The organism is Rhodobacteraceae bacterium M382, assembly GCA_025141015.1.
Taxonomy (GTDB): domain Bacteria; phylum Pseudomonadota; class Alphaproteobacteria; order Rhodobacterales; family Rhodobacteraceae; genus Aliisedimentitalea; species Aliisedimentitalea scapharcae.
Genome location: CP081098.1, coordinates 927,059 through 1,154,662 on the forward strand (window position 1 = coordinate 927,059; position 227,604 = coordinate 1,154,662).

At 58.7% G+C, this 227,604-nt stretch carries 227 protein-coding genes and 2 tRNA genes (2 of these 229 only partly in view); 144 read left to right on the forward strand and 85 right to left on the reverse strand.

What is annotated here, in order from left to right; translation table 11 throughout:
• From K3727_04130 to K3727_04145, 4 genes are all read left to right on the forward strand, one after another.
• Positions 1-182: the end of a microcin C ABC transporter permease YejB gene (locus K3727_04130; protein ID UWQ91994.1), read on the forward strand. Its footprint begins 910 nt before the window's first position; the window shows 182 of its 1,092 coding nt (coding positions 911-1,092); its start codon lies off the left edge, out of view; it ends in the stop codon at positions 180-182.
• Entirely contained in the window at positions 183-1,295 is a 1,113-nt protein-coding gene (locus K3727_04135) for an ABC transporter permease (GenBank protein UWQ91995.1), read from the forward strand.
• Entirely contained in the window at positions 1,292-2,872 is a 1,581-nt protein-coding gene (locus K3727_04140; protein ID UWQ91996.1) for an ABC transporter ATP-binding protein, read from the forward strand. The genes K3727_04135 and K3727_04140 overlap by 4 nt, the downstream gene beginning before the upstream one ends.
• Positions 2,873-3,009: 137 nt before the next feature.
• Complete coding sequence (locus tag K3727_04145; protein UWQ91997.1) at positions 3,010-3,750, forward strand: LuxR family transcriptional regulator; 741 nt, start codon at positions 3,010-3,012, stop codon at positions 3,748-3,750.
• 219 nt (positions 3,751-3,969) lie between these two features.
• Here the strand turns inward: K3727_04145 and hemN are convergent, their stop codons facing one another.
• Positions 3,970-5,325: an oxygen-independent coproporphyrinogen III oxidase gene (gene hemN, locus K3727_04150; GenBank protein ID UWQ91998.1), complete on the reverse strand. Its 1,356-nt coding sequence runs from the start codon at positions 5,323-5,325 to the stop codon at positions 3,970-3,972.
• Between the two features lie 61 nt (positions 5,326-5,386).
• On the opposite strand from hemN, the gene K3727_04155 reads away from it, so the two are divergent.
• Positions 5,387-6,130, forward strand: coding sequence for a Crp/Fnr family transcriptional regulator (locus tag K3727_04155; protein ID UWQ91999.1), 744 nt, complete (start codon positions 5,387-5,389; stop codon positions 6,128-6,130).
• Between the two features lie 151 nt (positions 6,131-6,281).
• Here K3727_04155 and K3727_04160 read toward each other — a convergent pair whose 3' ends face one another.
• Positions 6,282-6,887, reverse strand: coding sequence for a cytochrome P460 family protein (locus K3727_04160; GenBank protein ID UWQ92000.1), 606 nt, complete (start codon positions 6,885-6,887; stop codon positions 6,282-6,284).
• Positions 6,888-7,009: 122 nt separating this feature from the next.
• On the opposite strand from K3727_04160, the gene K3727_04165 reads away from it, so the two are divergent.
• A complete protein-coding gene (locus K3727_04165; protein ID UWQ92001.1) occupies positions 7,010-7,897 on the forward strand; it encodes a LysR family transcriptional regulator in 888 nt (295 codons plus the stop codon).
• 84 nt (positions 7,898-7,981) lie between these two features.
• On the opposite strand, the gene K3727_04170 is transcribed toward K3727_04165, so the two are convergent.
• Positions 7,982-8,821 carry a universal stress protein gene (locus K3727_04170; protein UWQ92002.1) on the reverse strand — a complete coding sequence of 280 codons (840 nt, stop codon included), beginning with the start codon at positions 8,819-8,821 and terminating at the stop codon, positions 7,982-7,984.
• A gap of 195 nt (positions 8,822-9,016) precedes the next feature.
• On the opposite strand from K3727_04170, the gene ccoN reads away from it, so the two are divergent.
• From ccoN to ccoS, 8 genes are all read left to right on the forward strand, one after another.
• Positions 9,017-10,624 carry a cytochrome-c oxidase, cbb3-type subunit I gene (gene ccoN, locus K3727_04175; protein UWQ92003.1) on the forward strand — a complete coding sequence of 536 codons (1,608 nt, stop codon included), beginning with the start codon at positions 9,017-9,019 and terminating at the stop codon, positions 10,622-10,624.
• A 14-nt stretch (positions 10,625-10,638) separates the two neighbouring features.
• Positions 10,639-11,367: a cytochrome-c oxidase, cbb3-type subunit II gene (ccoO, locus tag K3727_04180; GenBank protein UWQ92004.1), complete on the forward strand. Its 729-nt coding sequence runs from the start codon at positions 10,639-10,641 to the stop codon at positions 11,365-11,367.
• Positions 11,368-11,378: 11 nt separating this feature from the next.
• The gene (locus K3727_04185; protein UWQ92005.1) at positions 11,379-11,564 is read left to right on the forward strand and encodes a cbb3-type cytochrome c oxidase subunit 3; all 186 of its coding nucleotides are present in this window, start codon (positions 11,379-11,381) and stop codon (positions 11,562-11,564) included.
• Positions 11,561-12,430 carry a cytochrome-c oxidase, cbb3-type subunit III gene (gene ccoP / locus K3727_04190; protein ID UWQ92006.1) on the forward strand — a complete coding sequence of 290 codons (870 nt, stop codon included), beginning with the start codon at positions 11,561-11,563 and terminating at the stop codon, positions 12,428-12,430. Before K3727_04185 ends, ccoP begins: the two co-directional genes overlap by 4 nt.
• Before the next feature lie 1,110 nt (positions 12,431-13,540).
• Positions 13,541-14,971, forward strand: coding sequence for a cytochrome c oxidase accessory protein CcoG (ccoG, locus tag K3727_04195; GenBank protein ID UWQ92007.1), 1,431 nt, complete (start codon positions 13,541-13,543; stop codon positions 14,969-14,971).
• Positions 14,972-14,974: 3 nt separating this feature from the next.
• A complete protein-coding gene (locus K3727_04200) occupies positions 14,975-15,445 on the forward strand; it encodes a FixH family protein (protein ID UWQ92008.1) in 471 nt (156 codons plus the stop codon).
• A gap of 6 nt (positions 15,446-15,451) precedes the next feature.
• Positions 15,452-17,629 carry a cadmium-translocating P-type ATPase gene (cadA, locus tag K3727_04205; protein UWQ92009.1) on the forward strand — a complete coding sequence of 726 codons (2,178 nt, stop codon included), beginning with the start codon at positions 15,452-15,454 and terminating at the stop codon, positions 17,627-17,629.
• A gap of 6 nt (positions 17,630-17,635) precedes the next feature.
• Positions 17,636-17,794, forward strand: coding sequence for a cbb3-type cytochrome oxidase assembly protein CcoS (gene ccoS, locus K3727_04210; protein ID UWQ92010.1), 159 nt, complete (start codon positions 17,636-17,638; stop codon positions 17,792-17,794).
• A 582-nt stretch (positions 17,795-18,376) separates the two neighbouring features.
• Here ccoS and K3727_04215 read toward each other — a convergent pair.
• From K3727_04215 to K3727_04225, 3 genes are all read right to left on the reverse strand, one after another.
• Positions 18,377-19,735: a D-alanyl-D-alanine carboxypeptidase gene (locus tag K3727_04215; protein ID UWQ92011.1), complete on the reverse strand. Its 1,359-nt coding sequence runs from the start codon at positions 19,733-19,735 to the stop codon at positions 18,377-18,379.
• A gap of 306 nt (positions 19,736-20,041) precedes the next feature.
• A complete protein-coding gene (locus K3727_04220; GenBank protein UWQ92012.1) occupies positions 20,042-20,374 on the reverse strand; it encodes a hypothetical protein in 333 nt (110 codons plus the stop codon).
• 179 nt (positions 20,375-20,553) lie between these two features.
• Positions 20,554-21,267, reverse strand: a complete 714-nt coding sequence (locus K3727_04225) for an HAD family hydrolase (GenBank protein UWQ92013.1) — start codon at positions 21,265-21,267, stop codon at positions 20,554-20,556.
• A gap of 127 nt (positions 21,268-21,394) precedes the next feature.
• On the opposite strand from K3727_04225, the gene clpS reads away from it, so the two are divergent.
• From clpS to K3727_04290, 13 genes are all read left to right on the forward strand, one after another.
• Complete coding sequence (clpS, locus tag K3727_04230; GenBank protein ID UWQ93266.1) at positions 21,395-21,718, forward strand: ATP-dependent Clp protease adapter ClpS; 324 nt, start codon at positions 21,395-21,397, stop codon at positions 21,716-21,718.
• A gap of 113 nt (positions 21,719-21,831) precedes the next feature.
• Positions 21,832-22,818, forward strand: coding sequence for a class I SAM-dependent methyltransferase (locus tag K3727_04235; GenBank protein ID UWQ92014.1), 987 nt, complete (start codon positions 21,832-21,834; stop codon positions 22,816-22,818).
• A gap of 131 nt (positions 22,819-22,949) precedes the next feature.
• Entirely contained in the window at positions 22,950-23,759 is an 810-nt protein-coding gene (locus tag K3727_04240) for an SDR family oxidoreductase (protein ID UWQ92015.1), read from the forward strand.
• A gap of 23 nt (positions 23,760-23,782) precedes the next feature.
• On the forward strand, positions 23,783-24,676 hold the full coding sequence (gene hemF, locus K3727_04245; protein UWQ92016.1) for an oxygen-dependent coproporphyrinogen oxidase: 894 nt from the start codon (positions 23,783-23,785) through the stop codon (positions 24,674-24,676).
• A gap of 70 nt (positions 24,677-24,746) precedes the next feature.
• On the forward strand, positions 24,747-25,820 hold the full coding sequence (gene pheS, locus K3727_04250) for a phenylalanine--tRNA ligase subunit alpha (GenBank protein ID UWQ92017.1): 1,074 nt from the start codon (positions 24,747-24,749) through the stop codon (positions 25,818-25,820).
• Positions 25,821-25,825: 5 nt separating this feature from the next.
• The gene (locus K3727_04255; GenBank protein ID UWQ92018.1) at positions 25,826-26,176 is read left to right on the forward strand and encodes a DUF2513 domain-containing protein; all 351 of its coding nucleotides are present in this window, start codon (positions 25,826-25,828) and stop codon (positions 26,174-26,176) included.
• Positions 26,177-26,457: 281 nt separating this feature from the next.
• Positions 26,458-27,264 (forward strand): polyhydroxybutyrate depolymerase, encoded by an 807-nt coding sequence (locus K3727_04260; protein ID UWQ92019.1) that lies wholly within the window; start codon positions 26,458-26,460, stop codon positions 27,262-27,264.
• Positions 27,265-27,352: 88 nt separating this feature from the next.
• Positions 27,353-29,749: a phenylalanine--tRNA ligase subunit beta gene (gene pheT / locus K3727_04265; GenBank protein UWQ92020.1), complete on the forward strand. Its 2,397-nt coding sequence runs from the start codon at positions 27,353-27,355 to the stop codon at positions 29,747-29,749.
• Entirely contained in the window at positions 29,749-30,192 is a 444-nt protein-coding gene (locus K3727_04270; protein UWQ92021.1) for a GNAT family N-acetyltransferase, read from the forward strand. The genes pheT and K3727_04270 overlap by 1 nt, the downstream gene beginning before the upstream one ends.
• A gap of 103 nt (positions 30,193-30,295) precedes the next feature.
• Positions 30,296-30,928, forward strand: a complete 633-nt coding sequence (locus K3727_04275) for a class I SAM-dependent methyltransferase (protein UWQ92022.1) — start codon at positions 30,296-30,298, stop codon at positions 30,926-30,928.
• A gap of 91 nt (positions 30,929-31,019) precedes the next feature.
• Positions 31,020-31,469 carry a YtoQ family protein gene (locus tag K3727_04280; protein ID UWQ92023.1) on the forward strand — a complete coding sequence of 150 codons (450 nt, stop codon included), beginning with the start codon at positions 31,020-31,022 and terminating at the stop codon, positions 31,467-31,469.
• 239 nt (positions 31,470-31,708) lie between these two features.
• A complete protein-coding gene (locus tag K3727_04285) occupies positions 31,709-32,509 on the forward strand; it encodes a mechanosensitive ion channel (protein ID UWQ92024.1) in 801 nt (266 codons plus the stop codon).
• A gap of 140 nt (positions 32,510-32,649) precedes the next feature.
• Positions 32,650-32,726 (forward strand) — tRNA-Met (locus tag K3727_04290).
• Positions 32,727-32,890: 164 nt separating this feature from the next.
• Here K3727_04290 and ald read toward each other — a convergent pair.
• Positions 32,891-34,009 (reverse strand): alanine dehydrogenase, encoded by a 1,119-nt coding sequence (ald, locus tag K3727_04295; protein ID UWQ92025.1) that lies wholly within the window; start codon positions 34,007-34,009, stop codon positions 32,891-32,893.
• 138 nt (positions 34,010-34,147) lie between these two features.
• Between ald and K3727_04300 the strand changes: the two genes are divergently transcribed.
• Positions 34,148-34,606 carry an Lrp/AsnC family transcriptional regulator gene (locus K3727_04300; GenBank protein UWQ92026.1) on the forward strand — a complete coding sequence of 153 codons (459 nt, stop codon included), beginning with the start codon at positions 34,148-34,150 and terminating at the stop codon, positions 34,604-34,606.
• A gap of 4 nt (positions 34,607-34,610) precedes the next feature.
• Here K3727_04300 and K3727_04305 read toward each other — a convergent pair whose 3' ends face one another.
• Positions 34,611-35,453, reverse strand: a complete 843-nt coding sequence (locus tag K3727_04305) for a CPBP family intramembrane metalloprotease (protein UWQ92027.1) — start codon at positions 35,451-35,453, stop codon at positions 34,611-34,613.
• A gap of 328 nt (positions 35,454-35,781) precedes the next feature.
• On the opposite strand from K3727_04305, the gene ppk2 reads away from it, so the two are divergent.
• Positions 35,782-36,699 carry a polyphosphate kinase 2 gene (ppk2, locus tag K3727_04310; GenBank protein UWQ92028.1) on the forward strand — a complete coding sequence of 306 codons (918 nt, stop codon included), beginning with the start codon at positions 35,782-35,784 and terminating at the stop codon, positions 36,697-36,699.
• Between the two features lie 38 nt (positions 36,700-36,737).
• On the opposite strand, the gene K3727_04315 is transcribed toward ppk2, so the two are convergent.
• A complete protein-coding gene (locus K3727_04315; GenBank protein UWQ92029.1) occupies positions 36,738-37,259 on the reverse strand; it encodes a MarR family transcriptional regulator in 522 nt (173 codons plus the stop codon).
• A 108-nt stretch (positions 37,260-37,367) separates the two neighbouring features.
• Between K3727_04315 and K3727_04320 the strand changes: the two genes are divergently transcribed.
• Positions 37,368-38,549 (forward strand): cytochrome P450, encoded by a 1,182-nt coding sequence (locus tag K3727_04320; protein ID UWQ92030.1) that lies wholly within the window; start codon positions 37,368-37,370, stop codon positions 38,547-38,549.
• A 143-nt stretch (positions 38,550-38,692) separates the two neighbouring features.
• Here the strand turns inward: K3727_04320 and rpsU are convergent, their stop codons facing one another.
• Entirely contained in the window at positions 38,693-38,899 is a 207-nt protein-coding gene (gene rpsU / locus K3727_04325) for a 30S ribosomal protein S21 (GenBank protein UWQ92031.1), read from the reverse strand.
• A 170-nt stretch (positions 38,900-39,069) separates the two neighbouring features.
• Here rpsU and K3727_04330 point away from each other — a divergent pair, with 170 nt between their 5' ends.
• Positions 39,070-39,750: a COQ9 family protein gene (locus K3727_04330; GenBank protein UWQ92032.1), complete on the forward strand. Its 681-nt coding sequence runs from the start codon at positions 39,070-39,072 to the stop codon at positions 39,748-39,750.
• Positions 39,751-39,868: 118 nt separating this feature from the next.
• Positions 39,869-40,852, forward strand: a complete 984-nt coding sequence (locus K3727_04335; protein UWQ92033.1) for an NAD(P)H-quinone oxidoreductase — start codon at positions 39,869-39,871, stop codon at positions 40,850-40,852.
• A 62-nt stretch (positions 40,853-40,914) separates the two neighbouring features.
• Here the strand turns inward: K3727_04335 and K3727_04340 are convergent, their stop codons facing one another.
• Together K3727_04340 and K3727_04345 are read right to left on the reverse strand one after the other, a co-directional pair.
• Positions 40,915-41,772, reverse strand: a complete 858-nt coding sequence (locus tag K3727_04340; protein ID UWQ92034.1) for a DUF2189 domain-containing protein — start codon at positions 41,770-41,772, stop codon at positions 40,915-40,917.
• 258 nt (positions 41,773-42,030) lie between these two features.
• Positions 42,031-42,675 carry a ribonuclease T2 gene (locus K3727_04345; protein ID UWQ92035.1) on the reverse strand — a complete coding sequence of 215 codons (645 nt, stop codon included), beginning with the start codon at positions 42,673-42,675 and terminating at the stop codon, positions 42,031-42,033.
• Positions 42,676-42,817: 142 nt separating this feature from the next.
• On the opposite strand from K3727_04345, the gene K3727_04350 reads away from it, so the two are divergent.
• Entirely contained in the window at positions 42,818-43,597 is a 780-nt protein-coding gene (locus K3727_04350; GenBank protein UWQ92036.1) for a DUF1013 domain-containing protein, read from the forward strand.
• A gap of 209 nt (positions 43,598-43,806) precedes the next feature.
• Here the strand turns inward: K3727_04350 and K3727_04355 are convergent, their stop codons facing one another.
• Positions 43,807-46,056 (reverse strand): molybdopterin guanine dinucleotide-containing S/N-oxide reductase, encoded by a 2,250-nt coding sequence (locus K3727_04355; GenBank protein UWQ92037.1) that lies wholly within the window; start codon positions 46,054-46,056, stop codon positions 43,807-43,809.
• 495 nt (positions 46,057-46,551) lie between these two features.
• Here K3727_04355 and K3727_04360 point away from each other — a divergent pair, with 495 nt between their 5' ends.
• The 3 genes from K3727_04360 (at position 46,552) to K3727_04370 (ending at position 50,068) form a co-directional block, all read left to right on the forward strand.
• Positions 46,552-47,823 (forward strand): peptidase, encoded by a 1,272-nt coding sequence (locus K3727_04360; GenBank protein UWQ92038.1) that lies wholly within the window; start codon positions 46,552-46,554, stop codon positions 47,821-47,823.
• A gap of 126 nt (positions 47,824-47,949) precedes the next feature.
• Positions 47,950-48,972, forward strand: coding sequence for an imelysin family protein (locus K3727_04365; GenBank protein UWQ92039.1), 1,023 nt, complete (start codon positions 47,950-47,952; stop codon positions 48,970-48,972).
• 1 nt (position 48,973) lies between these two features.
• Positions 48,974-50,068: a DUF1513 domain-containing protein gene (locus tag K3727_04370; protein UWQ92040.1), complete on the forward strand. Its 1,095-nt coding sequence runs from the start codon at positions 48,974-48,976 to the stop codon at positions 50,066-50,068.
• Between the two features lie 294 nt (positions 50,069-50,362).
• Here K3727_04370 and K3727_04375 read toward each other — a convergent pair whose 3' ends face one another.
• On the reverse strand, positions 50,363-56,134 hold the full coding sequence (locus tag K3727_04375; GenBank protein UWQ92041.1) for a pre-peptidase C-terminal domain-containing protein: 5,772 nt from the start codon (positions 56,132-56,134) through the stop codon (positions 50,363-50,365).
• Positions 56,135-56,219: 85 nt separating this feature from the next.
• Positions 56,220-56,660: a peptidoglycan-binding protein gene (locus K3727_04380; protein UWQ92042.1), complete on the reverse strand. Its 441-nt coding sequence runs from the start codon at positions 56,658-56,660 to the stop codon at positions 56,220-56,222.
• Positions 56,661-56,899: 239 nt separating this feature from the next.
• Here K3727_04380 and K3727_04385 point away from each other — a divergent pair, with 239 nt between their 5' ends.
• The 4 genes from K3727_04385 (at position 56,900) to K3727_04400 (ending at position 62,760) form a co-directional block, all read left to right on the forward strand.
• Entirely contained in the window at positions 56,900-58,063 is a 1,164-nt protein-coding gene (locus K3727_04385; protein UWQ92043.1) for an acyl-CoA dehydrogenase family protein, read from the forward strand.
• A 253-nt stretch (positions 58,064-58,316) separates the two neighbouring features.
• Complete coding sequence (locus K3727_04390) at positions 58,317-60,347, forward strand: acetate--CoA ligase family protein (protein ID UWQ92044.1); 2,031 nt, start codon at positions 58,317-58,319, stop codon at positions 60,345-60,347.
• Positions 60,348-60,351: 4 nt separating this feature from the next.
• The gene (gene caiD / locus K3727_04395) at positions 60,352-61,137 is read left to right on the forward strand and encodes a crotonobetainyl-CoA hydratase (GenBank protein UWQ92045.1); all 786 of its coding nucleotides are present in this window, start codon (positions 60,352-60,354) and stop codon (positions 61,135-61,137) included.
• 75 nt (positions 61,138-61,212) lie between these two features.
• Complete coding sequence (locus tag K3727_04400; protein ID UWQ92046.1) at positions 61,213-62,760, forward strand: trimethylamine methyltransferase family protein; 1,548 nt, start codon at positions 61,213-61,215, stop codon at positions 62,758-62,760.
• A gap of 151 nt (positions 62,761-62,911) precedes the next feature.
• Here K3727_04400 and trpS read toward each other — a convergent pair whose 3' ends face one another.
• The gene (gene trpS / locus K3727_04405; protein ID UWQ92047.1) at positions 62,912-63,940 is read right to left on the reverse strand and encodes a tryptophan--tRNA ligase; all 1,029 of its coding nucleotides are present in this window, start codon (positions 63,938-63,940) and stop codon (positions 62,912-62,914) included.
• A gap of 88 nt (positions 63,941-64,028) precedes the next feature.
• Here trpS and K3727_04410 point away from each other — a divergent pair, with 88 nt between their 5' ends.
• Complete coding sequence (locus K3727_04410; protein ID UWQ92048.1) at positions 64,029-64,715, forward strand: rhomboid family intramembrane serine protease; 687 nt, start codon at positions 64,029-64,031, stop codon at positions 64,713-64,715.
• Between the two features lie 126 nt (positions 64,716-64,841).
• On the opposite strand, the gene murJ is transcribed toward K3727_04410, so the two are convergent.
• The 3 genes from murJ to K3727_04425 are packed head-to-tail and all read right to left on the reverse strand — an operon-like array spanning position 64,842 to position 70,316.
• The gene (gene murJ / locus K3727_04415) at positions 64,842-66,380 is read right to left on the reverse strand and encodes a murein biosynthesis integral membrane protein MurJ (GenBank protein UWQ92049.1); all 1,539 of its coding nucleotides are present in this window, start codon (positions 66,378-66,380) and stop codon (positions 64,842-64,844) included.
• Positions 66,377-69,241 carry a [protein-PII] uridylyltransferase gene (locus K3727_04420; GenBank protein ID UWQ92050.1) on the reverse strand — a complete coding sequence of 955 codons (2,865 nt, stop codon included), beginning with the start codon at positions 69,239-69,241 and terminating at the stop codon, positions 66,377-66,379. The genes murJ and K3727_04420 overlap by 4 nt, the downstream gene beginning before the upstream one ends.
• Entirely contained in the window at positions 69,141-70,316 is a 1,176-nt protein-coding gene (locus K3727_04425; protein ID UWQ92051.1) for a penicillin-binding protein activator, read from the reverse strand. Before K3727_04425 ends, K3727_04420 begins: the two co-directional genes overlap by 101 nt.
• 89 nt (positions 70,317-70,405) lie before the next feature.
• Here K3727_04425 and rsmI point away from each other — a divergent pair, with 89 nt between their 5' ends.
• From rsmI to gshB, 3 genes are all read left to right on the forward strand, one after another.
• On the forward strand, positions 70,406-71,266 hold the full coding sequence (rsmI, locus tag K3727_04430; GenBank protein UWQ92052.1) for a 16S rRNA (cytidine(1402)-2'-O)-methyltransferase: 861 nt from the start codon (positions 70,406-70,408) through the stop codon (positions 71,264-71,266).
• 2 nt (positions 71,267-71,268) lie between these two features.
• Positions 71,269-71,637: a YraN family protein gene (locus K3727_04435; protein UWQ92053.1), complete on the forward strand. Its 369-nt coding sequence runs from the start codon at positions 71,269-71,271 to the stop codon at positions 71,635-71,637.
• Positions 71,638-71,722: 85 nt separating this feature from the next.
• On the forward strand, positions 71,723-72,655 hold the full coding sequence (gene gshB / locus K3727_04440) for a glutathione synthase (GenBank protein ID UWQ92054.1): 933 nt from the start codon (positions 71,723-71,725) through the stop codon (positions 72,653-72,655).
• Positions 72,656-72,718: 63 nt separating this feature from the next.
• On the opposite strand, the gene K3727_04445 is transcribed toward gshB, so the two are convergent.
• The 4 genes from K3727_04445 to cobU form a co-directional block, all read right to left on the reverse strand.
• Positions 72,719-74,227, reverse strand: coding sequence for a YifB family Mg chelatase-like AAA ATPase (locus tag K3727_04445; protein ID UWQ92055.1), 1,509 nt, complete (start codon positions 74,225-74,227; stop codon positions 72,719-72,721).
• Positions 74,228-74,353: 126 nt separating this feature from the next.
• Complete coding sequence (locus K3727_04450; protein ID UWQ92056.1) at positions 74,354-75,040, reverse strand: glutathione S-transferase; 687 nt, start codon at positions 75,038-75,040, stop codon at positions 74,354-74,356.
• A gap of 59 nt (positions 75,041-75,099) precedes the next feature.
• On the reverse strand, positions 75,100-75,678 hold the full coding sequence (locus K3727_04455; GenBank protein UWQ92057.1) for a histidine phosphatase family protein: 579 nt from the start codon (positions 75,676-75,678) through the stop codon (positions 75,100-75,102).
• The gene (gene cobU / locus K3727_04460) at positions 75,675-76,196 is read right to left on the reverse strand and encodes a bifunctional adenosylcobinamide kinase/adenosylcobinamide-phosphate guanylyltransferase (protein ID UWQ92058.1); all 522 of its coding nucleotides are present in this window, start codon (positions 76,194-76,196) and stop codon (positions 75,675-75,677) included. The genes K3727_04455 and cobU overlap by 4 nt, the downstream gene beginning before the upstream one ends.
• A 193-nt stretch (positions 76,197-76,389) precedes the next feature.
• On the opposite strand from cobU, the gene K3727_04465 reads away from it, so the two are divergent.
• The 3 genes from K3727_04465 (at position 76,390) to coaBC (ending at position 79,354) form a co-directional block, all read left to right on the forward strand.
• Positions 76,390-77,268: an RNA polymerase factor sigma-32 gene (locus K3727_04465; GenBank protein ID UWQ92059.1), complete on the forward strand. Its 879-nt coding sequence runs from the start codon at positions 76,390-76,392 to the stop codon at positions 77,266-77,268.
• Positions 77,265-78,089: a ChaN family lipoprotein gene (locus K3727_04470; GenBank protein ID UWQ92060.1), complete on the forward strand. Its 825-nt coding sequence runs from the start codon at positions 77,265-77,267 to the stop codon at positions 78,087-78,089. Before K3727_04465 ends, K3727_04470 begins: the two co-directional genes overlap by 4 nt.
• Positions 78,090-78,157: 68 nt before the next feature.
• Positions 78,158-79,354 (forward strand): bifunctional phosphopantothenoylcysteine decarboxylase/phosphopantothenate--cysteine ligase CoaBC, encoded by a 1,197-nt coding sequence (gene coaBC, locus K3727_04475; GenBank protein UWQ92061.1) that lies wholly within the window; start codon positions 78,158-78,160, stop codon positions 79,352-79,354.
• Positions 79,355-80,205: 851 nt separating this feature from the next.
• Here coaBC and K3727_04480 read toward each other — a convergent pair.
• Positions 80,206-80,281: transfer RNA gene (locus K3727_04480), tRNA-Ala, on the reverse strand.
• A 151-nt stretch (positions 80,282-80,432) separates the two neighbouring features.
• The gene (locus K3727_04485; protein UWQ92062.1) at positions 80,433-80,759 is read right to left on the reverse strand and encodes a TIGR02300 family protein; all 327 of its coding nucleotides are present in this window, start codon (positions 80,757-80,759) and stop codon (positions 80,433-80,435) included.
• A gap of 98 nt (positions 80,760-80,857) precedes the next feature.
• Between K3727_04485 and K3727_04490 the strand changes: the two genes are divergently transcribed.
• The 3 genes from K3727_04490 to K3727_04500 all read left to right on the forward strand — a co-directional run bounded on the left by K3727_04490 (position 80,858) and on the right by K3727_04500 (position 83,822).
• Positions 80,858-81,538, forward strand: coding sequence for a M48 family metallopeptidase (locus K3727_04490; GenBank protein ID UWQ92063.1), 681 nt, complete (start codon positions 80,858-80,860; stop codon positions 81,536-81,538).
• Between the two features lie 252 nt (positions 81,539-81,790).
• Entirely contained in the window at positions 81,791-82,438 is a 648-nt protein-coding gene (locus K3727_04495; protein UWQ92064.1) for a GntR family transcriptional regulator, read from the forward strand.
• A gap of 136 nt (positions 82,439-82,574) precedes the next feature.
• On the forward strand, positions 82,575-83,822 hold the full coding sequence (locus tag K3727_04500) for a lytic murein transglycosylase (GenBank protein UWQ92065.1): 1,248 nt from the start codon (positions 82,575-82,577) through the stop codon (positions 83,820-83,822).
• Between the two features lie 6 nt (positions 83,823-83,828).
• Here K3727_04500 and K3727_04505 read toward each other — a convergent pair whose 3' ends face one another.
• The 3 genes from K3727_04505 to K3727_04515 all read right to left on the reverse strand — a co-directional run bounded on the left by K3727_04505 (position 83,829) and on the right by K3727_04515 (position 86,948).
• Complete coding sequence (locus tag K3727_04505) at positions 83,829-84,803, reverse strand: helix-turn-helix transcriptional regulator (GenBank protein ID UWQ92066.1); 975 nt, start codon at positions 84,801-84,803, stop codon at positions 83,829-83,831.
• Positions 84,800-85,552 (reverse strand): hypothetical protein, encoded by a 753-nt coding sequence (locus K3727_04510; GenBank protein ID UWQ92067.1) that lies wholly within the window; start codon positions 85,550-85,552, stop codon positions 84,800-84,802. The genes K3727_04505 and K3727_04510 overlap by 4 nt, the downstream gene beginning before the upstream one ends.
• 433 nt (positions 85,553-85,985) lie before the next feature.
• The gene (locus tag K3727_04515) at positions 85,986-86,948 is read right to left on the reverse strand and encodes an acetyl-CoA carboxylase carboxyltransferase subunit alpha (protein ID UWQ92068.1); all 963 of its coding nucleotides are present in this window, start codon (positions 86,946-86,948) and stop codon (positions 85,986-85,988) included.
• A gap of 124 nt (positions 86,949-87,072) precedes the next feature.
• Between K3727_04515 and K3727_04520 the strand changes: the two genes are divergently transcribed.
• A complete protein-coding gene (locus tag K3727_04520) occupies positions 87,073-87,906 on the forward strand; it encodes an AraC family transcriptional regulator (protein UWQ92069.1) in 834 nt (277 codons plus the stop codon).
• 30 nt (positions 87,907-87,936) lie between these two features.
• Here K3727_04520 and K3727_04525 read toward each other — a convergent pair whose 3' ends face one another.
• The gene (locus K3727_04525) at positions 87,937-88,530 is read right to left on the reverse strand and encodes a LysE family translocator (protein UWQ92070.1); all 594 of its coding nucleotides are present in this window, start codon (positions 88,528-88,530) and stop codon (positions 87,937-87,939) included.
• Between the two features lie 73 nt (positions 88,531-88,603).
• Here K3727_04525 and K3727_04530 point away from each other — a divergent pair, with 73 nt between their 5' ends.
• Positions 88,604-89,056: an Lrp/AsnC family transcriptional regulator gene (locus K3727_04530; GenBank protein UWQ92071.1), complete on the forward strand. Its 453-nt coding sequence runs from the start codon at positions 88,604-88,606 to the stop codon at positions 89,054-89,056.
• A gap of 31 nt (positions 89,057-89,087) precedes the next feature.
• Here the strand turns inward: K3727_04530 and K3727_04535 are convergent, their stop codons facing one another.
• Positions 89,088-89,705, reverse strand: a complete 618-nt coding sequence (locus K3727_04535) for a hypothetical protein (GenBank protein UWQ92072.1) — start codon at positions 89,703-89,705, stop codon at positions 89,088-89,090.
• 78 nt (positions 89,706-89,783) lie between these two features.
• Positions 89,784-90,743, reverse strand: a complete 960-nt coding sequence (locus K3727_04540) for an L-malyl-CoA/beta-methylmalyl-CoA lyase (GenBank protein ID UWQ92073.1) — start codon at positions 90,741-90,743, stop codon at positions 89,784-89,786.
• Positions 90,744-90,964: 221 nt separating this feature from the next.
• On the opposite strand from K3727_04540, the gene K3727_04545 reads away from it, so the two are divergent.
• The 6 genes from K3727_04545 to K3727_04570 all read left to right on the forward strand — a co-directional run bounded on the left by K3727_04545 (position 90,965) and on the right by K3727_04570 (position 98,150).
• Positions 90,965-92,248, forward strand: coding sequence for an alkene reductase (locus tag K3727_04545; protein UWQ92074.1), 1,284 nt, complete (start codon positions 90,965-90,967; stop codon positions 92,246-92,248).
• A 167-nt stretch (positions 92,249-92,415) separates the two neighbouring features.
• Complete coding sequence (locus K3727_04550; GenBank protein ID UWQ92075.1) at positions 92,416-93,666, forward strand: MFS transporter; 1,251 nt, start codon at positions 92,416-92,418, stop codon at positions 93,664-93,666.
• Positions 93,667-93,801: 135 nt separating this feature from the next.
• Positions 93,802-94,803 (forward strand): DUF1611 domain-containing protein, encoded by a 1,002-nt coding sequence (locus tag K3727_04555; GenBank protein ID UWQ92076.1) that lies wholly within the window; start codon positions 93,802-93,804, stop codon positions 94,801-94,803.
• Positions 94,804-94,945: 142 nt separating this feature from the next.
• The gene (locus K3727_04560) at positions 94,946-95,911 is read left to right on the forward strand and encodes a dipeptide epimerase (protein ID UWQ92077.1); all 966 of its coding nucleotides are present in this window, start codon (positions 94,946-94,948) and stop codon (positions 95,909-95,911) included.
• A gap of 10 nt (positions 95,912-95,921) precedes the next feature.
• Positions 95,922-96,782, forward strand: coding sequence for a D-amino-acid transaminase (locus tag K3727_04565; GenBank protein UWQ92078.1), 861 nt, complete (start codon positions 95,922-95,924; stop codon positions 96,780-96,782).
• A 180-nt stretch (positions 96,783-96,962) separates the two neighbouring features.
• The gene (locus K3727_04570) at positions 96,963-98,150 is read left to right on the forward strand and encodes a CoA transferase (protein ID UWQ92079.1); all 1,188 of its coding nucleotides are present in this window, start codon (positions 96,963-96,965) and stop codon (positions 98,148-98,150) included.
• 14 nt (positions 98,151-98,164) lie between these two features.
• Here K3727_04570 and K3727_04575 read toward each other — a convergent pair whose 3' ends face one another.
• From K3727_04575 to K3727_04585, 3 genes are all read right to left on the reverse strand, one after another.
• On the reverse strand, positions 98,165-98,479 hold the full coding sequence (locus tag K3727_04575) for a DUF1244 domain-containing protein (protein UWQ92080.1): 315 nt from the start codon (positions 98,477-98,479) through the stop codon (positions 98,165-98,167).
• A gap of 117 nt (positions 98,480-98,596) precedes the next feature.
• Positions 98,597-98,836 carry a hypothetical protein gene (locus tag K3727_04580; GenBank protein UWQ92081.1) on the reverse strand — a complete coding sequence of 80 codons (240 nt, stop codon included), beginning with the start codon at positions 98,834-98,836 and terminating at the stop codon, positions 98,597-98,599.
• Between the two features lie 113 nt (positions 98,837-98,949).
• Entirely contained in the window at positions 98,950-99,687 is a 738-nt protein-coding gene (locus K3727_04585) for an N-formylglutamate amidohydrolase (GenBank protein UWQ92082.1), read from the reverse strand.
• Between the two features lie 153 nt (positions 99,688-99,840).
• On the opposite strand from K3727_04585, the gene pyk reads away from it, so the two are divergent.
• From pyk to rplT, 4 genes are all read left to right on the forward strand, one after another.
• A complete protein-coding gene (pyk, locus tag K3727_04590; protein UWQ92083.1) occupies positions 99,841-101,289 on the forward strand; it encodes a pyruvate kinase in 1,449 nt (482 codons plus the stop codon).
• 30 nt (positions 101,290-101,319) lie between these two features.
• Entirely contained in the window at positions 101,320-101,544 is a 225-nt protein-coding gene (locus tag K3727_04595) for a hypothetical protein (protein UWQ92084.1), read from the forward strand.
• A 113-nt stretch (positions 101,545-101,657) separates the two neighbouring features.
• A complete protein-coding gene (rpmI, locus tag K3727_04600; GenBank protein ID UWQ92085.1) occupies positions 101,658-101,858 on the forward strand; it encodes a 50S ribosomal protein L35 in 201 nt (66 codons plus the stop codon).
• A gap of 14 nt (positions 101,859-101,872) precedes the next feature.
• Positions 101,873-102,238 carry a 50S ribosomal protein L20 gene (gene rplT / locus K3727_04605; GenBank protein ID UWQ92086.1) on the forward strand — a complete coding sequence of 122 codons (366 nt, stop codon included), beginning with the start codon at positions 101,873-101,875 and terminating at the stop codon, positions 102,236-102,238.
• Between the two features lie 104 nt (positions 102,239-102,342).
• Here rplT and K3727_04610 read toward each other — a convergent pair whose 3' ends face one another.
• From K3727_04610 to hemC, 3 genes are all read right to left on the reverse strand, one after another.
• On the reverse strand, positions 102,343-103,491 hold the full coding sequence (locus tag K3727_04610; GenBank protein ID UWQ92087.1) for an FAD-dependent oxidoreductase: 1,149 nt from the start codon (positions 103,489-103,491) through the stop codon (positions 102,343-102,345).
• Between the two features lie 200 nt (positions 103,492-103,691).
• On the reverse strand, positions 103,692-104,633 hold the full coding sequence (locus K3727_04615; GenBank protein UWQ92088.1) for a fatty acid desaturase family protein: 942 nt from the start codon (positions 104,631-104,633) through the stop codon (positions 103,692-103,694).
• An 80-nt stretch (positions 104,634-104,713) separates the two neighbouring features.
• Positions 104,714-105,673: a hydroxymethylbilane synthase gene (hemC, locus tag K3727_04620; GenBank protein ID UWQ92089.1), complete on the reverse strand. Its 960-nt coding sequence runs from the start codon at positions 105,671-105,673 to the stop codon at positions 104,714-104,716.
• 295 nt (positions 105,674-105,968) lie between these two features.
• Between hemC and hemE the strand changes: the two genes are divergently transcribed.
• The 3 genes from hemE (at position 105,969) to K3727_04635 (ending at position 107,766) form a co-directional block, all read left to right on the forward strand.
• Positions 105,969-107,003: a uroporphyrinogen decarboxylase gene (gene hemE / locus K3727_04625; GenBank protein ID UWQ93267.1), complete on the forward strand. Its 1,035-nt coding sequence runs from the start codon at positions 105,969-105,971 to the stop codon at positions 107,001-107,003.
• A gap of 16 nt (positions 107,004-107,019) precedes the next feature.
• Entirely contained in the window at positions 107,020-107,529 is a 510-nt protein-coding gene (locus K3727_04630) for a GNAT family N-acetyltransferase (GenBank protein ID UWQ93268.1), read from the forward strand.
• Between the two features lie 69 nt (positions 107,530-107,598).
• On the forward strand, positions 107,599-107,766 hold the full coding sequence (locus K3727_04635) for a hypothetical protein (GenBank protein UWQ92090.1): 168 nt from the start codon (positions 107,599-107,601) through the stop codon (positions 107,764-107,766).
• Positions 107,767-107,775: 9 nt separating this feature from the next.
• Here K3727_04635 and K3727_04640 read toward each other — a convergent pair whose 3' ends face one another.
• The 5 genes from K3727_04640 to K3727_04660 are packed head-to-tail and all read right to left on the reverse strand — an operon-like array spanning position 107,776 to position 111,788.
• Positions 107,776-108,870 carry a CoA transferase gene (locus K3727_04640; protein UWQ92091.1) on the reverse strand — a complete coding sequence of 365 codons (1,095 nt, stop codon included), beginning with the start codon at positions 108,868-108,870 and terminating at the stop codon, positions 107,776-107,778.
• 42 nt (positions 108,871-108,912) lie between these two features.
• The gene (locus tag K3727_04645; protein ID UWQ92092.1) at positions 108,913-109,737 is read right to left on the reverse strand and encodes an SDR family oxidoreductase; all 825 of its coding nucleotides are present in this window, start codon (positions 109,735-109,737) and stop codon (positions 108,913-108,915) included.
• An 18-nt stretch (positions 109,738-109,755) separates the two neighbouring features.
• On the reverse strand, positions 109,756-110,157 hold the full coding sequence (locus K3727_04650; protein UWQ92093.1) for a MaoC family dehydratase: 402 nt from the start codon (positions 110,155-110,157) through the stop codon (positions 109,756-109,758).
• Positions 110,154-110,600 carry a MaoC family dehydratase N-terminal domain-containing protein gene (locus K3727_04655; GenBank protein UWQ92094.1) on the reverse strand — a complete coding sequence of 149 codons (447 nt, stop codon included), beginning with the start codon at positions 110,598-110,600 and terminating at the stop codon, positions 110,154-110,156. The genes K3727_04650 and K3727_04655 overlap by 4 nt, the downstream gene beginning before the upstream one ends.
• Positions 110,601-110,603: 3 nt before the next feature.
• A complete protein-coding gene (locus tag K3727_04660) occupies positions 110,604-111,788 on the reverse strand; it encodes a lipid-transfer protein (GenBank protein ID UWQ92095.1) in 1,185 nt (394 codons plus the stop codon).
• Between the two features lie 83 nt (positions 111,789-111,871).
• Between K3727_04660 and K3727_04665 the strand changes: the two genes are divergently transcribed.
• A complete protein-coding gene (locus K3727_04665) occupies positions 111,872-112,552 on the forward strand; it encodes a TetR/AcrR family transcriptional regulator (GenBank protein UWQ92096.1) in 681 nt (226 codons plus the stop codon).
• 96 nt (positions 112,553-112,648) lie between these two features.
• Positions 112,649-113,509 carry a crotonase/enoyl-CoA hydratase family protein gene (locus tag K3727_04670; GenBank protein ID UWQ92097.1) on the forward strand — a complete coding sequence of 287 codons (861 nt, stop codon included), beginning with the start codon at positions 112,649-112,651 and terminating at the stop codon, positions 113,507-113,509.
• Between the two features lie 2 nt (positions 113,510-113,511).
• Here K3727_04670 and K3727_04675 read toward each other — a convergent pair whose 3' ends face one another.
• Positions 113,512-114,492 (reverse strand): DMT family transporter, encoded by a 981-nt coding sequence (locus K3727_04675; GenBank protein ID UWQ92098.1) that lies wholly within the window; start codon positions 114,490-114,492, stop codon positions 113,512-113,514.
• A gap of 148 nt (positions 114,493-114,640) precedes the next feature.
• On the opposite strand from K3727_04675, the gene K3727_04680 reads away from it, so the two are divergent.
• From K3727_04680 to K3727_04730, 11 genes are all read left to right on the forward strand, one after another.
• The gene (locus tag K3727_04680; protein UWQ92099.1) at positions 114,641-115,165 is read left to right on the forward strand and encodes a carbon monoxide dehydrogenase subunit G; all 525 of its coding nucleotides are present in this window, start codon (positions 114,641-114,643) and stop codon (positions 115,163-115,165) included.
• 103 nt (positions 115,166-115,268) lie between these two features.
• Positions 115,269-116,219 carry an ABC transporter ATP-binding protein gene (locus tag K3727_04685; GenBank protein UWQ92100.1) on the forward strand — a complete coding sequence of 317 codons (951 nt, stop codon included), beginning with the start codon at positions 115,269-115,271 and terminating at the stop codon, positions 116,217-116,219.
• Positions 116,216-116,977, forward strand: a complete 762-nt coding sequence (locus K3727_04690; GenBank protein UWQ92101.1) for an ABC transporter permease — start codon at positions 116,216-116,218, stop codon at positions 116,975-116,977. Before K3727_04685 ends, K3727_04690 begins: the two co-directional genes overlap by 4 nt.
• A 143-nt stretch (positions 116,978-117,120) precedes the next feature.
• Complete coding sequence (locus K3727_04695) at positions 117,121-117,918, forward strand: S49 family peptidase (protein UWQ92102.1); 798 nt, start codon at positions 117,121-117,123, stop codon at positions 117,916-117,918.
• Between the two features lie 171 nt (positions 117,919-118,089).
• The gene (locus tag K3727_04700) at positions 118,090-119,043 is read left to right on the forward strand and encodes a calcium/sodium antiporter (protein UWQ93269.1); all 954 of its coding nucleotides are present in this window, start codon (positions 118,090-118,092) and stop codon (positions 119,041-119,043) included.
• A 450-nt stretch (positions 119,044-119,493) separates the two neighbouring features.
• A complete protein-coding gene (uvrC, locus tag K3727_04705; protein UWQ92103.1) occupies positions 119,494-121,368 on the forward strand; it encodes an excinuclease ABC subunit UvrC in 1,875 nt (624 codons plus the stop codon).
• A 138-nt stretch (positions 121,369-121,506) separates the two neighbouring features.
• On the forward strand, positions 121,507-122,178 hold the full coding sequence (pgsA, locus tag K3727_04710) for a CDP-diacylglycerol--glycerol-3-phosphate 3-phosphatidyltransferase (protein ID UWQ92104.1): 672 nt from the start codon (positions 121,507-121,509) through the stop codon (positions 122,176-122,178).
• The gene (moaD, locus tag K3727_04715) at positions 122,178-122,423 is read left to right on the forward strand and encodes a molybdopterin converting factor subunit 1 (GenBank protein UWQ93270.1); all 246 of its coding nucleotides are present in this window, start codon (positions 122,178-122,180) and stop codon (positions 122,421-122,423) included. Before pgsA ends, moaD begins: the two co-directional genes overlap by 1 nt.
• A gap of 5 nt (positions 122,424-122,428) precedes the next feature.
• Positions 122,429-122,878, forward strand: a complete 450-nt coding sequence (locus tag K3727_04720; GenBank protein UWQ92105.1) for a molybdenum cofactor biosynthesis protein MoaE — start codon at positions 122,429-122,431, stop codon at positions 122,876-122,878.
• Between the two features lie 469 nt (positions 122,879-123,347).
• A complete protein-coding gene (locus tag K3727_04725) occupies positions 123,348-124,175 on the forward strand; it encodes a methyltransferase domain-containing protein (protein UWQ92106.1) in 828 nt (275 codons plus the stop codon).
• Positions 124,176-124,388: 213 nt separating this feature from the next.
• Complete coding sequence (locus K3727_04730) at positions 124,389-125,063, forward strand: class I SAM-dependent methyltransferase (GenBank protein ID UWQ92107.1); 675 nt, start codon at positions 124,389-124,391, stop codon at positions 125,061-125,063.
• Between the two features lie 329 nt (positions 125,064-125,392).
• Here K3727_04730 and K3727_04735 read toward each other — a convergent pair whose 3' ends face one another.
• The 3 genes from K3727_04735 to ubiA are packed head-to-tail and all read right to left on the reverse strand — an operon-like array spanning position 125,393 to position 128,668.
• Entirely contained in the window at positions 125,393-125,707 is a 315-nt protein-coding gene (locus tag K3727_04735) for a hypothetical protein (GenBank protein ID UWQ92108.1), read from the reverse strand.
• Complete coding sequence (locus tag K3727_04740; protein ID UWQ92109.1) at positions 125,694-127,631, reverse strand: OmpA family protein; 1,938 nt, start codon at positions 127,629-127,631, stop codon at positions 125,694-125,696. Before K3727_04740 ends, K3727_04735 begins: the two co-directional genes overlap by 14 nt.
• 59 nt (positions 127,632-127,690) lie before the next feature.
• On the reverse strand, positions 127,691-128,668 hold the full coding sequence (ubiA, locus tag K3727_04745; protein ID UWQ92110.1) for a 4-hydroxybenzoate octaprenyltransferase: 978 nt from the start codon (positions 128,666-128,668) through the stop codon (positions 127,691-127,693).
• Between the two features lie 12 nt (positions 128,669-128,680).
• Between ubiA and K3727_04750 the strand changes: the two genes are divergently transcribed.
• The 5 genes from K3727_04750 (at position 128,681) to K3727_04770 (ending at position 132,829) form a co-directional block, all read left to right on the forward strand.
• Positions 128,681-129,406 (forward strand): 16S rRNA (uracil(1498)-N(3))-methyltransferase, encoded by a 726-nt coding sequence (locus K3727_04750; GenBank protein ID UWQ92111.1) that lies wholly within the window; start codon positions 128,681-128,683, stop codon positions 129,404-129,406.
• Positions 129,403-130,278: a GNAT family N-acetyltransferase gene (locus K3727_04755; GenBank protein UWQ92112.1), complete on the forward strand. Its 876-nt coding sequence runs from the start codon at positions 129,403-129,405 to the stop codon at positions 130,276-130,278. The genes K3727_04750 and K3727_04755 overlap by 4 nt, the downstream gene beginning before the upstream one ends.
• Positions 130,275-130,802 carry a hypothetical protein gene (locus K3727_04760; protein ID UWQ92113.1) on the forward strand — a complete coding sequence of 176 codons (528 nt, stop codon included), beginning with the start codon at positions 130,275-130,277 and terminating at the stop codon, positions 130,800-130,802. Before K3727_04755 ends, K3727_04760 begins: the two co-directional genes overlap by 4 nt.
• 64 nt (positions 130,803-130,866) lie before the next feature.
• A complete protein-coding gene (locus K3727_04765) occupies positions 130,867-132,237 on the forward strand; it encodes a glutamate--cysteine ligase (protein UWQ92114.1) in 1,371 nt (456 codons plus the stop codon).
• 259 nt (positions 132,238-132,496) lie between these two features.
• Positions 132,497-132,829, forward strand: a complete 333-nt coding sequence (locus K3727_04770; protein ID UWQ93271.1) for a hypothetical protein — start codon at positions 132,497-132,499, stop codon at positions 132,827-132,829.
• 21 nt (positions 132,830-132,850) lie between these two features.
• Here the strand turns inward: K3727_04770 and plsY are convergent, their stop codons facing one another.
• From plsY to K3727_04800, 6 genes are all read right to left on the reverse strand, one after another.
• On the reverse strand, positions 132,851-133,456 hold the full coding sequence (gene plsY, locus K3727_04775) for a glycerol-3-phosphate 1-O-acyltransferase PlsY (GenBank protein UWQ92115.1): 606 nt from the start codon (positions 133,454-133,456) through the stop codon (positions 132,851-132,853).
• Positions 133,457-133,459: 3 nt separating this feature from the next.
• A complete protein-coding gene (pyrC, locus tag K3727_04780; GenBank protein ID UWQ92116.1) occupies positions 133,460-134,737 on the reverse strand; it encodes a dihydroorotase in 1,278 nt (425 codons plus the stop codon).
• The gene (locus K3727_04785; GenBank protein ID UWQ92117.1) at positions 134,734-135,117 is read right to left on the reverse strand and encodes a hypothetical protein; all 384 of its coding nucleotides are present in this window, start codon (positions 135,115-135,117) and stop codon (positions 134,734-134,736) included. Before K3727_04785 ends, pyrC begins: the two co-directional genes overlap by 4 nt.
• A gap of 4 nt (positions 135,118-135,121) precedes the next feature.
• Positions 135,122-135,655 (reverse strand): hypothetical protein, encoded by a 534-nt coding sequence (locus tag K3727_04790; GenBank protein UWQ92118.1) that lies wholly within the window; start codon positions 135,653-135,655, stop codon positions 135,122-135,124.
• A 4-nt stretch (positions 135,656-135,659) separates the two neighbouring features.
• Positions 135,660-136,610 carry an aspartate carbamoyltransferase catalytic subunit gene (locus tag K3727_04795; protein ID UWQ92119.1) on the reverse strand — a complete coding sequence of 317 codons (951 nt, stop codon included), beginning with the start codon at positions 136,608-136,610 and terminating at the stop codon, positions 135,660-135,662.
• Positions 136,611-136,683: 73 nt separating this feature from the next.
• Complete coding sequence (locus K3727_04800) at positions 136,684-137,628, reverse strand: hypothetical protein (protein ID UWQ92120.1); 945 nt, start codon at positions 137,626-137,628, stop codon at positions 136,684-136,686.
• Positions 137,629-137,740: 112 nt separating this feature from the next.
• On the opposite strand from K3727_04800, the gene K3727_04805 reads away from it, so the two are divergent.
• The 6 genes from K3727_04805 to K3727_04830 all read left to right on the forward strand — a co-directional run bounded on the left by K3727_04805 (position 137,741) and on the right by K3727_04830 (position 145,235).
• A complete protein-coding gene (locus K3727_04805) occupies positions 137,741-138,505 on the forward strand; it encodes a uracil-DNA glycosylase (GenBank protein UWQ92121.1) in 765 nt (254 codons plus the stop codon).
• Positions 138,502-139,101, forward strand: a complete 600-nt coding sequence (locus tag K3727_04810) for a metallophosphoesterase (protein ID UWQ92122.1) — start codon at positions 138,502-138,504, stop codon at positions 139,099-139,101. The genes K3727_04805 and K3727_04810 overlap by 4 nt, the downstream gene beginning before the upstream one ends.
• A complete protein-coding gene (locus K3727_04815) occupies positions 139,098-139,718 on the forward strand; it encodes a LysE family translocator (GenBank protein UWQ92123.1) in 621 nt (206 codons plus the stop codon). Before K3727_04810 ends, K3727_04815 begins: the two co-directional genes overlap by 4 nt.
• Positions 139,719-139,724: 6 nt before the next feature.
• Positions 139,725-140,267 (forward strand): molybdenum cofactor biosynthesis protein B, encoded by a 543-nt coding sequence (gene moaB, locus K3727_04820; protein ID UWQ92124.1) that lies wholly within the window; start codon positions 139,725-139,727, stop codon positions 140,265-140,267.
• A gap of 105 nt (positions 140,268-140,372) precedes the next feature.
• Positions 140,373-141,827 (forward strand): HlyD family efflux transporter periplasmic adaptor subunit, encoded by a 1,455-nt coding sequence (locus K3727_04825; GenBank protein UWQ92125.1) that lies wholly within the window; start codon positions 140,373-140,375, stop codon positions 141,825-141,827.
• 6 nt (positions 141,828-141,833) lie between these two features.
• Positions 141,834-145,235, forward strand: coding sequence for an efflux RND transporter permease subunit (locus tag K3727_04830; protein UWQ92126.1), 3,402 nt, complete (start codon positions 141,834-141,836; stop codon positions 145,233-145,235).
• A 16-nt stretch (positions 145,236-145,251) separates the two neighbouring features.
• On the opposite strand, the gene K3727_04835 is transcribed toward K3727_04830, so the two are convergent.
• Together K3727_04835 and K3727_04840 are read right to left on the reverse strand one after the other, a co-directional pair.
• Positions 145,252-145,671, reverse strand: a complete 420-nt coding sequence (locus K3727_04835) for an NUDIX hydrolase (protein ID UWQ92127.1) — start codon at positions 145,669-145,671, stop codon at positions 145,252-145,254.
• A complete protein-coding gene (locus tag K3727_04840; GenBank protein ID UWQ92128.1) occupies positions 145,668-146,477 on the reverse strand; it encodes a hypothetical protein in 810 nt (269 codons plus the stop codon). The genes K3727_04835 and K3727_04840 overlap by 4 nt, the downstream gene beginning before the upstream one ends.
• 192 nt (positions 146,478-146,669) lie before the next feature.
• Here K3727_04840 and K3727_04845 point away from each other — a divergent pair, with 192 nt between their 5' ends.
• Positions 146,670-147,227, forward strand: a complete 558-nt coding sequence (locus K3727_04845; protein UWQ92129.1) for a YqgE/AlgH family protein — start codon at positions 146,670-146,672, stop codon at positions 147,225-147,227.
• Between the two features lie 47 nt (positions 147,228-147,274).
• Here the strand turns inward: K3727_04845 and K3727_04850 are convergent, their stop codons facing one another.
• Positions 147,275-148,225: a threonylcarbamoyl-AMP synthase gene (locus K3727_04850; protein ID UWQ93272.1), complete on the reverse strand. Its 951-nt coding sequence runs from the start codon at positions 148,223-148,225 to the stop codon at positions 147,275-147,277.
• Positions 148,226-148,391: 166 nt separating this feature from the next.
• On the opposite strand from K3727_04850, the gene K3727_04855 reads away from it, so the two are divergent.
• The 7 genes from K3727_04855 (at position 148,392) to K3727_04885 (ending at position 155,021) form a co-directional block, all read left to right on the forward strand.
• Positions 148,392-150,095 (forward strand): acyl-CoA dehydrogenase, encoded by a 1,704-nt coding sequence (locus tag K3727_04855; protein UWQ92130.1) that lies wholly within the window; start codon positions 148,392-148,394, stop codon positions 150,093-150,095.
• Between the two features lie 3 nt (positions 150,096-150,098).
• A complete protein-coding gene (locus K3727_04860) occupies positions 150,099-151,142 on the forward strand; it encodes an MBL fold metallo-hydrolase (GenBank protein UWQ92131.1) in 1,044 nt (347 codons plus the stop codon).
• Positions 151,143-151,166: 24 nt separating this feature from the next.
• The gene (locus tag K3727_04865; GenBank protein ID UWQ92132.1) at positions 151,167-151,619 is read left to right on the forward strand and encodes a hypothetical protein; all 453 of its coding nucleotides are present in this window, start codon (positions 151,167-151,169) and stop codon (positions 151,617-151,619) included.
• Positions 151,620-151,691: 72 nt separating this feature from the next.
• Complete coding sequence (locus K3727_04870; protein UWQ92133.1) at positions 151,692-153,572, forward strand: glycerophosphodiester phosphodiesterase; 1,881 nt, start codon at positions 151,692-151,694, stop codon at positions 153,570-153,572.
• Positions 153,559-154,098, forward strand: coding sequence for a hypothetical protein (locus tag K3727_04875; protein ID UWQ92134.1), 540 nt, complete (start codon positions 153,559-153,561; stop codon positions 154,096-154,098). The genes K3727_04870 and K3727_04875 overlap by 14 nt, the downstream gene beginning before the upstream one ends.
• Positions 154,099-154,226: 128 nt before the next feature.
• Complete coding sequence (locus K3727_04880) at positions 154,227-154,361, forward strand: aa3-type cytochrome c oxidase subunit IV (protein ID UWQ92135.1); 135 nt, start codon at positions 154,227-154,229, stop codon at positions 154,359-154,361.
• Between the two features lie 27 nt (positions 154,362-154,388).
• Entirely contained in the window at positions 154,389-155,021 is a 633-nt protein-coding gene (locus K3727_04885; GenBank protein ID UWQ92136.1) for a hypothetical protein, read from the forward strand.
• A gap of 48 nt (positions 155,022-155,069) precedes the next feature.
• Here the strand turns inward: K3727_04885 and K3727_04890 are convergent, their stop codons facing one another.
• On the reverse strand, positions 155,070-155,411 hold the full coding sequence (locus tag K3727_04890; GenBank protein UWQ92137.1) for an AzlD domain-containing protein: 342 nt from the start codon (positions 155,409-155,411) through the stop codon (positions 155,070-155,072).
• Positions 155,408-156,139, reverse strand: a complete 732-nt coding sequence (locus K3727_04895; protein UWQ92138.1) for an AzlC family ABC transporter permease — start codon at positions 156,137-156,139, stop codon at positions 155,408-155,410. The genes K3727_04890 and K3727_04895 overlap by 4 nt, the downstream gene beginning before the upstream one ends.
• Before the next feature lie 44 nt (positions 156,140-156,183).
• Here K3727_04895 and K3727_04900 point away from each other — a divergent pair, with 44 nt between their 5' ends.
• The 5 genes from K3727_04900 to K3727_04920 are packed head-to-tail and all read left to right on the forward strand — an operon-like array spanning position 156,184 to position 160,292.
• Positions 156,184-157,080, forward strand: a complete 897-nt coding sequence (locus K3727_04900; GenBank protein UWQ92139.1) for a formate dehydrogenase accessory sulfurtransferase FdhD — start codon at positions 156,184-156,186, stop codon at positions 157,078-157,080.
• 35 nt (positions 157,081-157,115) lie between these two features.
• Positions 157,116-157,751: a molybdenum cofactor guanylyltransferase MobA gene (mobA, locus tag K3727_04905; GenBank protein ID UWQ92140.1), complete on the forward strand. Its 636-nt coding sequence runs from the start codon at positions 157,116-157,118 to the stop codon at positions 157,749-157,751.
• Complete coding sequence (gene mobB, locus K3727_04910; GenBank protein ID UWQ92141.1) at positions 157,748-158,239, forward strand: molybdopterin-guanine dinucleotide biosynthesis protein B; 492 nt, start codon at positions 157,748-157,750, stop codon at positions 158,237-158,239. Before mobA ends, mobB begins: the two co-directional genes overlap by 4 nt.
• A gap of 20 nt (positions 158,240-158,259) precedes the next feature.
• Positions 158,260-159,039 carry a molybdopterin guanine dinucleotide synthesis gene (locus K3727_04915; protein UWQ92142.1) on the forward strand — a complete coding sequence of 260 codons (780 nt, stop codon included), beginning with the start codon at positions 158,260-158,262 and terminating at the stop codon, positions 159,037-159,039.
• A complete protein-coding gene (locus K3727_04920) occupies positions 159,036-160,292 on the forward strand; it encodes a molybdopterin molybdenumtransferase MoeA (GenBank protein ID UWQ92143.1) in 1,257 nt (418 codons plus the stop codon). Before K3727_04915 ends, K3727_04920 begins: the two co-directional genes overlap by 4 nt.
• A 348-nt stretch (positions 160,293-160,640) precedes the next feature.
• Here the strand turns inward: K3727_04920 and K3727_04925 are convergent, their stop codons facing one another.
• From K3727_04925 to K3727_04935, 3 genes are all read right to left on the reverse strand, one after another.
• Positions 160,641-161,660 (reverse strand): hypothetical protein, encoded by a 1,020-nt coding sequence (locus K3727_04925; protein ID UWQ92144.1) that lies wholly within the window; start codon positions 161,658-161,660, stop codon positions 160,641-160,643.
• 16 nt (positions 161,661-161,676) lie between these two features.
• Positions 161,677-162,147, reverse strand: a complete 471-nt coding sequence (gene greA, locus K3727_04930) for a transcription elongation factor GreA (protein UWQ92145.1) — start codon at positions 162,145-162,147, stop codon at positions 161,677-161,679.
• 168 nt (positions 162,148-162,315) lie between these two features.
• A complete protein-coding gene (locus K3727_04935) occupies positions 162,316-162,696 on the reverse strand; it encodes a VOC family protein (GenBank protein ID UWQ92146.1) in 381 nt (126 codons plus the stop codon).
• Positions 162,697-162,792: 96 nt separating this feature from the next.
• Here K3727_04935 and soxR point away from each other — a divergent pair, with 96 nt between their 5' ends.
• From soxR to K3727_04955, 4 genes are all read left to right on the forward strand, one after another.
• Positions 162,793-163,260, forward strand: a complete 468-nt coding sequence (gene soxR, locus K3727_04940; GenBank protein ID UWQ92147.1) for a redox-sensitive transcriptional activator SoxR — start codon at positions 162,793-162,795, stop codon at positions 163,258-163,260.
• Between the two features lie 171 nt (positions 163,261-163,431).
• Positions 163,432-165,078 carry an electron transfer flavoprotein-ubiquinone oxidoreductase gene (locus K3727_04945; GenBank protein ID UWQ92148.1) on the forward strand — a complete coding sequence of 549 codons (1,647 nt, stop codon included), beginning with the start codon at positions 163,432-163,434 and terminating at the stop codon, positions 165,076-165,078.
• A gap of 510 nt (positions 165,079-165,588) precedes the next feature.
• On the forward strand, positions 165,589-167,322 hold the full coding sequence (locus tag K3727_04950; GenBank protein ID UWQ92149.1) for a tetratricopeptide repeat protein: 1,734 nt from the start codon (positions 165,589-165,591) through the stop codon (positions 167,320-167,322).
• Positions 167,309-168,136 (forward strand): 4-(cytidine 5'-diphospho)-2-C-methyl-D-erythritol kinase, encoded by an 828-nt coding sequence (locus K3727_04955; GenBank protein UWQ92150.1) that lies wholly within the window; start codon positions 167,309-167,311, stop codon positions 168,134-168,136. Before K3727_04950 ends, K3727_04955 begins: the two co-directional genes overlap by 14 nt.
• A gap of 112 nt (positions 168,137-168,248) precedes the next feature.
• Here the strand turns inward: K3727_04955 and K3727_04960 are convergent, their stop codons facing one another.
• Complete coding sequence (locus tag K3727_04960; protein UWQ92151.1) at positions 168,249-169,247, reverse strand: polyprenyl synthetase family protein; 999 nt, start codon at positions 169,245-169,247, stop codon at positions 168,249-168,251.
• A gap of 55 nt (positions 169,248-169,302) precedes the next feature.
• On the opposite strand from K3727_04960, the gene K3727_04965 reads away from it, so the two are divergent.
• The 3 genes from K3727_04965 (at position 169,303) to K3727_04975 (ending at position 170,635) form a co-directional block, all read left to right on the forward strand.
• Positions 169,303-169,518: a DUF2007 domain-containing protein gene (locus K3727_04965; GenBank protein ID UWQ92152.1), complete on the forward strand. Its 216-nt coding sequence runs from the start codon at positions 169,303-169,305 to the stop codon at positions 169,516-169,518.
• Positions 169,515-170,282 (forward strand): methyltransferase, encoded by a 768-nt coding sequence (locus tag K3727_04970; protein ID UWQ92153.1) that lies wholly within the window; start codon positions 169,515-169,517, stop codon positions 170,280-170,282. The genes K3727_04965 and K3727_04970 overlap by 4 nt, the downstream gene beginning before the upstream one ends.
• A 179-nt stretch (positions 170,283-170,461) precedes the next feature.
• Positions 170,462-170,635: a DUF465 domain-containing protein gene (locus tag K3727_04975; protein UWQ92154.1), complete on the forward strand. Its 174-nt coding sequence runs from the start codon at positions 170,462-170,464 to the stop codon at positions 170,633-170,635.
• Between the two features lie 169 nt (positions 170,636-170,804).
• Here K3727_04975 and K3727_04980 read toward each other — a convergent pair whose 3' ends face one another.
• From K3727_04980 to K3727_04995, 4 genes are all read right to left on the reverse strand, one after another.
• Positions 170,805-171,743 carry a transcriptional regulator GcvA gene (locus tag K3727_04980; protein UWQ92155.1) on the reverse strand — a complete coding sequence of 313 codons (939 nt, stop codon included), beginning with the start codon at positions 171,741-171,743 and terminating at the stop codon, positions 170,805-170,807.
• A gap of 335 nt (positions 171,744-172,078) precedes the next feature.
• Positions 172,079-172,801 (reverse strand): acetoacetyl-CoA reductase, encoded by a 723-nt coding sequence (gene phbB, locus K3727_04985; GenBank protein UWQ92156.1) that lies wholly within the window; start codon positions 172,799-172,801, stop codon positions 172,079-172,081.
• 190 nt (positions 172,802-172,991) lie between these two features.
• Positions 172,992-174,167: an acetyl-CoA C-acetyltransferase gene (locus K3727_04990; GenBank protein UWQ92157.1), complete on the reverse strand. Its 1,176-nt coding sequence runs from the start codon at positions 174,165-174,167 to the stop codon at positions 172,992-172,994.
• A gap of 194 nt (positions 174,168-174,361) precedes the next feature.
• Positions 174,362-175,195, reverse strand: a complete 834-nt coding sequence (locus K3727_04995; GenBank protein ID UWQ92158.1) for an EAL domain-containing protein — start codon at positions 175,193-175,195, stop codon at positions 174,362-174,364.
• Between the two features lie 116 nt (positions 175,196-175,311).
• Here K3727_04995 and K3727_05000 point away from each other — a divergent pair, with 116 nt between their 5' ends.
• The gene (locus K3727_05000; GenBank protein UWQ92159.1) at positions 175,312-175,881 is read left to right on the forward strand and encodes a DNA-3-methyladenine glycosylase I; all 570 of its coding nucleotides are present in this window, start codon (positions 175,312-175,314) and stop codon (positions 175,879-175,881) included.
• A gap of 17 nt (positions 175,882-175,898) precedes the next feature.
• Here the strand turns inward: K3727_05000 and K3727_05005 are convergent, their stop codons facing one another.
• Positions 175,899-176,291 carry a lysozyme inhibitor LprI family protein gene (locus K3727_05005; protein ID UWQ92160.1) on the reverse strand — a complete coding sequence of 131 codons (393 nt, stop codon included), beginning with the start codon at positions 176,289-176,291 and terminating at the stop codon, positions 175,899-175,901.
• Between the two features lie 489 nt (positions 176,292-176,780).
• Entirely contained in the window at positions 176,781-177,338 is a 558-nt protein-coding gene (locus K3727_05010) for a TlpA family protein disulfide reductase (GenBank protein ID UWQ92161.1), read from the reverse strand.
• Between the two features lie 20 nt (positions 177,339-177,358).
• Here K3727_05010 and argH point away from each other — a divergent pair, with 20 nt between their 5' ends.
• From argH to K3727_05035, 5 genes are all read left to right on the forward strand, one after another.
• Complete coding sequence (argH, locus tag K3727_05015) at positions 177,359-178,750, forward strand: argininosuccinate lyase (GenBank protein ID UWQ92162.1); 1,392 nt, start codon at positions 177,359-177,361, stop codon at positions 178,748-178,750.
• Positions 178,747-178,926 carry a hypothetical protein gene (locus tag K3727_05020; GenBank protein UWQ92163.1) on the forward strand — a complete coding sequence of 60 codons (180 nt, stop codon included), beginning with the start codon at positions 178,747-178,749 and terminating at the stop codon, positions 178,924-178,926. Before argH ends, K3727_05020 begins: the two co-directional genes overlap by 4 nt.
• Positions 178,927-179,082: 156 nt before the next feature.
• A complete protein-coding gene (locus K3727_05025) occupies positions 179,083-180,309 on the forward strand; it encodes a hypothetical protein (GenBank protein UWQ92164.1) in 1,227 nt (408 codons plus the stop codon).
• 64 nt (positions 180,310-180,373) lie between these two features.
• On the forward strand, positions 180,374-181,639 hold the full coding sequence (lysA, locus tag K3727_05030; protein ID UWQ92165.1) for a diaminopimelate decarboxylase: 1,266 nt from the start codon (positions 180,374-180,376) through the stop codon (positions 181,637-181,639).
• Between the two features lie 37 nt (positions 181,640-181,676).
• Entirely contained in the window at positions 181,677-184,283 is a 2,607-nt protein-coding gene (locus tag K3727_05035) for a TIGR02302 family protein (protein ID UWQ92166.1), read from the forward strand.
• A gap of 33 nt (positions 184,284-184,316) precedes the next feature.
• Here the strand turns inward: K3727_05035 and K3727_05040 are convergent, their stop codons facing one another.
• Positions 184,317-185,213 carry a zinc-ribbon domain-containing protein gene (locus K3727_05040; protein ID UWQ92167.1) on the reverse strand — a complete coding sequence of 299 codons (897 nt, stop codon included), beginning with the start codon at positions 185,211-185,213 and terminating at the stop codon, positions 184,317-184,319.
• A gap of 185 nt (positions 185,214-185,398) precedes the next feature.
• Between K3727_05040 and K3727_05045 the strand changes: the two genes are divergently transcribed.
• The 4 genes from K3727_05045 to K3727_05060 are packed head-to-tail and all read left to right on the forward strand — an operon-like array spanning position 185,399 to position 188,304.
• A complete protein-coding gene (locus tag K3727_05045; protein ID UWQ92168.1) occupies positions 185,399-186,076 on the forward strand; it encodes an ATP-binding cassette domain-containing protein in 678 nt (225 codons plus the stop codon).
• The gene (locus K3727_05050; protein ID UWQ92169.1) at positions 186,073-186,972 is read left to right on the forward strand and encodes a cell division protein FtsX; all 900 of its coding nucleotides are present in this window, start codon (positions 186,073-186,075) and stop codon (positions 186,970-186,972) included. The genes K3727_05045 and K3727_05050 overlap by 4 nt, the downstream gene beginning before the upstream one ends.
• The gene (locus tag K3727_05055; GenBank protein UWQ92170.1) at positions 186,972-187,721 is read left to right on the forward strand and encodes a 1-acyl-sn-glycerol-3-phosphate acyltransferase; all 750 of its coding nucleotides are present in this window, start codon (positions 186,972-186,974) and stop codon (positions 187,719-187,721) included. The genes K3727_05050 and K3727_05055 overlap by 1 nt, the downstream gene beginning before the upstream one ends.
• A complete protein-coding gene (locus tag K3727_05060) occupies positions 187,699-188,304 on the forward strand; it encodes a pyridoxamine 5'-phosphate oxidase family protein (protein UWQ92171.1) in 606 nt (201 codons plus the stop codon). The genes K3727_05055 and K3727_05060 overlap by 23 nt, the downstream gene beginning before the upstream one ends.
• 84 nt (positions 188,305-188,388) lie before the next feature.
• Here K3727_05060 and K3727_05065 read toward each other — a convergent pair whose 3' ends face one another.
• The 10 genes from K3727_05065 to mdh all read right to left on the reverse strand — a co-directional run bounded on the left by K3727_05065 (position 188,389) and on the right by mdh (position 201,053).
• Positions 188,389-188,697, reverse strand: coding sequence for an EthD family reductase (locus K3727_05065; GenBank protein UWQ92172.1), 309 nt, complete (start codon positions 188,695-188,697; stop codon positions 188,389-188,391).
• A gap of 111 nt (positions 188,698-188,808) precedes the next feature.
• Entirely contained in the window at positions 188,809-190,200 is a 1,392-nt protein-coding gene (lpdA, locus tag K3727_05070; GenBank protein ID UWQ92173.1) for a dihydrolipoyl dehydrogenase, read from the reverse strand.
• 306 nt (positions 190,201-190,506) lie between these two features.
• Positions 190,507-191,139 (reverse strand): hypothetical protein, encoded by a 633-nt coding sequence (locus K3727_05075; protein UWQ92174.1) that lies wholly within the window; start codon positions 191,137-191,139, stop codon positions 190,507-190,509.
• Between the two features lie 5 nt (positions 191,140-191,144).
• A complete protein-coding gene (odhB, locus tag K3727_05080; protein UWQ92175.1) occupies positions 191,145-192,644 on the reverse strand; it encodes a 2-oxoglutarate dehydrogenase complex dihydrolipoyllysine-residue succinyltransferase in 1,500 nt (499 codons plus the stop codon).
• A gap of 7 nt (positions 192,645-192,651) precedes the next feature.
• Positions 192,652-195,606, reverse strand: a complete 2,955-nt coding sequence (locus K3727_05085) for a 2-oxoglutarate dehydrogenase E1 component (protein UWQ92176.1) — start codon at positions 195,604-195,606, stop codon at positions 192,652-192,654.
• Between the two features lie 148 nt (positions 195,607-195,754).
• Entirely contained in the window at positions 195,755-196,594 is an 840-nt protein-coding gene (locus K3727_05090) for an FkbM family methyltransferase (GenBank protein ID UWQ92177.1), read from the reverse strand.
• Between the two features lie 177 nt (positions 196,595-196,771).
• On the reverse strand, positions 196,772-197,656 hold the full coding sequence (sucD, locus tag K3727_05095; GenBank protein UWQ92178.1) for a succinate--CoA ligase subunit alpha: 885 nt from the start codon (positions 197,654-197,656) through the stop codon (positions 196,772-196,774).
• Between the two features lie 47 nt (positions 197,657-197,703).
• Positions 197,704-198,276 carry a hypothetical protein gene (locus tag K3727_05100; protein ID UWQ92179.1) on the reverse strand — a complete coding sequence of 191 codons (573 nt, stop codon included), beginning with the start codon at positions 198,274-198,276 and terminating at the stop codon, positions 197,704-197,706.
• Positions 198,277-198,397: 121 nt separating this feature from the next.
• Positions 198,398-199,591 carry an ADP-forming succinate--CoA ligase subunit beta gene (sucC, locus tag K3727_05105; GenBank protein ID UWQ92180.1) on the reverse strand — a complete coding sequence of 398 codons (1,194 nt, stop codon included), beginning with the start codon at positions 199,589-199,591 and terminating at the stop codon, positions 198,398-198,400.
• Positions 199,592-200,090: 499 nt separating this feature from the next.
• On the reverse strand, positions 200,091-201,053 hold the full coding sequence (mdh, locus tag K3727_05110; protein ID UWQ92181.1) for a malate dehydrogenase: 963 nt from the start codon (positions 201,051-201,053) through the stop codon (positions 200,091-200,093).
• A 161-nt stretch (positions 201,054-201,214) separates the two neighbouring features.
• Between mdh and K3727_05115 the strand changes: the two genes are divergently transcribed.
• Positions 201,215-201,970 (forward strand): sulfite exporter TauE/SafE family protein, encoded by a 756-nt coding sequence (locus K3727_05115; GenBank protein UWQ92182.1) that lies wholly within the window; start codon positions 201,215-201,217, stop codon positions 201,968-201,970.
• A 70-nt stretch (positions 201,971-202,040) separates the two neighbouring features.
• On the opposite strand, the gene K3727_05120 is transcribed toward K3727_05115, so the two are convergent.
• Entirely contained in the window at positions 202,041-202,382 is a 342-nt protein-coding gene (locus K3727_05120; protein UWQ92183.1) for a hypothetical protein, read from the reverse strand.
• A 339-nt stretch (positions 202,383-202,721) separates the two neighbouring features.
• Between K3727_05120 and K3727_05125 the strand changes: the two genes are divergently transcribed.
• The 17 genes from K3727_05125 to K3727_05205 all read left to right on the forward strand — a co-directional run bounded on the left by K3727_05125 (position 202,722) and on the right by K3727_05205 (position 215,460).
• A complete protein-coding gene (locus K3727_05125; protein ID UWQ92184.1) occupies positions 202,722-203,579 on the forward strand; it encodes a CoA ester lyase in 858 nt (285 codons plus the stop codon).
• Between the two features lie 4 nt (positions 203,580-203,583).
• On the forward strand, positions 203,584-204,138 hold the full coding sequence (locus tag K3727_05130; GenBank protein ID UWQ92185.1) for an NnrU family protein: 555 nt from the start codon (positions 203,584-203,586) through the stop codon (positions 204,136-204,138).
• A gap of 13 nt (positions 204,139-204,151) precedes the next feature.
• Positions 204,152-204,358, forward strand: a complete 207-nt coding sequence (locus K3727_05135) for a DUF1737 domain-containing protein (protein ID UWQ92186.1) — start codon at positions 204,152-204,154, stop codon at positions 204,356-204,358.
• On the forward strand, positions 204,359-205,405 hold the full coding sequence (locus K3727_05140; GenBank protein ID UWQ92187.1) for a MaoC family dehydratase: 1,047 nt from the start codon (positions 204,359-204,361) through the stop codon (positions 205,403-205,405). It begins immediately after the preceding gene.
• A gap of 281 nt (positions 205,406-205,686) precedes the next feature.
• Complete coding sequence (locus K3727_05145; GenBank protein UWQ92188.1) at positions 205,687-206,397, forward strand: DUF1194 domain-containing protein; 711 nt, start codon at positions 205,687-205,689, stop codon at positions 206,395-206,397.
• 177 nt (positions 206,398-206,574) lie between these two features.
• The gene (gene sdhC, locus K3727_05150; GenBank protein UWQ92189.1) at positions 206,575-206,958 is read left to right on the forward strand and encodes a succinate dehydrogenase, cytochrome b556 subunit; all 384 of its coding nucleotides are present in this window, start codon (positions 206,575-206,577) and stop codon (positions 206,956-206,958) included.
• 12 nt (positions 206,959-206,970) lie between these two features.
• A complete protein-coding gene (gene sdhD, locus K3727_05155; GenBank protein UWQ92190.1) occupies positions 206,971-207,342 on the forward strand; it encodes a succinate dehydrogenase, hydrophobic membrane anchor protein in 372 nt (123 codons plus the stop codon).
• 18 nt (positions 207,343-207,360) lie between these two features.
• Positions 207,361-209,166, forward strand: coding sequence for a succinate dehydrogenase flavoprotein subunit (gene sdhA, locus K3727_05160; protein UWQ92191.1), 1,806 nt, complete (start codon positions 207,361-207,363; stop codon positions 209,164-209,166).
• A gap of 23 nt (positions 209,167-209,189) precedes the next feature.
• Positions 209,190-209,354, forward strand: coding sequence for a hypothetical protein (locus K3727_05165; GenBank protein ID UWQ92192.1), 165 nt, complete (start codon positions 209,190-209,192; stop codon positions 209,352-209,354).
• Positions 209,351-210,163 carry a hypothetical protein gene (locus K3727_05170; GenBank protein UWQ92193.1) on the forward strand — a complete coding sequence of 271 codons (813 nt, stop codon included), beginning with the start codon at positions 209,351-209,353 and terminating at the stop codon, positions 210,161-210,163. The genes K3727_05165 and K3727_05170 overlap by 4 nt, the downstream gene beginning before the upstream one ends.
• Positions 210,160-211,044, forward strand: a complete 885-nt coding sequence (locus K3727_05175; GenBank protein ID UWQ92194.1) for a hypothetical protein — start codon at positions 210,160-210,162, stop codon at positions 211,042-211,044. The genes K3727_05170 and K3727_05175 overlap by 4 nt, the downstream gene beginning before the upstream one ends.
• Positions 211,045-211,138: 94 nt before the next feature.
• The gene (locus K3727_05180; protein UWQ92195.1) at positions 211,139-211,918 is read left to right on the forward strand and encodes a succinate dehydrogenase iron-sulfur subunit; all 780 of its coding nucleotides are present in this window, start codon (positions 211,139-211,141) and stop codon (positions 211,916-211,918) included.
• A gap of 19 nt (positions 211,919-211,937) precedes the next feature.
• Positions 211,938-212,651 carry a divalent cation transporter gene (locus tag K3727_05185; GenBank protein UWQ92196.1) on the forward strand — a complete coding sequence of 238 codons (714 nt, stop codon included), beginning with the start codon at positions 211,938-211,940 and terminating at the stop codon, positions 212,649-212,651.
• A gap of 114 nt (positions 212,652-212,765) precedes the next feature.
• Positions 212,766-212,915, forward strand: a complete 150-nt coding sequence (locus K3727_05190; protein UWQ93488.1) for a hypothetical protein — start codon at positions 212,766-212,768, stop codon at positions 212,913-212,915.
• A 45-nt stretch (positions 212,916-212,960) separates the two neighbouring features.
• Positions 212,961-213,152 (forward strand): hypothetical protein, encoded by a 192-nt coding sequence (locus tag K3727_05195; GenBank protein ID UWQ92197.1) that lies wholly within the window; start codon positions 212,961-212,963, stop codon positions 213,150-213,152.
• 138 nt (positions 213,153-213,290) lie between these two features.
• The gene (locus K3727_05200) at positions 213,291-214,517 is read left to right on the forward strand and encodes a type III PLP-dependent enzyme (protein UWQ92198.1); all 1,227 of its coding nucleotides are present in this window, start codon (positions 213,291-213,293) and stop codon (positions 214,515-214,517) included.
• A 97-nt stretch (positions 214,518-214,614) separates the two neighbouring features.
• Positions 214,615-215,460, forward strand: coding sequence for a DUF1989 domain-containing protein (locus tag K3727_05205; protein UWQ92199.1), 846 nt, complete (start codon positions 214,615-214,617; stop codon positions 215,458-215,460).
• A 204-nt stretch (positions 215,461-215,664) separates the two neighbouring features.
• On the opposite strand, the gene deoD is transcribed toward K3727_05205, so the two are convergent.
• From deoD to K3727_05225, 4 genes are all read right to left on the reverse strand, one after another.
• The gene (gene deoD / locus K3727_05210; GenBank protein UWQ92200.1) at positions 215,665-216,369 is read right to left on the reverse strand and encodes a purine-nucleoside phosphorylase; all 705 of its coding nucleotides are present in this window, start codon (positions 216,367-216,369) and stop codon (positions 215,665-215,667) included.
• A gap of 22 nt (positions 216,370-216,391) precedes the next feature.
• The gene (locus K3727_05215) at positions 216,392-216,712 is read right to left on the reverse strand and encodes an H-NS histone family protein (GenBank protein UWQ92201.1); all 321 of its coding nucleotides are present in this window, start codon (positions 216,710-216,712) and stop codon (positions 216,392-216,394) included.
• Between the two features lie 111 nt (positions 216,713-216,823).
• Entirely contained in the window at positions 216,824-218,791 is a 1,968-nt protein-coding gene (locus K3727_05220) for a protein meaA (protein UWQ92202.1), read from the reverse strand.
• A gap of 62 nt (positions 218,792-218,853) precedes the next feature.
• The gene (locus tag K3727_05225; GenBank protein ID UWQ92203.1) at positions 218,854-219,249 is read right to left on the reverse strand and encodes a hypothetical protein; all 396 of its coding nucleotides are present in this window, start codon (positions 219,247-219,249) and stop codon (positions 218,854-218,856) included.
• A gap of 120 nt (positions 219,250-219,369) precedes the next feature.
• On the opposite strand from K3727_05225, the gene K3727_05230 reads away from it, so the two are divergent.
• The 7 genes from K3727_05230 to K3727_05260 all read left to right on the forward strand — a co-directional run bounded on the left by K3727_05230 (position 219,370) and on the right by K3727_05260 (position 226,327).
• On the forward strand, positions 219,370-220,758 hold the full coding sequence (locus K3727_05230) for a 1-acyl-sn-glycerol-3-phosphate acyltransferase (GenBank protein ID UWQ92204.1): 1,389 nt from the start codon (positions 219,370-219,372) through the stop codon (positions 220,756-220,758).
• Between the two features lie 134 nt (positions 220,759-220,892).
• Positions 220,893-222,173, forward strand: coding sequence for a crotonyl-CoA carboxylase/reductase (gene ccrA / locus K3727_05235; GenBank protein UWQ92205.1), 1,281 nt, complete (start codon positions 220,893-220,895; stop codon positions 222,171-222,173).
• Between the two features lie 219 nt (positions 222,174-222,392).
• Entirely contained in the window at positions 222,393-222,608 is a 216-nt protein-coding gene (locus K3727_05240) for a hypothetical protein (GenBank protein ID UWQ92206.1), read from the forward strand.
• On the forward strand, positions 222,547-223,266 hold the full coding sequence (locus tag K3727_05245) for an autoinducer binding domain-containing protein (protein ID UWQ92207.1): 720 nt from the start codon (positions 222,547-222,549) through the stop codon (positions 223,264-223,266). The genes K3727_05240 and K3727_05245 overlap by 62 nt, the downstream gene beginning before the upstream one ends.
• Before the next feature lie 82 nt (positions 223,267-223,348).
• Entirely contained in the window at positions 223,349-223,987 is a 639-nt protein-coding gene (locus K3727_05250; protein UWQ92208.1) for an autoinducer synthase, read from the forward strand.
• Positions 223,988-224,060: 73 nt separating this feature from the next.
• Positions 224,061-225,596 carry an AAA family ATPase gene (locus K3727_05255; GenBank protein UWQ92209.1) on the forward strand — a complete coding sequence of 512 codons (1,536 nt, stop codon included), beginning with the start codon at positions 224,061-224,063 and terminating at the stop codon, positions 225,594-225,596.
• Entirely contained in the window at positions 225,593-226,327 is a 735-nt protein-coding gene (locus tag K3727_05260) for an SDR family oxidoreductase (protein ID UWQ92210.1), read from the forward strand. Before K3727_05255 ends, K3727_05260 begins: the two co-directional genes overlap by 4 nt.
• 27 nt (positions 226,328-226,354) lie before the next feature.
• On the opposite strand, the gene K3727_05265 is transcribed toward K3727_05260, so the two are convergent.
• Together K3727_05265 and K3727_05270 are read right to left on the reverse strand one after the other, a co-directional pair.
• On the reverse strand, positions 226,355-227,119 hold the full coding sequence (locus tag K3727_05265) for a TIGR02186 family protein (GenBank protein ID UWQ92211.1): 765 nt from the start codon (positions 227,117-227,119) through the stop codon (positions 226,355-226,357).
• Between the two features lie 2 nt (positions 227,120-227,121).
• Positions 227,122-227,604, reverse strand: the 3' portion of a protein-coding gene (locus K3727_05270) for a sulfite exporter TauE/SafE family protein (GenBank protein UWQ92212.1). Its footprint extends 438 nt past the window's final position; the window shows 483 of its 921 coding nt (coding positions 439-921); its start codon lies beyond the right edge, outside the window — the gene reads right to left on this strand; the stop codon is at positions 227,122-227,124.

The following is a 227,604-nucleotide window of genomic DNA, read 5'->3' on the forward strand; positions in this document are numbered from 1 at the left end:
CGCTGTTCTCTCTGGATGGTCTGGGGCGGCTCGGGTTCGAAGCGGCTGTGGCACGGGATTACCCAGTGGTCTTTGGCACGCTGTTCATGTTCGGGATCATCGGGTTGGTTGCGGGGATTCTGTCGGATCTGATGTATGTGCTGGTCGACCCGCGTATCGACTTTGAAAAGAGGGAGGGGTAAATGGCGCTCTCTCCGATTGCCAAACGCCGCTGGCGCAATTTCCGACGCAATGGGCGGGCGTATTGGTCGCTGATCATATTCACCGTGTTGTTCACCATTTCGCTGTTTGCCGAATTCATCGCCAACGACAAACCGATCCTGGTCAGCTATCGCGGTGAGTTGCGAATGCCGGTGTTCAACTTTTACCCTGAAACGGCCTTTGGCGGTGATTTCCAGACCGAAGCGAAATACAGCGACCCCGAGGTGAAATGCCTGATCGCAACCGGTGGGGTTGAGGAATGTTTGTACGAACCCGAAGAGGTCATGCAGGGCGTCACCGATGGGACCTATTCCGACGGCGTCCAAGGCTATCAAAAGGGTTGGGCCATCTGGCCGGTCATTCCGTATTCCTACAAAACCTCCGTAGATCGACCCGGCGCAGCGCCTCTGCCACCCAATGGGCAGAACTGGTTGGGCACGGATGACACCAAACGCGACGTGTTGGCGCGGGTGATCTATGGGTTCAGGCTCTCGATCTTCTTCACGCTCATCGTGACCACAGTGGCCAGCGTGATCGGCATCCTTGCCGGTGCGGTTCAGGGGTATTTCGGTGGATGGCTGGACTTGATCTTTCAACGCGTGATCGAAGTCTGGTCGGGCACGCCACAGCTTTATGTGATCATCATCATGTTCGCGGTGTTCGGGCGCAGTTTCTGGCTGCTGATCATCCTGATGATCGCCTTTGGCTGGATGTCGCTGGTCAGCGTGGTGCGGGCCGAATTCCTGCGTGCGCGCAATCTGGAATATGTTCGTGCAGCCAAGGCGTTGGGCGTGGGCAACTGGACCATCATGTTCCGCCATATGTTGCCCAATGCAATGGTCGCCACGGTGACCTTTCTACCGTTCATCGTGACCGGCACCATCGGATCTCTGGCGGGATTGGATTTTCTGGGTTTTGGTCTGCCGCCGTCGTCACCGTCCCTGGGGCAATTGGCGCTCCAGGCGAAACAGAACCTTCAGGCACCCTGGCTGGGCTTCACCGCGTTTTTCACCTTTGCCATCATGCTGTCGCTGCTTGTCTTTGTCTTTGAAGGTGTGCGCGACGCCTTTGACCCAAGAAAGACTTTTTCATGAGCGCGCTGTTAGAGGTTAAGGACTTGCGGGTTTCGTTCCGCCAGGACGGCAGAATCACCCAGGCGGTGCGAGGCGTGTCGTTTACCGTGGGGCGGGGGGAAACCGTGGCACTGGTGGGGGAATCCGGATCAGGCAAATCGGTATCTGCCCTGTCCACTGTGTCCCTGCTGGGCGACAGTGCCATCGTTGAAGGATCGGTGACCTATGACGGTGACCAGATGATCGGAGCCAGCGAACATCGCCTGATGGAGGTGCGGGGCAATGACATCAGCTTTATCTTTCAGGAGCCGATGACATCGTTGAATCCGCTGCACACGATTGAAAAGCAGTTGGCAGAATCGCTGGCGCTGCATCAGAGCCTGGAAGGCCAGGCCGCCCGCGCACGCATTTTGGACTTGCTGACACAGGTTGGAATTCGCGACCCGGAAACCCGGCTGGGCGCTTATCCGCATCAGCTGTCGGGGGGGCAACGCCAACGCGTGATGATTGCCATGGCGTTGGCCAACAAACCTGACATCCTGATTGCGGATGAGCCGACAACAGCGTTGGATGTCACCATTCAGGCGCAGATTCTGGACCTGCTGGCGGATCTGAAAAAACAGGAAGACATGGGCCTGCTGTTCATCACCCATGACCTGGGCATCGTGCGGCGCATCGCCGACCGGGTCTGTGTGATGAAGGACGGTGAAATCGTCGAAACCGGCCCCACCGAAGAGATTTTCAATAACCCGCAACACGCCTATACCCGCAAGCTGTTGGAGGCTGAACCCGGCGGTCGTCCTGATCCGGTGGCCGAATCCGCGCAGGAGATCGTGGCGACCAGGGATCTCAAGGTCTGGTTCCCAATTCAAAAGGGGTTCCTGAAGAAAACCGTCGGCCATGTAAAGGCAGTCAACCCCAGCTCAATCTCTGTGCGCCAGGGTGAAACCCTTGGCATTGTTGGAGAATCCGGATCTGGAAAAACCACCATGGCCTTGGCGATCATGCGATTGATTGCATCAGAGGGGGCGGTCACCTTTCAGGGAGATGATCTGCGTAAATGGTCCACCCGCGATCTGCGCCGTTTGCGCAAGGATATGCAGATCGTGTTCCAGGATCCGTTCGGGTCATTGTCACCACGTATGACATGTGCACAGATCATTGCCGAAGGACTGCCGATCCATAATGTGGCCCGGGATCGCGCCCCGCGTGATTTGGTTGCCGAAGTGATGACCGAAGTTGGCTTGGATCCGGCGGCGATGGACCGCTATCCGCATGAATTCTCGGGAGGGCAGCGCCAGCGTATTGCCATTGCGCGGGCCATGATCTTGCGGCCCAAGCTGGTGGTGTTGGATGAACCGACCAGCGCGCTGGACATGACGGTGCAGGTGCAGATCGTCGATCTGTTGCGCGACCTGCAACGCCGCTATGGGTTGGCCTATCTGTTCATCAGCCATGATTTGAACGTGGTGCGGGCGATGTCGCACCAGGTGATTGTGATGAAACAGGGGGATGTTGTCGAACATGGCGACGCCGAGACCTTGTTCAAATCTCCCCGGACGGATTATACGAGAACGCTGTTGCAGGCTCTGGTGTAGCCGCGGATCCCAATTCTCGGTTTTCAAAAGGGCGTTGCGATTCCTTACCTCAAGCCAGTTGGTTATCGTTTCCAAGCGATGAAGAAGTAGGCTTCTCCTTACTGTCTTCGCACCGCCCCGTTGTCTAGGGTAGGGGTATGTTGAATACGTCAATTGACCTTCTGGACAGATTCTCTGCGGTGCAAACGCCAGAAGACCGCTGGAAAATCGCCAACGAAGTTTTCGCGGAATTGGGTGGATGCGGGTTGACCTATGCTATGGTTGATGTTCGCAATCTGATCCCTCATTGGGTGCAAAGTTCACTGAGCGAGGAATGGTTGTCGGAATATGTCGAACAGGACTACCATAGGGTGGATCCGTTTCTTTTGGACATGCGCCGCGAACCTATTGGCAGTCTGGCTATCGGAGGCAGCCTGAGCCGCGACACCGCACCATCGGAAAAGGCGTTGCAGCTGAATTGGGGGTTTCGCGACGCGGGGTACACGTTGATGCGATCGAATTTATTTGCTGGTGATGCCAGCCATAGCCGAAAATGTGTGACCTTTTGCACGACCGAAGATGTGTCACATTTTGGCGAAGATCAGGTCAGAAAGATTCGCCAAGCTTCTACAATGGTTGCTGCTTTTGTTACGCCACTGGCAAGTTCCAAGGATGATGTGATTTCCAAAGGAATCCGCCACAAGAAGCTGAGCGGGCGAGAGCGTCAAATTCTGGCCGAGCTGGCCAATGGAAATCAGAATACCCAGATCGCGCACGACCTGGGCATTGCCGAGGTGACAGTGCGCAAGACGCTATTGTCGGCACGGGAGAAGTTGGGAGCAAGTACCCGCGAAGAAGCTTTGGCGATCGCAGTGCGTCTGGGAATATTAAGCCTCTAGGCGGATCAAAAAAGTGACCGGAGCTCACGGACCCCGGCCACTCTGATCAAAAGTGATTGTCTGCTAAATCCAAGACGATCCGGTGTTTATTGCCCCAATTGGGATGGCGGAACGTACAACCGAGTGGTCTTTCGCGCTCAAGGATAATCCTGAACTTGAACAAGAAAAGCCACCTATCGAATTCGATAGGTGGCTTTGAGATTTCGTTGCTATGCAGCCTTAGATCGCCGAACTGTGACCGGCCTTGCTTAGGTCATAGGCATCAAAGGACCGTGCAATCATCCGCGTCAAGGGACGAGACGACATCGGTACGGACAATCCTTCAGGCGTGACCCGCAGCATGTTCGGGAATTCACGGTCTACATCGCTGAACATCGCGGCCAGCTTTTCGGCGGAGATGTCAAAGGTGCTCAGAATTTCCTGCGAATCAATCCGGAAATCACACATCAGCGCTTCGATCAGGCGGGACCGCAGTTTGTCTTCACCTTGAAAAACATGACCACGAGAGGTCGAAAAACGGCCTTCGCGGATGGCTTTGGTGTGGGCCGATGTCGCCGGGGCGTTTTGCGCGTATCCTTGGGGGAATCGTGCGATCGAGGATGCGCCAACTGCCAGCAGGACGTCGGACTGATCGTCTGTGTACCCCTGAAAATTGCGCTTTAGATTGCCCGCCTTTTGCGCAATGGTCAGGCCGTCTTCCTGGGTTGCAAAGTGGTCGATGCCAATTTCGGCATACCCATCCCAGGTGAACAACTTGCGGGCGGTTTCAAATAGATCCAGACGCGCTTCGGGCGTAGGGAGCGCCTCGGACGGGATCATGGTCTGGCGCCTGGCCATCCACGGCACATGCGCATAGCCGTACAGGGCGACACGATCCGGGTTCAGCGACAAAAGCTTTTGGACGCTTTCTGTCATCCGGGCCTGTGTCTGATGCGGCAGGCCGAACAGGATGTCGGCGTTCAGGCTGTAAATCCCGCGGGCGCGGATTTTTTCGACAGCCTCGCGGGTGATGTCGAATCCTTGAATGCGGCCAATGGTCTGCTGGATCTCGTCGTCGAAGTCCTGCACCCCGATAGAGGCACGGTTCATCCCCGCTGCGGCCAACGCATCCAGGCGGGCGTCGTCGATTTCATTGGGATCGATTTCAACGGAAAACTCGGCGTCAGGAGCAAGTGGAGCGACTTCTCTGATAGCCTGCGCCAAATCTGTCATCATGTCGGGGGCCAGCAGGGTCGGTGTACCTCCCCCCCAGTGCAGCCTGGACAGAGAGACGCCTTCGGGCAGACGTTGCCCTAACAGGGTCAGTTCGGCTTTCAGCACTTCCAGATATGCCCGCACCGGAGCGTCGCTTTGGGTGCCTTGGGTCCGGCAGGCGCAGAACCAGCACAAACGCCGACAAAACGGGACGTGAACATATAGCGAAACCTGGGAGCCAGGAGTGATCTGGCTGATCCAGTCGGCATACAGGTCGGGACCCACATCGTTGTGGAAATGCGGTGCCGTCGGGTAACTTGTGTACCGCGGCACTTTGGCATCGAATAAACCGAGCTTGGCCAATTGTGATTTCTGTGTCATGGCGCTACCCTATAAAGCGCCTTCTCGGCTTATCCTTGACCCAGATCAATTGGGACCGCTAATGAACGCCCCTAGTTTTAATGTGCACATCAAATGTGGGGATTGTCCCATTCGTCATCGCGCCGTTTGTGCCCGATGCGATACGGATGAACTCGAAGCATTGGAAGAGATCAAGTACTACCGTACGTATGAGGCGGGGCAGACTGTTATTTGGTCTGGAGACAAAATGAACTTTGTCGGTTCTGTCGTATCCGGAATCGCAACTTTGACCCAAACCATGGAAGATGGTCGGACGCAGATGGTCGGCCTGTTGCTGCCATCGGATTTTGTGGGCCGACCTGGACGTGACGGTGCAGCATATGATGTTGTTGCCAAAACAGACCTGACCATGTGTTGCTTTCGCAAGAAGCCGTTCGAAGATCTGATGGGCCGCACCCCACACATCGCGCATCGTCTTCTGGAAATGACGTTGGACGAATTGGATGCAGCGCGGGAATGGATGCTGGTTCTGGGACGCAAAACGGCCCGGGAAAAAATCGCATCCTTGCTGGCGATCATCGCACGGCGTGACGCATCGCTCAGCCCCGGTGGACCGACGGATCGGATCGTGTTTGATTTGCCACTGACACGCGAAGCCATGGCAGACTACCTGGGTCTGACCCTTGAGACGGTCAGTCGACAGATGTCGGCATTGAAAAAGGACGGCGTGATCCAGCTGGAAGGCAAACGTCACGTCACCGTGCCCGATATGAGTATTCTAATGGATGAGGCGGGCGATGACAGCGACGGCGGCTATCTCGTTTAAGTCGCCTGCATTGCCTGTTCTTTCTTCTTGTCGATAGATTGTGCCAAACAATGCCCGCGGCGCTCCCGTCCGTAGCCGCTGCTTTTAAAAAGCAACGGCTACAGTTGGGCCGGGCATTGCCCGGGCTGTGCCCGGACAATGCAGCGGTTGATCAGTTGGGGTTTGCCGCGCTCAAAACCGGGTAAAATTGGGTGAAGACAAAATCAGTGTCGGCGTTGGCTTCGTGGCAGGCATTGCAACTGTCTGTGGGAAAGGCCTGTGCTATCTTTGCATAGGGTTCGCCGTCGTGGCCAAACGAGAAATATGCCCAACCTCCGGGTTCCTCGGCATAACGAACAGTGTCTTTGACGGTCAGCTCCAGTCCGACGAAGTCCCCTTGAAAATAGCCGACCCCGGACACTTCCGAACTCGCTCCTGTCGCGGGGTCAGTCGTGTCGTTTGTGCGGATTGTCACCAGTTCCTTGGCAATTTGGGTGCCATCCGCCCATGTCCCGGTCGCGGACCAGTGTTCAAAAGCGCTGGGTTCAACGTAAACATTGTGAAATTCCGGAAACGGTGCAGAGCCTACATTCAGCGCGTTGGGCGTGAGCGGTGCGCCGACAAAAACCCACGTGCGATAATCCTGGGGGACATGGACCGCGCCATCCGCTTGGAAGGTCGCCGTGTTGATCGACGGGCTCTGTGCAACCACAGCGCCGACGGTCAATGCGGTCAGGGCCAATCCAGCCAGAACATGGGTCGAGGTTTTGATAATCATGACGTCATCCTTGCGTGTTTGGGTGTTCCAAGTAGCTAGGTAGCTGGCATCCCGCTTTGTGTTATGGTTTCCATAACGCAGGCGGGCAGGGAACCGGTATAGACACCGCCCAGGAGGCCCATATGGACATACGACGCGTTCGCCAGTTCCTGATGCTGGTCGAAACTCTGAACTTCTCCGAAGCGGCCCGCCGCTGTGGGGTGTCTCAACCTGCGCTGAGCAAATCAGTGCAAAAGCTGGAAGAGGAATTCGGAGGCACCTTGGTACGCCGAGAGGGGCGTCTGACGCATCTGACCCATCTGGGGCACACCATGGCGCAACATCTCGCCGAAGTAGAGCGCGCGTCAGCTGCCGCCGAGTCGGCGGCCAAACGGTTGAGCAGCGGACAGGTTCAACCGCTGGCGATCGCGGTGATGTGTACGGTCGGTCCGTATCAGCTTTCTCCCTTTTTTCATGAGTTCCAAGTTTCGCATCCAGATGTGGAAGTGTCGCTGCATGATGTGTCCGCAGGCCGGATTGGGGATGATCTGCTGAGCGGTCGGGTTGACCTGGCAATTCTGGGTGCGCCCGTAGCGGAATCCGATAGATTGCGCCACACGCCGCTCTATTCCGAGAACATGGTCATGGCGTGTGCGGATGATCATCCTTATGCAAACCGGACGTCGGTGACGCTTCAGGATCTGTCACGCCAGCCGTACCTGGATCGTCTGCACTGTGAATTTCGCGACACATTCATGGCCGCTGCGTTGCGCGAGAACGTACCGCTGCAGGTTTCTCTGCGCAGTGAACGGGAAGACTGGATTCAGTTTTTGGTCAAGACAGGCAGGGGCGTTACGATACTGCCTGAACATTCCGTCGTGCTAGGCGGGATTTCGACGGTGCCGTTGGACCGTGAAGACGCGCGGCGCAATGTGATGTTGGCGGTCGCGACCGGGCGGGAAGACAACCCGGCGGTACGCGATGCGGTGGCCATGGCCCGGCGTCGCGATTGGATTGTCGGGAGCAGCTGAAACGGACTTTTGACCCCATCGCCGACCAAGCCGCTTTCAAGCGGCTTGAAGCGTGCGCGGGTAGGCCGGCAGTTACGATGCCGATCAGTGAGCCATAAAGACTGGAACTTTGGCCTGTTCCAACATGTTGCGGGTTGCACCGCCCAGAATGGCTTCGCGGAATCGCGAATGCCCATAGGCCCCCATCACAATCATTTCCGAACTGGTATCGGTGGCGTGACGGTTCAGTATGTCTGACACTCGGGTCATGGTTTTACTGAGCACATCAATCTCGCAATTCACCCCGTGACGGGCCAGCAGTTGGCTTAACAGGCCGCCCGGGTCCGACCGTTCGGGCCCGTGTTGGGGTGGATCGATGATGACAACCCGCACCAATTCTGCCTGCCGCAGGAAGGGCAGCGATCTACGGATCGCGGCCATGGCTTCGACGCTCTCGTTCCATGCAACCATCACGGTTTTGGGTTTTGAGATCGGGGCCGCATCGTCGGGCAACACCAGAACTGGGGCGCGGCCTTCGAACAGGGCAGCTTCCACAATTGGTTCAGCTTCGGCCCCGCGGTCCTTGCCATAAGGTTTGGCCAGAACAACCAGGTCCGAGAACCGGGCATGCTGCGCGACATGGCGCCCGAGATCGGCAATCTGTGCCACGCCATCCTCGGCTGACCAGCGGATATTCGTTTTCCCCAATTCGTCCTGAGCGTATTTCAGAAGGTCACTGGCTTCGGCCTGGGCACGGGACAAGGTTTCTTGCAGGACCATCGCGTTGGCCCCGGCATAATAATATCCCGTCTGGGTTCTATCCACCCCAAGGCACAGGGCGTCTGCATGAGCATCCTGCGCTTCGGCCAGCGCAACCATTTGTGCCAATGTTGCCTTGGCCGTGTCTGAATTGGTTAGAACCGTCAGCAGGGATTTATAAGCCATATTGCCCTCATACATTCTGTTGCACCCATGTCACGGGCGGTACATTATCATCTGATAATTTCCTTCTCACAGAATGCCGCATCATGTCTTGATGCAGATCAAAGCAACTTTGTCACCTGTTTTGCATCAAACGCACAGTCTAAATCCGTCTGGCGCGGCGTGAGAATCGCGCGGGACAAGGCAAAGGGACGCACAATGTCAAATTACCTCAAGCTTATCGTGCTTGGTCTGGTCGTCATCTTCGCGATGATTGCGGCCGGAAACGCACGCGATATAGCTTATCAGGTGCACGCCATCCTTGTGATGCTCGTGTCTGGTGGGCTTTTCATCTACACTTTGCGCCACACTGACGAACCTGTTTCGACCCGGTCCGTGGCAAATGAATATATGGATGGCGTTGTTCGCGCCGGCGTGATCGCAACGGCCTTTTGGGGTGTTGTCGGTTTCCTGGCGGGTACATTCATCGCATTTCAGCTGGCCTTCCCAGCCCTCAACTTCGATTGGGCGCAGGGGTATGCCAACTTTGGCCGGTTGCGTCCGTTGCACACTTCGGCTGTGATTTTTGCCTTTGGTGGCAACGCGTTGATTGCGACGTCCTTCTTTGTGGTCCAGCGGACTTCGGCCGCGCGTCTGTGGGGCGGCAACCTCGCATGGTTCGTGTTCTGGGGGTATCAGCTGTTCATCGTGCTGGCGGCAACCGGCTATCTGCTGGGTGGAACCCAGTCCAAGGAATACGCAGAACCCGAATGGTATGTTGACCTGTGGTTGACTGTTGTCTGGGTGGCGTATCTGGCCGTGTTCCTGGGCACCGTGATCAAGCGTAAGGAACCCCACATCTACGTGGCCAACTGGTTCTACCTGTCGTTCATCGTAACCGTTGCCATGTTGCACCTGGTCAACAACGCGTCCATTCCGGTCAGCATCTGGGGATCCAAATCCGTGATCCTGTGGGCTGGTGTTCAGGATGCAATGATTCAGTGGTGGTACGGTCACAACGCTGTGGGCTTCTTCCTGACTGCGGGTTTCCTGGGCATGATGTACTACTTCATTCCGAAACAGGCCGAACGTCCCGTGTTCTCGTACAAGCTGTCGATCATCCACTTCTGGGCTCTGATCTTCCTGTATATCTGGGCTGGCCCGCACCACCTGCACTATACCGCGTTGCCGGATTGGGCATCGACCCTGGGTATGGTGATGTCGGTTATCCTGTGGATGCCGTCGTGGGGTGGCATGATCAACGGTCTGATGACTCTGTCGGGGGCCTGGGACAAGCTGCGCACCGACCCGGTTATCCGGATGATGGTGATTTCGGTTGGCTTCTACGGCATGTCCACCTTTGAAGGTCCGATGATGTCGATCCGTGCGGTGAACTCGCTGTCGCACTACACTGACTGGACCATTGGTCACGTGCACTCTGGGGCGCTGGGTTGGAACGGCATGATCACCTTTGGTGCGCTGTACTATCTGGTTCCGGTCCTGTGGAAGCGCGAACGCCTGTATTCGCTCAGCCTCGTGTCCTGGCACTTCTGGCTGGCCACTATCGGCATCGTTCTCTATGCCGCTTCGATGTGGGTGACCGGTATCATGGAAGGCCTGATGTGGCGCGAAGTTGACGCCAACGGCTTCCTGGTGAACTCGTTCGCTGACACCGTGGCTGCCAAGTTCCCGATGTATGTGGTCCGTGGTCTGGGTGGGGTTATGTTCCTCGCTGGTGCCGTGATCATGTGCTACAACCTGTGGATGACTGTACGTAAGGCACCGGCCAAAGAGGCCAGCCTGTCCGTCGCAGTTCCTGCTGAATAAGGAGGGCCCGAGCAATGGGAATTCTCGACAAACACAAGATCCTCGAGACCAACGCGACCCTCCTGCTGGTATTCAGCTTTCTGGTCGTGACCATCGGTGGCATCGTGCAAATCGCGCCGCTGTTCTATCTGGAAAACACCATCGAGAAGGTGGAGGGCATGCGCCCTTACACCCCTCTCGAAATGGCAGGTCGCGAAATCTATATTCGTGAAGGGTGCTATGTGTGCCACAGCCAGATGATCCGCCCCATGCGGGACGAGGTTGAGCGCTATGGTCACTATTCGCTGGCGGCGGAGTCGATGTACGATCACCCGTTCCAGTGGGGCTCAAAGCGGACCGGACCAGACCTGGCCCGTGTCGGTGGTCGCTATTCGGATGAATGGCATGTCGACCACCTGCGTGACCCGCAATCGGTGGTTCCGGAATCGGTGATGCCAAAATATGGCTTCCTCGAAGACAAGAAGATCGATGGTAAGTATATGGGTGACTTGATGGCGACCAATGCCATGCTTGGCACACCGTATTCGGACGAGATGATCGAAAATGCCATGGCAGACTTTGCTGCACAGGCCGATCCGGACAGCGATTACGATGGTCTGTTGGAGCGGTATGGCGACAACGTCAATGTGCGCAACTTTGATGGTCAACCTGAACTGACCGAAGCTGATGCGCTCGTGGCTTATCTGCAAATGATGGGGACTTTGGTTGACTTCTCGACCTTTACCCCGGTCGCAAGCCGTTAAGGGAGGGTCAAATGGAAATTTACACTCTCCTGCGGCAATTTGCAGACAGCTGGATGCTGTTGGTATTGTTCCTGTTCTTTATTGGTGTCGTGGTCTGGGCGTTTCGCCCAGGCAGCACCAAGGTCTACAAAGACACGGCCAATATCCCGTTCCGGCATGACGACAAACCCGCCACATCCGAGGAGGCGAGGACATGAGCAAAAAATCGAAAAAGTTCGATGGTGATCCGAATACCACCGGTCACAGCTGGGATGGTATCGAAGAATTCGATAACCCCATGCCGCGTTGGTGGCTTTGGACTTTCTATCTCTGCATTATCTGGGGCATTGGTTATACGATTGCCTATCCGGCCTGGCCGATGATCAATTCGGCCACTGCCGGTGTGTTGGGCTGGTCGACTCGTGCGAATGTTGCGGCTGATATCGCAGCCGTTGACGAAGCCAACGCTCCGATCAATGCCAAGCTGGAAGCGGCAGAATTGACCGCGATTTCGGGCAATACCGAGCTGAACACATACGCCGCGTCTGCCGGTTCTGCTGTGTTCAAGACTTGGTGTGCCCAGTGTCACGGATCCGGTGCTGCCGGTGCCAAGGGATATCCTAACCTGTTGGACGACAGCTGGCTGTGGGGCGGTGACATCGAAGCCATCCACGGCACGATCACCCATGGGATCCGGAATGAAGAAAGCGACGATGCGCGCTATTCCGAAATGCCTGCTTTTGGACGTGATGAGCTGTTGGAAAAGGACGAAATCGACCAGGTCGTGAACTTTGTCATGTCGCTGTCAGGTGATCCAATGGATGCATCCAAGGTCGACGCCGGCAAGGTCGTGTTCGAAGACAATTGTTCGTCGTGCCACGCCGAAGACGGCACTGGTGACCAGTCTCAGGGTGCGCCGAACCTTGCGGATGCGTTGTGGCTCTATGGTGGGGACTATGAAACCATCAGCGAGACCGTCAACAACAGCCGCTATGGTGTTATGCCAGCTTGGAATACACGTCTGACAGAAGCGGAAATCCGCGCTGTGTCGGTCTATGTTCACCAGCTGGGCGGCGGACAGTAAGCCAGGTTCAAGAATTGAAGCGAAGGGGCCGTGTTCTGCGGCCCCTTTTTTGTGTTTGGGTGCGTGTTCAAGAAACTTCGAACTTTCTGGCGGCCACAAACTGAACGCCCGGCCGCCGCGTGAGCCCAGTGAACCATTCGGCACAGTGAACTGACCATGCTGCCGACTTTGATTTGGTGCCTCAAAGCGTCTTGAAACGCCTTGGACCTTGGGTCTGTTGCACACGTGCCAAACCTGCGACGGGATTTCAGTTTTATCTTCGGCGAGGGTCAAAAAAGTCAGGAGTTTGATCTTGGTCAAACACGGCCCGCCCAAAAGGTGATTGTGTAGCGGTGTGGCAGGTTCCGGTTCGGATGGTCCCCCCCAAACGGGCCGGTATGTGTCAAAGAAATCCTGTGTTGATCCTTCGGGGTTTTCACGAGGAGCAGGCGTCGGTTTTTCGATCTGTTCGCGCGTTTCCTGGAAAACCGACGCCCATTTTCTCCTTCGGTTCCGCCCTTGGCGGTCCGATCACTTGAATCAGAATCTCTGAGTGTTCCTCGCCGTTCTGGGCATGAGCATGTTCGGTTGTCTGGCTATTGACCCCTGTACCCAATCAGATCCATGTCCCAATTCTTGGACTGGGAGATGCTGTCAGCGTCGGTCACACAATTTTCCAACTGTGTCTGAACCCACCGCTGACCAGATTAATTCCGGGGTCTTTCTTGCAAAAAGACGGTTTTGATCCGATGCCTCCAACGGTGACGTCTCGTCGAAGTCGTGCTCCAATGGTCAGGGGCCCATCTGAAAAGATTCTATGTGTCGCGCCCTGGCGCAGAACGTTTCCCACATCGTTCAAAGGGCGTTCCAGGTTGCCTTTGAAATGAGTGTCCGCCATGCCGCCAGGGTCCCCGAAATTTCTGAAATCAATGCATTAATTTTCCGCGACGCAAAAATTCTCGCGCAATTGCGGGGTCATTGGGAACCTTCTTGGACTGGATGTTTTGATCAACGCTGATATGAATTGGATAAAACGTGCTTCCTAGATACGCTTTTTGACCCATATCAAAGTTTGAAGCCCGCCCATCTGTGACAACCCGCGGGAGTGAGCCACTAACCCGGAGTGATTCCGTGAGCGATTCCAATCCAGCCCCCAGCCTTTATGCCGCCAGGGAGCCTGTCTTCCCAAAACGTGTGTCAGGGAAATTCCGCAACCTAAAATGGATCATCATGGCGGTGACGTTGGGGATTTATTACCTGACGCCATGGATCCGCTGGGACAGGGGGCCTTCCCTGCCGGATCAGGCGGTGCTGCTGGACTTGGCCAACCGCCGGTTTTACTTCTTCTGGATTGAGATCTGGCCCCATGAATTCTACTTCGTGGCTGGCCTGCTGATCATGGCCGGTCTGGGGCTGTTCCTGTTTACGTCGGCTTTGGGTCGGGTGTGGTGTGGATATGCGTGTCCCCAAACAGTGTGGACCGATCTATATATTCTTGTGGAACGATGGGTCGAAGGCGATCGAAACGCCCGTTTGCGTCTGCATCGTCAGAAGAAATGGGATTTTCGCAAATTTCGTCTGCGGGCAACCAAAACAATCCTGTGGCTGCTGATCGGTCTGGCAACCGGCGGGGCCTGGGTGTTCTATTTTGCCGACGCGCCGACGTTGTTGGTGGATCTGGTGACTCTGAACGCCCACCCCATCGCCTATACGACGATGGCGGTGCTGACTGGCACAACCTTCTTTTTCGGTGGCTATGCGCGGGAACAGATCTGTATCTATGCCTGTCCCTGGCCGCGTATTCAGGCCGCAATGATGGACGAAGACACATTGGTGGTCGGTTATCGCGACTGGCGCGGTGAACCACGCAAAGCGTCCGAAGAGGTCAAGGCTGGTGAACCGCAGGGTGACTGCATCAATTGTATGGCTTGTGTGAACGTCTGTCCTGTCGGCATTGATATTCGTGACGGGCAACAGCTGGAATGTATCACCTGTGCGCTGTGCATCGATGCCTGTGACGACATCATGGAAAAGATCGGCAAGCCGCGTGGTCTGATCGACTATATGGCAGTCAGTGACGAAACCAATGAGCGTGCAGGCAAACAACCGGTCGATGTCTGGAAGCACATCCTGCGGCCACGTACCATGCTGTATACCGGATTGTGGACATTGGTCGGTGTGGGCTTGGTCTTTGCGTTGTTCATCCGTTCTGATATCGACTTGACCGTCGCCCCGGTACGTAACCCGACCTATGTAACGCTGTCTGATGGGTCGATCCGTAACACCTATGACGTGCGACTGCGGAACAAACATGGCGAAGCTCGCCCGTTCAAACTGTCGCTCAAAGGGGACCCGACGATGCGGGTTCAGATCGAAGGGACACCTTATGACTCGGTGAGCGTGCCTGCTGACACGGCCCTGTTTCAGCGGGTATATATCGTAACACCCAAAGGTGCGGCGGCATCCAATGCCAAGGCTACGGATGTGCGGATCTGGGTCGAAGATCTGACCAATGGCGAACGCGCCCACAAGGACACGACATTCAATGGCAGGGGGAACTGAGCCATGACAAATGACAAACCCGAGCGCCAATTCACTGGTCGCCATGCTTTGATGGTGTTCGGAGGCGCATTTGCCGTGATCATCGGCGTCAACATCGCACTGGCGGTCAGTGCGGTCAAAACCTTTCCCGGCCTCGAAGTCAAAAGCTCTTATGTGGCAGGGCAGGAGTTTAATTCCCGCCGCTCGGCGCAAGAGGCCCTGGGCTGGTCGGTGCTTGCGTCATCCGGTGGCGGTTTGGTCGTTTTGGAAATAACCGATGAAAACGGCCATCCGGTTGAGGTTGCATCCCTGGATGCGACCCTGGGCCGGGCAACGCAGATCAAAGATGACATGCGTCCCGATTTCAAATTTGACGGATCAGCCTATGTGGCCCCCGCCGAGCTGGCACCCGGCAACTGGAACATCCGGATGAAAGCGACCGCTAACGATGGGACCGAATTTACCCAACGTGTTGTCCTGTATGTAAAGGGCTGATTGCGCATGACCGCCCAACTCCGTCCCTCTGTTGCAGTCTGTCCCGGATGCGTGGCTGGCCCCGACGGTCCAGTACAAGACGCGCCGAAAGAGGCGCGCATCGCACTGTCTCTGCCAAGCATCCATTGCCAGGCCTGCATTTCGGCGGTGGAGCGGGGGTTGAGCGCGACGCCGGGTGTGCATTCGGCGCGGGTGAATCTGACATTGAAACGCGCCATGATCGAGGCCGACCCGGAGGTGCGGGCGGTTGACCTGATTCCGGTGGTCGAAGGGTTGGGGTATGAAGCGCATGAACTGGACGCCACTGCGCTGAGCGCGACACAGAATGACAAGGCGGGCCGTGATCTGCTGATGCGTTTGGCGGTTGCAGGATTTGCGTCGATGAACGTTATGTTGCTGTCGGTGTCGGTCTGGTCCGGTGCGACGGATGCCACGCGGGACATGTTCCATTGGATTTCCGCCGCGATTGCCCTGCCTGCCATCGCCTTTTCTGCGCAGCCGTTTTTCGTGAATGCCTGGTCGGCCCTGCGCGTGCGACGTCTGAACATGGATGTGCCGATTGTTCTGGCCATCGTTCTGGCGCTGACCACGTCGCTGTGGGAAACGTCGCTATCTGGGGAACATGCGTATTTTGATGCTGCGCTGACTTTGACTTTCTTTTTGCTGGCCGGGCGTTATTTGGACTACCGCACCCGTGCAGTGGCGCGATCGGCAGCCGAAGAGCTGACCGCATTGGAAGTGCCCCGAGCGATCCGGGTGATAGATGGCGATGCGTACGAAGTGCCGGTCGCGGGTCTTGCCATTGGGGATCTTGTTCTGGTGCGACCGGGTGGTCGCATGCCGGTGGATGGAGAGATTGTTGAGGGTCAGTCCGAGTTGGATCGCTCGCTGTTGACCGGCGAAACATTACCGGTCTTTGCTGCGCCGGGCACGTGTGTGTCCGCGGGCGAAGTGAATCTCACAGGCCCGCTGATCATTCGCGCGACCGCTGTGGGCGAAGATACATCGCTGCATCGCATGGCGGATCTGGTTGCCATCGCAGAATCCGGGCGGTCTCGGTATACTTCTTTGGCGGATTCTGCAGCCAAGCTGTATGCGCCGGGTGTTCACATTCTGTCGGCGCTCAGCTTTTTGGGCTGGCTGGCCTATTCCGGAGACATGCGCACTGCGCTGAACATTGCGGCTGCAGTTTTGATCATCACCTGTCCTTGTGCGCTGGGGCTGGCGGTGCCTGCGGTCACCACCGCTGCGTCAGGGAGATTGTTCAAAAAAGGCATGCTGATCAAACACCCCACAGCTTTGGAACGCCTGGCCGAAGTAGACACTGTGGTGTTCGACAAGACCGGAACATTGACTGCTGGGACCCCCGAAGTGACGAATCTGGGTGATCATGACCGGGGAGATCTGCAAATTGCCCTGGCCCTGGCCGAGGCATCTTCCCATCCGTTGTCCCTGTCCTTGGTCCGGGCGGCCCGCGACGCAGGGATCAAGCCGGCGAAGCTGGCGGATGTGACCGAAGTTCCCGGATTTGGAACCGAGGCGACATACCGGGGAAATCGGGTGCGTCTGGGGCGGGCTGCCTGGGTCGGCGCACAGCAAGGCAGTCAGACGGCGGCCTGGTTGGATACGGGGGCAGGGGACCCTGTTGGGTTCCTGTTCGTCGATGCCCTGCGACCCGGAGCCGAAGACGCGGTCAAGATGCTGCGTGCGTCGGGCAAGGATGTGCTGTTGATATCCGGCGACACCACCGGAGCGGTCGAGGATCTGGCGCAGAGATTGGGACTATCCAAATGGGTGGCCGAGGCGCTGCCTCAGGACAAGGTACAGAGGGTTCAGGCGCTGACAGACGACGGGTGCAAGGTGTTGATGGTTGGGGATGGGTTGAATGACACTGCGGCGCTTGCGGCGGCCCATGTGTCGATCTCGCCGGCTTCGGCGTTGGATGCGGCCCGGGTGGCTTCGGATATTGTGCTGCTGGGACAGGATTTGGCTCCAATAGCCGATGCGGTTGATACAGCGCAAAAGGCGACGCGTCGCATTCGGGAGAACTTTCGAATTGCAACAGTCTATAATCTGATCGCCGTGCCCTTGGCTGTTGTCGGTTTGGCAACGCCGCTGATCGCGGCCTTGGCCATGTCCAGTTCCTCTATTACAGTGTCGCTGAACGCGTTGCGGCTGAGGTGAAGTGCCATGGAAGTATTGTCTTACTTGATTCCGATTTCCCTGATCCTCGGTTCGATCGGTTTGGCAGGGTTCGTCTATACCGTGCGGTCCAACCAATACGATGATCCCGAAGGCGATGCACGGCGCATTCTCAGTGATGATTGGGACGACCATCCCAAGCCTTGAGCTCGTGGGGCGAGGGAACGGTGCGTGCAAGCACACACCCTACAGCCTGGCGATGGAAGGAACTGTAGGGCCAGTCGGCGGGGTGATCGCACAGGCCGCGCCGGGTTGGGAGAGTACGACAGATTTCCATATGGGTGCGATAGTCGGATTGGGAGGCAATATGGTGTTCCCAATACCGACGCTGCCAGATTCCGCGTTCACGACGCGCTAGCTGGCTGGCCGTTCGCGGGGCACGCGGGAGCCCGCGTGAAAAGCGTGATTTGATTTGTCGCCATCGGGTTGGATAATCAAAATCCCCTTCCGGCAACGTCCATATCGCATGCATCTGGTCAGGAAGTACGACCCAGGCGTCGACATGAAACGGCCGTGTCCTGCGCGTGAGCCCCACGGCCGAGCGCAGTTGATCGATTTCATCCGTCAACAAGGTTGATTGGGGGTCCTGCAGACAGACTTCGAAATAGATGGTTGCGCCTGGGCGACGTGGTCTGAGATAATTGGGCATGACACCAATGTTGGCGACCATGGTTAAGATATAGTGAAGGGCGTGTAGGGTGCTTGCTGGCACGCACCTTTGCTTTCAGGTCAGGATTTGGGGCCGATCATCGAGCAGGTGACGTTGCGGGCCTTGAGGCGTCGGCAGGCCAGATCTGCGCGTTCCTGACTCATCCCCAGAAAATTCGCCTCATATCCCTTGTTGGACTGCACGACTTTTCGCAAGGACCCATCCAAGGTTGCCATTTCCGCGAGGGCGGTGCGCAGCAAAACCTTTTCAGCCTGGTACCGGTTGGAATAGCGCCCGACATTGATCCCCCAATACTGCCCACCCGAAGTGGATAGACGGGTCACAACTTCCTGAACCGTTTCTTCTTTGACGCTGACGTTTGACGCCAGAACGGCCGTTTCTACAGCCTCTGCGGCCACCTGTGGGCGCTGCGCGGGTCGTGTGCCAGGGGTCACAGCCGCGACATCCTTGGCTTCGGCCAATGCGGCGTCGATGCTGGCTTGAATGGCTGCACGCTGTTCGTCTGTTGTATTTGCATTGGCGAGTTGAACGGTTCCCTGATCTCCTGGACGGACCATGGGGCGTAAACTTTTGTCGACGGCGGTCGTGACACGCACGGTCTTCGCACCAGTGCCGACCTCATTGCCGACATAGGCCGGCCGCTGGGGCTTGCGCAGTGGTGCGCGCGACGGAGACCGACGGAAACCCATATCCAGAAGCTCGGCGACCTTGGCATTGCGCGCGGTCGATGATTTGCCGCCAAAGACAGTCGCAATCACGCGTTCATTGCCGCGTTGGGCCGACGCCACGAGATTGAACCCGGCCGCCCGTGTGTATCCGGTCTTGATGCCGTCAGCGCCCTTATAGGCAGCCAGAAGACGCCTGTTTGTATTGTTGACGGTCTTGATCCCGGCGTTGGTCGAAGTCCGTGAAAACAGGTTGTAATACTGCGGGAAGTCATACAGCAGATGCCGCCCCAAGGTGGTCATGTCCCGGGCTGTCGACAAATGTCCGCTTTCCGTCAGACCATGGGCGTTCTTGAATGTCGTCCGGGTCATCCCCAGAGCTTTGGCCGTTCGGGTCATGCGGCGCGCAAAGGCGGCTTCGGACCCGGCGACAGCTTCACCCAGCGCGGTTGCCGCGTCATTGGCCGATTTGACGGCCGCCGCACGGATCAAATAGCGCAGTGCAATTTTCTGCCCGGCCCGCAACCCCAGTTTGGACGGAGGCTCGGATGCCGCATGTTTGGAAATACGCACTTTGGTATCCAGGGTGAGTTCCCCGTTGCGCACGGCTTCAAAGGTGACGTAAAGCGTCATCATCTTTGTCAGCGATGCGGGGTGGAGACGGGTATCCGCGTTGCGGGAATGCAGCACCTCTCCGGTGCGTGCGTCAATCACCATTGCAGCATAGGGTGCCGCCCAAGCACCCAAGGGCATGATCAAACACACCCACACAATAGCGAATACATATAGACCCCAACGGGTCGGACTCAGATGCCGAACCTGCACGATCGCTGCCTTTTTCTGCCTCACGCCGCTGCATTTTTGCAGCTGACTTTTGATTATTACCGAAAGCGTAACACAGCATTTCTCTGAAATAAACCAAAAGCTTTTATGACGTTCCTCAGCTAATTATGAGACAGGAGGCAACATGTTGTGGCCGTGTTTCACGAAACCTCTACACCCGGCGCAAGGCACAGGATCTGTCCCTGTGCCCAGAGTGTCGGCAGGTCGTAACGTCAATTAGATGTGACCAGAATGCATATTTGTGACATAAGCTGGCCCGCTGAAAGTCAGCTCCAGGGAAAATGCACAAGGCTGAGCGATTCGCGCTTTGATCTTCTGTTCCAGGTCATCCAGCAGATCCTGAAGAAATGCTGCGTCGCGATGTGCCTTTGGCAACAACGACACGTTGATGATGATATGTGTGTGATGGAACTGCTCGACGGGCCAGGCGCGACCTTTGCAGGCACCGGCGCTATTGTCATGGTTCAGAATTGTGGCCTCGATATCGGCCAGAATGGCTGGGGCGTTGATGTTCAAATCCGACGAATATTTGATTTCGGCGTGGGGCATGGTCCGGGTTCCCTGAAATGGCGCTGCTGTCAGGCGTGTTTACCGGGAAAAATCCAAAAGAGAAGGGCCCGCCAATGGTTCGCGCCGGTGTCGGCAAACCAAAAGGCCCCAAAACCATAGGCCTTTGGATATCTGTTCAAACGACTCCCAGTGATCGCTAGGTGCGCCGGGGCATACCTCTACGTATTGCGGGGGTCGATCTGTGCAACCAGTTGCGGCAGGTCCGCGAGGGTGGAAACCTTGTGGTACCGCAGGGCGGAACGCGGTTCCTCGGCGTGTTCGATTTCCCAAACCATCCCGTGGGGCACGTAGATTCCCCATCCGCCAGCTTGCACGACGGGAACGACATCAGAGCGCATTGAATTGCCCACCATCATGGCTCGATCCGGTCCTTCGCCATGGCGCGTAAAGATGTCGATATAGATGTCCGTCGTCTTTTCTGACACGATTTCCACCCCGTCGAACAGATCGCCCAACCCGGACTGGGCCAGCTTGCGTTCCTGGTCCAGCAGATCGCCTTTTGTGATCAACAGCACCCGGTAATCCTGGGTCACCGTTTCAACGGCCCGCTGGGCGTGGGGCAGCAACTCGATCGGGTGGCGCAGCATCTCCTGACCGGCCTCGATCAGTTCGCGGATCACTCGGGCAGGGACCCGGTCTTCTGTCACTTCGATAGCTGTTTCGATCATCGACAGTGTGAACCCTTTGATCCCGTACCCATAGTGGCCGATATTGCGTTTTTCGGCCGCCAGAAGCCGATTGGCCAAATCGTCGGCGTCGGCGTAATCGCATAGCAATCCGGCGAACCTGTCCTGGGTCAGGCGAAAGAAGCGTTCGTTGTGCCAAAGCGTATCATCAGCATCAAAGGCGATGGTGGTCAGCGGACTCTTCATTTTTGACTGTTCGCTTTCTCTTTTCTAAACTGATTGCGAGGCTATATAAGCATAGAAACAAAAACCACGGGCCGCTTGGCCCAAAAACCGGATAGACCCTGACGTGACCTTGCAGCCTTTGCCCCTGATGATGTCGGACAACGCGGACGATGACACCGAAAGCGGCCTGATGACCAAAACGCGGGCCAAGACCAAACGCCCGCCGCGTTACAAGGTGCTGTTGTTGAACGATGACTATACACCGATGGAATTTGTCGTGCATGTTCTCGAACGGTTCTTTGGTTTGAACCATGCGCAGGCCTTTGAAATCATGTTGACTGTCCACAAGAAGGGATTGGCGGTGGTTGGAGTGTTCAGCCACGAGATCGCTGAAACCAAAGTCGGGCAGGTGATGGATTTTGCCCGCAGGCACCAGCATCCGCTGCAGTGTACGATGGAAAAAGAAGAATAAATCTGCCGCAGTCCTGAATGTCTTGCTCTCGCGGGTTGGCACGTGTGATCGCTTGTTCTTGGCCGTAACACCGCCTAAGAAGCGCGGATCTGTCAGCGCGAGAGGGCCTGCCTATGTCTCCCCGTCTTTCCCTAGCCATCCAGGCCGGTGTCCCGATTCCTGATGAGGGCCGCATAGCGGTCTTCCATCCCCGTGGGGATGCGGACCTGTCGGCGCTGCCTGCCGACCGCGTTTTAGCTATTCAACCTATGCGACCCGATCATGATGCGCTGGTCGCACGCGGATTTGCCTGTGCAGCGACCCTGCCCGAAGGTGAGCGGTTTGCCGCATCGGTTGTGTTCGCGACACGGGCCAAGGGGTTGGGACGGGATCTGGTGGCGCGGGCCAGTGCCTGCACAGAGGGGCCGGTTCTGGTGGATGGGGCCAAAACCGATGGAATCGATTCTCTGATCAAACCGCTGTTGAAACAGGCCCAGGCCCATGCGCCGATTTCCAAGGCCCACGGCAAGATCTGCTGGTTTGCCGGTGGCGTGGAGATGCCGGATTGGCGGGCTGCGGACTTTACCGATATCGGCGGATATGTAACCGCACCCGGCGTGTTTTCGGCAGATGGAATTGACCCGGCCTCGGCATTGCTGGCTCAGAGTTTGCCAGTCAAACTGGGCCGTAGGGTTGCCGATTTGGGGGCCGGGTGGGGCTATCTGTCTGCTCAGATCCTGACACATGACGCAGTAGAGGTTCTGCACATGGTCGAAGCGGATCATGCGGCCCTGGATTGTGCCCGTCGCAATGTAACGGATGCGCGCGCGCAGATGCATTGGGCCGATGCCTGTGGATGGGCTGCGCCCGAACCGCTGGATACCGTTGTGATGAACCCGCCATTCCACACGGGTCGCGCGGCCGAACCTGCGCTGGGACAGTCCTTTATTGATACAGCGGCCCGCGTATTGACGCCGTCGGGGCAGCTGTGGCTGGTTGCCAATCGGCACTTGCCGTATGAAACCCGTCTGAGCGAAAAATTTGCCCAAGTCGAGGAAATCGCCGGCGACAACCGGTTCAAGGTCCTGCACGCCAGCCGACCGAAACGTCAACGTCGCTGAGCCGAATAGCAACACCGGCAGAAATGCGCTGGCCTCATCGGTGTGGAAACTGCAACGACAAAAACCGGTTTCAACCTTGGACCAACCTGATTAGCCTGCCCTCTCGAGACCCACAGACGGAGCGTTGCCCCATGTCCTTTTCCATCTCAGGAAAAACCGCAATCGTCACCGGTGCCTCCAGCGGCATTGGTTTGGCCATCGGCAAGCAATTTGCCGAACAAGGTGCCAATGTGATGTTCGCCGATCACAGCGAAAAGGATCTGATCAGCGAGTTGGACAAATATGCGGACGATGACAATGTCGCATATTTTGCGGGGGACCTGCGCGAACGTCTGACCATTGCCAATCTGTTGTCGGCAACGATTGATACGTTCGATCAGATCGACATCTTGGTGAATGGCGCGCGCCAGGTTGTGCCGTCGGATCCGTTGGACCCAAACGATACGTCAACGGAAATACTGTTGGGGCAAACCCTGTTGCCGACATTGCGCCTGTCTCAACAAGTGGCGCGCCGCATGATGAAGCAGGCCGAAGATCGTGACGAAGACGACAACACGCCCGCCGGGTCAATTATCAATCTGTCCTCGATTGCGGCACGCCGCACCCATCCCGAACTGTTGGCCTATTCGGTGACCTCGGCGGCCTTGGACCAGGTGACCCGGTCACTGGCCGTGGCGCTGGCCCCGCACAAGATCCGGGTGAATTCCGTTGCCTTCGGGTCGGTCATGAGCGCGTCAATGAAGACAATTCTCAAGGAAAACCGATCCTTCCGACAGGACATCGAACAACACACCCCGTTGGGTCGGATTGCATCGCCAACGGAATTGGCGGATGCGGCGCAATTCCTGGCTTCGGATGCCGCAGGTTTCATGACCGGGCAGATCGTGACGCTGGATGGCGGGCGCACTCTGCTCGACCCGGTTGCTGCGCCGGTACACTGATATTTCGACACAAAGGACGACCCATGACCGCTTCGATGGACATTGAAAAAGCCACCGCCTCTGCCTGGTTCCGCCAGCTGCGTGACGACATCGTTGCCGCATTCGAAGAGCTGGAAGACAGCCACGCTACCGGCCCCTTGTCCGACGCAGCGCCGGGGCGGTTCGACGTCAGTGAAACCAAACGCGCCGCGGAGGATGGATCCGATGCGGGCGGCGGATTGATGAGCGTCATGCGGGGCGGGCGTGTGTTCGAAAAGGTCGGAGTCAATATCTCGACTGTCTATGGCACCTTGGGGGAGCGGGCACAAAACGCAATGGCCGCGCGCAAAGGCATCCCGGGAATGAAGGACGATCCGCGGTTCTGGGCCTCGGGCATCAGTCTGGTTGCGCATATGCAGAACCCGCATGCGCCCGCCGTTCACATGAATACCCGCATGTTCTGGACCCCGCACGCCTGGTGGTTTGGTGGCGGATCTGACCTGAATCCGTGCATCGAATATGACGAAGACACCGCGCATTTCCATGCCACGCAGAAATCGCATCTCGACCCGCATGGCCCCGGCCACTATCCCCGGCTCAAGGAATGGGCGGATGAATATTTCTATATCCCGCACCGCAATCGCGCCCGTGGCGTGGGCGGCATTTTCATGGATGACTATTGCAGCGACGACTGGCAGGGTGATTTCGCTCTGACCCAGGACATTGGCCGTGCCTTCCTGCCCGCCTTTCTTCCGCTGGTGGAAAAACGTCGGGTGCAGGATTGGTCTGACGCCGACAAGGACGCGCAACTTGTGCATCGCGGGCTCTATGCCGAATACAACCTGGTCTATGACCGGGGCACCAAATTCGGCCTGGAAACCGGCCATGATGCCAATGCGGTGCTGATGAGCCTGCCGCCGATGGCCAAATGGGTCTGATCCGCGACGCCTGACTTGCATTCATCGCAATTGGCCGATAGCAGGTTCACGATTAATTCGGGGACCGGTCATGGACGATCTTAAGGCAAAATACCTGGCACAGATTGCAGATGCCGCGGACGAAGCCGCGCTGGAGGCGATCCGTGTGGCCGCTGTCGGCAAAAAAGGCGAAGTCGCGTTGAAGATGCGCGAGCTGGGCAAGATGACCCCGGAAGAGCGTCAGGTTATGGGCCCGGCGCTGAACGCGCTCAAGGATGAGATCAATTCGGCCCTGGCCGCGAAAAAGGCCGGGTTGGCCGATGCGGCGCTGGACGAACGGCTGCGCACCGAATGGTTGGATGTGACCCTGCCATCGCGCCCGTCGCGTCAGGGATCGTTGCACCCGATCAGCCAGGTTCAGGAAGAGATCACCGCGATCTTTGCCGAGATGGGGTTTTCGGTTGCCGAAGGGCCGCGGATCGACACCGATTGGTATAACTTTGATGCGCTGAACATCCCCGGTCACCACCCCGCACGGGCCGAGATGGACACGTTCTACATGCACCGCGCGACAGGCGACGATCGTCCGCCGCATGTGCTGCGCACCCATACCTCGCCGGTCCAGATCCGGTCGATGGAGAAGATGGGCGCGCCGCTGCGCATCATCTGCCCGGGTGGCGTGTACCGCGCCGACTATGATCAGACCCACACACCGATGTTCCACCAGGTCGAAGGTCTGGCATTGGACAAGAACATCTCGATGGCCAACCTGAAATGGGTGCTCGAAGAGTTCGTGAAGAGCTTCTTTGAGGTGGATGATGTCGAACTGCGCTTCCGCGCCTCGCATTTCCCGTTCACCGAGCCCTCTGCCGAAGTCGACATTCGCTGTTCCTGGGAGGGTGGCGCGCTGAAGATCGGCGAGGGCGACGATTGGATGGAGATCCTTGGCTCGGGCATGGTCCACCCCAAGGTCATCGCCGCCGGTGGTATCGACCCCGATGTCTATCAGGGCTTTGCTTTTGGCATCGGCATCGACCGTCTGGCAATGCTGAAATACGGCATCCCCGACCTGCGCGCCTTCTTTGACAGCGACCTGCGCTGGCTGCGCCACTACGGCTTTGCCGCGCTGGACATGCCAAACCTGCATGGTGGCTTGTCTCGGTAATGCCTTTGCGTGACCTCGACCGGATCCGTGAAATCATTATAGAGGCGAGTGAAACACCATCGGAGTACGATGATGGGCTGGTAGAATTCGGCGACCGAATGCTGCCGGGCGATGAGTATCAGTTATACCTAATGGCCGACGCCGGTCTCATCGAAGGTCGAGCATGCAAGAATGGAATTTTCTTTATTACTAATCGAGGTGCCGATTTTTACGGTGCAATCCTAAATGAAGGTGTTTGGGAAAAAACAAAGGCGGGTGCTTCACAGGTTGGGGGTATGACCCTCGGCATGGTCAAAGATCTTGCGGTTGCTTACATCAAGAAAGAAGCGGCAGAGAAGCTGGGCATTTCGTTCTAGGCTTTTATATTCTGCCTTTTCTTATCTTGTAGCGCGGAATCAAGGCCGATAGGCCGCCGCGCCATCGCCATCGCCAGACCGCCCGCACGGGCTGGCGATTTTGTGGGGACAGTTACACGCTCAGGTGTCGTTCGGACTTGGTGAGATAAACTGCACAGTGCAAACCTTGGATCGCCACCCCGCGGTCTGGCTATGGCGCGGCTTGTGCTTTTGATCGTCGTTCACCTCTTGCCCACAGACATGTGAGATGACAGCGCGGTTCGGGGCGGTATCGTGCGGGTATGACGCGACTTCTCCTGATCATTGCTGCCCTTTGGGCCCTTCCTGCTGCTGCCATGGGGCCTTGGCAGAACCGCTGCCACGGTGACACCCCCTGTGAGATTGACGGGCGGTCCTATCACATCCGCGAACCGGATGGTTGGGACGGGGAAACCCCGCTGCCGGTGTTGATGCATTTCCACGGTTGGATGCGGCAGGGCAGTTTGATCATCAAACACCAACGTATTTCCGGCGCGACACGGCGGCGGGATGTGTTGCTGGTGGCACCCAATGGTCAGGATCGCAGCTGGGATTTCTGGGCCTCGGGGACGGCGGATGTCGAATTTGCCCGTGCCGTGCTGGAAGATGTCAAACAGCGGTACCCTGTCGACCCTGACCGCATTTATGTGTCGGGGTATTCCTGGGGCAGCAATATGGCCTGGCGGTTTGTTTGCGAGGATGGCACCGACATTGCCGCGCTGCTGGCGATCTCGGGCACGTTGGATCAGAACGAAGTCTGTGCCACCGCCCCGCGTGAGGTGCGCCAGGTCTATGGGTTGAACGACGATGTGCTGCGGTTCCCCTATGGCCCCGGTGGCGACACCACCTATCCGGTGCAGCTGTGGCGCGCGGCCTATGACTGTGGTCCGGGCATCGATACCGGGGCGTGGAACGCCGTCTCCTTTCTCACGCTGCACCGCACCACATGGGACGATTGCGACCAGGGGCGGGTCAGCCTGGACATTCATCCCGGTGGTCATTTCATCCCGCATGGCTGGATCGCGCGCCAGTTGGACGAACTTTTGGGTCGCACTCCCAGCTATCCGTGAGCTTGGCCGCGTGCCAAGGCTTGAACCTTGGGCCATTCTTTGTCATTGCCTCTGGCAACCGCTAGTTTCTGCCAAAGGGCGCTGACCGATGAAATTCACTCTCTCCTGGCTCAAGGATCACCTGGACACCGACGCATCGGTGGCCGAAATCGCTGACACGCTGACCGATCTGGGCCTTGAGGTCGAAGAGATCGTGAACCCGGCCGAGCGGCTCAAGGAATTCACCATCGGCAAGGTGGTGCACGCCGAGAAACACCCGGACGCGGACAAGCTGCGCGTATGCAAGGTGGAAACCGATGAGGGCGAGATGCAGATCATCTGTGGTGCCCCCAATGCACGCGAAGGTATCACGGTCGTGGTCTGCAAACCGGGCATGTATGTGCCGGGGTTGGATATCACCATCGGTGTCGGCAAAATTCGCGGCGTCGAGAGCTATGGCATGATGGCGTCCGAGCGCGAGCTGGAACTGTCGGACGAACATGACGGCATTATCGAACTGCCCTCGGGCGAGGTGGGTGACAAGTTCATCGACTGGCTGGCCGAGAATGACCCCTCCAAAGTCGACACGATGATCGACATCGCGATCACGCCGAACCGTCCCGATGCGCTGGGCGTCTTTGGCATTGCCCGCGATCTGGCAGCCCGGGGTCTGGGCACGCTGAAAACCCATGACCACACCCCGGTGCCAGGTGATTTCCCGTGCCCGATCAATGTGACCATTGACCAAGACACAGCCGATGGCTGTCCGCTGTTCACAGGGCGGATGATCCGGGGGGTGAAAAACGGTCCCAGCCCACAATGGTTGCAGGACCAGCTCAAGGCGATTGGGTTGCGCCCGATTTCGGCGCTGGTGGATGTGACGAATTACTTCACTTACGATCAGAACCGCCCGTTGCACGTGTTTGACATGGCCAAGGTGCAGGGTGACCTGCGGGTGCATCGCGCCGCTGGAGGTGAAAAACTGGTGGCGCTGGACGACAAGGAATACACACTGGGCGCGGGGCAGATGGTGATTTCGGACGACAATGGTCCCGAAAGCATCGCAGGCATCATGGGGGGCGAGGCCACCGGCTGTACCGAAGAAACCGTGGATGTCTTCCTGGAGAGCGCGTTCTGGGATCACGTTCAGATTGCCATGACTGGCCGTGCGCTGAAAATCAACTCGGACGCGCGGTACCGTTTTGAACGTGGTGTGGACCCCGAGTTCACTATCGAAGGGTTGGAGCGCGCCACGCAGATGATCCTGGATCTGTGCGGGGGGGAGCCGTCCGACGTGGTCATTGCTGGTGACGTGCCCAGCCATCACCGTGCCTACAAGCTGGACACAGATCGGGTGCAGTCGTTGGTGGGGATGGATATTCCCGAAAGCGAACAGCGCCAGACGCTGACTCGTCTGGGATTCCGGCTCGAAGGCAGCATGGCGCATGTGCCGTCTTGGCGCCCGGACGTGCAGGGCGAAGCCGATCTGGTCGAGGAAGTCGCCCGGATCGCATCGTTGACCAAACTAAAAGGCAAACCGCTGCCGCGACTGACCGATGGCATCACATCAGCTGTCATGACCCCGATGCAACGCCGTCAGCAGATGGCGCGCCGTACCGTGGCTGCGTTGGGTTACAATGAATGTGTCACCTACAGCTTCATCGACCAGCCTTCGGCGGCGTTGTTCGGTGGTGGCGATGACGCCAGCATGTTGGCCAATCCGATCAGTTCGGAAATGTCGCATATGCGTCCCGATCTTTTGCCCGGTCTGTTGCAGGCCGCCGCCCGCAATCAGGCGCGCGGTTTTATGGATCTGGCGTTGTTCGAGGTCGGTCCGGCCTTTACCGGTGGTGAGCCGGGCGAACAGGTCACTCAGATTTCCGGGATTTTGATCGGACGCACCGGCCCCAAAGACACACATGGTGCATCGCGCCCGGTGGACCTGTTTGATGCCAAAGCCGACGCCGAAGCGGTTCTGAGCGCTATCGGGGCCCCGGCCAAAGTGCAGATTCTACGCGATGGGGCGGCATGGTGGCATCCGGGGCGTCATGGTCGGATTTGTCTGGGTCCGAAAAAGATGCTGGGTGTCTTTGGCGAATTGCACCCCAAAGTGCTGGCCGAGATGGACATCAAAGGGCCTGCCGTTGCCTTTACCATTTGGCCCGAAGAAATTCCGTTGCCGCGCAAGGGCAAAACCACCCGCGCTGCTCTGAACCAGAGCGATCTTCAGGCGGTTGAACGGGACTTTGCCTTTGTCGTCGATGCATCTGTCGAGGCGTTGACACTGGTCAATGCCGCTGCCGGTGCTGACAAGGCGCTGATCGAAGACGTGCGTGTGTTTGATGAATTTATTGGTGGCAGCCTGGGTGAGGGTAAGAAATCCCTGGCCATCACTGTGCGATTGCAGCCCAAGGACAAGACGTTGAAGGAACAGGACATCGAGGCCGTGAGCGACAAAATCATTGCCAAGGTGACCAAGGCCACCGGCGGTAGCCTGAGAGGCTGATGGAACGGGGCATTCACATCCGGCCGGCAACGCCTGTGGATGCTCCATCCCTGACCCGCTGCATAGATGCGGCCTATGCCCGATATTTTGCCGAGGGGTTGGATCTGCCCCCGGTGTCGTCGGGCGTTGCACAGGACATTCAGGATCACGTCGTTTTGGTGGCCCAAGCAGATGGCGCGGTTGTGGGCGGTGCGATCCTGTCGGTGACGGGCGGAACGGCGCACCTGATGAATCTGTTTGTCGACCCCGAACACACCGGCCGCAAAATCGGCTCGCTTCTTCTGCAATCGGTCACTGACGTTGCCCGCGCTGCCGGGCACACCCGCATGCGGCTAGCCACCCATCGGGATATGCCGCGCAATGTCAGCTACTACCAACGCAGGGGGTGGCAGGTTTCGGGATCCGAAGATGTGCGAATATTCATGGAAATTGATCTGACCTGAGCCCGGTCATACCCTGACGAAGCGTCAAGTCACAGGTCTTTGCAGTCGCGGTAATTTCAATTGTGCGGTGGGGTGCTTATCTGCCTTTCAAAGGAGAGCACAAATGCAAGCAAGCGCAAAATTCTGGGACGGTATTGCCGAAAAATACGCCCGCAACCCGATCAGTGACATGGCTTCCTATCAGCACACCTTGGACCGGACGGCGTCCTATTTGGGCGCAGAAGACACGGTGCTGGAGCTGGGGTGCGGCACTGGTTCGACCGCCTTGGAGCTGGCGTCTGGTGTGCGACAGTTCGTGGCCAGCGATGTGGCAGAGGGCATGTTGACCATTGGCAAGAACCGCGCATCTGAACAGGGGATTGGCAACGTTGATTTCGTTCAGGCGGATGTCATGGTGCCCCCCAAAGGACCGTTTGATGCGGTGCTGGCGTTCAACGTACTGCATCTTCTTGACGATCTTGATACGGCGCTGATCAGCATTCGCGACAGCGTCAAGCCGAATGGCTTTTTCATCTCCAAAACATTCTGCACGCCTCAGGATGGTGGCAGTTGGAAGTACAAGCTGTTGCGTATGGGCCTGCCGATTCTGCAGCTGGTGGGTAAAGCACCCTATGTACGGTTCTTGCAGGTGGAGGAATTGGATAGTGCACTGGAACGCGCCGGATTCGAGATCGTAGAGCAGGACAGCTTCCCGGCACGAAACGCGCGCCGGTTTCTTGTCGCCCGCAGGCTTTGATTGGAAATTCCAAAGACACTTCCTTGTTCCCCGGGGCTTGGTCCCGGGGCAGTCCCGCAGTAGGTAGGGGACAGCGAACAAGGAGATGAACATGGGACTGAAGGTATACCTGTCGGGCGAGATTCACACGGATTGGCGCGAACAGATCATCACGGGTGCCGATGGGTTGGATGTCACGTTTGACAGCCCGGTTACCGATCATGGTGCTAGCGATGATTGCGGCGTGCGTATTCTGGGCGCGGAGCCGAATAAATATTGGCATGACCACAAGGGAGCGATGGTCAACGCGATCCGAACCCGCAAGGGGATCGCCGATGCAGATGTCGTGGTTGTCCGTTTTGGGGACAAATACAAACAGTGGAACGCCGCCTTTGACGCAGGATACGCTGCGGCGCTGGGAAAATCCCTGATTGTTCTGCATGGTCCGGACCATCAGCACGCGCTCAAAGAGGTCGATGCAGCCGCGCTGGCTGTGGCCGAAGAGCCCGGACAAGTCGTTGAAATCTTGCGATACGTTCTGACAGGTGCCTTGCCCGCCTGATCGCAACATTTGGTCAATCAGAACACCCATTCCCCTGGTGACCCTGGGGAATGGAACCAAACCCCACCATTTTCCCCCTGAAACTGACGCTGTTTACGCTCATTGAGCGGCGAACTATCGTGAACACGCGAACTGAAAACACAAAGAGCCTGCGTTGAGATCCGAATGCTGATTGCGGCTTTGACTGCCTGATCGGGGACGGTTTCTGTAGGGGCGAATGCAGAAAAGAGAGACGGGAAATGGAACAGATTATGGAACAGGCTGGTGCCTACTGGCCACTGATGGTCAATGGTGCCAAGGCGTTGGCGGTTCTGATCGTTGGGTGGATTGTTGCTGGGATGATTGCTGGCGCGGTCCGCCGGCGGATTGCGGCAAACCCCGAGATTGATCAGACTTTGGGTAATTTTGCAGCCAGCCTTGTGCGCTGGGTCATCCTTGCGATGGTTTTGATTGCGGTGCTGAACCTGTTTGGTATCGAAGCAACTAGCCTGGTTGCGATGATGGGCGCGGCGACGCTGGCCATCGGTCTGGCGCTTCAGGGAACGCTTAGCGACCTGGCGGCCGGATTCATGTTGGTTCTGTTTCGCCCATACAAGATTGGCCAATATGTGGATATCGGCGGCACAGCGGGAACTGTGAAAGATCTGAACCTTTTTGTGACCGAACTGGCGACGCCGGACAATGTGCAGATCATTGTTCCAAATGGTCAGGCCTGGGGCGCGATCATTACCAACTACTCGCATCATGATACCCGTCGCGTGGATTTTGTCTTTGGTATCGACTATGGCGACAACGCGGACAAAGCCATGCAGATCATTACAGAGCTGGCAGAGGCGGATGCACGGGTTCTGGACGACCCTGCGCCCTGGGTCCGCGTGACCAATCTGGGCGATAGCTCGGTCGATCTGACTGCGCGCATTTGGTGTCAGGCGGCAGACTATTGGGATATCAAGTTTGAATTGACCAAAGCTGTCAAAGAAGCCTTTGACGCCCAAGGAATTTCGATTCCCTATCCGCACCGGGTCGAAATCCGCAGATAAGCCGGTTCTGGCGACCTCTTGCTGGCGAGGGGTCGTCGACCATTGTTTGGCGCGGTATTTTCCTGCGCAGGAGAGCGAAAAAGTTGCGTTTTCCGTTTGACACCTGCGCGCGCTTTGGATACCTCACGCCTCGTGGTCACGGCGTGATAGCTCAGTTGGTTAGAGCACAGCACTCATAATGCTGGGGTCGGCGGTTCAAGTCCGCCTCACGCTACCACCCTCCCTGTATGTATCCGATTTTGTGGTCAATCCGCTGTGATGAGCTGCACCGACGCTTGGCAAACGCCTTGGCGGGTGGGGAGAACAAGCGCCGTTTGCCAGACATGAAAAAGCCCGATCAAATGATCGGGCTTTTCCTGGCAGTGGTGTTGTTGGTACGGATCAGCCTTGGACCAGCGAAGAAGCCGAGACGACATCCAATCCAAGCGCCGCGCCAACCGCATCATACGTCAGCTTGCCTGCGTGCACATTCAAGCCATTCAGCAAATGCACATCATCGGCACAGGCTTGCTTCCAGCCTTTGTTGGCCAGGTTCAGCATGAAGGGCAGGGTGGCATTGCCAAGCGCTTGGGTCGATGTCCGTGCCACGGCTCCGGGCATGTTGGCCACACAATAGTGCATGACACCATCGACTTCATAGATAGGATCGGCGTGAGTGGTCGCCTTGGAGGTCTCAAAGCAGCCGCCCTGGTCAATAGCAACATCCACCAACGCCGCGCCGGGCTTCATGTCGCTCAGTTGTGCACGAGATATCAGCTTTGGCGCTGCGGCACCGGGGATCAGAACCGCGCCGATCACCATGTCAGCGTCACGTACCAGCTCGGCGGTGGCACCTGCGGTCGAATACTGGTTCTTGAATTCACGGCCGAAGACATCATCCAGATACTTGAGGCGCGTCAGTGAGCGGTCCAGGATGGTGACATCCGCGCCCATACCGGCCGCGATTTTGGCTGCGTGGGTGCCAACAACGCCGCCGCCGATGACAACGACCTTGGCAGGTGGAACACCGGGAACGCCGCCCATAAGAACGCCACGACCGCCGTTGGCCTTTTGCAGGGTCCAGGCCCCAACCTGAGGCGCCAGACGACCGGCCACTTCGGACATAGGTGCCAACAGAGGCAAGCCGCCGCGGGCGTCTGTCACGGTTTCATAGGCAATTGCAGTACAACCGCTTTCGAGCAGGTCATGCGTCTGGTCCGGGTCGGGGGCAAGGTGCAGATACGTAAACAGCAGTTGGCCTTCGCGCAGCATCTTGCGTTCGACAGCCTGAGGTTCCTTGACCTTGACGATCATGTCGGCGGTGGCAAAGATTTCTTCGGCTGTATCGATGATTGTAGCGCCCGCAGCGACATAATCTTCGTCACTGAATCCAGCACCGGTTCCGGCACCCTTTTGGATCAGGGCCGAATGGCCGTGGTTGACGGCTTCGCGCGCGGCGTCAGGCGTCATGCCGACCCGAAATTCCTGTGGTTTGATTTCTGTAGGGCAACCGATTTTCATTTTGTGTCTCCTCCGGGGCTTGTTGGATCCAATCTGGGGGAGCTCACGGAAAATGTGCTGCTTTTTTGAGCAGAATAAAAACGTGCGTTTCGAAGAATCTTCGAATATTTTGACCGTGTTAGCAAGGAGCTTCGCAAAATGTCGTTGGACGAAACAGATCGTCGCATTCTATCGGTACTACAAAAACAAGGGCGGATTTCCAATGCCGACCTGTCCGAGCGGGTAAATCTCTCTCCGTCGGCCTGTCACAGGCGGGTGCAAAGGTTGGAGAAGGATGGGTTCATTCGAGATTATGTTGCGTTGCTGGATGCCCGAAAAATGAGCGTTCCGACCACGGTTTTTGTCGAGATCACACTATCAGGGCAGGCGGATGAGGTTCTGGATGCCTTTGAAAGGGCAGTGGCACGCATTCCCGATGTGCTGGAATGCCACTTGATGGCCGGGACCGCAGATTATGTGCTCAAGGTGGTTGCGGAGAACACCGAAGATTTTGCCCGCATCCACCGCCAGCATTTGTCCCGGCTGCCCGGTGTCGCCCAGATGCAGTCCAGTTTTGCCTTACGCACGGTGTTCAAGACCACGGCGCTGCCGGTTTGACGGATCATCCCAGCGGCGCAGGGTAAGTGAAGAAAATCAGGTGAACCGCGTTGAATGCAAAATGCATCAGCACCGCAACCCACAATCGCCCACTGAACCACAGTCCCAGGCCACAGGCCGCGCCCAGCAAGGTTGCTAAACCGGCGATCAGCGGCCCCCCGGCCAGATGCGCCGCTCCAAAAAGAAGGCTTGCTGACACAATGGCACCAAATGGCCCTATTCGATCAGTCAGGAATTTTTGCAGATACCCGCGAAAGAAGGCTTCTTCGACGAGACAGGTTTGAACAAGATTGGCAAACAGGAACAGTCCCGCCCAATGCGGCCAAGACAGATCTGGATGGATGACACCGAGACCTGTGGCCAGGGGGAAAAGCCCGGCCAGAACAAGGAAACTGACCAGCAAGGGGCCCCATCGCACTGCACAATCCCGGGCCAGCAACGCAGGCCAGGCCAGCAGCAACATCAGAAAGATCTGCGGCTTGTCCAGGTTCAAATGAAGCGAATAGGGAATGGCAAAAGGGCTGGATTGCACGGCGTCCAGACCCACGGCGTTGGTGAAGCCGGGAACCAGGTGCAGAGCAAGCGCCATGGCCCAGCCAATCAAGACCATATGACCAGCAAACGCGATGGCCCCCTTTTGGGTTCGCAAGATCCAAGCCGCCAGAAGCCCACCGCCGCTCAGAGCGACCGCAGTCGGTGTCACGGCGCCGAATGCCAAGGCCGCACCGCCGGACAGCATGGCGAGCATGATACTGCTGCGTGTCATTGCAAAAAAGCCGGTGATCAGGCTGCCCATCAAAAGAAGCCAAGGCAAGGGCAAAGCAGCAATAGCGAATGGGTCAGACATGATGGGACTCAAATCGCACAGGCAGGCACCTGTCTGTTTCTGGTGAAAGGGTTGTGGGGGTCTGCCCTGGTATCAAGACTGTGTCCTTTGTCTGTGCGCCCGAGATGGGGGGCTGATCGCGGTCGAATTATTTGCGGCAGATCAAGGTATGAGGGGTGCAATAGATCAATAATGGATGCGTGTTCTTGGATTCATGTATCGCAAGGGCGTATTTTCTGGTAGCAATCGCATCTTTGGGCCATAGCGTCAGTGTTGGCATGTTTGTGTGACATTGATCGTTTACAAGGTTGCATTATGTGGTGCGAAAAAGTTGAAAAGGAAGCAACAGGTGACAGACGAATTCGAGACCACGACCTTTGACTGGCTTGAGGCCGAGCTTCAAGACACGCTGGACGAAGATTTCGAAATCGAATTTGCCGAGCCGATGTTGTCGATGGAGCTGCGCAAGATTTATCGGGCTCAACATCCTGAAATGCTGGATCGCAAGGTCTATTTCCGCAACTTGTTGCGGTTGCAGGCCGAATTGATCAAGCTCCAGGATTGGGTTATCGAAACTGGCGCCAAGGTTCTGGTGATTATGGAAGGGCGGGATTCGGCAGGCAAAGGCGGTGTGATCAAACGGATCACCCAGCGTCTGAACCCCCGTGTAGCCCGGGTCGTTGCCCTGCCGGCACCCAACCGGCGCGAACAAAGCCAGTGGTATTTTCAGCGCTATGTGCCGCATCTGCCAGCAGGCGGAGAGATCGTTCTGTTCGACCGGTCCTGGTACAATCGCGCCGGGGTCGAACGCGTGATGGGATTTGCTGACGACACTCAGGTCGAGCAGTTTTTCGAAGATGTTCCCGAATTTGAACGCATGTTGGTGCGGTCGGGGATCATTGTTCTGAAATATTGGTTCTCGATCACCGACGAAGAACAGCAGTTGCGGTTCCTGATGCGGATCCATGATCCGATGAAGCAGTGGAAACTGAGCCCGATGGATCTGGAAAGCCGTGTGCGTTGGGAGCAATACACCAAGGCCAAGGAAGAGATGTTTTCGCGCACCAATATTCCCGAGGCACCGTGGTACATCGTTGAAGGCAACGACAAGAAGCGGGAGCGTTTGAATTGCATCGAGCATTTGCTGACGCAGATTCCCTATAAAGACGTTGCCAGCGAACGGGTGGCGCTGCCGGACCGGGAGTATAATCCCGACTACGAGCGTCGGGTGCTGCCTGACGAGTTATATGTCCCCAAGATCTATTGACCTGGAGCTGCGCGCAGCGGTGCGTGCAAGCACGCACCCTACGGTGTGGGAGCCTCGGACTCTGAATCGAGGTTTTGTAGCATACGGCTGAGGAAGCCAGTCAGGGTGACAACGTCTTGGGCGCTAAACCCCTCTAGAAGAGCGCGCTGTCTGGCCAGGGCTCCTGGCAGGACGCGAGCGTGCAGCTGAGTGCCGCTGGGGGTCAGCGACCAGACCTTGCGCCGGTCGTCGTCTCCCCGCACCTCGGCCAGAACCAGACCGGAAAGCTGGAGCCGTCGCAGCGAACGGCTGACGGCTGCCTTGTCAATGCCTATGGTACGGGCCGCGTGGCTGACCGAGCTGCCCGGTTCGCGGGTCAGCATGACCAACATGCGCCAATCCATTGCCCCCAGGCCGAATTCCTCCTGATAGAAGCGGGCAGCAGAGCGGGTGAACCGGTTTCCTGCAAAATTCAACAGAACCGTGGGGCTTCGGGAAAAGCTGAGCGTTGACGCCGCGGGGCCTGCTTCACCCTCTGTCGGGTGAACGAGAAACATGTCATCGGGCAGATCGTCAGTCATGGTGCCGCCTGTAGGTGAGTTTGAGGGATCGTAAATCAAATGTGTTGACATGACAACACGTCAGCGGCGATGCTCTCACATGTTGTCATGTCAACACGTGGAGTTCTTATGTCAGATGCCCCGATCTTTGAAATTGATGTGCCCTGTTTCTGGCAGGATCCCTATCCGGACCTGGCGCGGATGCGTGCAGAAGCTCCGATTGCTTATGTGCCTCAGCTGGGGGCAATATTGTTAACCCGCCGCGATGATATCTTTACTAACGAGAAGAAAGTCGAGGTTTTCTCCTCAGATCAGCCGAATGGTTTGATGACTGTCCTGATGGGCCAAAACATGATGCGCAAGGACGGGGCGGCACATATGGCCGAACGCAAGGCAATCTTTCCCGCGGTTTCGCCAAAGACGGTGAAGCGTGTTTGGACCGAACAATTTCGCGCTGCAGCCCAACGGGTTCTGGATGACCTGAAAGACAGCCACAGCGGAGATCTTGTGCGCGATTTTGCCCTGCCAGTCTCGGCCGAAGCGCTCAAATGCATTACTGGATTGACCAACATGACGGCGGTCCAGATGGACAGGGTCAGCCAGGGCATGATTGACGGGTGTTCCAATTATTCGGGCGACCCGGTTGTAACGGCGCATTGCAACGACTGTACGGCCGCAATTGACGCTCATATTGATGCAATGATCCCGATTCTGGAGTCCCGCCCGGATCATTCCCTGCTGTCTGTTCAGCGGCAGGCCGGCCTGTCGGATGCACAGACACGGGCCAATATCAAATTGGCCATCTCAGGTGGACAAAATGAACCACGCGATGCAATCGCTGGAACAGCCTGGGCGCTGCTGAAACACCCAGACCAATTGTCTGATGTTCTGGGAGGGCGGGCCACCTGGCTGCAGGCCTTTGAAGAATACGCCCGGTGGATATCCCCCATCGGGATGTCGCCCCGGCGCGTTGTGCAGGCATATGACCTTGGTGGCGTGACCTTTTCCCCCGAAGACAGGGTGTTCCTGATGTTTGGGTCGGGAAACCGGGACGAGGCCGTGTTCGACAGCCCCGAAAGGTTCAATATTCACCAGAATTGTAGTGCAGCGATTTCCTTTGGGGCGGGGCCGCATTTTTGTGCTGGTGCCTGGATCTCGCGGGTGCTGATCGCCGATGTGGCGTTGCCGATGCTGTTTGCACAGTTCCCGAACCTGGCGCTAGATGGGGAAACCAGCTTTGGCGGGTGGGCATTTCGCGGGCCCTTGAGCATGCCCGTTGTGTGGGGAAAACACATAAGACCGTCCATGTGAATGTGGGCTGCACAGGCCGGGGGAAAGACCGGGGATGCGAAACACCGGGTCCACAACAGCATAGGGATCAAAAAAAACAAACCCCCGGGCAAAGCCACGGGGGTCGGTAATTCTTGTGTGTCCAAAGCTGGAAAAGGGCGCTCTTAGAGCAAACCTTCGCGCTGTGCTTTCTTACGTGCCAGTTTACGGGCACGACGGATCGCTTCAGCTTTCTCGCGCGCTTTTTTCTCGGACGGCTTTTCGAAATGTTGCTTGAGCTTCATTTCGCGGAAGACGCCTTCACGCTGCAGCTTTTTCTTCAGGGCGCGGAGCGCCTGATCGACGTTGTTGTCGCGAACACTAACCTGCATGTGGTTTTCACCACCTTTCTAATTTGAAGTTGCAAGGATTTGCAGGAGCCCGCCCTATAGCAAGTCAGCCCTGACTTGTCTATACCGTTTCATGGACCCGTCTGGACAGACGCAGAGCTGTTTTGGGGGGGCGACACGCCGTTGTTCAGGCCGCTTATGAGGAGCCATTTATGTCTTATCACGAAATTCGCGACCAGTTGGTGAATGCGGCGCTGGTGCATGTGGCCTTTGACGGTTGGACGGATGCCACGTTTGACGCAGCGGTCCAGGATGCCGGGATCGACGCAAATTTGGCCCGCGCGATTTGTCCCCGAGGTGGGGTCGATCTGGCGCTGGCGTTTCATGCGCGCGGCGATCAGCTGATGTTGGAACGCCTTCGGGCGGCGGATCTCAGTCCGTTGCGGTTTCGCGACCGGATTGCCTTGGCGGTGCGGCTTCGGCTGGAAGTGGTGGATGACAAGGAAGCAGTACGGCGTGGAACGACCTTGTTTGCGCTGCCGGGTTATGCAGCGGATGGTGCCCGGGCGATCTGGGGCACCTGTGATCTGATCTGGAACGAGCTGGGTGACGGCTCGGACGATCTGAATTGGTACACCAAACGTGGCACCTTGTCGGCGGTATATTCATCGACGGTGTTGTTTTGGCTGGGCGACGACAGCCCGGACCATCACGCAACCTGGGAGTTCCTGGACCGGCGTATTGATAACGTGATGCAGTTTGAAAAACTCAAGTCTCAGGCGCGTAAGAACCCGCTTCTGAAACCGTTTTTGGCGGGCCCGGAATGGCTGGCCAGCCGGATCCGTCGACCTCGATCGCATGATGATCTGCCAGGATCTGTGCGATCGGATTGAATCGGGGTCGCGTGCGGGCGCTGGCCGGAATGTCGGTTTTCGCGCCTCGTGTGGCGGCGAACCTGTTCAAATTGCGGGCGACCGGTGCTAGGCAGTATCCAAACAAAAGGATCCAGCCATGACACAAATGATGCGCGCCGTGGAAATTTCACAACCCGGCGGACCCGATGTTCTGAAACTGACCGAACGCCCGATACCAACAGCGGAACAGGGCCAGATCGTGATCAAGGTCGCCTATGCCGGTGTGAACCGCCCGGATGCCTTGCAGCGGGCCGGCGCTTATGCACCACCTCCCGGAGCCAGTGATCTGCCAGGGCTTGAGGCATCGGGCGAAGTGGTGGCTGTTGGGCCGGGCGTTAGCGACTTTGTCATTGGCGATCAGGTTTGTGGCCTGTTGCCGGGTGGTGGATATGCCGAATTTGTTGCAACGCCGGCCGCGCATTGCCTGCCAATTCCTGCGGGCTTGGACCTGAAGCAGGCTGCATGCTTGCCTGAGACGTGTTTTACGGTCTGGTCGAATGTGTTCTCACGCGGGGGGTTGACCGCCGGCGAGCGGTTTCTGGTCCATGGTGGGTCTTCAGGGATCGGGACGACGGCGATTCAGCTGGCCAACCAGCTGGGCGCGCGGGTGTTTGCCACAGCTGGGTCGGATGAAAAATGCCAGGCCTGCCTGGATTTGGGGGCGGAACGGGCAATCAACTATAAAGAAGAGGATTTTGTTGCCGTACTGAAGGCTGAAGGTGGGGCCAACCTGATTCTTGATATGGTTGGTGGGGATTATATTCCGCGCAATATCAAAACATTGGCCAACGATGGTCGGTTGGTTCAGATCGCCTTTCTGTCAGGTCCCAAGGTCGAACTCAACTTTGCTCAGATCATGACGCGTCGCCTGACCGTCACCGGATCGACCTTGCGCCCACAGAGCGACCAGGCCAAAGCTGCGATTGCTCAGGATTTGCGCGACGTGGTCTGGCCGTTGATTGAAGCGGGCAAAGTTGCGCCAGTCATGGACAGCGAGTTCGATTTGAAGGATGCAGCAGCTGCGCATTCACGGATGGAAAGCTCGGGCCATATCGGTAAAATTGTTCTGAAAGTCGCCTGACATCACACGCCCCGGATCACGCCTCGGCGGGCGATCCGGGGCGTGATCGGATGTTGGTAAGGTCAGACAACCGCTTTGCGGTACAGGTGCCATGTTGCGTGACCCAAAACAGGAAGCACCACAATGAGCCCCAACAGGATTGGGAGCGATCCCGCCGCAAGCAATACGCCGACAATCAACCCCCAGCTCACGGTGACCAATGGGCTTTTGCGCAGCACGCGAAAGGAAGTCACCACTGCGATTGGCAATCCAATCTGGCGATCCAGAAGCAAAGGGAATGATACGAGGCTGGTGGCCAAGGCGACAATTGCAAAAATAACACCTGTTCCTGTGCCCAGAATAATCATGGCCCACCCCTGAGATGTTGTGAAAACATCATGAGCAAACGTGGCGATGGAAACCGGCGGTTCCGGCCCCAGTGTCGAGGCGTATACAAATTGCGCAACGATCATCCAGATGATGAACAAGAGAGCCAGGAATAGACCCAGAACAACGATGCCGCCAAAAGATGGAGTGCGAATGATCCCAAACGCGTCCAGCCAATCCGGGTTCTCGCCAGCCTCGCGCAAGCGGCTGATCTCGTACAATCCGACGGCGGCAACGGGCCCGAGCAAAGCAAATCCCATGATCATCGGTACAACCAGTGGGATCAGGTTCATGCTGAGCCCCATGGTGATCATGACCAACCCGGCCAGCGGATAGATCAGAGCGATAAAGATTACGTCAGCCCGGGCTGCCATGAAGTCTTCAAACCCGGCTCTTAACGCGTTGGTCAGGTCCTCAAACTCCAGTTTCCGGACAAGCGGGGCCGTGGTTTGATCTTTGCTGCCGATCCCTTCCATTGACGCCCCCACATGCGAGCCCGTTTCGCGCATGGCATGCGCGGTCCAGCTTGCCGGATTTCCGATCGTCTTTGCCATGTCGTGTCCTCCGTATCTGCTTGAATAAGCTGAGCCGGAATGGCCTGTCGTGGCCACGAGGCCAGCGTTCTATATATTACTATAACAGAATTTGGGGGATTTGACTTTCACTGTTTCGCGACGCCGTCCAAAGGGCGGAGGAATTTTCTTAGCTTAAGAAAATTTGCCAGAAAATTACGTAATTTTCTGGCGCGTTGGATGCTGTCCCGCGTTTGAGAGGCGTCGGCTTTTTTTGGGGGGGAATGTTCGTGAACAGGGTCAGCGCACGGGATCGAACCGAGCGTTTCCTGATCTGCAATCGCGAATGGCATCACGCCCGCAGGGAGCCGGTATCAAATCTCGGGTCAAGCAAATGCGAACTTCTTGAATGAAATTGTCTTTGCAGGTCACGGTCACCATGTCCTTCTCCATTTCCGGATTGGCCTTCAGGAACGCTTCTTCAACGACTTGAACTGGTAGGGACACCGGCTGGGTGAGCTTGCGGAATATGGGGGGGCGTTTCACCAGGCCATAGGCGTGCCGCGACAGGTTGAAATAGCTCTCGGCCGACAGCCCTGAACAGGTTCCGTGCTTTTTCCACTGATGCCAGGCCAGTCCAGAGGAGCCCATGATGTCAACCATTTCTGCGGTCATGCGCCGCGATGGGGCGGGTTCGTTGCTGCGGCAATAGCTGGGCCAGCCGCGATGATATTGCGGCCACAACCCGTGCAGGATCCATCCGTAATCGTGGCGTGGATGGCATTGGTCCGCATTCCTTTGGTCCCCGTCTGTTGCACACCAATTGGGCGACCAGCTGAGCGCCAGAACGTAGTAATCAAAATCTCCGGGCTTTTCTTCCTGTGCATTTGCCGGCAGGGTCAAGCCCGCCCAGACTGCCAGAACCGTTATAAACAACCTGTGCATTCGCCTCTTTCCTTATTTGCTCGGGCCTACTATATAGGCGGGAAGTTCCCCGACAACGGAAACCAGACCCCAAGCCGGGGCAGCCTGTTTCAGGCGACAGGAAAGATGTGTTCGGGATGATGTGTATTAAGGAGATGAGCGCATGGCAAAACCGTTGATGGCCAAGGCGACCGCCGTGTGGCTGGTGGACAATACCACGATCAGCTTCAAGCAGATCGCCGATTTCGTGGGGATGCACGAGCTGGAGATTCAAGGCATTGCTGATGGCGAAGTTGCTGTTGGTGTAAAAGGCTTTGATCCGGTTGCGAACAACCAATTGACCCAGGATGAAATCGACGCTGCGCAGAGCAGCCCCCTGCACAAGCTCAAGCTGAAGTTCAATGCGGCTGCGGCTGGTGAAGAAAAGCGCCGCGGCCCGCGTTATACCCCGCTCAGCAAACGGCAGGACCGTCCGAATTCGATCTTGTGGCTGGTCAAATTCCACCCGGAACTAGCTGACGGACAAATCGCCAAACTGGTTGGCACGACCAAGCCGACCATTCAGTCGATTCGCGAACGCACCCACTGGAACATTTCCAACATGCAGCCGATCGACCCGGTTGCATTGGGGCTGTGCAAACAATCCGAGCTGGACGCCGCCGTCCAAAAGGCCGCTGCCAAGAAGGCGGCCGAAGGTGGTGTGATGAGCGACGATGAACGCCGCAAGCTGGTGAGTACGGAGCAGTCACTGGACATGCCCGCCGAACCCAAGATCCCGACAGCGATCGAAGGTCTGGAAACCTTCTCGTTGGGCGGTGGTGCGCAGGATGACGATCAGCCCAGCCACGAACCGATTCTGGATGCGGACAGCTTCTTCAACCTTCCTGCCGGTGACGACGACGAAGACGAAGAGGAAGGCAACGGAATCGACCCACGGTTCTGATCGCGTTCCAAGCGATTTTGCCCTGAGTGTATGGGCTATTTCCAACCGAGGCCGCAATGTTTGTATTGCGGCCTTTTTTGTTCGAACGGCGCTCTTCGCGCTGCCCCGCGAAGCTTTGTGACCAGAACCAAGGTGTCGCTGAAACGTTGACACCAAGGGCCTGGCAGCGACCGGTCGCGGGGCGTGGTGAAGCCGCCCCTCGACCCCGATTACTCAAGACGTTCAATGCGCACCAGACAGGAATGCGCCGTGGGTCCCTGACCCAATTTGGACGTTCCCTTGTCCGCGCACAGCACATTTGGGTTGCCGTTTTGGCACAGGTTGGTCGCCTCATCCGGGCGATACCACGCACCGGTGCTCACCTGAACCACGCCGGGACGGATTGCATCTGACAGGATCGCACCGCACAGGCACGCACCACGATCATTGAAGATCCGGATAACATCGCCGTCTTGAATGCCCCGGTCGGCTGCGTCAGATGGATGAATCATTGCTGGCTCGTGGTGGGCGACACGGTCCGCCTGAGAAAGTGAGCCGTGATCAAGCTGGCTATGCAATTTGTTTTTGGGTTGGTTCGAAATCAGGTGGAGTTGATCGCTTTGTGCAGCACCCAACCATTCCAACGGGTCCATCCAGGTCGGATGTCCAGGGCAATCTGTGTAACCAAATTTGGCAATCTTCTCCGAGGCTATTTCGATTTTGCCGCTGGGTGTTCGCAGGGGGTGCAATTCGGGATCTGCCCGGAATTTTGACAGCATGACATGGGGGGCTTGTGGCACTGGCATCTTGTGCCACCCTGTCTGGCGCAACGTGTCAAACGGCGGCAATTCGATATCGGCTCGGGTCGCTGATTGTCTGGATTTTTCGTACAGCCACCGAATCCAGCTGTCTGTGTCTCGATCTTGGGAATAGGCGCTTTCTATACCCAGGTGCCGGGCAATTCCCCTGAAGATATCATAGTCGTCGCGGGCTTGGCCGGCCGGGTCCACGACCTTTTCCATCATCAACACATAAGGGTCACGGGGTGACAGCGTGATGTCGTTTCGTTCCAGTGGCGTGGTACAGGGCAGCACGATATCGGCATGTTGGGCCAGGCTGTTCCAGCACCAGTCATTGACAATCACAGTCTCAGGGCGGGCCCAGGCGCGGCGCAGACGGTTCAGGTCCTGATGATGATGAAAGGGGTTTCCACCCGCCCACCAGATCAATCTGGTGTCAGGAAAGTTGTAGCGTTTTCCGTTGTAGTCAAAATATCCACCAGGGTTTTCCAGCATGTCTGTGATCCGGGCGACGGGAATAAAGGTTTTAACCTTGTTTCGTCCCTGTGGCAGCGCCTGAAAACGGGGGGAGGGTCTTTCTAAACCTACGGTGTTGACCGCGCCATATCCAAACCCGACACCACCGCCCGGCAACCCGATTTGGCCGAGCATGGCGGCCAGAACCGTTCCCAGCCAAAAGTTCTGCTCGCCATGATCCTGACGTGTCAGCGCCCAGGCCACAGAGATCATCGTGCGCCCCTGGGCCATGCGGCGGGCAAGATCCCGGATCGTTTCGGCGGGAAGGCCACAGATGTCCGAGGCCCAATCGGCGGTCTTTGGTATTCCGTCGGTTTCGCCGGTCAGATACGCGGCAAAGTGATCAAAGCCGACAGTGTAGCGATCCAAAAATGCCCGATCTATCAAACCTTCGCCCAGCAACACATGAGCCAGCCCGATCATCAGCGCGGCATCGGTAGATGGTCGCGGTGCCAACCAGTCGGCCCCCAAGGTTTCCATGACATCGGATCGCAAGGGCGACACATTGACGAATTCGACACCTGCCGCCTTGGCTTCCAACAGGGCAGGGCCGGTGCGATGGGCACCCAGCCCGCCTTGGCCGATCATGGCATTTTTAACGGGCAAGCCGCCAAAGGCGACCATCAGGTCACAATTTTCGATGATCGACTGCCAACTGGTTGCGTCATAGATGAATTCGGCCCCACCCAACACATGGGGCAGGATCACTTCCCCTGCGGCGAGACTGTAAGTGTTCACTGATTTGGTAAATCCGCCCAGCAAATTCAGAAAACGTTTGAGATGACCCTGTGCATGGTGAAACCTCCCGGCGCTTGCCCAGCCATATGAGCCTGCGAAAATGCTTTCATTGCCGTGGGTTTTGGTGACTCTGGTCAACTCGGCGGCAACCAGTTGCTCGGCTTCTTCCCAACTGATCTCGACAAAATCATCCCTGCCACGCAAATCGCCGGCTGTTCCCGGGCCGCCATCCAGCCAACTTTTGCGTACCATCGGAGCCGTGATCCGGTCCGGTCCGTTGAGAACGCCGACATACCCCTGACCAATAGGTGACGGATCTGGATCCTCTTCAAACGGATGCAGCGCCGTTACTTCTCCATCTTGGGTCTCGACCCGGTAACTGCCCCAGTGAAAGCTGGTCAGGGGAAGGTCGGTAATGTCGGTCATTTGTCGATCCTCGGCTGGGTCTTCATGGCGGTCCCGCCTGCCTTCGATAGCGGGTTCGTGTCCATTTCGACAAGACCTGCACGGACAAATGGTCGGCGGGCGGGATGTGTGCGGTTGGTTCGACCGTGATGCGGTGGCCTCTCGGATGTCTCAGTAGACGCGAAAAACCGCGGGATAAAAAGTGGATTGACAATCCTGACAGATTCACTCAGTTAATGTGCATTACCTAGCCACCCCGACTGCAAAATGGGGAAGCCCTGACCTTGAAACGGAGCGGAGACATGCAGTTGGCAACGCCAATTTATCGGGTAGAGCGGGACACGCCGCCTCTTCCGGACCCAAGAAACGCGATCCTTCGAGAGCTGATGTCCACTGTGGAAACTGCTTGTGGGCTTAATTTTGAATGGCTGTTTGATCGGCTCGAAACCCCCTCTGAGTGATCTGTATCACGCCGCAGACGCGGCAATGGACGAGAATTGAAAGGAAAGATCTGAAATGAAACGCGCCCTTTTGGCAAGCTGCGTAATACCTCTTTCGATGGCGGCGCACGCGGCCCTGGCTGAAGAGATCACCAAGGTGGCTGTTCTGGAAAACTATGCCGATATTGCGCAGGCCGGATATGCCGACAGCGCAATCACTGCGGACAATTTGCGCCGGGCCATTGCGGCGCTGGTCGATCAGCCGAATGGGATCAATCTGGCCGCTGCGCGGTCCGCCTGGATTGCGGCACGGGTGCCGTATCAACAGACCGAAGCGTTCCGGTTTGGCAATCCGATTGTCGACGAGTGGGAGGGCAAGGTAAACGCCTGGCCGCTGGACGAAGGGTTGATTGATTATGTCACAGACGCCTATGGCGGCCCGACAGATGACAATCAGCTGGCTGTGCTGAACGTGATTGCCAACCCGCGCTTCAGCCTATCGGGAACAGAGATTGATGCATCCGTGATCACGCCAGAGCTGTTGGCAACAACCCTGCACGAAGCGGATGGTGTCGAGGCCAATGTCGCCACGGGCTATCATGCCATCGAATTTCTTTTGTGGGGGCAGGACAACAATGGCCATGCTCCGGGCGCAGGGGATCGTCCCTGGACGGATTTTGCCGCTGGTGATGACTGTACGGGCGGGAATTGCGACCGCCGTGCCGATTACCTGATGGCTGCAACTGATCTGTTGGTGTCGGATCTGAACTGGATGGCCGAACAATGGGCTCAGGGGGGGGCGGCACGCACGCATCTGACCCAGACACCGGACGCCGGGATTGTTGCGATCCTGACCGGCATGGGGTCGCTGTCCTATGGCGAGCAGGCAGGTGAGCGGATGCGGCTCGGGCTGATGCTGAACGATCCGGAAGAAGAACATGACTGCTTCTCGGACAACACGCACAACAGCCACTATTACGACGGCCTGGGGATTCAGAATGTGTATCTGGGCGAATATGTCCGGGTGGACGGAACCCTGGTGTCCGGTCCTGCGGTCAGTGATTTGGTGGCTTTGGCGGACGCGGATGCGGACGCCGAATTGAAAACCAAACTGTCGGATACGATGCAGGCCCTGGCCCGGATCAAGACAGCCGCCGAATCCGGCTTTGCATATGACCAGATGCTGGAACGCGGCAATGCCGGGGGTGAGGCGTTGATCATGGGCGGGGTCAACGGGTTGACCGATCAGACCCGGTCAATTGAACGTGCGGTGACAGCCCTTGGGCTGAACCAGATCGCGGTCGAAGGGTCGGACAGCCTTGATAACCCGTCGGCTGTGTTCCAGTAGACAGCTGAGCGATCAATCCCCCGGTGTTGTGCCGGGGGACTTGCTCATTTGGTGCCGGTTTCAATGCCCTGAAAACCAGAGCCGGCTATCTGTCCTTTTCAAGGTTGAACGTCCCAAAGGTGCCTGATGCGTGAATTTCTCAAAACTGCGGCCCTGATCGTGTTGCTACCTGTTGGGTTGTGCGCCGCTGAACCAGAAGAAACCGTGCGTAACGTTGTTGAACAGCACGTACTGCCTGGGTTTTCCACACTGAGGGACCGTGCCACTGATCTGATGCGCGCCACGGACACGGGCTGTTCGGCAAAGCCTGACGGGATCAAAGCCGCCTATCATCACGCAGCGGACGCCTGGATCTCGGTCAGCCATTTGCGATTTGGCCCCAGTGAAATTGATGATCGCGCGTTTGCCATCGCCTTTTGGCCCGACACCAAAGGGTTCACCCCAAAGGTCTTGGCCAAATTGCTGGGCGCTGAGGACCCGATCGTGACAGACCCGCAGAAGTTTGCCACCCTTTCGGTTGCCGGGCGGGGGCTCTATGCGCTGGAGTATCTGCTGTATGATGAACAGCTCAGTCAGACCGGCACACCCGAGTACCGTTGTGACCTGATCCGTGCCATCGCCCACGACGTTCAACAAAACGCCACGTCCATTCAACAGGGTTGGGAATTGGAATTTGCGCGGGCTTTGCTGGAACCCGGAATGGGGCAGGGACGGTACGAGACAACCGAAGACTCGTTGCAGGAACTGTTCAAGGCACTGGATACCGGCCTGCAGATAACCTCTGACATGCGGCTGGGTCGCCCGCTGGGCAGCTTTGATCGCCCCCGTCCCAAACGGGCCGAAAACTGGAGATCGGGGCGGTCGCTGCAAAATGTCGTCGTTGCTTTGCAGGCCCTGCGCAATCTGGCGGGGCTTTTGGCGGCTGAGGATCCGGCGTTGGCTCTGGATCTGGATCAAGGTTTCGCTGCGGCGATTTTGGCTGCTGAGCGGTTGAATGATCCGATATTCGCGTCGGTTGCGGATCCACAGGGACGGTTTCGGGTCGAATCCCTGAAGCAGCGCATAGACGATGTTCGCGTGGTTGTAACAACCCGATTGGGTCCGGCGCTGGGCGTTGCGGCGGGGTTCAACTCTCTGGATGGAGATTGATTTGACCTCGCGCCGTGCGTTCATGATCGGAATGATGGCGACAGGACTGTGTCCAGTGCCATCCTGGGCCGAGGCTGGCAATCCCAACTATCTGGCGGCTGCGCGCCGCCCGGACGGCGGGTTTGAATTGGCCGGATTGGACGCCGCGGGAAACCGGGTGTTTCGTGTGCGGTTGCCCGACCGTGGCCATGCTGCCGCGGCACATCCCGTCCGACCAGAAGCCGTTGCCTTTGCCCGTCGGCCGGGAACCTTTGCCATCGTGCTGGATTGCCGAACCGGGCGCGAGATTGCCCGGCTTGAAACCCCAGGAGGACGGCATTTTTACGGTCACGGCAGCTTTTCCACCGACGGGCGGGTGCTGTTCACCACCGAGAATGACTTTGAGGCTGGTCAAGGTGTGATCAGCCTGTGGGATGTGACGAAAGGGTACGGTCGGATCGGAGAATACCCCTCTGCCGGGGTCGGGCCGCATGACATCTGCGTGATGCCGGAAGGGGACGTCATGGTGGTGGCCAATGGCGGGATCGAAACCCATCCCGATATGGGGCGTGCCAAGTTGAACTTGCCGCTGATGCGGCCCAACCTGACCTATCTTTCGCTGGATGGAGTGGTGTTGGATCAGCTGGAATTGGCCCCGGAGTTGCACAGGAACTCGATCCGCCATCTTGCCGTGCGCGCAGACGGGTTGGTCGGCTTTGCGTTGCAATGGCAGGGTGACGGAGGTGAATCGCCGCCGGTGTTGGGAGTGCACCACCGTCTGGGTGGATTGGCACCGCGCCTGTTTGAGGCACCGATGCCTGAACAGCGCCGGACCAGGGGATACGCCGGGAGTATCGCATTTTCCGAAGGTGGCGATCTGGTGGGCTTTACCTCGCCACGCGGCGGGATCCTGCATGTTTTCAATGTCACGAGCGGCGCACTGGCGGGCGCACACAGGATCCATGATGTCTGTGGGCTGAGCGGTGCCCCAAACGGGTTTCGGTATACGTCGGGGACAGGCGACATCGGCCGTGCGGGGGCGGGTGCGCAGACGCTGACCGTTGTGGCAACCCATGACTGTCAGTGGGACAACCATTTGGTCCCAGTGCCCATATGATGTCTCGGCTCCGGGAAGGAAAAAGACGCGACAGACGGAACCTGACGTTGTTCGACAACCCAATGGTGACGGTCAATGATCAGCCATAACACCCCGCCGTGCCAGACAGGGGAGCTGGCAATCCGACAGGACCGTGACCGGGCATGTGCCGCGGACTCATGGTCCTGTCCCCTGTACTCAATACCCAGACGCATGAACAAACGTGCTGCGGCGCACGGGTTCTGCCCCTAGGTTGCCGCCTGGACGAGACAGGGTTTTCCCAACATCTCGTCCAATTGGTCAGGTCTCGCTTGCTCAGGCCAGCAGATCGAACACCGCGCCGCCGATCTGGATGTTGATCGAACTCTGACCGCCGCCGTCAACCAGGGCCCACATGATCTGTTCGGTGGGTTTGTAGATGACAAAGGCTTCTTGGACCGCGTCATCGCCCGACCGTTCTCCAGCGTCATTGGCGGTATGGGCAAGGTTGACCTGGAAGTCGCTGGCCGTGGCAGGCGCGCCACCCCACAAAAGGACGTCGCCTTCGGTGGACAGATAATCCTGCACCCAGTCCGACCCGTGACCTTCGACACCGACGTGAAAGAACTTGTCCGCGCCGGATCCGCCGTTGATGCGGTCATGGCCAAAGCCGCCGTTGACGAAATCATTTCCGGCCCCGCCGAATACCAGGTCGCTGAAGTTCGAACCAGTGATGACGTCATTGCCATCCTGCCCCTGCAGTTCATCCACGCCCGCACCTCCGGCGATCGTGTCGTTGCCGCCCTGGCCGAACACCAGATCATTGCCCGCGCCTGCGTCGATGTTGTCATTGCCGTCGCCGGCATAAACCACATCGCGCAGGTCATCGTCTCCGGGGCCGCCGATGATGATGTCATCGCCGGTGCCACCATTCAGCGTATCTGCACCAGGCCCACCATCGAGCCGGTCATTGCCCGCGTTGCCCAACAGCCGGTCGTTGTCGCCAAGCCCAAGCAGCGTGTCATTGCCATCTTCACCAACCAGCACATCCGGATTGGGTGTGCCCGTCAGCGTCAGATCTCCGCCACCAGCCAGCGCGGTCATTTCCGCAAGAGTCAGTATGCGGTCGCTGAACTGGAATTGCTCAAAACCGGTGGCTTGATCTGTGCCTTGGGTCGATACGATGGTGAAGACGCCGTCGCTGAGCGAAACGGTTGCATCACCTGAAGCAACGTCAATACCAACCGTGTCGTTTCCGGTCCCGCCATCAAGCGTATCGTCACCCAACCCGCCAATGATAAAGTCATCGCCACCCAGACCATTCAGTACATCATTCTGCGCCGTTGCAGATCTGTTTTCCAAGAGGTTGTTCCCGGAAAGATCAAAGCTGCGCCAGGCATCCAGAACTCCGGTCACGTCTGCGGGGGTGGCCAAAATATGCCGGGCGACCAGCATTCCATCACTGAAAAAGGCGATTTCGGAGACGGTGCCTTTGACATCTCCGGCATTGGCCGGATCATTTTTGTCAAAGGTGCCGGTCAACTCGACCAGATGGTCGTTGCCGGTGCCGTTTTCAAAGAACAAGACCGTGGTTTCATCGGCGCTGGAAACTGGCCCGTTCAATTTGACCGGATCCGGGGTCGCCGTGATGGACAGGAACTTGTCTTGGAAATTGATGAAGCTGTGCCCTGCGAACCCGTCTGTAGCAATCGCTGATGCAACCATCATTGTCGGTGCTGCTGCGCCGGCACCGCTATCAACACCAGGGCCGGATACCAATGCGCCCGTAGACGGCAACGTATACGGCTCTGCGGCGTTATAGTTGACCGCATAGCCCATGTCCTCGAGCGAGCCGATGGTCAACCGGCTCAGCGGCATCGGCGGGCTGTTCTCGGCATAGCCGGTCATCAGTTCCGTCCGAAAGATGTTTTCGGCCCAATGACCGCCTGCGGTACCTGGTCCGCCCGTGGTCTCCAGCGGAACCGAGGTGGCTGACGTGCCCAGAAGCGTGCTGTATTCGCGTATTGCGTTTGCCCCAGTGTAATTGAACCCGGACTTGAGCCCCAACGTGGACCAGAGTGTGCCAAGACCCAGCACATGCCCCATTTCGTGCTCGATCACATCCTGGAGAATTCCTTTGGAAACCATGCCAGCAAGATCGGCCGAGTCGAATTGCATCATGCCGTTGAAAGGCAGGCTTGATCCGGAGCGGACGTCGCGCGGGCCTGCCTGACCCAGGATTCGACCGGGGCCGTCAATTTCAACAACCGAGGCATCAATCCGCAAGTCATCAATCAGGCCATAGCGCGCGCTTGCCACATCCGGCAAATCGCCGGTGATGACGTCCTCCCAAACTGCAGCGGCATTCTCAAAATAGGACCGATAGGTGCTGTCTCCGGAATAGTCGATGGTGATTTCAAAGCCGGAGGTGGGCGGCGCAACTGTCGTTTCCGCGACGGACACCTTGTATGTACCGGTTCCGCTATAGGCCCCAGCTTCGACATAGTAGGTGCCCGACGTGGTCGGCGTGAATTCGATCCGGGCGTTTTGTCCTGTCCCGCCATCATCGTTGAACACGCCCGGGATCGTGGCACCGGATGCATCGTACAGACCCCGGATATAGGGATCGGTCAGCGTGCCGCCGCCTGTCGCGGTGCCTTCTAGGTCAACAACATAGGTGCGACCAGCCGTCAGGTTCATGCCGAACCAGTCCTGGTCCCCTACCGTTTCAATCGACCCGTTCGCAGTTCCGCCCGGCGAGACAGTGCCAGCGGATGTCGTGGTTTGACCAAAGTCATCTCCGGGTGTCCCGGTGCTGGTCTGGGCCAGCGACACTTTGTATGTGCCGGTGCCGTTTCCAAAGGACGCAGCAGAGACATAGTAGGTTCCGGATGCGGTCGGTGTGAATTCTGTGAGGCTGTTACGGCCGGTGCCTCCGTCATCATTGCTGGTTCCGCCAATCAGGGCACCCGTACCGTCATAGATGCCTTGGATCAGGGGATCGGCCAATGTCCCGCCCGAGGTTGCAGCGCCTTCGAGAGAGATCTGGTATGTGTTTCCGGCAACCAGGCTGACCGCGAACCAATCTGCGTCACCTGCGGTTTCAATGTTGCCCGTCGTCGATCCACCGATCGGCAGAGCACCGCTGCCACCAGCAGTTTGTGCATAGTCGTCGGTCGTGCCCTCTTGCGAGACGGACACTTTGTAGGTGCCCGTGTTGTTCCCGAACCCGCCGGCGGCGACGTAAAAGGTTCCGCTGCTGGTCGCCGTGAACGTCAGACTGCTGTTCAGGCCGGTTCCACCATCGTCATTGGTGGTTCCTCCGATCAGGGTGCCGGCGCTGTCATGCAATCCACGGATGTATGTATCCGACAATGTGCCGCCACCGGTCGGGCTACCTTCGAGGTCGAATTGGTAGAGGCGGCCGGATACCAGGTTCACTGCAAACCAATCGACGTCACCGTCAGTTTCGATATTCCCGGTCGAAGATCCACCGACCGAGACCGCGCCGGTTGTGCCAGTAGTGCTGGCGAAATCATCCAGTGGCGATGTATCCGCGGTCACGGACAGGGAATAGGTGCCTTCGTTGCTGGAGAACGCACCGACATCAATAAAATATGTGCCCGCAGCGGTCGGTGTAAAGTCCAGTTGGCTGTTCAGGCCGATCCCGCCATCGTCATTGGCGGTCCCGCCGATCAGGTTGCCAGCACTGTCACGCAGTCCATACAGAAGGGTATCGGACAATGTGCCCATATCCGTCGGCGCACCTTCCAGATCAAAGCGGTACTCGCGTCCGGCTTCCAGTGTGACCGAGAACCAATCATGATCGCCCGAGTCTTCGATTGCGCCCGTCACCGAGCCATTGACCGCGACCGAACCTGTTGTCCCGGTGTTATCCGCGAAATCGTCGGATGCCCCCAGATCTTCGACCTGGAGCCGATAACTGCCAGTGCTCGTGCCAAACGCAGAAGCGGCAATAAAGAACTGGCCGGTTGTGTCAGGGGTGAATTCCAACAAGCTGTCGAGGCCGCTGCCGCCGTCATCATTGCTGGTGCCCGGCAGCTTGACGCCGGATGCGTCAAATATCCCATCCAGCAGCGGATCCCCCAAGGTCCCTCCGCCCGAATATGCCCCTTCCAGGGCGATCCGATAGGTATGCCCCGCCACCATATCCGCGACAAACCAATCGGTGTCGCCGGATTCTTCTATGACGCCATGGGTCACACCGGTATCCGGAATTGTCCCGGCCGATCCAGCGTCAGAGCCGAAGTCATCGGCTCTGCCATTGTCGGCGACGGAGAGCGAATAGGTTCCGGTTGCCGACCCAAAGGCACCGGCGGCAATGAAATACGTCCCATCGCTGTCCGGAACAAAAGTGACCTGACTGTTCAGGCCGCTGCCGCTGTCATCATTGCTGGTCGATGGGATCAGCGATCCGTCGGACGTATGGATCCCGCGCAGGAACGGGTCAGACAGTGTGCCGTCTCCCGTTGGATTGCCCTGGAGATCAATGACGTATTCCCGACCTGCCTGAAGATCGACCGCGAACCAATCGGTGTCCGAACCTTCTTCGATCACCCCGGTCACGCTTCCTCCGACCACGGCCGCCCCGGCAGTGCCAGTTGTGTCGCCAAAGTCGTCGATGGACCCCAAGTTTGTCACTTCGACTGTATATGTGCCCGTGTTGCTGCCGAACGCGCCCGCAGCAATGTAATAGGTACCTGCCGATGGGGCGGTGAATTCCAGAAGACTGTTGAGGTTTTCTCCTCCGTCATCGTTCGCCGAGGACGGAATGAGGGTTTCGGACGCATCATAAACACCGCGTAGATACGGGTCGCTAAGAGTCCCGTCGCTGGTCGGTGCGCCGCGCACCTCGATGCGGTATTCCTGGCCGGCTGCCAGATCAACGGAGAACCAGTCCGTATCATTGGCATCTTCGATGTTTCCTGTCGCCGTTCCATCAACTGCGACTGCACCTGCCGAAGCGGCGGAGTCGGAATAGTCGTCGAGGCTGCCCAAATCGTCTACCGACACCGTGTAGCTTCCGGTATTTCCCCCAAACGCACCTGCTGAGACAAAGAATGTGCCAGTCTCCGTCGCGGTGAAGGTCAGGCTGCTGTTGAGGCCATCGCCACCGTCGTCATTGGTTGATCCCGGTAGCAGCGCGCCGCTGGAGTCATGAATGCCCCGCAAATAGGGATCTGGCAAAGATCCATCATCGGTCGGCGTCCCCCGTACTTCCACGCGGTAATCCCGGCCTGCAACCATTTCGACCGCAAACCAATCCTGATCACCGCCGTCTTCGATCGTGCCCACTGCTGTTCCGCCAATGGGGATAATGGCGGTTGTTTCGGGCGTCGCCGGGTGGTCATCCAGCGACCCGATGTCTTCGACCAGAACCGTGTAAGTGCCTATGTTGCCGCCAAAAGCACCGGCGGACACATAGTATGTTCCGGTTTCTGTCGCGGTGAATTCCAACAGGCTGTTCAGGCCATCGCCACCGTCATCATTTGTCGTTGACGGCAACAGCTCGCCCGTTTGCGAATGAACACCACGCAGATACGGATCAGACAGAGTGCCATTGTCGGTCGGCGCGCCGCGCACCTCTATCCTGACGCTGCGCCCAGCCTCCAATTCGACGGCGAACCAGTCCAGGTCACCAACTTCGTCGATTTGACCCGTCGCCGTACCGCCGACAGTCACTGTTCCTGTGGTTCCGGTATTGTCGCTGAAATCATCGAGGCTTCCCAAATCGGTCAAGGACAGATTGTAGGTGCCGATCGAATTTCCAAAACCGCCGGCTGACAGGAAATACTGTCCGCTGCTGGGGGCGGTGAATTCAAGCAGGCTGTTCAGTCCAGGTCCACCGTCATCATTGGTTGTTCCGGGCAGCAGGCTACCAGACGAATCGTATATGCCTCGAAAATAGGGATCACTGAGCGTACCGGACAATCCCGAACCGTTCAGTTCGATCTGATATGTACGTCCACCCACCAGGTTGGCAGAGAACCAATCCTGGTCACCCGAGGTTTCGATGTTCCCGGGAGCGGTTCCGCCAATGGAAACGGACCCAGATGTCGCAATTGATGCAGGAAAGTCGTCAGGCATAATATTCTTCTCCCTTGATATTCAGATGCCCGGTGGGGCGCGTGTATTCCAACCTTGCAAGCCCAATTCGCCAAAAGGCTTTCGTTCAATGAATGATGCCAATTGCCAGTAGTCGACCAAAGGTAACATCGTCTATGTATCCGGTTACAGGAAACATCGAATCCTCCTGAAATGCCCGAATGGCGTTTCGCGTGTCTTGATCGAACTGCCCATCCACCGTGCCAACACGAAGCCCAAGCCCAGCAAGCGTTTGTTCAATGCCTGCGCGGGTGTTTTCTTCCAGTTTCAGATCGCGCTCTTGGCGCTTTGCTTGGGTTGTTTGGTTTTGTGCTTTGCTCATGGCGGGCACCAGGTTGTTCGATTTTGCAGTGTCGGTTGGTTGAAACCACCCAGATTGACAAAAACTGTGAACGGAGGGACGTGGCGTGACCAAATGATCGGGCGGCAAATGAGTGCAGCTTATCGAAAGACTGATTGCCGAAATCCAGTTGATCACGCGCTGCTCCTTTTCAAAGGGCGCTTTCATATTCCAATATTGTTATAATATGTAATTGCCGCTTTGATCCAGATCATTCTAATTTTTCCAAGGGTGTCAGCCGCGCATAGGTGGCCTGGGCTGAAGCGGGGCCACGAGGCCCTGTCCCGGCATCGCTGCAATGCAGCAGAAGAAATTCACCAACTCTGCATGAAATCGTCTGAACGTGCATGATATTTGGTGATCGGATTAGTATCGGTTGTAAAACGCCAACACCGGAGCCGACGCCCATGCATTTTGGTTTGACTGAAGAACAGGAGATGATCATCTCCACCACGCGCAGCTTTGTCGAAAAAGAGCTGTATCCGCATGAAGCTGAAATCGAGCGGACAGGGCATCTGGACATGGATGTTGTGCGCGAGATTCAGGCCAAGGCCATGGAGGCGGGCCTGTATGCTGCCAACATGCCAGAGGACGTCGGGGGGGCCGGGCTCGATACGCTCAGCTGGCTGATGTATGAAAAGGAACTGGGCCGGGCAAACTATGCGCTGCATTGGACCGCGGTGGCGCGCCCATCGAATATTCTGATGGCCGGTACGGACGAGCAGAAAGAAAAATACCTGTACCCCTGTATGAAGGGCGAAAAATGGGATTGTCTGGCCATGACCGAGCCGGGTGCCGGATCGGATTTACGCGGCATGACGGCCACGGCGCGCCAGGACGGCGATGATTTCGTCCTGAACGGCACCAAACATTTCATCAGCCACGCCGATATTGCCGATTTCTCGATCGTGTTCATGGCGACCGGCGAAGAGGACACCCCGCGCGGAAAGAAGAAGCTGATCACCGCGTTTTTTGTCGACAAAGGTACGCCTGGATTCTCGGTGCGCGATGGGTATCAGAATGTCAGCCATCGCGGTTACACCAACGCGGTGTTGGAATTTGACGACTGTCGGATCCCGAGATCGCAGATGCTGGGCGAAGTGCACAAAGGGTTCGACGTGGCGAACACCTGGCTTGGCGCTACGCGCCTGCAGGTGGCGGCGACCTGTCTGGGGCGGGCCGAGCGCGCCTTGCAGCACGCGGTCGAATATTCCGCCGAGCGCAAGCAATTTGGTCAACAGATCGGCAAATTCCAGGGCGTCTCCTTCAAACTCGCCGACATGGCTCTGGAACTGAAGGCCGCCAACCTGCTGACATGGGACGCGGGTTGGAAGTTCGATCAGGGCACGGTCACCGAATCTGATATGTCGATGGCGAAACTCAAGGCGACCGAGATGCTGGCATTTGTCGCGGACGAAGCCATTCAGATCCACGGCGGTATGGGATTGATGGACGAATTGCCATTGGAGCGGATCTGGCGTGATGCACGGGTGGAACGGATCTGGGAAGGCACCAGCGAGATCCAGCGCCACATCATCAGTCGCGAATTGTTGCGGCCGCTGGGTGGATGAATGGGGGTCATAGCCGCGTCAGGGCGCGACGCCTTTGGTGGGGAATTTTGGAACTCAAAGAAGGGGGATGGTCAGATCCAGCACCCGGAGTTTCAAACTGCAACCAAAGGCCCGTTCCTGGTGCATCCATCGGCATCCCCACCCGTTCCGCCCACACATCGTGGCCGATCTTGGTCAAGAACATCTTACCTCTACTGGTCAAAAATATTCCCGTCGGAGGTATCCCTGCATTCGGCTTTGCGGAGGTTTTAAAATGACGCATGACCTGTCTCGACTGTTCCGGCCCGAAACCATCGCCGTCATCGGTGGCGGTGCCTGGTGCCGTCTGGTGATCGAGCAATGCCGCAAGATGGGGTTTCAGGGCGATATCTGGCCTGTTCATCCCAAGGCCGAGGAAATGGCTGGCCTGCCGGTTTTTGCCCACATCGAAGACTTGCCCGCTGCACCGGATGCCTCCTTTATTGGAGTGAACCGCTTTGTCACTGTCGAGGCGGTTCGCCTGCTGTCTGAGCGAGGCGCCGGGGGGGCGGTGTGTTTCGCTTCGGGGTTCCTGGAAGCTCAAGCCGAAGACGCCGAAGGCGCAGACCTGCAGCAACAGTTGCTGACTGCGGCCGGTGATATGCCCATCCTGGGGCCAAACTGCTATGGGTTTGTGAATTACCTGGACGGGGCGCTGCTTTGGCCGGATCAGCACGGCGGGCATCGTACCGACAAAGGTGTCGCGCTGGTCACGCAAAGCTCGAACATTGCCATTAACCTGACCATGCAAAGCCGTGGCTTGCCGGTGGCCTATGTGGTCACGGCGGGAAATCAGGCGCAATCCGGGATGGCTGCGATCGGCGAGGCGTTGTTGGCAGATGACAGGGTGACGGCGCTGGGTCTGCACATCGAGGGCTTTGGCGACCTGCGTGCGTTCGAGGCACTGGCCGCGCGGGCGCGGGAGTTGGGCAAACCCATCGTGGCGCTCAAAGTTGGCCGCTCGGCCGAAGCTCGGGCCGCAACTGTCTCCCATACCGCTTCGCTCGCGGGGGGGGATGCGGGGGCCGAGGCCCTGCTCGCGCGTCTCGGGATCCCGCGAGTGGATGACTTGCCGACGTTTCTGGAAACGTTGAAGCTGTTGCATGTGGTGGGCTGTTTGCCGTCGAATCGCATTGCCACGATCAGCTGTTCTGGGGGCGAGGCCAGCCTGGCCGCGGACACCGGGCATATGCGAGACGTCGAATTTCCGGCGCTGAATGATCGGCAGAAGACGGATCTGCGGGCGGCATTGGGACCGATGGTGGCCCTGGCGAACCCGCTGGATTATCACACTTATATCTGGCGCGACACGGATGCGATGACCCGGGCCTTTTCGGCCATGGTCGATCCGCAATTGGCCATGACCATGTTGATCGTAGATTTCCCGCGCGCAGACAGGTGCGATCCCGATGATTGGGAATGTACCATTCAGTCGGCGATTCGGACCCGGCAGGACACAGGTGGCAATCTGGCAATGGTCGCCAGCCTGCCTGAATTGATGCCCGAAGCGGTGGCAGACCGGTTGATCGGCGCCGGCGTTGTGCCTTTTTCTGGCTTGACCGAGGCGATCTCTGCCTGTGCCGTGGCAAGCCAACAGCCCCCTCCCAATCCCGAACCGCTGTTGCTGCCGACCCCAACGGTTGATCCCGATCTGATCCCTGAAGCCGAAGCAAAGAAGCGTCTGGCCTGGCATGGGCTGCGCACTCCGAACTTTCGGCGTGTGACGTCTCCTGGTGCTGCGCGCGCGGCGGCGGCAGACATCGGTTTCCCGGTTGTGCTCAAGGGCGAAGGAGTCGCGCACAAAACCGAAGCCGGGGCAGTTGCCTTGAACCTGATGTCAGGGCAGGCGGTGCGTGACGCCGCTGATGCGATGCCTGCCGACAGCTTTCTGATCGAAGAGATGGTGACGGGCGCAGTGGCCGAAGTGTTGATTGGCGTGGTCAAGGACCCCGCGCATGGGTTTGTGATGACGTTGGCGGCGGGCGGCACCCTTACCGAACTGATGGACGACAGCGCGTCGTTCCTGTTGCCCGCGTCGGATCTGGACATCGACACAGCCCTGAACAGCCTGCGCATGTCCAGGCTTCTTGACGGATACCGCGGGGCTCCGGCGGCGGACAGGCCTGCCATTTTGCGCGCGATCCGGGCGGTCGAGGCCTATGTGCTGGCAAATGCGCAAGGATTGGAAGAAATTGAAGTCAACCCGCTGCTGTGTACGCCAACCGATGCGGTGGCAGCGGATGCCCTGATGCGACGGAAGGATTGAAATCATGACCGACAGCCCAGTGAAAACGCGCCGCGAGGGCGCAATTCTAGAGGTGACGCTGGACCGGCCCAAAGCCAACGCCATTGATCTGGCCACCAGCCGTGTGCTGGGCGAAGTCTTTCGCGAGTTCCGCGATGACCCAGAGCTGCGGGTCGCGATCCTGACAGGTGGGGGAGAGAAGTTCTTTTGTCCCGGCTGGGATCTCAAGGCGGCAGCCGATGGTGACGCGGTGGATGGTGATTATGGTGTCGGCGGTTTTGGTGGCCTGCAAGAGTTGCGCGACATGAACAAGCCGGTGATTGCGGCCGTGAACGGGATTGCCTGCGGCGGTGGGTTGGAGCTGATGATTTCGGCCGATATCATCATAGCCGCTGATCACGCGTCCTTTGCCCTGCCGGAAATCCGGTCCGGTACCATTGCGGATGCGGCCAGCGTCAAGCTGCCCAAACGCATCCCCTATCACGTTGCGATGGAGCTGTTGCTGACCGGCCGTTGGTTTGATGCGCCCGAAGCCAAACATTGGGGTATCGTGAACGAAGTGGTTCCAGGCGATCAGCTGATGGATCGGGCCTGGGAACAGGCGCGTCTGCTGGCCTCGGGTCCACCGCTGGTCTATGCGGCGATCAAGGAAATCGTGCGCGACGCCGAAGACGCCAAATTCCAGGATGCCATGAACCGTATCACACAGCGTCAATTGCGCAGCGTCGATGTTCTCTATGGCTCCGAGGACAATCTGGAAGGGGCCAAGGCATTTGCCGAGAAACGCGACCCGGTCTGGAAGGGCCGCTAAGCTGCGGATTTCCCGGATTGCCCGACTGACAGCTTTGCGGCAAGCTCATCTTCGGTAGATCACCGGAGGTGCGGCGTGAACACGTCATCTGGGACAACGCGGCGTGGCCGCAGAGGGCGGCGGGCACAGGGCCCAGGCGTTGACGATGCACGTGCTGTGGTCGCGTCCGTTTCAGGAGGCGGCCTGTCGCCACTGACTGACCGGGATGTTGCGGCCATTGACCAGGCCGTGCGACATATCCTGCTGGAGATCGGTATGGCGGAGGCTCCAGCCGATGTTGCGTCTCTGATCTGTTCGGTTGGAGGGGCAATCGGGACAGATGGACGATTGGTCTTTCCGCCTGATCTGGTAGATCGCGCGCTTGGTGGGGTTCGCCGAGATGTCACCCTGTTTGGACAAATGGCTGGGCATGATCTGGCGCTGACAGGAACGCGGGTCTACGCGGGTTCTGGCGGTGCCGCGCCGATGGTCGTGGATCTGGAGACCGGGGATTATCGTCCATCGACCCTGGAGGATCTGTATGATGCGGCGCGTCTGGTCGATCAGCTCGACCATATCCGGTTTTTCAGCCGATCGATGGTGGCGCGGGATATGCCCGACGAATATGCGCTGGACATCAACACTGCCTACGCCTGCCTAGTGGGCACATCGAAACATGTGATGGTCAGCGCAGCAACGCCGCAGGCCGTGCGCGACATTGCCGAAATGTGCTGGATCATCGCCGGATCACGCAGAACCTTTGAGGCCCGCCCGTTTCTGTCGTTGAACATCAATCATGTGGTTCCACCTTTGCGATTCTCAAGCGAGGCCTGCGCCGTTCTACTCCAGGCCGCGCAGTTGGGAATTCCGGTTCATGTCAATACATTTGGGCAAATGGGGGCCTCCAGCCCGGTGACGATTGCTGGCTGTGTGGCCCAGACAATGGCAGAGACGCTGGCCGGGATGATCGTGGCCTGGGCCGCCAACCCGCAGGCGTGTATCGTCTTTGGTCCACGTCCCATGATCACGGATCTGCGGACGGGCGGCATGGCTGGGGGCAGTGGCGAACAGGCTCTTTTGACAGCGGCGGCGGTTCAGATGGCGCGCCACTATGGTTTGCCCAATTCAACCATTGCAGGGGCCACTGACAGCAAGGTTGTCGATGCCCAATCCGGTTCGGAAAAGTCACTGGCGGTGACGCTGGCGGCACAGACCGGGGCGAACCTGATCACCCAGGCGGCGGGTATGTTGGGTGGGCTGATGGCCTGTTCATACGAGGCCTATGTGGCCGACAATGACATGCTGGGGGCAATCATGCGGACCCTGAACAAACCACAGGTGGATGCGCAGACAATTGCGTTGGAGGCGATTGCGGACGTGGCGCGGGGGGAGGGGCATTTTCTGGGTCAGGCGGAGACCTATCGCAGGATGCAAAGCGATTTCCTGTACCCGCAGATTTCTGACCGACGCAGCCCCGAGGACTGGATTGCGGACGGTGGTCGAAACATCCGCGACGTTGCACGAAGCCGGGCGAGGGAGATTCTGGAGACCCATTATCCGGCGCATATTCCGACCCTGACAGATGCGTCGCTGCGGCAGCGGTTTGATATCCGATTGCCGCCTGTGCTGACCAACAGAGGCTGAGAGCGATCAGAGCGCTGCCCCTCTTGGCCTTTTTGACCAATTCACTCCGGAGTTATTGCGAGATGAAACGGGGGGCCAGGCCCCCGCTTTTAGCGCATACATTTGGCGCGGCGCGTGTGATATGGGATCCGCGCGCCGGGGGCGTAGTCGCTTACACCGTGACCGGGGGCACCATTCCGACGATATCGTACGTCTGGCGCAGGATCGGCGCGGTAATTGCGCGGGCACGTTGCGAGCCGCGGGTCAGGATACGGTCGATTTCGGTATGATCGTCCATCAGGCGGGACATTTCTGTCGAGATCGGAGCCAGCTTTTCCACCGCGAGTTCGGCGAGCATCGGTTTGAATTCCGAAAATTGTTTGCCACCCACATCCGCCAGAACCTGATCAACGCTGTGTTCCATCAGGGCGGCGTAGATATTGACCAGATTGCGCGCCTCGGGGCGCTCTTCCAGGCCTTTGGCCTCGGACGGCAGCCCATCGGGGTCGGTCTTGGCCTTGCGAATTTTCTTGGCAATGGTGTCAGCGTCGTCGGTCATGTTGATGCGGCTGGCATCAGATGCATCCGATTTCGACATCTTTTTCGACCCGTCACGCAGGGACATGACGCGGGTGGCGGCCCCTTCGATGACCGGCTGGGTTTCCGGAAAGAAATCCACGCCATAGTCATGGTTGAATTTGATCGCGATGTCGCGGGTCAGTTCGAGGTGCTGTTTCTGATCCTCGCCCACCGGCACGTGGGTGGCGTGATAGACCAGAATGTCGGCCGCCATCAGCGCTGGATAAGCAAACAGGCCCAGCGAAGCGTTCTGCTGGTTCTTGCCGGCCTTGTCCTTCCACTGGGTCATCCGCTGCATCCAGCCCATGCGGGCGACGCAATTGAAGATCCAGGCCAGCTGAGCGTGTTCCGGCACCTGGGACTGGTTGATCAGGATGGATTTTTCTGGGTCCAGACCGGCGGCGATAAAGCCGGCACAGAGTTCACGGGTGGACTTTTGCAGATCCTTGGGGTCCTGCCAGACCGTGATCGCATGCAGATCCACCATGCAATAGATGGTCTCCATGTCCTTGGCTTGCCAGTCCACGAACCGCTTGAGCGCGCCCAGGTAGTTGCCCAGGTGCAGGTTGCCCGAAGGCTGGATCCCGGAAAACACGCGCGGGGTGAAGCTGGATTCGCTCATACTGGAAAACTCCCGTCTGGAAATATCGACCACAGTCGCTTACCCATGGCTTGAGCTATCGTCAACAGGCGCTGAAGAGGCAATCCCCATGAGCGACACCGAGAATACAGCCCCCGTGAACCCATTGCCGCCCGCTGTGGTGGCGTTGGTGTTGATCATCATGGGGGTAGAAGCTGCGTTTTCGCTGGGCGCCCGCGGCATTGTCGGAGGCCCGGGAGCGATCGGGTGGCGTTTGGATGCGGTGCAATCCTATGCGTTTTCCAGTGAGATTTTGTCCTGGATGTGGGAGACCGGGCGCTGGCCATCGGAGCATTTGCTGCGGTTTGTCAGCTACATCTTTGTCCATGGGGCGTTTACCCAGGCGCTGTTTGTCTGTGTGTTTGTGCTGGCCATGGGCAAGATGGTCGGTGAAGTGATGGGCGATCTGGCGATGGTGCTGATCTTTGTCGTTTCCGGCATTGGGGGGGCCTTGGGCTATGGGCTGTTGGTTGGTGGACCTGTTCCACTGATCGGCGGGTTTCCGGCAGTCTACGGGTTGATTGGCGGGTTCACCTTTATTTTGTGGCGATCCTTGGCGCTGGTGGGGGCACAGCAGAGCCGGGCCTTTACCTTGATCGCGTTTCTGATGGGAATTCAATTGGTGTTCGGCCTGTTGTTTGGCGGGCAGAAGGATTGGGTGGCCGACCTGTGCGGGTTTGCCACCGGTTTCGGGTTGAGCTTCTTTGTCGCGCCGGGGGGTTGGGTGCGCATTCGTGATCGCATTCGTCACGATTGATCCAGGGTTTTGCCCGACGGGGGGCTCCCGCCCCTTTGTCGCCCCATCAAGATGGAGCGCAAAGCGTTGGGCCAAGCGCCGCGCCCCTGGGCGCGGCGCGGTTCGCGGCAGGCGTTGGCGATTGGATCAGGTGGTGCGATTGCGGCGGAAGTCTGAGAGGCGGAAGGCACGGATGCCCAGGCCGATGGCAAAATAGGTCACGATTCCAGACAGCACCAACACAGTCAGCGCCAAATAACGCCAGCCCGCCATCGTGAACATCTGTCCCAACAGATGATGCATCAGAACAAGAACACCCCCCATCAGGACCGAGGCCAGCATGATGCGCCATATTCGGCTGTGAAAGCGGGCGTCAAATCGCGCGACGTCCCCCATCTGTCGGGCACCAAAGTGCAGCAAGCCAACCATGACCCAGGCCGCCAGAGTGGTGGCGACGGCGGGCGCAATCCAGCCCAGCACTGGCGACAGACCGATTGCAACAATCGCATTGATAACCATGGCCCAAACCGCATAGCGGAACGGGCTGCGGGTGTCTTCGCGGGCAAAAAACAATGGTTGTTGCAGTTTCTGCAAAACAAAAGCGGGCAGGCCAAGGCCATAGATCGCGACCGCCAGGGCAATGGCGGCGCTGTCGGTTGCTGTTGTGGCGCCACGCTCGAACAATACGGACACCAGTGGCAGCGGGATCACCAGCAGTGCGACGGCGCAGGGCAGGGTCAGCGCCAGGGCGATCTCTCCGGCGCGGGAGAAGGCGTCGCGTGCGCCGGTGTCATCCCGCGCCTTGAGACGGCGAGACAAGTCCGGCAGCAATACCACACCGACCGCGATACCGACCACACCCAAGGGCAGCTGATACAGGCGGTCGGCGGCAAACAACCAGCCTACGGCGCGGTCAAAATAGGACGCGACCTGTTGGCCAACCAACAGATTGACCTGTACCACGCCGCCAGCCAATGCAGCCGGGACAGCAATGCGGATCAGACGCCGCAGATCCGGGGTCAATCGCGGGCGGCGCAGGCGCATCGGAAAGCCGGCTCGCGCTGCGGCATGGGCCACCAGCGCCAATTGTGCGACACCCGCCACAGGAACGGCCCAGATCAACGCGCGGGCCACGTCCTGCCCCATCCAATGAGCCCATGCCATTGCGGCAACCAACAAGATGTTCAGCAGCACCGGAGCAGCGGCAGCGGCTGCAAATCGGCCCGTGGCGTTCAATACCCCTGACAACAGGGCCGCCAGCGAGATGAACAGGATATAGGGAAAGGCGATGCGCCCGAAATCAACCGACAGGGCGAATTGTTCCTGCCCGGAGAAGCCCGATGCCAATCCCCAGATCAGCCAGGGCATCGAGATCTGCGCCAGTAATGTCAGAACAATCAGCACGCTGGCCAAGCCGGCAAAAGCTTCTTGTGCGAACCGCTGGGGATCTTCGCCGCCCTCCAGTTTCTTGGAGAACATCGGGATGAAGGCCATATTGAACGCGCCTTCGGCAAAGAAGCGGCGGAACATGTTGGGCAGGCGAAAGGCGACGACATAGGCCTCGTACAAAGGGCCTGTCCCCAGAAACGCCAGGATCATCGCATCGCGCAGGAACCCCAGAACGCGGCTTGCCATGGTCCAGCCGCCCACGGTCAGGAACCCTCTGAGCAGCCGGATCGGCTTCATGCATGGGCCCTTTCACTGCCTTTGGTGATGGCCTCGCGCAGCTTTTTCTCGAGCGTTTTCTGTTTGGCCTCGGAATGGAACTTTAGCCCGAACATGTCTTTGACGTAAAAGCTGTCTACCACCTGTTCGCCATAGGTGGCGATGACTGCCGAAGAGATATTTACGTTGGTATTGGCCAATGTGCGGGTCAGATCAAACAGCAACCCGGGACGGTCACGGGTGTCGACCTCGATGATGGTGTAGATTTCAGATCCCTCATTATCAAAGGTGATGGTCGTTGGCACCCGAAAGGCGCGTTCGCGTTTCTTGATCTTGTCCTTGTCGCGGATCGCTTCGGTCGCGATGACTTCGCCTTTTAGGGTCTTGTCGATCATCTGGCTGAGCCGTTTCAACCGGTTGGCCTCATACGGGGACCCATCGGCGTCCTGCACCCAGAAAGCGGCTGTGGCATACCCGTCGCGCGAGGTATAGGTGCGGGCGTCCACCACATTGGCCCCAACCAACGCCAAGGCACCTGCCAGGCGCGAGAAGATCCCCGGATGGTCAGCGATGGCAAAGCACACCCTTGTGGCATCACGGTCCGTGTCGGGTTCAAGATCGATGCGAACTTCATCGTCACCGATATTTCTGAGGAGATTGGCAAAGATCACATGGGCAGCCAGGGGCATGCCCTGCCAATAGGGGTCATAGTGGCGACCGGTTTCATGCTTGAGCGCCTTGGCCTCCCAATCGGGAAGCGCATTGCGCAGCGCCTTTTTGGCGGCAGCGCCGCGGTTGACCTTGTTTATCGCTTCCATGCCCTGCTCCAGCGCCTGCAACGTCTGTGAATGCAGGTTCCGGATCAGCGTGGCCTTCCAGTTGTTCCAGGTGTCGGGGCCAACGCCCCGGATATCACAGACGGTCAGCACGGTTAGCAGATTCAACCGCTTTACGGTTTGCACAGCCTTGGCAAAGTCACGGATGGTGCGAGGGTCGGAGATGTCGCGTTTCTGTGCCATGTCCGACATCACAAGGTGATAGCGTACCAGCCATTCCACGGTCTCGCAATCGGCCTTGGACAGGCCCAGCCGCGGGGCGACCTTGCGCGCGATCTGAGCCCCCAGGATCGAATGATCCATTTCGCGCCCTTTGCCGATGTCATGCAGCAGCATGGCCACCATCAGAACCTTGCGGTTGACCCCGGTTTTCAGGATTTCCGAGCTGAGCGGCAGTTCTTCTTCCAGTTCGTGTTTTTCGATCTGGGTGAAATTCGAAATGACCTGAATGGTGTGTTCGTCGACCGTGTAGGAATGATACATGTTGAATTGCATCATCGCGACGATCGGTTCAAATTCAGGGATGAATGCCGACAGAACTCCCAGTTCGTTCATCCGACGCAGCGCGCGTTCCGGGTTGCCGTGTTTGACGAGCAGGTCGAGAAATATCCGTTGCGCTTCCTTGTTGTTCCGCATGTCGTCGTCGATCAGGGCCAGATTGGCAGTGACCAGACGCATGGCGTCCGGGTGGATCAACAACCCGGTGCGCAGCCCCTCTTCGAACAGGCGCAGCAGGTTCAGCTTGTCAGCCAGGAAGCTTTCAGGATCGGCCACGTCCAGTCGGTTGTGCACCACCTTGTAGCCGGGTTTGGTGCGTCGCCGCCGCCGTAGGATGCGCTCCAACAAAGGGGCGTTTTTCTGGTGGGCTGCTTCCAGTTTGGTCAGGAAAATCCGGGTCAGTTCACCCACTGTCGTGGCATGACGAAAGAACTCCTGCATAAAGATTTCAACCGCCCTGCGCCCTGCGCGATCCTCGTACCCCATGCGTTCGGCTACCACGACCTGGATGTCGAAATTCAACTGTTCCGTGGCGCGTCGGGTGACCAGATGCAGATGAGAGCGAACCGCCCAAAGGAAGGTTTCAGCCTCGCGGAACCGGTCGTATTCCTCAGGGCGGAACAGCCCCAAAGGCACCAATTCTGCGGCTCGTTGAACACCATACAAGTATTTGGCAATCCAGAACAGTGATTGCAGATCGCGCAGCCCGCCTTTGCCTTCTTTGACGTTGGGCTCCACCATGTACCGCTGGCCCTGCTTTCGATGCCGGGCTTCGCGTTCCTCCAGTTTGGCTTCGATGAATTCCCGGCCGGTGTTCTTGAACAATTCGGTTTTCAACCGGGTGTCCAATTCCTCGGCCAGAGGAGCATGGCCAACCAGAAAGCGATGCTCCAGCATGGCGGTCCGGATGGTGAAATCTTCCTCGCCCAAGCGCAGGCAATCGCGAATCGTCCGGCTGGAGTGTCCCACTTTGAGCCGCAGATCCCAGAGGATATACAGCATCGATTCAATGACGCTTTCGGCCCAGGCAGTGATTTTGTAGGGGGTCAAGAACAAGAGGTCGACATCCGACGCCGGTGCCATTTCTCCGCGTCCATACCCACCCACCGCAATCACCGCGATGCGTTCACCCTGTGTGGGATTGGCCAGCGGGTGCAGCAGGTCTGTGGCCACATGAAATGCGGTCTTGATCAATCCGTCGGTCAGATAGGTGTAGGACCGCGTCAGCGAGCGGGCCGTAAATGGGGCCGCTTCAAAGGCCGTAGCGATTGCGGCCCGTCCGGATGTGTTGGCGTCACGCAACACTGCCACTGCAGCAGCGCGCAGGGCGGCGTTGTCCTGTGCGTCCTTAACTGCGCAATCCAGCCGATCCCGAATATCTTCGGGATCGAAAATGGACGCGGAATCGCAGATCAGAGGATCGAGCGGCAGGGCCGGTGCGACCGGATTAGAATCCGGCACCGGTGAAGCTTGTAGGGGCTGGGTCAATGATGACGACCTGTTTATCTTGAATGGTTGCCACGGCCAGGCCGCGCTCGTTGGTACCATCAGAACGCAGGCGGAAAATGCCGCCTACACCCTGGAACCCGGCACCTTGGGTCAATGCAGCGCCGGTCAGGGCGTCGGATTTGCCCGCGCCGACCAATGCCCCGATTGCGGCGATTCCGTCATATGCCAGACCACCGATGGGGTGAGGCCCACCGCCATAAGCACCTTCATACCGGCTGCGGAACCGTTGGGCCATGATCGGGTCCGGCAACGCGAACCATCCGCCCTGTACCCCGGGCAGAGCCAAGGTTTGCGCTGGAATATCCCAACGGGTCAACCCAATATACTGTGTGGTGGCCGGGTCGACACCGGCTTCGGGCAACAGCTGGGTCAGAAGCGGCAGCGCACCCGCAGTTGTCGACGTCAGGAACAGAGCGTTGGATCCGGTCGAATCGATCTGGGCCCGGATGGTCGGAATAGTGTCGATGACGCTTTGCTGGGACAGGTCGTAGGCGACGGTGCCTGTGATCGTCGCCGCGGTTTTGCCTGCGGCCTGCTGTATGGCATTGCGCCCGACCTGGCCGGCGACATCGCTGCTGTGCACGACCAGCATATTGCCCTTGCCCTGACGGGAGGCAAAATTGGCCAGACGATCAGCAGTGTTGTTGAACGTGTGCCCCAGAATGAACAGGTTGCCACCTGCAATCGTGGCATTGTTGGAGAAGCTCAGAACATTGATATTGCGATTGGCAACAGCAAGCCCAACCGCATTTGCGGCCTCACCATAGACTGGGCCAAGAATGATCCGTGCGCCTTCGTTTACGGCCTGTGTGGCCACTGTGGCCGCAGTGCCTGCATTGCCTGCCGTGTCGTAAACGCGCAGGTCAATCTGGACGTTGGTCAAATCGGCAATGGCCAGTCGCGCCGCGTTCTCCAGGCTCTGTGCAAGCGCCGCGTCGCCGGATTGGGCAGACCCGCGGGGCACAAGAAGAGCGACCGGAACTGGCTTTGAGGTATTGATGGTTGGGCCGCCACTGCTTATCCCGGTGGGGTTGCAGGCACTTAGTGCCACAGCAGAAACAACACTGATAGCGGCAAGCGCCACCTTGCGGGCGGGTTTGAAAACAGCAAACATAATGAACCTGACTCTCCCTGATCCGGCGCCGATACCGCCGTGTTCTTGTCGGGCTTTGATCATAAACGACGAAAAAGGCGGGTCCAGCGTTGAATCACCAAAAGGTCAGATTGTCACCGGGGCTGTATTTTGTTGCCACCCCGATCGGAACCGCCCGCGACATCACGCTTAGGGCGTTGGATGTGTTGGCGTCGGCTGATGTGATTGCCGCCGAAGACACCCGCAGTTTGCGCCGTCTGATGGAAATCCACGGTGTGCCGCTAGAAGGCCGTATGGTGTTGTCCTACCATGATCACAGCGGTGCCGGGTCCCGTGAACGCCTGTTAAACGCACTGTCCGAAGGCAAATCGGTGGCCTACGCCTCTGAAGCTGGCATGCCGTTGATTGCCGACCCCGGTTATGATCTCAGCCGTCAGGCGGCTCAGGCGGGGCATACCGTGACCTGTGCTCCGGGAGCGACAGCAGGCATCACGGCTTTGACGTTGGCTGGCCTGCCGACCGATGCCTTTTTCTTTGGCGGGTTTTTGCCAAATGCAACCGGAGCACGCCGAACGCGACTGGAAGAGCTGAAGGCGATTCCCGGAACCCTGGTATTTTACGAATCCCCCAAACGCGTTGCAGCAAGCCTGCAAGACATGGCCGATGTCCTGGGAGATCGGCCTGCCGCATTATGCCGGGAACTGACCAAGAAGTTCGAGGAGATCCGGCGCAGCACCTTGACCGAATTGGCCGCAGAGCTGGCCGGCACCAACGTCAAAGGTGAAATCGTGCTGCTGGTGGATCGGGGTCGTTCAGAAACTGTTAGCCAAGTTGATCTAGAATCGGACCTGAAAGCGGCCCTGAAAGGGAATTCTGTCAAGGATGCGGCAGATATCGTGTCCCAAATGCACGACCTGCCACGCCGCAAAATCTACCAGATGGCCTTGCAAATTGGCCGGGAAGGGGACTGAACATGTCGCGGCACGCGCGTGGCCAGATGGCATATCATTCGGGCGAGGCAGCGGAACATTCCATCGCCCAAGACTATGAACGGCGGGGTTTTTCCATTGCGAAACGACGATGGCGCGGACCGGGGGGCGAGATCGATCTGATCACCCGCAACGCTGACGGGGTGGTTTTTGTAGAAGTCAAAAAGGGGCCTACACTGGCCCGGGCCGCCGAACGGATCAGGCAACACCAGATGGCGCGAATCTATGCCAGCGCTGCACAGTTCCTGGAGAACGAACCGCAGGGACAACTGACCAATGTGCGGTTTGACGTGGCGCTGGTGGATGGTCAGGGACAATACGAAATTCTCGAAAACGCCTATGGGTTGGGGTGACCCCCATTGAACCCTTTGTCGGTCTGGGCCATGTATTCTGCTGAACGCAGAATAGGCCGCGGGACGCGGGCAAAGGGGAACGCCGATGAAGATCGCTTTTCAGATGGACCCGATTGGGGCCGTGGATATCAACGCCGACAGCAGCTTTCGTCTGGCGGAAGAAGCACAGGCCCGTGGTCACGAGCTGTTCTACTACGCACCTGACCAACTGGCCTATCAGGAAGGGCGCATTACCGCACGTGGCCACGACATGACCGTGCAACGTGTGGCTGGGGATCCAGCCGTTCTGGGGCCGGAACGCGAAGTCGATCTGGCCGGTTTCGATGTCGTCTGGTTGCGCCAGGATCCGCCGTTTGACATGCACTATATCACCTCCACCCATTTGCTGGACCGCCTGAAAGGGCAGGCCCTCGTGGTGAATGACCCGTTCTGGGTGCGCAATTATCCCGAGAAACTGTTGGTTTTGGATTTTCCCGATCTGACACCGCCCACGACTGTGGCCCGTGATCTGGAAACCATCAAGGCATTCAAGGCCAAACATGGTGACGTGATCCTGAAGCCTCTGTATGGCAATGGGGGTGCTGGCGTGTTCCGTTTGGACGCCAACGACCGGAATCTGACGTCCTTGCATGAATTGTTCACAGGGTTCTCGCGCGAACCGCTGATCGTACAGAAATTCCTGCCTGATGTCCGAAATGGTGACAAGCGTATCATCTTGGTAGACGGCGACCCTGTTGGTGCCATCAATCGGGTTCCGGCCGAGGGGGAAACCCGGTCCAACATGCATGTGGGCGGACGGCCCGAGAAAATCGGGCTGAGCGAACGTGATCAGGAAATCTGTGCGGCGATCGGGCCCCTGTTGAAAGAAAAAGGCCAGGTTTTTGTCGGCATCGACGTGATCGGTGACTATCTGACCGAAATCAACGTGACGTCTCCCACCGGTATCCAAGAGCTGGAGCGGTTCAACGGGGTCAATATCGCCGAGAAAGTATGGCAGGCGATCGAGGCCAAGGTGTGAGCCGGCCCTGATTGGACATGATTTGTGCCGGTGGGTCAGACACCTGACAGGCCGGCGCAGCGCTCACCCGGACGTACCGACGCGAAAGCTGAGCGCTTCGGCTACATGAGGCCGACGGATGTCGCATTCTCCGGCGAGATCGGCAATCGTGCGCGCCACCCGCAAAACCCTGTGATAGCCGCGTGCCGACAGGCCGAACCGATCAGCCGCACGTAACAGAAGATCGCGCCCTTCGGCGTCAGGGCAGGCCAGGTCGTCGAGTGTTTTGCCTTCGAGATCCGCATTTTGATACATCCCGTCCTGAGCTGAAAAACGGTGTTCTTGCAATTGGCGGGCCGTGTTGACGCGTTGGGCGACAGTTGCCGAAGATTCTCCGTCCGGGGGCTGGTCCAGGTCCGTAAAGGCCACGGGGGGCACATCCACGCGCAGATCTATTCGATCCATCAGGGGGCCGGAAATGCGGCCCAGATAATCTTCGCCGCAAACCGGTGCCCGCGAACAGGCGCGCGAGGCATCGGCCAGATAGCCACATTTACAAGGATTGGCCGCAGCAACCAGCATGAACCGGCTGGGATACTTTACATGGGCATTGGCGCGCGCCACCATGACTTCGCCGGTTTCGATGGGTTGGCGCAAGGTTTCCAGAACTGTCCGGTTGAATTCGGGAAGTTCGTCGAGAAACAGAACGCCATTGTGAGCAAGGCTGATTTCACCGGGTTTGGCACCACGGCCTCCTCCGACGATGGCCGCCATGGATGCTGTGTGATGAGGTTCGCGAAAAGGGCGGGTCAGATCAATGCCTCCCTGATCCAGCAACCCGCAGAGCGAGTGGATCATCGAGGTTTGAAGCGCTTCTGTCGGGGACATGGGTGGCAGGATTGTGGGTATGCGCGCCGCCAACATGGATTTTCCGGATCCGGGTGCGCCAACCATCATCAAATGATGGCGCCCTGCTGCCGCGATTTCCAACGCACGTTTGGCCCGTTCCTGTCCTTTGACATCGCGCAAGCAGCGCAGGCTGGGTGCGGTGGCGACCTCGCCCGAGGTGGCGGGGGTGATCGGATGTTGACCGGTATAGTGGCGGACCACATCCGCCAGGCTGTCCGCACCAATCACGGTGGCCGCGTCCACCCAGGCCGCTTCGGGACCCGACGCACCGGGGCACAGCAGGGTTCGGTCCTCGGTCGCTGCGGTCATGGCGGCCGGCAACGCACCGACAACCGGGACCAGCGAGCCGTCCAGCGACAATTCACCCAGTGCTATCGTGCCTTCCGAGGCGTCCTTGGGGATGATTTCAAGCGCAGCCAACAAGGCCAGGGCAATGGGCAGATCAAAATGGCTGCCTTCCTTGGGAAGATCGGCAGGCGAGAGGTTGATGGTGATCCGTTTGGAGGGCAGGGCGATGGCCATCGAACTGAGTGCAGACCGGACCCGGTCGCGGGCCTCGGACACGGCTTTGTTCGGGAGCCCGACGACGGAAAAGGCCGGCAGCCCCGGAGACACCGCACATTGCACTTCGACCAGGCGGGCTTCGACACCCTGAAAGGCGACGGTATAGGCGCGGGCGGTCATGCAGCCTCCGATCTTGGTTACCTATTGGTTAATCGGTAGGCGTGAGGCGTTTAAGAATGGTTAATTCTCCAAAAAAATGGGGGCCACGCCTGGCCCCCCTTCAGGTTGTCTTTGCGCCCCCCTAAATCAGAAGGGCAGGGTCCAGTCACGGCGCGACAACGGTTGAACGTAGGGTTCCGGGTCATATGTCACGGTTCGGGCCTGGTCCTGCCAGCGCAGCACAGCCGGATCGCTCAGAAGGCGGGCGCAATAGGCGCGGCTGGATCGGGACACTGGCAGGTCATAGCCGATAATCCGGGCCGCGACGGGTGTGTAAAACACATCCGCCAGAGAATAGTCGCCAAACAGATATCCGTCAGAAGAACCGGAGATTTGACGTGCATGGGCCCATAGGGTTTCGATCCGGTTCAAATCCGCCCGAACAGATTCCGAGGGAACGAAACCCTCCCAGATATGGCTCAGCTGCATCGGGCAATCACCGCGCAATGCCGAGAACCCGGCCGCCATTTCGGAACACAGCCAGCGTGCGGTGGCGCGATGGGTCGGATCAAAGGGCCACAACCCCGCCGTTGGGTGGCGTTCAGCCAGGGTTTCGGCCATGGCCAGAGATTCGCCAACCACGGTCCCCTCCGGGCACCGCATGGCTGGGACCAAACGGGCCGGGGCCAGATCCCCAAGGTCCTGCGCCATGGTGCCGGAATACAGCCCCACCATATGCACCCGATGCGGGATGTCGAATTTTTCCATCATCAGCCAACCCCGCAGGGACCAGCTGGAATACATGCGATCGCCGATATACAAATCATAAGTCATGCGGGCAGGTTAAAAGACCCACAGCGGGTGGGTAAAACAGCAATTTGTGACGGGGGCCATCACGGCAGGTGATTGATCCGCCCGGTTTCCCATCCAGACTGTGTTCGGGTGATCTCGGTCACTGACAAATTGTCGATGCGATGCGAAAAAGCCTCTTCTGCTGTCAGGCATTCCGCCCGCTGCACCTGTGTCAGGATCATCCCGAAATGACCAACAATGATCAGATTGCGTCCGTAATGGGTGGTGATCAGATCGTCGATCACCGCGTCGACCCGGGCCCGCACTTCGTTCCAGCTTTCGCCGTTTGGTGGGCGCACATCTCCGGGCGTTTCCCAATAGGCCCGGATATGGTCGGGGTCTTCGGCATCTATTTCGGCCCAACTGCGCAATTCCCAGGCACCAAAGTGGATTTCGCGCAGCTCTCGCTGATGAGGCAGGCGGTGCCGGTCCCGTTGGATGGCGGTTGCTGTGTCTGCAGCGCGGGACAGGTCGGACGAAATGACCAACGCATCCTTCGGCAAAAAATCAGAAAGGCGGGACAATTGCGCAGTGTCTGACAGATCGGCAGGCAGATCAGACCATCCCACCATGGTTTTTGCGTGCGTTGGCCCGTGGCGCACCAGAAACAACTGGGTCATGGCAATTTCCCTTTCAGAACCTGTGGCAGACCGACAACAACCTGCACGACCAGATCCGCTTGACCCGCGAGAAGGATGTTCAACCGTCCCTGCGCTTCGCGAAATTGGCGGGCGAGCTTGTTTTCTGGCACGATGCCTTGTCCGGTTTCGTTCGAGACAATCACCAGATCGCCCTTGCAACGCGCGATGGTCTCCTGCAACCGGATCTGCTGCGCGCCCAGATCATGTTCGGCCAGCAGGTGATTGGTCAGCCACATGGTGGCACAATCCAGCAGACAGATGTCCTGATCGGTCAGTGCATCCAGCACGGGTGTGACGTCGAACGGGGCTTCGTGAGTGATCCACCCGGTGCCACGTTGCGTGATATGTTTGTCTATCTTGGCCTGCATTTCATTATCAAAGACTTGTGAAGTGGCCAGATAATGTCTTTTTTTTCCAGTATTTAGGCAAAAATCTTCGGCGTATTCGGACTTGCCCGAGGCCGCGCCGCCAAGAATGAATGTGACTCTGGAATGCAAGTTCATTACCCTTTTAGTCAGAAACTGCCATATACGTGGGTACCTGCAGCGCGTCTTTTTCTCAATCCCTGCCTGAAAGGTTCGGATTTAAGACGGCAAGAGCAACCCTGAAAAAAATCTTGTGGCCGGATTGATCCAAAGCGACCGCAGCTGCGTATCCATTGATATAGAGCCATTAAGCAGGGGGAAGCCCATGCCGCTTGACCGACAAAATAGTGATATCCTGCCCCGGCAGGCGATGAAGGCAGAATTGCTGGATGCAGAGACCGAGTCAGCGCTGGCGTATGCGTGGCGAGATGACCGGGATGAAGCCGCGCTGCACCGACTGATCACGGCGTACATGCGATTGGCGATTTCGATGGCGTCGAAATATCGTCGCTATGGCGCACCAATGAATGACCTGATCCAGGAGGCGGGTCTGGGGCTGATGAAAGCGGCGGATAAATTCGATCCGGATCGCGGCGTGCGTTTTTCGACCTATGCTGTCTGGTGGATCAAGGCGTCAATTCAGGACTATGTGATGCGTAACTGGTCGATGGTGCGCACCGGGTCGACGTCCAGCCAGAAATCGCTGTTCTTCAATATGCGGCGTGTTCAGGCTCAATTCGAACGCGAAGCGGCTGCAGACGGGATGCGTCTGGATCGGCACCAAATGCACGAAAAAATTGCGTCTGAAATCGGTGTGCCCATGCGGGATGTCGAAATGATGGACGGGCGATTGGCAGGCAGCGATTTCTCGCTGAATGCGGTGCAATCGGCGGACGAAGAAGGGCGGGAGTGGATCGAAGCGCTGGAAGACGACAGTCAGCAGGCCGCTGAACTGGTCGAGGAACGTCATGATCGCGAACAGCTGCGGACTTGGTTGGTCATGGCAATGGATATTTTGACCGACCGGGAGCGCTTTATTGTGCGCGAACGCAAGCTGCGGGATCCTGCCCGTACGCTGGAAAGCCTGGGGAATGAGCTGAAGCTGTCCAAGGAAAGGGTGCGACAGCTCGAAGCAGCTGCCTTTCAAAAGATGCGCAAGAGCCTTGAAAGCCAGAGTGCCGAGGTGCAGAACTTTCTGTTATGAACAGATTTTGCATTTCAGGTCTCATGAGCGTCCAGTGTGTGCTGGGCGCTTTGGTTTTTGCCGCAACAGAGCTGACCGCAGCCCCTCTGGTGGAAGGTATGGCGCAGGCGGATGTGGTGATACTGGGCGAGGTACACGATAACCCCGAACATCACAAAACGCAGGCCCGGATGGTCCAGGCCCTGACGCCAAGGGCCGTTGTGTGGGAAATGCTTACGCCTGAACGGGCAGATGTGTTGGACAAAGGCGTTACAGCCGACCCCGATCAATTGGCCAGGGACTTGCAGTGGTCGGACACTGGCTGGCCGGAATTTTCCTTTTACGCACCGATCTTTGCCGCGAGCCAGGGGGCTGCACACTATGGCGGGCAGGTTCCCAGGTCGCAGGCGGGCGACGTGATGCAAAATGGCGCGGCCGCATTCTTTGGCGCTGAGGCCGCGCAATATGGTTTGAAAGACCCGCTTCCCGCTACCGAACAATCAACACGCGAAGCTGATCAGCTTGCCAATCACTGTGATGCAATGCCCAAAGACATGCTGCCCCTGTTGGTTGAATTTCAACGACTGAGGGATGCGGTTTTGGCCCGCGCGGTTGTGCGGGCCTTTCGCGAAACCGGCGGACCTGTGGTGGTGATCACCGGCAATGGCCATGCCAGAACAGATCGCGGCATCCCGGTCTATCTTGCTCAGGCGATGCCCGGGCTGGTGTCCTTTTCGCTGGGACAGTCCGAGGACGGGCAAATCAGCGGCGCGTTTGATGCTGTTGTCGATGCTGCTGCTGTCGATCGTCCGGACCCCTGTCTGGCGTTTCAAAGCGACTGAGCCAAAACCGTTTCCATTCCCGGCACGCGCGCAATAATGTCAAAGAGATTGCAGGTAAGGACGGGCAAATGCTGGCTGACAAACATATCCTTCTGATCATTGGTGGCGGCATTGCGGCCTACAAATCTCTCGATCTGATCCGGCGGTTGCAGGATCATGGTGCGCGCGTCACCCCTGTGCTGACCCGCGCTGGCGAAGAATTCGTGACCCCGCTGTCGGTTTCCGCATTGGCCGGGGCCGGCGTGCATCGGGATCTGTTCGATCTGACATCCGAGGCCGAAATGGGCCATATTCAACTGTCCCGCAGTGCTGACCTGTTGGTTGTGGCTCCGGCAACCGCCGATCTGATGGCCAAGATGGCGCAGGGGCTGGCGAATGATTTGGCGTCCACCCTGTTGCTTGCCACTGACACGCCCGTTTTGGTCGCACCTGCCATGAATGTGCGTATGTGGGAACATCCCGCAACCCAACGCAACATCAAAACGCTAAAGTCTGACGGGGTTACCTTTGTTGGCCCGAACGCAGGTGCCATGGCCTGTGGTGAATTCGGCCCCGGTCGGATGGCCGAACCTGACGAGATCGTCGCCGCGATCGGGGCTGCGTTGAAGGACGGTCCATTGAACGGCAAGCGTATCCTTGTCACTTCGGGTCCGACGCATGAACCCATTGATCCGGTGCGCTATATCGCCAACCGATCATCTGGCGCGCAGGGGGCTGCGCTGGCTGCGGCTCTGCGGGATCTGGGGGCCGAGGTGGTATTTGTCACGGGCCCAGCGGATGTGCCGCCGCCGTCGGGTGTTGACGTGGTGCCTGTTCAAAGCGCCCAGCAGATGTCGGACGCGGTCGAGGCTGCGTTGCCTGTGGATGCTGGCGTTTTTGCTGCGGCGGTTGCCGATTGGCGGGTGGCCAGCGCGTCAGACAAAAAGCTGAAGAAAAGTCGGGACGGATTGCCAACGCTGGCATTTGCGGAGAACCCGGATATTCTCAAACGCGTGTCCCACATGACCCAAGGACGGCCGGGGCTGGTCGTGGGGTTTGCGGCAGAAACCGATGATGTGATCAATCACGCCACGGCCAAACGTTTGCGAAAGGGGTGTGATTGGATCGTGGCCAATGACGTGTCGCCCGCAACAGGCATTATGGGTGGGAGCGAGAATGCAGTGGTTCTGATCTCCGAAGACGGGGCCGAAGAATGGCCTCGTATGGGGAAAACCCAAGTGGCGCGGCAACTGGCTGACCGGATTGCAGCGGCCTTGGTTGGGTGATCCCACCCTTGGCGAGAGTGAGTTGCGCGATAGGCCCAAGAGTAGGCCCGCATAGTATTGCGCCATGTGAAGTGCGCCATGTGACCTGTAAAGTTTGGTCGGACCGTGAAGCGGTGCCACCGGTTCAAAAACCAATGGCCGATCGGGATGCATGGATCGACGCTGAAACATCGCAGCACCCAGCCAAAAACGCTGGAGGTGATCGCAGACCTATTTGGATTGGAGGGAACGGTGATGTGATGTGCCGGGCTGAAGGCACCTGGGGGTCTCTGGTGCGTAGGTCATGCCGTTTTGTCGATTTTCCGACGCAGTGCCGGACACAGGATTTTCGCAGCCACAGTCGGATGAAGGCGACAGTGTGCTAGGTGAGAACTTGCACGCCTTTTTGGGTTCCACGGTCGGGTATGCCATGGGCGCGAGCAGTATGACCTGGTGTGACGTGGGACTGGGTTGCCCAAGTCAAAGCCATTGATAGTCTTCTGCCCAGACCGCTCGGTTTCTGGTTTTTGGGCCGCACTCCATCTGCCAAGGAATAGTGCGACGGGCGTTCAGTGGTATGAGCGCGATTGCCGTTGAATTTGCCCTTTCACCCGAAGTGAAATGTACACGACGGTTGAACTGCCGGTTTCCATTTTGATGCCGCGTAAACTGGGGATTCATTGAGTTTGAAAGGAGACTAACGGCGGTTACGGCGAGGGCAGTTTGGAAAGTTATTGATCATTTGGCTTGCAGGATCGCCATATCTCAGATCAGGAGTGATTGTCGTTCATGGTTGGGAAAAGGGCATTGAACCTTGGAACACCCGAGGCGTTTCAAACCCTTGCGATATATTCATTCATAGACAAGGAAATTGGTGGAGCCTAGGGGGATCGAACCCCTGACCTCTTGCATGCCATGCAAGCGCTCTCCCAGCTGAGCTAAGGCCCCGTGCCACATCCGCGTATTTCGCGGTGTGAGCGTCGTTTAAGCGACGATGGCGCAGGCTGCAAGGGCAAAATGCACCAACTTCTGATAATTTTTGACACCCGATTTTAGGGGGTATCGGTCGTGCCCGGGCCTTGTCGGCCCAGGCCCGAAATCAGCTTTCGTCGTTCTCCGAAGGCATGTCGGCGATTTCGTCGAGCGAGACATTATCGTCGTCGTCATCGTCGTCCAGAACGTCATCACCCAGATCCACATCGATGGTTTCTTCATCGTCCAGGACCAGGTCTTCGGTTTCAGAGCTTTCCTTTGCCTTCAGCGTTGCCGCATCTTCGGAATCAGCGGCGATCATGCGGCTTTTGCCGAGCTCCTGCTGGACCACTTCGCCCGTATAGGGGCTAACGATTGGGTTCTTGTTCAGGTCGTAAAACCGTTTACCGGTGGTCGGGCAAACGCGCTTTACCCCCCATTCTTCCTTGGGCATGTGTATCCCCTCGATTATCTGATGAGTCGTATCGACGATTCCGGTCTCCTGCCATATGAGGTGGGGACTGTCAAAGCCTTTGGAAACAGGGGGCCGCCATGACGCAGTATCATTTGCCCGGAAATCCGCCTGTGCCGCTGGCCTTGCGGCGGTCCGGGCGTGCCCGTCGGATCAGTCTGCGGGTGTCGCAATTGGATGGTCGGGTCACGTTGACGGTGCCAAAAGGCGTGGCGGATCGCGAGGCGTTGGAGTTTGCCGAGAGCAAAGCCGACTGGATTCGTGGGCATCTGGCGAAACACCCTGGAATTGAGGTCCTGGGTTACGGCAGCCAACTTCCAATCGAAGGGGACATGCGGACCGTTGTGCCCATAGCGGGGCGTCGTGTCGTCTTGTCTGAGACCACCGTGGGTGTGCCGGGGCAGGAGCCGGGCATTCGGCTGCAGGCCTTTTTGAAGCAGGCGGCGCGGGATCGGCTGGCCGGAGCATCTGACCGCTATGCTGCCCGATTGGGCGCGACGTATTCCAGGATCACATTGCGCGACACACGGTCCAGATGGGGGTCGTGTTCCAGTCAGGGCGCGCTGATGTATTCCTGGCGTTTGATTTTGGCACCTCCCGAGGTTCTGGATTACGTTGCGGCGCATGAGGTGGCGCATTTGAGCGAAATGAATCACTCGGCCGCCTTTTGGGCAAAGCTCGAAAGTTTGTATGGGGATTATCGGCCCGCCCGCGATTGGTTGCGCCGCGAAGGCGGAGCATTGCATCGGTTCCAATTCTGACACCGCTGATTCTGCATTTGGCGGCGGTGGGCTCCCGCCCCAATTGGATGTTCCGGCTGTCGCCGGAAAACCCATTTGAGTTGGGCGTGGCAGCGTGCGTACCGCACGCTGCCATCCCATCGAACCGGCGTGGCACTGCGCGCATTGACGCGCAGTGCCACGCCCAACGGAAGGTGCGGCATTTTCATGCCGCGCCGACGGGCGGGAGGGCTTGTGGTTGACCCGACCTCTGGATGTGATCACAAAGGGTTCATGATAGCCCCAAGACCATCTGACGCCGAACTGTCTGCCCATGACAGGGTGTATCGCACCTTGCGAACCCGGATCATGCATGGCGAAATCGCCCCCGGTGCGGCGCTGACGTTGCGGGGGATTGGCAAAGAATTTGATGTCTCCATGACACCTGCCCGCGAGGCCGTGCGCAGGTTGGTGGCCGAAGGTGCTCTATTCCTGTCCAGTTCAGGCCGTGTTTCGACACCGGAGCTGAGTCATGATCGGATTGAAGAGCTGGCTGCGCTGCGCGCTTTGCTGGAGGTTGAGCTGGCCAGCCGGGCGTTGCCACGTGCGCATATTGCATTGATCGACCGATTGCATTCGATCAATGTCACCGTGGCCGAAATGGTGTCCAAACGCGATGCAGTGGGCTATATCCGCTCGAACCTCGAATTTCATCGCACCCTGTATCTGCGTGCGCAGGCTCCGGCGATGCTGGCCATGGCCGAAACCGTATGGTTACAGCTGGGGCCGACGATGCGGGCGTTGTATGGGCGGCTGCGCCGGACGGAACCGCCGTATAACCACAAGCTGATCATTGCCGCGCTCAAGGCCGGTGACGAACCGGGATTGCGCCTGGCGGTCCGGTCGGACGTGACACAGGGGCTCAAACTGCTCGCGGGATAAGCCCCGTGTTGGGTCAGAGTGGCAGAGCCACGCCGGAAGCGGCGATATGGTATCTGATGGCTTGGCCCGGAGGAGAGATCCGGGCTAGGCTGGTGGCAAAACCAAATCACAAACCAAATTTGAGCAGGACATCACCATGAAACAGAGCGGATTGGGCAGGCGCAGCTTTTCACTTGGGTTGGGAGCAGCCTTTTTGACGGCCTGTACCGGTGGGGTCCCAACCACGCCGGCGGCACCGACACGCATGAAATCGGTTCCCAATGCTGGGTATGATGCCTGGTTGGCCAGTTTCCGGGCGCGCGCGCTGTCCCAGGGGATTTCACAACCAGTCCTGGATCGCGCGTTTCAAAGTGCAGGGTACCTGCCGGGGGTGATTGAACGGGACCGCAACCAGACCGAATTCACGCGCACGCTCGAGGACTACCTGGCGATTGCCGCGTCGGATGAACGCATATCCGTCGGACGCCAGATGCTCCAGCGTCACCGAAATGTCCTGCTGGAGATCCAGAACCGATATCAGGTGGAACCACAGGTCGTGACGGCCATTTGGGGGCTAGAGAGCCGCTATGGCGCGCGCAGGGGTGATATTCCGGTGGTCTCGGCGCTGTCCACGCTGGCTTATGACGGGCGGCGTGGTTCGTTTTTTGAAAGCCAGCTGGTCGCTGCGCTCAAGATTCTGCAAAATGGCGATATCAGCTCGGACCGCATGACCGGGAGCTGGGCGGGCGCTATGGGCCACACCCAATTTATCCCGACCTCCTATTTGGCGTATGCGGTGGATTTCCGCGGCGACGGGCGGCGTGACATCTGGTCGGATGACCCGACCGATGCCCTGGCCTCGGCAGCGGCCTATCTGAAGCGATCCGGTTGGAAGCAGGGGCAGCCCTGGGGTGTCGAAGTGCGATTGCCCAGCGGGTTTGATACAGGTTTGACGGGGCGCGACACAAAACGCGCACCCAACAGTTGGGCCGCCTTGGGCGTGCGTGATATGTCCGGGCGTGCAGTGCCGGATCATGGAGCCGCGTCGATCATCATTCCATCGGGGGCGTCCGGGCCTGCCTTTATGATCTTCAATAATTTCAAGGTAATCACCCGTTATAACAACTCTACCAGCTATGTGATCGGGATTGGTCACCTGTCCGATCGCCTGGTGGGTGGCCCGGCGATCAAGGGGAAGTTCCCCCCAGACAAGACCGGCATGACGTTGGATGACCGCAAGGAGATGCAGGAGCGTTTGACCCGGGCGGGATTTGACACCCAAGGTGCCGATGGGGTCATCGGATCCAACACAAAGAGCGCGATTTCAGGTTATCAGAAATCCCGCGGTCTGACCGTGACGGGCGAACCTTCGCTGGACTTGTTGCAACGACTGCGCAAAGGGTAATCAGCATCAGCTCTGGAGTGTCAGCGCGGCAAAGAACAGCAGGAACAACTCACGTTCGCTGGTGATGTCCAGCTTGCCATAGATCCGGCGTTTGTGGTTCTTGATGTTGCCCACTGACAGATCCAGCGTCTGGGCGATTCCAGCCGTGCTGTGGCCTTGGAGCGTCAGCCTGACAATGTCGCGTTCACGCGGTGTCAGATCGATCCGGGACACCCATTGGTCGATCTCCAACATCGCCGGGGTAGCATCAGCACCGGAATAGATCGTCCAGACAAACCGGGTTCCGACGTTGAAGTCCTGGGCGATCGAGGTGCGTATCGGGACCGCCTGAGGCGTGTTCTGCTGATGCCATTCATTGGTCATCCAGATCGTGGTGCCCAGGGCGTTTGTCGTGCGCCAGGGCCGCCCCAAAGACGGAGAAGCGGAGTATTCATCGGCCAGGATCAGGGCCCGTATGTGCTGCCGATAGAGCGCGGCGATGGTGGGGTAAAGCCTATCCAGCGTATCAACGTCGGTTTGATGGAATTGGCCCCTTCGCTTGTTGAAAAAGAAGGCCACGGAATCAGTGTCCACCGCTGGTGCAAAAACGCCAATCTCGTCAGTCACATCGATCTGGGGCAGGAACTCATCCGTGTAGCGTGAAAACGCACCATTGCGTGTCAGCTCTTGCAGCCAAACCACGCCTGATGTGCGCCCTTGGCGCCAAAAGGGGACATAGGGGTCGCTGCTGACGTATTTCTTTAGGTACAGTTCGGCCAGGTGTGACGGGAAAGTGTGCGAATGGATCAGGAATCTGGGATCATCGTGGGTGGAGTAGCGGGCCATGGTAATAAAATCATGGTCGATTGCGGCCCCCACCGCATCGGCGAGCAGTTTTTCGAAATCCGATGTGCCTATGGCGTCGATGGCCGTGGGCAAAACATGAAACAACGACAGGTTTTCGACCAAGTCTGCGGTGGATTTCCCTGTGCCCGTGCTCACTCCAATGCCGCTCCCTTAAGACGCAGATAATAGGGCAGGTGGTGTTCGAGATAGGTCTGTGCCTTGGGTTCCCGGCGGGCGAGGGCAAAAAACATGCGCTCCTGTTCGGATATATCGGCCAGTGTCAGGGGGCGGATGGACTTGGAGGCGCTGACGTCGCCGTGCCAGCCATCCACCTGCTGCCAGTCGGTGGGTTTTTCGTCCTGCCAGTCAAAGGCGGCTTCGGAAAACGGCAATCCAATGCGATCCCACATGTTTGCCAATGCAGCGCGGGTGTCCTGTCGCACGGTTTCGGCCTCGATCACCACGGGCACTTGACCGGCCGCCTTGAGCGCCGAGTAATGCCGCCATTGCGCCTCTAATCCGATTTCCTCTTGGGTCACCTCGGCATCCAGTTTGAAATATGAGGGAATCGACGCCATCGGATTGCGGATCAGAAAGCAGTTGATCAGCCGATCCTGAAATGCCTGGTCCGCCAGAATATGCGGCATGACGTAATAGCTCATGTCCTTGAAGAACACGGGCCGGGTTTCGGCGCGGTGTATCAAGGTGTTGCGGATGTCCTGGTAGGCGACGGGGTGGCCAGGTTGCACATCGAAGTGGGGCATCTCGCGCACCTTTCGATTGACATAATAGTCATACATGAAGGGTTCATGCGCACAGTCCAAATCGCCGCGTTCGCGCATCACACGTTCCATCGCTGTGGACATGGAGCGCGGATGGGACCAAAGGGCAATGATCGGGTGCATCTTGTAAGTCTCCTGTTGCCTGCTCCGGTATTGTTCATCGCTGGATGGCACGTGGGAAGAGTGTCAACAGACACTGTTGAGCGAAAACGCGGGGCTGGCTAGAGTCAAACTCCGCAGCCAAGCCATCTGGGTGGTGCCTGATAACACCTCTGTCGCAGGCCCAGTTGCCCCACTGCCCCAGCCCCCGTGTTTCCGGGGCCGTCCCTGTGAGGAAACAATGCCGGGCGTTGGTCTGCAATGATGATGGATACAGGGGAGAGGGGGCTTCACCCTCTGGTCGGGGCTGTCCTGCAGAGCGACCGGGTTTTTGCGGCGACTGCGGGTGCGCCGGTGGACTGCGCCCACATCGGGCTCAGCGGTGCAAAGCATGGCTCGTCGAGAATAACATTTTGACCAGCAAGTCAGAAGGGCCGGTTGACCCTTCCAAAACGGGTTAAGCTGCCAGCCCTTTGGACCCTATATCGAGGAACTTTTTGCGCCGATCCTGCACCAGGGCCTTGGCGTCCATGTCCTGCATGTCCCCCAGCAACGCAGTGATCGCGTCGCCAACGGCCTGGATTGCGGTCGCCTTGTCGCGGTGCGCGCCGCCTTTGGGCTCGGGGATCACACGGTCTACCACGCCCAGGTCGAACAGATTCTGCGCAGTCAGGCGCAGCGCCTCTGCGGCTTCGCGCATCTTTTCAGCGTCTTTCCACAGGATCGACGCACAGCCTTCGGGGCTGATCACCGAATAGATCGAATGTTCCAGCATCGCCACACGGTTGGCGGTGGCAAAGGCCACGGCACCACCGGATCCACCTTCGCCTATCACCACGCTGACCAACGGCACGCCGATCTGCAGGCAGGCTTCGGTGGCGCGGGCGATGGCTTCGGACTGGCCGCGCTCTTCGGCCCCTTTGCCGGGGTAGGCACCGGGGGTGTCAACCAGAGTGATCACTGGCAGACCAAATTTCCCGGCCATCTGCATCAGCCGGATTGCCTTGCGATAGCCTTCGGGGCGCGCCATGCCGAAATTGCGCTCGATCCGGGATTTGGTGTCGGTGCCCTTTTCGTGACCGATCACCATGACCGGTTGGTCGTTGAACCGGGCCAGGCCACCCATGACCGCATGGTCATCGGCAAAATTCCGATCACCTGCCAAAGGTGTGTATTCAGAAAACAGCGCCTGGATGTAATCCTTGCAATGGGGGCGCTCGGGGTGGCGTGCCACCTGGCATTTGCGCCAGGGTGTCAGATCCTTGTAGAGATCGTCGAGCAATTGGACAGCCTTGGCGTCCAGCGCCTTGGCCTCGCTCTCTACATCCATTTCCTCGTTGGCCCGGGCGAGAGCGCGCAGCTCTTCGGCCTTGCCTTCGATTTCAGCCAGGGGTTTTTCGAAATCCATATACTGGGTCATGACGCCTCACTCGCGGTGTTCCCCGTTATATGGCCTCAGTTGCCGTCGGATGCAACTCAGCAAGATTTGTGGTTTCGTCCCATGGCATTCAACAGGGGCAACGGACGACAAGAGGATCACCAGGATGACGACCAGCTACGAAGACAGGGTGCTGCGGGTATTGGCCTATATTCACGACAATCCCGCTGGCGATCTGTCGCTGGACAATCTGGCCGACGTGGCGGCGATGTCGCGGTTTCACTGGCATCGGGTGTTTCGTGCCCTGACCGGGGAAACCTGTGCCCAGGCGGTGCGACGTTTGCGGTTGCATCGGGCAGCCAGCTGGCTGGTGACCAGTGACCGGCCCGTGGACAGGGTTGCCTGCGACGTGGGCTATTCCAACCTCAAATCCTTTGCGCGGGCCTTTGCCGAGGCCTATGGCGTCAGCCCCATTGCCTTTCGCAAGGCGGGACGGGCGACGTTAGCCAACCCAACCCTAAAAATCGGAGACTATCCCATGCATCCCGTATCCCTTCGCAATGAACCAGCCCGCCGCCTGATCGGCCTGCCACACACTGGTGCCTACATGGAGATCGGCAAAAGCTTTGAGGCCTTTGGTGCCATGTGCGAATCCCGTCAGCTCTGGCCGCATATGGGGCCTGCTGCGGCGGTTTACTATGACAATCCTGAATGTGTGGCCGAGGCCGAACTGCGCAGCTTTGCCGGAGGCGAATATCGGGGCGAGGATATTCCGCAAGGCATGGAAGAACGGCGGCTGGAGGGCGGGAAAACCGCTGTTCTCACTTACAAAGGGCCGTATTCCGGTATTTCCGGCGCCTATCAGAGCCTCTATGGGAATTGGTTGCCGACCTCGGGCGAAGAACCTGCCGATGCCCCCTGTTTCGAGATCTACATGAACAATCCTCGCGACACCGCGCCCGAAGATCTGGTGACCGAAATCTGCATGCCGCTGAAATAGGCTGTCCGCACACCTGCGCACCGGCGCACCTCATCCTATGACCACCGGATAAAGGGACCCAACCAACAGGGCCGCCATGGTCCAGTTGAATACTACCAGGCGGCGCGGGTTTGTCAGGATCCGCGCCATCTGTTGGCCCAAAACGGTCCAGCTGCTGACACACGGCAGGTTGATGGCACCAAACACCATGGCCACAATGATCACGGATCGGGTGGATTGGTCCGGTGTATAGGCGCTGAGCGCGGTCAGCGCCATGGTCCAGGCCTTGGGGTTGACCCACTGAAACCCAGCGGCTTGCAGGAACGACATCGGGCGACCGACCGCTTCGCCGGCGTTGACGGGTGCCGCATTGGCGATTTTCCAGGCGAGATACAGCAGATAGGCAACCGAGCCGTATTTCAGGATGTCATAGGCCACCGGGTAGGCGTCAAACAGCTGTACCAGCCCCGCACCGACACACAGGATCATAAAGGTGAACCCCAACCCGATTCCCAGCATATGGGCGACGGTACGGCGAAACCCGAAATTCGCGCCAGAGGCCATCAACATCAGGTTGTTGGGCCCCGGCGTGATCGACGAAACAAAGGCAAAGAGCGCAAGCGCCAGAAGGAGATCATAAGTCATGTGGTGAATGATTGCTTGAAAACCGCAAAATGAAATTGCGTTTTGGGCGAGGTGGCGGTTATTTGTGCAACTTATGTCAAAGAAAGATCAAATCAACGATCAGATATTGCGTGAATTGACGCGCGATGGTCGAATTTCGAACCTCGAACTGGCTGACCGGGTGGGGCTGTCTGCCTCGGCCTGCCTGCGTCGGGTTCAAGAGCTTGAGCGCTCGGGGGTGATCATAGGATATCGGGCGGTGTTGGACCGTCAGGCACAGGGCGTTGGTTTTGTTACCTATATCGGTGTCGGTCTCAGCGAACACACCAAGGCGGCGCAATTGGCCTTTGAACAGGCCATGCAGGCGGCGCGCGAAGTGGTGGAATGCCATAACATCACAGGTACCATCGAATACCTACTGCGCGTCGAATGTGCGGACCTGCCCAGCTACAAAAGGTTCCACACCGAAGTGTTGGGAACGTCACCGCATGTGAGCGCGATTACGTCCTATGTGGTCATGGGATCCCCCAAGGATCAGCGCGGTTAAGGCGTTTGCAAGCGCCTTTGGTCACACGGTTTCAAAACCGCTTGGTCGCGCGAACGGGCAGGAGCGCCTTGATCGCCAGATCGGGAGAGCTCAGAACCGGCGTGTGACGGGTGCAGTGTGCAAGCCCGGCGGCTTGTGCCATCGAGGCTTGAGCCAGGACAACACAGCCGATCGAACGGTCGTGCGCCGCCTCGTCAACCGCCCGTGCAATGGCCACAGCAAAGTCCGTGGTCTGCCCCGCAACGAACATGCCCCAGAGACGCGACAGGTCCAGGAGGCTCAGGTGCGGGTCTCGCTGGCCAAACGCGCGCTGTAGCAGCGCCTGTGAGGGGGCAAGCGTGCTGTCCAGGCAATAGGCCATCAGAACCGGAGCGCCGATCTGGGCAGCGCGTTGCATCATCGGCCAGTCGATCCGCGTAGCCCCCGCGGCTTCGGCCACTTCTCCAATGGTGGTGCAACTGCACAACACGGGGCCCTTGGCGGTGGTCACAGCCTTGGTGATTTCATTCCTGAGCGCGGTATCTATCTGCGTTTGCGCTCGGGTCAGCCAGTCAGGCCGTACGATGTGGTGCAGATCGGCCGTCGGGGCGAGCCTGTCAAAGGTCGCGCAATGCACATCGGCCGTGTGCAGCAGGGTCAGGTCGGGCATTGGCGCAAGGTCCATGAATGACGAAAAAAGGGCGCCCCGGTCAGGACGCCCCCATATTGCAGTGAAAACGAACCGGCGTCAGCTGTTCGCAATCAGTTCCGATTGGGCGACGATCACCTCGGCCTGTTTGATCGATGCGATATCGACCAAGCGGCCTTTGTAGACGGTTGCGCCTTCGCCGTTGGCCTTGGCCTGCTCCATTGCAGCCAGGATTTCGCGGGCTTCAGCCACAGCCTCGTCCGATGGGGTAAAGACTTCGTTGGCCAAGGCGATCTGCTTAGGGTGGATGGCCCATTTGCCTACCATGCCCAAGGTCGCCGAGCGCAATGCCTGAGCGCGGAAACCGTCGTCATCGCTGAAATCACCGAAGGGGCCGTCGACCGGCAGCACGCCATGGGTGCGGCAGGCGGCGACGATGGCAGCCTGGGCCCAATGCCACGGATCTGACCAATGCTTCTGACCTTCGCGAATCATGTAATAGTTTTCCTGGGTGCCACCGATGCCGGTGGTTTGCATGCCCATTGATGCAGCAAAGTCTGCCGCGCCCAGGGACATGGCGACCATACGGGGAGAGGCGGCAGCAATCTCTTCCACATGGGCGATACCGGCCGCGGATTCGATGATGACCTCGAAATTGATCGGTTTGGTGCGACCCATGGCGGCCTCGACCGCGGTGACCAGCGCGTCCACGGCATAGATGTCACCGGCACAGCCGACTTTGGGGATCATGATCTGGTCCAGACGGTCGCCGCCCTTTTCCAGCAGGTCCACCACGTCACGATACCAGAACGGGGTATCGAGCCCGTTGATGCGCACCGATAGGGTCTTGGTGCCCCAATCCACGTCGGAGATCGCGTTGATAACGTTCTCGCGCGCGCTGTCTTTGTCCGTCGGTGCAACCGAATCCTCAAGATCCAGGTTGATCACATCCGCAGCACTGGCGGCCATCTTTTCAAACAGCGCCGGACGCGAGCCGGGGCCAAACAGCTGGCAGCGGTTGGGACGGGCCGGGGCGGCAGGTTGTAGGCGAAAGCTCATAGATATTCCCTCCGGGGTAAGGAAATTACGTTTCAGTTGTGTCAGGGGTTATTAAATTGCGCACCGGCGTGCAAGTCGTATTTTGCATATGCGGCATTGGGAACGCCGCGTTGCGGCACGCGATTGGTGGGCTGTGAACCGACGCGCGAATGTCGCAGATGCATTGGAAACCCGCAATGTGATGCGCAAAGGTTGGGCTTGCAAGGACATGAGGGATTCCCATGATTAACGCCGCATTGTTCCACCCTATCACGACGGGGCGTATCACCCTGCAACACCGTGTGGTGCTGGCCCCGATGACCCGCATTCGTGCGGACGAATTAAAACTGGCCCCGACGGAACAAACCGCCGCGTATTATGAACAGCGCGCCAGTGCCGGAGGTTTGCTGATCACTGAAGCGGTGCATATTTCGCCCGAGGCGACGCCGATATGGACTATCTACCAACGGGTAACGGAAAAGGGCGGACAGGTGCCCGGGATCTGGACAGAAACCCAAATGGAGGCCTGGCGCGCGGTGGTCGCGCGGGTCCACGCCAAGGGAGGGCGGATAATTTGTCAGCTCTTGCACACAGGCCGCGTCGCACAGCCCGAGATTGCTCAACACCCACTGGTGAAGGGGACAGATGCGCCATTGCCGCCGGTGTCATCATCCGCCACCGCGATCGAAGCCAGCAATGAGACGGGGAACCAATACAATTGGGACAAGGGGGCCACCCTGCCACGCGCCCTTCCGATCGACGAAATCCCGCGTCTGATCGCGGATTACCGCCATGCCGCGTTTTTGGCGCGACGGGCTGGATTCGATGGGGTGGAACTGCATGCGGCGCACGGATATCTGATCGAGCAGTTTATGAATGACGGGGTGAACCAGCGTAGTGATCGCTATGGTGGACGTCTCGAGAACAGATGCCGCCTGTTGTTCGACGTGGTGGCTGCGCTGGTTGACGAAATGGGGCCCGGTCGGGTCGGCGTCCGTTTGTCCCCCACGCATCTGGATCCAGAAACAGGGCACTCGCGGCAGGTCTATTTTGGGGTCCGTGATGGTGATCCGTTGGCGTTGTATACCCATGCGGTGGAGGGGCTGAATGCCTTTCCGTTGGCTTATCTGATGTTGACGGAGCCCAGAGTGGGCGGTTTGTCTCAATCCCCCGAAGCCGAGGACGCCTATCGCCACCCGATGCGCAATCGGGGCTATCGCGATCTGTACGACGGTGTGTTGATCGGGGCCGGTGGGTTTACCCCGTCGACCGCGACCGCCGCTGTTGCCGATGGCAGCTATGACCTGATCGCTTTCGGCCGATGGTTCCTGTCAAACCCGGATTTACCCGAGCGGCTGCGGCAGGGGGCTGACCTGACGGTTTATGAGCGTGAAACATTTTATGGGGCAGGGGCAGAAGGGTACATCGACTATCCCAATCTCGAACAGGGACCGGGGCGTTTCACCACCATGCCACAGTCCCAGATCGGAGGTTCGTTGCGCTGCAACCGGCCCGTAACCACATAACGATGAAATGGCCAATTGGCCCGAGAGAGACATGACCCAAGAACGGCAGGGTCTGAATGTGGCCAGAAAGTCCTGTTGGCGAAAAAGGTCGGCACAGGTTGATTGGCGACTTTGACCATGCCGCAAATGAAACAGTTCCGGCGACGATGCTGTGACACACAGGACGCATGAAGCGCGCATTGATGGAAAACTGGGCCCTGTTTCTGGGCATGATGATGCTGATGGTCGCGAACGGGCTGTTGGCGACCCTTCTGACCATTCGGGGCAATGAGCTTGGGTTCTCGGACTTCACGATCTCGATGATGCAGGCCTGCTATCCGTTTGGAGCGTTGGCCGGGACGATCATCGCTCCACGATTGGTGGAAAAGGTCGGTCATATCCGGGTGTTTTCCGCCTTGGCATCTCTGGTGTCGATCGCGGCGATCATCCACCTGCTGACCAAGGATGCCTATAGTTGGAGCGCTATGCGCTTCCTGTCGGGCTTTTGCTACCCCGGGCTTTATGTGATCACGGAAAGCTGGTTGAACGCCAAGGCGGAAAACCGCATCCGCGCCCAGATCCTTTCGGTCTATTTCGTGATCCAGCTGGTTGGTCCGGCGGGGGGAACGGCCTTGGTCGGTTTCCCTGATCCGTCCGGCAATCTGCTGTTTGGGGTTGTGTCGATCCTGATCTCGCTCTCGATTGTGCCGCTGCTGCTGTCGAACAACAAGGCACCAGATTATACCGCGCCCGAACGGATGCCGGTTCAGCGCCTATACCGGGTGTCACCCCTGGCGGTGGTGGGGATCGTGATGATGAGCATCGGCATGTCAGCGCAGTTTATTTCGCTGCCGCTTTATGCCTTGCAACAGGGGTTTACGGCGGCACAGGCATCGGGTGCCTTGGTGGTTTCGTTGATTGCGGGGGCGTTGGTTCAATATCCGGTGGGGTGGATTTCGGACAAAACTGACCGACGGTATGTGGTGATCGGGCTTGGTATTCTGACGGCGCTTTCTGGTTTGTGGATGGTGTTCGACACCTCTCCGTCGCGTTTGGTGTTTGGCTTTGCGGCCATCGCTATGGGGACCTATCCGACTTATTCGATACTGGCAGCGCATGCCAATGACCAACTGCGCCCGGGGCAGGTGGTTCCGGCCAGTGGCACCATGGTGTTCCTGTTGAATCTTGGCTTGTTGATCGGCACGGTTCTGGGGCCCAATGCCATAGCGCTGTTTGACGGGCGCGGGTTGCAGTTGCTGTTTGTTATGGTCGGTCTTGGCGGCGCGGCGGTTGCATTGGTGCGCCGCGTTCAGGAGGCTCCGCCAGAAGAAACCGGTGAAGCCCAAGCGATGGGCATCATCGGCATGGCCCAACCTGGGGTGCTGCAGGCTGATTCATGGATCGAGGAAGAGGAACAGGGAACTCAAGCTGACCTATAGAGGAAATCTTGCTCAAAATCCCAAAAGGTTCGAAGATTCTTCTAATAATTGGTGTCCAAAACTGAACTTCGAGAGAAATTTGCGCACGAACCGAAGGAATATAGCCAGAAATTACTTCTGGGGAAAGTTAGCGCAATGATCGAAACACCGTATCTGTTGTTCCTGGGCGACGCGCCCGACATGTTGGCGGCCAAAGTGGCCATTGGAATTCGTGACTGGCGTCCGGATCACGCTGTGGGTCAAATCAGCCTGCCCGGATGCGGTGCGGATCTGGGTCTGACTGAAATGACCTTGGCCGAGGCCAAGGAAGCCGGTGCCAAGACGCTGGTGATTGGCGTGGCCAACCGTGGTGGCCTGATCTCTCCTGCGTGGAAAGAGGTGCTGATCGCGGCGCTGGAGATGGGATACGATCTGGCATCCGGCCTGCACAACCTGCTGCGTGACGAAGGCGATCTGGTGGCTGCGGCCCAGACCCATGGGGGCACGTTGCATGACGTCCGGGTTCCGACCGTGGGATATCCGATTGCCAACGGAAAGAACCGAACCGGCAAACGCTGCCTGGCCGTGGGCACCGACTGTTCCGTCGGCAAAATGTATACTGCGTTGGCGATGGACGCTGAAATGCAGGAACGCGGGATGAAATCAACCTTTCGTGCAACGGGCCAGACGGGCATCCTGATCACGGGGCATGGTGTGCCGCTGGATGCGGTTATCGCCGACTTCATGGCCGGGTCGATTGAATATCTGACACCGGACAATGAAGACGATCATTGGGACCTGATCGAAGGTCAGGGGTCGCTGTTCCACGTGTCCTATTCCGGTGTGACAATGGCGTTGGTGCATGGCGGTCAGCCGGACGCGCTGATCCTGTGCCACGAACCGACCCGCGAACATATGCGCGGCCTGCCCGAGTATTCGGTGCCGTCGCTGGAGGAACTGCGGGACGTGGCATTGCCTTTGGCCCAGCGGGCAAATGCAGATTGCAAGATCGTTGGCATTTCCGTCAACACCCAGCACCTGAACGAAGACGAAGCCGTAGCCTATCTGGCGCAGGTTGAAGAGCGCATGGGGCTGCCCGCAGTTGATCCCTATCGCCATGGTGCCGGTCGCCTGGTGGACGCGCTGGCTGCGGTTTGATCTAACGACGCCCGGCGGAGGGTCCCGGCGTTTGTTGTGGGAGCCTCCGGCGGGAGTTTTTTTGGCAAGATGAAGGAGCGGCGGTGCGCACAGCCCGTTCGTTCGTGCAGGGGTGACACCTTGCGAAAGAGAGGAATGGCCCATGCGGATTTCCGTGACATCGGATGTGTTCAAGCTGGCACAGGTATTTACCATTTCGCGCGGTTCGCGGACCGAGGCGAAAGTGCTGACCGTCAAGGTCGAGAAAGATGGCGTGACCGGTTGGGGCGAATGCGTGCCTTATGCGCGTTACAACGAAACGTTGGAGAGCGTGACTGCGGAAATTGAAGGTTTGCCCGCCGATTTTAATCGTGATGAGCTACAAGGATTGTTGCCCGCGGGTGCCGCCCGCAATGCAGTGGATTGCGCCCTGTGGGATCTGGAGGCCAAACAGGCCGGCAAGCGCGTATGGGAACTGGCAGGATTGCCTGAACCCAAGCCGGAAATTACCGCCTATACGCTGTCGCTGGACACGCCCGAGAACATGCAGGCGCAGGCGGCGGAAAACGCACATCGCCCGCTGCTGAAGATCAAATTGGGCACCCCCGATGACATGCCGCGTTTGCAGGCTGTGCGCGCGGGTGCGCCGGATGCCAAGATCATTGTCGACGCCAATGAAGGCTGGTCCGCCGAGGTCTATGCCGATCTGGCACCGCATCTGGTTGAACTGGGGGTTGAGCTGGTCGAACAGCCGTTGCCCGCTGGTGAAGACGAGGCCCTGATCGGCATGGATCGCCCCGTTCCGGTCTGCGCCGATGAGAGCTGTCATGACCGCTCAAGCCTGCCGAAACTGGTCGGGAAATATGACGTGGTGAACATCAAGCTGGACAAGACCGGCGGTCTGACCGAAGCGCTGAAGCTGCGCGACGAAGCGCTGGCACAGGGGTATGACGTCATGGTTGGCTGTATGGTCGGTTCTTCGTTGGCGATGGCACCTGCGACGATTGTTGCCCAGGGCGCGTCGGTTACGGACCTTGACGGGCCGCTGCTGTTGGCCGAAGACCGTGCGGAGCCTTTGAATTTTGACGCCGCCGGGGTGCACCCGCCCAAACCGGCACTCTGGGGTTGAGGAGACCAACATGACCCGTACCGTATATGTAAATGGCGAATATCTGCCCGAAACCGAAGCCAAAGTGTCGATCTTTGACCGTGGTTTCCTGATGGCGGATGCCGTTTATGAGGTGACCAGCGTGCTGGATGGCAAGCTGATCGATTTTGACGGCCACGCCGTCCGCCTAAAGCGGTCGCTGGACGAATTGGACATGGCCACGCCGTGCACCAAGGAAGAGTTGCTGGAAATTCACCGCAAATTGGTTGCTGATAACGACATCAACGAAGGTCTGGTCTATCTGCAGGTCACACGCGGGTCTGATGGCGACCGGGATTTCGTGTTCCCGTCGGCCGACACCAAACCGACAATTGTTTTGTTCACCCAGAACAAGCCGGGTCTGGCTGACAGCCCTGCTGCCCGCAAAGGGGCCAAGATCATTTCGATCGAGGATATCCGCTGGGGCCGTCGCGACATCAAGACTGTGCAGCTTCTGTACCCGTCCATGGGCAAGATGATGGCGAAAAAGGCAGGTGCCGACGATGCATGGCTGATCGAAGACGGTCATGTCACCGAAGGCACGTCGAACAACGCCTATTTTGTCAAGAACGGCAAGATCGTGACCCGCCCGCTGTCGACCGATATCCTGCACGGCATCACCCGCGCCGCCGTTCTGCGTCTGGCCGAAGAGGCACAGATGGAAATTGAAGAGCGGCTGTTCACCATTGATGAAGCAAAGGAAGCTGATGAGGCCTTTACCACTTCGGCCAGCGCTTTTGTGATGCCGGTTGTGGAAATTGACGGTGTTCAGCTGGGGGACGGCACGCCGGGCCCAATTGCCAAACGTTTGCGTGAAATCTATCTGGATGAAAGCCGCAAACAGGCAATCTGAATTCGAGTGGAATTCATTCCAACTGGGGAGCGGGCTGATGTATCAGCCCGTTTTTCGTTTTCCACCCTTTTTCCGTTTGCGGCCTATGCAAGAGATTGAAAACGACTCTTGCGGTGCCGCAAAGGGATAAGTTCTGGTCTCTTGTCTTACCTAGCTTTTGAGAAACGCGGAGGTTATCACATGCGACCATTCGAGGGACTTCGGGTGCTGGACTTGACCCATGTCTTTGCTGGCCCATTCAGCGCCTATCAGTTGGGCGTTCTTGGGGCAGAAGTGATCAAGATCGAAGCCCCGGGCGCGCCGGACATGACGCGCGATGATGGCGCAATTGCAGATCTGAATGATCAGGGTATGGGGCTGTTCTTTCAGGCCCAGGGCGGGGGCAAACGCGCATTGGCGTTGGACCTGAAAGCGCCAGAAGGGCGCGCCGTCTTTGACGATCTGGTGCGTGGTGCCGATGTGGTTGTTCAGAATTATACCCGCCCAGCGGCGCGACGACTGGGGTTAGAGTACGAGCGGTTAAAAGCGTTGAACCCGGGTTTGATTTTCTGTTCGATCAGTGGCTTTGGGCAGACAGGACCAAAGCAGGACCACCCGGCCTATGATATCGTGATTCAGGCCTTTGCCGGGGTGATGACCAGCAATGGCACACCCGACACCACGCCTGTTCGCGTAGGACCGGCGATGATCGACTATGGGACTGGATCGCAGGCCGCGCTGGCGATTTCCGCCGCTTTGTATGGGCGGCAGGTGACGGGGCTGGGGCGTGAGATTGACGTATCCATGGCTGATTGCGCGCTGATGTTGATGAATTCACACACCAAGACAACGCTGGCGACAGGAACGGGGCCGCGCCCCAACGGCAATCAGGATCCGACGCTGGCGGGGTACAGTTGTTATGACACGGCCGAGGGTCAGGTGATGCTGGGAGCATTTACCAATCGCCAGATGGTCAATTTGATGCGCGCGCTGGGCAATGACAGCGCCGCAGATGAGATTGAGAACACCCCCCGGTCAGAAATCGGGGGGCGCCGGGCGCAGGATGCCGCGTTCCTGAGCGAAGTTCTGGCCACCGAAACCGCACAGCATTGGGAAGACGTGCTGAACGCTCATCACGTGCCTGCGGCACGGGTGCGTCGATTGGAAGAGTCGCTGAACGAAGAACAGTTCCGTTCCCGCGCCGTGATTCAGGATCTGGGCGGCGCCGGGTTTGCCGTGGCCGGGTACAGCTATGATCACGGTAGCCCGCGGCTGGATGCGCCGCCGCGCCCGCACGGGGCGGACACGGATGCCATTCTGAGCGATATGGGGCTGTCACCGCAACAGATTCAGACGCTTAGGAACAGAGGCGTGATTGGCGCTGCTTAAGACAGAGTTGGATGTCAGGATTTGTCGGTCACGTTTTCCTTGAACGCGACTTCGAAAGCGGCCTGTTTTTCGGGATTGGCATCGGTTTGATACTTGGACTTCCAATCGTCCATCGTCATCCCATAGTATTTCTCGCGCGCTTCGATTTTGCCCAGCTCGATACCCTGTTCAGCAGCGGCCTCCTGATACCAACGGGCCAGGCAATTCCTGCAGAACCCGGCCAGATTCATCAGGTCGATGTTTTGCACATCGGTGCGGTCCTTCATCAGGTGTTCCTGAAGGCGGCGAAAGGCAGCGGCCTGAATTTCGATTTCGGTTTGCTGGTCCATTGTCCGTGTCCGATGCTGTAAATTGGGCGTTTGGATCCTGATCTAGCAATCAAGGCGCAATTTCACAATAATCAGGCACCCGAATCCGATTTCTATGTGGTGTTGCGCCTTTGTTATTCAGACCATCTTCAACGCGAAATAGGGAACTACGGCAAAGACAATGGTCAGGATTTTGAGCTTGGCCAGATAATCGAAATACGCTTTGCGTACTTCGGCTTCCTGCATCTTGAACATACGGGCATGAACGCCGGCTATCCAATCCTGCATTGCCCAAAGCATGCAGGTGGCTATTGCCAGAAATCCAATATTCAGGACAGCCATCCAGCCAAAGGCCGTGGTCAGCGTTTCTTGGGTCATGATCTCTCCTTGCGGAATGCCGTGTCCGTCTCAGGATACATGGGGTTTGTGTTGGTCTCCAGTAAAACCCTGTCCCTGAGCACCAGAGAGGCAGGCAAAAGGCGCACCCGCCGTCACAGGCCGCTTTTTTCCAACGCAGGGGGCAGGAGCGAGGCCAGCCGTTCGGCCCAGGCAAGTTGGCCAGTATGATCTGCAATCAGATCATTGCGCAATTCGATCAGCGTGTTGGGGCGGTTGTGCTGCGTGGCATGTTTGTCGATGGCATCGCCGGGCAAATGGCCGGTATAAGGTTCGTTCTCACCGACGCACAGATCGCCTTCGGCCCTGAGTATGTTGATCAGCGCGGGAGAGAAACGTTCGCCGGGGGGATAGAGAACACCAATTTCCCACGGACGCGGTGCGCGACCGCGCAATTGCCGGGTAAAGGAGTGGACCGAGACGATCACCACATGGGGCAGGGCGGCCAACCGGGCCAGCGCCTGATGATAGGGCCGATAGCACATCTCCAGTCGCCGATCGCGTTCGGCAGCATCCGCGTGACGATTACCGGGAATGATTGATCCGTCATACAGTTTCATCAACAGCGTCGGGTCTTCCTCACCTCGGTTCGGGTCAATCACCAAACGCGAGAAATTCGATGCGATCACCGGAGCATCCAGCAGATGCCCTAGGTGTTTGGCCACCTCATAGGCACCGACGTCATATGCTATGTGACGTTCCATGTCCTCGCGGGCCATTCCCAGATCCCCACCGTTGACTTCAGGAGGAACGGTGTTGGTCGCGTGATCGCAGGTGATCAGCCAGCGGGCAGGGCGGTCTTCGCCGTGAATATAGAAGGGTGTGTATGTCATGTAGGTGTCATGTGCCTGTCATCGGATGTGATGCAGGTTTAGGGGAGTTGCCCGGGAAAGGGAATTGCGCCATAAGCACCGTAGCGATGTTTGCGGTAACGGAATCGTAACGTAAACGCAAACCACAACGGAATACAGCAAGGAGATCGGGACATGCGGCGCCTGCGGAATGTGAAGATCGTAGCGACATTGGGGCCTGCCTCAGAAACATACGAGACCATCCGAGCCCTGCATGAAGCAGGGGCCGATGTGTTTCGTCTGAACATGTCGCATGGGACCCACGACGAGATTCGGGAAAAACACAAGATCATTCGTCAGGTGGAAAAGGACCTGGATAGCCCTATCGCCATTCTGGCCGACCTGCAGGGGCCCAAATTGCGGGTGGGTGTTTTTGCCGGGGACGAAGGTCAGGATCTAAGCGTAGGTCAGGATTTTCGCATGGATCTGGACGAAACGCCGGGGGATTCGAACCGGGTCTGCCTGCCACACCCGGAAATCTTTCAGGCGCTGGAACCTGGCGCACATCTGTTGGTCAATGACGGCAAGATCCGTCTGAAGGTCAACGATTGTGGCGCGGATTTTGCGGATTGCACCGTGGTGATCGGCGGCGTGATCTCGAATCGCAAGGGTGTGAATGTGCCGGACGTCGAACTGCCTGTGGCGGCCCTGTCGGACAAGGACCGCGAAGACCTGGAGTTTGCCTGTACGTTGGGGGTCGACTGGTTGGCATTGTCGTTTGTGCAACGGGCCCGGGATGTCTACGAGGCCCGCGCCTTGGCCGAAGGGCGGGCGGCGGTACTGTCGAAAATCGAAAAGCCGACTGCCGTGGAGCAATTTGACGAAATCCTGGATGCGTCCGACGGTATCATGGTGGCGCGCGGAGATCTGGGTGTGGAATTGCCCGTTGCTGCCGTGCCGCCCATTCAAAAACGGTTGGTGCGCAAATGCCGGGCTGCGGCGAAACCGGTGATCGTGGCCACCCAGATGCTGGAAAGCATGATCGAAAGCCCGATGCCGACACGTGCCGAAGTATCGGACGTCGCCACCGCGATCTACGAAGGCACCGATGCCATCATGCTCAGTGCGGAATCGGCGGCAGGACAATATCCGATCGAGGCAGTGCAAACCATGGACCGGGTTGCCATCGAGGTCGAAGCCGACCCGACCTATATCCAGATCATCGCCGCATCGCGCAGCGCCAAGGGCACCACTGTGGCCGATGGCATCGTTGCCGCTGCCCGAGAGATTGCCGAGAAAACCGAAATCAAAGCCATCTGCTGTTTCACCCAAAGCGGGACCACAGCGTTGCTGACGGCCCGCGAACGCCCTGCTGTCCCTATCATTGCCATGACGTCGCTCAAGGGTACGGCCCGTCGGCTGTGTCTCAGTTGGGGATGTAATTGCGTGATGACGCCGGAATTGTTGCGGTTCAAAGGGGCTGTGGCCAATGCAGCTCGCGCTGCACGGGCCGGGGGCTTTGCTGACGACACCGACCAGATCGTTGTAACAGCCGGTGTGCCGTTCAATGTGCCGGGCACCACGAACATTCTGCGTGTGGCACCCTGTGATGAACGTTTGATCTACAGCACTGATCCAGAGTAGGCTGACGGGAGCAGGCAGAGGAACGCTCTCTTGGATTCAGATCTGGCGCTGATTGTTGGTTTGGTCGTGGCCGCCCTTGCTGTGCCATCGACCGTATCCGCGCTGAGCGATGGTCGCAGACCTGTCGCCGGAATGCTGACATTTCTCATTGCAGCGGGCCTGATTCTCGTTGCGATGGTGTCGAATTCGGGCGGTTATCGATTTTCCGAGATTCCGGACGTGTTTTTTGGTGTTTTGGCACGATATCTGCCCTGATCCCTCTTGCTGTCTGCCCCAAGTTTGCCTAAAGCAGCGGCTCTGACCGCGCGACCGGCCTAAGTGGCATGCCGAGTCGCGTTTCGACCGAACCCGAATGATAGGAGACGGAAATGCCCAAGATGAAGACCAAATCGAGCGCTAAAAAGCGCTTCAAGGTGACAGCAACCGGAAAGGTCCTTGGCGGCCAGGCCGGTAAGCGCCACGGCATGATCAAGCGTACCCGCAAGTTCATCCGCAACGCACGCGGCACCACCACACTTTCTGCCCCCGACGCCAAGATCGTCAAGGGCTTCATGCCCTACGATCGCTAAGAGGAGATTGAGATATGTCCCGCGTTAAAGGTGGAACCACAACCCACGCCCGTCACAAGAAGGTCATCAAGGCAGCCAAAGGTTACTATGGCCGTCGCAAGAATACCTTCAAGGTCGCCCGCCAGGCGGTCGACAAGGCTAACCAGTACGCAACCCGTGACCGTAAGAACCGCAAGCGGAATTTCCGCGCTCTGTGGATTCAGCGGATCAATGCTGCTGTACGGAGCCACGACGAGGCCCTGACCTATTCCCGCTTCATTAACGGACTGACCATGGCTGGTATCGAAGTGGACCGCAAAGTTCTGGCCGACCTGGCCGTGCACGAGCCCGAAGCCTTCGGTGCCATCGTGGAAAAAGCACAGGCCGCTCTGGCCGCCTGATCAACGTATCAGCGACAGTGAAAAACAGGGCCGTTCCCAAATTGGGGACGGCCTTTTTTGTTGCGGTGTGTCTTTGGTACAGTTGGCACTGGTTGCTTCGCGGCTCAGCGGGGGTAGGCCAAATTCAACGTCTGCACTGCTTGCCCAATGATGTCCCGATCTGACAGAGCGCTCAGGGCAATGGCTGGGGGGCCCCCATTAAAGCCTACGATCACCGGCTTGCGGATGTATTTGTAGAGATTGAGCCATCCATTGAAATGTCCACGATGCAGACCATTTTCAGGTGTGGCGATCCAGGTTACTTCCTTGTCCCAAAAGACCTGATCGAATTGCAGGTAAACCTTGTCCAGCGTCCCCATTCCGATCCGCCGGATTGCTTCTCGTTTTTGTTTTGGCAAAGGCGGGTCAAATTGAATGGTCTCGCGTTTGAGAACTCCCAAAGGCACAGTCACAATCACGGCGTCGAACCGTTGCGATGCGCCTGTTTTCAGGGTCAGGGTGACGCTGGTCGTGTCATACGATATCCGTTTGACGGGCCGGGACAGATGCACATCATAGTTTCCTGCCAAAGCGCCAAAAATTTGAGCGTAACCGTTCGGAAATATGACTTCTGCCCCGTCATACTCATCTTGCTGCATAGCGGCCCAGACATTGATCTGGCTGTAGTCCGCCGCCGCGTCATGTTGGATGGAAACGACATTGTCCAGCCAGTCCGGGGCGTCTCGGTCCGCGATGATTGTGCCGTTCTTCCCCCGAATGAGATAGCTGTCATCCGTCGCGATCCGGGGCAGGTTGCGAGCATCTGACAGTTTGGACAGCGGGTTGCCACGGGTGCCGTGAATCCAGCTGGCTCCCATATCCAGAGGGATGCCCAGCGACTGGTCGGTCCAGATGCGCCCTCCGATGCGGCCCCTGGCCTCAAAGACCTGGACCCGAACGCCATGTGCTGCCAGAAAATGAGCGGCAGACAGGCCGCTCATTCCTGCGCCGACAATCGCAACATTCGTTTGACCCTTATGCAACACATCCTGCGCGGCGCGTTGCCCGGTTTCAAACGCAGCATGGACCGTTGCATGTTGTCTTGGGTCGGTTGCCTCGCCAGCAAAGAAAACCCGGGTACCCAGAGCGTCCCTGAGATGACGCCGATCCGATCGTTTGGCCCCTTTGGCAGCGAATGAATATGATCCCATTGCAAAGGGGTCCCGGGACCAGTTTGTTCGCAGGTATCCCTTTAACCGGTGGTTGCCGGCCATCGCGCCGCGCCAGGGTATGAACCCTGCGATCACCCCGGTTGCCAAACCCCTAAGGACCTCGCGACGCTTCATGTCTGTACTGGGGGCATGGTTCACCTGCTCGGCTGCTTGAAAGAAACCCCTTTAGTATGCGGTCAGCGTCTGGTGTTCGTCAATTTCAGCTGCATGACAGGAATCGCACAGCGCAGGGTGCGCATCTGTTAGCGCTGCCATCCGGCTTCGGCCAGGGCGTGACCATATCCGGGCGCGACACGCATCTGCGCGCCCAATCCCTTGGACATCAGCAGCCTGTGCATAGGCTTCAGCTTCCAGCAGGGCACGTGCATGACCATGTGGTGTTCCAGGTGATAGTTGACCCAATAAGGGGCGACGAACAGCCGGGCGATGGGGTTGGCGAGTGTCGTGCGCACGTTTTGCAAAGGGTTTTCGGATTGTTCGGTTGCGCCATGTTCGGCGATGTTGCGCACCCGCAGAACGAATTGAAACCAAGTCAGATAGGGCAGCAGCCAGAATGCCAGCCCCCACCACCAATCCCCGATGATCCCCATGCCAACCATGACCCCGACGAATATCGGGAGTGATTGCCACAGGTGGGGTGCCTTGAAGCTTTGGGCGAAATCCGACGCGGCGGCCTGAATGGCGTCCTGATCCCCGGCGAACCGCAACGACATCATCACCTGACCCAACAGCTGTTTCACCCCGGTTTGCCCTGTCAGGTCGCGGGTGAATTTGCGGCGCAGCGAGGCGCGGGAGGTGGGGAATTTCGAGCTCAGAACCAGATCCGGGTCCTTGTCGGTCTGTGTGAACCGATGGTGGGTCAGGTGGTAATGGCGATACGCTGCCAGTTCCGCAAGGATCGGACGGCCGCATAGCCATTCGCCGGCGATGTCGTTCCACCGGCGGGATTTGAACAGCGCGTTATGGGCGGCCTCATGCATCAGAATCGCGAGACCCAATTGGCGTGATCCGATGATCATGACTGCCAGGACAAATGTCACGGGGTTGGGCCAGATCCCGAACAGCACCACGGCCAATGCAATGGTGCCCCAGCAATGAAGCACCAGCCAGCCCCCCATCAGGTTCGACCGTTCCGCCAGGGGACGGATCTCTTCGCTCGTCAGATAACTTTTGCCCGGTGTCATTTCATGTCCTCCCGGGCTCTATCATCGGGGAGGGCGCAAATTGCGTCAAATCGGGCGCGGCGTCACGAACGTCTGCGACGTTACGACCGCCAGTCAAAAAAGCCGGGGCCGGCCTTGGACAGCAGCGACGCGGCCATTTCGCGGCCCAGTTCGGCCCCGTCTTCGATGGCGCAGGTCCGGTCTTCTGCCAGCGATTCCGATCCGTCTGGACGCAGCACTTCGCCGCGCAGGCGCAGGGTGCCTCCGTCCAGTTCGGCCAACCCGGCAATCGGGGTCTCGCATGATCCGTCCAGCGCGGCCAGAAACGCGCGTTCGGCCGCCAGCCGTTGACCGGTTTCGCCATCGTGAATGGCGGCCAGCATGTCGGCGACGCGACTGTCGTTGGCGCGCCGTTCGATGCCGATGGCTCCCTGGGCGACAGCAGGCAGCATATCATCGGTGGAAATGGCCGTGGCGGGCACATCGTCCATGTTCAGACGTTTCAGCCCGGCCATGGCCAGGAATGTGCATTCAGCCACGCCATCGTTCAGCTTTTTCAGTCGGGTTTGCACGTTGCCGCGGAATTCCACCACATTCAGATCCGGGCGGCGGTTCAACAGCTGGGCCCGGCGGCGCAGCGATGAGGTGCCAACCACAGCGCCCTGGGCCAGACCCTGCAGAGACGACACGGACGGCGACACAAACGCATCCCGGGTGTCTTCGCGCGGCAGATAGGTCTCCAGCAGCAGCCCGTCTGGTTGCAGCACCGGCATGTCCTTCATCGAATGCACCGCGATGTCGATAGCGCCAGACAGCAGGTCCTCTTCGATTTCCTTGGTGAACAGCCCCTTTCCGCCCAACTCCTTGAGCGGCTTGTCGGCAGCGATCAGCGCCCGGTCATCGCCGGTGGTCTTGATCACCACGATTTCGAAGGCCTCTTCGGGCAAGTCAAAGGCCGCGCTCAGCCGACGGCGGGTCTCATAAGCCTGAGCCAACGCAAGCGGCGATCCACGGGTGCCGATTTTCAGGGGCGAAGCGGGGGAGGGCAGGGTCTGTGTCATGGTTCGAGCCTTATCGCGTTTCGGTAAAAACCGGTATCCCTTAATCGCGGCCTCTCCCTTCGGTCGAACGCGAAAAGCGATACATGGTTTAACAAGGATTTCCAGAAACGCAGTAATTCAGTTTGCGCCCCGGTGGAAACCGGTTTTTGCCTGTTCCCACAGCTCAAAGCCCGAAGCCTTGACATAGGACAAGGCGGAGAGACCCAGAGCGCGGCACATCGCCCCTGCTCTTGACATTTTGCCCCACAGGCGTGACCTCAGGGGCGATACATAGCGAGGATGACCGAGGATGACCGTGGCCGGACAAAAGAAGCTGTTGCGCGCACTGGCGGGTGAAACACAAGAAGTGCCCCCGATCTGGATGATGCGGCAGGCCGGGCGCTATCTGCCCGAATATCGCGCGACCCGTGCACAGGCCGGAGATTTCCTGTCGCTGTGTTATAACTCCGAGCTGGCCGCCGAAGTCACGTTGCAACCGATCCGACGCTATGGGTTTGACGCGGCGATCCTGTTTGCCGACATTCTGTTGATCCCCCAGGCGCTGGGCGCGGATCTGTGGTTTGTCACCGGCGAAGGGCCGCGGCTGTCCACCATCACGTCCGAAGCAGATTTTGCCAAGCTGAAACCGGCGGATGCGATTCACGAAACGCTGAACCCGATCTATGAAACCGTGCGCATCCTGTCGCGCGAACTGCCCAGCGAGACAGCGTTGATCGGCTTTGCCGGGGCACCTTGGACTGTGGCGACTTATATGATCGCGGGTCGCGGCACCCCTGATCAGGGGCCGGCGCACGCGCTGCGCGAAGGCAATGTGGCGCTGTTCGAAGCTCTGTTGGACCGGATTACAGTCGCAACCATCGACTATCTGTCGATGCAGATCGACGCGGGTGCCGAATGTGTCAAGATCTTTGACAGCTGGGCCGGGTCGCTCAAGGGCGACGCCTTTGAAAAATACGCGCTGGAACCTGCTCGTGTCATTACACAAGCGCTGAAAGAACGGCATCCCGACGTCCCGATCATTGGATTCCCGCGCGAAGCAGGTGAAAAATACGTCGGCTTCGCCAAGGCGACCGGTGTGGATTGTGTCGCGTTGGACAATTCGGTGGACCCGGTTTGGGCGGCTGAAAACGTACAAGTGGATGGTTGCGTGCAGGGCAATCTGGCGTCCTCCCATATGGTGACAGGTGGTCAGGCGCTGGTTGATGAAACCCGGGCGATTGTTCAGGCGTTCTCCAATGGGCCGCACATCTTCAACCTCGGCCACGGCATCACGCCTGACGCGGACCCGGAAAACGTGCAGCTAATGATCGACACGGTACGCGGTGGCTGAAGCCGCCCGCCCGGGAATGAATTTGCGTCCGGCAACCCTGTCGGACGCTTCCAGCCTTGCCGCCTTGTCCATCGAGGTCTGGATTGGCACATATCTGCGACGCGGCGTGAACGGGTTCTTTGCGGATTTCGTGCTGTCGGACCTGACCCCGGCCAAATTCGAAACCCTGTTGGCCGATCCTAACGAGCATTTTGTTGTCTCACAGAATATCGACGGGATCGACGGCTATGTGCGCCTTACCTCCGGGCGGGCGCACCCGGACGGGGTTGGATCAGACACTGAAATCACCACGCTTTATGTCCAGCCGCGCCATCATGGCGTCGGGATCGGCGCGGGCCTGTTGCACCGCGCATTGACAATTTGCGACGAACGGGGTGTTGGCCAACCCTGGCTGATGGTGAATGCGGAAAACGACCGGGCCATCGCCTTCTATCAGCGCCATGGGTTCACTGAAACCGGGCAGACCCATTTTCGGATCAACGATCAGGGCTATCTGAACTGTGTCATGAGCTATGGTATCCGCTAGAGTCGCTTGCCATTGGACCGCAACTGCGTCATGTGCCACGCTTTGGCAGGATACGAAAGGGATCATGCAATGGATTACACCAAGACGAGTGGACCAAGAATGGGCAAGAACAAACCGCGTCACGCCGAGCACAATGCCAAGGGGACACGTAAGAACCCGTTTGGCAAGGCTCCGACCAAAGCAGAACTTTTGGAGCGAATGAAAGCTGCCGCGCAAAAGGACAAGGACGACGCCTGAACCGTTGTTTCAGGTGGTTGAACTTTGTTTCAGCTCTCGCATGATTTCATCTGAATGCTCGCCACGCTCTGGGCTTGTGGGTGGGGTCCAGGCGGATTGATTGCCAAATCGTGGGGCCGGGGCGGCGTGCAGGATACCATCTGCTTCGACCCAGGTGCCTCGGGTGTTCATCTTGTGGGCCATCGCCTCTTCGGGGTTCAGGACAGGGGCCACGCAGGCGTCGGTTCCATCAAACAGATCGGCCCAGTGATCGCGCGGATGGCTGGCAAACAGGCCGGTCAGCCGGTCGGTCAGCGTCGGCCATAGGGATTTGTCGAACTGGCGCTGGAAATCCGGATCATCAGACAGGCCCGCCAATTCCAGAAATTGTGCATAAAACTTGGGTTCCAAGCATTGTACGGTGACAAAGCCGCCATCCCCACACCGATAGGTGCGGCTCCAATGCGGGCCATCCAACAGGCTTTCCCCGCGCTTGACGCCAAAGTTCCCAGCCTGTCGGATCGACAGCAACAGGTTCATCATATGCGCGGATCCGTCATAGATTGCCGCATCTACCACCGTGCCCGTACCCGTCGTGCGAGCGTTCAGGATGCCTGCCAACAGGCCCACGACCAGATACATAGACCCGCCGCCAATATCGCCGACCAGCGTGGCGGGCGTTTGCGGCGCGTCACCAGGGGTCGAGCCATACCAGAGCGCGCCCGACAACGAGATATAGTTCAGGTCATGCCCCGCGGTATGGGATAGGGCGCTGTCCTGTCCCCAACCGGTCATGCGCCCGAACACCAATCTCGGGTTGATCGTCTGACAGACATCGGGCCCGATGCCCAATTTCTCCATCACGCCGGGGCGGAAGCCTTCGATCAGACCATGTGCCGTGGCGACCAGCGCCTTGAACGTGTCGATGTCGCCGGGGTCCTTGAGATCTAGCGCAATGGACCGTTTTCCGCGATCGAGCAGTGATTTCTCCGGCATCCCCGGTGTTACAGCGCCGCCCTTGCGGTGAACGGTGATCACATCCGCGCCCAGATCGGCCAACAGCATGGCGGCAAAGGGGCCTGGGCCCAGGCCCTCGACCTCGATAATGCGAATCCCGTTCAGCATGGTGTCTCCTTATGGGTTTTGGGGCACTGTAACCGGTGGGGATCAGATGGTAAGCCCGCCACCCACGATCAGGGTCTGACCGGAGACATAATTGCTTTCGGGGATACAGAACAGGTAAACGCCACCGGCGGCCTCATCCACGGTTCCGGCGCGCCCCATCGGGATCATTGCCTCCATCCCGGCCACCAGCTTTTTGGGAATACCGACGCCCACGATGTTGCCTTCGACCTCGATGGATTTCTTTTCGTCTGTGGCTTCGGTCAGGCGGGTTGCGATCATGCCGAATGCCACCGCGTTTACGTTGACTTTGAACCGGCCCCATTCCTTGGCCATGGTTTTGGTCAGCCCAACCACACCGGCCTTGGCCGAGGAATAATTGGCCTGACCCGGATTTCCACCGGTGCCTGCGATAGACGAGATATTGACCACTTTGCGGAACACTTCATGGCCCTCTGCGGCCTCCTGCGCAGCCTGGGCGCTGACAAACGGCGCGGCGGCGCGCATGATCTGGAATGGCGCCTTGAGATGCACGTCAATCATGGCGTCAAATTGCTGATCGCTCATCTTGCCGATAAAGCTGTCCCAGGTGTAGCCAGCATTGTTGACGATGATGTCGATGCCGCCGAACTTGTCGAGGCCCGCGCCGATGAACCCGTCGGCAAAGCCTTCGGCCGTGACTGATCCGGGAATTGCGAGTGCCCTGGCGCCCATGGCTTCGATCTCGGCGGCGACCGATTGCGCTGGCTCGACGTCCAGATCGTTCAGCACCACATTGGCCCCGTCAGCGGCCAGTTTCAACGCGATGGCGCGACCAATGCCGCGACCTGCGCCGGTGACATAGGCGGTTTTGCCTGCAAGTTTTGTCATGTCATTTTCCTTTGAACATCAGGGCAGGACGATAATCGCGCCACCGGCCAGTTTCACATCACCGTTTTGATCCGCGGCCTGAATTTCGAGCCGCACCCGGTTGCCATCCAGCTTTTCCGCGATCTGGCCAGTGCAGGTGATGATTGCGTGAATCTGGGTAATCGCCACAAAGCGGGTCGAAAATTCGCAGATTGCTGATTGAGGAACCCATCCGGTCAGCAACCGCCCCAGATAGGCCATGCCCAACATCCCATGCGCAAACACGTCCGGCATTCCGGCCTTTCTCGCGAAATCAATGTCTATGTGGATCGGGTTGTGATCCCCGGACGCCCCGGCGAACAACGCCAACGTGGTGCGCGAAATCGGTTTGGTTACGATCGGGGGCAGGACGTCCCCGACATTGACGACATCATACCTCATGTTGGATGCCTCACCACAATGGTCCGGGTCATGCCGCCCACGTCTTCGTCAAACTGGTTGGTGGCCGTGGTGTTCAGGATCACGAATTCCATGGCACCGCCCTTTTTGTCAAAGATGTCCTGAACCGTTGAGGTCAGAGTGATCGTGTCGCCTGCACAGATCGGTTCGCCATAGGTGAAATGTTGTTCCCCATGCAGGACGCGACCCAGATCGATCTTCATCAGGTTGATGAAATAGAATGGGTCTTCGCGTTCGAGATCCAGCGAGAACAGGAATGTCGGGGGCGCAGGCAGCGAACGATAGCCCGCAGATTTTGCCGCCTGAACGTCTGTATAGATCGGATCGGTCTGGCCGGTGGCACGGGCAAAGGCACGCAGGCGGCCTTTTTCGACCTCGACCGTAAGCGGGGCAAAACGATGCCCGATGAATGCGCGATCAATCATGGGTCACTGCGCCTGATACATAGTGACCACACAGGCCCCGCCCAGGCCCAGGTTGTGCTGCAACGCAGTGCGGGCCCCTTCGACCTGGGTGGTGCCTGCCGTGCCGCGCAATTGGCGGGTCAGCTCGTAACACTGTGCCAATCCGGTCGCGCCCAGCGGATGTCCTTTGGACAGCAGCCCGCCCGATGGATTGGTCACCACCTGCCCGCCATAGGAATTGTCTCCCTCGGCAATGAATTTGGGCGCGCCACCTTCGGGGCACAGACCCAAGCCTTCGTAGGTGATCATTTCGTTATGAGCGAAGCAATCATGCAACTCGACAACATCCACATCTGCCGCGCCGATTCCGGTCTGTTCATAAACCTGTGCCGCCGCCGCTGCGGTCATGTCATAACCCACCACCCGCATCATGTCGTGGCTGTCGAATGTGCTGGGGGTGTCGGTGGTCATCGACTGGCCGATCACACGCACGGTGGTGTCCAACCCGTGTTTCTTGGCGTAACGCTCGCTCACTACGATGGCGGCTGCAGCGCCGCAGGTGGGCGGGCAGGCCATCAGCCGCGTCATGACCCCGTCCCACATCACCGGGGCGTCCAACACGTCCTGTGGCGAGACTTCCTTGCGGAACAGCGCCAGAGGGTTGTTCACTGCGTGGCGGGATGCCTTGGCCCGGATCCGCGCCAGATCGGTGAGGGTGGAGCCGTATTTTTCCATGTGGGCCATGCCCGCGCCGCCGAAATAGCGCAGCGCCAAGGGGACTTCCGCGTGCCCGACCAATGCGTCGGTTTCCGTGTCAAACAGCTCGAACGGATCCTTGCGATCGGTGAAATTCGATCCCAGCGCGCCGGGGCGCATTTCCTCAAACCCCAGAGCCAGAGCGACGTCGACGATACCGGCCTCGACCGCCTGGCGGGCCAGATACAGCGCGGTGGACCCAGTGGAACAGTTGTTGTTGACGTTGATCACAGGGATTCCGGTCATGCCCACGTCATAGATGACGCGCTGCCCGCAGGTGCTGTCGCCATAGACATAGCCAGCATAGGCCTGTTGCACGGCGTCATAGCCGATCCCTGCATCGCTCAGCGCGTCCCGGATCGCATTTGCACCCATGACGGGATAGGGTTCGTTGGCACCCGGCTTGGCGAATTTGGTCATGCCGACTCCGGCGATGATGACAGTCTCGGACATGGGGGACTCTCCTGCGGTCAATGAATTACACTTGTCGGTTACTTTTGATTGGGGCTGGTGTCGCGTCAAGAAATGTGTAACTCATGAGTGTAATTACGGCGCGTCACATCGGTTTTGCGGGCATCGAGGAGGGCAGTTTGGGCAATAAGACTTGGGCAGATCCTGGTGCCTCCCGTGCGGAGAAACGCGATGCCAAACGCCGGGCTGTGCTGATGGCGGGGGCCCGGCTGTTCAATGATCAGGGGTACGAACAGACCTCGCTTGAAGACATTGCCAAGGCGCTGAGCATCACCAAACGCACGATTTATTACTATGTGCAAAGCAAGGAAGAGATCCTGTTTGGCTGTCAGCAGCTGGGGCTGGAATTCCTGGGGGAGACCTTGGAGCGTTGTTATGACAAACGCCTTCCGGTGCTGGATCGGATTCGTCTGTTGATCTCACGATATTGCGCCTGGGTCTGTACCGATCTGGGTGCCTGTGCGCCGCTGGTGCGCGAGGTCAGCCTGTCCTCTGACCGTCGCCGTGAATTGCGCGCGGGGCGGGCGCGTCTGGACCATCTTCTGCGTGATATGATCCGCGAGGGGATGGAGACAGGGGAGATCCGCGAATGTGATCCGCGTCTGATGGCGTCGGCCATCTTTGGCGCGCTGAATTGGATCCCCTATTGGAACCGGTCCGACGCCCCCTCCGCTCCTGATCAGATCGCCGAGGCCTATATTATGATGATCACTTCGGGTCTGGTTCCCGGCGCCGACAGCGCGTAGGGGCATTAGGCACCGCGAGGAGGGTGTGACGCTGCGTTGACACTGTGCGCGGTGCAAAACCCATGCGACGCTTCTCCCACAATCCGGGAGGAAGTCATGTCCACAATCCACTATGAAAAAGACGGCCGTATCGCCCGTATCACCCTGAACCGTCCTGACGTGCGCAATGCCATCAACGATGAAATGCCGGTGGAAATTGCCGCCGCTGTTGCCCGTGCCGATGCCGACCCGGATGTCCATGTCATGATCCTGTCCGGCGCGGGAGACGCCTTTTGCGCCGGATATGATCTGACTTATTACGCCGAGGGCAATGGGGCGGGCGAAGTGACCCAGCCAATGCCCTGGGATCCGATCAAGGACTACAGTTTCATGTGGCAAAACACCCAGCACTTTATGTCGCTGTGGCGCGCGATGAAGCCGGTGATCTGCAAGGTGCATGGGTTCGCTGTGGCGGGTGGGTCGGATATTGCGCTGTGCGCTGATCTCACCATCATGGCGGATGATGCGTTGATTGGGTATATGCCCGCCCGGGTCTGGGGCTGCCCGACCACGGCGATGTGGGTGTATCGTCTGGGGGCAGAGCGGGCGAAACGGATGCTGTTTACCGGTGACAAGATCACAGGACGCGAAGCCGCGGACATGGGGTTGGTGGTCGAAGCGGTTCACGCCGATGCGCTCGACGACAGGGTCGAAGCCCTGGCGGCGCGTATGGCATCTGTGCCGATCAACCAGTTGGCGATGCAGAAAATGGTGATCAATCAGGCAATCGAGCAGACCGGCATGATGCAGACGCAACGGTTGGCAACCATATTTGACGGCATTACCCGGCATTCGCCCGAAGGGATCAACTTTAAAACCCGATCCGAAGACGTCGGTTGGAAACAGGCGGTGCAGGAACGGGATCAGGGAACGTATGATTGGACCGCCAATCAGGAAATCCCCAAACCCAACCGTTAGGGTCAATAGCGTCCCTTGATTTCGGTGCGGGCGATGGCCCGCGCCTTTTGCTGTTCACGCAGGAATACGAACAGACCGGCCCCGGCAATCAACACCATGCCAACCCAGACCTCCCAGACCGGTAGTTCAGCCCAGATAAACCAGCCCCACATCACCGACAGCGGTAGTCCGATGTATTCGAACGGCGCAACCGTGGCAGCGTCGGCCATCCGATAGGCCTGGCTGAGCGCATAGCCGACAACGCCGGAATTTAGCCCCAATGCGATAAACCAGATCCAGTCGCCGTCCTGTGGCCATGTCCAGGCGCGCAACAGGAACTGGAGGCTGGGATTGCTGGTGTCTTCGGCAAACCGTCCGTCGCCCGCCACGACATAGAACCCCAGCGACACGATAATGAACATGCCCTGGATATAGGCCGCCAGGGCCGAAGCCTTGGTCACGGCACCGAGTTTGCGGGTGAACACCTGATTAAAGGCATAGGTCAGCGCCGCTATGACGGGCAGCAACAAGACCAACCGATCCGCCCCCAAGGTGTCACTTCCTTCCCAGAACCGCTGCATGATCAACACGCCGATAAATCCAACGACAACAGCCCCCATGCGCATTGGGCCAGTTTTTTCACCCAAAATCGGAATCGACAGCAACGTGATGAACAACGGGGCCACAAAGAACAACGCCGTGGCATCCGCTAGCGGCAAGATCGACAGCGCCACGAAAAAGCTCATGTTGGAAACGACCACCATAAGGCAGCGGATCAGGTGCAGCCCCGGGTTACGGGTCTTCAGGATCGAAACACCGCCTTCGTATTGCACGATCAACAAGGTGATCGACAATCCGATACTGGAACGCAGAAACACGATCTGATGCAGAGGGTAACCGCCCGACAATTGCTTGATCAGCATGTCGTTGATGGAAATGGCCGTCATCGCGATCAGGATAAAGGCAATTCCCAAACCGGCGCGATTGTGAGGCATCTGGGTCATCGGTTTGGTTTCCTTTCCCCAGATGGCTATCTGTACTGTGCAGACCTGTCCATGAGTTTCTTGGAACAGGGGGGCGACCTTTACACTATTGGCAGCCCCTGTCCGGGTCGGTTAGATGTTTGAAAAACCAAACACAGGGAGCGTTCTCATGCATATGACCGACCAAAAAGAGATCGCCGCAGATCCAGCCACCGTTTATGCGGCGCTTCTGAATCCCGATGTGCTCAAGGCCTGTGTGCCCGGTGCCAGCGAAGTCGCCGGGGACCCGGACGCAGGCTATAGTGCGACTGTGACCCAAAAGGTCGGCCCGGTTAAGGCGACGTTCAAAGGCCAGGTTACGATGTCGGATCTGGTTGAAAACGAAAAACTGACGATCACTGGCGAAGGTAAAGGCGGGGCTGCAGGGTTCGCCAAGGGCGGGGCCCAAGTCTCTCTGGCGGCGACGGAGACGGGGACCATGTTGTCCTATGAGGTGGACGCCAAGGTTGGAGGCAAGTTAGCGCAATTGGGCAGCCGATTGATTGACGGATTCGCAAAAAAGATGGCCGACCAGTTCTTTGTCAATCTTCAAACCCATCTGGCCCCGGTCCAAGAAGATACATCCGAACCCGATGCGGGCGGCGAGGGCGATGAGAAAAAGGGGTGGTTCAAGAAAGTCACCGGCCGCAGCTGACCCTGCGCAATTGCACAGCAGGTTGCGCATTTGCTTTGCTGGCAGATCACGGATTACCTCGTTAAGTTGAGCCGAACTGATCAGTTCACTTCAGCGAGGTTTCATGTCGACTATTTTGTCCATTCGCGATTTACGCAAGTCTTACGAAGGCGGGTTCGAAGCGCTCAAGGGCGTGACGCTGAATATCGAACAGGGCGAAATTCTTGCGCTGCTTGGCCCCAATGGCGCGGGAAAGACAACCCTGATTTCAACCATCTGCGGGATCACCACGCCAACGTCGGGATCTGTAACTGTCGATGGGCATGATATTTTGACGGACTTTCGGGCGGCGCGGGGGCTGATCGGATTGGTGCCACAGGAAATCAACCTGGAACCGTTCGAGACAGTCTGGAACACCGTACGGTTTTCGCGTGGATTGTTTGGCAAGCCTCGCAATGACGCATTGCTCGAGGATATTCTGAAAAAACTGTCTCTCTGGGACAAACGCAAATCCCGGATAATGGAACTGTCCGGCGGGATGAAGCGCCGGGTGCTGATCGCCAAGGCATTGTCACACGAACCGCAGGTGCTGTTTCTGGATGAACCCACTGCGGGCGTCGATGTCGAACTGCGCAAGGACATGTGGGACATTGTGGGCGAGCTCAAATCCAGCGGCGTGACCATCATCCTGACCACGCACTACATCGAAGAAGCCGAAGCAATTTCCGACCGCGTCGGTGTGATCCGCAACGGAGAGCTGTTGCTGGTAGAGGAAAAGGATCAGCTGATGGCGCGGATGGGGCAAAAGGAACTCGAAGTACAGCTGACTGAACCTGTTGCAGCGATTCCTGCTGAGCTGGCTCATCTCAACCTGGGTCTCAGCCCCGAAGGGGCGTTGATCTATACCTATGACACCCGCGCCGAACGCACCGGTATTACCGGGCTTTTGAACGATGTTTCTCAGGCCGGGCTGGTGCTGGCGGATGTGGTCACGCGGCAAAGCAGCCTCGAAGATATTTTTGTCGGCCTCGTGTCCGATCAGAACGCCAACACCCCATCGGAGGACGCGGCATGAACTGGACTGCTATCGCTGCCATTTATCGGTTTGAAATGGCCCGTTTCTTTCGCACTCTGTTGCAAAGCTTTCTGTCCCCTGTGTTGTCAACATCGCTATATTTTGTGGTCTTCGGTGCCGCCATCGGCAGCCGGATTGATCAGGTCGAAGGTGTTCCCTATGGGGCCTTTATCGTGCCGGGGTTGATCATGTTGTCAGTGATGACACAGGCGATATCCAACGCGTCATTCGGGATCTACTTTCCGAAATTCATCGGCACCATCTATGAGCTTTTGTCAGCTCCGATCAATTTCCTGGAAATCGTGTTGGGATATGTCGGGGCGGCCGCGACCAAAGCGTTGTTCATCGGGGTCGTCATTCTGATCACAGCTTCCCTGTTCGTGGATCTGACGATCGCTCATCCATTCGCTATGGTGTTGTTCCTGCTGTTGACCTGTCTCAGTTTTGCGCTTTTGGGGTTCATCATCGGCATCTGGGCGCGCAATTTCGAACAATTGCAACTGGTTCCTCTATTGGTGGTGACCCCATTGGTCTTTTTGGGTGGATCCTTTTATTCGATCACGATGTTGCCGCCGATTTGGCAGAAGATCACGCTGTTCAATCCGGTCGTCTATTTGATTTCCGGCTTTCGCTGGTCGTTCTTTGGGACCGCTGACGTGCCCGTGGGGCTGAGCCTGTTGGCCATTGGTGGCTTTACCGCCCTGTGTCTGGTCGTGATTGGGCTTATCTTTAAGACCGGATGGCGCATTCGGTCCTGACCGGAAATGGGGGGGCTTCGGCCAACCCAATGCAGGCCAAGGCGTTGCAAAATTACCCGCCCATGTGTGATTTTTGCCTGCCGTAGCGTTTCGTGAAGGGGGGGTGCCTTGTTTCGGGGCACCCGGCATTCTACATCGCCTTCATGAAGCTTCGGTTGCCCTTCCTTAAAAACCCGCCGCTGGTTTCGGTTGTCCGCCTACAAGGCGCAATCGGAATGGGTGGTCGTGGAGCATTGAATGATCAGGCGCTCGCGCCTGTTCTGGAACGCGCCTTTCGCAAAGGCAAACCCGCTGCGGTGGCGCTCGAGATCAATTCACCCGGCGGATCACCTGTGCAAAGCGCGCTGATCGGGGCCCGAATTCGACGCCTTTCCAAGGAAACTGAGACACCCGTCATCGCCTTTGTCGAAGACGTGGCAGCGTCTGGAGGCTATTGGCTGGCGGCGTCCGCAGACGAGATCTGGGCGGATGACAGTTCGATCATCGGATCAATTGGTGTGATTTCAGCCAGCTTTGGTGCGCATGTGTTTCTGGCACGCCAGGGCATCGAACGACGGGTCTATACCGCAGGTAAATCCAAATCCATGCTGGACCCGTTCCGCCCCGAAAACCCCAGAGACGTCGAACGGCTCAAGGGGTTGCTGGGCGATATCCACGAAAATTTCATCGCCCATGTCAAAGACCGGCGCGGCAGCAACCTGACGTCGGACACGGACCTGTTTACGGGCGATATCTGGCTGGCTGGTCGCGCGGCCGAGTTGGGTTTGATTGACGGTATCGGGCATCTGACACCAAAGCTGAAAGAACGGTTCGGCGACAAGGTGCAATTGCGCCGCTACGGGCTGCGCCGGTCAATTCTGTCGCGTTTCGGTGCCCAGGTCACGCAGGACGCGTTGGCCGGGATAGAGGAACGGGCCGAATTCGCCCGCTTTGGCCTGTGACGTGATATTCAAGATCGTAACCCTCTTTCTGGTGGTGATGGCGGTTCTGGCCATGTTCGGTAAGCTGAAGGTTCCGGGCCTGAAACGGCTACAATCTGCGCGCTGTCCGAAATGCAAGCGATTCAGGATCGGTAAAGGCCCCTGTGCCTGCTCAAAAGGAGGGCGCGGTTGATGATGCCATGGGTGTTGTCGGGGCTGGGCCTCGTGATCCTGTTGCTGGCGGGCGACGCTTTGGTGCGTGGCGCAGTCAATCTGAGCCTACGGGTCGGTGTCCCGGCCTTGATCGTCAGCTTGACCATCGTCGCATTCGGGACTTCGGCCCCTGAATTGCTGATCGCCATCAGCGCGCTCAGGGACAATGCGCCCGGAATCGCATTGGGCAATGTCGTTGGCTCCAACACCGCCAATATTTTGCTCGTACTCGGGATACCGGCGATTTTGTCGACCTTGCACACCAGCGAATGCAACACGCGCAAGACCTATGTCTTTATGCTGCTGGCGTCGTTCCTGTTCATCGGTTTGGCGATGTGTGGCGTTTTCACTGTCTGGTCGGGCCTGATCCTGCTGGCTGGCCTGGCGCTGGTTCTGGGCGATACCTTTTGCGAGGCCCGCGCCCATCGCCGCGCCGGATGTGCCTGTGACGACGATCTAGAGGAGATCGAGGAAGCCGACCCGAACATGCCCTATTGGCGGATTGGCGTCTATCTCGTGCTGGGGTTGATTGGTCTGCCACTGGGGGCGGATTTGCTGGTGGACAACGCCACAGTGATCGCCCGGACCTATGGGATCAGCGAAACGGTCATTGGGCTGACATTGATTGCGGTCGGGACGTCCTTGCCGGAGTTGGCGACAACCGTCATGGCGGCCCTCCGTCGTCAGGCTGATGTCGCGCTGGGCAATGTCATTGGCTCAAACATGTTCAATCTGTTGGCCATCATCGGTGTTGCAACCTTCTTTGGTGACATTCCGGTGGACGATGCGTTCCTGGAGTTTGATCTGTGGGTGATGTTGGGGGCGTCGCTGATGCTGATTCCGTTTGTCTTCCTCAAGAAGGATATCACCAAGGTGTGGGGTGTGGCGCTAACCTCCCTGTACGTGGTTTATGTGATGAGCATTCTGCACTGACAGAAGCGGGCCCCAGACGATCAACGCTGTTGAAGCGGCGTGGTTTGGCTGCTTTGAAGATTTTCCCGAGCTGCCCCAACGTCATCCAAGAGCCATTTTTGCGCCCTTTGGGATCGGGGAAGTAGCAGAGCTTTCACGGGATCGCGATGTGGTTGAACCAAGGTCTGCGATGTAAGTTTTGCACGTCGTCACAAAACCTTAACAATGCGTTACAAAATTGTCTTTGTTTTCAAAATCTTGCTTACTAATAAATAAATTACCTCATTATTTCAATAAGTTGCGTAACTGCCTAATTTTTGTGCAATTGCAGGAAGCCCCTGTTTTTCAAGGGTTACGCGCATCTCACCAAAAGATATCTCCACAGTTATCCACAGGATCGGTGGATTTGTTTTCTATTGATTCAGGCGGCTTGAGATTGCAGCGCCCGGCGGAGAATCATATCTCTGTGACATGACTGACTCGGTTGATCCTTCCGCCTCTACGCCCCACACCGGTTACGGTGTCGTTCAGGACTATCTCAAGACGCTGGACAGCTCGCCCGGCGTGTACCGAATGCTCGATTCGGAAAGCCGGGTTTTATATGTCGGAAAGGCGCGAAACCTGCGGGCGCGTGTGTCCAACTATGCCCGACCGGGTCACTCAGGCCGTATCGAACGCATGATCGCGGCCACTGCGTCGATGATGTTCCTGACCACCCGCACCGAAACCGAAGCGTTGCTGCTCGAGCAGAACCTGATCAAGCAGCTCAAGCCCAAGTACAACGTGCTGCTGCGTGACGACAAAAGCTTTCCCAATATTCTGGTGGCCAAGGATCATGAATTCCCTCAGATCAAGAAACACCGCGGTGCCCGCAAGCAGAAGGGCACTTATTTCGGCCCCTTTGCCAGTGCCGGAGCGGTCAACCGGACCCTGAACCAGCTGCAAAAGGCGTTTCTGCTGCGCAATTGTTCGGACGCCATGTTTTCCGGTCGGACACGGGCATGCCTGTTGCACCAGATCAAACGCTGTTCGGCCCCTTGCGTGGGGAAAATCTCAGAAGAGGATTACGCCAACAGCGTGCGCGATGCCGAACAGTTCCTGTCGGGGCGGTCGACACGGATCCAGGAGGATCTGGCAGCGCAGATGCAACAGGCCTCTGACGCGATGGAATTCGAACGCGCTGCAGCCATTCGCGACCGGATCCGTGCGTTGACCCAGGTACAGACAAACCAGGGCATCAACCCGCGCGGCGTCGCCGAAGCCGACATTGTCGCCTTGCATATGGAAAGCGGGCAAGCCTGTGTTCAGGTGTTCTTTATCCGGGCAAATCAGAACTGGGGTAACCAGGATTTCTATCCCCGGGTCGGTGCCGATATCAGCCCCGCCGAGGCGATGGAAGCCTTTCTGGGTCAGTTCTATGATAACAAGGAGCCGCCCCGGCAGTTGATCCTGTCTGATGGAATCGAAAACACAGACCTGATGGAGCGGGCACTCAGCGAAAAATCCGGTCGCAAGGTTGAAATCCTTGTGCCGCAGCGGGGCGAAAAGGCAGAGTTGGTGTCCGGGGCATTACGCAATGCACGCGAATCTCTTGCTCGGCGCATGTCCGAAAGCGCAACCCAGGCCAAGTTGCTCCGTGGGATGGCGGATGCTTTTGACCTCGAGGGCCCCCCCCAACGGATCGAAGTTTATGACAACTCACATATCCAGGGTACAAATGCCGTAGGGGGAATGATCGTGGCTGGACCCGAAGGGCTCATGAAAAACGCGTACCGCAAATTCAATATCCGTGGTGATGACCTGACCCCTGGGGATGACTTTGGCATGATGAAAGAGGTCCTGACCCGGCGTTTTTCGCGCCTGCTCAAGGAAGACCCTGATCGCGACAAGGGACATTGGCCCGACCTTCTGCTCATTGATGGCGGGGCCGGTCAGGTCAGCGCCGTGGCCGAGATCATGGCCGAACATGGTGTCGAAGACATCCCGATGGTCGGCGTGGCCAAGGGGATCGACCGAGATCACGGCAAGGAAGAATTTCATCGGATTGGCAAACGTCCATTCGCCTTGCAGCGCAACGACCCTGTGCTCTACTTTGTCCAGCGCCTACGGGACGAGGCGCACCGCTTTGCCATCGGGACGCACCGCGCGAAACGCGCCAAAACGATCGGGGCCACGCCGCTCGATGAAATCGCAGGGGTCGGTGCCTCTCGGAAACGCGCGTTGTTGGCCCACTTCGGCAGCGCCAAGGCGGTCAGCCGTGCCAATCTGGCCGACCTCAAGGCCGTCGATGGGATTTCTGCGGCTCTTGCGGAAAAGATATATGACTTTTTTCACGACCGCGGTTAGGCGCACCAATTGCCGGGTTGGCTTGGCTTTTGTTTCTTCTGCTTTAAAATATCCCCGCCGGAGGCATCTGCCTGAAACGAGCAGATTTTCCGCGCTCCCCGCTTCCAAGCCCGTCTTGCGCAATATATGGTCCGCTTCATGAAATGGAACCTGCCCAATATCCTGACTGTCCTGCGCCTGCTTGCTGCGCCCGGGGTGGCTATCATGTTTCTCTATTTTTCTCGCCCACATGCGGATTGGCTGGCGCTGTTGCTGTTCCTGTCCGCGGCTATCACGGACTTTTTTGACGGCTATCTGGCGCGGGCCTGGCGGCAGGAAACCAAGATCGGTGCCATGCTGGATCCAATCGCCGACAAGGCCATGGTGGTCATCGCCTTGATGGTCATCGTGGGCTATTCTGCCAGCCATTGGATGCCCTGGCTGGTGTTGCCTGCAACGGTTATCCTGTTTCGCGAAGTGTTTGTGTCGGGTCTGCGGGAATACCTCGGCGATACGGCTGGGACGCTCAAGGTGACAAACCTGGCCAAATGGAAGACAACCGCGCAGATGACGGCCATTTCGGTCCTGTTTGGTCAGGGTATTTTTGAGCACTATCTTGTGATGTCGTCGTTTGGCATGGATCAAGGGATCGTTGATCAGATCATGGCGGGAGAGATCGAAGACACTCAGGGACTGCGTTGGAAATTTGAGGGCATGATCTGGACTGGACGTTTGGGATTGTGGCTCTTGTGGATTGCGGCGGCCCTTACATTGATCACTGGGGCGGATTATCTGCGTAAGGCGATGCCGCACCTCAAGGAGACTCGATGATGGACATTCTCTATTTTGCATGGGTGCGCGAACGTATTGGGTTGCCGCGTGAAACGGTGAAGACATCTGCCGAGACCGTGATGGACCTGGTGACTGAATTGCGCGGCCGTGAAGAACGCTATGAGGCAGCCTTTGCCGATTTGTCTGCTTTGCGTGTCGCATTGGATCAGGATCTCAGCGATTTTGACGCGCCATTGGCCGGGGTACGCGAAGTTGCGTTTTTTCCGCCAATGACCGGAGGGTGACCACTATGCGTATCTCGGTTCAGGAAGCGCCGTTTGACCTGGGTGTCGAAAGCGAGGCCTTTGCTCGGAACGCTGAACAGATTGGCGCAATCGTTACCTTTACCGGAGTGGTGCGCGACAGCGATGCCGGTCGCTTGCAGGTCATGGAAATCGAACACTATCCGGGCATGACCGAAAAGGCGTTGGCAGCCATCGCGAATGAAGCTGTAGAGCGCTGGGACCTGGGAGATGTTCTGGTGATCCATCGCTACGGCCGTTTGGCCCCAGGCGAACGTATCATGATGGTTGCGACAGCCGCCCGGCATCGTGTTGCGGCGTTTGAAGCAGCCGAATTTCTAATGGATTATCTAAAGTCTCGGGCTCCCTTCTGGAAGAAGGAACTCTCTGCAACACAAAGCACATGGGTTGCCGCCAAAGACGAGGATGAAGATGCATTGAACCGATGGGCGCGCTGACAGGCTGGTCCTGAAAGGCGCGCCTTTGGCGCTCAGGTTGTCTCGTTGTCGCCCTGCGGGCTCCGCCTCGGATTGGTGATAGGTTCGCCGGGAATCGAGGTCCCATTTTTGGCGTGATGTACTCGCGTGATCACCCAAGAGTGAAACTTGGAATCTCCCTCGGTTCGGGACACATACCCAATAAACGACGCGTGTAGTGCTGTTGGTCCACCTCAATTGTGTCAGTAATTGTGTCAGTGGCCGAGACGCCTGCGAGCACACGGTCCCAGCGGCGTTCAAGACGCCTGTCGCCTTCCAGAAATCGCACCCAACCTACATAAACGGGCCGAACAGAAGCCAGGGGTATCAGCCACAGAAAACAATGCGGAGAAGCCCTGTTTTGCCGATGCAGACAGGGCGGGATCCCCGTTGTTGTCCACGATACGATCAAAAGTATGCTATTTTTCCTGTTGAGACAGGAGGACAGGACATGCACGACAGCAAATCCGTTTCGGATCATTGGGGAACCGGGGACGTCTATTCCCGAATTGTTGACGCCATGCATGCCGCCGGGATCGACCCCGAAACCGTAACGGTGGAACAACTGGCACCGGTTGACCACTTTCACGCCCGTGGATTTCCGGCCACAATCGAACTGGCCGATGCTCTGCCGATCGAGGCCGGTCAGCGGCTCGTGGATATTGGCTGTGGAATTGGCGGTCCGGCAAGATATCTGGCGCAAAGGTTCGGGTGCCAAGTGGATGGTTTGGACATCACCGCTCCATTCGTTGATGCGGGCAATCGATTGAGCGCGCTTGTCGGGATGCAAGACGCGGTTACAATTGTGCTGGGTGATGGACAAAAGCTACCCTATGACGATGGCTCTTTTGACGGCGGGTACTCTCAACACGTGACAATGAACGTGCGTGATCGCAGCGCCTTTTTCAATGAGGCGTATCGAGTGCTCAAGCCCGGTGCATTTTTTGCTTTGACCGAGCATGGGTTAGGCGAAGTCGGTGATCCCCACCATCCGTTGCCGTGGTCTGAAGATGGGAGTGGAGCATATTTGATGCGGCCAGCGGACACCATTGCGGCGCTCGAACAATCGGGGTTCTCGGATGTCCAAGTCAGCGATACAGGGGCGAAATACTTGCAAGGTTACCTGCGCGCCATAGAGATGGCAGAGAAGGGTGAAGCGCCGGTTTTTGGCGTTCACATTCTGCTCGGCAGGCTGGCACCTCAGATTGTGAGAAACGCAGCTCGAAATATTGAGGAAAAAAGAACACACCCAATTCAGGTCATATGCCGCAAAATGTAATCAGCCATGTGCCGTTCGTCGCAAGACTGCGCAACACTCGGTTTGGCCCCAATTGTGTGAGCTCACACGCTCTTTGGCCGAGGGCGGTTCATTCCAGACCGGCCGTTCGCCGCAAAGGCACAGAAAGACCGGATCGCGCCTAAAGCGGACAGGAGATGGCTGGTGTGCTATATTGATGCCGCACATTCGCCCCGACGTTTTGGAAAACAGAGAATGGCTCATATCGAACATCTGAAATCACTCTGTCCTCTTGAAGGGCTTGATGTTGTTGATGTCGGAGCAGGTGACGGTGTTTATTCACGCCAATTGGACGCCGCAGGGGCCAATGTCACGGCGATCGAAATTGATCCCGAAAAAGTTGAGAGAGCGAAAGAAAATCTACCCGGAAGCATAGACGTGAAGCTGGGAGCGGCTGAAAACCTGCCTCTGACTTTTGGGTCACAGGATCTGGTGTGTCTGTTTTTCTCGCTTCACCACGTGCCAATTGCCGCTCAACCCGCTGCCTTCGACGAGTTTCGACGTGTTCTGGGGACCAACGGACGCCTGCATATTGTAGAACCCTATCCATATGGAACAATGTTCGATGTTGTCCGATTGGTTGAAGATGAAACGATTGTGCGTACCATTTCGCATCAATTATTGAATCACATGGATCGTGATCAAAGGTTCGCGTTGGAAAACAAGCGGGAGTATGTGTTGACCCGCGAATACCCCTCATTTGAGTTCTTCCTGGAAAAGATCGTCCTTCCGGATCCCGCACGTGCCAAGACCTACGAAGCGATTGCTCCTGAGATGGCGGACACTTTCAATCGTGCGGTAGAATATCTTGATGGGCGGTTCGTGTTGCACCAACCATGCGCCGCCTACCATTTTTCAGTCACGGGTTAGTCACGGCACCATCGCCATACGAATTCAGAAGTCCAGTTTGTCCACAAGTCGACGGACAATGCGCGGGCGGCGGGTTAGACAGCAGCGATATGGTTCCCCTGTGGTCTACTTGCTGGCCACGCCCCGAATCTCAGTCTCTTTGGAATAAATCAGAAGGATATGTTCACGGATCAGCAAAAGCCCGAAACCTGACCACAGCGAGCAAAAAATAGCGGGTCCAAAGGGGGCTGGCCATGGGGTTTGCTGCGCCGTGCACGGCGCAGTGCCAGGCCCTCAGCCGCAATTCTGCATCTTTGATGCAGAGCCAGGACGCGGCAGCGTTTCGGGGGTCAGCCGTTCAGTTGGCTACGCAGTTCTTCAGCCTCTTGGCGGGCGTCACGCAGCCCATCCATGGCTGCCCTCAGTTCGGCTTCGGTTTGGGTCAGTTGATTGCTCAACTCGGCTTCGCGTTGCTGCAGATACGTGATGGCCTGATCGCGTGTTTCTTCGGCTTCGTGCAGCTCCTGGCTCATACGGTCCAGGTCAGCAACGTCGCTTTGGCGCACGCGTGTAAACCGGTGCACCAGCCAATTGGCGAACCATCCCAGGGCAAAGGCCACGAACAGGATGGCGGCCGTCGTGATGATGAACTTAATTCTGTCCATTGCTGGTCTCCTGTTCGGCTTCCTCGGGGGGGGCTGTTTCGTCGGTTAGGGTTGTGGTCATCGGTGTCTCTGCTGCCGTTGCATCCAGCGTGGTTTGCTGCTCGGCGGCAGTTGAATCAGGGCGGATCAACCAGAATTCGATCCGGCGGTTTGCCTCGCGCCCGTCTTCGGTGTCATTGGAAGCAATCGGGCGGCTTTCTCCATAGCCGACTGCGGCCAGAGACGCAGTGCGCACACGGCGTGCACGCAATTCGTTCAACACAGATTGCGCCCGGGACTGGCTAAGCTGCTGGTTCATCGACTCGCGGCCCTGGCTATCGGTGTGTCCTTGGATTTCCATGCGCACGGGGCCGCAGATCAGCAGGATTTCTGCAATTTGGTCCATGGTTCCCGCCGACGCGCCGGCCACCGTGGCCGATCCTGGTTCAAAGGCGATTTTGTTCGACGCCTGGACGGCCGCAATCAATTGCTCGCATTCTTCGGGTTCGGGCACTTTGTCTTCCGGTTCGGGTGGTGCGCGATAGGTGATGTTCAGCGTGAATGTCTGGGCATCGCCCAGCTTGTCAGAAAGAAGACGGGAAACTTCGCCTTTGGTGTCTTCAAGATGGCTCACCCCCCGCAGTGTCAACTGATCGGGCGTTACACTGACAAATCCATTGCCCAGATGGGACAGTGCTTCCAGACCGGCCAGCACGCGAACGGGCCAATTGGACGGCAGGTCAGGGACGATCCGGGTTGCAGTATAGACATTGTCGGACCCAAAACGCGCCTTGGCATAGCTGTCAACCATACGCCGCAATTGCGGATCCGAAATTCGCCCGCGCAATTGCACCAGACCTTCGGGACTGAGAGTGGCGGAGAATTCCGGGATCGTATCATCGGCGTCCTCGGCGGGCACAGGTCGCACCGCATGCAGGGCAAAGACCTGAGGCAGGGCAGCTTCCAGATCACCGACAACACGCTCGAACATGGCTTCATCCACCGTGGGCGTTGCAATCAGGGTGACGTCAGCGTTGGAAATTGTCACGGACCCACCGCCCAGTTCGGCCAAAGCCTCGAGGCTGGTTTCAGCGGCGTTCGCCCATTTGGGAGAGGGCACGCCCATGCCGATCACGCAGGTTTCGGGCCCGGTCAGCTTGGCCTGTTTCGCGGCCTGGATGATCCGATCCCGTGATACCTTGCTTTCGGCGGAACAGGCATCAAATTGACCGCCTGTGTCGTCCAGAACATAGCGCAGCGTAAATGGGGTGATCACCGGGCGCGGCGCAGCAATGTCCAACGCCAAACGCAGGCCAGGAGGCGCTGTGCGGGTCAATTTGGTCGTCAGATCTTTCTTTTCTTCTGCACTATTGGTGATCGCGGTGATCGACACCTGTCCGGCCACGACCGAAATCTTGGCGCGTGGCAGGTCACGCAGTGCCACTACGGCAAAACCGATGGCGTCTTCCCACCCGCGCGGCACTGGATAGGAGGCGTTTTCAATCAGATTGGCAAAGCTGCTGCCACCGGCGATCTCTGCCAGATCCCTGGAGAGTTGATCACGGTTCGACGCCGTGGGAATAAGACCAATCACCGTGATACCCGCGTCATTGCGCAGGATCTCGGCCGAAAACTCGGGGGCGGCCAGCCCACTGCTGGGGGTTATCTGCATTTCGTCGATGATCCGGGCGGCATCTACCACGCTGCCGGTCACGGAAATGGCTGTAAATCGTCTGGCTTCGTCGGGTGCAATCCCGGACAGGGTCACTTGCAGCCCATCGGCCGCAACCTCGGCCCAATCATGCCCGGTTTCATCCAGAACCCGACGTACGGCAGTTTCCGAACTGCGCTCGATTCCGGTTACCGCAAAGCTGGCGGTGACCAGGCTAAGCCCTGCAGCAAAGACAAAGCAAACAACGGCGGTCAAAAGGTAAGAAAGGCGCATAGGCGGTGGTCGTCCGTGAGTGATCCCCCTGTCATACAGAGACAGGGGCAAGGGTTCAATCAGGCGAACAACGCCGCACCAAAGAAGATAAGCGGAATCAAGCCGGTGTCTCGATTGACGCGGAACAGCTGCAACAACGAGTCATTGTTGTCCGTGTTCAGCGCCCTAAGCTGCCAGGTCAGATGCCATCCCATGGCCCAGGGCCCGGCCAATGCGATGACCAGCGCCAGAACCGATGCATTTGGCATCAGGGCCAGGATAACCGCAAACCCCATAAGGCAGGTCGTGACGACCAAAAACCGCCGCATCCATCGCGGGGTATCCGAACCGAATAGCCGAGCGGTTGATTTGACCCCGATCAGAGCATCGTCTTCGGTGTCCTGATGGGCATAGATCGTGTCGTAAAACAATGTCCAGGCAATCCCGGCAAGGTACAGAAACACGGCCGGCCAGTGCAGCGCGCCCGCATGCGCCGTCCAGGCCAGCAGGGCACCCCAGTTGAACGCCAATCCCAGAAACACCTGTGGCCACCAAGTAAACCGTTTGGCAAAGGGATAGATGGCAACAGGCAACAGCGACAACACCCCCAGAGCGATGGTGGCTGGATTGAACGTCAACAGGATAGCCAGTGAAATCAGCGCCTGAATCGCCATCCAAACCAGCGCCTGTTTGACACTGACCTGGCCCGATGGGATGGGGCGCGACCGGGTGCGTTCGACCTTGTCGTCGATATCCCGGTCGGTGATGTCGTTCCACGTACATCCTGCGCCGCGCATCAACCAGGCCCCCATGGCACAGCCCACAGCGATCCACAGATCCTCCCAGCGCGGCGACTGGTCCCACAGCATGGCCAGCACCAGCCCCCACCAGCAGGGGATCAGCAGCAGCCAAGTGCCAATGGGGCGGTCTGCCCGACTGAGCCGCAAATAGGGCCGCGTCCAGGCCGGGGCCCGTGTGTCGACCCAATTGCCTTTGACTGCGTCTGAAACCTGATCTTTGCGGTCAGGGGCATCTGGTGTTGGTGCATCGCCTTGCATATGTAAGATCTCATGAGTGCAAAAGTCAGACTGTATGTAGAGCACCCGCTGGGTCAGGGGCAATCGGTTCCTTTGGAACGCGATCAGGCGCATTATCTGTTTGGGGTGATGCGGTTGGCCGTTGGCGCGCGGGTGGCGCTGTTCAACGGGCAGGATGGCGAGTGGCAGGCCGAAGTGGCCGAAGCCGGGAAACGCGGCGGTGTTCTGGTTTGTGTTGATCAAAGCCGCCCGCTGCAAATGCCGCCCGATCTGTGGCTGCTGTTTGCCCCGATCAAAAAGGCGCGCACTGATTTCATCGTGGAAAAGGCCGCCGAAATGGGCGCGGCTCGGATTGTGCCGGTCCAGACCGAATTCACCAATTCCGACCGGATCCGTCAGGACCGGCTTCAGGCCCATGCGGTCGAGGCCGCGGAACAATGCGGCGGCACCTATGTGCCCGAAGTGACCGAGCTGACCAAACTGGGCCGTCTGTTGGACGCATGGCCCGCAGGCCGCCAGTTGATGTTTTGTGACGAGGCCAAAGTGGGATCTGCCCTACGGCTGGCGCAAACGGAACGGGGGCTGCCTTGGGCCATTCTGATTGGCCCCGAGGGGGGCTTTTCTGATCGCGAACGTACCCGTTTGGCCGCGCTCCCCTCTTCGCATGTGGTCAGCCTGGGTCCACGCATCCTGCGTGCTGACACAGCGGCTGTGGCGGCGATGACGATCTGGCAACAGGCGCTGGGGGACTGGGGATGATCCGACTGGCCCGCCCCCAGGATACAGACGCGATCTGGGCATTTCTGAACCCGCGCCGTGCGACGTCGATGTTTTTGTCTGGAAACCTGTTGGATCATGGGATCAACACAGCGGGTCACCCAAAGGCCAATACGGTTTGGTTGAGCTGGGATCGCGATCAGATTCAGGCAGTTTTTGCTCTGACGGAATATGGGTATTTTGTTTTCGAAATTGCGTCCTTTGACCTGCAACAGGGGGCTGAGTTACGCCGGGCGCTAGGTGGGCGGACCCTGCGCGGGATCAACGGGTGCCATGCGCCGTTTGTGAAGATACGCAAGGCTTTGGGTCTAGCGGCGGAACCTGCTGTATTCGACGATTGTAAACCGCACTACCTGCTGGATCTGAAACAGTTGCAGATGCCCAGCGGAGACTCGGTCCTGCGCCCGATGCGGGTGGCAGATCTCGCCGTGTTACAGCCCTGGTTCGCCAGCTATTCAGCCCAGGTGCTGGGCCTAAGGGAAACCCCGGAAAACCGGGCGCTTTCTGATGAGCGGCTGACACTATTGATTGACAGCGGCAGGGGGCGTGTCCTGTGGCTGGGCGGTCAGCCGGTGGCCATGACGGCCTTTAATGCGGTGGCCGGCTCCTGTGTTCAGGTTGGATCTGTCTATACACCGTCGCACTTGCGCGGACAGGGTCACGCGCGCCGCGCCGTTGCTCTGCATCTGGACGAAGCGCGACAGCAGGGTGTGCAGGAGGCGATTCTGTTTGCAGCGACCCCCGCGGCTGCCCATGCCTATGAGGCAATCGGGTTCCGACGGATCGGAGACTACGGCATCGTTGATTTTGCATCCCCAATTGTTCTGCCCGCCAAACCTGAGGTGGCCGCATGAGTTTCATTCGGCCCGAAGCCCGCGCCGCAATCTGGCGCTGTCGCGAGTTGATCGCTGGGGTGGGCATCGGCGTGCTCGGCGTATCCTGGGTGGTTGGAACGGCTGGGCTGATCTGGTGGCTGGGCTGGGTGCTGGTCGCGATTGGCGCCGCCGGGACCATCATTGGCCTGCAACGCCTGCGGTTTCGGATCGGGGTTGGCGGACCGGGTGTCGTGCAGGTGGACGAAGGGCAGATTTCCTATTTTGGTCCGCTGACGGGCGGGGCCGTTGCGCTTTCAGAACTTGAACGGCTGCGACTGGATCACACCGCAACACCAGCACATTGGGTGCTGGATATGCCGGGGCATCCCAGCCTGCATATTCCGGTTAACGCCGAAGGTGTGGACGCCCTGTTCGATGCGTTCACCACCCTGTCCGGGCTCAGGACCGAACGCATGTTGTCCGAGCTGCGCAAACCCGGCTCTCACCAGGTCGTGATCTGGGAGCGCCATGCAAGCCACACACAGGTGCACAGGTTGCATTGACACTGGCGTTGATTCCCATCACCACTGATTTCCCAAAGCGAACACTCAGGACGGAGCAAGCCCCATGTCCATTCCTCAATCCGGCGGTGGGCCGATCGAACGGCACGAACAGCTGGCCGAATACCTGGAATCGGGCTGCAAGCCCAAGGACGATTGGCGTATCGGCACCGAGCACGAGAAGTTCGGGTATTGCAAAGACACGCATCAGCCCCTGCCATTTCATGGCAAACGGTCCATCGTGGCTGTGCTCGAAGGACTGCGGGACCGCCATGGCTGGGCCGAGGTGCGCGAAGGTGGCGAACTCATTGGTCTGGAAAAAGATGGGGCGAATGTCTCGCTGGAACCCGGTGGCGCGCTGGAACTGTCGGGCGCTCCGTTGGAAACGATCCATGAAACCTGTGACGAGGTGAATGTTCACCTGCGCGAGGTCAAGGATATCGCCGATGAAATCGGTGTGGGTTTTATCGGTCTGGGCGCTGCTCCGGTCTGGAGCCACGAAGAAATGCCGCTGATGCCCAAGGGGCGGTACAAGTTGATGGACGCCTATATGGGCAAGGTCGGCACCATGGGCCGGTCGATGATGCGCCGCACCTGTACGGTTCAGGTCAACATCGACTTTGGCTCCGAAGCCGACATGGTGCAGAAACTGCGCGTCGCGCTGGCGTTACAGCCGGTTGCCACCGCATTGTTCGCCAATTCACCGTTTTTCGAGGGCAAGCCCAATGGGCACAAGTCCTGGCGTTCGCGTGTGTGGCGCGATCTGGACGATGCACGCACCGGCATGTTGCCATTCGTGTTCGACGACGGGTTCGGGTTCGAGGCATACGTGCAATACGCGCTCGATGTGCCGATGTATTTTGTCTATCGCGATGGCAAATACATTGACGCGCTGGGCATGTCGTTCCGTGATTTCCTGGTGGGCAAACTTCCTGCGCTGCCGGGCGAAACCCCGACCCTGTCGGATTGGGCTGACCATTTGACCACGGCTTTCCCCGAAGCCCGGATCAAGAAATACATGGAAATGCGGGGCGCTGATGGTGGCCCCTGGCGGCGTCTGTGCGCGCTGCCTGCATTCTGGGTTGGTCTGACCTATGATCAATCGTCGTTGGACGCGGCTTGGGATCTGGTCAAAGGCTGGGATGCCGAAACCCGCGAAGCCTTGCGCATCGCCGCATCCGTAGACGGGTTGCAGGCGCAGGTCGGTAACATCAACATGCATGATCTGGCGCGCGAAGTCGTGTCGATTTCGGATGCCGGTTTGCGGGCCCGGGCAAAACCCGGTGCCGGTGGTCTGGTTCCGGATGAAACCCATTTCCTGAACGCGCTCAAGGACAGCCTGGAATCTGGGCAGGTTCCTGCGGATGAGCTTTTGGAACGGTATCATGGCGATTGGAATGGCGACCTGAGCCGGATTTATGGCGACTATAGCTATTGACGATTAAAGGGGGCTCAGGGTTTGAGCCTCCTTCCGCTCCGCTCTCTCGGCCGGGTCTGATCAAACGGGTTTTGCAATCTAGCTTTCCCAAGCAGCGTCCTGGTTTCGATCTGGCGTTTTGACCGCGGTCAGCGGCAGAAACATGGCCGCTTCTGTGGGTTAGGTAGGGTTTTGCGAACCGACCTGGGGTGACAGGTCAGGGCAAGATGTGCATGCTCATATGTCAGAACCGGGAAAGGGATTTGGGATGAGCGCACGGATGGCACGACGGGTTTTTCTGGGGTTGGCGACGTCGGCCTTGGTGGCAGTTCAGGGTATGGCCCAAGGCGTAAACGGACTGTACCAGGTCGAAGGTCGCAACCCGGATGGATCGACCTATACCGGGTCGGCGCAATTGGTGGAAATCAATGGAACAGTCACCATCGCCTGGCAGGTGGCAGGACAGGGGTATCAGGGCACCGGAACCCGCAATGGCGATATCGTATGGGTCAACTGGGGTGCCGATCATCCAGTGGTCTATGTGGTCATGCCCAGTGGGCAGTTGCACGGCACCTGGGCCAATGGTCAGGCCTTGGAACGGTTGGTGCCGTAATCTTCCCATGCGCTGGGCGGGTTATTTTTGACCGATGCGGGGTTCGGTTCCGAGCCGGATTCGTTTGATGTTTTCGCGGTGGCGCCAATAGACCAGCAATGTCAGGGGGATGCCCAGAAGCAATGCGGCCCCGTTTGTGAGCAACACAACCCAAATGGTCGATGAAGCTGCCGCAATCAGTGCCGAAAGCGATGAGATGCGGGTCACGATGGCCGTCACCAACCACGTCAGGCAGCAGGCCACGCCGACTGGCCAGGCCAGCGCCAACCATAGGCCCAGAAAGGTCGCGACACCCTTGCCGCCCTTGAACCCCAGCCAAACCGGATAACAGTGGCCAATAAAGGCCGCGAACCCGGCCAGTTGTGCGGCGTCTTCGGGCGCAAAAGCCCGGGCCAGGAGCACGGCCGCTGCGCCTTTGCCACCGTCCAGAACCAGGGTCAGAAACGCGGCTGGTTTCGATCCTGTGCGCAGCACGTTGGTGGCACCAATGTTTCCCGAACCAATTTCACGCAGATTGCCCAACCCCATGAACCGGGCCACCACCACACCAAAGGGGATCGCCCCCAGACCATAACCGATCAGGACCCATAACAGCAGAATGGGCAGGTCAGATTCGAGCGTGGGCATCAGCTATCTCCGATAGACGGGGGTTCCGGCGACATAGGTTGCCAGCACCCTACCTTGCATCCGCTGGCCGTCAAACGGAGTGTTCTGAGATTTCGACCGAAGTTTGAACCGGTCCATGACAAAGGGCGTGTCAGGGTCGAACAGGACCAGATCCGCCGGGGCTTCTGCAGCGAGCCGACCACCAGCAAGGCCCAGCCGATTGGCCGGATTCAGTGACATGGCGCGAAACAGCGTTGGCAGGTCCAAGTGGCCCGAGTGATACAGGCGCAACGCAGCCGGCAACAAAGTTTCCATCGCAACCGCACCAGCGGCGGCTTCCTCGAATGGGAGACGCTTGCTTTCTTCGTCTTGGGGGGTGTGCATCGAACTGATGGTGTCGATCAAGCCGGTGCGCACCGCTTCGACCACTGCCAGACGATCGTCTTCGCTGCGCAAGGGCGGTTTGACCTTGAAGAAAGTACGATAGTCGGCCACGTCCAGCTCGTTCAGGGTCAGGTGATGGATCGAGGTTCCGGCGGTGATGTCCAGACCGTTGTTTTTGGCACGCTCAAGCGCGGGCAGGGCTCTGGCGGTGGTGATCTGGTCGGCATGATAGCGCGCGCCGGTCATTTCCAGCAGCGCAATATCCCGATCCAGCCCCATGCGTTCTGCCATGGGCGAGACGGCAGGTAAACCACGCAGCGAAGCAAATTTACCAGATGTGGCGGCGGCCCCTTTGCTCAGCTCGGGCTCTTGTGGATGGGCAATCACCAATGCGCCAAGGCTGCGCGCATAGGTCAACGCACGCGAAAATACCTTGGTATTGGCGACAACATGGTCACAGTCGGAAAAGGCCACGGCACCGGCATCCATCAGAAAGCCGATTTCCGTCATCTCGCGCCCTTCGCGTCCCTTGGTCAGGGCGGCCATGGCCAACACATTGACAGGTGTGTCGGCCTGGGCGCGGCGGTTGACGAATTCCAGCGTTTCCGGCGTGTCTATGGTTGGCGTGGTGTCCGGGCGGGTAATCATTGTGGTGACCCCTCCGGCAGCGGCGGCGCGGCCTGCGGACTTATAGCTTTCCTTGTGTCGCTCACCGGGTTCGCAGACCTTGACTCCGATGTCGATGATGCCAGGGGCCAGACATTTTCCATTGCAGTCGACGATCTCGTCCGCTGCCGGTGCCGGGGTTGCGGAACCGGTGCCAACAATGGACCCGGCGCGAACCAGCAGCCAGCCCAAGGTGTCGGATCCGGCTTCGGGGTCGATCAGGCGGGCATTGATGAAGAGGGTGGTGCTCATAGGCGGGCCCTTTCGATGGCGGCAATGGTGGCGGCCGGGTCGGCCTGGTATTTGATCAGATATTTCTGGCCGTCGGTCGTGATGACCTGGACATAGCTGCCCATGGATTTGACACCTGAAATGCTGGCCAAAGGCACGGAATGCCCTGTGGGGCCGACCAATGCGGTGCTTGTCAGGGTCCAGATGGCGGCCAGTTCTTCCTTGCGGGCATAGAACCCGCGCAGGGCGATTGCAGCCAAGCCACCTACGGCACCGGTCCAGATGTGCGGGCTGTCCATGACCCACAGAACCCCCATTGCGGCGGCCATGCCAACGGCAGCCATCCAGGTGTGGGCACGCAGATAGGCGGTTGCATCGGGGGAGATTTTTGTTTCGCTCATGGTCTTAGAACACCAGCAAGAGGAGGACGATGGTGATCAGGGACATCATCACGGCAAACAGGGTGAACCCGATCCGACGTGCACGGGCGCGAGCGGCACGCGGGGATTGTTTTGCTGCCGAATACAGCTGGGCGCTGGCGGTCTCTATGGGGGTGCCGCTCCAATTGGTGCTGGGTTCGGACAGCGTGGCGACCAGCTGGATCTGATCGGCCGGGTTCAGGCGGGTTTCGCGACCGCCAAAGGCGCGGCTGCGGATCAGCAGGACGTCGCCTTTGATTGCGCTGAGCACGTCGGACTGTGGGTCAATCTCTTCAGGCGATAGGCCGCAACCTTCGATCAGATATCCGGTCAGCCCCAACTCTTCGAGATCGTCGGTGGAAAAGATTTCGATCTGGTCCCGGTTCATCTCTTCGATGCCCAGCACCTGCTCGAGCGCACCGGTTTCGGACAGGAATTTGACCTGTTCGGGGCGCATATCCAGCGTGAAAACGCGGATAATCCCCCGTTCTCCGGTGGGAATGGTGATGGTCCCGGTCATCGGGTCAATGCTCCGCGGAAATGCGCTGGGCGCGTAGATTGCGGGCCAGAAGATCCATAGCGGCCATGCGCACGGCGACCCCCATTTCGACTTGCTCCTGAATGACTGATCGGTTGATGTCATCCGCGATGGTCCCGTCGATTTCGACGCCGCGATTCATCGGTCCGGGATGCATGACAATCGCGTCGGGTTTGGCCAACGACAGCTTATCCGCATCCAGTCCATAGCGGTGATAATACTCCCGTTCTGAAGGAATGAAGCCACCGTCCATCCGCTCTTTCTGAAGGCGCAGCATCATCACGACGTCCACGTCCTGTAGCCCCTCGCGCATGTCATCATAAACCTCGACCCCAAAGGCGTCGATCTGCGCCGGCATCAGCGTCGGCGGGCCAATCAGTCGAATACGGTTTTCCATTTTGCCCAACAGGATCAGGTTCGATCGAGCCACGCGGGAATGGGCGATGTCGCCACAGATTGCGATGTTCAGACGGTGCAACCGGCCCTTGGCGCGGCGGATGGTCAACGCGTCCAGCAGCGCCTGGGTGGGGTGTTCGTGACGTCCATCACCGGCGTTCAGCACGGCGCAGTTCACCTTTTGCGCCAGCAGGTCCACCGCGCCGGAATGCGGGTGGCGCACCACCAGCAAATCGGGGTGCATGGCATTCAACGTCATGGCTGTATCGATCAGGGTTTCGCCCTTTTTGATCGAACTGGCCTGCATGGCCATGTTCATGACGTCTGCGCCCAACCGTTTGCCTGCCAATTCAAAAGAGGCCTGTGTGCGGGTCGAGTTTTCAAAGAACATGTTGATCTGGGTCAGACCACGCAGGGTTTCGGAGTGTTTTTCCGAACGCCGGTTCAGATCGACGTATTCATCGGCCAGATCCAGAATCGCGGTGATATCATGTGGTTTGAGGTGTTCGATGCCCAGAAGGTGCTTGTGACCGAACGTCATTGAGGATGCTCCCTGCCGCGATGCTGGAGGGCTTATACGGGGGGTTGGGCGGCAGGGGCAAGGGGGCGGTGGATCAATATCCGGTCTGTCGGTCCACCAGACCTGCGGGTTTTTGTCCAGCTTCAAAGCTGGCGATGCCGTCTGCGATGAAACGGGCCACGGCCATGGGGTCTGCATCACCTGCCACATGGGGCGTGATGCGTATCCGGTCATGGGTCCAGAACGGGTGATTCTGAGGGAGCGGTTCGGTGGCAACTGTATCCAGTGCCGCCATCGCAGGGCGGCCACGCTCGAGGGCTGGGATCAGGTCGGGTTCGGCCAAATGGGCCCCACGGCCAAGATTGATCAGGATTGCGTCGTCGCGCATTTGATCCAGCAGCCTGGTGTTCAGAATACCCACTGTCTCATCGGTCAAGGGCAACAGGTTGACCACCGCCCGGCTTTGCGAAACCGTTTGTGCCAGCCCGCCAGATCCGCTGACCACAACCGTGCCATCAGGTTCCTGCCGGTCGCGCGAGGCATAGGCCGTGACCGGGTATCCCAATCCGCGCAGAGCTCGGGCCAGACAGGACCCAATCTTGCCAAACCCCAGGATGCCGACTGGGAATCTTGAGGGTGCAGTTCGGTTGATCACCGCCCACTGCTGTTGCGCCTGTTGATCAACATAGCCTTGCATCTGGCGTTGCCAATTGACGATGTGCCAAATCGCGAACCCGGCAATCATCTGCGCCTGCTCGTCAACGATCACCCGGCTGACGGTGGTTTCGGGTTTCAGACTGGGGGCGCTCAAAATCGCATCGACCCCGGCACCTGCGCTGGAAACCATGGCCAGATTGGGATAGGGCGCGAAATCCGAGGGATCCGGAGTAAAGGCGACGGCATGGCGGATCGTTTGCGGATCAACGACTTCTTCAGGAAACCGCATGGTGATCCAGGGAGCATACGTGCGCAGCCCTGCTTCGAAGAAATCCTTGAGGTCGTATTTTCGGCACAGGCAGACGAGATCTATGGGCTGCATTTCGGCTCCGTCCAAGTGGTGTTTGAGGGGCACCTTAGGCAGGACGCGCGGATGGGTAAAGCGCGCGCATTGGCGGTTTCCCTCGAGGTGGCAAGGGGGTAGCCTGTGGCGCATGGAATCGGCTCTGGATTATCATACGGCTCGCGCCTTGCTGGACTGGCAGATTGAACTCGGCGTGACCGAGACGATCAGCGATGCGCCAATCAATCGCTACGAGCTCGAGCAAAAAGCGCCCAAGCCCAATGCCGTCGAAACGGCCGCCGTTCCTGTCATATCCAAAGAGGTCGATCCGGTTGTGGTGGCGCAACAGGTGGCAAAAGCGGCCAACTCCCTGTCGGACCTGCGCGACGCTATGGGCAATTTCGAGCACTGCGATCTCAAACGCGGCGCTCGTAATCTGGTGTTTTCCGATGGCCAGGCCGGTGCACGTGTCATGATCATCGGCGAAGCGCCGGGCCGCGACGAAGATCGCCAAGGCAAGCCCTTTGTCGGGCGGGCGGGGCAATTGCTGGACCGGATGCTCGATGCCATTGACCTGAACCGCGAGAGCAACGTCTATATCACCAATGTCTTGCCTTGGCGCCCCCCTCAGAACCGGGATCCCTTGCCGATCGAAATCTCGATGATGGTGCCGTTTCTGCGCCGCCACGTCGAACTGGCACAGCCCGAAGTGTTGATCCTGATGGGAAATATCAGCTGTCAGGCTGTGCTGGCCAAACGGGGTATCACCCGTCTGCGGGGCAATTGGGGCGATGCCTGGGGCATTCCGGCCCTGCCGATGTTCCATCCGGCCTACCTGTTGCGTCAGCCGCATATGAAACGTCAGGCCTGGGCTGATCTGTTGGAAATCAAGGCGCGGTTGGGGGCGCTGGCGTGAAGATCCTTGCCTTTTCCGACCTTCATTTGAATGCCAACCGCGCCGCCGATCTGGTGTCGGCCAGTGCCGAGGCAGATCTGGTCATCGGAGCCGGAGATTTCTGCAATGTGCGGATGGGCCTGAGCGATGCGATGGCGTTGTTGTCCGGGCTCAAGGCCCCGATGGTTGCTGTACCGGGCAATGCCGAAAGCGCGCAGGAGTTGCGCGCGGCCGCTTTGCCGGGAACCACCGTGTTGCACGGAGAGGGGGGCTGCTTTGGCGGGCTGAACATTTTTGGTCTGGGGTATGGCGTACCCGAGACACCGTTTGGCAGCTGGTCCTGTGATCTGTCGGAATCCCAGGCTGCGCAGATGCTTGATGCCTGCACGGCGGCCGACATCCTGATTGCCCATTCCCCGCCCAAAGGGATTGCAGATCGCACGTCCGGTGGTGTGTCCGTCGGGTCCAGCGCCATCCGGGCCGCTGTCGAACGCGTTCAGCCCAAATTGATGCTATGCGGTCATGTGCATGATTGTTGGGGCGAACGCGGAGTCATCGGTGTTACCGACGTGATGAATTTGGGGCCGCGCCCCAATTGGTTCGAGGTCCAGACATGATCGACATGTTTACGCTTGCTACCTTTGTCCCTGCTGCTTTGGCGTTGAACTTGACGCCGGGCGCGGACATGATGTTCTGCCTGGGGCAGGGGGTACGTTCGGGCCCGCGTGCGGCGCTGTCTGCCAGCGCCGGGATTTCGGTTGGTGGCATGGTGCATGTGGCGCTGGGTGGGCTGGGTCTGGGAGCTGCTGTCGCGGCCATGCCCTGGATGTTCGAGGCTATTCGTTGGCTTGGGGTTTGCTATCTGCTCTATCTGGCCTGGGGCGCGTTTCGTGGTGGCAATGCACCGGGGGAAATTCGCGCCGCGCGGGCGTCTCGAGCCTTTCGAGACGGTATGCTGGTCAATCTGACCAACCCGAAAGTGATCCTGTTTGTTCTCGCTTTTGTCCCGCAATTTGTCGATCCGGGGGCCGGATCGATCCTGGTCCAATTTCTGATCTTTGGCGCGATCATGGGCACCACCGGATTCTTTGTGAACGGTGGGGTCGGCGTTTTTGCCGGATCCATGGGGCATTACCTGACCGGCAATGCAACGGCGGGTCGCTGGTTGGGTCGGATCTCGGGAACGATTTTTACCGGGCTGGCGCTGAGGCTGGCCATCATGGAAAGGGCTTGACGCACTATGTCTCGCATAGATGAAACCAAGGAATTCATCCCGGTTCGTATCGCGGTGCTGACCGTGTCGGACAGTCGATCTCTGGATCAGGACCGTTCGGGGCAAGTGCTCGAAGACCGGCTCAAGGCTGCTGGGCACATTCTGGCAGATCGCAAGATTATTCAGGACGAACGCGACCAGATCGCCGATCAGCTGCGCGCCTGGGTGGGGGACCCGCAGGTGGATGTGGTGATTTCCACCGGCGGAACCGGTCTGACAGGCCGCGATGTCACGGTCGAGGCGCACCGCGACGTCTATGAAAAGGAAATCGAAGCCTTTGGCACCGTGTTCACAATCATTTCGATGGAAAAGATTGGCACCAGCGCGGTGCAATCGCGCGCCACGGGCGGCGTCGCGGGCGGTACCTATCTGTTTGCATTGCCTGGCAGCCCAGGTGCCTGCAAGGATGCCTGGGACGGGATCTTGTCCATGCAGCTGGATTATCGCCACTTGCCCTGCAATTTTGTGGAAATCATGCCGCGTTTGGAGGAACACAAGCGACGGAAATGACGTGTTGGTGCGTGTAACGCTGTGTAAACGCTTTGTGGGTTGGAGAATTCTTGTGTCGACACTAGGTTATACCGGGTCGGCACACAGCCCGAATTAAGGATTGCCATGCGGTTTCTGCGACACAGCCTGGTCGGGGTTTTTCTGGCGTCAATGACGCTGGCCCTGCTGCTTTATGCGGGGCAGTTGGTCATGCAGGCGGTTCAAACCCGGCTGAGCAACGAACGCCCGGCACCGCCTCCGCGGGAACGGGTGTTCGCGGTCAACGTGGTAACGGCGAATTATGACCGGACGACCCCGGTGTTGCCTGCCTTTGGACAGATCCAGAGCCGCCGGTCGCTGGAGTTGCGCACGGTGATGCGGGGGCGTGTCATCCATCTTGCCGACAGTTTCGTTGAAGGTGGAACCGTGAAGGCCGACGAGGTGCTGGTACAGATCGACCCGGTGGATGTGCAGGCGGCGTTGGAACGGGCCCAGGCCGATTTACAGGATGCCGAAGCGGAGATTCGCGATGCGGCGCGCAACCTCGAACTTGCGCGTGCCGAATTGGTGGCGGCCCAGGATCAGGCGGATCTGCGTCAACGGGCGTTTAAGCGTCAGCAGGATTTGCAATCACGCGGAGTCGGCACCGCCGCCGCCAGCGAAGCTGCCGAGCTGACCGCCGCTTCGGCACGTCAGGCGGTTCTATCGCGCGGCCAGGCGGTTGCCCAATCCGAGGCGCGGGCCGACCAGGCGCAAACCCGACTGGCCCGCGCCCGCATTGCATTGTCCACAGCACAGAGAGATTTGGACGAGACAACCGTTCGCGCGGCCTTTGATGGGACGTTGCAAGGCGTGTCTCTGGTCGAAGGACGGCTGGTGTCGGCCAACGAAAAGCTTGCCGAACTGGTGGATTCCAAGGCATTGGAAGTGGCGTTTCGCATATCGACAGCCCAATATGCCCGATTGTTGGACACCGCGGGTGATCTGATCTCAGCCCCAGTGAATGTGTCATTGGATGTCACCGGCGCGGATCTGGAGGCCTCTGGCGTCATCGTGCGTGACAGCGGCGCAGCAGGCGAAGGACAATCCGGTCGGGTGATCTTTGCGCGGCTTGAAGCAGCACCGGGGTTCAAACCTGGAGATTTTGTAACCGTTGCCGTTCAGGAACCAGAGATTTCCAATGTTGCCCGGGTTCCAGCTTCGGCGTTGGATGCGGCGCGCACAATTCTGGTTGTGGGTCCAGATGATCGTCTTGAGAGCCTGCAGGTGGAATTGGTGCGGCGTCAGGGGGATGACGTTTTGATCCGTGGCGATGGTCTGGCCGGGCGCGAGGTGGTGACCGGGCGCACCCCATTGCTGGGTGCCGGAATCCGTGTGCGGCCTCTGCGTCAGGAAAGCGCGCTGAAACCCGAGGCTGCAATGCTGGAATTGAGCGACGAGGATCGCGCCCGTCTGGTTGCATCGGTGCAGGCCAACGACCGTATGCCCCAAGCGGCCAAGTCCAGAGTGTTGGAACAGCTGGCGGCGGCCAAGGTGCCCGCAGGGCTGGTGCGACGGATCGAAACCGGTAGCGGGGGCTGATCGGTCATGGTGCGTGACCTGCCCAAATCCGCAGGGGGGCTGCTGAGCTATTTTACCCGGCACCGGACAGCGGCCAATCTGTTGCTGGTGATCCTTTTGATCCTGGGCGTTGCTGCGATCCCGCGTATGCGGGCACAGTTTTTTCCCGATGTCATTGTCGATAACGTCAGGGTTTCGGTGGCCTGGGACGGTGCTGGTCCCGAAGACGTGGACCGGGCCATCGTACAGGCGCTGGAACCTGCTTTGCTGGCGGTGGATGGGGTCGAGACATCGGCCGGTATTTCCAACGAGGGTCGCGCCACCATCATTCTGGAGTTCGAACCGGACACAGACATTGAACGCGCTACGGATGAAATTCAAGATGCCGTTGATGCGGTGACGATCCTGCCCGAGGATGCCGATGACCCGGTGGTCCGGCCCAGCGTTTGGCGCGACCGGGTTACGGATGTGGTGATCACAGGGCCGGTAGATCCGGCGCAATTGGCATTGTTCGCGGATGAATTTGTTGCCCGGCTGTTCGAAGTCGGAGTCACACGGACCACGATCCGCGGATTGGCAGCACCGCAGACTTTGGTCGAGATTCCTTCTGCGAGCTTGATCGCCCATGACATTACCATGGCTCAGATCGCCGAAGCCATCGCTGCCGAAGTCAATGCCGACCCGGCCGGCGATGTGGCGGGGGCCAATGCAAGGGTGCGCACGGGCACCGAAAAACGCTCGGCCGAAGATGTGTCTGCCATTGTGCTGCGATCAAACCCGGATGGTTCGACGCTGACCATCGAAGATATTGCCCGGGTGAGCCGCCAGGGCGTGGATCGAAACCGGACTTATTTTGTTGGTGAACACCCGGCGATGTCGATCCGCATTGACCGGTCCAGCTCGGGCGACGCGATCGGTGTCCAGACCCAAGTCGAAGACGTAGCTGCCGAGATGCAGCTGTCACTCCCCCAGGGGGTAACGGTCGAATTGATCCGCACCAGGGCCGCGGCCATCACCGGGCGTTTGGATATTCTGATTGATAACGGCTTGGTCGGGCTGGCGTTGGTGGTCTGCCTGCTGTTTCTTTTTCTCAATGCCCGTATCGCGTTCTGGGTCGCGGCGGGCATTCCGGCGGCGATGTTTGCCGCTATTGCGATCATGTATGCTGCTGGTTTGACCATCAATATGGTCAGCCTGTTTGGGTTGATCATCACGTTGGGCATTGTGGTGGATGATGCCATCGTCGTTGGGGAACATGCCGATTTCCGGGCCCGGCGCCTGGGGGAGCATCCGGTTGTAGCTTCGGAAAATGCGGCGCGGCGTATGGCTATGCCGGTGTTGGCGGCGACGGTCACCACGGTCATTGCGTTCTTTGGTCTCACGGCCATTGGGGGTCGCTTCGGAGAATTGATCCGCGACATTCCCTTTACCGTGATTGCCGTGTTGCTGGCGTCGCTTGTCGAATGTTTCCTGATCCTTCCACATCACATGAGCCATGCAATCGCCCATTCGGCCAAGCAGCATTGGTATGACATTCCCAACCGGGTGGTAAACGCGGGGTTCCGCTGGGTGCGAGACCATCTGTTCCGTCCTTTGGTCGCCTGGGTGATCTGGGCGCGCTACGCCGTTGTCGCGGGGGCGCTGGTGATTTTGGCCAGCCAGATGGCCCTGTTCATCCAGGGTGACGTGAAATGGCGGTTCTTTAACGCCCCTGAACGCGGGTCCGTGACCGGGAATTTCGCCATGGCCGAAGGGGCCACCCGTGAAGACACTCTGGCGATGATGCGCGAAATGCAGCGTGCGACCGAGGCGCTGGGCGACGAATACGCTGACCGCTATGGGTTGAACCCGTTGGACTATGTGATGGCGGAAATCGGCGGCAACGCCGGACGCGGCCTGTCCGGTGTGGAAGCCAAGGACAAGGACCTGTTGGGCGGCATATCGATTGAATTGATCGACGCCGATTTGCGACCGGAGTACTCCAGCTTTGCCTTTGTTGGTGAACTGCAAGACCGGGTGGTGCGTCATCCTTTGGTCGAAACCGTGTCGTTTCGCGGTTGGCGTTCAGGTCCCGGCGGAGACGCGCTGGACGTGCAATTCTTTGGTTCGGATGTGGATACGCTCAAGGCAGCGTCGGAGGATCTGAAAACCGCGTTGATCCGATACCCGGAGGTTTCGGCCGTCGAGGACACGCTGGCCTATGACAAAGAAGAACTGATCCTGGATCTGACGGCACAGGGGCAGGCGCTGAATTTTACCATCGACAGCCTTGGGCGGGCTCTGAGGGCGCGTTTGAACGGGATCGAGGCCGCGACCTATCCCGACGGACCCCGATCCGCAACGATCCGGGTCGAACTGCCTGAGGGAGAGCTGACAGCCGATTTCCTGGAACGAACCCTGTTGCGATCCCCGCAAGGGATCTATGTGCCGCTTGCGGATATCGTGACAGTGAAACAGCGTACCGGGTTCTCGTCGGTGCGGCGCGAGAATGGTGTGCGGGTGATCTCGGTCAAAGGTGACATTTCCGAAGACGACCCGGCCCGCGCCGAAGCGATTGGTGAAGCGCTGGAGACCGAAATCCTGCCCAAGATTGCCAGCGAACGCCAGGTGGAATGGCGCCTGTCGGGGTTGAGTGAGCAAGAGGATGAATTCCTGCAGGAGGCACGGACTGGATTGATCCTGTGTTTGAGCGGCATTTACCTGGTGTTGGCCTGGGTCTTTGCCAGCTGGACCCGTCCGCTGGTGGTGATGGCGATCATCCCGTTCGGGTTGGTCGGCACGATTTGGGGGCATTACATATGGGAAGTGCCGCTGAGCATGTTCACGGTTGTCGGCCTGTTGGGCATGACCGGGATCATCATCAACGATTCCATCGTTCTGGTCACCACGATTGATGAATACACCAAGGACCGGGGCCTGTTTCCGTCGATTGTCGAAGCCACGGCTGACCGGTTGCGCCCGGTTCTGCTGACAACGCTGACGACGGTTCTGGGGCTGGCCCCGCTGCTGTATGAACAATCTCAGCAGGCCCAATTCCTGAAGCCCACAGTGATTACGTTGGTCTATGGACTGGGTTTTGGCATGGTTCTGGTCCTGCTGGTGGTTCCGGCGCTGGTTGCAATGCAACGAGACGTGGCCCGTCCCTTTGCCGCGCTGCGCCGGACGTTGCGCAGCGGTCGTGGACCAATTTTTCCGGTGGTGGTCTCAGGTACTCTGAGCTTCGGATGGCTGATTGCAACCTTGGGGTGGGCGATGGTTCAGGGTGGCATCCACCCGATGCTGGCCGAACACGTGCCGCCACTGGCTGACATGGCTCCGATGCGTGCCGGATTGGCTGCGTTTGTTGTTGGGATGGCTGGGATTGTAGCGGTGGTTTATCTGATGTCTGCTGCGGTTTTCGCCCGCAAGACGGCCAAAGGGCCGGTCTGATTTGCCTGTTTGAACCTCAGCCCATGTGGCGCTGAGCAAGCCGGGCAACATCGATAACCTGATCCAGCAGATCCAGACCTGCCGTTTCGAGACCGTCAACGGGGTACCACCCGGCCTGTGCTGCGTCATCGGCGGCAACAGGTTGACCCGAGACATAGTCGCACAGCACCGCAGTCAGCAAATAATGGGCGCTAATTCCACCAGTTTCATTCCGCGCAATCACGTCGATATTGGTGAGATACTGCCGTGGCCGGGCGATGACACCCGTCTCCTCCAGCAATTCACGGGCGGCAGCCTGCAGGGCGGTCTCACCCAATTCCACGTGGCCGCCGGGAAATCCCCACATTCCGGCGCGAGGTTCCTTGCCCCGTTGCACCAGGATGACCTGCTGCTCGTGACAGACGACAGCAATGGTTCCCAATACCGGGCGGATCATCCGGGAGTGCAGCCCTGAATGTCGACGGCGTGGTTGCGTCCCAGAACGGTGATGCGAATCTGAGACCGGTCCAGCGCATAGGGTTCGCCGCTGGAATGAATCAGCTCGGTGGTGGCGACCAAGGTATTGCCGTGACGTTCGGACGCTGTGTGCGAGGCCCAGATGTCTGGGCTTCCGGGTTCGATTACAGCCACTTCGGTGCCACCTGTCGATGGCATGGAAATGCGGGCTTCGACCTGCATCCCGTTACGGGTCGGTTTCAGACGACATGTTGCAGCGGTCACGCCTGCCTCTGCAGAAGAATACGGGCGCGCCGCCAATGCTGCCAGGATGGATGGATTGCGATCGGCGTCCAGATCCAGGGTATGATCAAATTTCAATTCCGACGGGACACAGACGTCTTTGCAGATCCCCAACTCCATTCGACCCTTTAGCCGGATTGGTCGACCTGTGGTGTCGGGTGTGATCTCGATTGGCAGGGTCAACTGATCGACATAGCCGATGGTTTGCATCCCAGACGTTGAAAACACCTGTGGTGTCGGCCACGTGATCGCAATATTTCCCAAATTGCGCGACCCACGCCAGGAAAAACTGGGTGGGATTCCGGCATCACCGGGCGAACGCCAATACGTCTTCCAGCCATCGGCCAAGGTCAGGCGCAAAGCGGCGCGATAGGTGCCGGATTGGGTTGCCCCACCATCCAGCACTTCGATCTTGACCAGGTCATCCAGCGGTCCGGCAATGGCAGCCGGCGCACAAAACGCCATCAGACAGGCAGCAAGCGATATCTTCGGTGCAAAACTCATGCGACATACATGCGCATTGGAGAATGAAATGCCAAGTCACGTTATGGTTAGGGCCTGCGCGAGGGAAATGTTTCGACGCATCAGCATACGGGCTCTTGATTGCGACGGTTTGGGGCGTCATTGTTGAATAGTGACAAGCAGTTGCCAGACTCGGCGCTGATTGATCAAGCAACAACCCGCAGGCGGAACCAGATGGATCTGACAGGCAAACTTTTGATTGCGATGCCCGGCATGGGTGACATGAGGTTCGAACATACGGTGATCTACCTGTGTTCTCACTCAGAAGACGGTGCAATGGGGCTGATCGTCAACAAGGCAGCTGTGGATGTGCGGCTGGCCGAATTGCTCAAACAGCTGGAAATCAAACCCGAATCCGAAGAGCGGGCCAACCTGCCGATCCATTTCGGGGGACCGGTCGAAACCGCGCGCGGGTTTGTTCTGCACACGGCAGATTACGATGCCAGCCTGCATTCAATGCATGTGGACGAAGCTTTTTCAATGACTGCGACGCTGGATATTCTCGAAGATATCGCAGCCGGTCGTGGCCCGCGCAAAGTATTGATGATGCTTGGGTATGCAGGGTGGGGGCCGGGGCAGCTCGAAGACGAGATTGCCAAGAATGGCTGGCTGACGACGGATGCCTCCCAAGATCTGGTTTTTGATGTGGATGACAACACCAAATGGGAAGCCGCGCTGCAATCCCTGGGGGTCGACCCGCTCAGCCTGTCGGGCAGCGCGGGCCACGCCTGATCTGAATTTGCACAGATCGCCGCAAGAAAGCTGACGTTTGCGCCGGTTCAATCCCGTGGTGCGGCCGCGCGGCGCAGCCTGTCATTGATCGCGACGCCCAGCCCACGGTCGGGAATAGGTGCGACTGCGATCGGTTTGCCCATGCCATCCAGCCGGTGCAGATGCCCGAACAGATTGGCCGCAGCTTCCAGCAAATCGCCAGCAGCAGACAAGTTCAGATCGCATATGCCAGGACCAAATCCCAAAAACAGCTCTCCGGGTTTAGGAGTTTGGGCGTACAGTCGCACGGATGCTGTCGGCGCGTAATGGGACAGCAATTGTCCCGGTGCTGTCAGTGGATCTCCAGCATCATGCGCCACCAGCTTTCGCCCCAGGGCAGCCTCTATTGCCTCGGCGGGCACTCCGCCAGGGCGCAACAACATCGGATTGTCCCCAGCCAGCCCGATGATCGTGGATTCCAATCCGACAGAGCAGGGCCCGTCATCCACAATGGCAGCGATCCGGCCGCTAAGCCCGTCCGCAACATGCTGTGCGGTTGTCGGGCTGATCTTGCCGGATGGATTGGCGGATGGAGCAGCCACCGGTCCGCCGACCTTGTCCAACAGGCGTTGGGCTGTTGGATGCGCGGGCACCCGAACGGCCAGTGTTGGCAATCCGGCTGTCACCAGTTCGGACACCCCGTGACCAGGGCGTAGCGGTAGAACCAGCGTCATCGGTCCGGGCCAAAAGGCGCTGGCCAGCATGTCGGCCCAATCGTTCCATTGGACCAGTTGCTGGGCTGCAGCGACCGAAGCGACATGTGCAATCAATGGGTTGAAGCTGGGTCGCCCCTTGGCGGCATAGATGGCAGCAACCGCCTCTCCCAGTCGTGCATCCCCCCCCAGCCCGTAAACGGTTTCGGTCGCAAACGCGACCAAACGCCCGGCGCGCAACAGGGCTGCGGCCTGGTCCAGGTCGGCCTCGGACGGGCCAAAAGTGACGGTACGTTCTGGGTTCATGGCATGACGCGGCGTTTTGGTTGCTTGCATGGGGCGTGTCTTTAGGTAAGACGTCCAAGCCCACTTGATTACCGGTGCGCGGTGGAAATTCCAACCCCATCTGTGCCCTGACACGATCTGTGCCCTGACCTGCAACTCGGTTGCCAAGCCTGCAAAGAGGACGCCCATGACCTATCGCGCCCCCGTCTCCGATTATCAATTCCTGCTGAACCATGTGGTCGGGTACGATCAGGTGTCCGCAACCGATCGGTTTGGAGAAGCTTCGGATGATCTGGTCAGCGCAATCCTTGCCGAAGCGGGCAAGATGACCGAAGAGATCATGGCCCCCCTGCAACGGGGCGGTGACCTGGAACCGGCCATCTTGGAAAATGGCGTGGTGCGGACTTCTCCGGGTTTCGCCGATGGTTGGAAGCAGATTGCCGACGGGGGGTGGATCGGAATGAGCGCCCCGGTGGAGCACGGCGGCATGGGGTTGCCGATGACCCTGACCACATCTGTCAATGAAATGATGTCGGCTGCCTGTCTGTCGTTGCAACTGGCCCCCCTGATGAGCCAGGGCCAGATCGAAGCACTGGAACATCACGCCAGCGACGCGCTCAAGGACTTGTACCTTCCGAAACTGATTTCGGGGGAATGGGCCGGAACAATGAACCTGACGGAGCCCCAGGCCGGATCGGATGTCGGCGCGCTAAACTCAAAGGCAACGGACAACGGCGACGGAACCTATGCGGTGACCGGGCAAAAGATCTTTATCAGCTGGGGCGACAACGACATTACCGAAAATGTGTGCCATCTGGTCCTGGCGCGGCTGCCCGACGGGGTTCCGGGGACCAAGGGAATCAGCCTGTTTCTGGTGCCGAAACACATCCCCGACGATGACGGTGCTCCCGGCGTGGCCAACAGTCTCAAGGTCGTGAGCCTGGAACACAAGATGGGCCTGCATGGCTCGCCCACCTGCGTGATGCAGTTCGACGGGGCCAAGGGGTGGCTTGTGGGCAAGGAACACGGCGGCATGGCCGCGATGTTCACAATGATGAACAACGCCCGTCTGGGTGTCGGCGGTCAGGGTGTTGGTGTGGGCGAAGGTGCTTATCAGCACGCGCTGGCCTATGCGCTCGAACGCAAACAGGGCAAGACACCCTCGGGCACCATTGTCGATCACGCCGATGTGCGTCGGATGCTGATGGAGATGAAGGCGGATCTGTTTGCCGCGCGTGCCATCCTGTTGGCCTGTTCTGTGGCGATCGACATGCAGACCGCCACTGGCAATGCCGAATGGTCCGCCCGCGCAGCTTTTCTGACACCGATCGCCAAGGCGTTTTGCACGGATACGGGCATCCGCATTGCGGAAACCGGGGTTCAGGTGCACGGCGGCATGGGCTTTATCGAGGAAACCGGGGCGGCGCAGTATTACCGTGATGCCCGCGTGACTGCGATCTACGAAGGTACCAATGGCATCCAATCCATGGATCTGGTGGCACGCAAGATGATGGATGGCGGCGACATGGCGCACGCTCTGATTGATGAGATCGAGCATCAGGCCGAGCGCGCCCGAACCACCCATCCGAACATGGCTGAAAGCGTCTGGCAGGCATGCGAAAGCCTGCGCGAAGCCACCGAGTGGGTGACGGAGCAGACCGACATGCAGGACCGTTTTGCCGGGTCTGTGCCATATCTCAAGGCGTTTGCCCGGGTGTTGGGCGGCCATTATCACCTGACTGCTGCCATGGCAGATCTGGGCGGGCCGCGCGAAAAGCTGGCGCGGTTTTATATCAACAGGATGCTGCCCGAACATACGGCGCTGCTGGCTGCCGCGACCGAAGGGGCTGCGACGACCTTTGCCCTGACCCTTGATGAACTGGCGGGTTGATTCGTGACCAGCGTTCCCGAAGTTTCCGTTCGCACCCCCTGGGCAACCCCGCCTGCTCAGGGCGAGGCTATCGAAGTCGCCGAAGGCGTGTTGTGGATGCGTCAGCCGCTCCCGATGAAGCTGGACCATGTCAATGTCTATGCATTGGATGATGGTGATGGCTGGACCATTGTCGACACCGGGTTTTCCACCCGAAAATCCCGGGCGATCTGGGAAGAGCTGATGGCAGGCCCGCTCAAGGGCAAGCCGATCAAACGGGTTGTGGCGACCCATCACCACCCTGACCACATCGGGTTGGCAGGTTGGTTTCAATCCGAACATGGCTGCGAATTGGTCACTACCCGCACCGCTTGGCTTTTCTCGCGGATGCTGACGCTGGATGTGCAGGAGGAATGGCCGGCCGAGACATTGGCCTATTACCGCAGTGCGGGCATGGATCACGAGATTTATGAGGCACGCGCCAAGGATCGGCCGTTCAATTTTGCGGATACGGTCTATCCCATGCCGCTGGGGTTCACCCGGATCAAACAGGGCGACGTGTTCCGCATGGGTGGGCGTGACTGGGACGTGCATATCGGCAATGGCCACGCCCCCGAACACGCCACATTCTGGAGCCGAGATGACAATCTGGTGATCACCGGCGATCAGATCCTGAGCTCCATCAGCCCCAATATCGGTGTCTATGCGACCGAGCCGATGGCCGATCCACTTGCCGATTGGCTGGAGGCCTGTGAACGTCTGATCCATCTGGCGCGCCCGGATCACCTGGCTTTGGGGGGGCACAAGCTGCCGTTCATGCGGTTGCCGCTGCGGATGCGCCAGCTGATCGACAATCACCACGGGGCGCTGGAACGGTTGCTGGATCACCTGGACAAACCCCAAACCGCCGCGGAGTGCTTCTCACCTCTGTTCAAGCGCAAGATCGGTACCGGTGAATACGGGCTTGCCTTGGTCGAGTCGGTGGCCCATGTAAATCATCTGTACTGTATCGGTCAGGTGACCCGCACCAAACGCGAAGACGGGGCCTGGCTGTATCAGCGCAAGTGAGGCGCAATTAGGGGAGTAGCGGCCATGGACAACGAAATCTCAACCTCGGCAGAGGCGCTGGAAGCAGCCATTCTGCCCTGTGTGCACGAAGTTCACGCCGACCCCGAAGCCTGTGCCGGGTTGAAAAATGTTCCCGAACAGATGGCACAACCCGCTGATCACAAAAGCCCGTCGCGATGGGCCTATGAACGTCTGATCCTGTATATCCGCAATTTCGAAGAGCAACTGGATGGCGAACACGAGGTTGCCATGGGGTTTGTCGGTGGCAACACCGGAGTGCTGCGGATCGAAGGGCTGGGGTACTACGACCCGGATATCATTACGTTCTATGGTTCGGATGATCATGGCGCGCGTACCCAATTGGTTCAGCACGTCAGCCAACTGAATGTGATGTTGCGGGCCTTGCCGCGACCCAGCCAGGCAGCACCAGCCCGCCGGATCGGGTTTCGTCTGGCCTCGGATCTTGGGGACGGCTGAGAGCGGTTCTTTCCGGTTCATTAACGAGCCGGGCCAAACATACTCTTGTCTCTCGGCGCGTGGTCGCGTTCTATGAACGTCCAATTGTCGGAGCCAAGTGTTTTGAATCACCTGACTGTCGTTTTGCAAGCCTACGCCCGGGCGTTGTCACGGTGGCGTCTGGTTCTGCCGCTTTATTTGTTGCTGCATGGGCTGTCTCTGGCCTTGATCGCTCCGATCATGGGGCTGTTGATCAATGCGGCAGTCGCCTTGTCCGATCAACCGGCGCTTACAGATCAGGATATTGCCTTGTTCCTGCTCAGCCCCGCCGGGTTTGTCATGGCATTGGCCGTGATGAGCGCGCTTTTGGTTGCGGAAATCGCGGGTTTTTCGGTCATGGCCGTTGCCCTGCGGACCAAAGGTGACACTGGATGGGCCGTCGTGCGCAGCGCGATGTTGCTGGTCTTTGTGCGGCGGTTGCGGTCGTTGGCGATTTTCTCGGGCATATTCGTTTTGCGTGTGCTGGCCGTGGCGTTGCCGTTTGCTTTGGTTGGGCTGTTGGTGGCGCTGTGGTATCTGACCGAATTCGATATCAATTATTATCTTGCGTTTCGCCCCCCTGAGTTTCTGTTTGCCATCGCGGTCATCAGTGTGCTGGGATTGGCCATGGCGGTGGCGTTGCTGTTCCGCCTCAGCGGATGGGCGCTGAGCCCGCATCTCGTATTGTTGGAAGCACGCTCGCCCCGGCAGGTATTTGCTGAGAGCCGCGCACGCATGGCCGGATTGCGCGGGCGGTTGCAGGTCCAACTGTTGATTTGGTTCCTGATCCGGCTGGCAGTGTCCAATCTGTTGCTGGTGGCAACTGGCCTGGCATTGCGGACATTGCCCATGGCCCAGGGCGAAACCCTGTTCAGCGTGGTTCTCGTGGTGCTTGGGCTGTCGGGTATCTGGGCGATTGCCAATGTAATCCTGGGTGCCATGGCATTGAGCGCATTGGCTGTTATTCTGGACGGGTTTTATTCCGCCAGCGGTCCCGGAACTGCGCAGGATGTCGATGTGTCCAAGGTTGGGTTCAACCCACGCACGGGGGTCGTGATCTGCGTCGCCGGTCTGGTCTTGATTGCAGGATTGTGGTCGGCTCAGAATCTGCTGACCTCGGTCAAGACCCAGGATCAGGTCCAGATCATTGCCCACCGAGGGGCGGCGGGCAGTAAACCGGAAAACACCCTGGCCGCGGTTGAACAGGCGATCAAAGATGGCACTGACTGGGTTGAAATCGACGTTCAGGAATCTGCCGATGGGCAAATCGTCGTCATGCATGACAGCGATTACATGAAGGTCGCAAATAACCCGACCAAAGTTCGCCAGGCCAGCCTGGAGGAGCTGAGACAGATCGACATCGGCAGCTGGTTCGACCCGGCCTATGCGGATCAGCGAACGCCGACGCTGCACGAAGTTCTGGAGCTGGCCAAAGGGCGCGCACGGGTGATGATCGAGCTGAAACATTATGGGTATGATGTCGATCTGGAACGCCGAGTTGTGCAAGTAGTCGAAGCACTGGGCATGGCGAACCAGGTGGCGATCATGTCTCTGAACTATCCCTCGGTGTTGAAAGTGCAAAATCTCCGGCGTGACTGGCAAACAGGTGTCTTGGCCGCGTCCAGCGTCGGCAACCTGGCCGGGTTGCAGGGGGATTTTCTGGCTGTACGTGCCGCCATTGCCAGCCCTGGGCTGGTCAATGCCGTGGGGTCGGCGGGCAAGGAGCTGTTCGTCTGGACAGTCAACGACCCGCTTGGCATGTCGCGGATGATTTCAAAGGGTGTCGATGGCATCATTACCGACGAACCGGGTATGCTGCGTGAAGTGCTGGAGGTGCGGGCCGAACTGAGCAGCGCCGAACGGCTGGTCTTGTGGTTGGCGGCCGAGCTGGGTGTGAAGCTGAATGTAAAAGAGTATCGGGATGGCGCGCCTTAACCTGTTGCTGATCCTGAGTGTGTGTGCCGCGAGCAATAGCAGTTGGGCGCAGGAACAGCCGGCGGCGGGCTGGTTGACCCGACTGGAGTTGAAAGAACATCAAAAGCTGATGACGCTGATGTCCCAGGGCGAAGAGCTGGCACCATTTACCACTGACGGGTGCAGCGGTGGAATGTCGTGGATCTGGGAACGGGCGGTGCGGAATTTTCCGGAACTGGGGACGACTGACGGCACCCGTCCCGAATGGGAAAACTGCTGTGTCATCCATGATCAGGCCTACCACGACGCCTCGGGTGCGACGCAGGCCGAAGAAAGCTATTTGGCCCGTCTGATGGCGGATCAGGAATTGCAGAGTTGCATCCGGGACATCGCCAGCCGACCGATTTCGGTGGGCGTGCCGCTCACTCCGGATCTGGGGGTCTTGTACGAACGGCTTTCGGTGGCAATGTTTTGGGCGGTGCGATTCGGTGGAGAACCCTGTTCCGGTTTGCCCTGGCGTTGGGGATATGGGTATCCCAACTGCTGAAAACCCGCATTTCCACGTATTGGCGCGACGATTGGACCGTAATGTGGGCCCTGTGATGCATTGACGACGTGACACAGATTTGCGAATTCGGTATCCAACAGGAAAGCTTCGCGAATAGGATTACCGAGATGGCAGAACACAAGCACGGCGAAATGGACATTTCCGTTCAGGAAAAAACCTATGACGGCTTCATCAACTTCACCAAATGGTCCGTGATTGTCATTCTGGCCATTCTGGTCTTCATGGCGATTTTCACGTCCTGATTTTTGCCTGACCGGAGGTTGCCCCCAGTGCGCATGTTTTTGATACTTGGGGCGGTCTGTCTGGCGCTGGGCGCCTGCACGCGCCCACAGCAACCCAACGCAGATGATGCAACGATTGCAGCCGTGTCGTATCGGGACCCCGGTCCCGCGACATTGACGTTGTACACGATGGTCAACAACCGGTCCGGGCAGGGGGCACATGCCTCGTTGATGATCAACGCATCCGAACGGGTCATCTTTGATCCCGCAGGGTCGTTCAAGGCCGACATCATCCCCGAGCGTAATGATGTGCTATTTGGTATCACGCCAGCCGCAGAAAAGGCCTATCGCGGCTCGCACGCACGAGAGACGCACCATGTTGTGGTCCAGACGCTGGAAGTAACCCCCGAACAAGCGCAGATCGCCTATAATCTGGCGCTTCGGGCAGGGCCGGTCGCTGGGGCTTATTGTGCCAACTCCACAGCAACGATCCTGAAACAGGTTCCGGGTTTGGAATCGATCAATGTCACTTTTTACCCGGTGAAACTGGCCGATCAGTTTGGCACCCTTCCCGGGGCGGTCACCAAGAAATATTACGAAAATGACAGCGCGGATTTGCAAGAAGGGCTGGCCCAGAACAATGCAATCCTGAACGCTCAGGCTGCGGCGGTGACCGAATAACCGTGATGCATTTGTGCCAGGGTTTTATCCTTGGCCGGCGCAGTCTGATCAGCCCATCAGCCAAAGCAGACTGAACAAAGTACCGGCACCGGTTGCGATGGCGAACATCACATTGCGGGTGATCAACCCGATTGTCAGCGTTGCCAATGCCGCAATCAGCCGGGGAGGATCGGTTTCGCCCTGGGTCGCTGTCGGCCACAGCACCAGCGGTGCCACCAATGCCGGAATGATTGCGACCGCCGTATAGCGCAGGTGCCGCATCAGCCATGCGGGCAACGGGCGATCTCCCATGAACCCGATAAACACGAACCTCAGGGCAAAGCTGAACACCGCCATACAGATAATGACGATCCACAGCGTGGTCGGGTCGATTGCGCCTTGGGTGCTCATTTGGTGACCCTTTCAGTCTGAAATGACCGACGTGATAGCATCAGTTCGGTTTGCGCCCCGGCCATCATGCCCAGCACTCCGGCCACGATCAGCCCCAGATTATAGGGGAGCCAGGCAGCCAGAAGCGCGGTCACAATGGCCACCAGCGCGGCAACCACATGGGCTCCACTGCGCATCATCGGGGCGACCAGGGCCAGAAAGGTGATCGGCAAAACAAAATCCAGCGCCCAGCTGTCGGGGACCTGCGACCCCAGCAGGGCTCCGGTCAGGGTCGCCGAATACCACAAGGGCGCGATTACCGCATTGGTGCCCAGGAAATAGGCCATCCGCTGTTGAATTGTCATGTCCGGTTCGGTTTCAAACTGAACGATGGACAGCGCATAGGATTGATCCACCATCAGATAGGCGGCACAAGCGCGTTGCCACAGCGGCGCAGCCCCCAGGTACGGCGTCAACGAGGCCGAATACATCGCCACCCTCAGATTCACTGCCAGCGCCGAAATCAACACAATCACAGTGGGTACATTCTCCTGCATCAATTGCAGAGCGGTGAATTGGGCCGATCCGGCAAACACGGTCAGCGAAAAGGTCATCGCTTCGATCACCTTGAGCCCGGCCTCGGCAGCCAGGACACCGAACAACATGCCAAACGGCCCGGCCACCAGCACAAAGGGGGCGCTGTCGCGCACACCTTTCCAAAAGGCGGATTTGGGAGTGGTGAAGACCATGGCTTGCCCCTAGATTGCAGGAGGATAGGGGTAAAGCGGAATGGATGGGGGCGCAATTGGCCACAGAAGATAATACGGCAGAGTATCTGATTGCACCCGACCCGGGGGCCGCGCGGTTGACACGTGCGGTGCGGGGGGTGGATCACACCGGCGCGGTCTCACAAATCCATGTGGTCGAAGAGCGCCCGTTGACCATCTTTTTGAATTCACAGGAAATCGTCACGGCAATGACCATTGGCGATTATCCTGATTATCTGGCGCTGGGGTTTCTGCGTAACCAGGGCATGTTGCACGACAGCGATGTGATAACCCGCGTCGACTATGACGAAGATCTGGAAACGGTGGTGGTCCGGACAGAAATCGAAACCTCCTACGAGGAAAAGCTCAAGAAAAAGACCCGAACGTCCGGCTGTGCCGTGGGCACGGTGTTTGGCGACATGATGGATGGACTGGAGAACATAGAACTGCCTGCCACCCCCGTGCGGACCTCGTGGCTTTATGCGCTGGCGGCCAAGATCAACCGCACCCCGTCGCTGTATCTCGAGGCAGGTGCAATCCATGGCACTGTGCTGTGTCATCGCGATCGCCCGCTGGTCTACATGGAAGATGTGGGTCGCCACAATGCGGTCGACAAGATTGCAGGTTGGATGCTGAGCGAGAAGGTGCAGGCGGCGGACAAGATCCTGTATACCACGGGGCGGTTGACGTCGGAAATGGTGATCAAGACTGCGATGATGGGCATCCCGGTTCTGGTGTCACGCTCGGGGTTCACCGCTTGGGGGGTGGAGATCGCCCAACAGCTGGGCCTGACCCTGATCGGCCGCATGCGCGGTCAGCGGTTCATCTGCCTGTCCGGAGAGGACCGGTTGGAGCGCGATGTGGATCCGGGTTCGGTGGCCGAAGAAGACCGCAAGACACGCCGCAAAGGCGCGGATGGTTAGGCCGGGACAATTGACCTGATTAGAGGGAGCAGCACATGACACAGCCTTTGGGGGTCATCTTGGCCGGAGGTCTCGCCACGCGAATGGGCGGTGGTGACAAGGGTTTGTTGACCTTGGGTGGCAAAAGCCTGCTGGCACATGTTGTGGACCGGCTGGAACCCCAGGTGTCCGGTCTGGTGCTGAACGCCAATGGCGATCCGGCCCGTTTTGCCGGGCTGGGTTTTCCCGTTGTGGCCGACAGCATCGACGGGTTCGCAGGCCCTCTCGCCGGGGTGTTGGCGGGGCTGGATTGGGCGGCAGAGCAGGGGGCGGACTGCATCGTCACCGCGGCCGCTGACACACCGTTTTTTCCGTGCGATCTGGTGGTGCGCCTACAGGGGGCCGCTGCGGGGATGGCGCATCCTCTGGTTCTGGCCACCACGCCGCGATCTGGGGCAGAGCTGAAATCCGGGGGCAGTCGCAGGGTCAATCGACACCCGACCTTTGGGTTGTGGCCGGTGGCCTTGCGCGATGATCTGCGGGCTGCTTTGGCCGATGGCCTGCGCAAAGTGGTGGTCTGGACCGATCAGCACAACGGGCGCGAGGCGTTGTTTCCTGCCGAGCCGTTTGACCCGTTCTTCAATGTGAACACACCCGAAGATCTGGAGCGGGCCAAGGGGTTATTGTCATGAAGGTTTACGGAGTCACGGGCTGGAAGAACTCGGGCAAAACCGGGTTGATGGAACGGCTGGTGGCGGAATTTTGTGCCCGTGGGTATTCGGTTTCAACCATCAAACACGCCCACCATATCTTTGACGTCGATCAAAAGGGCACCGACAGCTATCGTCACCGTGCTGCCGGGGCCTGCGAAGTCCTGCTGGCGTCGGGTAGGCGGGTGGCATTGATGCAGGAGTTGCGCGATGCGCCTGAACCCCCACTGGCTGCTTTGCTGGCACGTCTGTCCCCGGTCGATCTGGTGCTGGTGGAAGGTTACAAGCGCGAAGCGCACCCCAAAATCGAGGCCCATCGCGGTGAGACAGGCAATCCGTTGATCGCCAGGGATGATACCAGCATTCGGGCGGTGGCCAGTGATGCGCCGCTTGACCTGGACAGGCCGGTGTTTGACCTGAACGATACAGGTTCGGTTGCAGATTTTATTCAGGGTGAATTGGGGCTGTGAGTCACTTTGATCGCTTTGTCATGGTTGATTGGTCAGGCGGTAATGATACGGGTCCAACACCGCGCAAGGATGCGATCTGGGTCTGCGAAGCGGGGCGAGAACCGCTGTATTTTCGGAATCGGGGGCTGGTCGAAGAATGGCTGGATGATCTGATTGAAGATACTTTGACCAGCACCCAACGCCTGTGTGTCGGATTTGACTTCCCGTTTGGCTACCCTGCGGGTTTTGCCAAGGCCTTGACCACCAGCGATGACCCGCTGAAGCTGTGGGACTGGTTCGCGGATCGGATCGAAGATGCGCCGCGCGCCAACAACCGGTTTGATGTGGCGGGGGAGATCAATCAGGCATTTGGCGGGCGTGGCCCGTTTTGGGGCAACGGGTTGAAGCGCGATATACCGGGGTTGCCCCGGACCAAACGCAACTATGAATCCCCCTTTGCTGATCGGCGGGCGGTTGAGCTGTTGGCCAAGGGCAGCTTTACCTGTTGGCAGATGTCTGGTGTCGGTTCAGTCGGGGGACAAGTGATGATGGGATTGCCGGTGTTGTCCCGGCTGCATCACCGTTGGCCCGGGCAGATCGCGGCCTGGCCCTTTGAACCGCTGAAGGCCCCAATTGCGCTGCTTGAAATCTGGCCCTCGCTGACAGTGGGCACTGTACCGGATGGTTGGATCAAGGACGCCTGGCAGGTGGCTTGCGTTGCCAATGACCTGGCTGGGATGGACCCCAAAGCTCTGGCGGGTAGACTGGACATATCAGCCCCGGAAGAGGGCTGGATTTTTGGAATAAGGCAGAACCGATGACCCTAAAGCCTCCGCCCCTGCGCAATGATTGTTTTGCCCTGCCTGCAGGGGTTCATTGGACCCCGGTGGATGAGGCGTTGACGTTGTTGCAGCAGCGCTTGCATCCGGTGACTTCGGTGGAAACTGTGCCTCTGGCCCAAGCCGTGGGGCGCGTGTTGGCCGAACCGATAACGGCGTTGCGTTCAAACCCGCCACAACCGAATACGGCCGTGGATGGCTATGGGTTTGCTGGAGCCATGCCCGCAGGTGAGCATGTTCTGCCGCTGGCGGATGGACGCGCTGCTGCGGGGGTGGCAACGGATGCGGTGGTGTCCAAAGGTCAGGCCATTCGTGTGCTGACAGGGGCGGCTTTGCCGGATGGGGTCGATACGGTCATTCTGGAAGAGGATGTAACCCTGGGAGACGGGCAAATCGCCTTTCGAGGCCCTTTGAAACAGGGCGCAAACACCCGTCGCGCGGGAGAAGACGTGATCGCGGGGCAGGAGATTCTAACAGCAGGACGGTTGCTGACCCCGGCGGATTTGGCGTTGTGTTCTGCAACCGGCGTGTCCGAGGTGGCCGTACATCAGCGCCTGAGGGTGGCTGTCTTGTCCACCGGTGATGAGCTGGTCGAACCAGGAGATCCCGCTGAGCCGGGGCAGATCTATGACGCCAACCGGGTGATGCTGCTGTCGATGATCGCCCAATTCGGCCATACACCGGTCGATCTGGGGAAAGTTCGCGACAATAAATCGAAATTGGCGGTTCGGCTGACCGAAGCTGCGGCCGCGGCAGATGTCATTCTGACCAGCGGCGGGGCCTCTGCGGGGGATGAAGACCATGTATCGTCCCTGTTGCGCGAGGCGGGTGCCATGCAGTTGTGGCGTTTGGCGCTCAAACCTGGGCGGCCGTTGGCCTTGGGCTTGTGGGAGGATGTTCCAGTCTTTGGTTTGCCGGGCAACCCGGTGGCCGCGCTTGTGTGCAGCCTGATGTTTGCGCGTCCTGCAATGGCACGCCTGTCTGGGCGTGATTGGCCCGAGGCGCAGGGCTTTGATGTCGCGGCTGCCTTTGAAAAGCGCAAGAAACCGGGGCGGCGAGAATACCTGAGAGCCCGGATCCGCGATGGTCGGGTAGAAGTCTTTGGCTCCGAAGGGTCGGGCCGGATAAGCGGGCTCAGCTGGGCCGAAGGGCTGGTCGAACTCGATGATGGGGAACGGCACGTAAAACCCGGAGATCTGGTGCGTTTCCTGCCGTTTTCCGGGTTTGCAGCGTAGTTCTGAGGATCGAAGGAAAGACCGCCATGTCTTCCTTCAGGTTGACTATCATTGACCGGACCAATCTGTGAACCCGCCGTTGGACGCATGCGCCCCGGCGGGCTCCCGCCTGCAGCAGATGCATCAAAGATGCCTCTGCTCCCGTTGGGCCAAGCATCGCACAGCTGTGCTGTGCGATGCGCGCCCATGCGACCGGAGGCGCAGAGTTCGCTCATTCGGATGTGTGACCTCTTCCAGCGTATTTGGAGGGGCCACGCCCAACGGTCTCTGACGCTTCCAAAGAAGCTTTGGAGACGGGCGGGAGCACGCTGGGAGGAGGCGTAAAGGGGGAGGGATGCCGGGTGGTGGTTAGTCGAATGTGCCAGCTACGCGGCCCAATAGCATAAAGGCGCGTGCTGTGCGTGTGTCGCTCAACGCCGAAATATCCGCATCGGTTGCGTTGGGTTCGAATTCAGCGAAAGCCCGATCAAACAGGCGCAAAAAGTGGTGCGCCGCGTCGCGGAAAATCGGATCCTGTTTCATTCGGGCGTTGGACAAGGCCAGGGAGGTTCGATCGCGAACCCCGCCCAGTGCGGCAACAGGGCGGCCGCGGATACCGCTGGCAAATTGACGCCAGACTTCAGGGCGGGCCATGTCAGGGCGCAGATCGTCCATATAGATGCCATCCTGGCTCAGCAGGGTCAGAACGTCCTGGGCGGCCTGGATCAGTTGGCCGGCCTTGCGATCACGCAGCGCCCGGCGCAGCGCGGCGAAACCGGCTTCGTCCTCTGCGGTTTCCGGAAAATTCAGCGCCTTGAGGAAGTCATCCGTGGGCAAGGGCGGCTCCAGCTCTTCGGCGGTGGTACCCAGTTCGAGCGAGGCCTGGTCATAGTCTTCCAAGCCTGTTGCGCCAGGTGCGGGTTCGGGGCGAACCACCGCGCGGCGGCTGGAATGAAACGTCGCCAGGGTGGTTTCTGTCTTGCGTGTGGCTTCGGCGATTTCATCCAGCTTCTTGACAACCGACGGCTCCTGAGTGGCGGTCGCGTTCTTCTGCTGCAGCACATAGGAATTTCGGATCGCGTCGATGGCCGCCTGCAATCGCTGGCTTTCCTCCCGCATGACACGGGCGGATTTGGCGGCCGTCGCCGCCACCCAGATCATTGCCACCGGCATGAATACGGCCAGCATGGTCAGCAGGAATTGCAACCCCTGGAATTCCGTCCCGCCAGGGGCAAAGACAAAAAACACGACAGCACCACCCAGCCAGATCAGGCTGAGCACCAATGCGATCATTTCAACCCCCGCAATCCGCGATGGGGTTGGCCTGTTGTAAATGCCCAGGCCCGAGGCCCGAGCGTTTTGGTCATTGTTTTGGGTCGAGCCGGACATGGGCACGCTCCGCGCGTCAGGAATAAATGATATCCAGAACTTCGTAAGACCGAACCCCACCGGGGGTGCGAACTTCGACACTATCTCCCTCTTCCTTGCCGATCAGGGCGCGGGCAATGGGGGATTTGATGTTCAACATGCCTTTTTCGACATTGGCTTCGTGTTCGCCGACGATCTGCCAGGTTTTTTCTTCATCCGTGTCTTCGTCCACCAGCGTGACCTTGGCGCCGAATTTGATGGTGCCCGACAGCTTGGACGGGTCGATAACGTCGGCCAGCGAGAGAACACTTTCCAGCTCCTTGACGCGGCCTTCGATGAACGACTGCTTTTCGCGCGCGGAATGATATTCGGCGTTCTCCGACAAATCGCCCAGTTCTCGGGCTTCGGCGATGGCCTGAATTATGGCAGGGCGCTCGACGCTCTTGAGGTTCTTCAGTTCTGCTTCAAGTGCGGCAAAGCCCGCAGGGGTCATCGGGATCTTTTCCATCGGGTCTTTTCGTCCGTCTTGTGTTCCGGGTCCATTGAACACCAGCGCCCCGCCGCGTTACGCGCCGGGGCGACCGGAGTGGTTGACAGACACCTGACCCAATACGGCCCCCAAATGCAAGAGGCGGCGCAGGTTTATCCCCAATTGCAGCAGTCTTGTGCCGCTAGATCAGTCATATTGCACCACTTCATATTCGATCCCGTCGTGGTCGTGGAAATAGAACCTGCGCCCTGGTTCGTAATCGGCGTGGTTTTGTGGGGTGAAACCCATCGCCCTGACCCGCTGTTCCGTGGCCTCCAGGTCATCGACGGTGACGGCAATATGGTTCAACCCGCCGATGGTCGCGTAATTGTCCTCCTGCGAAGGCGCAGGCGTGCCGTGATTGTACAGCGCGACATAATGGCTTTTGCTGCCCACATGTACCGTGTGGCCATCATTCAGCGATGGGCCCTGCCAGCGGATCTGCCAATCGAACAATTCGCAAAGCCATTTGGCGGTCTGAACCGCATCGCGCACGGTGTAATTTACATGTTCCAATTGCCCAGGCATGTTATTTCCTTTCTTCCCCGCACAGGGGGTTTAGTTGTGAGTCGTTTTACGGTAATTTCTAAACCTAACTTTAGGTCAAGGAAAAATTTCAAACCCATGGCAACATCAGCAGGCCTGTCCATCGGGGCGTTGGCAGATCGGACCGGATTGGCTGTTTCAGCCATTCGCTATTACGAAGAACAGGGGCTGATTACGCCCTGGCGCAACGCGGGGGGGCAACGTCGGTTTCATCGCGCGGACATCCGGCGGCTCAGCTTTGTGATGATCGCGCAGCAGTTCGGGTTTTCGCTGCCCCAGATTCGCGACCTGTTGGCCGGGTTGCCGGGCAAACGCACGCCCACCGCCCGGGATTGGGCGGATATCAGCGAAACCTTTCGCGATCATCTGGATCAGCGAATCGAAACGCTGGTGAAACTGCGCGACAATCTGGATGGGTGTATCGGCTGTGGTTGCCTGTCGTTGCCGAACTGCGCGCTGTACAACCCCGAAGACCGGGCGGCGCGCCGGGGAAAAGGCCCTCGATATCTTATGGGAGACCAGCCAGAGACGAAAAATGGGCCTTGAATGACGAATTTGGCCGCGCAGCTGCGACATTTCCCTGTCTTTTATGGCGTAACGCAGAGTTTGCATTGACGTTTGCACGTGCAGAACGGTAATCAACCGCGAAACAAAATTGCGCCCACGAACGCCCAAACAGTGGGCCCAGTAGCGAACAGTTAGCCAAGGAGCGCCGTAATGGCCGAGATCGAACGCGAAGCGATGGAATATGACGTGGTGATCGTTGGGGCGGGCCCTGCTGGTCTGTCTGCCGCCATCCGTCTGAAACAGCTGGATGCTGACCTGGATGTGGTCGTGCTGGAAAAAGGGTCCGAAGTGGGGGCCCATATCCTGTCCGGTGCGGTTCTGGACCCCTGCGGTCTGGACGCGCTGATCCCTGACTGGAAGGAAAAAGGTGCCCCGATCACCGTTCCGGTCAAGGAAGACAATTTCTATATGCTGGGCGAAGCGGGGCAGATTCGAATTCCCAACTTCCCGATGCCGCCGCTGATGAACAACCACGGCAACTATATCGTGTCGATGGGTAACGTTTGCCGCTGGATGGCGGAACAGGCCGAAGAGCTGGGCGTCGAAATCTTCCCGGGCATGGCGTGTTCCGAATTGGTTTACGGCGACAATGGCGAAGTCAAAGGCGTCGTTGCCGGTGTATTTGGTCTGGAAAAAGATGGCTCATACGGCCCCGGTACCGAACCCGGCATGGAGCTGCACGGCAAATACGTGTTCATCTCCGAAGGTGTGCGCGGGTCGCTGGCCAAGGAAATCATCACCAAATACGATCTGGCCAAGGGTAAGGAAGTCCAGAAATACGGCGTTGGCATGAAGGAGATCTGGGAGATCGACCCGGCCAAGCACAAAGAAGGCACTGTTACCCACACCATGGGCTGGCCGCTGGGCAGCAAAGCGGGCGGTGGGTCCTTCATCTATCACCTGGAAAACAATCAGGTCTATGTCGGGTTTGTTGTTCACCTGAACTATAAGAACCCGCATCTTTTCCCCTATATGGAATACCAGCAGTTCAAACATCACCCGATGGTGGCCGAGCTGCTTGAAGGTGGTAAACGCGTCGCCTATGGCGCGCGGGCGATCACCGAAGGTGGGTATCAGTCGATGCCGAAACTGGTCGCTCCTGGTGCTGCTCTGTTGGGCTGTGCGGCTGGTATGGTCAATGTGCCGCGCATCAAGGGCAACCACAACGCCATGCTGTCTGGCAAGGCAGCCGCCGAAGCCGCCTTTGACGCGATCAAGGCAGAGCGGTCGGGTGATGAGCTGACTGCCTATGAAGCCGAAGTGCGCGAAGGTGCCATTGGCAAAGACCTGAAAAAGGTGCGCAATGTCAAACCGATGTGGTCCAAATGGGGCCTGACGGCATCGCTGATGCTGGGCGGTCTGGACATGTGGACCAATACATTGGGCTTTTCCTTCTTTGGCACCCTGGGTCACGGCAAGAATGACGCGCAGTCGACCGAAGAGGCCTCCAAGCACAAGCCGATTGATTACCCGAAGCCCGATGGAAAGCTGTCGTTTGACCGTCTGACCAACGTGTCGTTCGCAATGACCAACCACGAGGAAAGCCAGCCGTGCCATCTGCGTCTGGCCGACGACTCGCTGCCGGTGTCGGTCAACTTGCCGAAATACGCCGAGCCTGCGCAGCGGTATTGCCCGGCTGGTGTTTACGAAATCGTCGAAAAGGACGGCCAGCCGGAATTCGTGGTCAACTTTCAGAACTGCGTGCACTGCAAGACCTGCGACATCAAGGACCCATCCCAGAACATTACTTGGACCACTCCACAGGGTGGTGACGGGCCGAACTACCCGAACATGTAAGACAGCGCTCCTGGTGCTGCCATCCGTGCGGGTGCAGCAGAACATGGCGGTGCCAGAGTGATCAATGTGGCCGAACAGCGAGATCTGTTCGGCCGCTTTTTTTGAACAACAATGACACCAACGCGCCTCCAACGTGTTGTCGCTTTGCTCTTGCTGCATCAAAAGGGCGGACGTCGGGGTCCCACCCCATCATTGAACCAGTGGGAGCGCGCCGCGTGACAGGGGCGCTGGCGCTCTGCCCATCTGGACGACAGGCCTTGCCGGACGTATTGGCCGGTGTTGCGTTGTCTCGGAATGGGGGCTTTGGGTCTCTGCATTGCCTTTGCCATCAGTGGGTATTTGGAGCGCCAAAAGCCATAGGCGGCTGACAACAGGGCCGAGACAGCCCAAAGGCCCCATAAATTAGGCAAAAAATGTCCACTGTTGAATTGGTGATCCCACACGCCATTGCCTCCCCCCTCCGGACGCCCTAGCTTGGTGTGTATACAAAGGAGCGAGGCAGTTATTCCGGTGATATTCCCCATCCGACGTACCGCAGCAGCGGTTTTGGCATTGTCTTTGGCGATAGCGCCCGTGACGTTTTCAGGTCCTGCACAGGCTGAGGGCAATGTTGGGGCCTATCTGGCCGGGCGCCAGGCTCTGTTTGATAGCAAATACGACAAGGCCGCGGCCTATTATACCCGGGCGTTGGCCGGGGATTCAGCCAACCCGGTGCTGCTTGAAAACCTGACCTTGTCCTTGTTGGCGCTGGGGGCCGTGGACCGTGCCTTGCCAGTCGCCCAACAGATGGAAGCGCTGGGTCTGCGCAGCCAGATCGCACATATGGTTGCGCTGGCCGGGTTGATTCAGGATGAGGATTACCAGAAAATTCTGGAGCGGGACCCGGATGTAAATGGTGTCAGCCCGCTGGTGGACGGTCTGGCCAAAGGCTGGGCGCTCATGGGGCAGGGGGCGGTTGATGAGGCCCTGAAAGAATTTGATCTGGTCGGTGAAGGCAAGGGGCTGCGCGGCTTTGCGCTCTATCACAAGGCATTGGCCCGCGCGATGGTTGGCGATCACGAAGGCGCAGAGGCGATGTTTGCAGCCGACGACGGGAAATTGACCCTGATGTCGCGTCGTGCCGCCATGGCCCGCGCCCAAAGCCTGTCTCAGATGGGGCGCAATTCGGACGCGCTCGAATTGCTGGCCGATGTGTTCGGGGCGAATTTTGATCCCGGCCTGACCGATATGGCCGACCGTCTGGCGGCTGGTGAAACTTTGCCCTTTACCGTCACGCCCACGGTGCGTGATGGCATGGCCGAAGTGTTCTTTACAATCGGATCGGTGCTGAATGGCGAAGCTGCTGATGATTATGCGTTGATCTATGCGCGTACAGCCGTGGCGCTGCGCCCCGATCACATCGACGGTGTGCTGCTCAGTGCCGCGCTTCTGGACAATCTTGGGCAATATGAATTGTCGGATGCCACATACAAGCTGGTCCCACGCAGCCATCCGGATTATCACGCCGCCGAATTGGGCCGGGCCGAAGCGCTGCGGCGGGCAGCCAAACCTGATGCGGCCATCGAGGTTCTCGAACAGCTGGCCCGCGATTTTCCGACTTTGCCAACCGTTCATTCGGCGTTGGGCGACCTGCAGCGCCAGGAGGAAAACTATGCCAAGGCCGCCGCGGCCTACGACAAGGCGCTAGAGTTTTCCGAAACGGACTCTGGCAGCCGCTGGTTTCTGCTTTATGCGCGCGGAATCAGTAATGAGCGGCTCAAGGATTGGAGCCAGGCAGAAAAGGATTTCCGCGCGGCGTTGGACTTGAACCCCAACCAGCCGCAGGTATTGAATTACCTCGGCTATTCGATGGTGGAAAAACGCATCAATCTGGACGAAGCCCTGGGCATGATTGAACGGGCCGTGTCTGCGCGCCCGGACAGCGGCTATATCGTCGACAGTCTTGGTTGGGTGTTGTACCGGCTTGGCCGCTATGGCGAAGCCGTTGAGCATATGGAACGGGCGGTTGAACTGATGCCTGTGGATCCAATCGTGAACGACCACCTTGGGGATGTCTATTGGGCTGTGGGACGTCTGCGCGAGGCGGAATTCCAATGGAGCCGGGCCTTGTCCTTTATCAAACCGGATGAGAACAATGCCGAGGCAGATCCGGACCGAATTCGCCGCAAGCTCGAAGTCGGGCTGGACAAGGTTCTGGCCGAAGAAGGTGCTCCGCCGCTAAAGGTTGCCAATGACGACGGTTGAGGTTTTTGCCCCGGCCAAGATCAATCTGACACTGCATGTCACCGACCAGCGGGCTGATGGGTATCATCTTCTCGACAGCCTAGTTGTATTTGCCGATATCGGGGACACGATCCTGGCCAAAGCCTCAGAGACACTGTCGTTGGCACTGGACGGTCCCCAGGGTGATCAGTTGACAGCCGAGCCGGACAACTTGGTCCTGCGGGCTGCGCGTCTGTTGGCGAGTGACCGCGGTGCGGCTTTGACGCTGGTCAAACGTCTGCCGGTGGCCTCCGGTATCGGAGGGGGATCAGCGGATGCGGCTGCCACTTTGCACGCGCTCAGCCAGCTGTGGGGGCTGGCGATACCAGAATCAGACGCAATCGTGACCTTAGGGGCGGATGTCCCTGTCTGTATGGAGTCGGTACCGCAACGCATGACCGGAATAGGCGATACACTCGCACCTGTTCCGGCCTTGCCGCGCATGGACATCGTGCTGGTCAATCCGGGTGTTTCGGTCCCTACCCCATCGGTGTTTCAAAACCTCAGCAACAAGCGCAACGCTCCGATGCCGGATCCGCTGCCACATTGGCGCGGTCCTGTCGATTTCGTTGATTGGCTCCAAACCCAGCGCAATGATCTGCTGGCACCGGCCATCACACTGCAACCTGTGATTCAGGACACACTCCAGGCTTTACGCCAAACCGGCGCCATGCATGTGGGAATGTCTGGATCCGGAGCCACCTGTTTCGCGCTGTTTCCGAAAGACGGATCCGCGCAATTGGCAGCCCAATCCATGCCCGCGCCTTGGTGGCGGGCGCATGGGCAGATCCTTTAGCCCGCCTTCGGCTTCTTTCTGGTCAAAAATACCTCGGGGGGAGCGTTGAAATCCGCAAGGATTTCAACGTGGGGGGCAGAGCCCCCAGGGTGCCCGGGCTTCGAGCACCCGGTCAGTTCAGCCGCGACACGACATAATCCGCCAGATCGTGCAGCATTTGGCGCACGGGGTGGTCGGGCAGCGCTTCAAGCGCCTTTTTGGCTCTGGTGGCCCAGCCAAACGCATCCGCGCGGGTCTGGGTGAGCGTGTCGTATTTGACCATCAATGCCAAAGCCTGTTCCAGGTCACCGTCCTCCTGACGGCCCTTTTCGATGGTGCGGACCCAGAAGGCACGTTCATCGTCCGTGGCCCGCGCGACGGCCTTGATGACCGGCAGGGTCAACTTGCGCTCGCGGAAGTCGTCGCCGACATTCTTGCCCGTCGTGGCGCTGTCGCCCTGATAATCCAACAGATCATCGGCAATCTGAAACGCTATCCCCAGCGCATCGCCATAGTCAAAAAGCGCCTTCACTTCGACCTCAGAGGCTCCGGCGATCACACCGCCGACTTCGGTCGCTGCGGAAAACAACGCCGCCGTCTTGCCCCGGACAACCTGCAAATAGATGCTTTCGTCGGTTTTCAGGTCCATGGCGGCGGTCATCTGCAACACTTCGCCTTCGGCAATCGTGGCCGATGCGTTGGCCAGAATGTCCAGCACCCGCAACGATCCGGTTTCCACCATCAACTGAAAGCTGCGGGAAAACAGGTAATCCCCCACCAGGACAGAGCTTTTGTTGTCCCATAACAGGTTGGCCGTCGGGCGACCGCGCCGTTGGGCGCTTTCATCCACCACGTCATCGTGCAGCAGGGTGGCGGTGTGGATGAATTCAACTGTTGCCGCCAGTCGAATGTCGTGGTCCCCCTGATAGCCACACATCTTGGCGGCGGCCAGGGTCAGCATCGGGCGCAACCGTTTGCCTCCGGCACCGACCAGATGGGCGGTGACTTCGGGAATGCGTGGTGCATGTTCCGATGCCATCCGGGTTTGGATCAGGTCATTAACCTTGTCCATTTCTGCTGCCAGCGTTTCAGCCAGAAGCTCATGAGGTTTTTGAGTCATGCTGTTGTGCATCACGCTCCTGCTACAAGGCTCGACATTGTCGGCTCCTTGCCTTTAGATCCATCCCATGAAAGAACTTCTGCGCAGCACCGATCCAACCATCATGGCTTTTGCATCCGCTCTCCTTGAGGGAGAGGATATAGACTGCTTTCAGATGGACGTAAATATGAGCATTCTGGAAGGCGGCATAGGGATTTTTCCACGTCGTTTGATGGTTCATGAAGACGATCATGAACAGGCTGTCCGAGTGATGCGGGACAATGAGATTCCATTGGGTAAATGACCGGTTTTTCGGCTGATGATCTGACGTGCGACAGGTTCCTGGGTGGCAAGATTCAGCTGTTGCAGCCCCGCAGGGGATACAGGGCCGGGGTGGACCCTGTTCTGTTGGCGGCGGCGATTCCTGCGCGATCGGGGCAGCGGGTGCTAGAGCTTGGTTGTGGGGCAGGGCAGGGGTTGTTGTGTCTGGCCGCACGGGTTGGGGACATAGGTTTGGCCGGCGTTGAACTGCAATCGGCCTATGCCGATCTGGCGCGCCGCAACGGCGTTGAAAACGGTGTCTCCTTGGAAATTGTGACGGCCGATCTGTCTGGCCTTCCGGACGAGATTCGCCAGCAACAGTTTCACCACGTGATGGCCAACCCGCCTTATTATCGCAAGGGGGCCCACAGCAGCGCGACAGATGCCGGGCGGGCGACGGCGCTGGGTGAGGAGACCGCGCTGGAAGCGTGGATCGAAACCGCCGCCCGGCGATTGTTGCCAAAGGGCTATCTGCATATGATCCAGCGCGCGGACAGGTTGCCGGACATGTTGGCAGGCTGTGCCGGGCGTCTCGGGTCAATCGAAGTCCTGCCTCTGGCTGCGCGCATTGGGCGTGCACCGGATCTGATTATTCTGAGGGCCCGCAAGGAGGGGCGCGCACCGTTTCGGCTTCATGCGCCGGTGATCTTGCACACTGGGACACACCATGACCGGGACGAAGACCATTACCGTCCCGAAATTGCGGCGATCCTGCGTTCTGGCGCGGCGCTTGACTGGCCAAAGTGACGCAAGGGCAGGCTGGTAGCGCGTTTGTCTGGTTCTATGCGGGTTTGGCAATGCAAAATTGTGTGTCGGCGGTGCATAGCCGATATGACAGTTTAGTGAAAAAAACACGCATCTGCGACGTGACAGGGGCAAAGATGTATGCTCAACTCGTCTGGCACACTATTCAGAGGAGGATTGCTATGAGCGTGAGCTCGCATCTGGCGGAACTGAAAAGAAAGCACGAGCAACTCAGTCACAAGGTTGAAGAAGCTCAACGTGCTCCGGGCGTGGATGACCTACATGTGGCATCTCTGAAGAAGCAAAAGCTAAAACTCAAAGAAGAGATCGAGCGTCTGGCATCTTGCGACGCATGAATCTTGGTGTGCTGCGGAGAGACATCTCTCCGTAGCCCTCCCCCCCCCTTTCAAATCAGCGCGAATTGACCAAGGCCCGGGTGTCCGTGTGGAGATCATTGGCCTGCATTGACACCCATGGCGATCACATCAGCGGCCCTGTCCCGTGTGATCTGTTAATCGGGTGCCATCAAATGTCTTCGACTGGAATAATCGAAAAACGATCTGAAATATGGGCCGTCTTTTCGATTTCGTAGACAAACCAATCCCGAAACGCCGCGACCTGTGGGCGGTTCTCCGCCCCCTTTTGGCATAGAAACCGAAATCGTGCCTGGGTTTCCAAGGCCACCGGAAACGGGGCCACCAATCGGCCTTCTTCCAGATCCTTGATGATCATCGCGCGACGACCCAGCGCAACACCTACCCCCGCTACGGCTGCATCAATGGCATGGTCGGCGTTGGAAAAATGGGCACCATGGGTCGGGTTGTGATCAATCCTGACGGCCCGAAACCAGGCCGGCCAGTCACACCGTGGGTTTAGGAAGTCGATGGATGTGTCAAAGATCAGCGGAGCCTTGGTCAAGCTGTGCGGTGTCGGGAATTGTTCGGCCATTTCCGGCGTCATCACCGGGGTCATCCATTCCTTGCGCACGGGTACGGAATAGAGGCCGTCGTCAGTTCCCAGGCCAAATCTGATCGCCACGTCCACGTCATCGCGTTCAAAATCCATCAGCCGCAAGGTGGCTGAAAAGCGTAGGTCAATCTCGGGATGCGCGCGCGCAAATTCATACAGACGCGGTGCCAGCCATTTGGCGGTCAGCGCCGGGCCGGCAGTGACGGTTAGGGTGGTGTTGTCCTGCAGTCGCCGCGTCGCGGTCCAGGCTGCGGTCAGCTGGGTAAACCCCTGTGCCGCGCCGGGGGCCAATGTACGCCCCGCTTCTGTCAGTTCGACGGCCCGGTTCAATCGAACAAACAATGGTTGGCCCAAATGCTCTTCGAGAGATTTGATCTGAAATGACAAGGCAGCCGGGGTCACGTTCAGCTCTGCGGCGGCCTGTGCAAACGACATGTGGCGCGCTGCAGCATCAAAGGCACGCAGGGCGGTCAGGGGAGGGAGGCGGTCAGACATTTCAGAATAGTATTACTTAACTGAAGCGTTGAAAAGTCTCGTTTGTAGTAATTTATGATGGGCCTCATATTCAGTACAGATAGAAAATTTTGACCTGAGAGGTAAGGCCATGATTATTTCAGCAAATGCAGACGTTCATCGTGCGGCGCATCGGGCCCATCTGTGCAGGTCGAACACGTTGGCCGGTGCCGTGACGCGGTTTTGGGCGCGGCTGTTTGTCATTCGTTCTTCCCGCTGAGCAGAGCGCGCCTGTTCTTACGGGATGAAAAAGGGGCCGGTCCATTTGGACCGGCCCCTGTGTTTCTATTTGTCGCCCTTGCGGGGATTGGCGCGGTTCAGACGAAGAACTGCGCGCCGTTGGCCGAGATGGTCGAGCCGTTGATGAACTGGGAATCATCGGACGCCAGGAAGGCCACGCAGCGGGCAATTTCTTCGGGCTCGCCCAGGCGGCCGGCCGGGATCTGTGCGACGATGGAATCGCGGACTTTCTCCGGAACGGCCATGACCATTTCGGTGGCGATATAGCCAGGGCAAATAGCGTTTGCGGTGATGCCGGCGCGGGCACCTTCTTGTGCCAGCGATTTGACGATACCCAGATCGCCTGCCTTGGTCGCGGCATAGTTGGCCTGAGCGAACTGACCTTTTTGACCGTTAATCGACGAAATCACGATGACACGGCCAAATTTGCGCTCGCGCATGCCAGGCCAAATCGGGTGTACGGTATTGAACACGCCGGTCAGGTTGGTGTCGATCACCTGGTGCCACTGTTCAGGGGTCATCTTGTGGAACGGAGCGTCGCGGGTGATGCCTGCGTTTGCTACAACGATGTCGATGGCGCCTACTTCGGCTTCGACTTTGGCGATGCCAGCAGCCGATTCTTCGTAATCAGCAACATTCCATTTATAGGTGGCGATGCCGGTTTCGGCGGTGAATGCGGCGGCGGCTTCGTCGTTGCCGGCATAGGTCGCCGCGACGTTGTAGCCTTCGGCCTTCAGTGCTTTGGAAATTGCGGCGCCGATGCCGCGGCTGCCGCCGGTGACGAGTGCTGTACGTGCCATGTGGGGAATCCTCCAGTAGTGAATTGGCTTGGTAATGCTGTTACGTTTTTAACCGAGGATACGCAATATTGTTTCGTCATGAATTTGGTATCAGAAACGGCTAATATTGTCGCACATCCTTCAAGTTGTTGAATTGGAAAAGAAAAGGGCGCCCAAAAGGCGCCCCCAATTATGTGCTTGGGTGCGAGGATTAATCCCGCTCCACACACAGGGCTACGCCCATGCCACCGCCGATGCACAGAGTGGCGAGACCCTTTTTGGCGTCGCGGCGCTTCATTTCGAACAACAGGGTATTCAGAACCCGACAGCCCGATGCACCGATGGGATGGCCGATCGCGATGGCACCACCGTTGACGTTGACGATGGCCGGATCCCAGCCCATGTCCTTGTTCACGGCACAGGCCTGTGCGGCAAAGGCTTCGTTGGCTTCGACCAGGTCCAGGTCATCAACCGACCAGCCTGCCTTTGCCAGCGCCTTGCGCGATGCGTGGATCGGGCCAACACCCATGATCGACGGGTCCAGACCAGCCGTTGCATAAGACGCGATGCGCGCCAGCGGCTCGATGCCACGCTTTTCAGCGTTTGCAGCGGACATCAGCAGGGTTGCAGCGGCACCGTCGTTCAGGCCCGAAGCGTTGGCTGCGGTGACCGAGCCGTCTTTGGTAAAGGCTGGGCGCAGTTTCTGCATGGCGGCCATGGTGGCACCGTGACGGATGTATTCGTCAGCGTCCACAATGATGTCGCCCTTGCGGGTCTTGACGGTGAAAGCGGCGATTTCGTCGGCGAATTTGCCGGCTTTTTGCGCAGCTTCGGCCTTGTTCTGCGATGCAACAGCGAATTCGTCCTGCATGTCGCGGGAAATCTGCCACTGGTTGGCGACGTTTTCAGCGGTTTGACCCATGTGGTAACCGTTGAACGCGTCCCACAGGCCGTCACGGATCATGGTGTCGATGTATTTCATGTCACCCATCTTGTGACCGGCGCGCAGGTTGGCGGCGTGGGGCGAGAGGGTCATGTTTTCCTGACCACCGGCACAAACGATGTCGGCATCGCCCAATTGGATATGCTGTGCACCCAATGCAACGGCGCGCAAGCCCGACCCACACACCTGATTGATGCCCCAGGCGCTGCTTTCCTGTGGCAGGCCGGCGTTGACATGTGCCTGACGGGCGGGGTTCTGGCCCTGGGCTGCGGTCAGAACCTGGCCCAGAATGGTTTCGGACACTTCGCCCTTTTCAACGCCTGCACGTTCCACAACAGCTTCGAGCACCGCTGCACCCAGATCATGGGCGGGGGTGTTGGCGAATGAGCCGCCAAAGCTGCCGACGGCGGTACGTGCGGCGGATGCGATTACTACGTTGGTCATAATGTTGGATCCTTTGCCATCCTGTCGTGTCAGGAATATGACAGCCAATCTGTGGTCTCATAGGGCCACACGGCAATCAATTTCCTCCCTAACTGGAGATGGAAATACATCAATGCTGCAATCGCAGCAATGGACAGGGTGTCTCACGGTCAACAGAGGCGACCGATTGCACGCCAGATGCGGCAAATGCAGGGCTAGGCGCGTTGGGCCATCTCTTCGATCCAGGGTGGGCGAACCGTTGGGGCGCTGAACAAATAGCCCTGGAGGCAATCAATTCCAATGGAGACCAGGAATTCTGCGTCTTCACGGGTTTCAACCGATTCTGCGATTGTCAGCATGTCGAATTCCTGAGCCACCGAAACAAGTGCCCGCGTCAGGCATTGATTGTCATAATTCTTGTGAACACCGCGGATGAACTGACCGTCGATTTTGACCGCATCAAAAAAGAAGTCCCGGAAATGGCGAAAGGCCAGATTGCCGGCACCAAAATCATCCAACGCAAACGCAATGCCGTGTTCCTGCATACGCCCCATGAAATCAACCACCACTTCGGGCATCGACATTGCCGACCCTTCGGTGATCTCCAAAACCAGGCGTTCACCCAACGTGGGATCTTTCTTGAGAAACCGATCGAGAACGCGCGACCAGCGGGAATAGCCGATCGACCGGGCAGACATGTTTATGGACAGGCGGATATCCAGATTTTTGGTCAGCGCCCGCATCCCGTGTTCCAGAGCCAGACAATCCAATTCACGACCGATTTCGCGGTCTTCGACCAGAGGCATGAATTCGCGGGCGGGGATCACCCGGCCAGTCGCATCAAGAACCCGAATGAACCCTTCGTAAAAGGCAACGCCATGCGGTGGGTGGGCTTGCATGACAGACTGATAGGCCAACATGCAATTGTTGTGTTTGACCGCTTCTTCGACCATTTCCATGGTCGACCCATCGCGCTGTGCCACGGCCGCGTTCAGGGGGCTGTCACCCCCGACAGGAATATCCGCTTTGATCATGCGCTTGTTCGTCATCCTGGACCTCACCTTCGGATGCGCCAAGAATTCGCCCAAAGTATGAATCTGCGATTAAACCTCGCATTTTAACGGTTCATGGGGCACAAGGGTTCAAACAAAAGGGGAACATGATCATGGAGCGTTGTGGGTGGGCCGGGTCGGAAGAGATCTATGTCAGATATCATGACACCGAATGGGGCGTTCCTGAGTATGACAGCCGCGCCCTGTGGGAAAAACTGATCTTGGATGGATTTCAGGCCGGGTTGAGCTGGATTACCATATTGAAAAAAAGGGATAATTTTCGCGCAGCCTTTGCCGATTTTGATCCAAACATTGTTGCTGAATGGGGGGAGCCGGAGATTGAACGGCTGTTGCAAGACCCCGGAATCATCCGCCACAGGGGCAAGATTGCCGCGACAATCACCAATGCGCAGGCCTGGCAAAGGATAGAGGCAGAGCAGGGTTTCGATACCTATTTGTGGACCTATTTTGGCGGCGTGCCGTTGCAAAACAGCTGGAACAGCCTGTCAGAGGTTCCTGCCAAGACCGCTTTGTCCGAAGAAATTTCCAAGGATTTGAAGAAACGAGGATTCAAATTTTGCGGACCGACCATCGTGTACGCCTTTTTGCAGGCATGCGGGTTGATCAACGACCATCTTGTTACCTGCCCCTGCCATAACAGGGTCAAGACGTTGCAGCGATAGCGGCTGCGGTGATCCGATCAGTTCACTTCGCCAAAGCTGCGCAGATCCTCGGTTCGGGTGCGGGTCAGGCGTTCCAGGCAACCAAAGTGCAACAGTGGCTGCATGGATCCGCCCGCAGCCAGCATGCTTTCGGCCGAACAGGCCAGGTCGCGATAGGTAATCCAGGCACGTTGAGCATCGCGCAGCAGCGTGACACTGCTGACCTGACCCGAGGGGGCATAGGTGTCGATCTGTTTCGCCATGTCGCGGGCCAAGCCATAGGCAAGGTTCAGATCTTCGTCCGCGAACCGATAGAATTGGGCCGCACATTCGTTCATTGCGCTTTGGGTTTGCGGGGCGCTGCAATCCTGCGCAAGAGCGACAGAAGTGCTGCCAAAGGTCAGGACGACTCCCAGAAAGAATAACCGCATGGAAGAAAACTCATTTTGTTTCAGGTGTATGTCCGTCCCTACCTTAGGGGGCACAGCCTGACTGTTGCAAATGCGATCCCGCTGCGAAGACGCAAAACATCCGGTTGGGCATCAAATCGGCCGGGTGGTCGGGTGGTGTGGATTTGCCCAACTGCCAACAGGTGCGGCGCGCAGATCAGACCGCCATGGATTGCACTACCAACATCACGGAGCGGATCCGTCGGAATTGGATTCGCTGCTGCAGCCTCGGACATGCCGGATGAGGGTTCGGTGGTCGTTGGTGCCCTTCGGCTTTTGATTGATGATGTCCGGGTCAGAATGTGTCGCCGGCTGGGCGGGTTAGACAACACAGACGCCGGCGCAGTCAGTCGGGCGAGGGTAGGAGGCGCAAGGGCCAAAGGTCCTATGGGCCAAGCGAAGCTGCCTGAACACCGTTAGACGCCCCAATCCGCGACGGGGCGTCCTGTGATTCAGCCTGACGATCGTCTGCTACTCCAAAAGCGCCGAGATGATCGCCTTGGCGCTGTCGGAATTCCATTCGGCGTCGCCCCGCAGACGGGCGATTTCCCGGCCCTGCGGGTCAAGAATCACTGTGATCGGCAGACCCAGCACTGACATTTCCCGCGCCACGGCCTGTTTGGGGTCCTGATGGCGGGGCAGGTTGTCGATGCCGTTTTCGTCAAAAAACTTGACGATACCAGCCGGGTTGTTCCGCCCGGTGGCCAGGGTCAGAACCTCAAAGTCGTCCCCGCCGAATTCGGCCTGGAGTTCGGAGATCTGCGGCATTTCCTTGCGGCAGGGCGCGCACCATGTGGCCCAGAAGTTCAACAGAACATACTTGCCCTTATAGTCTTCGAGCGTCGCTGTGCCCTGGTCGTCTTCCAGGAAAAAGGCGGCCTTGGACGTCTCTTTGGGCGCGGCATGGAACACCAGTTTCTTCATGCTGCCTTCGCGCAAGGCTTCGAGCGACGCGACATCAGCAGCAAGAGAGGCATTTGCACCCAAGGCAAGGGCCATATAAAGGGTGATCAGACGAAAAAGACGCATAGCAACTCCGGGTTTCCAACATGACTGACCAATCCTCGAACCAGATGTGGGGCGGCCGCTTTGCCGCTGGACCTGACGCGATCATGGAGGCAATCAATGCCTCGATCGGATATGACCAGCGGATGGCAGCCCAGGACATTGCCGGGTCGAGAGCCCATGCCGCCATGTTGGCCGCCACAGGCGTGATTACCGATAACGATGCGGACGCCATTCGGGAAGGCCTGCTCACCGTTTTGTCAGAAATCGAAAGCGGAACCTTTCAGTTTTCTACCGCGTTGGAAGACATCCACATGAATGTGGAGGCGCGGCTCAAGGAAATTATCGGTGAACCGGCGGGACGACTGCATACGGGGCGGTCTCGCAATGACCAGGTGGCGACCGATTTCAAACTGTGGGTGCGTGACCAGTTGGACGCAGCAGAAAGCGGCCTGTTGGCGCTGATCAACGCCCTGCTGTCACAGGCCGAGGCTGGTGCCGACTGGGTTATGCCGGGCTTTACCCATCTTCAGACCGCACAGCCGGTGACATGGGGCCATCACATGATGGCCTATGTGGAAATGTTCGGCCGCGACCTGTCCCGTGTGCGCGATGCCCGGGCGCGGATGAACGAATCGCCTCTTGGGGCCGCCGCATTGGCTGGGACGTCATTCCCGATTGACCGCGACATGACGGCATCGGCGTTGGGGTTCGATCGCCCATCCGCCAATTCGTTGGATGCGGTGTCTGACCGTGACTTTGCGCTCGAATTCCTGTCGACCGCTTCGATCTGTGCCATGCACCTGAGCCGTTTTGCCGAGGAGCTGGTGATCTGGTCTTCGGCTCAGTTCCGCTTTGTCACCCTGTCGGATCGCTTTTCCACCGGGTCGTCAATCATGCCACAAAAGAAGAACCCCGACGCGGCCGAGCTGATTCGCGCCAAGGTTGGCCGCATCTTTGGTGCCAATACCGCGTTGATGATGGTGATGAAGGGTCTGCCGCTGGCCTATTCCAAAGACATGCAGGAAGACAAGGAACAGGTCTTTGATGCTGCTGACAACTGGATGCTAGCGCTGGCAGCGATGGAAGGCATGGTCAAGGACATGACCGCAAATGTCGACAGCCTGGCCGCCGCCGCCGGATCGGGATTCTCGACGGCCACCGATCTGGCCGATTGGATGGTGCGGGTGCTCAAGGTACCATTCCGCGATGCCCACCATGTTACAGGCACCCTGGTGGCCATGGCCGAGCAACGTGGGTGTGACCTGCCAGATCTGAGCCTGGAAGATATGCAGGGTGTACATGCGGGGATCACCCTGGACATTTTCACCGTGCTTGGCGTCGAGAATTCGGTAAACTCGCGTATGTCCTATGGGGGGACCGCACCTGCACAGGTTCGGGCCCAGATCGCGCGATGGAGAGAGAATTTGGCATGATCCGATCTGTTCTGATGGCCCTGTTCTGTAGTGTGCTGCTGTCTGCCTGTGGCGCGGATGGCGAGCCGGTGCAACCTTCGTTGAACGCCAATGTCGGAATTTCCGGCTCTGGTGCCTATGTGAATGGCGGCGTTGGACTCTCACAGGGGCCGTTGAACATTTTCGTCGGGTTTTAAGCGACCATATGGAGACGGGGCAGGTCATCGGGCCCCGTTTTCTTGGATTTCCATAAAATCGGAAACAATCCAGTCAAATTTTGGCCATTTTTTCCGTCTACCCTGTCTGTAACGAGCAGAATTGCCGTCAATGTTGTGCCATTGAGGAGACAGAGTATGACCGCCGCAGCAGCAGCCCCCGCCCCCAACAGCGTGCCTACGGGCAAGGCCCTTTTGGCCGCGCCGCAAATGGTCAAGGCACCACCAGCGGCAATGCTGGTTCGCGTGGCGCGCGCCTATGGCGTCAGCCCGATCCGCCAAATGCGCGAGGCATTCCTGCTGAGCCGGGGCAAGAGCAGACTGTTCCTGAACGAATATTTCTCTTCTGGCCTGTATCACCCGGATCTTAGCTGGCAGGCAAAAAAGCAATATGTCGGCAGTCGCTCCAGCTGGGATTTGAATGCCTGGTTGTCACCAAGCAGCTTGAACGGGCAAAAGACCTTTGTTGCGGACAAGGTCATGTATACCTCGCTGTTGGAACAATTGGGGTTTCGGACAACCAAAACGCAGGCGGTATTTTCGACGCTGCGCCGTGCCGGAAACATCCCGACGCTGTCCACCGCCAAGGACCTGCGCAAATTCCTGACCGAAGACGCGGTATTTCCACTATTTGGCAAACCGCAGTCCTATTCAGGCAGCTTTGGTTCGGCCCTGTTGGATCACATGAACGGGTCCGAGATCGTATTGGGCGATGGGCGCGGCATTGATCTGGACGATTTCTGTGCCGAGATCGTGCGCGAATATGGCGAAGGATACCTGTTTCAGTCGGCGTTGGAGCAGCATGAAACCCTGTCCAAGGTTGCAGGCAACGCCATCGGCACCCTGCGAATCGTCACCATCCGGGATGAACAGATGCCCCGACCGATGTACGCCCTGTGGAAGGTGCCGTCGCCCAAGGCGATGTCTGACAATTTCTGGCAGGACGGAAGCATGATCGCGCCGGTTGATGAACAGACAGGGATTGTAGGTCAATGCCGCATCGGCACCGGTCCCGATGCGCGCGACATCGAAGAACACCCCGTGTCAGGTGAAAAATTCAAAGGCCTGCAAATCCCCCATTGGGACGAAGCCTGTAAAATGGCGGCCGAAGCCCACGCATTGTTCCCCGAATTTGGCGTGATTGGGTGGGATGTGGCCATGACGCCCGATGGCCCGTCGCTGATCGAATGCAACGACAACCCGTTCCATTCGCTCTATCAGCTGGCGTTCCAGCGCGGCATCAAGAATGACGATTTCATGCCGGTGTTCGAAGCTGCGGCCAAGCGGTCTCGCGACATGCTGGATTATCGCAACAATCTGGTGAAAAAACGCCAGAAACAGCAAAAGACCGGCAAACCAGCCTAGGCTGTTCGCCCGAAAACCCGAATTTCATTTGATCCATGACGCGGTTTTGGTCTAAGCGCGCGCTATGGATCATTTTCTTTATCGCAATGGCACGCTCTTTGCCGAAGACGTGCCCGTCACCGAAATCGCGGCTGCCGTGGGTACGCCGTTTTATGTCTATTCCACCGCGACTCTGCAGCGGCATTTCCGTCTGTTTGACGAGGCGCTGGAGGGCACCGACCATCTGGTCTGCTACGCGATGAAGGCCGCCAGCAACCAGGCGATCCTGAAAACCCTGGCACAGGCTGGGGCAGGGATGGATGTGGTGTCGATGGGCGAATATCTGCGCGCCAAAGCCGCGGGCGTCCCTGGCGAGAAGATCGTGTTTTCCGGTGTCGGCAAGACCTCTGACGAGATCCGAACAGCGTTGGAAGGCGGGATTCGTCAGTTCAACGTGGAATCCGAGCCCGAGATGGACACGATCAACACGGTGGCGCTGTCACTGGGTGTGGTCGCGCCGATCACCGTGCGGGTGAATCCGGATGTCGATGCCAAGACCCACGCCAAGATTGCGACTGGCAAATCCGAAAACAAATTTGGCATTCCGATCTCGCGTGCCAGTGCGGTTTACGCTCATGCGGCCAACCTGCCGGGGCTCGAGGTGATTGGCATCGACGTGCATATCGGCTCGCAGCTGACTGAACTGGAACCGTTTCGCCTGGCGTATGAAAAGGTCGCCGAACTGACTGAACAGTTGCGCAGCGAAGGCCACAATATCCGCCGTCTGGATCTGGGCGGCGGTTTGGGTATCCCCTATGTCCGGTCCAACGATGCGCCGCCGTTGCCGGTGGAATATGGCCAGCTGATCAAGGACACGTTGGGACATCTGGGGTGCGAGATCGAGATTGAACCCGGTCGTCTGATCGCAGGCAACGCAGGCCTGATGGTGTCCAAAGTGATCTATGTGAAGTCGGGCGAAGACCGGGATTTTCTGATTATCGACGGGGCGATGAACGACCTGATCCGCCCCGCCATGTACGAAGCCCATCATGACATCGTGCCCGTCACCGAGGCCAAGGCCGGCGCTGAAAGCCAACCCTATGACATCGTCGGTCCGGTTTGCGAAAGCGGTGACACCTTTGCCAAGCAGCGCAATATGGCCCCGTTGTCGGCAGGCGATCTGATCGCGTTCCGCAGTGCCGGGGCCTATGGCGCGGTGATGGCCAGTGAATACAATTCGCGCCCGTTGATCCCCGAAGTTCTGGTCAATGGGGATCAATTTGCGGTTATCCGCCGACGCCCGACCTTTGACGAAATGATAAATCGCGATACCATCCCCGAGTGGCTCTGACGCGATCAGGTGCAGGCCATCAGGAGACCCTGACCGAATGGCCAGAAAAAACAGGCACCATACGGCATTGACTACCCTGCGCTGGCCCTTGCGGCTGACGCAGGCGGGGCTGGCTGCTGAACGCATCGTACGCGCGTTCTGGCCGGTGATGACCTGTGTGATGCTGGGGCTTTCGGCGCTGATGCTGGGCATACAGGATCAAATCGCGATCGAAGCAGTCTGGATCGGCGTTGTCTTGCTGGTGCTGGCACTGTTGGGATTTTTGATCCGTGGTGCGCTGAAATTTCGCTGGCCGAACCGTTCCGAAGCGATTGCGCGCCTGGATGAAACCCTGCCGGAACGGCCCATCGGTGCGCTGTTGGATACACCGGCGATTGGCACAGATGATGAGGCCAGCCTGAAGCTGTGGCAGATCCATCAGGCCCGTATGGCTGATCGCGCGGCAGAGGCGCGCGCACCCAAGCCGGATTTGAGCGTGACCCGCGCCGACCCATTTGCCCTGCGGTATGTCGCGATGTTGGCATTGGCGATCGCTGTGCTGTTCGGGTCGATCTGGAAGGTTGGCTCGGTCGCTGAAATGACGCCAGGGGCCGCTTCGGCAGCCGCCGGTCCGTCCTGGGAAGGTTGGGTCGAACCGCCTCGTTACACGGGCTTGCCCACCATCTACCTCAATGACATCACCGCTGATGGGTTGACGGCACCAGCCGGCAGCCAGGTGACGCTCAGGTTTTATGGTCAGGTGGGGGATCTGGTGTTGGCCGAAACCGTTTCAGGGCGCACCGGAGTGGTTCCGTCGGCTTCGGATCCGCATCAGGAGTTCGCCATTGCCGAATCGGGACACATCCGGATTGACGGCACGGGCGGGCGAGCATGGGAGGTGCAGGCCACGCCGGACACAATACCACAGATTTCCATTGCTGGTCCTGCCGACGCCAAACCCGGCGGCGTCATGGCGTTGACGTTTGCGGCTCAGGACGACTACGCGGTCACCGGTGGCGAGGTTCGTGTCGAGCTGGATTTGAACGCTGTGGATCGCCGTCACGGGCTCAGGATCTACCCGGAACTGCGCGACCCGATTGTTGTGGGGCTGCCGCTGCCGATCTCTGGAAACCGCGACAGCTTTGTCGAAGAAGTCATCGAAGATTTCTCCCAGCACCCCTGGGCCAACCTGCCGGTGATCTTCACCCTTTCAGCCACCGATGCGGCGGGTCAGACCGGGATGTCGGAAACGGTTGGTTCGATCCTTCCGGCGCGGCATTTCTTTGATCCGCTTGCGGCGGCTATTGCCGAACAGCGGCGCGATCTGCTGTGGTCTCGGGACAATGCGGGTCGTGTGGCACAGGTGCTGCGCGCGGTGTCGCATCGCCCCGACAGGATCATCAAATCGCACACAGTCTACCTGCGGCTCCGGACCATCCTGCGCCGATTGGAGAGCTTTACCGCCTATGGGATGACCACGACCCAACAGGAAGAGATCGCCCAGGCGATGTGGGATCTGGCCGTGCGGCTGGAAGATGGCGATGCGGCGGATGCGCTGGAACGGATGCGCCAGGCACAGGAACGCCTGTCTCAGGCAATGAAAAACGGGGCCAGCGACGCCGAGATTGCCGAACTGATGCAGGAGCTGCGCGACGCCACTCAGGATTATCTGCGGCAATTGTCCCGACAGGCGCAGCAGCAGAATCAGGACGGCCAAAGCCCCGGTCAGCAGCCGGATGAAAACGCTCTGCAAATGACCCAGGACGATCTGCAACAGATGATGGATCGCATCCAGGAACTGATGGAACAGGGCCGCATGGCCGAGGCCGAACAGGCACTGCAGGAATTGCAGGAGCTGATGGAAAACATGCGTGTCACGCAAGGGCAGGGGCAGGACGGCCAATCTCCGGGGCAACAGGCGATGGAAGGGTTGGCCGATACGCTGCGCGAGCAACAAGGGCTGAGCGACCAGGCCTTTCGCGACCTGCAGGAACAGTTCAACCCCGATGCCCGGAGTGGTGAAAGCCAGGGGAACGAGGGGCGCAATGGCGGTCTGGGACGCGGTGAAAGCCACGAAGGTCAGGGACAGGGACGCGGCGAAGGGTCAGCCAATGAAAACGGGTCCTCGGGGAGCCAACCCGGTGCCGAAGGCGAAGGGTCCACAGGTCCCGGATCCGAACAGGGACTGGCCGACCGCCAGCAGGCCCTGCGTCAGGAGCTGCAACGCCAGGAAAATGGTCTGCCCGGCGCGGGAACGCCCGAAGGCGAAGACGCCCGTGATGCATTGGGGCGAGCCGGTGAAGCAATGGACAAGGCCGAAGACGCGCTGCGGCAGGACAATCTGGCCGACGCCATCGACCAGCAGGCGCAGGCGATGGAAGCGTTGCGCGAGGGGATGCGATCGCTGGGCGAGGCGATGGCCAACGAACAGCAACCTGGGCAAGGCGCGCGGGATGGTGCCCAACAGGCTCAGAATCGCGACCCGTTGGGGCGCAACTCCTCGTCGCGAGGCGGGGCGCTGAACGGTGAAGACAATATGTTGCGCGGCGCGGATGTGTACCGCCGGGCCCGTGATCTTTTGGAAGAAATTCGCCGTCGGTCGGGCGACAGCAGCCGGTCAGAAACAGAACGCAGCTATTTGCAGCGGTTGCTGGATCGGTTTTGATCCGATCCAATCACCTGTTGTCTTGAGGGTTAGTCATTCACCCCTGATCGATCCCAACAAAGGCCCGATCAGGGTATCCAGCCAAACCCGCGCCTGATCCACCAACGCGACATATGCGCTGATCATTGGATCCGCCTGGGGAACTGACTGGGCGATCTGTGGTGCCATCTTGTAAAGCACCCCCATGCCAACCGCGATCATCAGGACCAATGCAAAACCACGGGCAAACCCGCGCTTTTCCGGGACGGGTTCAATCGCGTCCTGGTCTGCGTCCTGATCTGCGGAAGCAACCGCGTTTGTCGAAGATCTGAGTGTGGAATTTATTTCTTCGATATCGGGCAGCAATCCGCGGCGTGATCCGCTTGTGTCTTCGACAACGGCGGTGGGTTCTTCGCCCTTGATCCTGGCCATCCGGTCGCGGGCCTGACGGGCGCGGCGCGCCGGTTCGTCGTCGACCGCTTCTTCCAGTCCCATTTCGGTCTGGGTTTCCAGACCGTCGGGAGTTTCATGCGCGCGGATTTGGGCTTCGCGTTCGGCCTCTTCCCGCAGGATTTCCGAAATCGACGGATCCAGGCCTCGGGCTCCGGTTGCCTGGGGGGACGGTGGTTGTTGGTCGGACTCCTCGATCACGGGATCCGCAGGGAGAAGATCCAGATCCTCGTCTTCATAGGCGTCGGGGTCGACACCAGTCTGGAAATCACCGTCCTCGAACGGGGTTTCGGTGTCCGCTTCTTCGTCTGTGGGGGGGACGTCCTGACCGGCGTCCCAGTCATCTTCCGCAGCCGGGCGCACCGTGTCCGGTGTGCTGTCGGGGTGGTCCTGAAACCAGGTGTTGCCGCAATTGGAACACTGGACGTCGCGACCTTCTGTCGGAATAACACCATCGGGAACTTCGTATTGCGCACCGCAATTCGGACATGTCAGTCGCATCCTGCCCCTCCTGTACCGTTTAACTGCCTGATTTTATTTTCCCAACAGCATACGCACTTTGTTAGAAACGGGGAAGAGACAATTCACTCACCTTTTTGCGGATCCGGTGCGCTCCCGTTGGGACAGAGCATTGAAACTGATGCCTTACTGGGGCACAACAGCGACAAAGGGACAAGGGGTCGGCCGTGATCGAGCTGGACAATGTGGGTTACAATTACGGCGGTGGTGAGCTGTTGACCAATGTATCGGTCCAGCTGGCACCGGGGTCGTTTCATTTTCTGACAGGGCCGTCTGGGGCTGGGAAAACAACTCTTCTGAAACTCTGTTATGGTGCACTGAAACCGACGTCGGGCAAGGCGCGCGCTTTTAATATGGATATCAAAGGGTTGGACAGGGACCAGATGGCCATGTTGCGACGCCGGATAGGTGTCGTTCATCAGGACTGCCGGTTTCTGGACCATCTTCCGGTTTATGAGAATATCGCTTTGCCTTTGACTGTATCGGGGCGGGAAATGACCCAGGAAGAAGGCAATCTGCACGAGTTGATCAATTGGGTCGGGCTGACCGAACGCGCGGATGCAACGCCGCCAGAGCTATCAGGCGGCGAACGCCAGCGTGCTGCCCTGGCACGGGCCGTCATTCTGTCTCCGGATGTGGTGATTGCCGATGAACCCACCGGGAATGTCGATTGGGAAATGTCGCAACGTCTTTTGCGTCTGCTGGTCGAATTGAACCGGATGGGCAAGACCATTCTGGTGGCGAGCCACGATCTGGCGCTGATCCGGGCCGCCAAGAAACAGGTTCAGGCACGGGTGCTGCGCATTTCGGACCGACGGCTACAGCTGGCAGGGGCGGATTTATGAGCCAGGGACGCATTCGCGCATTGCTGATCGGTGACGCCCAGGCAGATCGGGTTGTGCCCCCCAGCGGGTTCACCGCGCATTTGACGTTGTTCGTGGCCGGGGCCATGGCGTTTCTGGCCGTTTTTGCGCTGGCACTGTCGCTGGCCTCGGGGCGTTTGGCGGATCGCTGGGCCCAAGAGCTGGCCAAGGCGGCAACTCTGCGGATCAATGCTCCGGCAGATCAACGTGTGGCTCAGACCGATGCGGCGCTAAAAATCCTTCAGCAGACCCCAGGGATCGCGTCGGCCCGGGCGTTGTCCGAAGAAGAGCAGATTGCGTTGTTGTCCCCCTGGCTGGGTCCTGACATTCCGCTGGATACTTTGCCGGTGCCGCAGCTGATCGAAGTGATCGAAGGGGAACCGGGCTATGACGCGGCCGGGTTGCGGTTGCGGTTGTCTGCCGAGGTTCCCGGCGCAGTTCTGGATGACCACACACGTTGGCGCGAGCCGCTGGTTGGGGCCGCCAACAGCCTGCGTCGCCTAGGATTGTTTTCCATATTGCTGATTGGGGGCGCGATGGCGGCCATGATTACGCTGGCGGCCAATGCTGCCCTGGCGGCCAATGCCCAGGTGATCGAGGTGCTGCGTCTGGTGGGGGCGCAGGACGCCTATATTGCCCAGGCCTTTGTGCGTCGGTTCACGCTGCGGGCCTTGATCGGTTGTGGTGTGGGTGTGATTTTGGGGATGCTGGGGGTCTGGTTGATGCCCGAGGCATCGGACGAAGGCGGGTTTCTGACCGGATTGGGGTTTCAGGGTTGGGGATGGGTCTGGCCGATCCTGATCCCGCCTTTGGGGGCCCTGGTTGCGTTTGCCGCAACCGGGACCGCGGCCCGGCGTAAACTAAGGGAGCTTGCGTGATGAAACATGCGGTCCGGTGGCTGGTATCACTGGTTTTCGTGATCCAGATCTATGTGGCCATGCTGGTACTGGGATTGGTGTTTGCGCCCTATGCCCTGGTGTCGCGCAACGGGGCCCTGATGGCGTGCAAGACCTACTGCCGCTGGGTGTTGTGGACTGCCCGCTGGATGGTGGGGATCCGCACCGAAATTCGTGGCGCTGTCCCCGTGGATGAAGTCATGATTGCGGCCAAACATCAGAGCTTTTTGGATATTCTGATGATCTTTAACGCGGCACCGCGGGCCAAATTCATCATGAAGCGTGAATTGCTGTGGACGCCCATCATTGGCATGTACGCCAAACGGCTGGGGTGTGTTCCGGTGAACCGTGGCAAACGTGGAGCCGCAATCGCCAAGATGGTTCAGGATGTCGCTGCCGAGTTTCAGGAACCAGGTCAGTTGGTGATTTATTCTCAGGGGACACGGGTCGCGCCAGGGGCTCACAAACCCTATAAGATCGGTACAGCGGTGCTGTACGAAGGGTTGAACCAGACCTGCGTGCCAGCCGCAACCAACGTGGGTGTGTTCTGGCCCCGCAAGGGGATTATGCGAAAACCGGGACTTGCGGTGGTTGAATTTCTGGACCCGATCCAGCCCGGCGTTCGAAAAAAACTATTCATGGAAGACCTGGAAACCCGGGTCGAAGCCAAATCAAATGAATTGATGCGCGAAGCGGGGTTTGATCCTGATGGAATATCTCAACAGTCTTGATGCGCTTGACGCGCTATATGGCGATATCAGCGCCCCTGCGATGCGCAAAGTGGCCAAGCGGATGACACCCTTGTATCGGCAATGGATTATGGCCTCCAAATTATGTGTTCTGGGAACAGTCGGTCCAGAAGGCAGCGATGGCAGCCCGCGTGGGGATGATGGCCCCTGTGTGCTGGAGTTGGATCCCGGGACCCTGGCCATGCCGGATTGGCGGGGCAACAACAGGTTGGACAGCCTGCGAAACATCGTGCGCGATCCGCGTGTGTCGTTGATGTTTCTGGTGCCTGGATCAAACAATGTTGTCCGGGTGAACGGTCAGGCTCGGGTCACCGCTGACGCTGATATGAGAGCGCGATTTGACAAGAACGGCAAAGTGCCTGCAACAGTCATCGTGATCGCAATCGACGAGATTTACACCCAATGCGCCCGCGCCATGATGCGCGCAGGAACATGGCGTGGAGTGGATGAGAGTGTTGATCTCCCCACGATGGGAGAGATCCTGGCCGAGATGACCGACGGAGAAGAGGGCGGGAAACCCTATGACGATGCTTGGGGGGCGCGCGCGGCGCATACCATGTGGTAGCCTGCCCACCGTCCCTTCACTCCTGTGTCGCGCTGTGTTGAGGCCGTGACAGAGGGCGGAGGAACAGTTGGCAAGAGTGCCGCTTTATCCGATGACGTCACCGATCAGCATATTGGGCTGCACATTGGTGAAATTCGGCAAATCCGCGAGCACAGGCCCGGCAGCGGCCATAGCGGCGCCCAGAGCGTCCTGATCGGCAAAGACAATTGACGCCACAGCATAAAAGGCTGGCGGCGTATCCGGTCCACCGGCGAGCCCTTTGGTTACCAATGTGCTTTGCAGGTGGGGTCCCATGTGTTCGCCCACCAGCGCCATATGTGTGCTGGTGTAATATTCATAATCAAAGTGGGTGTCGTCGCCGATCGGATAGATGACTTGCAGTGAAACTGACATTTTGAACGCCCTTCATTTTCAGTGTCCCCGCAGTAAAGCGGTTGCGTGTGGAAACGGCAAATGAAAAGGGCGACCCGAGGCCGCCCTTGATCCTGAAATATCGCGCAATTGTCAGCTGTGGATCGGACCGTCACCACAGGCCAGGGCGGCTTCACGCACGGCTTCGGAGTAGGTCGGGTGCGCGTGGCAGGTCAGCGCCACGTCTTCGGCCGACGCCCCGAATTCCATCGCCACGCACAGTTCGTGGATCATGTCACCGGCGGCAGGCCCGATGATCGCCGCGCCTAGAATGCGGTCGGTTTCCTTGTCGGTGATGATTTTGACAAAGCCGCCTTCGGCCTGGCCAACGGCCTTGGCACGGGCGTTGCCCATGAACATGAACTTGCCGACCTTGATCTTGCGGCCTTCGGCCTTGAGCGCGTCTTCGGTGGCACCGACGGTGGCGACTTCGGGGGTGGTGTAGACCACGCCGGGGATCACGCCATAGTTGACGTGGCCATGTTTGCCGGCGATCACTTCGGCGACGGCCATGCCTTCATCCTCGGCCTTGTGGGCCAGCATGGGGCCCTCGATGGCGTCGCCGATGGCATAGATACCCGGCACGTTGGTGGCCCATTTGGCATCCGTTGCGATCTGACCGCGGTCAGTCATGGTGACGCCGATGGTGTCCAGCCCCAACCCGTCGGTGTAGGGTTTGCGCCCGGTGGCAACCAGAACGACGTCGGCGTCCAGGGTTTGCTCATCCCCGCCTTTCTTGGGCTGGTATTTGACCTTGGCTTTGGTCTTGGTGGTGTCCACGCCCTGCACGGCCGCGCCCATGATGAAGGTGAGGCCCTGCTTTTCCAGGATGCGTTTGAAGCTGCGCTGGACGTCCTTGTCCATGCCGGGACAGACCGCATCCATGTATTCGACCACGGTGACTTCGGAGCCGAGACGAGCGTAAACCGAGCCCAGTTCCAATCCGATGACACCCGCGCCGATCACCACCATCTTCTTGGGAATCTTGGACAATTCCAGTGCGCCGGTCGAGGTCACGACAATTTTTTCGTCGACGTCGACGCCGGGGAGAGACGCGGGAACCGAACCGGATGCAACCACGATGTTCTTGGTGTCATAGGTGGTGTCACCGACCTGAACCTTGCCCGGTGCCGGGATCGAGCCATAGCCTTTGATCCAGTCGATCTTGTTCTTTTTGAACAGGAATTCAATGCCGCCGGTGTTCTGGTTGATGACGTCATCCTTGTAGGATTTCATCTGGTTCCAGTCGACGGAGGGGGATTTGCCCTTGAGGCCCATACCGGCGAAATTGTGCTCGGCCTCGTGCAGCATATGGGTGGCGTGCAACAGGGCTTTGGACGGGATACAGCCCACATTCAGGCAGGTGCCGCCCAGGGTTTCGCGGCCTTCGACCACGGCGGTTTTCAGGCCCAGCTGGGCACAGCGGATGGCGGACACATAGCCGCCGGGGCCCGCGCCGATAATGATCACATCATAGGATGCCATGAGGAAGTCCTTTCGTCAGGAATTGGGGAAACAGGGGGGGTGACATGCGTGCACCACACGTGCACCAGGCGTGCACCCCCCTGACGGGTGTGTCGGGGTGTGAGATTGCGGGAAAAGGGGGCTCTGCCCCCGGCCCAAATGGGCCTCCCCCGGGATATTTTTGGCCAGATGAAGGGGGATGGTCGCGCGCCGGAATGCCGTCCTGTGAGACACGATTGAAGCACAGGAGAGATCCCCGTCCTGCATGGAAACCTTTCAGGACGACCTGAGCTGTGAAAGTGGAGGCAATGTCGGCAAGTTTGAGCATCACGGTGTTTCTTTTGAAGCTGTGTGTTCACCGATCAACTCACCGATTGCATTCTCCGAATATTGGGACTGCGTATTAGGTGGGTGAGCCTCGATAATGGCATCCATAATTGCGGAGAAACCAAGATAGGAGTCTCGGGCGAAGCTGAAGAACCCGCACGACACAACAGGCCCTCCGATCACAAAACAGGTACCATACAACCATTGGCCATCAAGAAGCATGTGGATGCCGATGCTCAGACCCATCAGGAGGGCGGCAGCGCCAAGGCCATTGAAAAGTTCAAATTTTCTTTCCGCTTCAGAAAAATGTTGCCCCCAAACTTCGTTGCCTTCGACGGCGATAAATTTGACAACCGCGAAACGCCTTAGATGAACGGGGCTTTTCCGTTGGGCCGCCATGCCCATGAGCATGACAGCTTCGCCTGCGACGTATGAGGCGAATAGGAAAACGAAAACCTCGATCGCTGCCACACTTGGCGCTTCCAGACCAAGATATGCAAGAGCTTGCCAAGTCTGCGGCTCTGCAGGTTTGGCCAGGTTTGCCAAGTCTGAGAGCAGCAGTAACAGGATAGAACCCAGGCCAAGGACACTAAGTGTCCTTGGCCACTGGCTCGGTATTCCTGTAAGGGCCATGCTCCTTACAGATCCATCAGCAGGCGACGGGGGTCTTCGAGGGCCTCTTTGACGCGGACCAGGAAGGTGACGGCACCTTTGCCGTCGACGATGCGGTGGTCATAGGAGAGCGCCAGATACATCATCGGGCGGATCACCACCTGACCGTTGATGGCCATCGGGCGGTCCTGGATCTTGTGCATGCCAAGGATACCGGATTGCGGTGGGTTCAGGATCGGCGAGGACATCAGCGAGCCGTAGACACCCCCGTTGGAGATGGTGAAGGTGCCGCCCTGCATTTCCGCCATCGACAGTTTGCCGTCGCGGGCGCGGGCACCTTTTTCGGCGATCGCCTTTTCGATCGCGGCAAAGGACATGGCGTCCGCGTCGCGGATCACCGGCACAACCAAACCTGTGGGGGTGCCGGCGGCAACGCCCATATGCACGAAATTCTTGTACACGATGTCGGTGCCATCAATTTCGGCGTTGACCTCGGGCACCTCTTTGAGCGCGTGGCAGCAGGCTTTGGTAAAGAAGGACATGAAGCCCAGTTTGACGCCGTGTTTCTTCAGGAACAGCTCTTTGTATTCGTTGCGCAGGGCCATCACCTCGGTCATGTCGACCTCGTTATAGGTGGTGAGCATGGCAGCGGTGTTCTGGCTGTCCTTGAGACGTTTGGCGATGGTCTGACGCAGGCGGGTCATTTTGACCCGCTCTTCGCGCGCGGCGTCATCGGCGGCCACCGGTGCGCGGGGCGCGGCGGGGGCTGGTGCGGGGGCCGGGGTTGCAGCCGCCGCGGCCACGGCGCGGGCGACGTCGTCCTTCATGATGCGGCCATCCCGTCCGGTGCCCTGCACGGCATCCGCGCTGAGACCGGCACTGGCCATCGCCTTTTCGGCCGAGGGGGCGTTGGCCACGTCTTTGGCCGCCGCGGTGGTGGCCACGGCCGGGTTTACCGCAGCTGCGGGCGCGGCGGGGGCCGGGGCGGCACCCGAGCCGGATCCGGAGATCACGCCAAGTTTGGCGGATGCGGACACGGTGGCACCTTCGGCAGCGGTGATTTCGGTCAGCACGCCCGACGTGGGGGCGGGGACTTCGACCGAGACCTTGTCGGTTTCCAGCTCGCAGAGCATTTCGTCCTGGGCGACGGTATCACCGACCTGTTTGAACCAGGTCGATACGGTGGCTTCGGACACGGATTCGCCCAGGGTGGGAACCATGATGTCCGTGGCGCTGGCCGCGGCCGGGGCGGCGGCGGGTGCCGTGGGGGCGGCGCTGGTGCCTGCACCGCCTTCGGCGATGGTGGCCAACAGGGCGTTGACGCCAACGGTGTCCCCTTCGGCGGCAACGATTTCCCCCATGACGCCGGCAGCGGGCGAGGGCACTTCGACCGTGACCTTGTCAGTTTCCAGCTCGCAGAGCATTTCGTCCACGGCAACGGCATCGCCGGGTTTTTTGAACCAGGTGGCGATTGTGGCCTCGGTTACGGATTCACCAAGAGTTGGGACACGAACTTCGCTTGTCATCGTCATGTTATCCTTCGATGCTCAGCGCTTCGTTCACGAGCGCTTCTTGTTGGGCTTTGTGTTGGCTGGCCAGACCCGTTGCGGGCGAGGCAGACGTGGCGCGACCGACATAGCGCGGTCGTTTGTAATCGGCACCGATGCGGGTCAGCACCCATTCGATGTTGGGTTCGATAAAGGTCCAGGCGCCCTGGTTCTTGGGCTCTTCCTGACACCAGATGACTTCGGCGGTCTTGAAGCGTTCCAATTCGTTGACCATCGAGAGGGCCGGGAAGGGGTAATATTGTTCAAGCCGCATCAGGTAGACATCGTCGATGCCGCGGGCGTCGCGTTCTTCGAGCAGGTCGAAGTAGACCTTGCCCGAGCAGATCACCACGCGCTTGATCTTGTCATCGGCGACCAGCTGGGTGTCGGAGTTGCCCTTTTGGGCGTCATCCCACAGCACCCGGTGAAAGCTGGATCCGGTGGTGAAATCTTCGGTGTTGGAGACACAGAGTTTGTGGCGCAGCAGCGATTTCGGTGTGACCAGGATCAGCGGCTTGCGGAAGGTGCGGTGCAGCTGGCGACGCAGGATGTGGAAGTAGTTCGCAGGCGTCGTACAATTGGCGACGATCCAGTTGTCCTGGCCGCACATCTGCAGGAACCGTTCCAGGCGGGCCGAGCTGTGTTCAGGGCCCTGGCCCTCAAAACCGTGCGGCAGCAGGGTCACCAGGCCGGACATGCGCAGCCATTTGCTTTCGCCCGAGCTGATGAACTGATCGAACATGATCTGGGCGCCATTGGCAAAATCACCGAACTGGGCCTCCCACAGGGTCAGCGCATTGGGTTCGGCCAGCGAAAAGCCGTATTCAAAGCCGAGCACCGCATATTCGCTGAGCATCGAGTCGATGACTTCGTATTGGGACTGACCGGCGCGGATGTGGTTGAGCGGATAGTAGCGCTCTTCGGTGTCCTGATTGATCAGACCGGAGTGACGTTGAGAGAAGGTGCCGCGGGTGGCGTCCTGCCCGGACAGGCGGACCGGATAGCCTTCGGTCATGAGCGAGCCAAAGGCCAGAGCCTCGCCCGTGGCCCAGTCGATGCCAGAGCCGGTTTCGAACATCTTTTTCTTGGTTTCGAGCAGGCGACCGACGGTTTTATGCAGCGGGAAGCCATCAGGTGCGGTCGAGAGCGCGCGACCGATGTCGACAAAGGTTTCCGGGTCGATCGAGGTTTTGCCCCTCTGATAATCCTGGTCCTTTTTGTCCAGATGCGACCAGCGCCCGTCCAGCCAGTCGGCCTTGTTGGGCTTGTAGTCTTTGCCGGTTTCGAACTCTTCGTTCAGATGCGCCTGAAAGGCGGCCTTCATGTCTTCGATTTCGCCTTCGGGGATCAGGCCGTCCTTGACCAGGCGTTCGGTATAGAGCGCCAGCGTGGTTTTGTGGCCTTTGATCTTCTTGTACATGATCGGGTTGGTGAACATGGGCTCGTCGCCCTCGTTGTGACCAAACCGGCGGTAACAGAAGATGTCGAGCACGACGTCCTTGTGGAATTTCTGGCGGAATTCGGTGGCAACCTTGGCCGCGTGCACGACCGCTTCGGGATCGTCGCCGTTGACATGAAAGATCGGTGCTTCGACCACCAGCGCATTGTCGGTGGGATAGGGCGAGGAGCGCGAAAAATGCGGTGCGGTGGTGAAACCGATCTGGTTGTTGACCACGATATGCATGGTGCCGCCTGTCTTGTGCCCCTTGAGGCCCGAGAGAGCGAAACATTCGGCCACGACACCCTGACCGGCAAAGGCGGCGTCACCGTGCAGCAGGATCGGCAGAACCTTGATCCGGTCCGCGTCGTTTTTCTGATCCTGTTTGGCGCGCACCTTGCCCAGCACAACGGGGTTCACCGCTTCGAGGTGGGAGGGGTTGGCGGTCAGCGACAGGTGGACATTGTTGTTGTCGAATTCGCGGTCTGACGAAGCGCCGAGGTGATATTTCACATCACCCGATCCGTCGACATCCTCGGGTTTGAAGCTGCCGCCCTGGAATTCGTTGAAGATCGCGCGATAGGGTTTCTGCATCACATTGGCCAGAACCGACAGGCGGCCCCGGTGGGGCATCCCGATGACGATTTCTTCGACACCCAGGCTGCCGCCGCGTTTGATGATCTGTTCCATCGCGGGGATCAGCGATTCACCGCCATCCAGACCAAAGCGTTTGGTGCCCATGTATTTGACGTGCAGGAATTTCTCGAACCCTTCGGCTTCGACCATCTTGTTCAGGATGGCCTTGCGGCCTTCGCGGGTGAACTGGATTTCCTTGCCCAGGCCTTCGATCCGCTCCTTGAGCCAGCTGGCCTCTTCGGGGTTGGAAATATGCATGTATTGCAGCGCGAATGTACCGCAATAGGTGCGGTTCACGATCTCGACGATCTGGCGCATGCTGGCAACCTGGAGGCCCAGCACATTGTCGATGAAGATCGGGCGATCCATGTCGGCATCGGTAAAGCCGTAGGATTTTGGGTCCAGTTCGGGATGCGGCACGGTCGAGCGCATCCCCAGCGGGTCCAGATCTGCAACCAGGTGACCCCGGATCCGATAGGCCCGGATCAGCATCAGGGCGCGGATCGAATCCAGCACGGCGCGTTTGATCTGATCATCGCTGACCGCGACGCCGGTGGCGGCGGCCTTGTCCTTGATCTTTTTGGCGGCGGCCTTGCTGTCGGCCTGGGCCCATTCGCCTGTCAGGGCATGGGTCAGGTCGTCGCTGGGCACGGGCGGCCAATCGGTGCGCGCCCAGGACGGGCCGGTGGCTTCGGCTTTTACATCCAGTTCGGCGTCGCCCATCTGGCGGAAGAACTCGGCCCAGGCCGCGTCGACGGCACCCGGATCATTGGCGTATCTGGCGTACATCTGTTCCAGATATTCGGCGTTGTGACCCTGCATGAACGAGGACGCATGGAAGAGCTCGTTGGGGCTTTGATCTGTCATTGTCGGCTCCTGGTAATATGAAGAAGGCTTGGGGACTTCTTCAAAATTCAATTTCCGGCGGTGTGTCTTGGTTTCGGTGTATGGGGCGGGGGCATCAGGGATGGGGCTGGTGCCAGTTGTGGGGCGGGTAAACCGGGGGGCGGATGTGTCATGTGCCGTCACCTGTGGTGTCGCGCGGTACCGCAAAATAGTTGAACGCAAGAAATGGGTATTGGCGGTATGATCCAAATTGCGCCGCGGTCAGGGCGGGGCGGTCAAAATAGAGATCAAAGGCCGCGAACACGTCATAGTTCAGGTCATCGGTAAACATCCGGAACAGATTGTCTGTCAGGCTGGTGTCCAGGGTTTCGTCCTGAACTGCGCCAGCTTCGAACAGAACGACCGGACGGCATCGGCGCAGCAGGGCAGCAGCGCCGCGCAGCGCGGGGTATTCAAACCCTTCGACATCTATCTTGATAAAGTCGGGGGTGATGTCATCCCCGATGAGATCGTCCAGACGGCGGGCGGGAACGGTGATTTCCTGGGTGTCGCCGCGCCCGCTGCGATCCGCCAGCGAACTGAAGCCCGGTTGGCTCAGGTTTTCGAAAAAGCTGACCTGACCATCGGTGTCGGAGACGGCAACCGCGTGGACGTCGCAGTCGGGAAAGCTGTTGCGCAGCATCGCGGCCTTGCCCGGGCTGGCCTCGATTATGATCAGGCGGCCATCGGGCGCATGTCGGCGCAGTTTGTAAGAGACAGATCCCAGGTGGCCGCCCACATCCAGGCAGGTCCAGTCGGGTTTGATCATACGCGACAACATCAGGTCGATGAACCGGTCTTCCTGGCGCAGAAGGCCCAGTTCGGGATGCCGGATGCCGGTCAGTTCGGACCATGTTCGACGCAGGATTTCGATGGGCCCGGCCAAGGGTGACACCGCCAATTGATGCTTGAGTCGCAGCTTGAAGGGAACGCTGGCCAGCGGAGCATGGGGAGACGGTGCGGCGGTCATTTCACAACGGCCCCGCAGGTCGCAACATCAAAGCGATCAACGCATGTTCGCAGCATGCAATAGCCATGATCACTCCTCCTGCTGTCATTGGGTCGGCGCGATGGATCACGCGTTCAGATTGGTGGGCGGGGCGCATCGGGCCAGCGGGTGGCCCGATGCAATGCGTGTATCGGGCACTCAGCCCTTGATGGCTTCCAGAACGGCTTCGCCCAGGGTGGCGGGGCTTTCGGCGACAACGATGCCGGCCGCGCGCATGGCTTCGATCTTGTCTTCGGCACCGCCCTTGCCGCCAGCGACGATGGCACCGGCATGGCCCATGCGACGGCCGGGAGGGGCTGTGCGGCCTGCGATGAACCCGGCGGTGGGTTTGGAGCGGCCTTTTTTGGCCTCATCCGCCAGAAACTGGGCGGCTTCTTCTTCGGCGCTGCCGCCGATTTCACCGATCATGATGATGCTTTCGGTTTCATCATCGGCCAGGAACCATTCCAGCACGTCGATATGTTCGGTGCCCTTGATCGGGTCGCCGCCGATGCCGACGCAGGTGGATTGGCCCAGACCCACGTCGGTGGTCTGTTTCACGGCCTCATAAGTCAGGGTGCCGGAGCGGGACACAACACCGACCGAGCCACGTTTGTGGATGTGGCCGGGCATGATGCCGATCTTGCAGGCGTCCGGGGTGATCACGCCGGGACAGTTGGGGCCGATCAGGCGCGATTTGGAGCCTTCGAGGGCGCGCTGTACCTTCATCATGTCCAGAACCGGGATGCCTTCGGTGATGCAGACGATTACTTCCATTTCGGCGTCGATCGCTTCGAGGATCGAATCGGCGGCAAAGGGCGGCGGCACATAGATCACCGATGCGTTGGCTTCGGTCACGTGTTTGGCTTCGTGGACCGAGTTGAACACAGGCAGGTTCAGGTGGGTCATGCCACCTTTGCCGGGGGTCACGCCGCCAACCATCTGGGTGCCATAGGCGATGGCCTGTTCGGTGTGGAATGTACCCTGCGAGCCGGTCAGGCCCTGACAGATGACTTTGGTGTTTTCGTCGATAAGGACTGCCATTTTCGAGGAGTCTCCTTGTCTTGCCGCAGATGTGCGGCTGTTCATGTCTAATGGATGAGCGGTGTATCGGGGTGAAAGAGGATCAGGGCATAGCGGGACCAGACACCGGTTGTATCCGTGCGCTGGGTGGCAACGATCCGGTTGTCCGGCAGAACCCAGGCCTGTTCAACGTCGCGGCCCAGCTGGGACGCATCGGTTGGACGGGCATCGGGGAAGACATCCGCCACATAGCGGCGAACCAGGTCGGTTTGACCGGTGCGGGATTTGGCCTGAACCAGACACATGGTGTCCGAGACCGCAACCGCAGGGCGCCGGTCGTCCACGACATAGACCCGCACGCCTTGGCGCGGTTTGGCCTGGAGCGGCACATAATGTGCCGCGCGCAGGGACCGGTCCAGATCGGACCGGCTGGACACGCCATTGGTGCAGAACCGGTCAAAGGTGCCGACAAAAGCGGCGGGGGCGCTTTTGGGGACCTTGTAGACTTCCCACATATTGTTGACCTCGGCCTGATCCGGGCTGATTCCATCGACCGAACACCCGGCGAGCACTGCCGCCGAAGTCAGGCCAACAAGCGCCGCGCGGGCACCTTTGGCGTTATGTCCGGAGAGATGAGTCACCCAAGATCTGCCTTTTCCTCTTTCGACTTTGATCTGGCCCGGCCTGAAACCGGTCGGGCCCATCATTGTCGACGCAGCATTGGTTTCCACAAAGGGGGCGTGGAAACCGAAACGCCTGTGTTTACCCTTTCACGGCCTTCACGATTTTTTCGGCACCGTCCTTGAGGTTGTCGGCGGCGATCACGTCGAGACCGGAGGTGTTGATGATCTCCTTGCCCTGTTCGACGTTGGTGCCTTCGAGACGCACAACCAGCGGCACTTTCAATCCGACTTCCTTGACCGCGGCGACCACGCCTTCGGCGATGACGTCGCAGCGCATGATGCCACCAAAGATGTTGACCAGAATGCCTTTGACCTTTTCGTCAGAGGTGATGATCTTGAACGCCTCGGTGACTTTTTCCTTGGTCGCACCGCCGCCCACGTCGAGGAAGTTGGCCGGTTCCGCGCCATAGAGTTTGATGATGTCCATGGTGGCCATCGCCAACCCGGCCCCATTGACCATGCACCCGATTTCACCGTCCAGGGTGATATAGTTCAGGTCGTATTTGCTGGCTTCCAGCTCGTTGGGGTCTTCTTCGGTCACGTCGCGCAGTTCGGCCACATCGGCGTGGCGATACATGGCGTTGCCGTCAAAGCTGACTTTGGCATCCAGCACCTTGAGATCGCCGCTGTCGGTGACGATCAGCGGGTTGATCTCCAGCATCTCCATGTCTTTTTCCAGGAATGCTTTGTACAGCATACCCATCAATGCAACGCATTGCTTGACCAGCTTGCCTTCCAACCCGAGAGCAAAGGCGATGCGGCGGCCGTGGAACGCCTGATAGCCGGAGGCGGGATCAACGCTGAACGACAGGATTTTTTCGGGTGTGGCTGCGGCCACTTCTTCGATGTCCATGCCGCCTTCGGTCGAGCAGACAAACGAAACGCGGCTGGTCTGGCGATCCACCAGCAGGGCCAGGTACATTTCGGTTTCGATGCCCGAACCGTCTTCGATGTAGATGCGGTTGACTTGCTTGCCCACCGGGCCGGTCTGATGTGTGACCAATGTGCGGCCCAGCATCTTCTTGGCTTCTTCGGCGGCCTCTTCGACCGATTTGGTCAGGCGTACGCCACCTTTTTCGCCAGCGTCGGCTTCCTTGAAGGAGCCCTTGCCACGCCCACCGGCATGAATCTGTGCTTTGACGACCCAAAGCGGTCCGTCCAGTTCGCCCGCTGCGGTTTTGGCGTCTTCTGCGCGCAGAACGACGCGCCCGTCAGAAACCGGAGCACCATAGCTGCGGAGGAGGGCTTTGGCCTGGTATTCGTGGATGTTCATCTAAAACTGTCCCGTGTGGCTGCGATTTCAAACAGGTATAGGGGTGGATAACCCCAATGGTTAAAGGTTTTTTTGACGCAGTTGGGGGAAATCGTGAAGTTTTTATGTTTTTGTGATCACACGTTAGAATGCTGTGATCACAAAAGGACAGATTTCAAGTTGTACGTGATTCGCATATTTGATTGCGCGGGGTGCCTGTCTGATGTGCCTGGTCGGGAAACGTCACCCCGGTCGCTGTCAGCGACAGATTCGGGTCGATTACGTCGTGTCCGGGTCCCCCAGTGGCAGGGTCGAGTCGGCCAGAGGTCCCCGAACAGAGGTCCCCGAAACGGCGGAGCCCCGTCCGGGTTTGGGCAGGGCCCAGTCCCGCCAAGAAAAGGCTCGGACATTGCCCAGACACTGCTCAGATACCGGCTCAGACACTTGGTAGGCACTTGGTAGGCACAAAAAAACCGCCGCAGACATGTCTGCGACGGTTTGATCCGGGTGCGATCGCCGATCAGGCCAGCGAGCTGTCGATCCCTTTGCAGGCTTCGACCAGACCTTTGACGGCGTTGACCGAATTGTCGAACATGGTCTGTTCGTCTGCGGTCATCTTGATGTCGATGACGCGTTCGACGCCACCGGCACCGATCACGGTGGGAACACCCACATACATGCCGTTCAGACCCAGGGCACCGTCCACATAGGCGGCGCAGGGCAGGACGCGTTTCTGGTCTTTCAGATAGGCTTCGGCCATTTCGATGGCGCTGGTCGCGGGGGCGTAGAAGGCCGAACCGGTTTTCAGCAGGCCAACGATTTCGGCGCCACCGTCACGGGTGCGCTGAACGATGGCGTCCATTTTGTCCTGTGTGGTCCAGCCCATGTCGACCAGATCGGGCAACGGGATGCCGGCAACGGTGGAATAGCGGGTCAGCGGCACCATGGTGTCGCCGTGGCCGCCCAGAACAAACGCGGTGACGTCCTTCATCGAGACGTTGAATTCGTCAGCCAGGAAGTGACGGAAACGGGCGCTGTCCAGAACGCCGGCCATGCCGCAGACCTTGTTGTGGGGCAGGCCCGAAAATTCGCGCAGCGCCCAAACCATGGCATCCAGCGGGTTGGTGATGCAGATCACGAACGCGTCGGGTGCGTTCGCGGCGATGCCTTCGCCGACCGATTTCATCACCTTGAGGTTGATGCCCAGCAGGTCATCGCGGCTCATGCCCGGTTTGCGGGGCACACCGGCGGTGACGATGCAGACGTCGGCGCCTGCGATATCGGCATAGTCCTGGGTGCCCGACATGGCGGCGTCAAAGCCTTCGGAGGGGCCGGATTGAGCAATGTCGAGCGCCTTGCCTTCGGGGGTGCCGGGCGCAATGTCGAACATCACAACGTCGCCAAGTTCTTTGATGGCTGCCAGATGGGCAAGCGTGCCGCCGATCTGACCTGCACCGATGAGGGCAATTTTGGGTCTGGCCATGGGAAATCTCTCCGGGTCGGGTTGAATTTGCAAGTTTGCCTAAGCCCTTGGCGCGGATGGTGCAAGAGTTCTGCGCTGCGGCGATGGCGCGCGGTGGTGATTCCCATCGGGCGATGTTTCCGCTAAAGGTGTTGCAAACAAGGGGCTTGGATACGATTGCGATGCTCGACACCGATCTGACCTTTTTCGCTTTTGCGATCCCATCTGTCGTTTTTGCTGGGGTTTCCAAGGCCGGTTTCGGCTCTGGGGCGGCATTTGCGTCGGCGTCGATTCTCGCGTTGATTTTGGAGCCGGGGCAGGCGCTTGCGCTGATGTTGCCGCTGTTGATGCTGATCGACCTGGCGTCGCTTGGGCCGTATTGGGGGCGCTGGAATGGGGCGGCTGCACGGGTTCTGATCCTGGGTGGCATTCCGGGAGTCGCGCTGGGCGCGGGGCTGTATCAGGCGGTGGATGATGACACGATGCGGGTGCTGATCGGGGGGATTTCGGTCGGATTTGTCCTGTGGCAGCTGACCAAGACCCGATTTGCCCGCACCCTGGTACGCGGTCCCATGGGGACGGGTGGTGGGGCGATTGCCGGGGTCGTGGCCGGGTTTGCCAGTTTTGTGAGCCACGCCGGGGGGCCGCCCGCAGCCGTTTACCTGTTGTCCCGCAACCTGGACAAAACCGAATATCAGGCGACGACGGTGTTGGTGTTCTGGGCGATCAATATTGCCAAATTCATCCCCTATGCGTTTCTGGGGATGTTCACATTGAATACGATGTGGGTGGATCTGATGTTGGCCCCTTTTGCGCTGATCGGAACCTGGATCGGGGTGCATATGCACCGGCTGGTGTCGGATCGGGTGTTTTTTGCGCTGACCTATGTGCTGTTGACCGTGACCGGGGCCAAGCTGATCTGGGATGGATTGATGTGAATGAGAACTGGCCCCACACGCGGTTCAGATGCGTGGGGGGCCTTTGTTGGTTTTGGTGTCGGACACAGGCTCAGGCGTCGTTGCCGGCGGGGGGCAGCGCTTCGGCCAGGGTTTCATAGGATTGGCCGGACGCAACCAGACAGGTCAGCCCGTTGGGCAGTGTCACGGTAATGGTCCAGGAGCCGGTTTCATCCGAGGCGAACACCTCGACCACGGCGCCCTGGGCCCCCAGGCCGATGCTTTGGCGGGTTTCGCCGTACCCTTGGGCCAGCCGGTCCACCACGACGGTCCGGGGCGCGCAGTTGCGGTTGCCCTGAACCTGTGTCTGTACCGCGGTCTGTGCGGTCACCTGTTGAGCGGCCAGAACCAGAATGCCCAGCCCGATGGTCATGTTGATCAGTGTCTTCATCATGGGTTTCACCCTTTCCAGTGCGGCCTGCGAATCCCCTCGGCTGTCTGTGGAACATGTGAGACGCGGGGAGGCCCGGCAGCAGGCTGTTGTCTATCGGTGGTCGAAACCCGCCCTCTGTCGATGTGTATGACGTTGCGACCCTGCCGAAGGGGGCCAGTCAGGCGGATTTGATAGGGAAAACATGACCCCACAGCCCCTTAATCCGCGTTAATGGGGCGCGCGTGCCCGCTTTGTTCTGGATCGAATTGCAAGGAATTGCTGCGATGCGGCAAAAATGCTCTTGAAGTTTCCGATCGGAAATGTACGTATTTGCGCAATTTTGTTACCCAGGAGACTGTCATGGACCCGCGCACGCGCCCTTATCGATCGGTACTGTATATCCCCGGATCGAAACCTCGGGCGTTGGACAAGGCCAAAACCCTGCCTGTTGACGCGATCATTTTCGATCTCGAAGATGCGGTGTCGGTGGATGAAAAGGTCAACGCCCGTGCGACCCTGACCCAGGCCCTGGCCGAGGGTGATTTTGGCCCGCGTATGCGGATCGTGCGCATCAATGGTCTGGATACCCAATGGGGGTTTGACGACGCCCGCGCCGCAGCGGCGATGAACTGTGACGCAGTGTTGCTGCCCAAAGTGTCCAGCCCCGACGATCTGGACGCCTTGGCCGAAATCACCGGAGATCTGCCGATCTGGGCGATGATGGAAACCCCGCGCGGCATGTTGAATGCGGCGGCCATTGCGGCGCATCCGAAATTGCAGGGCATGGTGATGGGCACCAACGATCTGGCCAAGGAGCTGCAAACCCGGTTCCGTGCGGACCGGATGCCGATGATGGCCGGATTGGGGATGTGTCTGTTGGCGGCCAAGGCCGAGGGGCTGATTATTGTCGATGGCGTTTACAACGCGTTCAAGGACGCCGAAGGGCTGGCCGTGGAATGCGCACAGGGCCGCGACATGGGGTTTGACGGCAAGACATTGATCCACCCCGCCCAGGTTGACGTGGCCAATGTGGCGTTTGCTCCGTCCGACGAAGATCTGGATCTGTCGCGTCGCCAGATCGCCGCATTTGACGAAGCCGTGGCCACCGGACAGGCGGTCGCCGTGGTCGATGGACGCATCGTCGAAAACCTACACGTTGCCACCGCACGTGAACTTCTGGCAAAAGCCGAAGTAATAGAGGCTTTGCAAGCGGGGTAGCCAGATGGGCTTTCTTATACTGATTCTCGGGATCGTCCTTTGGTGGGCGGCCCATTTGTTCAAACGTGTTCAACCGGAACGCCGTGCCGCCATGGGCGACAAGGGGCGCGGGCCGGTCGCATTGGCGATCGTGGCCGGTGTCGTGCTGATGGTGATCGGCTACAAGCTGACACCGTTCATTCATGTGTGGGCACCGCCCGCGTTCACCATTCACCTCAACAATGTGTTGGTACTGGTCGCGATCTGGATGATGAGCCCGGCCGGCACCAAGGGCAAGATCCTGTCCAACGTGCGCCATCCGATGTTGATGGGGTTCCGGACCTGGGCCGTGGCGCATCTGCTGGTGAACGGGGATCTGGCGTCGATGGTGCTGTTTGGTGGTCTGTTGTTGTGGGGCATGGTCGAAGTGGTCGTGATCAACAAGGCAGAGCCCGAGTGGACCCCGCGCACTGATGGCTCGATTGCCAAGGACGGCATGTTCTTTGTCGCGTCGATCGTGTTGCTGGTCATCATCGGATATGTGCACGGGCTGGTTGGTCCGGTGCCGTTCCCGACCTGAAGGACCGGCTGAGATGGCGACATTGTATCGGTTCCTCTCCGAGGACGACACATCGGCATTCTGTCACAAGGTATCGGCGGCGCTGTCCAAGGGATGGGTGTTGCAGGGCGAACCTGTGTACGGATTTGATGCGGCCCGCGGCGTGATGCGGTGCGGGCAGGCGGTGACCAAGGAGGTCGCCGCCGATTACACCCCAGACATGAAGCTAGGAGAGCAGTAAATGGCTCACACAGGGCAGGCCAAAACCAATCCAGGCCGGTTTTTCGAAGATTACGCCGTTGGCGATGTGATCCATCACGCGGTTCCGCGCACTGTCGGGTCGGGAGAGCGGGCGCTGTACCACGCGTTGTATCCGGCGCGTCATGCGCTGTATTCTTCGGATGAATTCGCGCGCGGGTGTGGTCTGCCCACCGCGCCGCTGGATGATCTGGCGGCGTTTCACGTGGTGTTCGGCAAGACCGTGCCGGATGTGTCGCTGAATGCGCTGGCCAATCTGGGCTACGGCGAGGGACGTTGGCTGAAGCCGGTCTATGCGGGGGATACGCTGCGCTCTGTGTCCGAGGTGATCGGGGTCAAACAGAATTCGAACGGCAAATCGGGGGTGGTTTATGTCCGCACCCGGGGGCTGAACCAGCGCGACGAAACGGTGATGGAATATGTCCGTTGGGTCATGGTGCGCAAACGTGATTTTGATGCGCCCGCGCCCGAAACCGTGATCCCCGCGCTGAACAAGGTGATCCCGGCGGACCAATTGGTGGTGCCCGAGGGGCTGGATTTCAGCAATTATGATTTCACCCTGGCGGGTGAACCGCATCGCTGGGGCGATTACGAGGTGGGTGAAACCATCGACCATGTGGATGGGGTGACGGTCGAAGAGGCCGAACACATGATGGCGACCCGCATGTGGCAGAACACCGCCAAGGTGCATTTCGACACCACAGCGCGCCCTGACGGCACCCGGTTGATCTATGGTGGGCATGTGATTTCCATGGCCCGGACCCTGTCGTTCAACGGTCTGGCCAATGCGCAGATGATCGTGGGCCTAAATGGCGGCGCGCACGCCAATCCGTGCCTGTCGGGCATGACCATCCGCGCCTGGTCGGAAGTCTTGGACAAGGCGGAAACAGCGGCCCCCGGCGTGGGGGCCATTCGTCTGCGTCTGGTGGCGACCCGCGGCGGGGAACCGTTCCAGTTGAAGGGCGAGGATGGCAAGTATCTGCCGGATGTGCTGTTGGACCTGGATTACTGGGCGTTGATGCCGGTCTAAGGCGTCTTGGCTTGGCCCTTGGGCTTGGCCAAGGGTGCCGGTTCAAGCTGGGGGCGCTGCCCTGCGGCCCTTGGGCCTGCCCAAGGGTGCCGGTTCAAGCTGGGGGCGCTGCCCTGCGGCCCTTGGGCTTGGCCAAGGGCGCCTGTTCAAGCTGGGGGCGCTGCCCCCAGACCCCCGGGATATTTTTGGCCAGATGAAGGGGGATCCCGTCGCGAAGCGCCTGAAGAGGTGGTGGCGGAAATGTGATATGCGTTTGCGCCGGGTGTTGCTAGGCTGTGGGCATGACGGCATTGCGCATTTTGATTTCGGTTGTTTTGTTTTTCCTGCCGGGGGTGGCCGTCGCCTGTGATTTGGCTTTGGCCCTGGCGGTGGATGTGTCGGGATCGGTGGATCAGAAGGAATATCGGGTCCAGATGGATGGCTTGGCGGCCGGGTTGCGGGATCCGATCGTGTCCGAGGCCCTGGTGCGGGGCCGCGCGCAGATCATGGTGGTGCAATGGTCGGGGTCGTCGCGCCAGCAGACATCAATTCCCTGGACAAGCGTGACCACCTTTGACGATGTGGAGCGTTTGGCCGTGGCCATCGAGACGGCCCCGCGTCCCTGGCGCAATTTTTCGACTGCGGTTGGAGAGGCGTTGAGCCACACCGGCGCTGCCTTTGCCGAGGTTCAGGGATGTCGGCGTCGGATCATTGATGTGTCGGGTGATGGCCCCTCCAACGAAGGGATGGAGCCGGTGGAGGTGTTAACGCAGCTGCGCCGTTGGGACATCACGGTCAATGCAATCGCCATCGAGGCCAGCGAACCGGATCTCACGGCATACTTTTTTGAGAACGTCATCAGGGGGGAGGGCGCATTTGTGATCACCGCCGCGAATTTTGCCGATTATCCGGCACAGATCCGGCGCAAGCTGTTGCGCGAGGTTGCCCGGCAAACGGCCGCTTTGCCGGTGCCAAACTGTGCGAATCCGCTCTGTATGGTGAAAATTCAATGATTCTTCTGTGATCGCTCACAGGTTCCAGAAATGTGATCACAGGCTTTATTTTTGTGATCACGCTAGTCGTTTTTATACGTAACCGCGCCAAATAACCGCGCCTTTTTGCAGTTCGGTAAGGTGACAGGACGCAAAAAAGCGGTAAAACGTCGTCAGCTAACCGGAAAAGGAGCCAACATGGCCGATGTCAATCGGGGCAATCGCCCGCTTTCGCCGCATCTTCAGATCTATCGCCCGCAATTGAATTCGGCGACTTCGATCTTTGCACGTATTACAGGCGTTGCGCTGCTGGGAGCGGCTGTGCTTGTTGTCTGGTGGTTCCTTGCCGCCGCGTCGGGTGCCGAATATTATGAATTCGTCAACTGGTTGCTGACCTCGTGGTTCGGCGACATCGTGATGACGCTGGCCTGTTGGGCCGCCTGTTTCCATTTCCTGTCGGGGCTGCGCCATCTGGTGTGGGACACAGGCCGTGGGCTGGATGTGGAAACCGCCGAGAAGATGGGCAAGGGGGTCGTTGTCGGGTCCTTTGTGTTGACCATCCTGGCCGTATTGATCGTGTAAGGGAGCAGACACATGGCATATCTTACCGATCGCAAACGCGCCGTTCACCGTGGGTCCGCCAGATCCGGCACCGCGCATTTCTGGGGCCAGACGATGTCGGCCTTTGGTCTGGCAATCCTGATCCCGCTGTTCATCCTGACCTTTGGATCCGCGTTGGGGTCCAGCTATGAGGACGTGCTGGAATATTACAGCCGTCCGTTCCCGGCGATCATTGCGGGGATGACCATCACCGTGGCGATGATCCATTTCCGTCACGGTATTCAGGTGGTGATCGAGGATTATTCGCGTGGGGTCACCAAGAAGCTGTTGATCATCATTTCTACCTGCATCGCCTACGCCATTGCCGCCACCGGCCTGTTCGCGCTGGCGCGCATCGCCCTTTAAGATCGGAGCTTTCCCAAAATGGCTGCTTACGAATACGAAACACATGACTATGACGTTGTGGTGGTTGGGGCCGGCGGGGCCGGTCTGCGTGCCACCCTGGGCATGGCGGAACAGGGGCTGCGCACAGCCTGTGTGACCAAAGTGTTCCCGACCCGGTCGCACACGGTTGCCGCGCAGGGGGGCATTGCGGCCTCGCTGTCCAACATGGGGCCGGACCATTGGCAGTGGCACATGTATGACACCGTCAAAGGGTCAGATTGGCTGGGTGATACGGATGCGATGGAATATCTCGCCCGCGAAGCGCCCAAGGCGGTGTATGAGCTGGAACATTACGGTGTGCCGTTCTCGCGCACCGAAGAGGGCAAGATCTATCAGCGCCCCTTTGGTGGCCACACAACCGAATTTGGCGAAGGCCCTGCGGTGCAGCGGACCTGTGCCGCCGCCGACCGGACCGGCCACGCGATCCTGCACACGCTGTATGGTCAGTCGCTGAAGAACAACGCCGAATTCTATATCGAATATTTCGCCATTGATTTGGTGATGTCCGAAGACGGTCAATGTCAGGGTGTTGTCTGCTGGAAGCTGGACGACGGCACCATGCACGTCTTCAACGCCAAGATGGTGGTGTTGGCGACCGGTGGTTATGGCCGGGCATATTTCAGCGCGACGTCGGCGCATACCTGCACCGGGGACGGTGGCGGTATGGTGGCCCGTGCGGGTCTGGCGTTGCAGGACATGGAATTCGTGCAATTCCACCCGACGGGCATCTATGGCTCGGGGTGTCTGATCACCGAAGGCGCGCGCGGCGAGGGGGGGTATCTGACCAACTCCGAAGGCGAACGGTTCATGGAGCGCTATGCGCCCCAGTACAAGGATCTGGCACCGCGCGATTATGTGTCCCGGTCCATGACCATGGAAATCCGCGAAGGGCGTGGTGTGGGCAAGGATGGCGATCACATCCACCTGAACCTGAACCACCTGCCTGCCGAAGCGCTGGCCGAACGCCTGCCTGGCATTTCGGAAAGCGCCAAGATCTTTGCCGGGGTGGACGTGACCAAGGAACCGATCCCGGTTCTGCCGACCGTGCATTACAACATGGGCGGCATTCCGACCAACTATTGGGGCGAGGTGCTGAACCCGACCGCCGACAACCCAACCGGTGTTGTTCCCGGCCTGATGGCCGTGGGCGAAGCAGGTTGTGCGTCGGTGCACGGGGCCAACCGGTTGGGATCGAATTCGTTGATCGACCTGGTGGTGTTTGGACGTGCGGCGGCGATCCGCGCGGGCAAGGTGGTTGACGCCGATGCGGCAAACCCGGTTCTGAACCAGGCCTCCGTGGACAAGGCGTTTGATCGCTTTGACGATCTGCGCAATGCCAGCGGTGGCATCGCAACGGCGGATCTGCGTCTGGAGATGCAGAAAACCATGCAGGCCGATGCGGCCGTGTTCCGCACAGCCAAGACCATGGCCGAAGGCGTCGACAAGATGACCGCCATCGCGGCCAAGATGGATGATCTGAAGGTCACCGACCGGTCGCTGGTCTGGAACTCGGATCTGATGGAAACGCTGGAGCTGACCAATCTGATGCCAAGCGCATTGGCCACCATTGTCGGTGCCGAAGCCCGCAAGGAATCGCGGGGCGCCCATGCGCATGAGGATTTCAGCACGCGTGACGATGAAAACTGGCGGGTTCACACCGTCAGCCGGGTCGAGGGCAATTCTGTCGACCTGTCCTATCGTCCGGTGGTTGTTGATCCACTGAGCACCGAAGAAGAAGGCGGCATCAGCCTCAAGCGGATCGCGCCCAAAGCGCGGACCTTCTAAGGCCGTCAATCAGGAGACCCTGTGTGCCCAAGCTGATCTTGCCTGTTGATGTCCACGGTGTGGCGTTGCCCTTTCGGGCCGCGCTGCCGGGGGTATGCGGGTGTGGCTTGGGCGTTGCGTCGCCGATGCAGGGAGGCGGGCCACAGGCGCGCCCGGAGCGGGTGCGGTTGATGGGGGGCGTGGCATGACATCATCGCTCCCGCGGGTGTTGATCCATTGCGGTGTACAGAAAACCGCATCGACCGCCTTTCACCATTTCGTGCAACGCAACCGGGATCTTTTGTCCCGCAGTGTCGACATCCGGACCCCGGTCAAGGGAAGCCCGACCCGTGAACTGGGGCGGGTAGCGGCCCTGTTCAGTCTGGATGACACGCATGAGGCCGATCTGATTGCCCGGGTGACACAGGTGCGAGACGCGGTGCTGTCCGAGGGAAAGCCCTGTATCCTGTCCCATGAGAACATCCCCGGTGCAATGCTGGGGCGGGGCGGGGTGGTGACGCTGTACCCTGAGATTGAACGTATTCTGGACCTGTTCGTTCAACATCTGGCACCGCTGCGGCCGGAATTCGTATTCTATACGCGCGACATGGCGGCGTGGAAGGTCAGTGTCCACAACCAGGCGGTCAAATCGGATGGCTATGGCGAAACGCTGGACACATTCCTGGAGCAGACCCGGGCGTGTGGAACCTGGGATGACCTGCAGGCGCGCGTCGCAGCTGTGGTGGGGGCCGAGCGCACCCATTTCCTGCGCCTCGAAGAGGAAGAGAATCGCGCCAAACCGGGGATGCAGCTGTTGCGTCTGGCTGGGGTGCCCGACGCAGATATCAGGGCGATGGCCGAACAACAGGGGCGTCGCAACGAAAGCCTGAATGCAGGATCGTTGGAGTTTCTGCGCCAGCTGAATCAACAGGGTCTGCCCCGCGCGGCCCGCAAACCGGTTGTGCAGTTGATCCAAGGCAATCAGGCCCTGTTCGTCCCTGAATTGGATTGGGTGTGATGCAGATAGCGCGCGACACCGGATCTTGTGCCACCTGGCAGGCCCTGGGCCTGACGCCGGGTCTGGTTCTGCGGCTGAGCGGGATGCGCCGGTCCGGCAACCACGCCATTGCCAATTGGTTGATGCGCAACGCGCCCACGGGGACATCCGTGTTTCTGAACAATTGCAAGCCGAACCGGGATCCGTTGCACCATTTTTCGGCCCTCGAAGTGAACCGGCACCATGTCGCTGGTGGCGATGCGGCGGGGGATTTGCCGTCGCGCGTTGCCAAGGCGGGGGACGGGGCGCTTTTGCTGATCAGCTATGAAGACACGTCGCCGGCCGAGATGAAGCGCCACAGACGGCTGTCGGGGCCGCTGGATGAGGCTGCCATTGATCATGACATCCTGATCTATCGTAGCTTTCTGAACTGGTCGGCATCGCTGTTGAAGAAACTGCAGGGCAATCCGAGCTATAGCCTGTCCCGGCGTCTTTCGATGGTGCTGCGCGCCATGGACAATTACACCCGCCTGTTGGCGCTGGTTGCGCGCGGGCAGGGGGCTGAAACCTGTATCTGTTATGACACATGGGTACAGTCCGACAGCTATCGGCAGGACATTCTCGTGCGGTTGAACCTGCCGGTTGCCGACACGGATGTCGGAGAAGTCCAGAAATATGGCGGCGGTTCGTCGTTTCAGAAACAATCGGCTTCGGGTGATGAATTGCGGGTGCTGGACCGGTGGCATCAGATGCAGACCGAGCCCGACTATCAGCTGGTGCTGGCCGCAGCCTGCCGCGATGCGGCGTTAATGGCACAGTTGGACCGCCTGTTTCCCGAGGATGCCGAACGGCTGACTCAGATCGCCCGGCATGCGCCCGTATCACCGGGGGATCTGACATGATCCGCCGTATCCAACCCATCGCATCGGCCACGCGCCGTGCCAATTGGGCCCTGTCCGCGACGACAGCGCCTTTCACCCCATAGGAGGCTTACCCATGGTGCAATTCTCACTGCCCAAAAACTCCCGGGTCACCACAGGCAAAACCTGGCCCAAGCCCGAAGGCGCGACCAATGTCCGCAAGTTCCAGATCTATCGCTGGAACCCTGACGACGGTCAGAACCCGCGTGTCGATACCTATTTCGTCGACATGGACGAATGTGGCCCGATGGTTCTGGACGCGCTGATCAAGATCAAGAACGAAATCGATCCGACCCTGACATTCCGGCGGTCGTGCCGCGAAGGCATCTGTGGCTCCTGTGCGATGAACATCGACGGCATCAACACGCTGGCCTGTATTTACGGGATGGATGAGATCAAGGGCGATGTGAAAATCTATCCGCTGCCGCATATGCCGGTGGTCAAGGACCTGATCCCGGATCTGACCCATTTCTATGCCCAGCATGCCTCGATCATGCCCTGGCTGGAAACCAAGACCAACCGCCCGGCCAAGGAATGGAAACAGTCCATCGAAGACCGCAAGAAGCTGGACGGTCTGTATGAATGCGTGATGTGCGCGTCCTGTTCGACGTCCTGCCCATCCTACTGGTGGAACGGAGATCGCTATCTTGGGCCCGCCGCGTTGCTGCATGCGTATCGCTGGATTATCGACAGCCGTGATGAAGCAACGGGCGAGCGTCTGGACGAATTGGAAGATCCGTTCAAGCTGTATCGTTGCCATACCATCATGAATTGCGCCAAGACCTGTCCCAAGGGTCTGAACCCGGCCAAGGCAATTGCCGAGATCAAGAAAATGATGGTGGAACGCACGGTCTAAGCCCCCTAAGGTCAGCGGCATGACACCGTTGACCTATGCTTTGATACTCGCTTTGTTTGCCGGGCTTGCCATGCCGTTGGGTGGTGTGCTGGCCTGGAGCGAACGGTTCCGCGACAAGCAGATCGAAACCCGGTTTGTGCACGCCGTCACCGCGTTTGGTGGCGGCGCTTTGCTGTCGGCGATTGCGTTGGTGTTGGTGCCCAAAGGGTCGGAAAACCTCTCGGCGGGCGTGGCAATTCCGTTGTTCCTGGCGGGTGGGCTCACCTTTTATGTGGTGGACAAACAGCTCGCGCGGGCAGGGGGCAGCGGCGCATTGGTTTTGGCCATGTTGCTGGATTTCCTGCCGGAAGCGATGGCGCTGGGGGCGCTATTGGTGACCGAGGCGGCCACCGCCAAGCTGTTGGCGGCGATGATCTTTTTGCAGAACCTGCCCGAAGGGTTTGCCGCCTTTCGCGACCTGTGGTCCCGCCCGGGGACGTCGCCTGTCCGGATCCTGCTGTTGTTCGTGATGCTGGCATCGCTGGGGCCGTTGTGTGCCGGTGTCGGTTTCTTTGTGCTGGCGGATGCGCCGGCCATGCTGGGCGGGATCATGATCTATGCGGCGGGCGGCATCCTGTACCTGCTGTTTCAGGACATCGCGCCCGAGGCCCAGGTCAAGGGGGCCTGGTCGCCGTCGCTGGGGGCTGTGATGGGGTTTGCTCTTGGGCTGGCGGGGGAGATGGTGATTGGCTAGTCAGCCTTGTGTTTGGCGCATATCCCGGTTGCGTTCTTGATCGGTGCACGGGGGCCCAATCGGGGCTAGATTGATGGTCAGGGAGGGACACATCTGAACGACAGGATGACGTCCATGACATCTGCACCATCCAAAACTACCGCACAACAGGCGCTGAAGCTGCTGGAACAGGCCTGGGCCTATTATACACCTATGCCGATACCGGTCCCACAGACAGAGCAGCCAGAGCAGGCAGATCTGTTTCAATATGCCAACGCGGCCTGAGCCAAACCGGTTGTGGGTCGGACGCCGAGACGGTAGGACGGGCACATGCCTGTCCTTCTTCTTGTATTGCTGTTGGGTGTTTTTGCCTATTTCGTCTGGCGCGCGCGCACCACGACCCTGACCCGGGATTGCCGGTGGCGGCAGGTGTCGCGGGACGGGGCATGGCAGTGCAGTTTTTGCGGGTCCAAGATGCAGGGAGAAAACATGCCGACGGCGTGCCAGAAGGGCGGGCGGTAGGCAATTTTTCCGCAATCCGGAAATTCTTCTTGATCGACTCGGGAATATCTCCGATACGGGCGGCCAAGACGCCAACGCACGCGCCTCTGTCCCAAGGGTCTCGCCCCCCATGGTTACGTAGCGACGGTAACGTCTCTGATGGAACTGAGCGGTCATATATGGCCGGGTCTTTTGGAGATGACCATGAACGCCAACGTAGCCGGGCTGATGGCCCGTGACACCCATTCTGAAACCAATCTGTCCACCCGCCTGTTGCGCCATATCGAACAGACCCGGTTTGAGCGCCCGACGCTGGTGATTGATCTGGAGGCTGTGGCGCGCAAATACGCAGCCTTGGCGCAGGGGCTGGGCCGCGCCCGGATCCATTACGCGGTCAAGGCCAATCCGGCACCCGAGATCCTGGCCGAATTGGTGCGGTTGGGGTCAAATTTTGATGCGGCCAGCCGGGCCGAGATCGAAATGTGCCTGTCAGCGGGGGCACAGCCGGATCAGATCACGTTTGGCAACACGATCAAACGCCCTTCGGACATTGCATTTGCCTATGATCTGGGGATCACCCATTTTGCTGTGGATGCCGAAGAGGAGCTGGACAAGCTGGCCGAACACGCGCCGGGTGCACAGGTCTATCTGCGGCTGATCGTCGAAAGCACCGAGGCAGATTGGCCGCTGAACCGCAAATTCGGCTGTGCTCCGTCCAAGGCGTTGAAGCTGATGGATTATGCAAGGGCCCAGGGGCTGAGCCCGGTGGGATTGTCGTTCCACGTCGGCTCGCAGACGCGCGAGGCGCGGATGTGGGAGGCGACGCTGGCCCAGGTGGCGCAAACCTGGCGCGCGGCACAGGCCGCAGGCCATGAGATGACCCTGCTGAATATCGGTGGCGGCTTTCCGGCCTTTTACGGGGATCGGATCGACGCGCCCGAGGATTATGCAAACGCGGTGATGGGGCTGATTCACCGCCATTTCGGCGATGTGCCACAGATCATGGCCGAACCGGGCCGAGGTCTGGTGGCCGAAGCGGGCGCGATTTCTGCCGAGGTGCTGTTGGTGTCGCGCAAGCATGACAACGACCTGCACCGCTGGGTGTATCTGGACATCGGCATGTTTTCCGGTCTGGCCGAAGCCATGGGCGAGGCGATCCGCTATCGCATCAGCACCGATCGTGACCACGAGGCCACCGGGTCCTGCATTTTGGCGGGGCCGTCCTGTGACAGCGCCGATGTGTTGTATGAACGCCAGCCTTATCAATTGCCGCTGGGGCTCAGGTCCGGAGACCGGATCGTGATCCACAGCTGCGGGGCCTATACATCGACCTATGCGAGCGTCGGGTTCAATGGCATCCCGCCGCTGGACGTTGTGGTGATCTGAACCTGTTCGTCGGACGCGCAATTTGCTTGCCAATTTGCGCCGGGATTGTTTTGCATGGTCGCAGCACTGTCAAAACAATCTGCAAGGCGTGAGCAATATGTGTACACCTCCCATGGACGCGGCCGACCGCCGTGCGATCAAGCCGGTCATCTGTTACCCGACCGATACGCTGCCGCAACCGGATCTGGATCTGTACCGGGCGGCCCGGGCAACGGCAAAAAAGGTGGACGAGGTTCTGGCCCCGGCCCGGGATGCGGCCTGTTTCCGGGTGCCTGCGGGCAGCTTTTTCCGGATCACATCGGTCGGGGGGCCGCAGGTGGGCGACCTGAATCTGTGGAACGCCCATGATCTGCGTGAACGGTTCTATTCCGGGAAAACCCGGGCGCTGCACGGTACGCATATCACCACGGGGGAACGGATGTGGAGCAGCTTTCCCCAGCTGCGTCCCATGGCAACCATCATCGAGGACACGTTGGGGTGGTATGGGATCGACGAATTCGGTGGATCCGTACATGACGTGATCGGCACCAGATGCGATCCCTATACCGGCAATCTGTTGGCCGGCAGCCAATACCACCACTGTTGTCATTCCAATCTGACCCGGGCGCTGGCGGATCATCTGGGGGTGTCGACAGCCGAAGCTGAACCGCATGTGCATGATGTGCTGAATGTCTTTATGTGCACCGGATTCACGCGGGACACAGGGCAGTATTTCATGAAGGCGTCGCCGGTGCGTCCGGGGGACTATCTGGAGTTTTTTGCCGAGATTGACCTGATCGGGGGTTTGAGTGCCTGTCCGGGGGGCGATTGCGGATCCGAGCATTCATCGGACACGGCCGCCTGCCATCCGTTGCTGGTCGAGGTGTTTACGCCGCAGGTCGACAGTCTGACCGGATGGGCACAGCCGGCATTGAATGGCTATGATCGCAGCCACGGGCGCTAGAGCGAGCTACAGTGACAGAGAGGGGGGCAGCGGACTTGCGGTCGGCCCCAGTGGGCTCCGGTCTACAGTGGGCTCCGGTCTTTGGTGTGGTCCCGTCCCCGGTGGGCTCCCGTCCCCCGACCGCGCATCATAGATGCACGATCGGGCGTTGGGCCGGGCAGCGCGCGTGCGCGCGCTGTGGGTGCGCCAAGGGCAGGGGGCAGATCAGGCGAAAGCTGCGTGAAGTGCGATGTCCACCATGTCGCCAAAGCTGCGTTCGCGGTCTTGCGACGGCATGCTCTCGCCGGTTGTCAGATGGTCAGAGACCGTGAGAATGGCCAGCGCCCGGCGTCCATAACGGGCGGCAAGCGTGTAGAGTTCGGCGGCCTCCATTTCGACCCCCAAAATGCCGTGACGAACCATCTGTTCATTCAGGTCGGGACGTTCGTCGTAAAACACATCTGACGAATAGATCCCGCCAACATGGGTTGTAACGTCACGATTGCCGGCTGCCGTGACAGCGGCCTGCAACAGGGGCCAATTCGCCGACGGCGCGAAATTGAATTCCCTGAATATTCCTGATGACGGCGTATTAATGGAGCTTGCCGTCATTGCGATGATGATGTCGCGCAGTTTCACCGTATCCTGCATGCCGCCACAGGACCCAATTCGGATCAGCGTTTGGACGTCATAATCACGAATTAATTCATTCGCATATATCGACAGGGAGGGCATCCCCATTCCGCTTCCCTGAATTGTGACGCGATGGCCATTCCAGAAACCGGTGAACCCCAACATGCCGCGCACTTCATTGACCAGTTCGACATCGTTGAGAAAAGTTTCGGCTGCCCATTTCGCGCGATAGGGATCGCCGGGCATCAAAACGGTTTCTGCGATTTGGTCAGGGGCAGCGCCAATATGTATGGTCATGGATAAGGGTCCGATCTAGAAATCAGATTTCAAGATCCGATACATCCAACCCTCGCGTCAAGGCCGCATGAATCCACTGAGGTTTGCGCCCACGACCGGACCAGGTTTCTTCATGGTTGTCGGGGTTGCGATATTTCGGTGCTGCCTTGGCCCGTTTGCCAGCGCCGGTATTTGCGGCCTTGGCAATTTCTTCAAACGTGAACCCGTGTTCAGCAGCGGCATCTTTTACCGCTTGCAGGGCTGCAGCTTTTTCCCGGACTTCGGCCTCGGCAATTGCAGCGTCAATTTTTGTGCGCAGCTCGGCAAGCTCGTGGCGCGACATGTTCGACAGATCGACAGACATTGATGACTCCCAATAAATAATGTCATGCGGCCGAAGACGGCCGCATGACGAGGAGTCTGTAAGGCAATTCGTGATGCTAATCAGCAACGAATTTCATTATGCCGCATATTTTTATTCTGCTGCAACCGAACCGGGTGTCACCAAGGTCACTATGTCCGTCATGATTGTATTCAGCTCAAAATCCTTTGGCGTATAGACTTTGGCAACGCCCATTTGCTTTAGCTTTTCGGCGTCTTCATCCGGAATAATGCCTCCGACGACAACCGGAGTTGCGCCAAGACCGGCGGCCCGCATCTTGTCCATGAGGTCCTGAACAAGGGGCAGGTGGCTGCCCGACAGGATCGACAGGCCGACCACATGCGCCTGATCTTCGATGGCGCTGGCGACGATTTCATCGGGGGTCAGGCGGATGCCGTCATAGGAAATATCCATGCCACAGTCGCGGGCGCGGAAGGCGATCTGTTCGGCCCCATTGGAATGACCGTCCAAACCCGGTTTGGCGACGACGAATTTCAGACGGCGGCCCAGCTGGTCACTGACGGCGTCCACGGACTGGCGAATGTGGTCCAGCCCTTCGGTCTTGTTCGAGACCGAGCCAGACACACCGGTCGGGCCGCGGTAGGTGCCATAGATCTTGCGCATCTCTTCGGCCCATTCGCCGGTGGTGACGCCTGCCTTGGCGGCTGCGATCGACGGTTCCATCACGTTGGCGCCAGTCCGCGCGGCGTCGCGCAAAGCGGCCAGTGCAGCCTCGACCGCGACATCGTCACGCTGGGACCGCCAGTGATTCAGGCGGTCGATCTGTTCCTGTTCCGATGCGGGATCGACAACCATGATGCCGCCGTCTTCGGTCTGGAGTGGCGAGGCTTCGCCTTCGGTCCATTTGTTTACGCCGACCACGATGGTTTCATTGCGTTCGATCCGGTTCAGACGTTCGGCGTTGGAATCCACCAGGCGGGATTTCATGTATTCGATCGACGCGACGGCACCGCCCATCGATTCCAGGTTGGCCAATTCGGCGCGGGCGCCTTCTTTCAGCTCTTCGACCTTGGCATCGACAGCCGGGTTGCCATCAAACAGGTCGCCAAATTCCAACAGGTCGGTTTCATAGGCCAGGATTTGCTGCATCCGCATCGACCACTGTTGATCCCAGGGGCGGGGCAGGCCCAGGGCTTCGTTCCAGGCCGGCAGCTGCACGGCGCGGGCGCGGGCCTTTTTCGACAGGGTCACGGCCAGCATTTCGATCAGGATGCGGTAAACGTTGTTTTCCGGCTGCTGTTCGGTCAACCCGAGCGAATTCACCTGCACCCCATACCGGAAGCGGCGTTGTTTCGGATCGGTGACGCCATAACGGGTTTCACAGATTTCATCCCACAGATCGACAAAGGCGCGCATTTTGCACATCTCGGTCACAAAGCGGATGCCGGCATTCACAAAGAACGAAATCCGCTGCACCACGCCGGGGAAGTCCGCGGCAGGGACACGGGGGCGCAATTCGTCCAGAACCGCCTGAGCCGTGGCCAGCGCAAAGGCCAGTTCCTGTTCCGGTGTCGCACCGGCCTCTTGCAGGTGGTAGGAACACACGTTCATCGGGTTCCATTTCGGCACGTTGGTATAGCAGTATTCGGCCACATCCGCGATCATCTTGAGCGATGGTTTCGGAGGGCAGACATAGGTGCCGCGGCTCAGGTATTCTTTGATCAGGTCGTTCTGAACCGTGCCTTGCAGTTTGGACACGTCAGCGCCCTGTTCCTCGGCCACGGCGATATACAGCGCCAACAACCACGGCGCGGTGGCGTTGATGGTCATCGAGGTGTTCATCTGTTCCAGGGGGATCTGGTCGAACAGCATGCGCATGTCGCCCAAATGGCCGACGGGCACGCCAACCTTGCCGACTTCGCCGCGCGCGAGCACATGGTCGCTGTCATACCCGGTCTGGGTCGGCAGGTCGAAGGCCACGGACAGGCCGGTTTGCCCCTTGGCCAGATTGGCGCGATACAGCGCGTTCGATGCCTTTGCGGTGGAGTGACCGGCATAGGTCCGGATGAGCCAGGGGCGGTCTTTCTGCGTCTGCGACATGTACGGGCCTCGTGAATCAGGTTGCGCAACTTTCTTACGTTGAAGCCTGAGTTATTGGAATATTATGGCGCTGTCAATTCGCTGCGCTGCGGCGATTTCTTTGCTGCGGCCAGGATCAGGCTCCACCCCAGGATTGCCTGGCCGTGGGCCGAGAGGTTCAAACCCGATTGAAACAGCAGCACCTGGCCCAAATCGGACAGGCCAGGCGGGGTTTGCACGACGATTTGCATCGGCAGGCCGCTGATCACCAGCAGATAAAATAGGTAATAGACCTGGGGAGAGAGCCAGACAAACAGCCAAAATGCCGCGATTGCAAAGAGCAGGCGCACCCACAGGGGCGAGAACCGGGTTAGGCGGCGAACGATCCAGAGCCAGCCCGCCCACAGCATCAGCGACAGCATGGCCAAACCGATTTGCCCGCCCATGGAGAGGGTAAAAAAGGAATCGCCATCATACACTGTCGTATCACTCCAAGTGTGTTCGTCAGGATACGACCCAGGATTTGCGATGGGCAAGCAGGCCTGCGTTCACGGTTTAGGCATTTACCAATTGCCCCGTCGCTGCGTAAATCAATCATTATGACGCAAACCGTACAGCTCCCTCTGTGGCTCTTTATCCTGATCGTGCTGTTTGCGGCGGTGACTTTTGCGTCGCATTTTCTGTTTCCGTCGGTGCGCTGGTTTTTCCGGCGGCGGCTGGAACGGGCGGTGAGCCGGTTGAACGAACGGCTTGAACGTCCGATCCAACCGTTCAAGCTGGCCCGGCGTCACGATATGATCCAGCGGTTGATCTATGATCCCCAGGTCTCACAGGCGGTGGTGGACCATGCGCGGGAACATGGCATTCCCGAGAACGTCGCCTTTGAGACTGCGCGCCGGTATGCGCGTGAAATCGTGCCGTCGTTTTCGGCATTCGCCTATTTCGGGTTCGCCATCCGGGTGGCGCGGTTTCTGAGCAATTCGCTGTACCGGGTCCGTTTGGGGCATGTGGACGATGTGGCGCTGCGCGAAATCGACCCCGAGGCGACAGTGGTATTCGTCATGAATCACCGGTCGAACATGGATTATGTGTTGGTCACCTACCTGGCTGCGGATCGCACGACATTGTCCTATGCGGTCGGGGAATGGGCACAGGTCTGGCCGCTGAGCCGTCTGATCCGGGCGATGGGGGCCTATTTCATCCGGCGCAAATCCCGCAGCGAATTGTATCGCAAGGTCCTGGCGACCTATGTGCGGCTGGCGACCAAGGCGGGTGTAACCCAGGCGATGTTCCCCGAAGGCGGGCTGAGTCTGACAGGCGCGCTGATGCCGCCCAAGCTGGGTCTGTTGAAATATATTGTCGATGGATATGACCCCGACGGGCATGATGTGATCTTTATCCCGGTGGGGGTGAATTACGACCGGGTGCTCGAAGACAAGATCCTGACCTCTGCGGGGCGCGCCCGCGAACGGCGGTTCAATGCGCGGATCGGCGTGATTGCCGGGCGGACGCTGAAACAATTCTGGTTGCGGGTGACGGGCCGGTTCCATCGCTTTGGCTATGCCGCGGTCAGCTTTGGCCATCCGATATCGCTGAGCGACTTTGCGCAGGGGACGGACAAGGATATCACTGTTCCCTTGGCGCGCCATCTGATGCGGGGAATCGGTGATATTGTTCCGGTGCTGCCGGTGCCATTGGTGGCCTGGGTGATGCTGGAACATGGACCGCTCAGCCGGGCGGCCCTGAACATGCGCATGGAAAAGCTGATCGCCCGAATTCCGCACGCCCACATCCACATGCCGCGCCATGATCGGGACTATGCGGTCGAAGTCGGTCTGAGACAGCTGTTGGAGCGCGGAATTCTGTGCGAAAAGGACGACAAATTTGCGCCCGTCGCGCAGCACCGGGATCTGCTGGACTATTACGCCAATTCGATCCGGCATCTGATCCCACCGGATCTCGGGACCGTTTCTGCGTCTGCACAGTGACTTTCTGCGCTCGCGAGGTCATAAAATTACAAAATTGATGTATTTGTGGTTGCATTATTGCGTGGCCATTCTTATTCCGAAGCTAGCACCGCGATTCTGCATTGCGGCAATTGACCAGAAATGAGGAGGCCACCATGGCTTTGGACACCAACACCGATGTCTTGTCGTACGAGGCGCCTGAAAAAGACCTCTACGAGATGGGCGAAATGCCCCCGATGGGCTTTGTGCCCAAGAAAATGTACGCTTGGGCCATCCGCAAGGAACGCCATGGCGAGCCGAACACCGCGATGGTGCAGGAAGTGGTAGATGTACCCGTGCTGGACAGCCACGAAGTGCTGGTTCTGGTGATGGCTGCCGGTGTGAACTATAACGGCGTCTGGGCGTCGTTGGGCACGCCGATCTCGCCGTTTGACGGCCACAAGGCTCCGTATCACATTGCCGGGTCCGATGCCTCGGGGATCGTTTGGGCCGTGGGGTCCAAGGTGACCCGTTGGAAAGTCGGCGACGAAGTGGTCATCCACTGCAACCAGGACGACGGCGACGACGAAGAATGCAACGGTGGCGATCCGATGTTTTCGACCAGCCAGCGCATCTGGGGCTATGAAACGCCGGACGGGTCGTTTGCACAGTTCACCAACGTGCAGGCCCAGCAGCTGATGCCGCGCCCCAAGCACCTGACTTGGGAAGAGAGCGCCTGTTACACGCTGACGCTGGCGACCGCATACCGGATGCTGTTCGGCCACGAGCCGCACGACCTGAAGCCGGGCCAGAACGTTCTGGTGTGGGGCGCGTCGGGTGGTCTGGGATCTTATGCGATCCAGTTGATCAATACGGCTGGTGCCAATGCGATCGGTGTGATTTCGGACGAAAGCAAACGTGACTTTGTCATGGGGCTGGGTGCCAAGGGCGTTCTGAACCGCAAGGATTTCAATTGCTGGGGTCAGATGCCCACGGTGAACACGCCGGAATACGCCGCCTGGTTCAAGGAAGCGCGCAAATTCGGCAAAGCCATCTGGGATATCACCGGCAAGGGCAACAATGTGGACATGGTGTTCGAACACCCGGGCGAAAGCACATTCCCGGTGTCGACCTTTGTCTGTAAAAAAGGCGGCATGGTCGTGATCTGTGCCGGGACCACCGGCTATAACCTGACCTTTGACGTGCGGTACATGTGGATGCACCAGAAGCGTTTGCAGGGGTCACACTTTGCCCATCTGAAACAGGCGGCTTCGGCCAACAAGCTGATGGTGGAGCGTCGTCTGGATCCGTGCATGTCCGAAGTGTTCACCTGGGAAGATCTGCCAGAGGCACACATGAAGATGCGCCGCAACGAACACCTGCCCGGCAACATGTCGGTTCTGGTGCAGGCCCCCAAAACCGGTCTGCGCACTTTGGAAGAAGTTCTGGAAGCCTGAACGTAACCTTTTCGGTTCAGATTGACGACTCTCAGACGCCCGCGAATCACCCGTTTGATTCGCGGGCGTTTTGCGTCGTTAACCTGATTTTGGGATTTCAGGGGTTTAAGAAACCGGCTCTCGCTATTTCTGGGGAGTAGAAACCAGTGAATATTCTTCGAATACGCGCTCGTGCTATAGTTGTGTTAACCTTTCATTAACCTCTGCGGGGTGACTCTGATGGCCAACAATGACTGGATACTGGACGTACTGGTGGATCTGAAATCCTTTGCATCTGCAAACGGGTTGGGGGTCCTGGCCGAACAGCTGGATGACACCATGCTGATAGCGGCAGCCGAAATCGCGTCCGTCAGGGATGGAGCTGTCAACAGCTATGGCGAACAAAGCCCGCTTGGATCGCATATTGGAAGAAATGGAAGCCACCGAAGCGCTTGAAGGGCTTCAGGCTGCTACGGAAAAGCTGCGCGATGCGTTTGGGGTCGATCATATCGTCTACCATTGGGTCGACAGCGCAGGCGATCAATATGGGTGTGGCACCTATCAGCCGGACTGGGTGCAACGGTATCTCGATCAGAGCTATCTGCGTATAGATCCGGTGATCACGGGGTGTTTTCAACGCTTTCATCCGGTGGATTGGAAGCGGCTGGATTGGTCCACGAAACACGCACGGGTGTTTCTGGCGGACGCCCTGAAACACGGGGTTGGGAATCAGGGGTATTCGATTCCCATCCGCGGACCAAACGGACAGTTTGCCTTGTTCACGGCGAACCATACCTGCGACGATGACGCCTGGGCAAAGTTCATCGAAAAGTTCAGCCGGGACCTGATTCTGATCGCGCATTATTTTAACAGCAAAGCGTTGGAGTTCGAACCCAACCGGCAACCCGAGCAATCCCGTGCGCTGTCCCCGCGTGAGGTGGACGCCATGACATTGTTGGCGATGGGCTATAGCCGCGCGCAGGTTGCCAATACGCTGGCGATCTCTGAGCACACTCTGCGCGTGTACATCGAAAGTGCCCGATTCAAGCTGGGTGCCATGAACACAACACATGCCATTGCCCGCGCGATGAGCCGTGGTCTGATTGTGGTTTAACGCGGCGGTCGCTGTTGTAGGCAGAAATTAACCATTGCTGTTCCATGTTTGTTCCCACGTTGGATGACAAGGGGACAAGCTCATGCTGCGCTATATTTACGCAAACGACCTGCACAGATTTCCAAAACTGGCCCGCTCGATGTTTCAGGACCGCGCCGATCAATTCCGCACCCGTTTGGGGTGGGAAGTCACGGTAGACGAAAACGGCGAAGAGCGGGACCAATATGATGACCTCAATCCGCTGTATGTGATTTGGGAGCAGGCAGACGGCACGCATGGTGGTTCGATGCGTTTCCTGCCGACCACCGGTCGCGTGATGATCAATGAAATCTTTGGCCACCTGACGGGGGGGGCTCCGATTTGCAGCCCCTTGATCTGGGAATGCACCCGGTTCTGTCTGGCCCGCGATGCCGGGGGCAATATTGCCGGTGCGTTGATGTTGGCGGGCGGTGAAATCATGCGGAATTTTGGGGTCAAACATTTTGCCGGTGTGTTCGACAAACGCATGGTGCGGATCTATCGCGCCATCGGATCGTCGCCCGAAATCCTGGGAACCGAAGGCGAGGGGCGAGACCAGATTAATGTTGGTCTGTGGGAGTTTACCCCGGACAGCTATGAGGTTGTCGCCAAACGTTGTGGCATCCCGACCGACGTGTCGCAACGCTGGTTCGATCAGTCCTTTGGCTATGTGGCCGAGCAGCCGTTGCCAATGTCGGCCTGACGGCCCGGGCGCGGGGCGATATTAATGGGGGGAGCCACTGGTACCCCCCCGCAAGCGGTTGTAGGGTCGCGCCATGACCGAGACCCCCAAGCCCCTAGTCCAGTTTTCCGATGATCAGGCCGCCGCATATGATGCGGTGACAGACATGTTGCGTCAGGCCGGTGTGGACCTGGACGACGGATTGTTGCAACCCCCGCGGGGGGAGGCCGGAGTCATGGCATTGGTCGGCAAGGCGGGGTCGGGCAAGACGCTGTTGCTGGCCCAGCTTTACAAGGCATTGGCGGACGCTGGGGTCGACATCGTTTCGGGGGATTACGAAAGCCGCAAAAAGGGCGAGCGCCGCACCCTGGCGGTATTGGCCCCGACCAACAAGGCGGCGAGCGTGCTGCGCCTGCGCGGGGTTCCCGCGACAACGATCCATCGGATTCTGTATACTCCGGTCTATGACCCGGAATACGAACGCATTGCCGAATGGCTGGCCGGGAATGGCGATAGACCCGAAATCGAAGGGCTGAGCGAAGAAGCGTTGAACAGGGCGGTCGCCTTTTACGAAAAGAACAAATCCATGCCCGGTGCGCTGGCTGCTGCCGGGCTGCGTGGCTCGGATTTCATCACCGGCTGGAAGCGGCGCGAAGAGCCGCTGGACATCGGGTTTGTCGATGAATCATCCATGCTGGATGATCGGCAGTTTGACGACCTGAAAGAGATTTTTCCAACGTTGCTGTTGTTTGGGGATCCGGCACAATTGGCCCCGGTCAACCAATCCGGTGCCATGGTCTTTGATGCGCTGCCGGACGACCGCAAGCTGGAACTGAAGCGGGTGCACAGGCAGGATGCGGACAACCCGATTCTGGACCTCGCACATGCGCTGGCGGATCCACAGCTGGAATTTCACGATTTTGAGCAGATGATCGAAGACAGTGCGCGCCGCGATGATCGGGTGGTTTGGGGGCAACGGGTCGAAGTTGACCTGATGGCCCGCAGCCCGGTTCTGGTCTGGCGCAATGCCACACGAATACGTCTGATCAACGCCTTTCGCAAAGTCTATGGCGCGCCCGAAGATGCGCTGATGGAGGGGGAGCCGCTGATCTGTGACGGGATCGAACTGCCGCTGAAACACCGCAAGAAACGTCTCGATCTCGAGGCGCGGGGCCTGATCAAGGGCGCACAGGTCATCTATCTCGGTCCCGGACGCAAACCGGGGTTTTCACGATTGCACGTGATGGGGGCCGAGGATCCGCAGGTCAGCGCCGCATCCATCGTAAAAATCGAAATGCCGGATGAAGAAGAACCGTTTATCCCCTATGCCGCGCGGATGGGAGCGACGTTCCTGCATGGCGCGGCGGTGACCATTCACAAGGCCCAGGGATCCCAATGGGGGACGGTTCAGGTCTTTGCCCCGGATCTGTATGCAGCAGCCCGTATGGGGCGTGTAGAGGCCGGACAGCCATTGTGGAAACGTCTGGCCTATGTGGCGATAACGCGCGCCGAAGGGCGGCTGATCTGGGTGGTGCGCAATCGATTGTCCAAACCCACATCCAGCTTGCCGGTGGACGACCTGCGCGCTGCGGCGACACCGACGTTGAAACTGGAGGCTGAAACCGAATGAAGACAATCATCGTTACGGGGGCCAGTTCAGGCATAGGTCGATCCGTTGCAGAGATGTTTCTGGAGCAAGGGTGGCGGGTCGGTCTGCTGGCCCGACGCAAGAGCGTGCTGGACGAGATTGCCGCCGATCACCCGCAGGCCATTGTTCTGGCTGCGGATGTCACCGATCCGCTGGCCGTGCAGGAGGCTTTTGACAGCTTTGTCGCCCAGGCGGGCCGATTGGATGTCCTGTTCAACAATGCAGGGATCTTTACCGCAGGCGGGACCATTGATGAAATCGCGCTGGAGGATTGGTATGCCTCGGTCAATGTGAACCTGAACGGCATGTTTCTGGCTGCGCGCGCGGGGTTTGCCGCGATGCGTCGGCAGACGCCCCAAGGCGGGCGGATCATCAACAATGGGTCAATCGCTGCCTATGTGCCGCGCCCGAATTCGGCCCCCTATGCGGCCACCAAAAGCGCCGTGACTGGTCTGACCCGCAGCCTGTCTCTGGATGGGCGGGCGTTCAATATCGCCTGTGGTCAGATCGATATTGGCAATGCGCGAACCCCGATGGTCGAAGAGCTGGGACACCGCGCTTTGGAGCAGGATCCATCGGCAGAGCCGCAACAGACGATGGCGGTCGAAGATGCCGCCCGATCCGTCCTGCATATGGCTGACCTGCCGCTGGAGGCCAATGTTCAGTTCATGACCGTGATGGCCACCCGGATGCCCTATATCGGACGCGGCTGAGCGCGCCCGCTCAGCCTGTGTTCACGTTCAACCGTTGCGCAGCAATCGGAAGGCCGCCGAAGCACCCCAGCCGGCTGCAATGGCGATCGCCAGGGACATCAGCCCATACCAGAACGGCTGTTCGCGCGACATATTGAACAGGATCCGTTCCAATCCGACTTTGCGGACGTCGATCACGGTTTCATATTGCGACACGACCTGGCCTTCGCGTGTCAGGTAGATCCGTGCAGAGTAATCGCCTTCGGTCAGATCTGCGGGCATGTCGATTGCGGTGCGAAACAGGGTTTGCTGATCGACCGCGACGGTGTTTTCACGCACCGAGTATAGCCCGCGATCTGCGCGGATGCGCACCACGGCATCGGCAAAATCCTGAGCGCCACGAATATGCATGGCGGCACCAACCGATCGGATCGCCCGTTCGATCGACACCCGATAGCGCAGATCTTCGGTGTCGGTCAGCACCTGTTTGAAGGGGGCGCTGGTGGCGACGGCGTAAAAGCTGGGCGCAGAATCGACCAGAACGGAATCCACATTGACCCAGATTCCCAGTTTCTTTTCCTTGCGCCTGACCGTTACCGGGTGGGCCGGTCCCGAAACAGTCACCACGACCTCCAGCGGTGGACCATCGGGAATCGGTGTTTCCCGTTTGACCGCGCCAAAGATCAGAATTTCGGAGCCATCGAATGTGGCGGTGATCGCCACGCGGTCCTGGCTGAGGCCCAGCACCACTTCTTCCTGAGCGGAGGCAATCGGGGCAAACAGCAGGGCGACAACCAGCAAGACATAGCGCATGATCAATGTCCCCCGGAGGCGCCGAGCGAAAACAGCTCGGACGGCATCAGCAGGAGTTCCAGAGCCAGTTTCCCGCAGACCACAAGAACCATCAGAGCCAGCAGAACACGAAGCTGTTCTGCCTTGAGATACACACCGATCCGGGTGCCGATCTGGGCACCAATGACGCCGCCGACCAGCAGCAAAACGGCCAGAACGATATCAACCGTATAGTTCGTCGTGGCGTGCAGCATGGTTGTGAAAGCGGTAACCATGATGATCTGGAACAGCGACGTGCCCACAACCACCTTGGTCGGCATTCCGAGGATGTAGATCATCGCAGGAACCATGATGAAGCCACCGCCGACACCCATGATGGCGGCCAGGATACCCACGGCAATGCCCACCAGGATGGGGGGGATGACCGAAATGTACAGGCCCGACGTGCGAAACCGCATCTTGAAGGGCAGGGCATGAACCCAGCCGCGCTGGCGGCGGGGGGCAGG

Bases quoted from the DNA above. Each gene is read 5' to 3' on its own strand.
- K3727_05265 (UWQ92211.1), bottom strand. From the start codon at position 227,119: ATGCGCTATGTCTTGCTGGTTGTCGCCCTGCTGTTTGCCCCGATTGCC.
- mobB (UWQ92141.1), top strand. From the start codon at position 157,748: ATGAAGGTTTACGGAGTCACGGGCTGGAAGAACTCGGGCAAAACCGGG.
- K3727_04690 (UWQ92101.1), top strand. From the start codon at position 116,216: ATGAACTGGACTGCTATCGCTGCCATTTATCGGTTTGAAATGGCCCGT.
- K3727_04750 (UWQ92111.1), top strand. From the start codon at position 128,681: ATGAGTGCAAAAGTCAGACTGTATGTAGAGCACCCGCTGGGTCAGGGG.
- K3727_04455 (UWQ92057.1), bottom strand. From the start codon at position 75,678: ATGACCCAGTTGTTTCTGGTGCGCCACGGGCCAACGCACGCAAAAACC.
- K3727_05120 (UWQ92183.1), bottom strand. From the start codon at position 202,382: ATGATGAAGACACTGATCAACATGACCATCGGGCTGGGCATTCTGGTT.
- K3727_04355 (UWQ92037.1), bottom strand. From the start codon at position 46,056: ATGACCGACATTACCGACCTTCCCCTGACCAGCTTTCACTGGGGCAGT.
- K3727_04870 (UWQ92133.1), top strand. From the start codon at position 151,692: ATGAACGTCCAATTGTCGGAGCCAAGTGTTTTGAATCACCTGACTGTC.
- K3727_05130 (UWQ92185.1), top strand. From the start codon at position 203,584: ATGGGCTTTCTTATACTGATTCTCGGGATCGTCCTTTGGTGGGCGGCC.
- K3727_04165 (UWQ92001.1), top strand. From the start codon at position 7,010: ATGGACATACGACGCGTTCGCCAGTTCCTGATGCTGGTCGAAACTCTG.
- K3727_05220 (UWQ92202.1), bottom strand. From the start codon at position 218,791: ATGTCGCAGACGCAGAAAGACCGCCCCTGGCTCATCCGGACCTATGCC.
- K3727_05215 (UWQ92201.1), bottom strand. From the start codon at position 216,712: ATGTCTGTCGATCTGTCGAACATGTCGCGCCACGAGCTTGCCGAGCTG.
- K3727_04890 (UWQ92137.1), bottom strand. From the start codon at position 155,411: ATGAGCACCCAAGGCGCAATCGACCCGACCACGCTGTGGATCGTCATT.
- K3727_05185 (UWQ92196.1), top strand. From the start codon at position 211,938: ATGACACCGTTGACCTATGCTTTGATACTCGCTTTGTTTGCCGGGCTT.
- K3727_04425 (UWQ92051.1), bottom strand. From the start codon at position 70,316: ATGTTTGCTGTTTTCAAACCCGCCCGCAAGGTGGCGCTTGCCGCTATC.
- K3727_04270 (UWQ92021.1), top strand. From the start codon at position 29,749: ATGGAACGGGGCATTCACATCCGGCCGGCAACGCCTGTGGATGCTCCA.
- K3727_04955 (UWQ92150.1), top strand. From the start codon at position 167,309: ATGACGACGGTTGAGGTTTTTGCCCCGGCCAAGATCAATCTGACACTG.
- K3727_05035 (UWQ92166.1), top strand. From the start codon at position 181,677: ATGGCCAGAAAAAACAGGCACCATACGGCATTGACTACCCTGCGCTGG.
- K3727_04280 (UWQ92023.1), top strand. From the start codon at position 31,020: ATGGGACTGAAGGTATACCTGTCGGGCGAGATTCACACGGATTGGCGC.
- K3727_04725 (UWQ92106.1), top strand. From the start codon at position 123,348: ATGCACGACAGCAAATCCGTTTCGGATCATTGGGGAACCGGGGACGTC.
- K3727_04220 (UWQ92012.1), bottom strand. From the start codon at position 20,374: ATGCCCCACGCCGAAATCAAATATTCGTCGGATTTGAACATCAACGCC.
- K3727_04655 (UWQ92094.1), bottom strand. From the start codon at position 110,600: ATGATTGATCGCGCATTCATCGGGCATCGTTTTGCCCCGCTTACGGTC.
- K3727_04645 (UWQ92092.1), bottom strand. From the start codon at position 109,737: ATGACAAAACTTGCAGGCAAAACCGCCTATGTCACCGGCGCAGGTCGC.
- K3727_04185 (UWQ92005.1), top strand. From the start codon at position 11,379: ATGGAAATTTACACTCTCCTGCGGCAATTTGCAGACAGCTGGATGCTG.
- murJ (UWQ92049.1), bottom strand. From the start codon at position 66,380: ATGAAGCCGATCCGGCTGCTCAGAGGGTTCCTGACCGTGGGCGGCTGG.
- K3727_04875 (UWQ92134.1), top strand. From the start codon at position 153,559: ATGGCGCGCCTTAACCTGTTGCTGATCCTGAGTGTGTGTGCCGCGAGC.
- K3727_05025 (UWQ92164.1), top strand. From the start codon at position 179,083: ATGACCGCCGCAGCAGCAGCCCCCGCCCCCAACAGCGTGCCTACGGGC.
- K3727_04530 (UWQ92071.1), top strand. From the start codon at position 88,604: ATGTCAAAGAAAGATCAAATCAACGATCAGATATTGCGTGAATTGACG.
- K3727_04765 (UWQ92114.1), top strand. From the start codon at position 130,867: ATGTCCATTCCTCAATCCGGCGGTGGGCCGATCGAACGGCACGAACAG.
- K3727_04685 (UWQ92100.1), top strand. From the start codon at position 115,269: ATGTCGACTATTTTGTCCATTCGCGATTTACGCAAGTCTTACGAAGGC.
- K3727_05060 (UWQ92171.1), top strand. From the start codon at position 187,699: ATGGAATATCTCAACAGTCTTGATGCGCTTGACGCGCTATATGGCGAT.
- K3727_04660 (UWQ92095.1), bottom strand. From the start codon at position 111,788: ATGTCCGAGACTGTCATCATCGCCGGAGTCGGCATGACCAAATTCGCC.
- K3727_04640 (UWQ92091.1), bottom strand. From the start codon at position 108,870: ATGCTGAACGGGATTCGCATTATCGAGGTCGAGGGCCTGGGCCCAGGC.
- K3727_04550 (UWQ92075.1), top strand. From the start codon at position 92,416: ATGAAGCGCGCATTGATGGAAAACTGGGCCCTGTTTCTGGGCATGATG.
- K3727_04990 (UWQ92157.1), bottom strand. From the start codon at position 174,167: ATGACCAACGTAGTAATCGCATCCGCCGCACGTACCGCCGTCGGCAGC.
- K3727_04500 (UWQ92065.1), top strand. From the start codon at position 82,575: ATGAAACAGAGCGGATTGGGCAGGCGCAGCTTTTCACTTGGGTTGGGA.
- sucC (UWQ92180.1), bottom strand. From the start codon at position 199,591: ATGAACATCCACGAATACCAGGCCAAAGCCCTCCTCCGCAGCTATGGT.
- ccoP (UWQ92006.1), top strand. From the start codon at position 11,561: ATGAGCAAAAAATCGAAAAAGTTCGATGGTGATCCGAATACCACCGGT.
- K3727_04260 (UWQ92019.1), top strand. From the start codon at position 26,458: ATGACGCGACTTCTCCTGATCATTGCTGCCCTTTGGGCCCTTCCTGCT.
- K3727_04805 (UWQ92121.1), top strand. From the start codon at position 137,741: ATGGAATCGGCTCTGGATTATCATACGGCTCGCGCCTTGCTGGACTGG.
- K3727_04485 (UWQ92062.1), bottom strand. From the start codon at position 80,759: ATGCCCAAGGAAGAATGGGGGGTAAAGCGCGTTTGCCCGACCACCGGT.
- K3727_04215 (UWQ92011.1), bottom strand. From the start codon at position 19,735: ATGCCCTTGGGTGCTTGGGCGGCACCCTATGCTGCAATGGTGATTGAC.
- K3727_04200 (UWQ92008.1), top strand. From the start codon at position 14,975: ATGACAAATGACAAACCCGAGCGCCAATTCACTGGTCGCCATGCTTTG.
- K3727_04240 (UWQ92015.1), top strand. From the start codon at position 22,950: ATGTCCTTTTCCATCTCAGGAAAAACCGCAATCGTCACCGGTGCCTCC.
- K3727_04380 (UWQ92042.1), bottom strand. From the start codon at position 56,660: ATGAAAGCGCCCTTTGAAAAGGAGCAGCGCGTGATCAACTGGATTTCG.
- K3727_04840 (UWQ92128.1), bottom strand. From the start codon at position 146,477: ATGAGTTTTGCACCGAAGATATCGCTTGCTGCCTGTCTGATGGCGTTT.
- K3727_04665 (UWQ92096.1), top strand. From the start codon at position 111,872: ATGAGTGTAATTACGGCGCGTCACATCGGTTTTGCGGGCATCGAGGAG.
- K3727_05075 (UWQ92174.1), bottom strand. From the start codon at position 191,139: ATGGCCCTTACAGGAATACCGAGCCAGTGGCCAAGGACACTTAGTGTC.
- K3727_04525 (UWQ92070.1), bottom strand. From the start codon at position 88,530: ATGACTTATGATCTCCTTCTGGCGCTTGCGCTCTTTGCCTTTGTTTCG.
- K3727_04790 (UWQ92118.1), bottom strand. From the start codon at position 135,655: ATGACCGGGACCATCACCATTCCCACCGGAGAACGGGGGATTATCCGC.
- K3727_04360 (UWQ92038.1), top strand. From the start codon at position 46,552: ATGAAACGCGCCCTTTTGGCAAGCTGCGTAATACCTCTTTCGATGGCG.
- K3727_05090 (UWQ92177.1), bottom strand. From the start codon at position 196,594: ATGACCGCCGCACCGTCTCCCCATGCTCCGCTGGCCAGCGTTCCCTTC.
- K3727_04585 (UWQ92082.1), bottom strand. From the start codon at position 99,687: ATGACATACACACCCTTCTATATTCACGGCGAAGACCGCCCTGCCCGC.
- K3727_05170 (UWQ92193.1), top strand. From the start codon at position 209,351: ATGACATCATCGCTCCCGCGGGTGTTGATCCATTGCGGTGTACAGAAA.
- K3727_04695 (UWQ92102.1), top strand. From the start codon at position 117,121: ATGAAGCTTCGGTTGCCCTTCCTTAAAAACCCGCCGCTGGTTTCGGTT.
- K3727_05050 (UWQ92169.1), top strand. From the start codon at position 186,073: ATGAGCCAGGGACGCATTCGCGCATTGCTGATCGGTGACGCCCAGGCA.
- trpS (UWQ92047.1), bottom strand. From the start codon at position 63,940: ATGAGCGAATCCAGCTTCACCCCGCGCGTGTTTTCCGGGATCCAGCCT.
- K3727_04570 (UWQ92079.1), top strand. From the start codon at position 96,963: ATGCGACCATTCGAGGGACTTCGGGTGCTGGACTTGACCCATGTCTTT.
- pheS (UWQ92017.1), top strand. From the start codon at position 24,747: ATGGACGATCTTAAGGCAAAATACCTGGCACAGATTGCAGATGCCGCG.
- K3727_04330 (UWQ92032.1), top strand. From the start codon at position 39,070: ATGTCTTATCACGAAATTCGCGACCAGTTGGTGAATGCGGCGCTGGTG.
- ccoS (UWQ92010.1), top strand. From the start codon at position 17,636: ATGGAAGTATTGTCTTACTTGATTCCGATTTCCCTGATCCTCGGTTCG.
- K3727_05115 (UWQ92182.1), top strand. From the start codon at position 201,215: ATGCTCGACACCGATCTGACCTTTTTCGCTTTTGCGATCCCATCTGTC.
- K3727_04320 (UWQ92030.1), top strand. From the start codon at position 37,368: ATGTCAGATGCCCCGATCTTTGAAATTGATGTGCCCTGTTTCTGGCAG.
- K3727_04390 (UWQ92044.1), top strand. From the start codon at position 58,317: ATGACGCATGACCTGTCTCGACTGTTCCGGCCCGAAACCATCGCCGTC.
- hemF (UWQ92016.1), top strand. From the start codon at position 23,783: ATGACCGCTTCGATGGACATTGAAAAAGCCACCGCCTCTGCCTGGTTC.
- K3727_05140 (UWQ92187.1), top strand. From the start codon at position 204,359: ATGGCTCACACAGGGCAGGCCAAAACCAATCCAGGCCGGTTTTTCGAA.
- K3727_04670 (UWQ92097.1), top strand. From the start codon at position 112,649: ATGTCCACAATCCACTATGAAAAAGACGGCCGTATCGCCCGTATCACC.
- K3727_04895 (UWQ92138.1), bottom strand. From the start codon at position 156,139: ATGGTCTTCACCACTCCCAAATCCGCCTTTTGGAAAGGTGTGCGCGAC.
- K3727_04555 (UWQ92076.1), top strand. From the start codon at position 93,802: ATGATCGAAACACCGTATCTGTTGTTCCTGGGCGACGCGCCCGACATG.
- K3727_04785 (UWQ92117.1), bottom strand. From the start codon at position 135,117: ATGAGCGAAACAAAAATCTCCCCCGATGCAACCGCCTATCTGCGTGCC.
- sdhD (UWQ92190.1), top strand. From the start codon at position 206,971: ATGGCATATCTTACCGATCGCAAACGCGCCGTTCACCGTGGGTCCGCC.
- K3727_04410 (UWQ92048.1), top strand. From the start codon at position 64,029: ATGAGCGACACCGAGAATACAGCCCCCGTGAACCCATTGCCGCCCGCT.
- sdhC (UWQ92189.1), top strand. From the start codon at position 206,575: ATGGCCGATGTCAATCGGGGCAATCGCCCGCTTTCGCCGCATCTTCAG.
- K3727_04900 (UWQ92139.1), top strand. From the start codon at position 156,184: ATGGGGGCGCAATTGGCCACAGAAGATAATACGGCAGAGTATCTGATT.
- soxR (UWQ92147.1), top strand. From the start codon at position 162,793: ATGGCAACATCAGCAGGCCTGTCCATCGGGGCGTTGGCAGATCGGACC.
- K3727_04385 (UWQ92043.1), top strand. From the start codon at position 56,900: ATGCATTTTGGTTTGACTGAAGAACAGGAGATGATCATCTCCACCACG.
- K3727_05010 (UWQ92161.1), bottom strand. From the start codon at position 177,338: ATGCGTCTTTTTCGTCTGATCACCCTTTATATGGCCCTTGCCTTGGGT.
- K3727_04545 (UWQ92074.1), top strand. From the start codon at position 90,965: ATGATTAACGCCGCATTGTTCCACCCTATCACGACGGGGCGTATCACC.
- mdh (UWQ92181.1), bottom strand. From the start codon at position 201,053: ATGGCCAGACCCAAAATTGCCCTCATCGGTGCAGGTCAGATCGGCGGC.
- K3727_04315 (UWQ92029.1), bottom strand. From the start codon at position 37,259: ATGACTGACGATCTGCCCGATGACATGTTTCTCGTTCACCCGACAGAG.
- K3727_04540 (UWQ92073.1), bottom strand. From the start codon at position 90,743: ATGAGCTTTCGCCTACAACCTGCCGCCCCGGCCCGTCCCAACCGCTGC.
- K3727_04700 (UWQ93269.1), top strand. From the start codon at position 118,090: ATGATGCCATGGGTGTTGTCGGGGCTGGGCCTCGTGATCCTGTTGCTG.
- K3727_05190 (UWQ93488.1), top strand. From the start codon at position 212,766: ATGACATCTGCACCATCCAAAACTACCGCACAACAGGCGCTGAAGCTG.
- cadA (UWQ92009.1), top strand. From the start codon at position 15,452: ATGACCGCCCAACTCCGTCCCTCTGTTGCAGTCTGTCCCGGATGCGTG.
- K3727_05125 (UWQ92184.1), top strand. From the start codon at position 202,722: ATGGACCCGCGCACGCGCCCTTATCGATCGGTACTGTATATCCCCGGA.
- K3727_05000 (UWQ92159.1), top strand. From the start codon at position 175,312: ATGGAGCGTTGTGGGTGGGCCGGGTCGGAAGAGATCTATGTCAGATAT.
- deoD (UWQ92200.1), bottom strand. From the start codon at position 216,369: ATGACCATACATATTGGCGCTGCCCCTGACCAAATCGCAGAAACCGTT.
- caiD (UWQ92045.1), top strand. From the start codon at position 60,352: ATGACCGACAGCCCAGTGAAAACGCGCCGCGAGGGCGCAATTCTAGAG.
- K3727_04995 (UWQ92158.1), bottom strand. From the start codon at position 175,195: ATGACGAACAAGCGCATGATCAAAGCGGATATTCCTGTCGGGGGTGAC.
- K3727_05200 (UWQ92198.1), top strand. From the start codon at position 213,291: ATGGAACTGAGCGGTCATATATGGCCGGGTCTTTTGGAGATGACCATG.
- K3727_04720 (UWQ92105.1), top strand. From the start codon at position 122,429: ATGCGTATCTCGGTTCAGGAAGCGCCGTTTGACCTGGGTGTCGAAAGC.
- plsY (UWQ92115.1), bottom strand. From the start codon at position 133,456: ATGCCCACGCTCGAATCTGACCTGCCCATTCTGCTGTTATGGGTCCTG.
- K3727_04300 (UWQ92026.1), top strand. From the start codon at position 34,148: ATGTCGTTGGACGAAACAGATCGTCGCATTCTATCGGTACTACAAAAA.
- hemC (UWQ92089.1), bottom strand. From the start codon at position 105,673: ATGACACAGACCCTGCCCTCCCCCGCTTCGCCCCTGAAAATCGGCACC.
- K3727_04160 (UWQ92000.1), bottom strand. From the start codon at position 6,887: ATGATTATCAAAACCTCGACCCATGTTCTGGCTGGATTGGCCCTGACC.
- lpdA (UWQ92173.1), bottom strand. From the start codon at position 190,200: ATGGCATCCTATGATGTGATCATTATCGGCGCGGGCCCCGGCGGCTAT.
- K3727_04275 (UWQ92022.1), top strand. From the start codon at position 30,296: ATGCAAGCAAGCGCAAAATTCTGGGACGGTATTGCCGAAAAATACGCC.
- K3727_04975 (UWQ92154.1), top strand. From the start codon at position 170,462: ATGAGCGTGAGCTCGCATCTGGCGGAACTGAAAAGAAAGCACGAGCAA.
- K3727_04680 (UWQ92099.1), top strand. From the start codon at position 114,641: ATGCATATGACCGACCAAAAAGAGATCGCCGCAGATCCAGCCACCGTT.
- K3727_04535 (UWQ92072.1), bottom strand. From the start codon at position 89,705: ATGCCCGACCTGACCCTGCTGCACACGGCCGATGTGCATTGCGCGACC.
- K3727_04515 (UWQ92068.1), bottom strand. From the start codon at position 86,948: ATGACCCAGTATATGGATTTCGAAAAACCCCTGGCTGAAATCGAAGGC.
- K3727_04915 (UWQ92142.1), top strand. From the start codon at position 158,260: ATGGTTGATTGGTCAGGCGGTAATGATACGGGTCCAACACCGCGCAAG.
- ccoO (UWQ92004.1), top strand. From the start codon at position 10,639: ATGGGAATTCTCGACAAACACAAGATCCTCGAGACCAACGCGACCCTC.
- K3727_04830 (UWQ92126.1), top strand. From the start codon at position 141,834: ATGGTGCGTGACCTGCCCAAATCCGCAGGGGGGCTGCTGAGCTATTTT.
- K3727_04575 (UWQ92080.1), bottom strand. From the start codon at position 98,479: ATGGACCAGCAAACCGAAATCGAAATTCAGGCCGCTGCCTTTCGCCGC.
- K3727_05205 (UWQ92199.1), top strand. From the start codon at position 214,615: ATGTGTACACCTCCCATGGACGCGGCCGACCGCCGTGCGATCAAGCCG.
- K3727_04965 (UWQ92152.1), top strand. From the start codon at position 169,303: ATGAAAGAACTTCTGCGCAGCACCGATCCAACCATCATGGCTTTTGCA.
- K3727_04140 (UWQ91996.1), top strand. From the start codon at position 1,292: ATGAGCGCGCTGTTAGAGGTTAAGGACTTGCGGGTTTCGTTCCGCCAG.
- K3727_05085 (UWQ92176.1), bottom strand. From the start codon at position 195,606: ATGACAGATCAAAGCCCCAACGAGCTCTTCCATGCGTCCTCGTTCATG.
- phbB (UWQ92156.1), bottom strand. From the start codon at position 172,801: ATGGCACGTACAGCACTCGTCACCGGCGGCAGCCGCGGCATCGGCGCC.
- K3727_04170 (UWQ92002.1), bottom strand. From the start codon at position 8,821: ATGGCTTATAAATCCCTGCTGACGGTTCTAACCAATTCAGACACGGCC.
- K3727_05260 (UWQ92210.1), top strand. From the start codon at position 225,593: ATGAAGACAATCATCGTTACGGGGGCCAGTTCAGGCATAGGTCGATCC.
- K3727_04920 (UWQ92143.1), top strand. From the start codon at position 159,036: ATGACCCTAAAGCCTCCGCCCCTGCGCAATGATTGTTTTGCCCTGCCT.
- lysA (UWQ92165.1), top strand. From the start codon at position 180,374: ATGGATCATTTTCTTTATCGCAATGGCACGCTCTTTGCCGAAGACGTG.
- K3727_05005 (UWQ92160.1), bottom strand. From the start codon at position 176,291: ATGCGGTTATTCTTTCTGGGAGTCGTCCTGACCTTTGGCAGCACTTCT.
- K3727_04635 (UWQ92090.1), top strand. From the start codon at position 107,599: ATGGATTACACCAAGACGAGTGGACCAAGAATGGGCAAGAACAAACCG.
- K3727_04470 (UWQ92060.1), top strand. From the start codon at position 77,265: ATGAACAGATTTTGCATTTCAGGTCTCATGAGCGTCCAGTGTGTGCTG.
- K3727_05040 (UWQ92167.1), bottom strand. From the start codon at position 185,213: ATGCGACTGACATGTCCGAATTGCGGTGCGCAATACGAAGTTCCCGAT.
- K3727_05195 (UWQ92197.1), top strand. From the start codon at position 212,961: ATGCCTGTCCTTCTTCTTGTATTGCTGTTGGGTGTTTTTGCCTATTTC.
- K3727_04495 (UWQ92064.1), top strand. From the start codon at position 81,791: ATGATAGCCCCAAGACCATCTGACGCCGAACTGTCTGCCCATGACAGG.
- K3727_05180 (UWQ92195.1), top strand. From the start codon at position 211,139: ATGGTGCAATTCTCACTGCCCAAAAACTCCCGGGTCACCACAGGCAAA.
- moaB (UWQ92124.1), top strand. From the start codon at position 139,725: ATGTCTCGCATAGATGAAACCAAGGAATTCATCCCGGTTCGTATCGCG.
- K3727_04630 (UWQ93268.1), top strand. From the start codon at position 107,020: ATGAATTTGCGTCCGGCAACCCTGTCGGACGCTTCCAGCCTTGCCGCC.
- K3727_04560 (UWQ92077.1), top strand. From the start codon at position 94,946: ATGCGGATTTCCGTGACATCGGATGTGTTCAAGCTGGCACAGGTATTT.
- K3727_04465 (UWQ92059.1), top strand. From the start codon at position 76,390: ATGCCGCTTGACCGACAAAATAGTGATATCCTGCCCCGGCAGGCGATG.
- K3727_05250 (UWQ92208.1), top strand. From the start codon at position 223,349: ATGCTGCGCTATATTTACGCAAACGACCTGCACAGATTTCCAAAACTG.
- K3727_05145 (UWQ92188.1), top strand. From the start codon at position 205,687: ATGACGGCATTGCGCATTTTGATTTCGGTTGTTTTGTTTTTCCTGCCG.
- K3727_04850 (UWQ93272.1), bottom strand. From the start codon at position 148,225: ATGAACCCAGAACGTACCGTCACTTTTGGCCCGTCCGAGGCCGACCTG.
- mobA (UWQ92140.1), top strand. From the start codon at position 157,116: ATGACACAGCCTTTGGGGGTCATCTTGGCCGGAGGTCTCGCCACGCGA.
- uvrC (UWQ92103.1), top strand. From the start codon at position 119,494: ATGACTGACTCGGTTGATCCTTCCGCCTCTACGCCCCACACCGGTTAC.
- ubiA (UWQ92110.1), bottom strand. From the start codon at position 128,668: ATGCAAGGCGATGCACCAACACCAGATGCCCCTGACCGCAAAGATCAG.
- K3727_04305 (UWQ92027.1), bottom strand. From the start codon at position 35,453: ATGTCTGACCCATTCGCTATTGCTGCTTTGCCCTTGCCTTGGCTTCTT.
- K3727_04945 (UWQ92148.1), top strand. From the start codon at position 163,432: ATGGCCGAGATCGAACGCGAAGCGATGGAATATGACGTGGTGATCGTT.
- K3727_04340 (UWQ92034.1), bottom strand. From the start codon at position 41,772: ATGGCAAAGACGATCGGAAATCCGGCAAGCTGGACCGCGCATGCCATG.
- K3727_04755 (UWQ92112.1), top strand. From the start codon at position 129,403: ATGATCCGACTGGCCCGCCCCCAGGATACAGACGCGATCTGGGCATTT.
- K3727_04225 (UWQ92013.1), bottom strand. From the start codon at position 21,267: ATGAAGAGTCCGCTGACCACCATCGCCTTTGATGCTGATGATACGCTT.
- K3727_04815 (UWQ92123.1), top strand. From the start codon at position 139,098: ATGATCGACATGTTTACGCTTGCTACCTTTGTCCCTGCTGCTTTGGCG.
- K3727_05065 (UWQ92172.1), bottom strand. From the start codon at position 188,697: ATGTCAGTTTCACTGCAAGTCATCTATCCGATCGGCGACGACACCCAC.
- K3727_04375 (UWQ92041.1), bottom strand. From the start codon at position 56,134: ATGCCTGACGACTTTCCTGCATCAATTGCGACATCTGGGTCCGTTTCC.
- K3727_04800 (UWQ92120.1), bottom strand. From the start codon at position 137,628: ATGCAGCCCATAGATCTCGTCTGCCTGTGCCGAAAATACGACCTCAAG.
- K3727_04435 (UWQ92053.1), top strand. From the start codon at position 71,269: ATGTCGCGGCACGCGCGTGGCCAGATGGCATATCATTCGGGCGAGGCA.
- K3727_04365 (UWQ92039.1), top strand. From the start codon at position 47,950: ATGCGTGAATTTCTCAAAACTGCGGCCCTGATCGTGTTGCTACCTGTT.
- ald (UWQ92025.1), bottom strand. From the start codon at position 34,009: ATGAAAATCGGTTGCCCTACAGAAATCAAACCACAGGAATTTCGGGTC.
- K3727_04960 (UWQ92151.1), bottom strand. From the start codon at position 169,247: ATGCACAACAGCATGACTCAAAAACCTCATGAGCTTCTGGCTGAAACG.
- K3727_04970 (UWQ92153.1), top strand. From the start codon at position 169,515: ATGACCGGTTTTTCGGCTGATGATCTGACGTGCGACAGGTTCCTGGGT.
- K3727_04740 (UWQ92109.1), bottom strand. From the start codon at position 127,631: ATGCGCCTTTCTTACCTTTTGACCGCCGTTGTTTGCTTTGTCTTTGCT.
- K3727_04345 (UWQ92035.1), bottom strand. From the start codon at position 42,675: ATGCACAGGTTGTTTATAACGGTTCTGGCAGTCTGGGCGGGCTTGACC.
- K3727_04285 (UWQ92024.1), top strand. From the start codon at position 31,709: ATGGAACAGATTATGGAACAGGCTGGTGCCTACTGGCCACTGATGGTC.
- K3727_04735 (UWQ92108.1), bottom strand. From the start codon at position 125,707: ATGGACAGAATTAAGTTCATCATCACGACGGCCGCCATCCTGTTCGTG.
- K3727_05240 (UWQ92206.1), top strand. From the start codon at position 222,393: ATGGCCAACAATGACTGGATACTGGACGTACTGGTGGATCTGAAATCC.
- K3727_04770 (UWQ93271.1), top strand. From the start codon at position 132,497: ATGGCACGACGGGTTTTTCTGGGGTTGGCGACGTCGGCCTTGGTGGCA.
- pgsA (UWQ92104.1), top strand. From the start codon at position 121,507: ATGAAATGGAACCTGCCCAATATCCTGACTGTCCTGCGCCTGCTTGCT.
- K3727_05245 (UWQ92207.1), top strand. From the start codon at position 222,547: ATGGCGAACAAAGCCCGCTTGGATCGCATATTGGAAGAAATGGAAGCC.
- K3727_04155 (UWQ91999.1), top strand. From the start codon at position 5,387: ATGAACGCCCCTAGTTTTAATGTGCACATCAAATGTGGGGATTGTCCC.
- K3727_04510 (UWQ92067.1), bottom strand. From the start codon at position 85,552: ATGCACCCGATCATTGCCCTTTGGTCCCATCCGCGCTCCATGTCCACA.
- K3727_05055 (UWQ92170.1), top strand. From the start codon at position 186,972: ATGAAACATGCGGTCCGGTGGCTGGTATCACTGGTTTTCGTGATCCAG.
- K3727_04650 (UWQ92093.1), bottom strand. From the start codon at position 110,157: ATGAGGTATGATGTCGTCAATGTCGGGGACGTCCTGCCCCCGATCGTA.
- K3727_04135 (UWQ91995.1), top strand. From the start codon at position 183: ATGGCGCTCTCTCCGATTGCCAAACGCCGCTGGCGCAATTTCCGACGC.
- sucD (UWQ92178.1), bottom strand. From the start codon at position 197,656: ATGGCAGTCCTTATCGACGAAAACACCAAAGTCATCTGTCAGGGCCTG.
- ccoN (UWQ92003.1), top strand. From the start codon at position 9,017: ATGTCAAATTACCTCAAGCTTATCGTGCTTGGTCTGGTCGTCATCTTC.
- pyk (UWQ92083.1), top strand. From the start codon at position 99,841: ATGCGGCGCCTGCGGAATGTGAAGATCGTAGCGACATTGGGGCCTGCC.
- greA (UWQ92145.1), bottom strand. From the start codon at position 162,147: ATGGAAAAGATCCCGATGACCCCTGCGGGCTTTGCCGCACTTGAAGCA.
- K3727_05020 (UWQ92163.1), top strand. From the start codon at position 178,747: ATGATCCGATCTGTTCTGATGGCCCTGTTCTGTAGTGTGCTGCTGTCT.
- moaD (UWQ93270.1), top strand. From the start codon at position 122,178: ATGGACATTCTCTATTTTGCATGGGTGCGCGAACGTATTGGGTTGCCG.
- K3727_04855 (UWQ92130.1), top strand. From the start codon at position 148,392: ATGACCTATCGCGCCCCCGTCTCCGATTATCAATTCCTGCTGAACCAT.
- K3727_05230 (UWQ92204.1), top strand. From the start codon at position 219,370: ATGACGCAAACCGTACAGCTCCCTCTGTGGCTCTTTATCCTGATCGTG.
- K3727_04825 (UWQ92125.1), top strand. From the start codon at position 140,373: ATGCGGTTTCTGCGACACAGCCTGGTCGGGGTTTTTCTGGCGTCAATG.
- K3727_04880 (UWQ92135.1), top strand. From the start codon at position 154,227: ATGGCAGAACACAAGCACGGCGAAATGGACATTTCCGTTCAGGAAAAA.
- K3727_04615 (UWQ92088.1), bottom strand. From the start codon at position 104,633: ATGACACCGGGCAAAAGTTATCTGACGAGCGAAGAGATCCGTCCCCTG.
- K3727_04935 (UWQ92146.1), bottom strand. From the start codon at position 162,696: ATGCCTGGGCAATTGGAACATGTAAATTACACCGTGCGCGATGCGGTT.
- rpsU (UWQ92031.1), bottom strand. From the start codon at position 38,899: ATGCAGGTTAGTGTTCGCGACAACAACGTCGATCAGGCGCTCCGCGCC.
- K3727_04760 (UWQ92113.1), top strand. From the start codon at position 130,275: ATGAGTTTCATTCGGCCCGAAGCCCGCGCCGCAATCTGGCGCTGTCGC.
- K3727_04865 (UWQ92132.1), top strand. From the start codon at position 151,167: ATGGACAACGAAATCTCAACCTCGGCAGAGGCGCTGGAAGCAGCCATT.
- K3727_04450 (UWQ92056.1), bottom strand. From the start codon at position 75,040: ATGACTTATGATTTGTATATCGGCGATCGCATGTATTCCAGCTGGTCC.
- K3727_04490 (UWQ92063.1), top strand. From the start codon at position 80,858: ATGACGCAGTATCATTTGCCCGGAAATCCGCCTGTGCCGCTGGCCTTG.
- K3727_04520 (UWQ92069.1), top strand. From the start codon at position 87,073: ATGACGACCAGCTACGAAGACAGGGTGCTGCGGGTATTGGCCTATATT.
- K3727_04580 (UWQ92081.1), bottom strand. From the start codon at position 98,836: ATGACCCAAGAAACGCTGACCACGGCCTTTGGCTGGATGGCTGTCCTG.
- K3727_04925 (UWQ92144.1), bottom strand. From the start codon at position 161,660: ATGTCCGGCTCGACCCAAAACAATGACCAAAACGCTCGGGCCTCGGGC.
- pyrC (UWQ92116.1), bottom strand. From the start codon at position 134,737: ATGAGCACCACCCTCTTCATCAATGCCCGCCTGATCGACCCCGAAGCC.
- rplT (UWQ92086.1), top strand. From the start codon at position 101,873: ATGTCCCGCGTTAAAGGTGGAACCACAACCCACGCCCGTCACAAGAAG.
- sdhA (UWQ92191.1), top strand. From the start codon at position 207,361: ATGGCTGCTTACGAATACGAAACACATGACTATGACGTTGTGGTGGTT.
- K3727_04795 (UWQ92119.1), bottom strand. From the start codon at position 136,610: ATGACGTTCGGTCACAAGCACCTTCTGGGCATCGAACACCTCAAACCA.
- K3727_04445 (UWQ92055.1), bottom strand. From the start codon at position 74,227: ATGACCGCCCGCGCCTATACCGTCGCCTTTCAGGGTGTCGAAGCCCGC.
- K3727_04145 (UWQ91997.1), top strand. From the start codon at position 3,010: ATGTTGAATACGTCAATTGACCTTCTGGACAGATTCTCTGCGGTGCAA.
- K3727_04980 (UWQ92155.1), bottom strand. From the start codon at position 171,743: ATGTCTGACCGCCTCCCTCCCCTGACCGCCCTGCGTGCCTTTGATGCT.
- K3727_04565 (UWQ92078.1), top strand. From the start codon at position 95,922: ATGACCCGTACCGTATATGTAAATGGCGAATATCTGCCCGAAACCGAA.
- coaBC (UWQ92061.1), top strand. From the start codon at position 78,158: ATGCTGGCTGACAAACATATCCTTCTGATCATTGGTGGCGGCATTGCG.
- K3727_04420 (UWQ92050.1), bottom strand. From the start codon at position 69,241: ATGGTACCAACGAGCGCGGCCTGGCCGTGGCAACCATTCAAGATAAAC.
- rpmI (UWQ92085.1), top strand. From the start codon at position 101,658: ATGCCCAAGATGAAGACCAAATCGAGCGCTAAAAAGCGCTTCAAGGTG.
- K3727_04730 (UWQ92107.1), top strand. From the start codon at position 124,389: ATGGCTCATATCGAACATCTGAAATCACTCTGTCCTCTTGAAGGGCTT.
- K3727_04235 (UWQ92014.1), top strand. From the start codon at position 21,832: ATGTCTCCCCGTCTTTCCCTAGCCATCCAGGCCGGTGTCCCGATTCCT.
- odhB (UWQ92175.1), bottom strand. From the start codon at position 192,644: ATGACAAGCGAAGTTCGTGTCCCAACTCTTGGTGAATCCGTAACCGAG.
- K3727_04610 (UWQ92087.1), bottom strand. From the start codon at position 103,491: ATGGCCGGCAACCACCGGTTAAAGGGATACCTGCGAACAAACTGGTCC.
- K3727_04350 (UWQ92036.1), top strand. From the start codon at position 42,818: ATGGCAAAACCGTTGATGGCCAAGGCGACCGCCGTGTGGCTGGTGGAC.
- K3727_05135 (UWQ92186.1), top strand. From the start codon at position 204,152: ATGGCGACATTGTATCGGTTCCTCTCCGAGGACGACACATCGGCATTC.
- K3727_04675 (UWQ92098.1), bottom strand. From the start codon at position 114,492: ATGACCCAGATGCCTCACAATCGCGCCGGTTTGGGAATTGCCTTTATC.
- K3727_04835 (UWQ92127.1), bottom strand. From the start codon at position 145,671: ATGATCCGCCCGGTATTGGGAACCATTGCTGTCGTCTGTCACGAGCAG.
- K3727_04335 (UWQ92033.1), top strand. From the start codon at position 39,869: ATGACACAAATGATGCGCGCCGTGGAAATTTCACAACCCGGCGGACCC.
- pheT (UWQ92020.1), top strand. From the start codon at position 27,353: ATGAAATTCACTCTCTCCTGGCTCAAGGATCACCTGGACACCGACGCA.
- ccrA (UWQ92205.1), top strand. From the start codon at position 220,893: ATGGCTTTGGACACCAACACCGATGTCTTGTCGTACGAGGCGCCTGAA.
- K3727_05255 (UWQ92209.1), top strand. From the start codon at position 224,061: ATGACCGAGACCCCCAAGCCCCTAGTCCAGTTTTCCGATGATCAGGCC.
- hemN (UWQ91998.1), bottom strand. From the start codon at position 5,325: ATGACACAGAAATCACAATTGGCCAAGCTCGGTTTATTCGATGCCAAA.
- gshB (UWQ92054.1), top strand. From the start codon at position 71,723: ATGAAGATCGCTTTTCAGATGGACCCGATTGGGGCCGTGGATATCAAC.
- K3727_04845 (UWQ92129.1), top strand. From the start codon at position 146,670: ATGGATCTGACAGGCAAACTTTTGATTGCGATGCCCGGCATGGGTGAC.
- clpS (UWQ93266.1), top strand. From the start codon at position 21,395: ATGATGTCGGACAACGCGGACGATGACACCGAAAGCGGCCTGATGACC.
- argH (UWQ92162.1), top strand. From the start codon at position 177,359: ATGACTGACCAATCCTCGAACCAGATGTGGGGCGGCCGCTTTGCCGCT.